The sequence below is a fragment of the Stutzerimonas sp. KH-1 genome, assembly GCF_054483855.1.
Map to the genome: position 1 here is coordinate 113,125 of NZ_CM137011.1, position 219,476 is coordinate 332,600.

Here is a 219,476-nt window from a genome sequence, read left to right on the forward strand (position 1 = left end):
ATTGGAATCGGTGTGCGTCTGATCGACCTGCGTGGAGGCTTCGAGCAGCTCAGTCTGTTCTAGCTGCCCCCGCCTGAGGCACCTGGCTCCATAAGCTGACTCCGCGGCGGCTGCCGTTCGTCTGAATCTTCTCCTGCAAAGTCACCGTCTACAGTCCGTCCATAGAGAGCGCCTTTCGCCTGTTGACGGGCTCGCCCGCATAATGACGCGGGTGAAATGACGCATCTTTGGCGAATGCTTGATTCACGACAATATTTGGACCTGTGCGCCGGATATTGTTAGAGTCCGGGTAGATGGCAATATGCTATCTATTGACGTCATCCGTATCGATCATCTGTTTTCTGGCGGTTGAAGCCTGACGTCCTGGCAGGGGAGCCATTGGTGGGTCTGTTTTCTTCTTCATCCAGAAAGTCCAAGCCGGCCGGCACGCTGGGCATCGAGCCGGGACCGCAAGGTATCGCGCTGGCGCATCTGCTGCGCTCACCAGGGGAGCGGCCCGCGCTGCTGCGCTGTGAATATTTCGAAGGTCCGGTCGATGCCCACGCTGCGCTGCTGGAGCGGGCGGTGAGCGAGCGCACCCTGCAGGGGCTACCGGTCAATCTCCTGCTACATCCATCCGAGTACCAGCTGTTCCTGCTCGAGGCCGCAGACGTCCCGCCGCAGGAGCTTCGTGACGCCATGCGTTGGCGAATCAAGGACATGATCAGCCAGTCGCTGGACGACGTCGTGATCGACTGTTTCGCCCTTCCGGAGGATGCCTATCGCGGGCGTACGCGCATGGTCTATTGCGCGGTGCTGGACAAAGGCCGCATGCAGCAGTGCGTCGAGCTGGTGCAACAGGCGGGGCTGCGGTTGGCCAGTATCGATATCACCGAAATGGCGTTTCGTAACCTGGGGATGCTCGCCGGCGCCGAGGGCGTCAACATCGCCTTGCTGCGTCTGCGTACCAGCGAAGGTCTGATCTGTATCCAGAACGGTGCGGATCTCTACATGGCACGGCGCATCGAGCAGGGGCTGGCTCGTGCCGCCCAGGAGCTGGGCAGCATGACGCTGGAGATCCAGCGCTCGCTCGACTATTTCGAGAGTCAGCTCGGCAAGGGCTACATCAACCGGCTGATGCTTCTCCCCATGAAGCAGGACGGCGAGCGGACCTACCAGGGGCTTGCCGGCGGATTGGCAGTAAACCTTCAGCGCCTCGATCTGCGCGATCTGTTCCCGGGCCAGCCGGCCGCGGATCTGAGTGAAGCGCAGCAGGCCTTCTGTCTCGGCGCCGTTGGCGCCGCGCTGCGGCAGGACGCCCCCTGATGCAGAACGTCAACCTCTATCAGCGTGAGCGCCGCGCACAGGGTGGGCCGCGCCCGCGGATGATTCTGCTCGGTGCATGCGCGCTGCTCGTGGTGCTGCTGGCGCATGCGGCCTGGCAGGGCTGGATGCTGAAGCAGAGTGCGCTTGCGCGCCAGGCGGCCGAGGCGCAGGCGCTGGCTGCCGAATCCGAGCTGACGGCCTTCAGGGCCGGTTATCGCGAGCCGACGCTGGACAACCGGCTGCCGGAACAGCTGGCGGAACGCGAGGCGCGAAACCGCCAACTGCAAGCGCTGGCGACGCACCTGCAAACGCTCGACAGCCAGCTGCGTGATGGTTTCGCACCGCTGCTCGCGGCGCTCTCCGAGCGCCATCCACCCAGCGGGCTCTGGCTGACGCGCATCCGCCTGCAGGCCGGAGGCAGCGACATGCTGCTGAGAGGGCTGAGCCAGGATCAGGAGCTGCTGCCGCTCTACCTGGAAAGCCTGGGACGCAGCGACGCCCTGCGCGGACGCGAGTTCGGCAGCTTCGACCTGCAGCGCGAAGACGATGGCCTGCTGCTGTTCCACCTGTCGTCCCGTGCCATCAAGGAGAGCGAGAATGAATGATCGCGTGGATAGCTTGCGGCAACGCTGGCAGGCGCTGGCTCCGCGTGAGCAATGGTTGTGCTTGCTGGTAGGCCTGGCCTTGCTGTCGCTGCTTTATGTGCTTCTGGTTGCCGATCCGCTGACCCGGCGCATCGCTGAAGAGGACAGCCAGCGTCGCCTCGCGGAGGCCCGTCGGCTGGAGGCGACCAATACACGCCTGGAGCTACAGGCGAGACTGGCTGCCGATCCAAATCTGCCTTACCAGCGCGCGATCGAGGCGGCTGATGCCAGCCGCGAACAGATCCTGCGACGTATCGACGAGCAGACCAGCTCGCTGGTGTCACCGTCCCGCATGAAGGTCCTGCTGCAGGACCTGTTGCGTCGCCAGCCGCGGCTGCAGATGGTTGGGCTGCAGAGCTTCAGCACGCCGCTGGAGCTGCCGGGCGCCGCCTCGGTGGACGCCGACGCGACTTCAGCCGCGCCAGGCTTTTATCGTCACGGTCTGCGCCTGACGCTGCAGGGTGGTTATTTCGACCTGCTCAGCTATCTGCAGGCGGTGCAGGACAGCGGCTGGCGCCTGCATTGGGACAGCCTCGACTACCTGATCGAGGACGCCGGCCCGGACGCGGCGCGCATTACCTTGGAACTGCATACCCTCAGTCGCCATGCGGGGTGGGTCGGTGTCTAGAGTTCTGCCCCTCGTTTGTCTGATGTGCCTGCTGCCGGCTTCGTCATTCGCCCTTGATCCGACGCGACCGCCGGCGGCGCTTGTCTCCGCGATGCCTGCACAACAGCCATCTGCCGCGTTGCAATTGCAGGCGATCTTCCGTGGCGCGCAAGGCGCGCGAGCCGTTCTCAATGGCCGCTCGCTGCGAGTCGGCGACAGCCTGGCCGAGGCCCGGCTGCTGGCCATCAATACCAACTCCGTTCTGATCGAGCGCGACGGCCAGCGGCAACTGCTGCGTCTGGTTGCGCCTATCGTCACCCCGAGCCAAACCCGACCATGATGCCGACCTTTCTGCCGCGCCTCGGCTTGCTGAGCCTGTTCTGTCTTCTGGCCGCCTGTCAGACCTTCGAGGATGGCGATCAGCGTCTTTACGAGCAGAGCAATCGGCTGTTCGAGCAGAGCCTGGAACAGAGCCAGGCCAAGGCAGTGCCCCCACCTTCGGTACAGGCGGCGCTGATCCCGCCGCTGGACATTGCGGGCGATGCACTCGCCAGCGGTCCGCGCTTCGACGTGGTGGCCAACGACATGCCGGCCCGCGAGTTCTTTCTCAGTCTCATGGACAACGCCGGGCAGAACCTGTTGGTGCATCCGGCCGTGACCGGCAACATCACCTTCAGCCTGCGCAACGTGACGCTGGAAGAGGTGCTGGCAGCGGTGCGTGACAGCTACGGTTATGACTACCGCCGCACCAGCTACGGCTATCAGATCCAGGCCAATACCGCGGTGACGCGGACCTACGATCTCAACTATCTGAACCTGCAGCGCCAGGGCATGAGCGATACGCGGGTCAGCTCCGGCCAGGTCACGACCAGCGACAACACCGGCACGGGTGCAGGCGGCACCACGACCAGCACCACTTCGAGCACCGTCAATGCCAGCCAGCTGCTGACCAGCAGCAATGTCGACTTCTGGAGCGAAGTACGCGAGGTGGTGGCGATGATGATCGGCGGCGAGGCTGGCAACAGTGTGGTGGTCAATCCGCAGGCCGGCCTGCTGGTGGTGCGCGCATCGAGCAGCGACCAGCAAAGCGTCGAGCGCTTCCTGCAGCAGGCCCAGCGCAATCTGCAGCGCCAGGTGATTCTGGAGACCAAGATTCTCGAGGTGAATCTCTCCGACGGATTCCAGTCCGGCATCAACTGGGCGCAGCTGGGATCGATGGGCAACGCCGAGTTTGCCCTGGGCGTGCAGGGCGACGCGCTGAGTGGCGTGAACAACGTCGGCGGCGTGTTCAGCGCAGCAGTCAGCGTCGGCGATTTCAGCGGTGTGCTGCAGCTGCTCGAGACCCAGGGTGACGTGCGGGTACTGTCCAGCCCGCGCATTTCCACGTTGAACAACCAGAAGGCAGTGATCAAGGTGGGCACCGACGAGTTCTTCGTCACCGACGTCTCGACCACCACCACGTCGCTCGCCGGCGGTACCACCGCGCCCGATCTGGACATCACCCTGACGCCCTTCTTCTCCGGTATTTCGCTGGACGTAACCCCCCAGATCGACGAGCACGAGCAGGTCACGCTGCATGTGCGGCCGACAGTCAGCCGCGTGCAGGACCAGAACAAGAGCATCCAGCTGGGCAGCTCCGACAATGTCTTCAACCTGCCCCTGGCGCTGTCTACTACGCGCCAGTCGGATTCCATCGTGCGCGCTCGTAGCGGTCAGGTGGTGGTGATCGGCGGTCTGCTGGAGAACCGCAATACCAACAACGATGCCAACATTCCCTGGGCGTCCAAGCTGCCCATCGTCGGCGGCCTGTTCCAGCAGCAACGCAAGGCGTTCCAGCAGACCGAGCTGGTGATCCTGATGCGCCCGCAGGTGATCGATGATCAGGTCTGGCTCGACGAGCTGCGGCGCAGCGCCGAATCGTTCCGCCAGGTCAGGTAGGGCGCATGTACGAGGCATTCTTCGGGCTGCGCGAAAAGCCGTTCGCACTGACGCCCAACACCGGCTTCATGGTGCGCCTGCCGCCGTATCAGGCCTGCCTGAACCTGCTGCGCGTGGCGCTGGCCGAAGGCGAGGGCTTCATCAAGGTGACCGGGGAGGTCGGAACCGGCAAGACGCTGCTCTGCCGCGAGCTGCTCAAGCGGCTGGACGCCGACTGCTATCAGGTCGCCTGGTTGCCAAATCCGGCGCTCGGCCCGCTGGCGTTGCGTCAGGCACTGGCGCATGAGCTGCATGTCGCCCATGTCGAGCATCTGGACGATCACGGTCTGCTGACCGCGTTGCATCGCCGGCTGATCGAGCTGGCGGCCGCCGGACGCAGCACCGTGCTGTTGATCGATGAGGCTCAGGCGTTGCCCGCGGAAACGCTGGAGGCCCTGCGCTTGCTAACCAACCTGGAGACGGAGCAGCGCAAGCTGTTGCAGGTGGTGTTGTTCGGTCAGCCAGAACTGGACGAGACGCTGAGCCATGTGAGCTTTCGCCAGCTGCGCCAGCGCATCACCTTTTCCTACCGGTTGCGGCCGCTCGATGCCAGCGATGTCGGTCGCTATCTGCATGAGCGCCTGGCGGTGGCCGGCTACCAGGGCAGCCCGCTGTTCGGGCCTGCCGCGGTGCGATTGCTGGCCAGGGGCAGCGGCGGCATTCCGCGCCTGCTCAACATTCTCGCCAACAAATGCCTGATGGTCGCCTTCGGTGAGGGGAGACCACGGATCACGCGGCGTCACGTGCAAAGGGCACTGGCGGATACCGAAGGGGCGCGCCCGTTCCTGCAGAGCGCGTCGCCACTGCGCTGGGCGATGGCTGCCGGCGTCGCCACCCTGAGCCTGTTGCTGGGTGTTTGGCCTTGGCTCTCGCGCCTGATCGAGGTGCAGCCATGAGTCTGGTCAACGACATGCTGCGCGATCTGGAAGCCCGCGGGGCCGCATCCGGCGGGCAAGGGCCGCTGATCGGCATGCAAGCGGTGGATGAAGCTGCGGCGCTACGCCGGCGGCGGTCGGCGCGTGCCAGGCGCTGGTCGGTGTTGGCGGCGGTGGTCGTCGTTCTGGCAGCCGGCGCCGGGCTTGCCGTGAAACGCTGGGCGGCGGTGCCCGAACGCGCCGAGGCGCCTGCAGCCGTGCCCGCTTCGGCGTCGGTCGACGTGGTACGCCTGCTTGATGTGCTGCCGCATCAGGAGCCAGGCCGTTTCGTGCTGCAGCTGCTGCTGAATCGCCCGGTCAGTTACCAGCGTACCGATGAGGGTGGCGCGGTCAGTCTGCGATTGTCTGGTGCCGCGCTTGCCGGCGAGGCGCGTAGCGGACGTTTCGAACAGGATGGGCTGAGCCTGTCCTGGCGTGTCGAGGCTCGCGGCGACGAGGTGCGAGTGTTGCTGTTCGGCTTGACCGAGCGTCTCGACATCCGTGATCGCCTGGAGCCGGCCGGTGGCCATGCTCAGCTCTGGCTGGAGGTGAAGCGGCAGGCGAACGAGCCGGCGGTTACGAGCGAGGCCCTTGAATTGCCGGTGGCCGAAGCCGCCGATGTGCAAGCAGACCTGCCCGACTGGGTGACCCGCACCGTGCCGGAAGCCGTGACCGCCGAGGTTGTGCCACCTGCGCGGCAGCCCACCGAAACGACCGTCGAGCCCGTGCCCGCGCCGGAAATTGCCGCGCAGGCATCGCTGCGTATCGGCAGCCACCGGCCGGACCCGTTGCTCGAGGCGCAGCAGGCCTTGCAGCAGCAGAACTACCCACGTGCCGTCGAGCTGCTGCAATCGCTGCACGAGGCACAACCGGACAACCCGGAGGCAACGCGCTGGTTGGCCCGGGCCTACCTGGCTGGCGACCAGCTCGAAGCGCTCCTGGCCTGGCTGCCTGGGCAGCTGCGGGCCCGGCCTGAGGATGCCGAACTGCGCATGCTGCTGGGCCGGGCACAGCTGCTCGGCGGCGACAAGACCGCGGCGCTCGCCACCCTCGAACAGAATTCGCCAGCTCTTGCGGCCAACCCGGGCTATCACGCGCTGCTGGCTGCATTGCGGCAGCAGGTCGGAGATTGGTCAGGCAGCGCTGCGCTCTATCAGCAGCTGGTCGCGCTACAGCCGCAGCAGGCCGCCTGGCAGCTGGGTCTGGCCATCGCGCTGGAGCAGCTCGACCAGCCGACCCAGGCCGCCGAACGCTATCGGCTGGCCGTACGTGGCCAGGGGCTGGACGGCAATGCACGGCGTTTCGCCGCCGAACGGGCTGCCGCCCTGGGAGATGGTCGATGACCCAGCAAGACATGCGTCAACGCAAGATCCGCCTGGGCGACCTGCTGGTCCAGGCCGGGCTGATCAGCGAGGCTCAGCTGCAACTGGCCCTGCAGGATCAGAAACGAACCGGCTCCAAGCTCGGCCGCACCGTGCTCGACCTCGGTTTCATCGATGAAGGCCGTCTGCTGCGCGCCCTGTCCGAGCAGCTGCAGATTCCCTTCGTCGAACTCAAGCACTACAAGTTCGACAATGGGCTGACCCAGAGCCTGCCCGAGGCGGTCGCCCGGCGTTTCCGCGTCATCGTGCTGTCGCGACAGGGCGACGGCTTGCTGGTGGGTATGACCGATCCGCTGGACATCTTCGCCCAGGACGAGATCGAGCGCCTGCTGGGCAAGCGCGTCCACCCGGCGGTGGTGCGTGAGAGCGAGTTGCTCGGCGCCCTGGACCAGCTCTACCGCCGCACCAGCGAAATCGCCTCGCTGGCCGGCGAGTTGGAAGGCGAGCTGCAGGAAAGCGACTTCGACCTCTCGCGCCTCGGTGAAAGCAACAGCGACGCGCCGGTGGTGCGCCTGCTGCAGACGCTGTTCGAAGACGCGGTACAGATGAAGGCCTCCGACATCCACATCGAGCCGGACGAAGGCGTGGTGCGCATCCGCCAGCGTATCGATGGCGTGCTCAACGAGCAGGTGATGAAGGAGCACCGCGTCGCCTCGGCGCTGGTCATGCGTCTGAAGATCATGTCCGGCCTGGATATCTCGGAAAAGCGCCTGCCGCAGGACGGGCGCTTCAATATCCGGGTGAAAAACCGCAACCTCGATGTGCGGGTCTCGACCATGCCGGTGCAGTTCGGCGAGTCGGTGGTCATGCGCCTGCTCGACCAGAGCGGGGCGATGTTCCAGCTCGACGGAACCGGCATGCCGCCGGCGATGCTCGAGCGCTTCCGCCGCCTGCTGCAGCGTCCGCACGGCATGGTACTGGTCACCGGCCCGACCGGCTCGGGCAAGACCACCACGCTCTATGCCGGGCTTTCCGAGCTGAACAGCCCGGAAAAGAAGATCATCACCGTCGAGGACCCGGTCGAATACCGGCTGCCGCGAGTCAACCAGGTGCAGGTCAACGCCAAGATCGACCTGACCTTCGCCCGCGTGCTGCGCGCCGCGCTGCGCCAGGACCCGGACATCGTGCTGGTCGGTGAGATCCGCGACCAGGAAACCGCCGAGATCGGCCTGCGCGCCGCGCTGACCGGCCACCTCGTGCTCTCGACGCTGCACACCAACGACGCCCTGACCTCGGCCATGCGCCTGATCGACATGGGCGTCGAGCCGTTCCTCGTCGCCACCGCGCTCAACGCCGTACTGGCCCAGCGTCTGGTGCGCCGGGTGTGCGAGAACTGCATGGAGGACGACACGCCCGATCCGCGCCAGCTGGCCTGGCTGCAGAGCCTGCACGACGCGCCGCTCAGCGACTACCGCTTCAAGCGTGGCAGCGGTTGCCACCATTGCCACAACTCCGGTTATGCCGGCCGCGTTGGCGTCTACGAACTGCTCGAGCTGGACGAACCGATGATCGCCGCGCTTCGTCGGGGCGATCCGCAAGGCTTCGCCGAGGCCGCGCGCCAGCAGGCGCACTATCGACCCTTGGCGGCCTGCGCGCTGGATTACGCTATCGCCGGGGTCACCAGCCTCGAGGAAGTGCTGAAAGTCTGCGCGACGCTCGCCGATGATGAGGTGGCGGCATGATGCTGCGGCGCATGACGCGTTCGACCGGCCCGGCTCGCCAACGGGGGACTGCCGGCGATGCCTAGCTTTCGCTACACCGGCCGCGATCTGCGTGGCGCGCGGGTAAGCGGCGCGCTGGAAGGTGCCAGTGCCGACGCCGTGGCCAGCGAGCTGATCTCACGGCAGATCACCCCGCTGACCATCGATGCGGAGCGTGCCCAGGCCGATAGCGTCGACGTGTTTGCCGTGCTGCGCGAGAAGCTGCGGCGCAAACGTGTCGATCTGGACGAACTGATCATCTTCAGCCGCCAGATGTACAGCCTGAACAAGGCCGGCGTGCCGATCATTCGCGCCATCGGGGGCCTCGCCGAATCCAATCGCAACCTGTATTTCCGCGGCATCCTGCAGGACGTGCGTGCCAGCCTCGAAAGCGGCCAGTCCATGGCCGTGGCGCTGAACGCCCATCCCAAGGTGTTCAACAATCTGTTCGTCAGCATGGTCAGCGTTGGCGAGAACACCGGCCAGCTCGATCAGGCGTTCAAGCAGCTGTCTGCCTATCTCGAACTGGAACGCGAGACCCGCAAGCGCATCAAGCAGGCCACGCGTTATCCGATCTTCGTGCTGGTGGCCATGGGGGTGGCGCTCGGCGTCATCAACCTCCTGGTGATCCCGGCGTTCGCCAAGGTCTTCGCCCAGTTCCACGCGCAACTGCCGTGGGCCACGCGCGTGCTGATCGGCACCTCCAACTTCATGCGCGACTATTGGTGGCTGTTGCTGCTGGGCATCGTTGGCGGGCTTTACGCCTTCTTCAAATGGATCGAAACCGACGCCGGGCGCTTGCGCTGGGACCGCATCAAGCTGCGCCTGCCCATCGTTGGCGGCATCTTCGAACGCATCGCCCTGGCACGCTTCACCCGCACCTTCGCGATGATGTACCGCGCCGGCGTGCCGCTGCTGCAGACCCTCTCGATCAACAGCGCCAGCGTTGGCAATCAGCATATCGGCCAGGCGATTCTCGGCATCCGCGAAAGCGTCGAACGCGGCGAAGCGCTGACCCGCTCGGCGCACAACTCCGGCCTGTTCACCCCATTGGTACTGCAGATGATGGCCGTCGGCGAAGAAACCGGCGCGCTGGATGACCTGTTCATCGAAGTCGCCGACTTCTACGAGCAGGAGGTGGACTACGACCTCAAGCAGCTGGCCGATGCCATCGAGCCGATTCTTATCGTCGCCATGGGCGTGATGGTGCTGGTTCTCGCGCTGGGCGTGTTTCTGCCGATGTGGGAGCTGGGCAGCGCGGCACAGGGGAGGGGTTGATGGGCATACGAATCGCGACATTCCACAGGAGCCACGGAGGCACGATGCAACGACACAAGGGTTTCACCATGATCGAACTGGTCGTGGTCATCGCCATCCTCGGCATCCTGGCCGCGGTGGCCTTGCCGCACTTCATCGACTCGGCCAAAGACGCCCACCGCGCCAGCGTACGCAGCGCTGGTGGTGCGCTCACATCCGCCGTCTCGCTGGTGCGCGGCCAGTACGAGCTGAATCGCGGCGGCGGCAGCAATGCCTGCCTGGCCGGCAACTGCCAGATCAACGTTCAGGGCTACGGCAACGGTGCGATGGACGTGAATGCCGCTGGCTGGCCCATCGGCACCGAACGCAGCGGCACTCCGCTCGCCAGCACCAGCATGTCCGCCGATGAATGCCGCAACCTCTGGAGCAACCTGCTGCAGGCGTCCTCGCAGAGCCTGACCGGCACCAATCCGGCATTCACCGCCACGGCCAACGGCACGCGCTGCCTGTTCACCTACAACCTCGATGGCGGCGACGACGTCATCGAATACAACGCCAATACCGGCGAAGTCTTCGTCAACTTTCAATGATTCATAAACAAGGAGCGACAACTATGAAGAAGCAGCAGAGCGGTTTCACCATGATCGAGTTGATTATGGTGATTGTTATTTTGGGGATTTTGGCGGCGTTTGCTCTGCCGAGATTTGCGGATTTTAGTGGAGATGCTCGTGCGTCAACGGTGCAGGGGATTGCAGGAAGTCTGCGGTCCGCATCCTCTATCGCGCATGCTGCTCAGCTTGCCGCAGGTGATAGTGGTGCTGATCCCGTCACTTTGGAAGGGGTCGAGATCACGATGGTCGGCGGGTATCCGACGGCAAACGATGAGGGCATCGTCGCAGCTGCTCAGGTTGATGGCGTGGATGTGTCTGCCGGCGCTGCTACGGCAGGGGCGAGCATTACATTTACGCCTAGTGGCGGTGGCACGACTTGCCAAGTGACATACACCGCAGCAAATCCTTCGGCCACTACTGAGGCCGAGCGGGTAGCGCGAGTTACTGTGCCTGACCCGTTGGCATGCGACTAACTAGCGTTTTTAGAGCCCTTGAGGCGCTGCCTGGTAGAACCTTATTTCAACAGGTCATCCTTTTGGCTTGTTCGATGACGGTATGGCCAAAGCACAAGAGCTAAATATATGCGTGCCCCTCAACTTGGTTTCACGGTTGTCGAGTTAATCATGGTCATCATGATCATCGGCATCCTCGCCGCCGTGGTGGGGCCGCGTTTCTTCGATCGAAAGGTGTTCGATGAACGTCTGTTCTTCGAAGAATCGGTCTCGGCCGTGCGCTACGCACAGAAGCTGGCCGTCGCCAGCGGCTGCCTGACCCAGGTCAGCCTGGGGACTGGTGGCTACTATCTGCGCCGCGCCGCAAACTGCACCTCTGGCGCGTTCAGCGCCGAGGTGCAGGGGCCGGACGGCCAGACGCCCTTCGCCAATACCGAGGTGCCCACGGGCGTGTCGGTGTCGGCGACTAATTTTCCCGTGGTGTTCGATTCGCTGGGGCGACCCTCCAGCGCGGCGAGCGCCACCATCGGTGCGTTCACCCTCAGCGTGACCGCCGAAACCGGACTGGTGCAATGACGCGCCAGCGCGGCATGACCCTGGTTGAACTGGTGATCACCATCGTGATCATCGGTATCGCCGCTGCCGCGCTTTTTTCCGCGATGGCGTCCATCACCGCGCGTTCGTCCGATCCATTGTTGCGCCAGCAAAGCCTGAGTCTGGCCGAGGCCTACCTCGAGGAGGTCTTGCTGCAGGCGTTTCTCGATCCGGCTACCGGTACGGCTTGCCCTTCGCCGCCTGCGCAGCGAGGCGACTACGACAACGTCTGCGACTATGCCGGCCTCACCGATGCGGGGGCACGCAACGCCCGCGGTGAAGCCATCGCCGGGCTGGGAGCCTACACCGTTGCGGTGAGCGTAGTGCCACAAGCCTGGGGCGGGTTACCCGCAAGTGACGTGTTCTATATCGAAGTCGCCGTGACCGATCCGGCCAGCCAGACGCTGGTACTCGGTGGCTATCGGACGAGGTACTGAGGGTGGGTACGCGGACTTGCAGCGGTGGCGCGAAACGGCCTTACGTCCTGTGGCTTCGATCTTCCAGGTCCTTGGGCTTCACCCTGGTCGAGCTGGTCATGGTGATCGCGCTGGCCGGCTTGGTGGCGGCGATGATCGGTGTCGTCCTTGCGCGTCCGATGCAAGGGTTCGTCGACCAGAGCCGGCGAGCGGAGCTGGTCGATCTGGCCGCAACGGCGCTAAACCGCATGGCCAGGGACGTACGATTGGCCGTGCCCAACTCCGTGCGGGTATCGGCCGACGGCAATGCCGTGGAGATGTTGCTGATCCAGACCAGCGCGGCCCACCCGGATTTTTCCGGCGCGGCGCGCTATCGGCCAAACCGTGAGAGCAGCGAGGCGCTGCGATTCGCCGAAAGTGCGCCCGGCAGCTGTGCCAGCACGGTTGCCGGCGGTGCCTGTAATGTCGTCGAGCTGCTCGCATCCGGTTTCGATCCCGCGGGTGCGCAATGGATGGTGGTCTACAACATCGGCAGTCAGAGCGGTCCGCACCCGATGGCAGGAGCCAACGTTTGGGCGCCAGCCAACCCCGGCGTGATCACACCGACTGGCACCACATTTAGCGCTACAAGCGGCGCCGGCGGCGTTACCCGGGTCGCGCTCGATCTACCGGGTGCCGCCGCTGAGTTCGCCTTTGCCTTCGAGTCGCCGCAGCGGCGCGTCTATTTCGCCGAGTCGGTGGTCGGCTATCGCTGCGATGGCGATCGGCTGGTGCGTTACAGCCACAGCGAACTGCTCGCCGAGGTGCCCTCGAGCCCGCCGGCTGGATCCAATCCGCGCCTGCTGGCCGACAGCGTTAGCGATTGCACGTTTCTCTATCAGCCAGGGACCACGCGGCGGGCGGGTTTGCTCAGCATGACTCTGGAACTTGGCCAGGATGGGGAAAACCTTCGTCTTCTGCAGCAGGTACATGTCGACAATGCGCCCTGAGCAGACCTTCACGGCCATCAATGCCCGCCGTTACGCGGTAGCAGAAAGGTGCCCGCCGCGGTGCTGCGTCAGTGCCCTGCAGCCCGTCCGATCCGGGCGCAGGCAGGCAGGATTCGGCCTGGTGGCCGCGCTGTTTCTGATCGTGATCGTCGTGCTGGTGGTCATGGCCATGGCCCGGATGTCGCTCGTTCAACACGGCACCAACAGCTTGGCGATCCAGCAGGCCCGCGCCTACCAGGCGGCGCGTGCGGGAATCGAGTGGAGCATAAGCCGTGCCGTGAATACGGACGCCTGCGACTCCGGTTCTCTTGCGTTTACCGGGAGCAACCTGGCCGAGTTCAGCGTCGAGGTGAGCTGCACTCCGAGTGGCTTTACCGACGCCGATGGTCAGCCAGTGACGCTCTACCGGTTCGAATCCGTTGCAGAGAATGGAGTGGCCGGTACGCGGCCCGATTATGCCTACCGCAGGTTGTCTGCGGTTGTGGAGCGCTGAAATGGAAAGGTGGCTTAGCAGTGTCGGCATCTTGTTGGCAGCGTTGTTCGCGATGCCGAGCTACGCTGCGGTCGGCAGTTGTCCGGCGAACTTCGCAGATGGCATACAGAGTCCCTATTCCGGAAATGCCAACAGCAAGGGTGTGATCTCGTTCGGCTATAACGCCCAGTTGTTGGGCAGCCCGGATAATGTGCTACAGGCCAGCAGGATCGAGCGGAACGGCGGATCTTATCTTGGTACGTGCGGATGGCTGTGGTGGGACAACTGTGTGGCCGACCCATCGAGCGCCGCGCCTTCGCAAGATGCCGGACCCTTTCCGGATACGTCGGCCCATACCCGCGACTACAGCGTTGGTTGGAACACCAGCGCCACATTGGTTGGCGATGGCAGCAATCGCTACCGCAACGTTTTGGTAAGTGACTCGGCCACCCTGAACATCCAGAACGGCGGCGCGCCGTTTTACATCGACCGTCTCACGCTCAGTTCCAGCAGCCGGCTGGTGCTTGCACCTGGCGACTATTGGATCGGATCGCTGACCACGAACCATGCCGCGCGGCTGGAAGTCAGTGGTGCCGGGCAGGTACGCCTGTTCGTACGTGACGCCTTATCCCTCGCCTCGCGTTTTCTGATGAATTCGCCGGGCGTGGAGCAGGGCGGTGATCCGCAGCGGTTATTCGTCTACGCCTACGGAGCGGTGTACTTCAACAACGAAGCCACGATGAGTGGCTACCTGTATAGCGCTGCCACACAGGGCGCGAACGCCGGGGTCAATCTGGGTAGTGCCAGCTATCTGTGGGGAGCGGTCACGGCAGAGAACGTCGAGCTGGGCACCTATTCGAAGGTGCGATACGTCGCCCCTACCGGCCGTTGCCCAATTGAACCCGCCGCTGAGCTGGTGCTTGGCTGGTCGCTGGATGAGCGCAGCTGGGCCGGCATGGCCAGCGAGGTGCGTGACGGTAGCGGAAACGGCTTGCATGGTCAGGCCATGAACGGGGCGCTGACCAACGGAACCTCGCCTGCCTTGCCAGAAGTGTCGGGCGAAGGAACCTGTCGCTATGGGCAGTTCGACCGGACGGCCAATCAGTATGTACAGACGCCGCATGATGATCTGCTGACCCAGCAAAACAGCTTCAGCATCGGCTTGTGGGTCAAGCCGCGGAGCTATCCATCCAGCGGATTGATGTCGATTCTGTCAAAGGACGAGAACTACGAGTTCCATCTGAAGCCCGACGGCACCATCAACTGGTGGTGGCAGACCACTTCCGACGCTACACACCAGTTCGACAGCACCAGAAGCGTCTCGCTGGGGCAGTGGAGTCACGTGCTCATTCGCTACACCGCTGCGGAACAGCAGATTTACATCAACGGCAACCTCGCTGGAACGGCAAGCCTGCCCGGTACACCGAGGGCCAACGCCGATCCACTACAGCTGGGCTGGGACCAGATCGCCGGCCGCCATTTCGACGGCGACCTGGACGAGCTCCGAATCTACAAGGGCGCGCTTAGCCAGGAGCAGATCACGGCGCTGGTGAATGAACGCCACCCCTGCGAAACCGAACTGCAGTGCTATAGCAATTTCCTGGAACCCAGTACTTTCGCCTCGAACTGGGCGGTGTCCAGCAGAGGGTTGAACCACTTCGTACCGCAGCTTGTGGACGGTCGCCTGCGTTTGACCAGCAATGCAGGCAATGTGGCGACTGCCGCAGCCCTGCAACGTCTCTTTCCTGCCGAAGGACAATTCATTCAGGTTTCATTCCGCCACAACGCTTACGACGGTAATGGCGCCGACGGCATTGCGCTGATCCTCTCGGATGCGTCGGTCACGCCACAGCCTGGCGGTTATGGTGGCTCGCTCGGTTACGCGCAGCTCAACGGCCAGAGCGGGTTCGCGGGTGGCTGGCTCGGGATCGCCCTCGACGAGTACGGCAACTTTTCCAACCCCACCGAAGGCCGTATTGGCGGGCCGGGCCTACGGCGGGACACGGTATCGGTACGGGGTTCGGGCAGCGGCACCAGTGGCTATCGCTACATTGCCGGAACCGAGACAGCGCTTGAGCCAGGAGTAGACAGCCCCAGTAGTACGCGCCCGGCGCCCGGCCATATCTATCGCATCACCATAGATGGGCGTACGGCCGGCCAGGCGCGTGTCACGGTTGAGCGCGACACCGGCTCGGGTTTTCAGGTGCTGCGAAACCTCGACGGAATCGACGTGCTCAACGCGAACGGCCAAGCGGCATTGCCGGACAACCTCTACCTGTCTTTTACCGGGTCCACAGGTGGACAGAACAACATTCACGAGATCGAGGAACTGGAGGTGTGTGCGGCCGACATCCGTCCGTTGTCCGCTCGCATCCATCACTTCGAGCTCAGCTACGCGCCCGCTGCGTTGACCTGTAGCCCGCATGCCGTGACGATTCGCGCTTGCATGGACGAGACCTGCTCGGCGACCTATCAGGAGCCGGTGAGCGCAACGCTGTTACCTCCAGGCGGCTGGACAGCAGGCAATCCAGTGAGCTTCTCGGGTGGTAGCGCCATCGTCCATCTCCGCTCGAATCGTGCGGGCACCGTACAGCTCGGCGTGTCGGATTCGACACCACAAACGCAGTCGTTCAGCCAGACGCTCTGTTCGACCGCCAATTGCGAGGTGGTCTTCGCTGATAGCGGATTCGTTTTCGATGTGCCCAACCTGATCGCGGCGCGCCCAGAGACTGGAATCGCATTGCAGGCGGTCAAGACCGACGACCGCACGAAGGCCTGCGTTCCGGGCTTCGACGGCGGTACGCGTACGCTGCAGTTCAGCTCCTCATACGTTAACCCTGTTACCGGCACGCGGAGTGTGCTGGTCAACGGCACGCCGGTCGGAGCCAGCCCTACCGATATCGAGCTGACCTTCGACAGCGAGGCGCGTGCGTCACTGGAGGTCAGCTACGCCGACGCCGGACTGATCGACCTGTTCGCCCGCTATGCGCCTGCCGCCGGCGAGGAGAAGGGGCTTGTGATGACCGGTTCCGACCAGTTTTCCAGCCGACCATACGGCCTGTGCCTGCTAACCGAAGCCGATCAGGCGGATGGCGGCGCTGCGTGCGAATCGGACGATCTCGATTGCCCGGTGTACCAGGCTGGTGGCGTGCCGATCCGGGCGGGTGATCCATTCCGTCTGCTGGTACGTCCGGTCGGCTGGGAAGCTCCCGGCGAGCCGCTTACCGCCGAGCAGCTGTGCGCCGGGAACATCGACACGCCGAATTTTGAGATGGGCAATATCGCCCTGACCCATGAGCTTAGTGCACCGGACAAGAACAAGGGAGCTGGCGGCGAGCTTGCGGTGAACCGTTTCGATCACCCACTCGGCGGCCAGGCGGCCGTGCAAGGGCAGGCCTATACCGAGGTGGGCATCATTAAAATTACGGCTACGCCGCAAGGCAGCTACTTCGGCGAAACGGTCGCTGGGGGACAGAGCAACCGCATCGGTCGTTTCACGCCTGCGTATCTGGGCGCGTCGGGTTCGGCCAGCCTGCGGCCTTCCTGCGGCACGTTCAGCTATCAGGGACAGCCGATGGACTTCGCCACGGCTGGCGAGCCGACCCTGGCCGTGACCGGTTACAACCGCGCCGGAGGGGTCACTCGCAACTACGATCTCGGACCGTTCTGGCGTCTGCCGGAGCCGTCCGCTCCCGATTACCTGTCACAGACGGGGCGGGTAGGCATCGACGCGCGCCTGGAGGTGGACGGCACGGCAAGTTCGGCGGTCTCGGGTGATGACGATGGTGACGGCGTGCGGGTTTACCACTGGAGCGGTCAGCAGCTTCGCTACACGCCAGCGGTGACTGCCACGGAGGAAGATCTGCCGTTCCCGGCTGAAGTCGAGATGAATTTCAACGCACTCAGCCTCACCGACCAAGACGGTGTCTGCATCGCCGGCCCGGCAGGCTGCCAAGGCTATAGCAAGCGATTCGACCAGGCGCCGGGCAGCGAGGTACGTTTGGGCCGGCTGCGCATCGAGAACGCACATGGTTCGGAGCTGCAATCGCTCCCGCTTCCTTTGCTGGTCGAGACCTGGCGTGATCTGGCCGGGGCCCGCTTCGCTCCGGAGACCGAGGACAGCTGCACCACACCGGTCGAGCTTGGCGCTGCGAACTTCGTCAGCTACAGCGGCGCGCTCGACGCTGGTGAAACCACAGCAACCCTGGACTCCTTCAGTTCCGGCAGCGGCCAACTGACCTTGAGCGCACCGGGCGCGGGCAATCATGGGACGGCACAGCTGGACTTCCCTGCGCTGGCTGACTGGCTGAAGTACGGCTGGGACGGGGCCGTTCGCCGCTCGGCGGCAGGCGTGGCGACATTCGGTATCTACAGCGGCACACCACCGCTGATTTTCCGCCGCGAAGTTTATCGCTAGAAGCAAGAAGGCCGCTCCCGGGAGCGGCCTTCTTGCTTGGGCATAAAAGAGGGGATTCCCGGCCTGCCTGTACCGAGGTCCCCGAAACTGGTCGCTAGAGTCTATGCACTGCGTGTGCCAGTTTCGTTTCAGTCTCGGTGGCCGGCCAAGGGCGCGATCTGCCTGGCGGCGGTCGCGCTGTTGCGATTGGTCGGCGGGTCGAGGTAACGGTCTGCGTTCGGATTCGGTGCAGCGCTGGCTGCTGTGCCCGATTGTGGCGCGTCAGTTCTGGTCGGGCCAGAAGCGGATCGGCGCGCCCTCTGCTGGCCACAGGCGCAACTGGTCGATGTTCGATACGTCCCAGCGCTCGACTCGGCTGAGCAGATCGAGGAAGCGTTGCTCCTGCTCCATGAGCTCTGGCATGCACATCTTGCGCGTGCTGCCGATGTTCTCGAAGCGCAGGGTTTGACCTTCCAGGTGATAGCTGGCGAACCAGTGGTTGCAGCCGGCATTGCCGTAGGCGCGCTCGGCCGAGAGGGTCAGCGAAACCGGCGTGCGGCCGACCACCGCATCATCACCGATCCACTCGGCGACATAGGTGACATCGTTCTGCAGTGTCAGCGGTTCCACGGCGCAGCCAGAGGCGGCCAGCGTGATGGCGAGCAACGGGAGGGTGTAGCGGTGCATCATCGAGCTCCCTTGCAAGTGGGGCAGAAATGCTGACCGTCCCGGCTGGCCCAGCCAAGTTCGGCGATCCGGGCTTCGGCTGCCGGGGCCTGTGCGGTTGCACCGAGTGCCGCGTCGACGGCGAACTCGAAGTCCAGCTGTTTGCCGCAGCCATTGCAGTCGACCTGCCAGTTATGGATTGCCAGCTCGCGAAATACCGGCCCGCTGGCCACGGCCATCCATTGCCCGGGCGGGTTGATCAGGTGACGGACCTTTTCAACGGTCAGCCGCTGGGAAAGGTCGCGGCTGCCTTTGAGTGTTACCAGCAGGGTGTCGCCGCTGCGAATCGAACCGCCATTACCGGTGACCTGATAGCGGCCCGGCGCCAGTGCGCGGCATTCGGTGAGCGTGTGGGCGGGGTTGAGCAGGGTGTAGCGGAAGTCGTGTTCGGCCATGACTCGTGTTCGACGCTGAGTTGTGCGTGCAATGCTAGCACGAGCCCCGGCGGCAGGCGCGCCGCCGGGACGAATCGAGCGTGAGGGATCGAAGGTCACTGTGCCGGAGCGGGGTTGGACTTGCCGAAGGTGTCCTCGAAGAAGCGCTGCATGTCGCGCCAGGAGCGTTCGTCCGCGGCTTTCTGATAGGCCACGTCGAGGCCGTTCTTCTGATGGGCATCGGCACCGGGGTTGGTGAAACCGTGCTTGGCCCCCGGCAGGCTGACGAACTGGTAGTCGGCGCCAGCCTTGACCATCTCGACGTTCAGCGCGGCGATGTCATCGCTGCTGATCATGCTGTCTTCGGCACCATGCTCAACCAGCACGCGCGCCTTGACGCTGCCCGGCGCGGCGCGGGTTTCGGTGGCTAGCGCGCCATGGAAGCTGACCACGCCGTCCAGCGGCACGCCCTGGCGCGCCATGTCCAGCACCACCTTGCCGCCGAAGCAGTAGCCCACCGCGCCGAGCTTTTCGGCGTCCGTCTGGGCCTGCTCCTTGAGCAGGTCCAGCCCGGCATTGAAGCGGCCCTTGGCCGCATCGGCGTCCTTCAGTGCGGCCTGCATGAAGCTCATGGCGTCCTTGGGGTGCTCGGTGTTCTTGCCTTCACCGTACATGTCGATGGCCAGAGCGCTGTAGCCGAGTTCGGCGAGGTCGCGGGCGCGTTGTTTGGCGTAGTCGTTCAGGCCCCACCATTCGTGCACCACGACGATGCCGGGGCGCTTGCCTTCGATGGCGTCGTCGTAGGCGTAATAGCCGATCATCTTGGTGCCGTCGGCAGCGGTATAGGGGAGTTCCTGGGTTTGTACCGCGGCGTTGGCGGTAGCGCTGGCAGCCATGAGCAGGCCGAGTAGGCAGTGGCGCATCATGAGGTCTCCTTGACGGGCATGAGGTGAAAGAGGCGGTTCGACGAAGAATAGCGGGTGTTCGACTGCGCGCGCAGCGCCCGGGTTCGTCTGGCGACGCGATGGGGATGGCTGAAAACGAAAAAGCCCCGCCGGCTGGCAGGGCTTCGTTCGTCGAGCATGGTTGCGGTGTCAGCCGCCCAGGTAGGCGTCGCGCACCTTCGGATCGGTCAGCAGATCCTCGCCGCTACCCTGCATGACGATGTGGCCGTTCTCCAGCACATAGCCCCGATCAGCCAGCTTGAGCGCTTGGTTGGCGTTCTGCTCGACCAGGAATACCGTCACGCCATCCTCGCGCAGCTGTTCGATGATCTCGAAGATCTGCTGGATGATGATCGGCGCCAGTCCCAGCGACGGCTCGTCGAGCAGCAGCAGCTTGGGCTTGCTCATCAGCGCGCGGGCGATGGCGAGCATCTGCTGTTCACCACCGGACATGGTGCCGCCGCGCTGCTGATAGCGTTCCTTGAGCCGCGGAAACAGGCCGAGCACCTTGTCCAGCTGCTCCTGGAAATCGGCCTTGCCGGTGAAGAAACCGCCCATGGACAGGTTCTCTTCAACGGTCAGACGAGCAAAGATCCGCCGCCCCTCGGGCACCACGGCGATGGCCTTGCGCATGATGTCGCAGGTCTGCTGGCCGACCAGCTCTTCCCCCTGGAAACGGATGCTTCCGCTGGCCGCCTGTGGCGAGCCGCAGAGGGTCATCAGCAGGGTCGACTTGCCGGCACCGTTGGCGCCGATCAGGGTGACGATTTCGCCCTGTTCGACCTGCACGTTGATGTCGTGCAGGGCCTGGATCTTGCCGTAGAAGGTCGAGACGTTTTCGAAAGTCAGCATGCTTACGCCTCTCCCAGATAGGCTTTGATCACGTCCGGGTTGTTGCGGACCTGCTCGGGCGTACCGTTGGCCAGCGGGGTGCCCTGGTTGATCACGTAGATGTGGTCGGAAATGCTCATGACCAGCTTCATGTCGTGCTCGATCAGCAGCACGGTGACGCCGTGCTCGTCGCGCAGCATGGCGATCAGCGCCTTGAGGTCCTCGGTCTCCTTCGGGTTCAGGCCGGCGGCCGGCTCGTCGAGCATGAGGATGCGCGGGCGCGTCATCATGCAGCGGGCGATCTCCAGGCGGCGCTGCTGGCCGTAAGCGAGGGTGCCCGCCGGGCGGTTGGCGATGTCGGTGAGGTTCACCTGTTCCAGCCAGTGTGCAGCGAACTCCATGGCCTCGCGTTCGCTCTGGCGGAACGCCGGCGTCTTCAGCAGACCGGCGAGGAAGTTGGTGTTCAGGTGGCGGTGTTGCGCCACCAGCAGGTTTTCCACCGCCGTCATGTCCTTGAACAGGCGGACGTTCTGGAAGGTGCGCACTACGCCCTGGCGGGCGATCTTGTGGCCGGGCAGGCCGTGGATCGGCGTGCCGTCGAGGAGAATTTCCCCTGCGGTCGGCTGATAGAAGCCGGTCAGGCAGTTGAACACCGTGGTCTTGCCGGCACCGTTGGGGCCGATCATCGATACCACTTGCTTGTCATGTACCTTCAGCCCCACCTCGTTGACAGCCAGCAGGCCGCCAAAACGCATCATCAGGCCGCGTACTTCTAGAATCGGGCGGCTCATTGCTTCAGCTCCAGGTGTGGGCGTTGCATCGGCAGCAGGCCTTGCGGACGCCAGATCATCATCAGCACCATCAGGGCGCCGAACATCAACATGCGGTATTCGCTGAATTCGCGCATCAGCTCAGGCAGCAGGATCATCACGATGGCGGCGAGGATCACCCCGAGCTGCGAGCCCATGCCGCCCAGCACGACGATGGCGAGAATGATCGCCGACTCGATGAAGGTGAACGACTCCGGCGAGACCAGTCCCTGGCGTGCAGCGAAGAAGCTGCCGGCGAAGCCGGCGAAGGTCGCACCGAGGGTGAAGGCCGAGAGCTTGATCACGGTGGGGTTCATGCCCAGGGCGCGGCAGGCGATCTCGTCTTCGCGCAGGGCTTCCCAGGCGCGGCCGATCGGCATGCGCAGCAGACGGTTGATCACGAACAGGGTCAGCAGTACCAGCAGCAGGGCGATCAGGTAGAGAAAGATCACCTTGTTCACCGAGTTGTAGGCCATGCCGAAATATTCGTGGAACGTCTGCATGCCCTCGGCGGCGCGACGGTCGAAGGACAGGCCGAACAGCGTCGGTTTTTCGATGCCGCTGATGCCGTTCGGGCCGCCGGTGAGATCGGTCATGTTGCGCAGCAGGATGCGGATGATCTCGCCGAAGCCGAGGGTCACGATAGCCAGGTAGTCACCGCGCAGGCGCAGGACCGGGAAGCCGAGCAGGAAGCCGAACAGTGCGGCCATCGCCCCGGCGATCGGCAGCGCGGTCCAGAAACCGACCCCGTAGTAATGCGAGAGCAGCGCATAGGTATAGGCGCCGACGGCGTAGAAACCGACATAACCCAGGTCGAGCAGACCGGCCAATCCCACGACGATGTTCAGGCCGAGGCCGAGCATCACGTAGATCAGGATCAGGGTGGCGATATCCACCGCGCCGCGCGAACCATAGAACGGCCACGCCAGCGCGAGCACGATCAGGCCCAGAATGATCCAGCGCTGGGTCGACGGCAGGGTAAGGAAGCTACCGGCACCGGCTGGCACGCTCGGCAGGCTCGGGCTGGCCGCCCAGCCGGCGGCCAGATGGGTGCGGAACAGTTGCCAGACGAACATGGCCACCGCACAGGCGGCGATGATCCAGAAGGTGCTCGCCTCGGCGCCATGCACTTCGACGCGGATGCCGACGGTGGTGAGCTTCAGGCCGAACACCGGCACCGCCACGGCGATGACCAGCAGGGCGCTGAAGAAGGCTGTACGAAGATTGCCGGTCATACCTTTTCGACCTCCGGGCGGCCGAGGATGCCGGTGGGGCGGAACAGCAACACGAGCACGAGCAGGCTGAAGGCCACCACATCCTTGTACTGATCACCGAAGATGTCGGCACCGAAGGCTTCGGCCACGCCGAGCACAAGACCACCGAGCATGGCCCCGGGGATGCTGCCGATGCCGCCGAGAACCGCGGCGGTGAATGCCTTGATGCCGGCCAGGAAGCCGATGTGCGGGTTGATCACGCCATACTGCATGCTGATCAGCACCGCCGCGACGGCAGCCAGAGCTGCGCCGATGACGAAAGTCAGGGCGATGATGCCGTTGGTGTTGATGCCCAGCAGGTTGGCCATCTTCAGATCCTCGGCGCAGGCGCGGCAGGCACGGCCCAGGCGCGAGCGGGAGATGAACAGCGTGAGGCCGTACATGGCGACGAAGGTGACCACGAAGATTAGGATCTGCATGTAGGAGATCACCACGCCATTCATGGTGCTTTCGCCGAAGACCAGATTGCCCGGCATCAGGTTGGGGATGGCCTTGTCCTTGGAGTCCTGGGCCAGCAGCACGACGTTCTGCAGGAAGATCGACATGCCGATCGCCGAGATCAGCGGGATCAGCCGATTACTGCCGCGCAGCGGGCGATAGGCGACCCGTTCGATGCTGTAGCCGTAGGCGCTGGTGACGATCATGGCCGCGACGAAGGCGCCGATCATCAGGATGGGCAGGGCGTCCAGGCCCATCATCGACAGGCCGACAATGGCGATGAACGTGACATACGAGCCGATCATGTACACCTCGCCGTGGGCGAAGTTGATCATGCCGATGATGCCGTACACCATCGTGTAGCCGATGGCGATCAGCGCGTAGGTGCTGCCAACGGTCAGCCCGTTGATCAGCTGTTGTAGGTAGTGGTAAAGCTCAGGCATCACTGCTCTCCGAAGTCCCTGCAATTCCATCCGGTCTGGCTGCGCTGCCCACGTCGAACACACCGCCCACCCTGGCGCGGCGCCACTGCGGTACGGCCCCCTGCGGATCACGCACGGCGCCGGTTCGAGGCGGGCCTGCTGTTCAGGCCGCTCGCTGGATTACAGGTATGGCAAGACGGCCCGGTGCTTGTGGCAGGGCCGCCCGCTAAAACAAAGCCCACAAGCGAGTGTGGGCTTTGCGAGGCTGATGGAAATTACTTGGCTTCGGTCTTGGTGCCGTCCTGGTGCCATTCATAGACGACGAAGTTGAAGTTCTTCAGGTCGCCTTTCTCGTCGAACTCCAGAACGCCGGTCGGGGTATCGAAGCTGTTGCTGCGCAGCGCTTCGGCGACCTTGTCGGTGTCGGTGCTGCCCGCTTTCTCGATGCCTTCGGCGATGACCTGAACCGCGGCATAGGCCGGGAACACGAACGGGCCGCTCGGATCCTGCTTCTTGGCCTTGAAGGCCTCGACCAGTTCCTTGTTGCGCGGATCCTGGTCGAAGGATTTCGGCAGCGTCACGTACATGCCTTCGGAGGCCGGGCCGGCGATGGCGGAGATTTCCGAGTTGCCTACGCCTTCCGGACCCATGAAGCGTACATTCAGGCCCTTTTCCTTGGATTGGCGCAGCAGCAGACCCAGTTCCGGGTGGTAGCCGCCGTAATAGACGAAGTCCACGCCTTCGCGCTTGAGCTTGGCGATCAGCGAGGAGAAATCCTTGTCGCCGGCATTGATGCCTTCGAACAGGCCGACCTTGACGTTCTTGCTTTCCAGGGTCTGCTTGACGGCAGTGGCGATGCCTTCGCCGTACTGCTGCTTGTCGTGGATGACCGCGACGTTCTTCGGTTTGACGTGGTCGGCGATGAAGTTGCCGGCGGTCGGACCCTGCAGGCTGTCCAGGCCGATGGTGCGGAAGATCAGCTCGTAACCGCGGGAGGTGATGTCCGGGCTGGTGGACGCCGCGGTGATCATCAGGATGCCTTCATCCTCATAGATGTCGGATGCCGGCTGAGTGGAGCTGGAGCAGAGGTGGCCGACGACGAACTGCACTTCGTCGTTGACGATCTTGTTGGCTACCGCCACGGCCTGCTTCGGATCGCAGGCGTCGTCGTAGCGCACGCCCTCGAGTTGCTGACCGTTCACCCCGCCGGCCTTGTTGATCTGCTCGATGGCCATTTCGGCCCCGATGAACTGCATGTCCCCGTACTGCGCCACCGGCCCGGTTACCGGCCCTGCCAATCCGATGCGGATGGTATCGGCGGCCAGGCTGTAGCTGGCTGCGCCGGTCAGTGCCATTGCCAGGAAAATTTTCGAAAGACGCTGCTTGGTCTTCATAAGTGCTCCACTTGCATCGTTATTGTTTGAATCCTGCGGGCCGGAGAGCCGTTAAGAGGCGAACATCCCGAAACGCTCCGGCAACTGTACCGGCACAGTGTAGAAGTGTCTCCTCCGTTTGCACAGCCGGCAGATTCAACCGTTTGATGGGAATTGGGGCGCGGGTATCATGGCGCCCTTTTCGTTACGGACGAGTCCCATGGCCGACGACGCAAGCACTCTTTATGCCAAGCTGCTGGGCGAAACCGCAGCGATCACCTGGCAGGAACTGCAACCCTTCTTTGCCCGCGGCGCGTTGCTGCAGGTGGCCGGCGAGGCCGATCTGGTCGAGGTGGCGGTGGCAGTAGCCGAAGACGATCAGACCAAGGTGGCCGCCTGGCTGACCAGTGGGCAGTTGACGAAGATGCCTGCTGAGCAGGCGCAAGACTGGCTGGAGCGCGATCCTGACCTCTGGGCCGTGGTCGTCGCACCCTGGGTGCTGGTGCAGGAGCGCGTAGCCAAGCCGGCGCTGCACTGAAACGGGGCGGGCGTGACGCTGACGCCGCCCTCAGCCTCTCACCCAGCGCTGCCGCGCCCAGGCGCTCAGGCTGTCCACCGCCAGCACCATCGCCAGCATGGCGAGGATCACCGTCGAGGCCTGGGCTTCCTGGAACAGGCTGAGACTCATGTAGAGCATCTGGCCGAGGCCACCGGCGCCGACGAAGCCGAGCACACTGGCCATGCGGATATTGTTTTCCCAGCGATATAGCGTGTAGGCAACCAGCTGCGGCCATAGTGTCGGCAGGGTGCCGTAGCAGAACGCGGTGATCCGGCCGCTACCGGCCAGGCGCAGGGCGTCGGCGGGGGGCGGCGGGGTGTTCTCCAGCGCCTCGGCGAACAGCCGCCCCAACACTCCGGCCGTGTGCAGCGCCAGCGCCAGGGTGCCGGCGTTAGGTCCTAGGCCAGCGGCGAGCACCATCAGCGCCGCCCACACCAGTTCCGGAATCGCCCGCAGCGCATTGAGCAACAGCCGCGATGCAGCTTGCGCAACCAAGCCGAAGCGCCCCGCGGCCGGTAGCGCCAGCAACAGGCCAAGAATTGCCGCGAGCAGGGTGCCGATGGCCGACATGGCCAGGGTTTCCAGCGTGCCGTGAGCGATCGCCCGCAGATGACTGGCCGATAGATCCGGGGTCATGAAGCCTGACGCGTAGGCAGCCATCTGGGTCAGGCCGTCGCGGCTGAGCAGCGCGGCGCTGTCCAGTTGCAGGAAGGCGAATGCTGCCACCACGGCACCGAGCAGACCCAGCGGGATGAGCAGGCGCGACAGCACCCTCATGCGAACCTCCAGCGCAGCAGCCGGCTGAGCAGGTCCGCCAGCAGCACCAGGGCGAGGAAGGTCAACAGCATGCTGGCCACCTCGCCGCCAGCGAACATGCGCATCGACAGATCCATCTGCTGACCCAGGCCGCCGGCGCCGACGAAGCCCATCACCACCGATGCACGAATCGCGCATTCCCAGCGGTAGACGCTGTAGGACAGCATCTCTCCGGTGGCCTGCGGCAGCACGCCGTAGAAAAACGCCTGCAGCCGCGATGCGCCGCCGCCGAGCAGCGCGCGGGCCGGTAGCGGGTCGACCGATTCGAAGATCTCCGCGTAGACCTTGCCGAGCATGCCAGCGTAGGTGATGGCGATGGCCAGCACGCCGGCCGTTGGGCCGAGGCCGACGGCGCGGACGAACAGCAGCGCCCAGACGATTTCCGGGATGCTGCGCAGCACGATCAGCAATCCGCGCACCGGCCAGCGCAGGGCGTGCGTCCACCAGGCCGGACGGCCGCCTCGGCTGAGTGCCGAGAGCGACAGCGCGCGAGTCGCGAGAAGGGCGCAGGGAATGGCGATGGCCAGCGCGAGGGTCATGCCGGCGGTGGCAATGGCCAGGGTTTCCAGCGTCGCCTGCCAGAGCAGGGCAAGGAAGTCTCCGCCATGTTCCGGCGGCCAGAAGGCCGAAACGAAGCTGCCCATGGTGTCGGCGTTGCTGCCGTCGAACAGCACGCCAATGTCCAGCTCGCTCAACCGCAGGCCCGGCCAGAGCAGCGCCACGGCCAGCAGCGTCAGCAGCAGGCGGGAGGTGGCGGCAGGGTCATGGCGAACGAGCGCGGGGTTCAGCATCGTGGAATCTTCAGCTGCACGCGCGGCGCTGGTGCCGATGCCGGCGTGTGTTCGAGCTGCTCGTTGGCGTACAGCGCAGCCAGTTCGCCCGGGCCGATTTCGGTGGCCGGTTTGTCGAACAGGATGCGTCCGTCCCGCACACCGATGATGCGCGGGAAGTGCTCCAGCGCCAGCTCCACCGCGTGCAGGCTGGCCAGCAGGGTGGCGTTGCGCCGCTGTGCCTCTCGGTTGAGCAGGCCCAGCGTGTGGCTGGCCAGCACCGGGTCCATTGCCGAAACGGGTTCGTCGGCGAGGATCAGATCCGCGCCCTGGTAGAGCATACGGGCGATACCGACGCGCTGCAGCTGACCGCCGGAGAGTTGATCGCAGCGCATGTACAGCTTGTCCGCCAGGTCCAGGCGACCGAGTGCGTCTGCAGCGCCCTGGCGATCCAGTGGGTAGATCAGGCTGAGCAGGCTTTTCGCCAGCGACCACTGGCCGAGACGACCGGCCAGCACCGCGGTGATGACGCGTTGCCGAGGTGGCAGCGGCGGCGCCTGGTGGATCAGGCCGATGCGCGTGCGCAGGCGCTGGCGAGCCCCGGCGGAGAGCGACCAGGGACGCTGCCCGAGCAGCTCGACTTCGCCGCTGTCGGGCGTGAGCGCCGTGGCCAGCAGACGCAGCAGGGTGGTCTTGCCGGCGCCAGACGGGCCGATGATGGCGACGCGCTCGCCGGGTGCGACCGCCAGGTCGATGCCCCGCAGCGCCAGCTGGCCACCAGCATGCGTGTGATCGACACCGGCAAGCCTCAGCGCCGGGCCGTGCGCTGCGGCATGGTCCGGCGTCTGGGTGGTTTGCAAGTTGTTCATGAGCGACGCGAACGTGGCGTCACTTCAGCAGGCCGGCCGCGCGCGCAGCCTCCTCGATGCCTTTGTAGTTTTCCGGCTTGGTCTCGATGAAGCGCGAGGCGGCCTGCAGGTCGAGGATCGCCTTGTGCTCCGGGTTGGCCGGGTCGAGGGCGAGGAAGGCTGCCTTGATCTTTTCGACCAGCGCCGGATCGAGGTTTCCGCGTACCGTCCAGTTGTAGTCGTAGTAGGGCGGGGTGGTGGAGATCACCCGGACCTTATCGGTATCGACCTTGCCGGCCGCAACGAGCTTGTCCCAGACCGAGGCGTTGAGCACGCCGGCGTCGGCCTTGCCAGCTTCGACCCAGGCGGCGGTGGCGTCATGGGCACCGGAGTAGGCGATGCGCTTGAAGTGCTTCTCCGGCTCGATGCCATCCTTGAGCATGAAGTAGCGCGGCATCAGGCTGCCGGAGGTGGAGGACACCGAGCCGAACGCGAAGGTCTTGCCCTTCAGGTCGGCCAGCGATTTGACCTCTGGGTCGGCGGTGATGAACTTGCTGGTGAACTGCTCGTCCTGCTCGCGCTGCACCAGCGGGATCGCATCGCCGGTCTTCAGGCGGGTCTGGACGAAGGTGAAACCGCCGAGCCAGGCGAGGTCGAGGCGATCGGAGGCCAGGGATTCGACGACGGCGGCGTAATCCGACACCGGGGTGAATTTCACCGGCATGCCCAGTTGCTGTTCCAGATACTCGCCCAGCGGCTTGAACTTGCGGATCAGCTCGGTCGGTGCTTCGTCGGGGATGGCGGAAACCCGAAGGGTTTCAGCGGCATGGGTGGTCGTAATAGACAGGGACAGGGCAAGGCCGGCAACGGCTGCCAGGGAGCGCTTCAGCATTGAGGGTTCTCCGGTTCAATAGCGGAAAAAGCGCGCGGATTATAGAGCCTCTGCGGCACATCGCAGCAAGGGAAAGCGCCATCCGTGCCTTGGCGCGGCGCCAGGCAAGGAAATCGGCTCGCTCGGCGAACTTTTTTCAGCGGCCATACCTAAGGAATCTGTAGTGGCCGAATATCAGCAAAGTGCCACCCGCGCAGGGCAAGGGATACGAATGTGAAAGGCGGTAAGCGGCGGAAAACGACGATGGTCTGGGCGGATGGTCATTCCTTCAGGGAGGTTGCACGGATAGAGGCTAGCTCGCCAGACACCGTGCCCCCGCGCAATGCACCGCTTGGCGAGAAGATGCTGGTCGAGGCGCGTCTGGCCGTGGTTCTGCTCGGGCCACTGCTTATCGACCTGCCCCAGACCTGAGGCCGAACCTCGACCTCCCTGCCGCGGATCACTGCGGCAGGGCATTCGCGGCGGGCTGCTCAGACAGCGCTGAACAGCAACAGCAGCACGACACCAAGTATCAGTCGGTAGATCACGAATGGCAGCATGCCGACACGCTCCAGCAGCTTGAGGAAGAGGTGGATGCACAGATAGGCGCTCACCGCCGACAGCACCACGCCCAGCCCCATCGCCGGCCAATCCACGGGCGCGCCGCCTTCGACCAGATCCAGTGTGCTCAGCGCACTGGCGAGCACGATCACCGGAATCGACAGCAGAAAAGAGAAGCGCGCCGCGCCCGAGCGCGACAAGCCGAGCAGCAGGCCGGCGGTCATGGTCACACCCGAGCGCGAGGTACCGGGAATCAGCGCCAGTGCCTGGGCACAGCCGATCAGCAGAATGTCCTTCCAGGAGAGGCTGTGCTCGTCGCGCGGTTGCGCGGTGCGCCGGCTGACCACATCCGCCCACCACAGCAATATGCCAAAGCCGATGGTGGCCCAGGCGATCACCAGCGGTGAGCGCATGTGCACTTCGATGAAGCCCTTGAACAGCAGACCGGCGATGCCCACCGGAATCGTGCCGAGAATCACCGCCCAGGCGAGCCGACTGTCGCCGACGCGCTCGCGGCGTCCGAGCGAGGTAAACCAGTCGCGGGTCATGCCGAACACCTCCTGGCGGAAATACCAGACCACGGCGGCGAGCGTGCCGAGGTGCACCGCCACGTCGAATGCCAGTCCCTGGTCGTCCCAGCCCACGAGGTGTGGGAAGAGGATCAGATGAGCCGAGCTCGAAACCGGCAAGAACTCGGTAAGCCCCTGCACGATGGCCAGGACGATGATCTGAACTAATTCCATTGCGTACTTCCTGCGATCTGTTCGAATGCGCGCCGCAGCAGGGCGCGTGGTTGAGTGGCGTGATGAGGCCGGGCCTCGGAGCTTCCTTCAGAGGCGCACGAGGGCGGATCGTTCCGGTTGGCTTGGCGATTTGCTCGTCGGTCGTCTCGATGTACGGCTCGTCGGCGTGAAGCGAAGGCGGATCACATGGCCGTTCGCGATGGTGCGGCGCTAGAATCAGGGCCTTGTTTGCCAAGGAGACGTCCATGTCCGATCTGCCAACTCTCGCCTTCGCCGGTATCGGTCTGATGGGCCTGCCGATGTGTCGCCGCCTGCTCGCCGCAGGTTATCAGCTGGTCGTCTGGAACCGCTCGCCCGACAAGTGCCAGCCGCTGATCGAACTTGGCGCCAGGGCCGTCGCGACCCCCGCCGAGCTCTGTGCCGAGGCCGACATCGTGCTGCTGTGCCTGGCCGATACCGCCGCCGTGCGCGAGGTGCTGTTCGGCAAGGGGGGCATCGCCGAGGGCGGCAAGGCCGGCAAGCTGCTGGTCGACCATTCCAGCCTGGAGCCCACTGCGACCCGTGATATGGCCGCCGAGCTGGAATTCCGCAGTGGCATGCGCTGGGTCGATGCGCCGGTCTCCGGTGGCACCGCCGGCGCGGAAACCGGCACGCTGGCGATCATGGCCGGCGGGCGCGCCGAGGACGTCGAACGGGTACGGCCGATCCTTATGAACCTGGGCCAGCGTCTGACCCATATGGGTGAGGTGGGTGCCGGGCAGGTGACCAAGGTCTGCAACCAGATGATCGTCGCCTGTAACGCCCTGGTGATCGCCGAGGTGGTGGCACTGGCCGAGCGCGCCGGGGTCGATGCCAGCCTGCTGGCGCCGGCACTGGCGGGCGGTTTCGCTGACTCCAGACCGTTGCAGATTCTTGCCCCGCAGATGGCTGCGAGTGAGTTCGAGCCGGTGAAATGGCACGTGCGCACCTTGCTCAAGGATCTCGACACCGCAGTGAAACTGTCCCGTGAGCAGGGTTCGGCGACCCCCTTGAGCGGTTTGGCCGCGCAACTGATGCGTCTGCACGGCAGCCAGGGCAACCTGGAGCGTGATCCGGCAACGCTGGTCGAGATGTACCGGGGGGGCGATCAGTGAAGATCGCCGCCAACCTCTCGCTGCTGTTCACCGAGCTGCCCCTGGCCGAGCGCATCCTCGCCGCCCGTGTCGCCGGCTTCGATGGCGTGGAAATCCAGTTTCCCTATGAAGTGCCGGCCATCCAGTTGCGCGAGCAGCTCGAGCGCGCCGGCCTGCCACTGGTGCTGATCAACCTGCCGGCCGGCGATCTGATGCAGGGCGGTCCCGGGTTGGCGGCCGTGCCGGAGCGGCAGGAAGCCTTCGACAATGCCTTGCAGGAGGCGCTGACCTACGCACTGATGGTGCGCCCGGCGTGTGTCAACGTGCTGCCGGGCCGACTGGCGGAGGGCGTTGAGCGCGAACTGGCGCTGGAGACGTTGGAGCACAACCTGTGGAAGACCGCCGATGCCTTCGACATGCTCGGCATCCGCGTGCTCTGCGAGGCGATCAACCCGCTCGACATGCCGGGCTTTCTGGTCAACAGCGCGGCGGATCTGGCGACGTTGCTGGAGCGGGTTGACCACCCCAACTGCATGGCGCAGCTGGACTTCTACCACATGGCCCGCCAGGGACTGGACCTGCCGGGGTGCATCACCCAGCTGGCCGGGCGTATCGGTCACGTACAGTTCGCCGATAGCCCCGGGCGCGGCGCCCCGGGCAGCGGCGAAGTGGACTTTGCGGGTGCGCTGCAGGCATTGCAGACCAGCGGCTACCAGGGCTGGCTGGGCGCGGAATACAAGCCGGGCGAGCAGGGCAGCGAGGCCAGTCTGGGATGGCTGGCCGATTGGCGTGCCCGCTGAACATCGCGCGGCATAAGCGAGGCTGATGTTCGGAGACAGGATCAGGTACAGACTCTAGAGTCATCGTCGAGTCCCGGCTGGTCTGCGGCCGGAATATAAGAACAATCGAGACCGACGTCATGCAGCCTTCCACCCAAGCTTCCAACGCCTGGCGCGTGCTGTTTCTGCTGTTTCTGGCGAATCTGTTCAATTTCTTCGATCGCACCATCCCGGCGATCATCGCCGAGCCGATCCGGCTGGAATGGAGCCTCAACGACTTCCAGCTCGGACTGATCGGCACCGCCTTCACCATCGTCTATGCCATTGCCGGGCTGCCGCTCGGGCGCATGGCCGACCTCGGTTCGCGGCGCAAGATCATGGGCTGGGGGCTCACCGCCTGGAGCGGCCTGACGGCGATCAACGGGCTGGCCTGGAATTTCTGGAGCTTCCTGCTGGTGCGTATGGGCATCGGCATTGGCGAGGCCAGCTACGCGCCGGCCGCCAACTCGCTGATCGGCGATCTATTCCCGGCACACAAGCGGGCACGGGCCATGGGCATCTTCATGCTGGGGCTGCCGCTGGGACTGCTGTTGGCATTCTTCACCATCGGCTCCATGGTCGAGTTCTTCGGCAGTTGGCGTGCGCCCTTCTTCATCGCCGCGGTGCCGGGGCTGGTGCTGGCGCTCTTCATCTTCCTGATCCACGAGCCTAAGCGCGGTGCGGCGGAGACCGTCAAGGTCCCGCAGGAGCCGGTGCAGCAGCCGGTGCGCAAAGTCCTGGCCATTCGTACCTTCTGGTGGCTGGTGCTGGCCGGGTTGGCGTTCAACTTCGCCACCTACGCTTGCAACGCCTTCATGGTGCCGCTGCTGATGCGTTACCACGGGGTCTCTTTGGTCAACGCCTCGGTCGCCACCGGCTTGATCGTCGGCCTGACCGGTTTGATCGGGCTGACCCTGGGCGGCTGGGTCGCTGACCGCATCCATCAACGCTTTGCCCGTGGCCGGCTGGTGTTCGCCGCGGTGAGCATGCTGATCGCCACGCTCGCGACCGGCTACGCGTTGCTCGCCGGGCGGATCGACGTGGGCGTGTTCGTTGCGGTGTTCAGCATCGGCTGGCTGTTCTCCTACAACTTCTATACCTGCGTCTACACCGCGATCCAGGACGTCGTCGAACCGCGCCTGCGGGCCACGGCCATGGCGCTGTTCTTCGCCGGTCTGTACCTGCTCGGTGGCGGCATGGGTACGGTGGTGGTGGGGCTGCTTTCGGACCACTTCGCCGAGGCGGCAATGCTTGCGGCAGGCGCCAGCGAGATGGCCGAGGCCTTCCGTGCCGAAGGGCTGCACGGGGCGATGTACCTGATTCCTGCGTCGCTGCTGCTGACCATGGTATTCCTGTTCCAGGCCTCGCGGACCTTCTGTGCCGATGCCAAACGCATGACGGCGGGGATGACCGCCGCAGCGCCCGGCGCGGAGGCGGTACCTGCCTGATACACGTTGCGTCATGGGGTTTGTGCCCGGACCAGCAATGGCCGGGCATTTTTTTCATCTGGACAAAGCCGGCGAGGGGTTGACCGACGATAGGCCTGCAACGGCGGACCACCTCCTTTACACTGCGCGGCCGTTTTTTCTGTACCCGCGGACCACGCCATGCTCAATGCTTCACCCGCCCGCGCCTGCGGCATCGATTTCGGCACCTCCAACTCCACGGTCGGCTGGTGGCGGCCGGATGCTGATCCGCTGATCGCCCTCGAGGGTGATCAGCCGACGCTGCCCTCGGTGGTGTTCTTCAACCTCGAAGAGCGCCGCCCGGTCTACGGTCGCCAGGCGCTGGACGAATACCTCGAAGGCTACGAAGGCCGGCTGATGCGCTCGCTCAAGAGCCTGCTCGGCTCCAAGCTGCTGAAGAGCGAAACCACCGTGCTCGGTAGCGCCATGCCGTTCAAGGAGATCCTTGGCCTGTTCCTCGGCACCCTCAAGCAGCGGGCCGAGACGGCCGCCGGCCGGCCATTCGAGGAAGTCGTGCTGGGGCGGCCGGTGTTCTTTGTCGACGACGACCCGCAGGCGGACCGCGAGGCATCGGAGACTCTCGCCGCTGCCGCCCGCAAGATCGGCTTCAAGGAGGTGTCGTTCCAGTACGAGCCGATCGCCGCGGCGTTCGACTACGAGTCGCGCATCGAACGCGAGGAGCGTGTGCTGATCGTGGATATCGGCGGCGGTACCTCCGACTTCTCGCTGGTGCGTCTGGCGCCCGAGCGCCGCGCGGTGGACGACCGGCAGGCGGATATCCTCGCGACAGGTGGCGTGCATATCGGCGGCACCGACTTCGACAAGCAGCTCAGCCTGCACGGGGTGATGCCGCTGTTCGGCTATGGCAGCCGGATGAAGAGCGATGCGCCGATGCCCACCAGCACCCACCTCAACCTCGCCACCTGGCACACCATCAATGCGGTCTACGCGCCAGCGTCGCAGCGCGCGCTGCAGAGCATGCGCTACGACATCGTCGATCCCACCGGTATCGACCGCTTGTTCCGCCTGATCGAACAGCGCGCCGGGCACTGGCTGGCGATGCAGGTGGAGCAGGGCAAGATCGAGCTCACCGAGCAGCAGCGCTTCGCCATCGATTTTCAGCGCATCGAGCCGGATCTGCGGGTCGAGCTGAGCCGGCAGGGCTTCGAGAGCGCCATCGCCGCGCTGCTCGAACGCATCGGTGCCAGCATCAAGCAGCTGCTGGCCGATGCCGGGGTGCGTGCCGAGGAGGTCGACACGGTGTTCTTCACCGGCGGTTCCAGCGCCATTCCCGCGTTGCGCGACAGCGTCGCCGGGTTGCTGCCGCGGGCGCGCCATGTCGAGGGCAACCGCTTCGGCAGCATCGGCAGCGGGTTGGCCATCGAGGCGCGCAAGCGCTACGGTTGAGCCGGGCCGCAACGTCATTCGCTGACACAAAACTTCACACTGACGGGTCAACGTCGGGTGCAGGCTGCGGGTCCCATTAACGGTGCTCAAGCGGAGCGTCTTCACGGAGAGCAATTCGATGGCCTATCGCATCCGACCTACTCGCAACGCCGCCAAGGAAGTGCGCAAGGCCGCCCTGCAGCGCATCGACAAGGCGATCCAGGCGCTTACGGTCGAGGCGGATGAGCGCGCGGAAGGGGTGCATCAGGCGCGCAAGCGCTTCAAGGAACTGCGAGCCCTGTTGCGGCTGGTACGCGAGCCGCTCGGTGCACGTTTCAAGCTCGACAACCGGCGGCTGCGCGACGTGGGGCGGCGCCTGGCCGAGTCCCGCGATGCCGCGGCGATGCTGGAAAGCTGGGACGCCCTGGCACGGGCCAACCAGCCACTGTTCGTCAGCGACGCGTTCCGCCAGATTCGCCTGCAACTGCAGCAGCGCGCCGCGCCGGATGGCGAGGTGCATGCGGATTTCGACGCGGAGCTGGCCGAAGTGCTGGGTGAGCTGCGTGCGCTGACCCAGGAAATGCAGCACTGGAAGCTGTCGGGCAAGGGCTTCGGGCTGCTCGCCAACGGGTTGCGCCGCACCTACAGCGACGGCGTGCGGGATCTGGCGCGGGCGGAACGGGATGCTTCGGACGAGCTGCTGCACGAGTGGCGCAAGCGGGTGAAGGATCATTGGTATCACTGCCAGCTGCTTTCGCCGTGCTGGCCGGACGCGCTGGAAAGCCGCGCCGATCAGCTCAAGCAGGTCGCCGATGCCCTGGGCGATGACCATGACCTGGCGATGATGGCGCAGCTGATGGAGCGCGAGCCCGATCTGTTCGGCGCGCTGGAGACTCGAGAGCAGTTGCAGCGTTGTATCCAGCAGCGCCGCGAGCAGCTGCAGCAACGAGCGCTGCGCCTTGGCCGGCGGCTCTACGCCGAGGGGCCGAAGGCGCTGGTCACCCGAATGGCTGCCTACTGGTGCATCGCCCGGGCGGAGCGCGGTTAGCTTCGCACGTGGCCCTGGGGGCGGGCCTCAGCCCGCCGGTCAGGGCCGGAACGCGCCAGCTTATCCGGCAACCAGTACGCGTATCGCTTCCAGGCGCAGGGCGGCCTTTTCCAGTGCCGCCAGACCGTCCTCGCGTTGCTGGCGCAGCGCTTCGATTTCGCTGTCACGCACGCTCGGGTTGACGGCCTGCAGGGCCACCAGTCGGGCAAGCTCTTCGTCCAGCCCGGCCTTGAGCTTGCGCTGGGCTTCGGCGACGCGTTCGACATGGCGCGGCTTGATCTTGGCCTCGGCGGCGGCGATCTGCGTGGCCAGCACGTCGCGCTGGGCCTGGACGAACTTGTTGGCGCTGGCGCGTGGCACGCTTTCCAGCTGATCGTTGAGCGTGTCGAAGGCCACCTTGGCCGCCAGGTCGTTGCCGTTGCCGTCGAGCAGGCAGCGCAGCGCCAGCGGCGGCAGGAAGCGGCTCAGCTGCAGGGCGCGCGGCGCCACCACCTCGCTGGCGAACAACAGTTCGAGCAGCACGGTACCCGGCTTGAGCGCCTTGTTCTTGATCAGCGCCACCGCGGTGTTGCCCATGGAACCGGACAGCACCAGGTCCATGCCGCCCTGCACCATGGGATGTTCCCAGGTGAGGAATTGCATGTCCTCGCGGGCCAGCGCCTGCTCGCGGTCGTAGGTGATGGTCACGGCCTCGTCGTCGCCCAGCGGGAAGCTGGCGTCCAGCATCTTTTCGCTGGGGCGCAGCACCAGGGCATTTTCCGAGTGGTCTTCACTGTCGATGCCGAACGCATCGAACAGCTGCTCCATATAGATTGGCAGGGCGAACTGGTCGTCCTGCTCCTCGATGGCTTCGACCAGCGCCTTGCCTTGTTCGCCGCCGCCGGAATTGAGCTCCAGCAGGCGGTCACGGCCGGCATGCAGCTCGGCTTCCAGGCGTTCGCGCTCGGCGCGGGCTTCGTCGATCAGCAGTTGATAAGCGTCGTCGTCACCTTCTTCCAGCTGCGCCAGCAGCCGCTGACCAAAGCGGTGCTGCAGTGCGTTGCCGGTCGGGCAGGTGTTGAGGAAGGCATTCAGGGCCTGGTGATACCACTGGAACAGGCGCTCCTGCGGGCTGGTCTCCAGGTACGGCACGTGCAGCTGGATGGTGTGCTGCTGGCCGATACGGTCGAGGCGGCCGATGCGCTGCTCGAGCAGGTCCGGATGCGCAGGTAGATCGAACAGCACCAAATGGTGGCTGAACTGGAAGTTGCGGCCTTCGCTGCCGATTTCCGAGCAAATCAGCACCTGCGCGCCGAACTCCTCGTCGGCGAAGTAGGCCGCGGCGCGGTCGCGTTCGAGGATGCTCATGCCTTCGTGGAATACCGTGGCCGGGATGCCGGAGCGCACGCGCAGCGCGTCCTCCAGATCCAGCGCGGTCTCGGCGTGGGCGCAGATGACCAGCACCTTGTACTTCTTCAGCATTTTCAGGGTGTCGATCAGCCATTCCACGCGCGGGTCGAACTGCCACCAGCGGTTCTGCTCGTCGGCTGGTTCCTGCTGGCTCTGGAAGGCGACTTCCGGATACAGCTCGGCGTGCTCGCCCAGCGGCAGTTCCATGTATTCGGCCGGGCAGGGCAGCGGATAGGGGTGCAGCTGGCGCTCGGGAAAGCCCTGTACCGCGGCGCGGGTGTTGCGGAACAACAGGCGGCCGGTGCCGTGACGGTCGAGCAACTCGCGGATCAGCCGGCTGCTGGCCTCGATATCGCCATCGGTGGCGGCGGCGAGCAGGGCTTCGCCTTCGGCACCAAGAAACGCATGAATGGTCTGGTGTGCCTGCTGCGAGAGACGACCCTCGTCGAGCAGTTCCTGCACGGCTTCGGCCACTGGCTGATAGCTGGAGCTCTCGGCGCGGAAGGCATCGAGGTCATGGAAACGATTCGGATCGAGCAGGCGCAGACGTGCGAAGTGGCTGTCCAGGCCGAGCTGTTCCGGGGTCGCGGTGAGCAGCAGCACGCCGGGAATCACCTCGGCCAGCTGTTCTACCAGCCTGTATTCGGCGCTGGCGCCTTCCGGATGCCAGACCAGATGGTGCGCCTCGTCCACCACCAGCAGGTCCCAGCCGGCGGCGAAGGCGGCGTCCTGGGCGCGCTCGTCTTCCTTCAGCCACTCCAGCGAGACCAGCGCCAGTTGGGTGTCTTCGAAGGGGTTGCTGGCATCGCTCTCGATGAAGCGCTCGGCATCGAACAGCGCGACTTCCAGGTTGAAGCGGCGGCGCATCTCCACCAGCCACTGATGCTGCAGGTTCTCCGGTACCAGGATCAGCACCCGGCTGGCGCGGCCGGAGAGCAGCTGGCGATGGATGATCAGGCCGGCCTCGATGGTCTTGCCCAGACCCACTTCGTCGGCCAGCAGCACGCGCGGGGCGATGCGGTCGGCGACTTCCTTGGCGATGTGCAGCTGGTGCGCGATGGGTTGCGCCCGCACGCCACCGAGGCCCCACAGCGAGGACTGCAACTGGGCGCTCTGATGCTGCAGGGTGTGGTAGCGCAGGCTGAACCAGGCCAGTGGGTCGATCTGTCCGGCGAACAGGCGGTCGCTGGCCAGGCGGAACTGAATGAAGTTCGACAGCTGGGTTTCCGGCAGGGTACGGGCTTCGTTCTGCGCGGTCAGGCCGTGGTAGACCAGCAGGCCGTCGACATCGTCGACCTCGCGCACGGTCATCTTCCAGCCTTCGAAGTGGGTGATCTCGTCACCCGGGACGAAGCGTACGCGGGTCAGTGGCGCGCTGCGCGTCGCATACTGGCGGGTTTCGCCGGTGGCCGGGTAGAGCACGGTGAGCATCCGCCCATCCTGGGTGAGGATGGTTCCGAGGCCGAGTTCCGCCTCGCTGTCGCTGATCCAGCGTTGCCCCGGTAGATACTGCTGCGCCATGCTGCCTCCCGCTGTGAAAAAGCCGGCTATGGTAACGGAACGTCGCCACGAGAGCGACGGCCGATGGCGACTGCTCGACGCATCAAGTGTAGCGGTCCTGCTAAAGTTGGCCGGTGTTGCGCCGACTCATCGGCAAAGAGGGCTCAAACATGCTGCCACCCATTCCAAGCGGCGTATTCCCGGTCAGTGCCCAGCAGGACGCGGTCAAACCGCGCCCCGAGGTGGCGCCGGTGACGCCGGTGCAGCCAAGCTCCGGCGAAAGCGCCGTCACCCTCGATCGTCGGCATCCGCAGGAGAGCGCGGAAATGCTGCGCGACGAGCAAAGGCGCCGGCAACGCCGCGGTTACACCCCGGAAGAGCTGGCGAAGGGCGAGACCGACGAGCAGGATCAGGCCGGTTTGGAAGAGCTTCCACGGCAGGGCCTCTGGGTCGACGTCGAGGTCTGAGGTGTTGACGACCGACCCAAGCGTTGTTTCATCGATCGAGCTGCCTGACGCCGTGTTGGATTACCGGGCGGGCTGGGTAGACGGCGATACTGCCGACGCCTGGCAGCAGGAGCTGCTCCGCGCCACGCCCTGGACGCAACCGGAGATACGCATCTACGGCCGCCGAGTTGCCGTGCCGCGGCTGGTCGCCTGGTATGGCGATGCCGAGGCCGGATACCGCTATTCCGGCTTGCGGCATGAACCGCTGGCCTGGACACCGCTGTTGCAAGACATCCGTCAGCGTCTGCAGAGCGAGACTGGCCATCGCTTCAATGGCGTATTGCTCAACCTGTATCGCGACGGAGGCGATGCCATGGGCTGGCATAGCGACGACGAAGCCGAGCTGGGTCGCGATCCGGTCGTGGCGTCGCTGAGCCTGGGAGCCGAACGACGCTTCGACCTGCGGCGCAAGGGCAGCGGGCGTATTCAGCACTCGCTGCTGCTTGGGCATGGCTCGTTGCTGGTCATGAGCGGCGCGACGCAGCATCATTGGCAGCACCAGATCGCGCGGACCAGCAAGGTATCGCAGCCGCGCCTCAACCTGACCTTTCGCCTTATCCGGCCGGGAACGAACGCATGAGCAGTGACGAGAACCTGATCGATTTCAGCGCCGAGCGTGCACGCCGCATTCATGACCTGAACGACAAGCGACTCGAGGAGATGCGCAAGACCTTCGAGCAGGTCCTGCCGCTTGGCAAATCGAAGAAGAAGGGCAAGAAGCCGACAAAGAAACGTTGATCGGCATGCCAGCTCGCGCGCCACACCGGCAATTCATACCGATTCGCTATTAGCGATCGCCTCCGCTATTTGCGGCCTGCCCATTTCAGGGCGAATTCGGCCGAACCCTTCCTCCAATACCCCCATTTTCTTGACCTGGATCAGTCGTTGCGCGCGCCTGGGATCGGCATTTTGCGGCCATTGACCCGGGTCAATTTTTTCCCGATCACCCGGGTTTACCTTGCACCCATCGAACAGCGAATCAGGTTTCGGAGGTAGGTCTCATGTTTGTCGATAATGTGGTGCTCGCAGGGGTGGTCACGGTCGGCCTGATGGTCGCCTTCTTCGCAGGTTTCGGATATTTCGTTTGGCGGGATGCCCACAAGAAAAAGGGCTGATTCCGTCGAACACAAGGGCACGCAAGGCATTTAGGCGACCTCTGGTCGCCTTTTTTTTTGCCCGCGATTTACCGACGTGTCTGCGCTTGGACGAACACGGTCGTGGTGAAGGCCGGCACCTCGAATTCCCCCTTGCTCACGATAGCCTGGCGAGCGATCGGGTCGACCGAGCCTTCGAGCAACGGATGCAACCGATAGCCATCCGCCCCTGACAGACGAACCCGCTTGTCCGACGCATTGATCACCACCATCAGCGAGCTGTAGCGGGGGTCCAGATCACGGCCGACGCGCGGTCCATCGGCCAGGCTGTAGGCGATCACCCCGGGCTGCTGCTCGGGCCCGGTGTTGTGGAACTGCAAGCGCCGCTGCACCTCGCGGGCGTTGTCGAGCTGGAATAGCGCGCTGTCGCTGCGAATTTTCAGCAGCTCCAGAAAGCGCCGCTTTGCGGTGACGATGTCGGCAGCGCCCGGTTCGGCCTGTGGGTCGATGATAATCCTGCGAATCAGCGGCCAGTTGTCGCCGTCCTTGTCCGCGCGTGGCAAGCCCTTGTTCCAGTTATTGTCCTGGTAGCCGAAATCCACCGCGTTGAACCAATCCCCCGAGTCGTAGCTGTCGCGCTGCATGGACTTTGAACGCAGGATGTCCGAGCCGAGATGGATGAACGGCACGCCTTGGCTGAACAGCGGCACCGACAGCGCCACCAGGTGCAGGCGGACCCGGTCGGCAACCGACAGGCTGCTGGCGAACTTGTACTGGTTGTTGTCCCACAGCGTCTGGTTATCGTGCTTGGAGACGTAATTGATCGTTTCCTGCGGGTCCAGCGTATAGCCGGCGGGCTGGCCGTTGTAGTCGATCTCGCTGCCCTTGCGTGTGCTGCCGTCGGCGGTGACGAACTGGAAATCACGCAGCCCGCCGGCAATGCCGACGCGGATCAGATCGGCTGCGTGCAGCAGCTGCGCTTTTTCCTGAACCCCGGCACCGCTCAGCTCGTTGGGCCGCAGGTAGAGGCCGTTGGCGAAGCCCTGGTTGCGACGGATGCTGTCGCCACCATCGAAGGGGCTGCCGCCACGTACCGCATCCCGCTGCCGATCGTTGAAGGTGCCGACACCGGTACCGGCCATGTTCAGCTGGTTGGCATTGATGCCGCGGGCGTTGCCGGCGACCTCGCCGAATTCCCAGCCTTCGCCGTAGAAATAGGTCTCGCGATCGATGCGGCGGACCGCGCGATAGGCATCGACGATCTGCTCGCGCATGTGATGACCCATCAGATCGAAGCGAAAGCCGGCGATCTTGTAGTCGCGGGCCCAGACCTTCAGCGAGTCGATCATCAGCTTGGCCATCATGCGGTGCTCGCTGGCGGTGTTCTCGCAGCAGGTCGAGGTTTCGACCGCGCCGGTGGTGGGGTTGCGGCGGTGGTAGTAACCGGGCACGACCTTGTCCAGAACCGATTTGTCAGCCAGGCCGGAGGCGTTGGTGTGGTTGTAGACCACGTCCATCACCGTAGCCAGGCCGTTGCCGGCCAAGGCCTGCACCATCTGGCGGAACTCGATGATGCGCTGCACGCCTTCGGCATCGCTGGCGTAGCTGCCCTCGGGCGCGGTGAAGTGGAAGGGGTCGTAGCCCCAGTTGAAGTCATCCAGCCCGCGCAGGTCGTTGTATAGCGATTGCGCCTGGCCGCTGGCTGGGTCGAAGCCCTCCAGCACCTGACGGATGCTCGCCGCGCTGCAGTATTGCGCCCAACGCTGACGGGCCTGGTCCGAGAGATCGCAGAGCTTGGCGAAGGGATCGTCGAGGTTGATCCGCCGGGCGGGGTCCTCGTCGATGGTGGCGATGTCGAACACCGGCAGCAGCTGAACGTGGGTGAGCCCGGCCTTCTGCAGGTCACGCAGGTGCCGCATGCCGTTGCTGTGCTGTTGGGTAAAGGCGGCGTAGGTACCGCGCAGCGCAATGGGCAGGCTGGTGTCGCTGGCGCTGAAGTCGCGCAGATGGGTTTCGTAGATCACGCTCGCTTCGGGACGCTCCGGGCGTGGCGGACGCACCGCATCCCAGCCGGCGGGCTTGAGGTCATCGGCATTCAGGTCGACCACCTGGGCGTACTGGCTGTTGCGTGACAGGCTCAGGGCGTAGGGGTCGCTGACCAGCGTCGTCTCGACGCTGCCGGTGCTGGGTCGGTAGGCGGTAACTTCATACTGGTAATACTGCCGATCCAGCGAGCGCGGGCCTTCCAGGCTCCAGACGCCGAGCCGCTCTCGCATAGGCTTGGGATAGCCGGGTAGCAGCCGTTTGGCGGCATCGAAGACATGCAGGCGAACCCGCTGCGCGGTCGGTGCCCAGAGCTTGAAGGACACACCTCTGGCATCGAGCGTCGCGCCCAGCTTGCCGTTGTAGGCGAACAGCATGTCGAGGATGCCGGCGGTCTGCACTTCGGTGGCATCGATGACCCGGTCATCCGCGCCATAGGCAATTACCACCAGCTGGCTCATCACGGCGCGGCGAATGTCTTTCACACCTGCCGTGAGTTGGTAAGCGGGGGCGTCGGCCAGGTGCGGGTGCTGCCGCTTGAGGCCGTTGCGCAGGCTGGACGGCTGCATCGCCAGGACCTGCCCGCCGCTGACGGTGCGCGCCTCGCCGTCGATGCGGATGCTGGCATCGTGGGCATAGCGCAACTCGACGCGGCTGGCGCCCGGTGCGCCGCCCACCAGCGCTAGCGTAAACGGATCGAGCCAGTGCGCACGGACGCCCTTGATCGCCACGGCGCTGCCGCTTAGTGGCGTGCTGGACAGTTTCGGGTTGCCGCTGACCGTGAAGACGCGACGGCCGAGCTCGTCGAAGCGCCAGACCAGGTCGGTACCGCCCAGATCCTTCTCGTCGCCCTTGTGCATGATCAGGTTCAGGCAGCTGGCGTCGGCGCTCAGCGGGATGCGATAGAGCGCGCCGTATTCGGGGTCGGTTTCCGCCGCCGCGAGCGGTTGCGCCCAGCTGGTTTCGGTCGCACTGCCGTTGCAGTCGGCGGTGTTCCACAGATGTGGACCCCAGCCGTTGTAGTTGCCATCGGCGCGCTGGTAGTAGAGCAGGGCCTCGTCGGGGCCGGGGTCGAGTGGGGCTGCCGAAGTGGGTTGCACGGCCAGCGACAAGCCGCCGAGGACGAGCGCCGCCAGGCGCCGATAAGCGATCGAGCGAGTGAGCATGGGTGAGGGTCCCGTTGTTGTTCTTGTACTGCTCGCTGGATGGTCGGCGCGGGGTATTCGATGCACATCCTTCCGCTGGGGATCCGCTTTAGGCGTAGGCCAGGGCCGTAATAGCGTTCTGCTTGCCCCCCCTTGCCGCGCAAAGGTATGGCTGGAAATGCTGAGGGCGCCCATCAGGCGCCCTCAGATTGCCTCGTCGCGCGACGGGGCCGTGACCGCAGGAGTGCTCAGCCGATGGTGATCGGCGGCAGTTCCTTCAGTTCGACGGTTTCCTGCTTGCGCGGCGCAAGCACTTCGGCTTCGCCGTCGACCACCAATTCGTCGTTCTGATTGAACACGCGGGTGGCGATGCGCACGCGGTTCTTCGGCAGCTTCTCGAGAATTTCCAGGCGCACGCTCAGCGTGTCACCGATTTTCACCGGACGGGTGAACTTCATGGTCTGGCCGAGATAGATGGTGCCCGGGCCCGGCATGGTGCAAGCCACGGCGGCGCTGATCAGTGCGCCACTGAACATGCCATGGGCGATGCGTTCCTTGAACAGGGTGCCGGCAGCGAACTCGGCGTCCAGGTGCACCGGGTTGCGATCGCCGGACATCGCGGCGAACAGCTGGATATCCTTTTCCTCGACGTGTTTTTCGTAGCTCGCCTGCTGGCCGACCTCCAGGTCGGAGTAAGGCGTGTTGCTGATGGTGCTCATGGAATGTCCTCAGGCTGGTCGGCGCACCGGGTGCTGCGGCCGATGGATCGAAGCGAGTCGCGCGATCCCAGATGACCGGTGTCGGCGCGCTGGGGCTGCATTCTAGAGGCACGGGCTGCACTTGTCCCGGCGCCGGGCCGCGCGATGCCGTGACGAAAGATTCACAGCAGTGATTAATGCGGCTTGGGCTGTTGCGTCGCGATGCCGACCTGATAAGTTCGCCAGAGCCCGCTGCGCGCGGGCCAGACACTCTCAGGTAACGAGGCCAATAACAATGCAGCCTGAATTCTGGAATGACAAACGCCCTGCCGGCGTGCCCAACGAGATCGATCTAGGTGCTTACCGCTCGGTCGTCGAAGTGTTCGAGCGTGCCTGCAAGACTCACGCGGACCGCCCTGCATTCAGCAACATGGGTGTCACCCTCAGTTACTCCGATCTGGAGCGCCACTCCGCCGCTTTTGCCGCCTGGCTGCAGCACCACACCGATCTGCAGCCCGGCGACCGCATTGCCATTCAGATGCCCAACCTGCTGCAGTACCCCATCGCCGTGTTCGGCGCGCTGCGTGCAGGACTCATCGTGGTCAATACCAACCCGCTGTACACCGCGCGGGAGATGCGGCACCAGTTCCAGGATTCCGGCGCGCGGGCGCTGGTGTACCTCAATACCTTCGGCCACCACGTGCAGGAGGTGCTGCCCGACACCGCCATCGAGCACCTGATCGAAGTGCGCATCGGCGACATGTTGCCAGCCCTGAAAGGTGCGCTGGTCAACGCGGCGGTCAAGCACCTGAAGAAGATGGTGCCGGATTACAGCCTGCCGCAAGCCGCTTCCTTCAAGAACGTGCTGGGTGACGGCGCCCGCCACAACCACAAGCCGGCAGCCCTGGAGCCCGATCACGTCGCCGTGCTGCAGTACACCGGTGGTACCACCGGTGTGGCCAAGGGCGCGATGCTCACTCATGGCAATCTCGTGGCGAACATGCAGCAGGTTCGGGCAAACATGCAGCAGCTCGATGAGCATGGCCATCCGGTGATCCGTGAGGGTCAGGAAGTGATGATCGCGCCGCTGCCGCTCTACCATATCTATGCCTTCACGGCGAATTGCATGTGCATGGTGGTGACCGGCAACCACAACGTGCTGATCACCAATCCCCGGGATATCAACGGTTTCGTCAAGGAGCTGCAGCGCTGGCAGTTCTCCGGCTTTCTCGGGCTCAACACCTTGTTCGTCGCGCTGATGGCCCACCCGCAGTTCAACAAGATCGACTTCTCCCGTCTCAAAGGCACCAACTCCGGCGGCACCGCGCTGGTTTCGGCGGTCGCCGAGCGCTGGAAGAGCATGACCGGCTGCACCGTCGTCGAAGGCTATGGCCTGACCGAAACCTCGCCGGTTGTTTGCGCGAATCCGTACGGTGAGCACTCCCGTCTTGGTACCGTCGGGCTGCCGGTCCCCGGGACCACGGTGAAGGTCATTGATGACGAGGGCAACGCCTTGCCGCTCGGCGAGCGTGGCGAGCTGTGCGTAAAGGGCCCGCAAGTGATGAAGGGCTATTGGCAGCGTCCCGAAGCGACTGCCGAGGTGCTGGACGAGGAGGGCTGGCTGAAGACCGGCGACATCGCGGTGATCGACCAGGACGGTTTCGTCAGCATCGTCGACCGCAAGAAGGACCTGATCATCGTCTCGGGCTTCAACGTCTACCCCAACGAGATCGAGGACGTGGTGATGGCTCACCCGAAGGTCGCGGCTTGCGCCGCCATCGGTGTGGCGGACGAAAAATCCGGCGAGGCGGTCAAGCTGTTCGTCGTGCCCAGCGATCCGACGCTCACCCAAGAAGAATTACAGGCTTACTGCCGTGAGAATTTCACCGGCTACAAGATGCCACGGCATTACGTGTTCCGGGATGCATTGCCGATGACCCCGGTCGGCAAGATCCTGCGTCGGGAGCTGCGCGAAAGCGCCTGACGACGCGAGATGCACTGTCGTTGCAGGAGATAAATGAGGTGACCGGGATATATTTTTCGGTCACTTTATGTCGAATAAACGGTTTCCGGACTCTGTTCGCTCCTCGGCAAAGCTGCTAACCTCGGGCACGCTTTTAGCCCGATCAGCGGTACAAAAGTTAACAAATCACAACAAAACAGCTGCCATCGCGCAGTAATAAAGCTGTTGCTTAGGAGTGGGGTTCATGACCGATAACTTCTGGAAGGATAAGTATCCCGTTGGTGTTGCCAGTGAGATCAATCCCAACGAGTACCAGAACATTCAGGCTGTGCTCAAGCAGTCCTGCGAGCGTTTCGCGGACAAGCCGGCCTTCAGTAGCCTCGGCAAGACCCTGACCTACGGTGAGCTGTACAAGCTGTCCGGCGAATTCGCAGCCTACCTGCAGCAGAACACCGATCTCCAGCCGGGCGACCGCATCGCCGTACAGCTGCCCAACCTGATCCAGTATCCCATCGTGGTGTTCGGTGCCATGCGCGCCGGGCTCATCGTGGTCAACACCAACCCGCTGTATACCGCGCGGGAGATGGAACACCAGTTCAACGACGCCGGCGCCAAGGCGCTGGTCTGCCTGGCCAACATGGCCCACCTGGCCGAGGAAGTGCTGCCCAAGACCGGCATCAAACACGTGGTCATCACCGAAGTCGCCGACATGCTGCCGCCGCTCAAGCGCATGCTGATCAACGCGGTGGTCAAGCACGTGAAGAAGATGGTGCCGGCCTACAGCCTGCCGAAAGCGGTCAAGCTCAACGACGCGCTGGCACTCGGCCGCGGCAAGGCGGTGAGCGAGGCTTCGCCGAAGAGCGACGAGGTGGCCGTGCTGCAGTACACCGGCGGCACCACCGGCGTGGCCAAGGGCGCCATGCTCACGCACCGCAACCTCGTCGCCAACATGTTGCAGTGCAAGGCGCTGATGGGTTCGAACCTCAATGACGGCAGCGAAGTGCTGATCGCGCCGTTGCCGCTCTACCACATCTACGCCTTCACCTTTCACTGCATGGCGATGATGCTCAGCGGCAACCACAACATCCTGATCTCCAACCCGCGCGACCTGCCAGCGATGATCAAGGATCTGTCCAAGTACCGCTTCAGCGGCTTCGTCGGGCTCAACACCCTGTTCGTCGCGCTGTGCAACAGCGAAGACTTCCGCAAGCTCGATTTCTCGGCGCTGAAGATCACCCTTTCCGGTGGCATGGCGCTGCAGCTGGCCACGGCCGAGCGCTGGAAGCAGGTCACCGGATGCTCGATCTGCGAAGGCTACGGCCTGACCGAGACCAGCCCGGTGGCCTCGGTCAACCCGATCGAGCACATCCAGCTCGGCTCCATCGGCATTCCGGTGCCCTCGACGCAGTTCAAGGTCATCAATGACGACGGTCAGGACCTTCCGCAGGGCGAGATCGGCGAGTTGTGCATCAAGGGCCCGCAGGTGATGAAGGGCTACTGGCAGCGCCCCGAGGCCACCGCTGAGGTGATCGACGCGGATGGTTGGTTTAAGACCGGCGACATCGGCGTGATTCAGGAAGACGGCTACATCCGCATCGTCGACCGCAAGAAGGACATGATCCTGGTGTCCGGCTTCAACGTGTATCCCAACGAGCTGGAAGACGTGCTCGCCAGCCTGCCGGGCGTGCTGCAGTGCGCGGCCATCGGCGTCCCGGACGAGAAATCCGGTGAGGCGATCAAGCTGTTCGTGGTGGTCAAACCCGGCGAGAGCCTGACCAAGGAGCAGGTCATGCAGCACATGCACGACAACCTGACCGGCTACAAGCGACCGAAATTCGTGGAGTTCCGCGACAGCCTGCCGACCACAAACGTCGGCAAGATCCTGCGCCGCGAGTTGCGTGACGAGGAGCTGCGCAAGCTCGGCCACAAGCAGTAAACGCAGCTGTTGTGAAAAGAACCCGCTTCGGCGGGTTTTTTTCGTTTTTGTGAACGGCGTTTCATCGGCAGCGCTCTCGAGAGCTTTAGTTAGCGCTTGGTAGCGTTCTTCTCATCCTGTAGTGGGTGGCACAATAGCCCTACTTAACCATTTAGTTTGTAGGGGAATATCGGATGCTGTCGTCACTACGTCTGCGAGTGAAGCTGCTGCTGCTTGCCCTTGGTCCGATCCTGCTCCTCGCGATCCTGCTCAGCGGCGTCGCCGTGGTCGAGCTGCAGGACTTGGCCGATCAGCAGGAAGCACAGACCCGTGCCAGCCTCATTCGTGATCGCCGGGCCGAGCTCGAGCATTACGTGCAACTGGCACGCAATGCGATTGCGCCGATTTACGAGCGCTCGGCCGAGGGCGATCTGCAGGCGCGGGCTGAGGCCGTGGGGCTGCTCGAGCGGCTGGCCTACGGCCGCGAGGGTTATTTCTGGGGCTACGATGGCCAGTTCTTGCGCGTGTTCCAGGGTGACAGCCACGAGCGCATCGGCGAGAGCTTTGCCGATTTTCAGGACCCGAATGGCGTGTATGCCATCCGTGAACTGGTCAAGGCCGGTCAGAATGGCAGCCATTTCGTCGACTACAGCTTCGCGGTGCCGGGCAGCGATGCGCTGGTGCCCAAGGTCGGTTACGCCGAATACCTGCCGAAGTGGAACCTGGCGTTCGGCACCTCGCTGAACCTCGACGACGTCGAGCGCGATGTGGTCGAGGCCCGCGCGGTTTTCCAGGCGCGTATCGACAGCCTGACGATGATCATGCTCGGCGCCGCGTTGCTGCTGCTGGTGCTGATGGCCGGGCTCGCGGTACTGATGAGCAATGCCATCCTGCGTCCACTGCTGCAGATTAAGCAGAACCTCGACGATATGGCGCAGGGTGACGGTGACCTGACGCACCGCCTGCCGATCACCAGCCAGGACGAGCTGGGTGAGCTGGCCACCTCGTTCAATCGCTTCGTCGAGAAGATCCATTCGCTGGTACAGCAGGTGGCCGGCACCACCACCCAGCTGACCGGTCTGGTCGCGGCCGTGGCCAGCCAGGCGCAGCGTTCGGAGCAGGCCATGGCCGACCAGCGCAGCGAGACCGATCAGGTCGCCACGGCGATCAACGAGATGTCCGCTGCGGCCAATGAAGTGGCGATGAGCGCCCAGCGCGCGGCCGAAGCGGCACGCGAGACCGATCAGCAAGGCGTTGCGGCCAAGCAGGTGGTGGACCAGAGCATTCGCCAGATTCATGAGCTGGTGGGCGAGCTGCGCGACAGTGGCGAGTCGCTGGAAGGTCTGCAGCAGGACGTCAAGGGCATCGTCGGCGTGCTCGACGTGATCCGCGCCATTGCCGAGCAGACCAACCTGCTGGCGCTCAACGCCGCCATCGAGGCAGCCCGTGCCGGCGAGGCCGGACGCGGTTTCGCCGTGGTCGCCGATGAAGTCCGGGCGCTGGCCAGTCGCACCCAGCAGAGTACCGGCGAGATCCAGAACATGATCGATCGCCTGCAGGGCGCAACGTCGCACACGGTCAGCACCATGCTGCGCGCTGGCGAGACGGGCGAGAGCACCCGCGATCATGCCAACCAGGCCGGCGAGTCGCTGGATGCGATTTCCGCCCTGATCGGCACCATCAACTCGATGAACGCGCAGATCGCCGCCGCCGCCGAGGAGCAGACTGCCGTCGCCGAGGAGATCAACCGTAGCGTGCACCATATCGCCGATGCGGTGGACGGTGTGGCCAGCGATGCGGCGCAGGGTGCGCAGACGGCGCGCGAGCTGAACGGATTGGCCGAGCAGCTGCAGCGATTGGTCGGGCAGTTCCGGGTCTGACTGAAGCAGCCGCTCTGGAATGGGCCCTCACGAAACCCTGCCTGACAGGGTTTCGTTGTTTTTCAGGTAAAGAAACGTCCCCGTAGGTCGACAACCGAAAAGTACTGCGTGAATTGGCGGCTTAATTGGCGCCTGATTTTTGTCGCATATCTTGTTGCTCAACCCACCTACGGGAATTAACAGAATGCTTTCCAACCTTCGTTTGCGAATGAAGTTGCTGCTGCTCGCGCTGGGCCCGATTCTGCTGCTCGCCATCCTGCTCAGCGGCATTGCCGTGTACGAGCTGCAGAGCCTCGCCGAACAGCAGGAAGAACACACCCGCAACAGCCTCATCCAGGACCGTCGCGCGGAGCTCAAGCACTACGTCGAGCTAGCCCGTAACGCCATTGGGCCGATCTACGAGCGTTCTGCCGAGGGCGACATGCAGGCGCGCGACCAGGCCGTGGCCATCCTCGAGAAGTTGGCCTATGGCAAGGACGGCTATTTCTGGGGCTACGACAGCCAGGCCGTGCGCATCCTGCAAGGCAACACCAAGGACAAGATCGGCCAGAGCTTCTACAACTACCGCGACCCCAATGGCGTCTATGCCATTCGCGAGCTGGTTCGTGCCGGCCAGGACGGCAGCCATTACGTCGACTACAGCTTCGTGCTCGGCGACAGCAGTGTGCTGGTGCCCAAGGTCGGTTACGCCGAGTCCCTGCCGAAGTGGAAGATGGTCTTCGGTACCTCGCTCAACCTCGATGGTGTCGAGCGCGACGTCCAGGCCGCCCGCGCCGAATTCCAGCAGCGCATCGACGGTCTGGTGGCCATCATGCTGGTCTCCGCATTGATCCTGCTGGGCCTGATCGCCCTGGTCGCCGTGTTCATGAGCAACGCCCTGCTCAGGCCGCTGCTGCTGATCAAGCGCAACCTGGACGACATGGCTCAGGGTGACGGCGACCTGACCCAGCGCCTGCCGATCACCAGCCAGGACGAGCTGGGTGAGCTGGCCACCTCGTTCAATCGCTTCGTCGAGAAGATCCATTCGCTGGTGCAGCAGGTGGCCGGCACCACCACCCAGCTGACCGGTCTGGTCGGTGCGGTGGCCAGCCAGGCGCAGCGCTCGGAGCAGGCCATGGCCGATCAGCGCAGCGAGACCGATCAGGTCGCCACGGCGATCAACGAGATGTCCGCCGCCGCCCACGAAGTGGCGATGAGCGCCCAGCGTGCGGCCGAGGCGGCGCGCGAGACCGATCAGCAGGGGGTTGCCGCCAAGCAGGTGGTGGACCAGAGCATTCGCCAGATCCACGAGCTGGTGGGCGAGCTGCGCGGCAGCGGCGAGTCGCTGGAAGGTCTGCAGCAGGACGTGAAAGGCATCGTCGGCGTGCTCGACGTGATCCGCGCCATTGCCGAGCAGACCAACCTGCTGGCGCTCAACGCGGCCATCGAGGCCGCCCGTGCGGGTGAGGCCGGGCGCGGCTTCGCCGTGGTCGCCGACGAAGTTCGCGCGCTGGCCAGCCGCACGCAGCAGAGCACCGGCGAGATCCAGGGCATGATCGACCGCCTGCAGAGCGCCACCTCCAACACCGTCGCCACCATGCTGCGGGCGGGCGAGAAGGGCGAGAGCACCCGTGATCAGGCCAACCAGGCCGGCGCGTCGCTGGATGCGATCTCCGCGCTGATCGGCACCATCAATTCGATGAACGCGCAGATCGCCGCTGCCGCCGAGGAGCAGACCGCGGTGGCCGAGGAGATCAACCGCAGCGTGCACCATATTGCCGATGCGGTGGATGGCGTCGCCAGTGACGCCGCCCAGGGCGCGCAGACCTCCCGCGAGCTCAACGGCCTGGCTGAGCGCCTGCAAAAGCTGGTGGGTCAGTTCCGCATCTGACCCAGCCAGGCGGCAGGCGCAATGCCTGTCGCCAAGGCGCGGCATTCGTTGCCGAACGCCTTTGATCTTCAGCGAAGTTCCCTCATCCCGATCAACGGTAATACCGGCGGGCGGTTGTGCCAGAACGAGACGGTGGCCGTTCGGTCTAGCTCCCTATGGCCGCGTCCGCTGATTGCCGTAGGGGACGATGGCGCAAGCCAGGCGGCCTGCCCATCAATCTCGTTGCAAGGATGAGTTACCCATGCACAAGAAAAACAATGTTGTTCGGGTAGTTGCTTCTCTCGCATTGATCGCCAGCAGCGCGGCACTTGCCGCGCCAAAGGCCGATACCGCCCAATTCAACGACTTCTGGACGCCGGCCAAGCCGAATGCGGCGCTGTGCCGATCGCCCTTGCTGGTTGGCACGCCGATCGGCCTGCCGCGCTGCATGCAGGCGAGCAACGTCATGAAGCACCTGGAAGCGCTGCAGGACATCGCCGCGCTCAACGGGGGCAATCGTGCCTCCGGCCAGCCGGGCTACCAGGCCTCCCTCGACTATGTGCGCAGCCGGCTGCAGCGCGCCGGCTATCGCGTCGAGGTGCAAACCTTCCCCTTCCTCGCGTTCTATCCGGCCAATCCCGGCACGCTGAGCGCCGTGGCGCCACAGACGGTGCAGTACGTCTGGGAGGAAGATTTCACCTATGCCGACCAGACCGATCCGGGCAACGTCACCGCACCGGTGGTGCCGGTGGATCTGGCGCTCGGTGCCGGCAACACCTCTACCAGCGGCTGTGAGCCGGAAGACTTCGCCGGCTTCCCGGCCGGCGCCATCGCGCTGATGCAGCGTGGCAGCTGTGCGTTCGGGCAGAAGGCGACGAATGCCGCGGCTGCCGGTGCGGCCGGGGCCATCATCTTCAACCAGGGTGATACCGAGGACCGCAAGGGCCTGCTGGTCGCCACCCTGGGCGAGGACTATGCGGGCGGCATCCCGGTGATGTTCTCGACCTACGACAACGGCGTGGCCTGGTCGCAGACCGCGGGTCTGCAGCTGAGCATGAACGTCGACGTGGTGCGCGAGCAGACCGAGACCTACAACCTGCTGGCCGAAACGCGGCGGGGTGATCCGAGCAATGTGGTGATGGTCGGTGCGCACCTGGACTCGGTGTTCGAAGGCGCCGGCATCAACGACAACGGCTCGGGCAGTGCCGCGCTGCTGGAAATGGCGCTGCTGATGGGCAAGGCACGGCCGGAGAACAAGGTTCGCTTCGCCTGGTGGGGCGCGGAGGAGTCGGGGCTGGTGGGCTCGACCTATTACGTCAACCAGCTGCCGGACGAGCAGAAGCAGCGCATCAAGGCCTACCTGAACGTCGACATGATCGGCTCGCCGAACTACGCCAACTTCATCTATGACGGCGACGGCTCCGACTTCGGCCTGCAGGGTCCGCCCGGCTCGGCCGCCATCGAACGCCTGCTGCGCACCTACTTCCAGCTGCGCAACGCGCCGTCGGAAGGCACCGAGATCGACTTCCGCTCCGACTACGCACAGTTCTTCGAGGACGGCATTGCCTTCGGCGGTCTGTTCACCGGCGCCGAGGACATCAAGACCGAGGAGCAGGCGCAGCGTTACGGCGGCGCAGCCGGCCAGTCGTTCGATCCGTGCTATCACAACGAATGCGACGACCTCGGCAACATCTCCATTGAGGCGCTGGAGTTGCACGGCGATGCGCTGGCCTTCGCCACCAGCTGGCTGTCGCTGTCGACCAAGATGATCGATGACGAGATCGCCGCAGCGGCCGAGCAGAGCATCGGCAGCATGCGCATCCAGCAGGTGCAGGAGAAGTCGCGCTGGGGGCACTGGATCCGTTGATCGGCTGAACACCGCGCCGGCATGCCGGCGCGGTCCCTGCACAACCCTTTCCCTTCGGCCGGCCGGGCAAATCTGCGACAATCGCCAAGGGTGCGCTGGAGGGCCCATGGTTGCTGGCTTTCGGTGTGCCGTCAAGGTCGCTTATCACCCGCTTGTGACCGAGTTGTGACCTAAATAACCACTCCGTTACCGGGCCGGTTGCTTCAAAGATATCCAAGGGCGAGGGTGGCACGGGGGGAATGAGCGCTGGGTTTCTTATTGATATGGGCACTCAGATTTTTCTGCCGGATTCTCACGGCCATCCCACCGGCTAAGGAGATGGCGCAAGGCAGGATCATCAGCAGCCAGTAAGCAGCCTGTAGCTTGCCCACAGGTATCTCCTACTGTCATTGTCGGGTATTTCGAAAAAAAAGCCCCAAGACCCTTTACGGTCGCGGAGCTTCTGGAGTTTTATCGGTGAAGAGTGGGGTCGGTTTGATGAGATATCCGGCACTAAGGTCCTTGGCTCACCCCTGACTGACGCAATGGACCACCTGACAGTCCCTTTGATGGCCGTGAAAATCTGAGGACTGGAAGCCTTTAGACGATCAGGATTATGGTCTGACAAGACCTGCCCGAACTCCTAAGAGAACCAAAGGTCTCAGAGAAATCATTAAGTTAAAGATTATTGAAAGAGAATAAAAAGATGATCTCTCAGTAATCTTTAAGTAACAGCCACCCGTGTCTACAAGCATCACCTGGGGCCACCACCTCCCAGGGACGACCGGGACACACCCGGCTTACTTGTAGCTCACCCCGGCTCGACTACCGGGCCTGAGGTCATCCGCAGTAAACAGCTTAAGCGCTGCTACGGTCGGACCATCAGGTATGAAGGGTCACCCAAGTCAGCTTACAGGCTGCCCTTGGGAAGTCGAAGGTTGCCACGTATGGCTCTCCTATTAGTGAGGACTTTTGTGCCTGACAGCTACGCGCTCAATCGTGACGGGCAAACTCACCGTGTAGCTCATCCCGGACCTTTCGGGCGTATGAGTGCACGGCTGTGAGATTCGCCAGCTCAGCAACGTGAACCTCCCCACGCACCATGATCGAAAATACATAAGCGTCACCCTTGCGTTTCACCCCTTTCGGGAGGCCGACTGACACCCCAGGGTCTCGCCGCCCTGGCGACCGCTTGTTCTGAAGGTTCTCGGCTTCAGTACAGGCCCTAAGGTTGTCCGGGTGGTTGTTTAAGGGGTCGCCGTCTCGGTGGTCGACTACCAGCTCAAGTGGGTCACGGTCGTGCGTAAGCGCCCAGATTATCCGATGGATGCGATAGCTTGAGCCCTTAAAGGTGACCCGCCAGTAACCGTCCGAACCAATGCCCCCAGTCGGGCCGAGTTTGCCGACTCGTGCCCGCCCGCCCGGTACGGGGCTTGGTGCGCCGATTCGCTCTAAGCCCGATGGGCATTCCGGGTTCACTTTAAAGCAACGCTGAAGCTCAACGAGAGCCGGAAGCGGTTTGATTGTTTTCATGTGGTCCTCCAAAGGTGAGGACACAACACGTCCTCCTTTTAGTGAGGACTTTTGCTTAGCGCGCCTATCAACCTTAAAGGCGGCGCTTGATTCCACCATGAGCGTGCCTAACGGTGTATCGCTAAACGTTGACGGAATCTGTGTTTATATACAGCATGGCACATTGATCTGAAGAGGGCTGGCCATGAATCCACAGATTCAGTTGATCGACACCTATGAAGACCTTCTTGCAAGGCCCAACTTTCGCGCGTCGCTTCCCTTCCACCCGAAGGTCGAGCGGCGTTTCGGAGCAGTAGTCGCGCCTTATCGGTTCATGGAAAAGATTCCGTGTGGAATAGAGGCTTGCCACACGCCGCACTTTTCAGGCTACCTAATCACGACCGACGATGGCTTAGAGACTGCCATCGGGAGCCATTGTGGTCGCAATCATTTTGGCATGTCTTTTACGAGAGAAAGGCAACGGGTTGAGCAAGCTGTCGCTCACTATCGCCGCGTCAAGTCTGTACAAGCGATGCTTGATGATATGGCTAAGCATCTCTTAGTTATTGAAAGGCTTGAGAAGGATTACAAAGACCTTCAAGACAAAAAGATGCGCCTTATTGGCGCTATCGGGTCCAGCGTGTTCACGGTACTCAAGGCGCGCGCTGACAGGGGCCAGCCTCAAATCACAAAAGAGGTCCCGATGACGCATGAAGAGGCCGACGCTTTCTTTGCAACCTCAAACCGCAAGGCTGGTGACGGTAAAGGATGGCCGACGAAGTCTGTCCCTCTTGCAACTCTTGAAGGACTTGATTTCATCAAGGCGCGCTTCAAGGACATGCTGGTGGTAACGCTAATTACTCCTATGCGTGAGCTGAGCAAGCAGAGTCCAGCAGACATAGAGCAAATGAAGCCGCGCCACTTAACGGCTACTGCCAAATGGGCGGGCGAGGTGCCGCGAAGCATCGAGCAGGCGGAAGCGATCATCACAGCCGGATACAGGTTTTTTCGAGCCGACAATATTGAGCGCTTGGTCCATCTTGGTGCGTCGGCAAGTGATTTGTCCGCCATGATCAAAGACCTTAAAGCCGAAGACCAGACGAACAAGTAATCGCGTCGCGTTAGATATAGGGGCTAAAGGGCATTTCCTGTAAAGCGTCAGGAATTCACCCGATGCCCTATATGACTCCTCAGCGCGTCCGGTCGACCCCGTGAGTCTCAGCAAGACGAAGCATCAGGTTTTGACTTACTGGATCATTCGGAACGAAGTGACGCAAGGCGTTCCAAAGGGCAGTGCGGTAACCCTGCGCATTGCTGCCTCGGTTGTCGGCAATCAGTCCAAGTGCTGAATTGACCCCTTGGAGCCCATTCGCAACCACTTGAGCCGCTGGGACCTGCTCAGCCAAACGGGACCCGAAGTCCTGAATATCTCTTGACCTCAAAGCAACCCTGCCGGTCTTGCGGATGGTCGGTAGGACCACCTCGGTGACCCACTTGCGGAAGGGCTCGGAGGCCGGTGCGTGGCCGCGAAGGAGCATCTGATAGGTGGCCGACTCAGTGGAGAGCCAGATGTCCTTCCAGCGGTTAGTCCCGACACATGGGTTCAAAGTAGAGAAATCTTCGACTTTGGATTCCAGTGCCTTGATCTGTAGGTAGCCCGCCTGCTTGGCGGACTTCATCGCGGACCGACTGCTGTTCTTTGGGTCCTTCAGGCCAGCCGCTCGTGCCACCTGGGTAGCGATGAACAGGAGGTCATGCTCGGGGTGACCCACGAGGATGTATATGGGTCTCCCTCGAATCCTTAGCGCCGCGTAGTGTCTTGCAGGCAGACCTCCTCGGTTAGTAGTTCTTGCAGCTTGTACGAATCGGTCTGTGGGTCGTAATAACGAGTTGGCCACATAAAAAGCTTATCTGCCGGAATAATTTCCCGGCATGCCTCGTACTCATACATCTGCTTAATTCGCGCTTTTCGCTCGAACCGAGCCTCTGAGACTTTGGATTTTCCCCAAAAGAAAAGGCAAATGATTAGGACCTCTCGCCAGTACCTAACGATAACCTCGCCCGCGTCAATAATTGGCTCCATGCCGTGCTCCTTGCTGATGTAATGATTTCGCTGGTGCTAACGAATCGGCAGTTTATCTTGGAGTATCACCGCCAGCTTCTCCACGGGGACCCCTGAGCCATACGTTTCATAAGCAAGAGTCCCTGAGGACTGCCCAAGGATCGCTTGGGTGAACGCCACCGGGACGCCCTCAGCTTGCAACAGAGAGGCCAGGGAGTGCCTCAGTGAGTGCAGGGTCAGGTCGGAATCATCCCCGCTCACAAGGTCCCTCAGCACCAAGTTAAGCTCCCGGCCAGCGAGACGGTAGCTCACACCGAGCACCGTGTTTCCTTTGGCGTTCTCTACGAAGCCCAGGAATGCCTCAAGGTCGAAACCATATGCGCCATCGGTCAACGGGACGAGCCGCTGCGATTGTGCCGTCTTGAGTTCCTTTCCGTTGTTGTCGTTAATGTCGATTACCCAGACGCCACCCTCTTTGCGTACATCTTCCTTGGTCAACTGGACGTATTCGTTAAGCCGCGCCCCAGTGATGACACCCAGGGTCAGCGCCCAGCGCTTCCAAGAGTCAGCCGGGAGGCCATTGGCGTAGACCATGAGCGTCTTTATCTGGTCCTGCGTGAAAGCCTTACGGGTGCTCTCTGCGCCCTTTTTGAACTTGAGGTTCTGGGTGTACGCCTTGGGTATCAAATCATTATTCACAGCCCAGCTGAGGACCGTAGCGAGCTTGGTTAGCAGGTTGTTAACGCTAAGAGGCTTTCGGGTCTCCGAGAGAGTGTCCCGTAGGGCGATCAGGTCTGCCCGTGTGTGGGTCCTCATGTCCAGATCGCCCAAGGCGTCCGAAAGGGTTCCGTGGCAATAGCCGATTTCCTTCATGCTGCTGGGCTTTACGTTCGGCCCGTGTTCCTTGAGGTAAGACTCAGCGAGGGACTCGAAGGTAACTGGCGGGAGGGCCTGAGGTGCACTTACAGATACAGACGAAGAAGCATGGCTTGAGCTATCAGTGGGCTCACTTTTATTGATCTCATCTATCACATCTACAAGAGCCTGAGGACGACCATGTAGGCGCTCTTGTGCTGCCCCAAGAATACGACCACCAAGAATCGCCGCTTTGGCCTGGGGGACGGTCAAGGAGCCCGTGCGGGTGATGGCATGGAGGTCCGCCTGCCAGTCCGCATAGAGGAGGGCCTGATCTTCCAATCTTTCCCATTCAGTGGGAGTCGCCAGGATGTCCTCAGCGATAGCCCTCAGGTGCTCTCTCAGTTCCTCCCAGGTGGCGTCTGGGTTGTCGAGGTGGAACGCACGGAGAGTGGATTGGAGGAGCTTGCTGGTCTTCATCGCGGTCGGCCTGTCAGTGGTCCGCAAGGATACCGTACAGGAAGCGTGGGAGCCTCTCGGGCGCACTCGGAGCTGGTAGACGCCTTGCTTCCTAAAGTGCCAAGGAGAGGCCAGAGGGATGCTCAGTTGTGACTGACTTATGACTCGGTTGTGACCTGGGGTGTTCTCTGGGATGCCCATGAATGCTGGTGTCCGCGTGGTTACTGGGACCCAGCACACCCACGGCAAATCTGCGACAATCGCGCCCTTCTCGAATTGCCCCACGGCTGTCCATGACCGACGCAACGCCCGCTATCGATACCCTGCTGAAGAATCTCGACCAGGCCCTGTTCGCTGATCGCCACCGCCTGCGCCGGCAGCTGCACGAGCTGAGAAAGAAGCCGGACGAAGGCAAGCTGGCCCAATGGCTGGAACGTTTTCAGGCCTCCGCCGCCAAGGTCGAGGCTCGCCGCCAGAGTGTGCCGAGCATTCGCTACGACGACAGCCTGCCAATCGCGGCCAAGCGCGACGAGATCAAGGCCGCACTGGAAAAGCATCAGGTGCTGGTGATCGCCGGTGAGACCGGCTCGGGCAAGACCACCCAGCTGCCGAAGATCTGTCTGGAGATCGGCCGGGGCGTACATGGGCTGATCGGCCATACCCAGCCGCGGCGCCTGGCCGCGCGCAGCGTCGCCACCCGCGTCGCCGAGGAGCTCGGCGCGCCGCTGGGCGAGCTGGTGGGCTATCAGGTGCGCTTCGAGGACCAGAGCACCGAGCGCACGCTGATCAAGCTGATGACCGACGGCATCCTGCTGGCCGAGACGCAGCACGATCGCTTCCTGGAAAAGTACGACACGATCATCGTCGACGAGGCCCACGAGCGTTCGCTGAACATCGACTTCCTGCTGGGCTTCCTCAAGACGCTGCTGCCACGCCGGCCGGATCTGAAGGTGATCATCACCTCAGCGACCATCGACTTGGAGCGCTTTTCCGAGCACTTCGACGGTGCACCCATCGTCGAGGTGTCCGGGCGTACCTACCCGGTGGAAACCTGGTATCGCCCGCTGGCTGCCGAGATCGACGAGGACGGCAACCGCGTCGAGGACGACCTCACCGTCGACCAGGGCATCCTCGCTGCACTGGACGAGATTGCCGCCCACGAGCGCAGCGTTGGCCAGCGCCCCGGCGACGTGCTGGTGTTCCTGCCCGGCGAACGCGAGATTCGCGACGCCGCCGAGGTGTTGCGCAAGGCCAATCTGAAATTCACCGAGGTGCTGCCGCTGTATGCGCGCCTGACGCCGGCCGAGCAGCAGAAAATCTTCCAGCCGCGCCCGGGGCGCAAGATCGTGCTGGCCACCAACGTCGCCGAGACTTCGCTGACCGTACCGGGCATCCGCTACGTGATCGATTCCGGCACCGCCCGCATCAGCCGCTACAGTTACCGCGCCAAGGTTCAGCGCCTGCCGATCGAGGCGGTGTCACAGGCCAGCGCCAACCAGCGCAAGGGGCGCTGCGGACGGGTCGAGCCGGGTATCTGCATTCGGCTTTACAGCGAGGAAGACTTCCTCGGCCGGCCGGAATTCACCGATCCGGAGATCCTGCGCACCAACCTCGCCGCGGTGATCCTGCAGATGCTGCATCTGCGCCTGGGCGACATCCAGGATTTCCCCTTTATCGAGCCGCCGGATGGCAAGGCCATCAGCGACGGCTTCAACCTGTTGCAGGAACTCTCGGCGGTCAATCGCGAAAACCAGCTGACCCCAATGGGTCGCCAGCTGGCGCGCCTGCCGATTGACCCGCGGCTTGGTCGCATGCTCCTCGAAGCTGCACAGCAGGGCAGCCTCGCCGAAGTCCTGATCGTGGCCAGCGCACTCTCGGTGCAGGACGTGCGCGAGCGTCCGGCCGACCGTCAGCAGGCAGCCGACCAGGCTCATGCGCAGTGGAAGGACCCGGATTCGGACTTCGCCGCGCTGATCAATCTCTGGCGCGGTTTCGAGGAGAAGCGCCAGGAGCTGGGCTCCAACCCATTGCGCAGCTGGTGCCGGAAGAACTTCCTCAACTATCTGCGTCTTCGCGAGTGGCGCGATGCCCATCGGCAGCTGACGCTGATCGCCCGCGAACTCAAGCTCGGTGCCCCGGCGGACAGTCGCGACCAAGGTCGTCCCCAGAAGGGCGAAGCCCGTGGCAGCGGTCTCGACCGCGGAAAGAGCGCAGCAGCGCCATCGGCCGAGGCCCCTGCACCGACCAAGGACAACAAGGTCAACGCCATCGTCCGCCAGCAGGTCGAAGCCAGCGAGGCCGCGCAGAAGGCCAAGAGCTATGCCGCGGTGCACAAGGCCATCCTCGCCGGCCTGCTCAGCCAGATCGGCAACAAGACCGAGGAGGGTGACTTCCTCGGCGCGCGCCAGCGGCGCTTCTGGGTGCATCCCGGAAGCAGCATCGGACGCAAGAAGCCCAACTGGCTGATGGCAGCGGAGCTCGTGGAAACCACCAAGCTGTTCGCGCGCATGGTCGCCAAGATCGAACCGGACTGGATCGAGCCGCTGGCGGGCCACCTGGTCAAGAAGAACCACTTCGAGCCGCACTGGGAGAAGAAGCGCGGCCAGGTGGTGGCCTACGAACAGGTGACGCTCTACGGGCTGATCGTGGTCGGCCGCCGCCCGCTGCACTACGGGCCCATCGACCCGCCGGCGGCGCGCGAGCTGTTCATCCGCGAAGGCCTGGTGCGTGGCGAGATCAACAGCCGTGCCCGCGCGTTGACAGCCAACCGCGAGCTGCTCGAGCGCATGGACGAGCTGGAGGCCAAGGCGCGGCGTCGCGACATCCTCGCCGACGAGGAAACCCTGTTCGGTTACTACGATGCGCGCCTGCCAGCGGACATCTACCAGACCGCCAGCTTCGAGAACTGGTACAAGCGCGAGAGCCAGAAGAACCCACAGCTCCTGATCATGCGCGAGGAGGACGTGCTCGCCCGGGAGGCCAGCGAGGTCACCGCCGCGCAGTATCCGGACCACCTGCGCATCGGCGAGCTGCAGTTGCCGCTGGAATACCACTTCGAACCCAACCACCCGCGCGACGGCGTAACCCTGCGCGTGCCGGCGCCGCTGTTGCCGCAATTGCGGCGCGAACGGCTCGACTGGCTGGTGCCGGGGCTGATCGAGGCCAAGGCGGTCGCGCTGGTGCGCGGCCTGCCCAAGGCGATCCGCAAGAACTTCGTGCCGGTGCCGGACTTCGTCGGCGCGGCGCTGGCCAAGATCAGCTTTGGCGAAGGCGCCTTGCCCGAGGCGCTGGGCCGCGAGCTCACCCGCATGACCGGCGCCCGCGTGCCGGACGAGGCCTGGGCCGAGGCCGCTGCCGGGCTGGAAAACCACCTGAAGATGAACATCGAGGTGGTCGATGCGCGCGGCAAGTTCCTCGGCGAAGGCCGCGACCTGGCCGAGCTGACCGCGCGCTTCGCCGAGGCCAGCCAGGCCGCGCTGGCGCCGCCGCAGCAGAAGGCCGAGCAGAAGCCGGTCGAGGCCAAGGGTTTTGCCCAGGTCGCGGAAAAGGCGCAGGCGAAGATGGCCGGCCTGTCGATGACGGTCTACCCGGCGCTGGTCGAGGAGGGCGGGGTGGTCAAGGAGGCGCGCTTCCCGACCCAGGCCGAGGCCGACTGGCAGCACCGCCGCGCCCTGCAGCGCCTGTTGCTGCAGCAGCTGGCCGAGCCGGCGAAATACCTGCGCAACAAGCTGCCGGGGCTCACCGAACTGGGCCTGCTCTACCGTGACATGGGCAAGGTCGATGCGCTGGTCGAGGACATCCTGCTGGCCAGCCTGGACAGTTGCATCCTTGACGGCGAGGCCCAGCTGCCGCGTGACGGTGCGGCACTGGCGTCCCTGGCCGAGCGCAAGCGCGGCGACTGGACCGCCCACGCCGAACGGCTGGCGCGGCTGACGCTGGAAATACTCAAGCACTGGCACGGCCTGCAGAAGCGCTTCAAGGGCAAGATCGATCTGGCCCAGGCGGTGGCGCTCAACGACATCAAGGCGCAGCTGGGCAACCTGGTCTATCCGGGCTTTGTTCGCGAAACACCGGCCGAATGGCTGAAGGAATATCCGCGCTATCTCAAGGCCATCGAGCAACGCTTCGAGAAGATCGGCGCGCAGTTGCAGCGCGATCGCGTCTGGTCCGGCGAGCTGGGCGGCTACTGGGAGCAGTACCAGGCGCGGCTGCACAAGCACCAGCAGGAGGGCAAGCGCGATCCTGAACTGGCGCTCTATCGCTGGATGCTCGAGGAATATCGCGTCTCGCTCTGGGCACAGCAGCTGGGTACGAAAATGCCGGTATCCGACAAGCGCCTGAACAAGCAGTGGAGCCAGGTCGAGCCCTGAGTTCAGGGCCGACCTCTCATCTGAAACGAGCCATGCACAGCCACAACAGCCTGCCGGGCGTGGCCAGTTCGCTCGGCGCCTCGGCGCTGTTCGCCACGCTGTACTACTACACCACGCTACTCGAGCCGCTGGACGGCCAGCAGGTCTACGGCTGGCGCATCCTGCTGACCGCCCCCTGCCTGGCACTGCTGCTGCTCGCCATCGGCCGCTGGGGCGAGGTACGGCAGATTGTTGCGCGCTTGCCCGCCGAGCCGCGGCTGTGGCTGTGGCTGGCGCTGCCATTGTCCTCGGCGCTGGTCGGGCTGCAGCTGTGGCTGTTCATGTGGGCGCCGATCAACGGCCACGGCCTGGATGTCTCGCTGGGCTACTTCCTGCTACCGCTGACCCTGGTGCTCACCGGGCGGCTGCTGTTCGGCGAGGCCATCAGCCGGCTGCAGCGCCTGGCCTGCCTGCTCGCCGCGATCGGCGTCGGCAACGAACTGCTCGGCGCCGCGTCGCTGTCCTGGCCGGTGCTGGCGGTCGCCCTCGGCTATCCGTGCTACTTCGCCCTGCGCCGCAGGATGGGCACCGCCAATCTAGGCGGCCTCTGGCTGGACCTGGTGATCAGCCTGCCGGTCGCCGCATCGTTCGCCGTCGCCGACCGCGACACCTTGCAGCTGCTGACCGCCAGCCCGCGGCTGCTGGTGCTGATCGCCGGTCTCGGTGCGCTCAGTGCGCTGGCCCTGGCGCTGATGATCGTCGCCAGCAAACAGCTGAACCTGGCCCTGTTCGGCCTGCTCAGCTACGTCGAACCGGTGTTGCTGGTGGTGGTGGCGCTGCTGCTCGGCGAGACCATCACGGCAGGCCAGTGGCTGACCTATGGGGCAATCTGGGCGGCAATCGGCGTTCTGGTCGTCGAGGGCGTGGCTGCTTTGCGTCGCAGCCGTGGGGCCAGCGCAGGGCCTGGCTGAAACCGGCACCGCCAGCTGTCCGGGTGGGTTGCTTGCGCGGAGCGCGCCGGGTGAACTTGTGGAGCGTTGCGCTTTTCCTAATCGGTGAACCCTGATCAAGGAGCAAGGCTTCAAGCTCATGGCGCTATTCACCCTCGGTATCCTGCTGTTTCTGCTCATTGCCGCCGACATCATCAAGACCACGCTTTCGACACGCGGCGGCGGAATGCTCACCAACGCCGTCACTCGGTCGGTATGGGCGCTTTTCTTCAGGGCGGCGGGGCGCCAGGGGCGATCCGAAGTGCTGCAGTATGCCGGGCAATTCGTTGTGCTTTCGGTGCTGCTGAGCTGGATCCTGGGCCTCTGGGCGAGCCTGTTCCTGCTTTTTGCCTCACACCCCGGCTCGATTGTCGACGACGCGACCAAGCTGCCTGCGGATTTGTGGGAAACCTTCTACTACGCCGGTTTCACCCTTTCAACGCTGGGCGTCGGCGACTACGCCGCAGCCGCGGACGGCTGGCGTGTGCTGACCAGCGCGGCCGCGTTCTGCGGCCTGACGTTCATCACTGCGGCGATCACCTATATCGTTCCGGTGCTGTCGGCGGTCAGTCTGCAGAACCAGCTCAGCCTACTGGTCAGCAGCATGGGCCGGACGCCGCAGGAAATCCTGGTCAACAGCTGGAATGGTGCGGATTTCTCCAGTTTCTACGACAACGTCCCGGAGCTGCGGCAGATGCTGGTCCAGCACACCCTCAACCATCATGCGTACCCGGTGATCCAGTGCTTTCACAATTGCGATGCCGGCAAGAACGCGGTGCCGGCGGTGGTTACGCTCAATGAGGTGTTGAGGCTGCTGCAAGGCGTCAGTGCCGAGATCCCTCCAGGATCGGCTCAAACGGCAGATGCTGGGTTCGGCGGTGACTCGGCACCTGGAGCTGCAACGTGCCAGCTACCTTGGCCGAGCCCGCCCAAGCGTGGGCGAGGGAGATGTCGATCTGACGCCGTTGGCGGCCGCAGCCATACCGCTGGACGAAGACCGCGTCGTCATCGCGGCGCCCGACGAGCGCCGCAGGCTGCTGAGTGCCTTGCTTGAATCGGATGGCTGGAGCTGGCGCGACGTTTATGGCGACTCGGCCGGAAACTGACGAACTTGCCGAGGGCTGTGGTCGAACGCTGACGATTACAACATCCTTTGCGCCAGGAGGGCTGCGACGAGCGCTGCTGCCAGCACCCCGAGCAGCAGGCCGATGCGCCAGCCCGACCTGCGCGAAGGATCGCCAGCGGGTATCACGGCTGCAGCTGTGGTGGCGGCATGCAACGGGTTCGGTGTAGCCGGGCGCGGACGTGCGGGTTTGGGCGGAGGCGTGGGCAGATCGGCGGCGCGAACGAACACCGTGGCGTCCTCGTCGACGACTTCCGGCGCGCTGACTTTTGGCCCGATCACCAACAGCGTGGTGTTGCCCAGCTGAATCTGATCGCCTGGCTGCAGCACCGCGGTGCTGACCTTCTGCCGGTTCACCAGCACACCGTTGGCCGAGGCCAGGTCCTTCACTTCCAGCACGTCGCCCTTGAGAAAGAACTCGGCATGGCGGCGCGACAGCTCGGCATCGCTGAAGCAGAGCTCGCACTTTACCGAGCGGCCGAAGGTCATCGAGCCGGTGATGTGGTACTTGTGGCCCTGGTTCTCGCCCTTCACGACCTGCAGCAACCAGCGGGGCGCGGACGCCACCTTGGCGCCGGCCTTGGCCGGATCGACGATCTGCAGTTCGAGCGTGCCCAGCCGCAGGCGATCACCGGAGCGAATCTGGTAGCGCTCGCCGACCTTCTCGTCGTTGACGTAGGTGCCGCCCACCGTGCCGAGGTCGGTGAGGTAGTAGAAGCGGTGTTCCAGCAGCAGTTCGGCGTGGAACGGCTCTATCCCGGCATCGTTCGCGACCAGCTTGTTGCTGCGGTCCGAGCCGAGGGTGAAACGTTCATCGGCCAGCCAGATGGGGCTCTGCCGGTTGTCGACGAAATGAATCCTGAGCATCTCTGAATCACCCTGAGCAGAGAGGCGATCGGGCGCGAGCCGAGCGATCGCCCGTGATTACTGGTTGAAGATCCGGTTCCACAGGCGTTTGACCGGGTTGGCCGGCGCCTGGGAGCTTTGCGTGGTTGTTGGCGCCGTGCGCGAGGTGCTGGCGGCGGTACGCGGCTTGGGCCGTGGTGCACGCGCTTTGGCAACGCGCTGAGCGTGAGCGTCGTGCAGTGCGAGCAGCGGCGCGTATTGCGGCGCAGCCTCCAGGCCCTGCTGGATGTATTCCAACGCCAGGGCGAACTCGCGTTGTGCATAGGCCGATTCGGCAAGTTGGACATAGCGTTCGCTGACCCGTGTCAGACCTTCGCGTGCGGCCTGATGCTCCGGCAGCCAGCCGAGCACCTGCTGGTAATAGTACACGGCGCTGTCTTCGGCCGGCTCCAGCAGCTGGTCGCTGGCCAGCCGCTGCGCCGCCAGCTCCAGGGCTTCGGCGATGCGCGCATCGAGCACGCGGCGCAGGCCGTCGAGCGCTTCGGGGTTATCGGCATCCAGGCGCAGGGCCTGGCGGAAGTAGTAGTCGGCATTGTCGAACGCGGGCGTGGTCAGCTGCCCGACGGCCAGGCGTGACTCGGCACGGCCGAGGAAGTCGCTGATGCGGCTGTACTGCCACCACTGGTAACCACCGAAGCCGAGCACGGCCACCGTGGCCACCACGGCTGCGCTGATCGCCGCCCAGCGGCCGAGGCCACGCCCACTCCGCCGGCGACGGCGACTGGGCTTGGCTTCGATGATGACGGCCGGCGCGATGCGCGTCTGGTCCATGTCCGGTTCGGTGAGGGTGTCGATGGCGGCCAGCAGTTCGCGACAGCTGGCGAAGCGCTCGTCCGGTAGCTTGGCCAGCATGCGATCGAGCAGCGGCTGGTAGCCCGCCAGGGCCGGCGGCAACTGCGGCAGCGGCATCTGCACGTGGTTGAGCACGGTTTGCGGATAGCTGCTGGCGCGGAACGGGTTGGTCCCGGTGAGCATCTCGGCGAGGATCACGCCGAGGCTGTAGATGTCGCTGCGGGCATCCAGCGGCTGGCACTGGGCCTGCTCCGGGCTGCTGTAGGCCGGACTGCCGACGGCGATACCGAAATGCGTGAGTTCGTTGTCCAGTTCCACCGCCTTGGCCACGCCGAAGTCGGTGAGCACCACGCTGCCATCGTCGCGAAAGAGAATGTTGGCCGGCTTCACGTCGCGGTGGACCAGGCCGCCGTCATGCACCACCGCGAGGCCGCCGGCCAGCTGGCGAATGATGTCCAGAGCCCGGGCCGGTGAAAAGACGATGCCGCGATGCTGCGCCAGATCGCCGCCGCCGAGGTATTCCATGGCCAGATAGTGGCGGCCATCGGCGATCTGGCCGATGTCGTGGATGGTGATGATGGCCGGATGGCGCAGCGAGGCGACGATATGGCCTTCCTGGATGAAGCGTTCGGTAAAGGCGGCATCCTCGGTGCGCAGCAGCACCTTGACGGCTACCTCGCGATCCAGGGACAGCTGGGTGGCGAGGTAGACCTCGGCCATGCCGCCCTTGCCGAGTCGTTTGTGCAGGCGATAGCCGGGAATTTCTAGCATCCGATGCGTCATGGAAAAGCTCGTGCCTGGTTACGACTTGAGGGGTTTCAACAGCATGTTGATGAAGCGGCGCCCGCGCGACTCGGCCGCCGGCGGTGTTGCGGTACGGCCGATCACGATGCAGGAAATATTGTCCCGCCCGCCATGTTCGTTGGCCTGGGCGATCAGCTGTTCCACCAGATTCTCGAGCGTGTCGGCGAAGGTGCAGCTGGCCTGGATCTGCGCATCGGTCAGTTCGTTGGTCAGGCCGTCGCTGCACAGCAACAGCAGCTCGTCGGGCTTCAGCGTGCCACAGGTGACGCCGATCTCCAGCGGCTCCTCGCGACCCAGGCAGTGCAGGATGATGTTGCGCCAGGCGTGGCCCTCGGCCTCGGCAGGCTTCAGCTCGCCGGCGTCGATCATCATCTGTACCCAGCTGTGATCGCGGGTGAGCTGCTCGATGCCGGTGGCGCTGACCAGATAGGCCCGGCTGTCACCGACCCAGGCCAGCTCGAAATCGACGCCATGGAACTGAGCTGCCACCAGTGTGGTGCCCATGCCGTCGTCGCCGGCGGCGTTCAGTACGGCCTGATTGGCCAGGTGGACCGCCGGCTCCAGCGGCTCGCCGGCTTCAATGGCCCGCTGCAGTGCCTCCAGCGCCACGCTGCTGGCGACCTCGCCGCACTGGTGCCCGCCCATGCCGTCGGCGATCGCCCAGAGGCCCAGCGCCGGCGCGCAAAGCAGGGCATCTTCATTGTGGCTGCGCCTGCGCCCGGGCGAGCTGATTCCGGCGTGGTCCAGCAAGGAGTCGGTGAGGGTAGGTTGCATGCGTTGACCCGCTGCGGCATGACATCGAGCGAGCATGATGCGTTGGGCCTCGGGTACTGTCATCGGCTGGTACCGAGGCAAGCGCAACACTGTTAACTCGCGCACAGGGGCGAAGCAATCGAACGCGCCCGGACCGGCAGCAGGCCGCTTTGATGCGCTTGGCCTGCGCTCGCGTGCATGCACTAGCTGACCGGCCGCAGAAACTGTGCGATGCGTGCCAGCACCTGCTCCGGTTGTTCGCGGTGCGGCACATGACCGACGCCCGCCAGCAGCACCTGTTCCACTGGCCCGCCGGCGTGGCGGGCGACCAGCTGTGGATGTCTCGCCGAGCCGAACTCGTCGCCTTCGCCATGGATGGCCAGCGTCGGGCATCGCACGGCCGGCAGTGCCGCTTCCAGTGACCAGTTGCTGAAGTTCGGGGCGAGCCAGGTGTCGATCCAGGCGCTCAGCACCCAGTCGCTGCGCTCGCCGTGATAGCGGCGCAGACGCTCGCGTTGGGTAGGGTCGGCGAACCAGTTCCTGGCCTGACGGATGCCGTCCAGCGTCTGCGGCTCGACGAAGGTCACCGCGGACAGGGTGATCAGTGCCTGGCAGGCCTCGGCGAATCGCGCGGCACAATGCACTGCCATGCTGCCCCCAACGCTGTGGCCGACCACCACGAAGTGCTCGATACCCAGGTGCTCGCGTACTGCGGCGAAGCCGGTGCTGGCCTCGTCCTCTACGAAGCTCGCTACAGGCGGCGCAGTCAGGCGATCGGAGCGACCATAACCGAGGCGATCATAGGCCACCACCGTTCGTCCAGTGGCCTGACTGAGGGCGGCCGGGAAGTCCCGCCACTGCTCGATGCAGCCGAGCGATTCGTGCAGCAGCAGGATCGGGGCGCGGTTCGGGCGCAACGCATCGGCATCGGGAAACCAGCTGCGAATGAACAGCCGTCCCCCGGAGCCCTCCAGCCATAGATCGGTCGGGCTGTTGCCGAGCTTGGTGCTGAGGGTCATCGGGCGCTCCTAGCGTAGGCGGAGCGCATAGCAGTACTGCTCTTTTACGTAAACGTCAACATGCGCCTGCGAATGTATCGGCGGTTCGGTGGCGGCTGGCTTCCCTCTGCCGCATCAGGCGCCGCTCTCGCTGCCGCGACGTGGCGGGCGCGAGCTGTCGGGTGGTTCGACGCGGGTCAGGTTGCCGTCTTTGCCCAGATGCAGGCGCATGTAGTCCTCGGCGAGCAGCAGCTGGCCGGCGTACAGTGCAGCGGCTTCGGCCCGCAGATGCTCGATCGAATGGCCGCGACCGGCGCTCTTCTGGTAGCGCGCGCTGAAATGGGTGAGCACCAGGTTCGGCAACCCGACCGCCTGTGCAAAGCGCGCCACCGCTGCCGCGGTGCTGTGGCCGAAGTCATTGCGCGCGTCGTTGGCCACGGCCTCGGTATAGGTCGCCTCGTGTACCAGCAGCTGCGCGTCACGACAGGCTTCGGCGAACAGCTCGGGTCGGTCGTTATCGCCACCGACAACGATGCGTCGCGGTGTGCGGCTGAAGCTCAGGTAATCGTCGCTGCGCAGCACTCGGCCTTCATGCTCGATGTCGAAGCCGCGCGCCAGCTGGCCCCAGAGTGGGCCGCGCGGCACGCCGTCACGTTCCAGGCGTTCGATGTCCAGGCGCGGGTCCGGGCGCGCCTCGCTGAAGCTGTAGCCGTAGCAGGGCACGCGATGGGACAGCTCGGTCGCCTCGATGCGCATGTTCGGGCTGCGCCACTCGCTCAGCGTCTCGACCGCATGAAAGTCCAGCTCGTAGCTCAGCCAGCTCTGGCTCATGCTCAGGGTCGCCCGCACCCAGGTCTCGATGCCCTGCGGGGCGATGATCGTCAGCGGTGCCTTGCGCCCCATCATGCCGGCACTGGCCAGCAGGCCGGGCAGGCCATAGCAGTGATCGCCATGCACGTGGGTGATGCAGATGGCGCGCAGGTCGTGCAGCGACAGCGGCGTGCGCAGCAGACGATGCTGGGTGCCTTCGCCGCAATCGATCAGGTACCAGGCCTTGCCGGTGTCCTCCAGCAGCGCCAGCGCGCTGACGTTGCGCGCGCGGGTGGGTGTGCCGGATGAGGTGCCGAGAAATAGCAGGTCCACGAGGCATGTTCTCCAGAAGGGGTCTGATCAGTATGCCTGTACGACTGGTGCGCCAGCTGTCGGTTGCGTAACTGTTCCTCGACGTGTGCCGCCGACGCTGAGTATTGCGGTGACGAGGCCAGGGCGAGCGTCGATGCGCCAGCGCACGCGCCCCTTCGCTATCAGGCGCTTTGTGCGAGTTGCGCGTCGCTGCCGCGCTGATCGCTGTCGTCCTGGTCGAGCAGGGTCGCCAGCAGACTGGTCGCGCGGTCGAGCTCTCCGCGGTCGAGGCAGCCGAGGGCTTCGCTGAGGCCCGCGCGCCAAACGGCATCCCTGTTTCCGGTGGATGCGCTAGCGATCAGCTCGTCCAGTTCGCTTGGCTGACGCAGGCCAACGAGGCCCGGCGCGGTTGGCTGCAGCAGCGCTGCGACGGGGGCCGGCCGTTCGGTTGGGTGATGGCCGAGATATTCGTCCACGGTCATCTCGGTGACCATTGGCACCTGGCGCTGGAAGGGGTTGATGTCCGGGAAGGATGCTTCCGCCCGCTTGGCGCCAACGGGACGGGGTTCGACCATCAGCGCTGCCGCTGCGGCCGCCCGGGAGCGTCGGCGCAGCAGCAGGCCCGCGAGAAGAAGAAGCAACGCAGGCACAACCAGTAACGGGCTGCTGAGCGAACTATCCGGCTGCTCCGCCAGTGCGGGCGCAGCCAACGCCGAGGCGAACGGCGCGGCGGATGGCTGATGCGCCACGGCGCCCAGGTCGGACGGCGCTACCTGGGCGATGGAAGGTTCGGTGACGGCCGGGCTTGCCTCGCGCTGCGCCAGGCTTTGCTGCGCTTCGGCGAGCAGGCGGTTCTGCGCCTCCATCTGCGCCTGCAGGCTCACCACCTGGGCTTCGAGCTGGCCGAGCACCTGTTCCAGGCTGCGATCGGGCGTCGCTGAAGGCTCGACGGCGACGTGCTCGATCACCTGTACCGCTGCGACAGATACGGGGTCGCTCGCGGTCGTTGGTGCGGTTGGTCGGGGTGCGGAAGCCTCGACGTGGTCTGGCAGCAGCATCACGGCACCGACCCGCAGGCGGTTGCGGTCACCGCCGATGAAGGCATCCGGGTTCAGCGCATAGAGGTCCGTCATCAGCGCTTCGCGTGAGCCGGCCTTGCCACCTTGCAGTCGCGCGGTGATGGCCCAGAGGCTGTCGCCGGGCTGGATCCGATACCGCTTGCCCTGTTCGGCCATCGGCAACGTGCGTGCTGGTTCCGGTTCAGCTGGCGGCATGCCGACCACGGCCGGCGTCGGCCGGGCAAGCGGCAGCGTCGGCAGATCCGGTTGGTACAGCGGCGGATCGAGCAGCAGGGTGTACTCGCGCAGTAGCTGGCCGCCCGGTAGGGTCAGCTCGACGATGAAGTTCAGATAGGGCTCGTTCACCGGTGTGGTGGAGCTCACGCGGATACGCTGGCTGCCTGCGTCGAGCGCCGGCACGAAGCTCAGCTTGGCGAGAATGTCTGGCCGCTCGACGCCGGCGCGGGCGAACACATGGTTCGGCGCCAGGCGCACTTTAATGTCATCGGCGCCCAGTCCGCGTGCGTCGATCAGCTCGATGTCCGCCTCGAGCGGCTCGGCCAGCGCCGAATGCAGGCGGATCTCGCCCAGCCCCAGGGCACTGGCCAGGGGTGTGTAGCAGGCGGCAAGCAGGATGAAAGGCCAAACGGCAAGACGAAACGACGACATAAACATTCCGGGTGCCAGCAGGGCTTTGGTCGAGGTTCCGCGCAAGGAAACCCGGCCGCGGGCGGCCTGTGGCAGTCAGCCGGCCCGTAGCGAACGCTCGTGCTGGCTATGATGTCCGGAGTGATGGCAATTTGCTAGATAGTTCACATTTTTCGGATCGGTGGCATGGGCGACGCGCGCTGTCTCGCCTACAGGTACTTGAGCCAGGTGATATCCCGCCGCCGGGCCTTCAGCATTGCAAACCAGCGCACCGCCGGATACAGCGCCACCGCCAGCACGACGGTCCACAACCACAGCGGCCAGACCGCCTCGAAGCCGAAGTGGCTGCCACGGTTCAGGCCCCAGATCGCCACCGCGGCGAGGTAGAGCAGCTTCAGCACGTAAAGGTGCAGCAGGTAGAAGAACATCGGCGCTGCGCCGAACACCGTCAGCGGGCGCAGCCAGGCGCGATCCTGGCGGCGCTCGAAGTGGCGCAGCAGAAGCAGGCCGGTGCCCAGGGTCAGGCAGAGGAACAGCAGCGACGGCGGATATTTGGTGATGTTCAGCAGGCTCATCAGTGTCCGCAGTCCATCCTCGCCAACCACCCAGGGCTGCTCGCCGTAGCCGTTGATCAGGCGTAGCAGAACGAACAGCAGCAGCGCAGCCCTGCCCCAGTTGGCGAGGTTGTGCTGACGGCGTTCGGCATCGGCGTTGCGTCCGAACCAGGGGCCGGCGGCGTAGCCCAGGGCGATCACGCCGATCCAGGGCAACAGCGGGTAGGAGGTGCGCAGGCGCAGGCTGTCCGAAACCTCGAGCCAGCCGCGATCATGCAGGATGGCCCACGGCAGGTGCATGGGTGATCCGACGGGGAAGTGCAGCGGATCGAGCAGGTTGTGCCCGCCGATGATCAGCAGTCCGAGCAGCACCAGCCACGGGCGCGGCAGCCAGAGCAGCGCCGAGAGGGCGAGCATGCTCAGGCCGATGGCCCAGATCACCTGGAGGTAGATGACCTGCGGCGGGAACTGGAAGGTCCAGGCGAAGTTGACCAGGGTGAACTCGAGCGCCACCAGAAACAGCCCGCGCTTGAGCAGAAAGCTCGACACCGCGTGGCGGCCCTGATGCTTTTCGCCATAGAGGAACGCTGATAACCCGGTCAGGAAGATGAATACCGGTGCGCACAGGTGCGCCAGGGTGCGGCTGAAGAACAGTGCCGGCTCGGTGACCGCCACGTCCATCGGATCCGGCACCTGCATGTGCAGCAGAAAGGTTTCGCGGACATGATCCAGCAGCATGAACAGAATCACCAGGCCGCGCAGCGCGTCGATGGATTGAAGGCGCGCCGCAACGGGCGAGGTCAGGTCGGGGGCGGGCATGCACGGCTCATGGCAGAAGTTCGCGGACAACGGGCGCGGAGGCCATGAGGACGTGATGCCTCACGGCCAGACTACGGCGGCGCCCGACAAGGTGCGATACGTTATAACAAAAGTGCTGTGCATCCAAACGCCTGTCCGTCCCACGCGCCGCTGTGCTGCTTCGGGGGCGACAGCGGCGCGGGGGCGAGGCGGGCGTCACTCGCAGTTGACCATCCAGGACAGACCGAAGCGGTCGGTCAGCATGCCGAAACGCTCGGCCCAGAAGGTCTTCTCCAGCGGCATGATCACCGTACCGCCTTCGCCCAGGGCAGCGAACAGCTGCTCGGCCTCGGCCACGCGGGTCGGGTGCAGGGAAATCGAGCAGCCCTTGATGCCTTCGTACGGTCCTCCGCCACAGGTGTCTCCGGGCAGCGTGTCGGAGGCCATCAGCGTGCTGTCGCCGAGGTTGAGGCAGGCATGCATGATCCGCTCGCGGTACTCGGCGGGGAACTGCTCGGCATCCGGCGCCTGGGCGAAGGTCATCAGCTCCAGGGTGCCGCCCAGTACCTGCTGGTAGAAGGTGAAGGCCTCGCGGGCATTGCCGTCATAGGTGAGGTAGGTGGAAAGCTTCATCTTCGTGCTCCTTGCTGTCAGTGGTTGAGTTGCGCACGCAGGCGTTCTTCCTGCTCGCGCAGTTCGGGGGTGAACTCGGCGCCGAAGTCCTCCGCTTCGAAGACCTGGCGGATCTCGATCTCCGCCTCGCCGATGGCGGACGGCGGGCAGCGCCTGACCCAATCGATCGCCTCCTGCAGCGAAGCGGTCTGGAACAGCCAGAAGCCGGCGATCAGCTCGCGGGTCTCGGCGAACGGGCCGTCGATGACGCTGCAGCGCTCGCCCTCGAAGCGCACCCGCGCGCCCTTGCTGCTGGGCTGCAGGCCCTCGCCGCCGAGCAGCACGCCAGCGTTGGCCAGTTCTTCGTTGTAGCGACCCATGGCCGCAAGCACGTCCTCGCCGGGCATCTGGCCGGCTTCGGTTTGCGGCGTGGCCTTGATCATCACCATGAAACGCATCGGTCGACTCCTTCGTTGGATGGAAAGGAGCCTAGACGGGGATGTCGGGATTTCCGCTGGCTCCGATCATTGGTCGAACGGGCGCGGGACAAATCGACAGGGCGGTGGAAACTTTCCGAATCAGCGCAGCGGATAGCTCAGCAGGAGCAGATGCAGGCAGTTGAGGAGGCCATGCAGTGACACCGCCACCCATAGCCGGTCGCCGGCACAGTGGAACGCCAGGCCGTAGCCCAAACCGGCCAGGCCGGCGAGCAGGGCGAAGCCGGTCCCGAAGGGCAGATGAGCCGCGCCGAACAGGATCGCTGCGAGGCCGATGCCACTGGCCGCGCCGAAGCGACGGACCAGTTCACGCTGCAGCAGAGCGCGAAAGATCAGCTCCTCGGCGAGACAGGTGACGGCCAGATTGACGGCCAGCCAGGCGAGGAACTGCGCCGGCCACTTCGGCTGCCAGGCGAGGACGCCGCCGGCCACCGCCAGCAGCGGCACGGATGCCAGGCACGCGCCCGAGACCAGCCATGTGCATCGCTTCGAGCGCCAGGCTGCGCGCGGCTGGCCCAGCCACCAGGCGAGCAGCAGCGCGGCGACCATGGCCTTGTCCGGGCTGAGCCGCAGTTGCCAGGGCGCCGCACCGCCCAGGTCCTGCGGCGGCCCCAGCGGCAAGGGGTTGAAGCCGGGCAGCAGATGCGCGGCCAGCACAATGGCGCCGATCAAGGTGGCTGCCAGCCACGGTAGCCGTGGCAGGTACGGCTCGGCCAGTAGCCAGCCGGCGAACGCCAGCACGAGCAGCGCCCCGATCGGCTCGATCAGGCCGAGTGCCAGGCCGCTCAGCAGTGTGGCGAGAGGGAGGCCCAAGGGCAGCGCGGCGCGCACGTCACTGCAGCCGGTAGCGCGCCAGTTCACGGGGCGTCAGCAGGCGCATGCGCCAGGGATCGATCTGCTGCATGTCATCGGCCAGTCGCGGGTTCACGCCCATGTCGCGCAGGTAGGCCTGCGGCGTGCGTCGCGGCCGCCGGCCGATGGACAGCGCCGACTCGCCGTTGGCGAGATAGGGCCGATGCAGGCCGACATAGCCACGTATCGTGCGTTGTCGGCCGGCCGCCAGCAGGTAGATGCAGCTGCCCTGGCAGACCGCACTTGCCGGCACCAACGCATCGAAGCCGGTTTCGCGCAGCAGGTAGCCCATGCGCATGGCCTCCGCGGCGCTGCCGCCTATGTTGTCGAGGATCAGCAGCTTGCGCGCATATTTGCCGGGATGGGCCATGATGCCCTTGAGCAATGCCTCGTAGTCTCCCGGCGCGATCTGCTCGGTAACCCGAGCCACCAGTACCAGCCCCTGGTCCTCGTGCTCCAGCGGCAGTACCTCGACCTTGGCGTGGGCGGTGCAGGCGAACAGCGCCAGGGCGCAGAGGGTGGCGAGGCGGAGCATCGAGCAGGCGGTCCTGTTGTGAGAGGTGGCGAAGATACCTGCCGCGCCGGCTTTCGCCTACTGCCTTTGCACGTTGCTCAGCCGGCCGGCTGCTCGACGTTCGCCAGGCCGTCGAGGCGCTTGCTCCAGTCTTCCACCGCGTTGTTCTGCAGCCTGCGTTCGACGAGCGTGCGCCAGTTCGGCACCAGCGGCAGTTCGGCCAGTTCGAGCAGGTCGGCGCGCTCCAGCGGTCGGCGGTAGAGCACGTCCATCACCCGCGTCAGAGGCCAGCGCGGGTACGCGCGCTGCTCCAGCAGCAGTGCCTGGCCGACCTGCAGCTCGCCGGGCTCGAGCACCTGGTAATACCAACCGCACAGGCCGCTTCGCTGGACGCGCAGCGACATGTCCTTCACGCCGAAGCGGTCGTTGAGCTTCCAGCAGGGCTGGCGGGTCTGCGCCACCTGCAGCAGCACGTCGCCACAGCGCAGCACGTCGCCCAGGCAGAGGTCGGCCTCGCCGAGGCCGGTGGTGCTGATGTTCTCGCCGAAGGCTCCGGGCCGCTCGAGCAGCGGTGAATGGCCGAGCTGAGCACGCCAGTGGTGATAGTGCTCGAACGGGTAGTGATGCAGCGCCTTGTAGACGCCGCCATGCACACGGCGATCGCCCTGTTCGTCGCCGGCGAGCCCTTCGCTGCCGACCGCCACCGGCCCGGCAGTGGGCTGCTTGGCGATGGCGCTGTGGCTGCCGGGGCGGGTGAAGGGCACGGCTGTGCCGACGAGCAGCTGTTCGATCCTGGCCAGTTGCATGCGGGGCTCCTTGCAGATGGCGGCTGGCGAAGCGCCGATTGTGCCGCAGCGCGTGGCCGTCTGGCTCGTGTTCAGCGCCGCGGTGCTGCTGGCCACGCACAACTCGCCGATGCCGTTCGGGCTGCACCGTCGCGCGCTGCTGCGTGACGGCAGGCCCTTGCTCGCTTCGCCGGCGCCTGGAGAATGCTAAGGTCAGCCTTTTCCATTCGCCGGAGAACACCAGGTGTCCCTGACCACGACCTACGATCCGCAGAACATCTTCGCCCAGATCATTCGCGGCGATGCTCCCTGCTACAAGCTCTACGAGGACGACGACGTGCTCGCCTTCCTCGATCTGTTCCCGCAGTCCTTCGGCCACACGCTGGTCATCCCCAAGCGCTCGGCGGCCTGCAACATCCTCGACGTGGACAGCGAGGCGCTGGCCAAGGTGATCAAGGTGGTGCAGAAGCTGACCCGGGCCATCGTCGCCGAGCTCGAGCCCGACGGCGTGCAGGTCGCCCAGTTCAATGGCGCGCCGGCCGGGCAGACGGTGTTCCATATCCACATGCACATCGTGCCGCGTTACGCCGGTGAAGGGCTGGGCATCCACGCGGCGGGCAAGGCCGATCCGGCGGAGCTGGAGAAGCTGCAGGCGCGCCTGCTGCAACGCATCGCCACCCAGGCCTGATCGCGGCGCCGGCCATGTCGGCGGCCGGCGCGTTTCGCGACCATCGCAGCAGCAAACAGGCACCAAAGTACAATTCGTGCCCGCCGGGGGGCTTCGTACCCTGCGGGCATGATGCCTTTTACGCTTGTCCTTATTCGCCGTTTTCAGCATGCCTTCAGCGCCTGCGCCGTGTGGCTGCGGTTCGGCGTGCTGCTGATCCTCGCCGTGCTGCCCTGGTGCACCCGCGCCGAGGCGCTGCCGGTGCTCACCCTGAGCGTGCTGCAGTTCGGCACGCCGCACTGGGAGCTGGAGCACCTCAAGCGACGCCAGCTGGACCGCGCCAACGGTTTTGAACTGAAGGTGCGCCTGGCGGCCGACGTGCCGGCGTCGCGCCTGGCATTGTCCAGCGGCAGTGTCGATGGCGCGGTAAGCGACCTGCCCTGGGCACAGGCGCGGCATGAGGCGGGCAGCAGCTATCGCTACCTGCCGTTTTCCTCGCAGCTCGGTGAAGTTCTGGTGCCAGCCGGCAGCGGAGTCCGCACCCTGGCCGATCTGCGCGGCAAGCGTATCGGCGTCGCCGGCGGGCCGGACGGCCTCGGCTGGCGGCTGCTGCAACGTGCCGCGGCGGAGCAGGGCATCGATCTCGCCAGGGAAGCCCGCGTGCAATACGCCGCGCCGCCGCTGCTGGGTCAGGCGCTGCGCCGCGGCCAGCTGGATGCGCTGCTGACCTTCTGGCACTTCTCCGCGCGCATGCGCGGCGAGGGCGGGGTGCAGACTGCCTTCGGCCTGGACGACCTGCTGGGCGATCTGCAACTCGATGCGCAGTTGCCGGTACTCGGCTATCTGTTTCCCGAACCCTGGGCGCAGGCCAACGAGGTGCTGCTGCAGCGCTTCGCCAGCGCGCTGCGCCAGAGCAAGCACGAGCTCGCCACCGAGCCGGCGTACTGGCAAGCAATCCGTCCGCTCATGCGCGCCGACGATGAGGCAGTGTTCGCCGCGCTGCGCGACAGCTTCGTCGCGGGCATTCCGCAGCCGCTGGACGCGGCACGTATCGCCGACCTGCAGCGGCTACTGGTGCTGACCGGCAGCGATTCGGTCAAGTTGATGCCGGCCGCGCTGTTCCAGAGCGCACCATGAACGGCTCGCGCTGGGCCTGCTGGGTCGCGTTGCCGTTGGCGCTGCTGCTCTGGGCCGGCATCGCACTGGTGGTGCAGACGCCCTTGCTGCCCACGCCCGCCGCCGTGCTCGAGACCTTCTGGCAAGCGCTGCAGAGCGGCGAGTTGCCCGAGCATCTGTTGGTGACCCTGCGCCGGGTGCTGATCGCTTTCGCCCTGGCCATGGCGCTGGGCACGCTGCTCGGTGTGTGGATGGGCCGTTCGCGGCTGGCCAACGCGCTGCTCGATCCGCTGCTGGTGCTGTTCCTCAACCTGCCTGCGCTGGTCACCATCATCCTGCTCTACGTCTGGTTCGGCCTGGTGGAAGCGGCGGCGGTGCTCGCGGTGGTGGTCAACAAGGTGCCCAACGTGGCGGTGACGGTGCGCGAAGGCGCACGCAGTATCGATCCCAAGCTGGAACAGATGGCTATGGTCTACCGTTTCACGCGCTGGCAGCGGATCAGGCATGTCTGGCTGCCGCAGCTGTTTCCCTACCTGATGGCGGCGACCCGCGGCGGGTTGGCGCTGATCTGGAAGATCGTGCTGGTGGTCGAGCTGCTCGGGCGTTCGGATGGCATCGGCTTCCAGCTGCACATGGCCTTCCAGATATTCGACGTGGCCAGCATCCTCGCCTACAGCCTGGCGTTCATCGCCGTGGTGCAGCTGATCGAACTGGCGCTGTTGCAGCCGTTGGAGCGTCGCGCATCGTCCTGGCGCGAAGCGGGTGTGCGCCATGCTTGAGCTGCGCCTGGATGGCCATCACCCCGTGCTGGGCGTGATCGATGCGCAGGTGCGCGAAGGCGATCGTATCTGTTTGCTCGGGCCGTCCGGTGTCGGCAAGACGACGCTGCTCAACGGCATCGCCGGGCTCGATCCGCAGCTGCGGCCGATGATCGAGCAGCGCGCCGGCTTGCGCGTCGGCTATCTGTTCCAGGAACACCGCCTGCTGCCCTGGCGTACGGTGCGGCAGAACCTGGCGCTGGTCGGCGCCAGCCCGGCCGACATCGAGCGGCTACTGGCCGAGGTGGGGCTGGCCGGCGCCGGCGACTGCCTGCCGGACCAGCTGTCGCTGGGCATGGCCCGTCGCGCGGCGTTGGCCCGCTGCCTGGCGATCGAGCCGGAGCTGTTGCTGCTCGATGAACCCTTCGCTTCGCTGGATGCCGAACGCGCCGCCGAGCTGCGCGTCCTGATCGCGCAGCTGCTCGATCGGCACCCCGGGATGGCCATGATCTGCGTGACCCATGACCCGCGCGATGCTGAGGAACTGGCCAACCGCCGGTGGTGGCTCTCCGGCCGCCCGGCGACGCTGCGCTGCGATGAGCCGCTGGCGGTTGGCAGCCGGATCGGCGCGCCGCTGCGTAGCGCCTGAGCCCTTCAGCCGGCCACCAGCTGCGTCAGCGCATGCAGTAGCAGCCCGACCAGGCCACCGACCAACGTGCCGTTGATGCGGATGTACTGCAGGTCCTTGCCAACGCTCTGTTCCAGCTGCTCGACCAGCTCGCGGCTCTCCCAGTTCTCCACGCGCTGAGCGATATAGGCGCCGATCTGCCCGCGGTAGCGTTCCAGCAGGCCGGGGGTGGCCGCCAGCAGTTGTTCGTTGATCCAGTTGCGCATGGACTCGTCCGCGGCCAGGCCGTCGCCGAGGCCGCGGCAGAGCGAGACGATGCGTCGGCCGATGCGCGAATCGTCGCTGGCCAGGTCGCTTTCCAGCCAGGCCGTCAGTTCCTGCCAGAGATTGCCGAAATAGGCGCTGGTGGCTGGATGCTCCAAGAGCTGCGCGAGGATGCGCTCGACCTCCAGGGCGTAGTGCGGGTCCTGTTCCAGGCGCTCGATGTATTCGCCGACATGCTCGTCGAAACGCTGGCGGATCAGGTGCTCGGGGTCGGCGGCGATCTCGGCGATCAGCGCGGACAGGCCGTCGACGAACTTGTTCGCCGACCAGCCGCTCACCGGCCGGCTCAGGCCGAGATAGCGCAGGGTACGGATTTCCCGGCTGATGGCGTCGGCGACCAGCGCGCGGGTTTCCTCATCCTGCATGATCGAGTCGAGGCGGATCAGCAGTTCATCGAGCATCGCCTGATGCCGGCCCTGGCTGGTCAGCACGCGCAGTGCCTGGGCCAGCGGCGGTGCGAGGTCGAACTTGCGCAGGCGGCCGATCACCTTGGCTTCGACAAAGGCGCGCACGCGTTCGTCATGCAGCGCGGCGATGCCGAAATGCGCGACCCCGGTGAGCCGGCGGCCGACCGCTTCGGCATTGCGCGGATGGCGCAGCCAGCCGGCCAGGCGCGAGGCGAGGTCCAGCTCCTGCAGCTTGGCCAGTACCAGCGGCGTGGCGAGGAAGTGGGTGGTGATGAAGCTCGACAGGTTGCGGCCGATGCGCGCCTTGCTGCGCGGGATGATCGCCGTATGGGGAATCGGCAGGCCGAGCGGGTGGCGGAACAGGGCGGTGACGGCGAACCAGTCGGCGATCGCGCCGACCATGGCAGCCTCGGCGAAGGAGGCGACATAGCCCCAGGCCGGGTGAACGGTCTCGAAACGGGTCGCGACGATGTACAGCAGGGCGGCCAACAGCAACAGAAGGCCGGCGACCAGCTTCATTCGCGAAACCGGTGACTGCCAGGCGCTGATCAGCGAACGCATGCGGTTCCTCGTGTCGATGGTGGGCTAGTGTGCAGTAGACAGCGAAGCAGGGGTGCGAGGTCGGTCGACGCAGGGCGGACCGCTCCTTTTCGCGGGCCAGCTGTAGGGTGGGGCTTCAGCCCACCGCTGAATCTGCGGTAATTCTGGTGGGCTGAAGCCCACCCTACGGGTCTCATGAAGCCGTGAGGTGGGCGTTGCCTTGTGAATCAGACCTCGTCTTCTTCCTCGCGGATCAGCACGTACTGGCCTTCGGCGTCGTTCAGGCAGTCCCAGACATAGAACATCGAGATCTTGCCCGGGCGTTCGGTGACCGCGGCATAGTCGCCGGGCACGGCGGTGAAATAGACCCCGGAATCGGGTGCCGCCTGGCAGGCGATGCGGGCGACGACGAAGGCTTCCGGCGCGGTGCCGTCGAAGTAGTCGTCCCGGTCCTTGGCATCCCATTCGGCCGGCGCCTGGAAGGGGCCGTTGATGACGATGCGTGCGTCTCCGAGATCCTGTTCTTCCGCTTCCTCGTCATATTCGTCGGGGCGGTAGAGGGTGCATTCCAGAGCGTCCGGGTTTTCGAGAATGGCCGCGCGGGATTGTGGGGTGAGTGTCTGCATGGAATCTCCGACTGCGGTTGGGTGTGAGTGGCCAGTGTGGTGTAGCCGCACAGGCAGCGCAATCGGTTGCATGGTCGCGCCTGCCGAGGGAGTCGGGCGTGGCGATGCTGTCCACCGTTCGGACGGCCGGTGCCTGTCGTGCCGAACGCGGTGATGTTTGCCGCCTCCAATCGAATGACAGCCACCACCGCAAGCCGAGGCGATCATGAACGCTAACGACCCGCAGACCGGCGATGAGCCTGACGTCACCATGACCGACGGCGGCGAGAAGAACGCCGGCGAAGATCCTGATTACGACGAACAACCGTCGCGCCTGGACAATCCGGACGAGCCTGAAGTGCTTCCGGACGATCCGGATATCCTCGGCCAGGACGGTTCCGACGAGCCGAGCTAATGGTCATTTTGTGCCCGCCGGCCGGCGGCTAGTTCGCGCCAGGAGGCGTCATCATGGATATCTATCAGGTCAGGCCTACCGCGATCGGCTGGGAGCTTGAAGACCAGCAGACGCAGAAGACGGTATTGCGCACCCTCACGAAGGACGAGATGTACAGCGCGCTGGATGCGTTCATGGAGGGGCGCACGGCTTCGGTGGAAGTCATCGGGCGTGACGGAGAGCTGGAGGAAGAGCGGCCCTATCCGGGTAGTCACCACCTCTGAGGCGGTAGGGCAATTTCCTTCAATAAGACGAGTTGCCGACGCCGGTAGCCTGCAGCCATCTTCGGACTGGCGAGCAGAGTACTAATGGACCCTTATCTTTCAATGGCCGCGTTTGCCCTGGCCTCTTCGATCACGCCGGGGCCGGTCAATCTGGTGGCGCTGAGCTGCGGCGCGCGTTTCGGTTTTCGCGCCAGCGCGCGTCACGTCGCCGGTGCCACCATCGGCTTCACACTGCTGTTGCTGTTGATCGGCCTCGGTCTGTACGAGCTGCTGGAACGCGCCCCGATACTGCTGCGCGGGATCCAGTGGGGCGGGGTGGCGTTTCTGTTCTACATGGCATGGCGCCTGGCGGCCGATGACGGGCGGCTGCAGCCTGAAGGCGCCACGAGCGGGCCTTCGCTGTTAGCCGGCGCGCTGATGCAGTGGCTCAACCCCAAGGCCTGGCTGGCGTCGGTTGCCGGCATGGGGCTGTTCGCCGCGAGCGGTGACGTACTGCGGGTCTGGCTGTTCGCCGGGCTGTACTTCGTGATCTGTTACGCCTCGATCGCCTGCTGGGCCGGCGCCGGTGCCTTTCTCGCGCGCTACCTGCAGAAGCCGCAGCGAGTGCGCTGGCTGAACCGGTCAATGGCCGTGCTGCTGGTCGGCAGCGCGCTGTATCTCATGGTCGGCTAGCGGCGCGCCGATGACGCCGGGCGGTCGCGGTATTGGCCGGGGGTTGCCGCGAGCTGGCGCTTGAAGGTGCGCTGGAAATGCGCCTGATCGGCGAAACCGGCGGCCAGCGCCACTTCGGCCAGGTCACGGCCCTGGCGTAGCCAGTGCTGGCTGCGCTGGATTCGACGGTTGAGCAGGTAGGCATGCGGTGTCATGCCGTAGTGCTGGCGGAAGGTACGAATCAGGTAGGAAGGCGACAGCCCGGCGGCCTGGCAGATGTCTTCCAGCCGCAACGCGCGGGTGCAGTGCTCGGCGATGTAGTCGGCCGCCCGTTGCAGCTGCTCGATCGGCTCTATGCCGCGCCCGGCGACAGACGGAGCCAGGGTCTGCTGCAGCAGGGTGAAGTATTCGACCGCTGCACTTTGCTTGTGCAATGTGTCGGCGCGCGGATCGAGCAAGGTGGCGTGAAGTTGCCTCAGCGCGCTGAAAAGCAGTGGGTCGGTGCTCTGGATGGGGCCGTACGGCACGAACGTCCCGTCGGGGCTCGCCCCCAGCTCCTGTTGCAGCGCGCCCAGCCAGCGGCTGTCGACGTAGAACATCAGGTACGACCAGGGCTGGCCGTCGATGGGGTTGCAGGCATGTACGGTCTGCGGGTTGATCAAGACAAGGGTGCCGTGGGCGACCCGTTCACGGGCGTCGCCGTTGAAGTAGGTGCTGGCACCGGCGGTGATCGCGCCGATGGAGAACGTCTCGTGACAGTGCGGCGCATAGCAGACCTTGCGCCCGTCGGCGACGGCACGCGCTTCGAGGAACGGCAGGGCCGGGTCGCGCCAGAAGCGGGGTTGGTCGTCGTCCGGGTTATTCACGTTGCGCCTGCCGTCATCGATACGAAACTGGGGTCTGACTCTAGCAATCATCCGCCGCTCTGGCATGCTCGATCGTCCGGCTCGCCGCTTCGTCTTCCGAACAAGGAGTTCACATGCGCCCGTTGCTTGTCTTCATCGCACTGCTTTCGCTGGCCGGCTGCTCGTCCTGGCAGCCCGACGCCGAGGATATCGAGCCGGTGCCGGCCGAGCGGGTGCTGGCCTACCAGCAGCCGCTGGACAACGCCGGCGAGGTGGTGGTGACGCGGGACTTCGGCCTGCGTGGTGGCGGTTGCTACATCGCCGTGCTGATCGATCGCCAGCTGGCGGCGCGCATTCATGTCGGTGAGGTGGTGCGCTTCCAGGTGCCGGCCGGTGCGCGGATCGTCAGCATCGGCACCGATCCGCTGGATGACACCCTGTGCGGCAAGCTCAGCCTGCGCCGCGAGAAGCTGGCGCAGGTGCAGGCGGGGCAGGTGCTGGAGTACCGCGTCATCAGCGACAACCGCATCGGCTTCGATATCGTGCCGGTCGAGCGCTGATCGGGCGGCGGGACGAGCTCGGTTACTTGATCACCGTCCGCGCGGTCTTCAGGTAGTCGGCGCCGTAGCTCTTCAGGTCGTCGGCATTCTCGGCTTCCGAGGCGATGTGGATCTCTTCCAGCGTGTCGTTCAGGCCATCCATTTCCTCGACGATCTTTTCCAGGGCCGCTTTCAACGTGTAGGTCAGCTCGTGGATGTGCGCCATGTTTTCCGGCGTCTGGCCCTGCGCCAGAGCCTGTTCGAGGCGCGAGTTGTAGTCGGAGAAATTCTTCACCGCTTCGGCCAGGTTGCGCGACGGCTGTGCGTCGGCCAGCACATGGCCGGTGGCGAGAGTGGTCAGCGCCAGGGCGGCGGTCCGGATGAGCGTTTTCACGAAAGATCCCTTGCTGGAAAAATGTCGGGCGCGAAGGTATCACCTGCTCATCCGGACGATGTGTGGCAGCGCACAGTCTGCGCTGCGCCATTAGTCGCATGCGCCTGCTGATTGGCTGGCGGTGCGGTCGCGCGGACTTCTGTCCTGCTGATGCCACGGCGATTTGGGAAAAGACTGAGGCGGCCGACCACGGGCGCGAAAGTTCCGCTTGTCGTGACACGCCGGCCGCTCTGGCATGCCTATTGCGACGATCTTTTCGCTAAAGCCGGGAAGTCCTCGGCCGATAGCAGTTCGCTTGCTGGCATATGGCCTTGATGGCCGCCGGCACCTGCGGGGGCTCAACAACAATTCGCCACGCATCTGCTCCGTCTCTTGGATACGCGTCCTGCAACAGGACCATGCGGCACGGCCTGTCGTCTGGCCTGCCGATTCGAACCTCATGCCTTTGCCAATTGCCGATCCATCGGACGGCACGCCATATGGAAAAGAACGAATGATGCAGCAACTGACAATCCGAGCCCGCCTGCTGATTCTGGTCGGGGCCATGCTTGCGGCCTGCCTGGTGATCGGCCTGACCGGCCTCAATGCCCAGCAGCGCAGCGTCGCCGGCCTCAACACCGTGTACCTGGACCGCGTCGTGCCGCTGCGTGACCTCAAGCTGATCGCCGACCTGTACGCGGTGAAGATCGTCGATACCACGCACAAGACTCGCAGCGGCATGCTCAGCTATGGCCAGGCGCGCGACGAGGTGCGCAACGCCCGCGCCGAGATCAACCGTCTCTGGAGCGCGTACCTGAACACGCGTTTGATCGATGCCGAGCGCCAGCTGGCATCGCGTATCGAGACCCTGATGAAAGCCGCCGACGAACCGTTCGACGCCCTCGAGCGCACGCTGGATCGGCACAGCGAGAAGCGTCTGGCGGCGTTCGTCATCAACGATCTGTATCCGCTGGTCGATCCCATATCCGAAGGCTTCACCCAGCTGATCGAGCTGCAGCTGGGCGAGGCCAAGGTCGAGTACGAACAGGCGCAGGCGCTCTATCAGCGCAACCGCCTGTTGAACATTGGCCTATTGCTGGCGCTGCTGGTGGGCGGCGGCCTGTTCGCCACCGTCATGCTGCGCAGCATCAGCCGGCCGCTGGATGAGCTGAAGCAGGCGGCGGCCTCGGTGGCCGCGGGCGATCTGAGCCGCGCCATCGAGTGCCGCGGGCGTGACGAAATCACCGAGGTGCAGCGGTCGATCCGCCAGATGCAGCAGACCCTGCGCGATACGCTGCAGGACATCCAGGGCTCGGCGACCCAACTGGCATCAGCCGCCGAGGAGCTGCACGCGGTCACCCAGCACACCGCTCAGGGCATCCATCAGCAGAACGAGGAAGTGCAGATGGCTGCCACCGCGGTCACCGAGATGTCCGCGGCGGTCGACGAAGTGGCCGGCAACGCCAACCGCACCTCCGATGCCTCGCGCGATGCCGAGTCAGTCGCCGACGACGGACGCCGGCAGGTCACCGCCACGCGCCAGACCATCGACCAGTTGAGCGACAAGCTGCAGCAGACCGCAGCGACCGTGACCCATCTGGCCGAAGAGGCGGCGAGCATCGGGCAGGTGGTGGATGTGATTCGTGCGATCGCCGACCAGACCAACCTGCTCGCGCTCAACGCTGCCATCGAAGCGGCGCGGGCCGGCGAGGCCGGGCGTGGTTTCGCGGTGGTCGCCGACGAGGTTCGAAATCTGGCGCAGCGCACGCAGAGCTCGACCCAGGAGATCGAACGCATGATCGGCGCCATTCAGGGTGCCACTGAGGAGTCGGTGCGCGACATGCAGCAGAGCAGCGAGTTTGCCGCGCGCAGCCAGCGTATGGCGGGTGAGGCCGACCACGCGCTGGGGCTGATCGCCGAGCGGGTCGGGCAGATCAACGAGATGAACCTGGTGATCGCCAGTGCCGCCGAGGAACAGGCGCAGGTCGCGCGCGAGGTGGACCGCAACCTGGTGGCCATCCGTGACATCTCTGAACAGAGCGCCACCGGCGCGCAGCAGACCTCGGTGGCCAGCGACGAGCTGGCGCGCCTGGCCACCCAGCTCAACCAGCTGGTCGGGCGCTTCCGTCTCTGAAGCGGCTCGTCGGACGCGGTCGGGACATGTGTTGTCGCACTCCGGCCGCGAACCCGGCAGCACGAATGCATTCCTATGTACGGAGCTTTGTCCCGATCCGTACCAAACGAGGAGTCGCACGTGAGAACTGCCGTGTCCGCCCTGGCGCTTGCCGCCGGTCTTACCCTGAGCTTGCCGCTGCTGGCTGAAGACCGGCCGGTCTATGGCCCGCAGCTGGAAGGCTTCAGCTATCCGCACCCGCTTGAGCACTACCGCTTCGAGTCCCAGGGCAAGCCGCTGGAGATGGCCTACATGGACGTCGCGCCGACCGGCCGGGCCAATGGCCGCACGGCGCTGCTGCTGCATGGCAAGAACTTCTGTGGGGCGACCTGGGAACGCACCATCGAGGTGCTCAGCAAGGCCGGTTACCGGGTCATCGCACCCGATCAGGTCGGTTTCTGCAGCTCGAGCAAGCCCGAGGGTTACCAGTTCAGCTTCGCCCAGCTGGCGCACAACACCCAGGCGCTGCTGGAGCAGGAGAATATCGAACAGGTCACCGTGATCGGCCATTCCATGGGCGGCATGCTGGCGGCGCGACTGGCGCTGAACTACCCGCAGCGAGTCGAGCGGCTGGTGTTGGTCAACCCAATCGGCCTGGAAGACTGGCAGGCCGAGGGCGTGCCCTACGCCTCCATCGATCAGCTCTACCAGTCGGAGCTCAAGACCGATTTCGACAGCATCAAGGCCTACCAGCAGAAGTTCTACTACAACGGCGACTGGAAGCCGGAGTACGACCGCTGGGTGAAAATGCTTGCCGGGATGTACGCCGGCGAAGGCAAGGAGCAGGTCGCCTGGAACCAGGCCCAGACCTCGGAGATGGTCTTCACCCAGCCGGTGATCCATGAGTTCTCGCGGCTCGAGATGCCGACCCTGCTGCTGATCGGCGGGCTGGACCGCACCGCGCCTGGCGCCAACCGTGCACCGGCGGATGTCGCCAAGCGCCTGGGCAACTACCCCGAGCTGGGCCGGCAGGCGGCCGCGATGATTCCAGATGCCAAGCTGGTGGCCTTCCCCGATCTGGGGCACTCACCCCAGGTCGAGGCGCCGGAAGCGTTTCACCGTGCCTTGCTCGAAGGGCTGGAGGCCAAGCGCTAAGACCGGTCAGCCGCGCTCCGCAGCTTTTGCCTGCGGCTGCGCGGCCCCCAGGCGCTGCTCGCCGGACTCCAGCAGCGCCTGCAAGGCACGGCCATAGGCGCCGAGCGCTACGCGCAGGCTGTTGTTGTGGGTCGCGCCCTCGACCAGCAGCAACTGCTTGGGCTGGCGCGCGGCCTCATACAGCTGCTCGCTGAAGCGCGGCGGTACATAGCGGTCATCGCTGCCGTGCACCACCAGCAGCGGCATGCCGATCTGGTCGATCTTCTCCAGCGAATCGAATTTCTGCGACAGCAGCCAGCGCACCGGCAGCGTGGTGTCGGACACGGCTGTCGCCACGTCGGCCAGCGAGGTGAAGGTCGACTCGATGATCAGCGCGCGCGCCTCGGCCGGTACGCTGTCGCGCTCGGCCTGCTGCCCGAGTTCGGCGGCCAGGTCGACAGCCACCGCGCCGCCGAGGGAATGTCCGTAGATGAAGCGCTTGCCGGCGTCCGGCTGCAGCGTCTTCAGGCGCTCCCAGCCGATGCGCGCGTCGGCATAGACGCTGCGTTCCGACGGCAGATCGCCAAGGCTCTGGCCGAAGCCGCGGTAGTCGATGGCCAGCACCGAGAAGCCCAGCGCGCGCAGCTGTTCCAGACGAAAAAGGTGGCCGGTGAGGTTCCAGCGCACGCCGTGCAGGTAGAGCAGGGCGGGTGCATCGGCGTTGGCGGCCGGCCACCACCAGGCATGAATGTTCTGCTCGTCACCGAACGCGGAATCGGTCAGCTGCAGCTCCTCGACGCCAGGCGGCAGGCCGCTGAACCAGGACGCGGTGCCTGGTTCGATACGGAACACCAGCTCACGCTCTTTCTGTTCGAGCACCGAGCAGCCGACCGGCAGGCCAACGGCGAACAGGGTAATCAGCAGCAGGCCGAAGCGCCGGGCTCTGCTGCGGAACAGGAAGAAATGCTGCAAGGTCAGGGTCTCGAAATCAGGAATCGTAGATAGGACCCGCTTGCCGAATGATCTGCAAGGCGGGCCATCGCTTCACTGATTACTGCATGTTGCGCGCTATTGTCGCCACCGGCGGACGGCCGGCTACGGCCTCAGGAGCAGCAGGTCGCCGGCCTGGCGTCCGGCGTCCTGTACCGCGCGCTCGATCTTCCAGGCCCAGGCGAACACCAGCAGGCCGCCAACGGCGGTGGCGGCGCCGATATAGCCGGTGGAGGTCCAGCCGAAACCGGCGGTGATCGCCAGTCCGCCCAACCACGGGCCAAGGGCGTTGGCGATGTTGAAGGCGGCGTGGTTGGAGGCGGCTGCAAGGGTCTGGGCATCCGCTGCGACGTCCATCAGATGTGTCTGCAGCGCCGGCGACAGCGAGACCATGGTGCCTACCGCGAATACCGCCGGAAAGATCGTCCACACCGAGTGCGCGGCCAGCGGGAACATCAGCAGCACCAGTGCGCTCCACAGCAGCAGCCAGGCGACGGCCTTGAAACGCAGCTTGTCGAACAGCCAGCCGCCGACCAGATTGCCGACGATGCCGCCCAGACCGAAGGCGGCGAGGGCGAAGGGAATCCAGCCGGCGCTGACACCAGTGACTTCGAGCAGCGTTGGCGCCATGTAGCTGAAGACGCAGAACATGCCGGCGAAGCCGATCGAGCTGATCGCCAGGGCCAGCCAGACCTGCGGCCGGTTGAACGCACGGATCTCATGCAGCGGGCTGTTTCGCGGCTCGTCGCGGTTGAGCGGCAGGAACAGCGCCACCAGAAGTACCGTCAGCAGGGCGATGGCGCCGACCAGGGCGAAGGCGTAGCGCCAGCTCAGCCATTGGCCGAGCCAGGTGGCCAGTGGGTTGCCGATCAGGATCGCCACGGTCAGGCCCATCAGCACCCGCGCCACGGCCTGGGCGCGCTTGTCCGGCGGCACCATGGAGGCTGCCACCAGCATTGCCACGCCGAAATAGGCCCCGTGAGGCAGGCCGGTGACGAAGCGGGCGATCATCAGCGTCGCGTAGTCCGGTGCCAGGGCGCTGGCGAAGTTGCCCAGGGCGAAGAAGCCCATCAGCAACAGCAGCAGGTGTAGGCGGTACAGCCGCGAGCCGAGGATCGCCAGCAGCGGCGCACCCACCACCACGCCCAGCGCATAAGTGCTGATCACGTTACCCACCTGGGGTTCGCTGATGCCCAGCCCCGCTGCGACGTTGGGCATCAGGCCCATGATGGCGAACTCGCCGGTGCCGATGGCGAAGCCGCCCATGGCCAGCGCCAGTTCGATCAGCAGTACGGCACGGGCGGACAGGGGCGGAGTCGCTGCGGTGGCTGGCGCCGTCATGGTTACCTCGTTGCGTCGAAAAGGGGCGGCATTATTCACGCCTGCGGGCGCAGGTAAAGCTCTACCGCCGAAGAAGGAGATGCCCAGGGTGGTGGGATTGCATCCGCGCGCCGGAGTTCGCCAAGGGCACGGTGCGCCAGTCGGAGAATCGACGCGTAACTCCGGACGTTCTGCTGGCGCCTTGAATCTGACGATGATCTTGATTCTGGTCAGGGTGACCGCCAGGTCGGCTCAGTATTTTGCGAACCAGCTCCAGAAAATCATGTGGCCGGCAGAGGCTCCAGCACCTGGAGCGACACGACGTCGAACGGCTTCGTGCAGTGCCTCGTACCGCCCAGGAACCTCCCCATGAAACTCCTCTTCTCGCCTGCCGAGCTGCTGATGAATCGGCTCAGTTATCCAGTCAAGTTCGGTGTGATCGGCCTGCTTGTGTTTCTTGCCTTCGCCAGTCTGATGCTGACCATTGCCGGTCAGCTGAATCGCACCATCGAGCGTGCGGAAAGCGAGCTGGTGGCGTCCTCGCTGGCACGACCATTGTCCCGCCTGATCGAGCTGACCCAGCAGCACCGCGGCGTCTCGTCGATGCTGCTGGGCGGCAACGCCACCGTGGCTGGGCGTCGCGATGCGCTGCAGACCAGCGTCGCGACTGCCTTGGCGGAAATGGAGCGGGCGCTCGCCGAAGACAAGCGCACGCTGCGCGAGTGGCAAGACATCGGCCGCCGCTGGGATGAGATCAAGCGCGCCGGCCTGAACTGGACCCAGGTCGAGAATTTTCAGGCGCATACCGCGCTGATCGGCGAGCTGCTGACATTCCAGACGCTACTTTCGGATGCCTACGGCCTGACCTTCGATCCGGAGCCGCAGACCTACTACCTGATGACCACGTCAGTGAACCGCATGCCGTTTCTGGTCGAGTATCTGGGCCGTTTGCGCGGCAGTGCCTCGGCGGTGCTGGCCAAGGGTGAGATGAGCGATCAGCAACGTACCGCATTGATCGTCCTGACCGAGGAGATCAGGTCGGCGACTGCGGACATGGAACGCAGCATCGCCAAGGTCATCGCCCAGCGGCCTGAACTCCAGGGGCAACTGAGCCGTGCAGTCGCCACCATGCACGAGCGCGGTGAAGCGATCGATGCGGTGGTGCAGGCCATGGTCATGCGTGGAGATTTCACCAGCACCTCATCGGCGCAGTTCTTCGACATGGCGACCGACGCGATCAACATCGGCTACGCACAGATGCGCGACGTCCTGCTGCCCAGCCTGGACAGCCTGCTGCAGCAGCGTATCGACGATGCCCGGCTGATGCTTCATGGCAATCTGGCCGTCCTGCTGGTGGTACTGGCGGTGATCGGCTATCTCTCGATCGGTGCCTACCTGTCGGTGATGACCAGCATCCGCAGTTTGCGCGAAGGCAGTGAACGACTCGCCGCAGGGGATCTCACGGCACACATCGACCTGGCTGCACGCGATGAATTGCGCTACGTGGCCGGCAGCTTCAACGACATGGCCGAGGCCATGCGCCGGCTGATCGGCAGCATCAAGGACAACTCCGATCACGTCGCCGACTCGGCGCGCAGCCTGGTCACTGCCTCGGGGCAGATTCATGTGGCCTCGCAGTGCCAGAGCGATGCGGCCTCGAGCATGGCGGCAGCAGTAGAGCAGATGACCGTGGGCATCGAGAGCATCGCGCGCAACGCCGGTGAAGCCGATGCTCTGGCCCATCGCTCCGGCGAACTGTCGCGCCAGGGTGGCGAGATCGTGGCCGCGGTGGTCGAGGAGATCAGCCAGATCGCCGTCTCGGTGAGCGATTCGGCGCGCACCGTGGCCGAACTGGGCGAGCGCTCCGGGCAGATATCCGCGATCGTCGGGGTGATCGGCGACATCGCCGCGCAGACCAACCTGCTGGCGCTCAATGCGGCGATTGAAGCCGCCCGTGCCGGCGACCAGGGCCGCGGCTTCGCCGTGGTGGCCGACGAGGTGCGCAAGCTGGCCGAACGCACTGCCAACTCCACCAAGGAAATCGCGCAGATGGTGGCGGCCATCCAGCAGGGCACCGAGGGCGCGGTGCAGGGCATGGAGCAGGGTGTGGCCAAGGTCAACGAGGGCGTCGCCCGGGCCCAGCGCGCCGGCGACGCCATGGGCGGCATTCGCGAAGCGGCCAACCAGGTGCTGTCCACCGTCGCGGAGATTTCCAATGCGTTGCGCGAGCAGAGCGCGGCATCGGCCGAGATCGCCCAGCAAGTCACCACCATCGCCCGCATGGCCGAGGAAAACGGTGAAGCGGTGGGCAGCAATCACCACACCGCCAGCCGCCTGAGTGACCTGGCCGGTACCCTGCTGGACAATGTCAGCCGCTTCAAGGCGAGCTGAGCGGCGACACGCGACGGCGCCGCAAGGGGCCGTCGTGGTGCATCAGAGCGGCCAGACCCAGAGGATCGTCGGCACCGCGCAGAGCACCACCAGGATCGACAGCGGCAACCCCAGCCGCCAGTAATCACCGAAGCGGTAACCGCCCGGGGCCATCACCAGGGTGTTGGACTGATGCCCGATGGGCGTCAGGAAGGCGCAGGAGGCACCGATCGCCACCGCCATCAGGAAGGGGTCGACCGAGGCGTCCATGCCGCGCGCCAGGCTGATCGCCACTGGCGCGGCGAGCACCGCGGCGGCGGCATTGTTGACCACGTTGGAGATCAGCATCACCGCCACCATCAGCAGCGCCAGCGTCGCTGCTGCTGGCAGTGACTGGCCGACCGAGAGCAGGGCGTCGGCGATCAGTTGCGAGCCGCCACTGGTCTCCAGCGCCTGGCCTACCGGCAGCATCGCGGCCACCAGCACGATCACCGGCATGTCGATGCTCTCGTAGATGCGTCCGACGGGAATCAACCCGACCAGGATCATCACCAGCGCGCCGGTGACCAGCGCGGTGGCAGCCGGCAGCAGGCCGAAGGCGATGGTTGCGAGGGTGATGGCGAAGACCGCGCTGGCCAGCAGTACATTGCGCGGGGTGGTGATACTCAGGCCGCGCGATGCCAGTGGCAGGCAACCCAGGTTGTTGAGAGTCGACTGCAGAGCATCCTCGCGGGTCTGCAGCAGGAGAATGTCGCCCGTGGCGAAGCGGATCTTGCCGAGCCGCTGGCGCAGCCGCTGCCCTTGGCGAGCGACGGCTAGCACGTTGACGCCGTGGCGCTCGCGCAGATCGAGGCCGCTGGCGGTCGTGCCCACCAGTATCGAGCCGGGGGAGATGATGGCTTCGGCCAGCGTCAGCTCGCCGTGCCGGCTCTTGTGGCTCTTGCGTGCTTTCTCTTGCTCGACGACTTGCTCGGTGGCGTCCCGCTCTTCGCGGGCCTCATCGTCATGCTCGTCGACATTGGCCGCCAGTTCGACGCCGGTTACGTCGAGCAGCGCCTTGAGGCTGTCCGAATCCGCTTCCACCAGCAGGATGTCGCCCTCGCGCAGCACCTCGTAGGTTGATGGCATGCGCTGGCGCTCGTCGCCGCGCACCAGGGCGATTACCTGCACATCGGCTTCGTCCTTCACCGCATTGATCAGCGCGTGTAGGGTGCGCCCGGCGTACTTGCAGCCTTCCGGCACCCGCACTTCGGTGAGGTAGGCGCTGATCTCGAAGAGGTCGCCATTGCCCTCCTGCTCCTGGCGCCGCGGCACCAGCCGCCAGCCGAGCAGGGCGATGAACAGTACGCCGGCGACCGTCACCGCGGCGCCCACCGGGAGAAAGGCGAACATGCCGAACGGTGCCTCGCCAGCCTCGGCGCGATAGCCGGCGATGATCAGGTTCGGCGGCGTGCCGATCAGCGTCAGGGTGCCGCCGAGCAGCGAGCCGAACGCCAGCGGCATTAGCAGGTAGGACGGTGAACGCCCGCTCTGGCGCGACATCCAGATCGCCACCGGCATGAACAGCGCCAGCGCGCCGACGTTGTTCATGAAGCCCGAGCTGAGCGCGACGATCCCGGTCAGCGCGGCGACCTGTGCCCATGGCCGATCGCCGACCTGCATCAGCCGCCGCGCCACGCTGTCCACCACGCCGGCATTGAGCAGGCCGCGGCTGAGCACCAATACCGCGGCCACCGAAATCACCGCTGGATGGCCGATACCGGCGAACACCTCGTCCGCCGGCACCACGCCGGTCAGGGCGCAGGCGAGCAGCGCGCCGAGGGCAACCAGGTCGTAGCGCCAGCGATTCCAGACGAACAGCACCAGCGTTGCCGCCAGCACGCCAAAGACGATCAGCTGTTCGCCGGTCATGTACTTTTCTCCGAGCCGCCAGGAACCCGCAGCGCGTCGGCGCTGTAGTTCGGGGCGGTAATGCCAGTGGAAACCACGATGAGGTGTTGCGCTGCAGGCCACCTGCCTGCAGGGGTAATGCGGCTGTCATAAACAGACTGCAGCTGCTGCGCAAAGGTGCCAGCAGGTTATGGCAAAAATGTGCGCTGCGGGGCAAGGTGGCGGCACAACAATTCGAAAGGTCCTTGCCATGCCCGAGTCCGTTGCCCTGTGTTGCCGCGATGGTTATGCGCTGTCTGCGCAGCTGTGGAACCCGCAAGGTCCGGCGCGCGGCGCGGTGATCATCAGCTGCGCCACCGGCGTGCTGTCGCGCTATTACGCGCGCTATGCGAGATTTCTCAACGAGCACGGGTTCACTGCACTGACCTACGACTTTCGCGGCATCGGCGGCTCGCGACCGCAGCGCCTGCGCGACATGCGGATGCGCTGGCGCGACTGGGGCGAGTACGACTTCGACGCCGCGGTGCGCTATATGCGTGAGCGTGATCCGCACGGGCTGCTGGTGGCGGTGGGGCACAGCGCCGGTGGCTTCATGCCGGGCTTTGCCGAGGCCGCCAGCGGGGTGGACCGCTACCTCAACGTGGCCGGGCAGTATGCCTACTGGCGCGACTACGCCGCCGAGCAGCGCCTGCGCATGTACGCCAAGTGGCACCTGTTCATGCCCGCGGTGACCCGCCTGGCTGGCTATTTTCCGGGGCGCCGCCTTGGCTGGCTGGAAGATCTGCCAGCGGGCGTCGCGCTGGAGTGGTCCCGGCGCGGGGCACGGCTGGAAGACAGCTATCCGCCTGATGAGCACGAACTGCTGTTCAGCCGCTTTGCCGCCGTCCGTGCGCCGATCCTCGCGGTCAGTACCAGCGACGACGAGTTCGCCACGCCGGCTGCGATGCGTCGGGGCCTAGGCTACTTTCGCAACAGCCCGCGCCAGCTGGTGCAGCTCAATCCCCGCGCGATGGGCTTCGAGCACATCGGCCATTTCGGCCTGTTCCATGACCGGCACCGCAACGGCTTCTGGCGCGAGTCGCTGGAATGGATCGCCGAGGGCCGCAATCCCTGGCTGGCCGACGAGGTGATCGAACCCGGCGCGGCACCGGCGGTTGACGCCGCCATTCCCTTCGGCGCGCCGTCGGGCTATAAGCCTGGCCCATGAACAAGAGCGCCCTTCAGCAGCAGATCATCGCCATCCTCGAAGCCGACCGCGAGGTCGCCAAGGCCGTGCTGGCCGCGACCCACGAGGCCGCCACCCATGCCGAGAGCAAGGCCGAGAACAAGTACGACACCCGCGGGCTGGAGGCGGCCTATCTTGCCGACGGCCAGCGCCGCCGCCTGCACGAGATCGAGACGGCGCTGGCCGCCTATCGCAACCTGCAGCCCGGTTCGAGCGTCGATGGCCGGGCGCGGGTCGGTGCGCTGCTCTGTCTGGATCACGACGGCGCCGAGCGCTGGTTCTTTCTCGGTCCGGATGCGGCGGGGTTGAAGCTGCAGCATGACGGGCGGGAGATCCTGGTCATCACGGCGCGTTCGCCATTGGGGCAGGGGCTGCTCGGCCGCGAGGTGGGGGATGAGGTGGAGTTGAAGGTGAACGGGCAGGTGCAGCGATACGAGGTGCTGCAGATCGCCTAGCGCCGGTTATGTGGCGTGGGCTTCAGCCAGCCGAGGGCATTGGTGTGGCGGGTGGTGGGCTAAAGCCCACCCTACGGGTCCGTTGGGCGACGGCTAGGACGTTGCGGATCGCATAGGGCGGCTATGTAGGGTGGGCTTCAGCCCACCGAAAGCATTGGTGTGGCGGGCGGCGGGCTAAAGCCCACCCCAGGGGGCGAGTAGGTTTCAACGCGTCTGTGGGGCACGGTGCAAAGGCCCGCTCAATCGGCCGCGCGCGGTTTTCTCGTCCGAGCGCCGCTCCCTCTGCGTGGCGAGGCGCTGCGTTTCTTCTTCCACGGTTTGCCGTTGCGGCCGGCGGCCACCGGCGGGCCGCTGATGGTCATGCGCAGCCCGGCGCAGCGTTCCATCAGCTTGCTCATCCACGCCGACTGTTTGGCGACGAATTCCTCCAACGGCATTTCGCCGCTCTGCACCATGTCCAGCGCCTGCTCCCAGATCGCCGTGGTGCCTGGGTCGGCGATCGGCCGCGGCACGGCGTCGATCAGGCTGAACGCCGCCGGCGTCGCCGCCAGCGCCTTGCCCTGGCGAACCAGATAGCCGCGGTCGAGCAGGCCCTGGATGATCCCGGCGCGAGTGGCCTCGGTGCCAATGCCGGTGGTGTCCTTGAGTTTCTGCTTCAGCCGCGGATCGTCCACCAGCTTGGCGACGTTCTTCATTGCCTTGATCAGGTCGCCTTCGGTGAAGGGCTTCGGCGGCTGGGTCTGCTGATCCTTGAGCGTGATCTCGCCCACCGCGTAGTCCTGGCCCTGTTGCAGTGCTGGCAGGCTCTGCGGCGCGGCTGCTTCACGATTGCCCCGTGCCGGCGCCAGTGCTTCGGGCATGGCGCGTTTCCAGCCCGGTTCGACGACGCGCTTGCCCACCGCGCGCAGCGCCTGGCCAGCGCAGTCGAAGTCGGCCTGGGTGCGGTCGTACTCGTGGTTGGGCAGGAACTGCGCCAGGTAGCGCGCACGGATCAGCTCATACACCGCACGCGGGCGCCCGGCCAGGCGTTCCAGACCACGCGCGGCGGCGGTTGGGATGATGCCGTGGTGGGCGCCGACCTTGGCGTCGTTCCAGGCCCGCGAGCGACGCGACAGGTCCAGATGCGGCTGCAGCGCCGCGAGCGCCGGGTCGGCCTGCATCAGCGCCGCGACGATGGCCCGCGCTTCGCCGTGCTGGCTCAGCGGCAGGTAGCCGCAGTCGCTGCGCGGGTAGGTGATCAGCTTGTGGGTTTCGTACAGCGCCTGGGCGATGTCGAGGGTTTCCTGGGCGCCGAGGCCGAGCTTCTTCGAGCAGACTTCCTGCAGCGTGCCGAGATCGAACGGCAAGGGTGCCGCTTCGCGCTGCCGCTCGGTCTTGAGCTTCAGCAGGCGAGCACTGGCGGCGTTGCGCATGGCATCCGCCGCCTGCTGCGCACGAGCCTGATCGAGGCAGCGGCCCTGGTCGTCGCAAAGCTCGTCCGGCCCCTGCCACTGCGCGGTGAACGCGGCGCCATTGGCGAGCAGCTGCACATCGATGGCCCAGAACGGCACCGGGATGAAGTCGGCGATGCTGCGGTCGCGGTCCACCACCAGACGCAGCGTCGGCGTCTGCACGCGGCCCACCGGCAGCACGCCCTGATAGCCGGACTGGCGGCCGAGCAGGGTGAACAGCCGGCTCATGTTCATGCCGATCAGCCAGTCGGCGCGCGAGCGGCCGAGGGCGGCATGGTAGAGGTTGTACGTCTCGGCGCCGGGCTTGAGCGCGGCAAGCGCCTTGCGGATCGAGGCATCGTCCAGCGCCGATAGCCACAGCCGGCGTATCGGCCCGCGGTAGCGGCAGTGCTCGACCAGCTCGCGGGCGATCATCTCGCCTTCGCGGTCGGCGTCGGTGGCGATCACCAGCTCGCTGCATTCACCGAGCAGACGCTTGACCGCCTTGAACTGGCTGGCGGTCTTCGGCTTGACCAGCATCTTCCAGCGCTCCGGCACGATCGGCAGGTCGGCCAGCACCCAGCGCTTGTAGCGCGGGTCGTAGGCGTCCGGCGGGGCGGTCTCCAGCAAGTGGCCGATGCACCAGGTCACCGTCACCCCGGCACCCTGCAGGCAGCCGTCGCCGCGCCGGTTGGCGCCGAGGACCTTGGCGATGTCGCGGGCCTGGGAGGGTTTTTCGCAGAGGAAGAGCTGCATGCGCGGCGATGACGACGGTGGGCGATGGCGCGAAGCATGTGCACAAATGGCGCGTCAGGCAATCATTATCTGTATGTGCATACAGTTATTTTGCGCGGATGCCTTGCGTTCTTGAGCGTGATCAAGTCTGGAGACGGCACGCAGGCTTAGCCTGTACAGCCTGCAACAACGCCACGAAGGCATGTACGATGGCCAAGAAATTCCCGCTCAACCCACCGCATCCGGAGCGCATCTGCTGGGGCTGCGACCGCTATTGCCCAGCCACCTCGCTGGCCTGCGGCAATGGCGCCGACCGCACCATGCATCCGTCTGAAATCCTCGGCGAGGATTGGCACACCGTCGGCGGCTGGGGCAACGAGGCGGAGATCATCGTCAGCACCCGGAACGAGCCCTCCTGAGCCGGGCTATTCGCGATCGGCGAAACGCTGCACCACCACGCTGCCGATGATGTCGCCCTCGACGTTGACCGCCGTGCGCACGGTATCCAGCAAGCGGTCGATCGGCAGCAGGATCGCCACCGCCTCGGCCGGTAGGCCGACCGCCTGCAACACCATCACCATGGTCACCATGCCGGCGCTGGGAATGCCCGGTGCGCCGGTGGACGCGATCATCGCGGTGAAGAACACCACCGCCTGTTGCGCCAGGCTCAGCTCGATACCCATCAGATTGGCGACGAACAGCGCTGCTGCCGCTTCGTAGAGTGCGGTGCCGTCCATGTTCATCGTCGCGCCCAGCGGCAGCACGAAGCCGGCGATGCCCGGGCGCACCTTGAGGTTGTCCTCCGCGCAGCGCAGAGAGATCGGCAACGTCGCCGCGCTGGAGCTGGTGGCAAACGCCGTGATCAGCGCCTCGCGGGTGCCACGGAAGAACCACAGCGGCGACTTGCCGGTTGTGAGAAAGAGAATGCCCGGCAGCACCACGATGCCGTGGAACAGCGTGGTGGCGAACACCAGCACGATAAAGCCGCCCACCGCACTGAGCAGCGCCACATCCTGCTCGGCCACGAGCTTGATCAGCAGCGCGAGGATGCCCAGCGGGGCCAGGCGCATGATCCAGCTGATGATGCGCATCATCAGTTCGAGAAATTCCTGCAGCACCACGAGGATATTGCGATAGCGGTCGCCACCGGCCACCAGAGCGATGCCGATGAACATGGCGAACACCACGACGGCCAGGATGCTGCCGTTGGCCAGCGCGGCGAAGGGGTTCTGGAACAGGTTGGCGAAGAAGTGCAGGAAGAACTCGGGTAGCGTCAGCTGACGCGCCTCGAAGTCGTTCATCGCCTCGGCGAACAGGTCCAGCGACAGCCCCGCGCCCGGCTTGAAGATGTTTGCCGCGACCAGCGCAACCAGCATCGCCGCGCTGGTGGTGAGGGTGAAGTAGACCAGCGCGCCGCCCCACACCCGGTGCACCTGGTGGTGTGCCTGCAGGTTGGCCACGCCGACCACGATGGAGGTGAAGATCAGCGGGATCAGCACCATCTTCAGCAGGCCGATAAAGATGCTCCCGGCCAGGGTGCTGGCGTAGAGCACGCCCTCGCGTACGGGCGCGTCGGTCGGCAGTGTGCCGGTCAGCCAGCCGATGGCCACACCCAGGCAGGCCGCGACAAGAATCTGCAGGTTGAGACTGGGCAAAGGGGTGGCTCCTCGAATCGGTAGCGGTGTCGCTAAGCAAAAGAATGAACGCTGCGGCAAAAAGTTCGCATCGCGCGGAGCGCAATCATACAGACGCAACTCAACCGACATGCCAATGACCTGGCGTCGGCCGGCCGCTGACAAAGCCACGCAGCTGGGTTTTCATGATCGGGCAGGTTAGAAGAGGGCGCGAGTCATGAGCGATCAGGACATCGAACAACGCATCGCCCGCGACATCGCCAGATGGCAGCGCGGCGTGCAGGAAAAAGGCGAACCGCTGGTGGTGGACGAAGGCTGGCTGCAGACGCCGCCGGGCCTGCGCTTGCCGTTCTCGGTGCTGAAAAGCGCGGGGGTGCCGCCTCGGGAAGTGGAGTTGCTGGCGCAGCGCGCCGCGTTGCGCAAACGGCTGGATGCCTGCAGCGATGCGCAGCAGCGCGCGCGACTGGAGCGCGAGCTGAGCGAGCTGGAGCAGCACATCGCCTTCCGGCTGGAGGCATTGCAGCGCCTGGCTCGCGGTTGAGCGCTGGCAACTGGCGTTCGCCCGGCGCAGGAGTAGCATGCGTATTCGGTCAATTGCTAAGGGGAGAAGCACGTGGCTACAGCACGAATCGGATTTCTGCCGGCGGCGTTGATCGCCGCGGCGGTGGCCTTTGCCGGCTGGTCGGTGGGGCAGGGCGTGGAGCGTTTTCGCATGGCCGACCGCACGGTAACGGTCAAGGGACTGGCGGAGATGGACGTGAAGAGCGACTTCGCGGTGTGGACGCTGGGCTTTCGCCGTGGTGGCGATCAGTTCGCCGAGGTGCAGAAGGGGCTCAGCGAAGATCGCCAGCGGGTGCTGGATTTCCTCCGCGAGCAGGGCTTCAGCGACGCGGAGCTCGAGGTACGGCCGTTGCAGGTCCAGGATCTGCTGGCCCGCGAATGGGCTTCGCGTGATGTGGCGCTGCGCTTCAACGGCCAGGGGCAGGTGCTGGTCAAGTCCGAGCGCGTCGATGCCGTGGGCAAGGCGGCCAATGCAGTCGATCCGCTGATTCAGGCCGGTGTGCAGCTGGACACCGAGGTCAACGGCTTCGCCGGGCCGCGCTATCAGTTGCGTGGTTTCAACGAGCTGAAGCCGCAGCTACTGGAAGCGGCGACCAGCAATGCCCGTGAGCAGGCGACGCGCTTCGCCGAGGATGCTGGTGCCACGCTGGGGCGCTTGAAGAATGCCAACCAGGGGGTGATTCGCGTGATCGATGACGATGGCAGCGATATGGACAGTGGGCGGACCATCGGGAAGCGGTTGCGGGTGGTGAGTACCTTTGAGTACACCCTGGATTGATATGGGCTGAGTCTCTGAATGAAGCGTCAACCGCCTGCCAAGGTGGATCAACCGCACTGCCCAGGCGCTTTCAAGCCCGGTGGCCAAGACCGTGAGCCGAATAGGCGACATTATCGGCTCACTACATGAGCCGAATAAGCTCGCTAATCGGCTCACAGACGAGCGGCCCTCATGAGTGACCCGCTCTAGATCTGGCAGCAGCCAATCAGAAGTGCGCAATGCCGGCTGGTAGAAATCGGGTCGAGGCCTGCATCGCTGCGGCTGCTCTTGAACCAGGCAAGGAACTCGTCCAGTCGTTCTTCCTACCAGGCTGTGCCAAAGTCTCGAAAGCCACCGCCACGTGCCATCCGAGCGACCTTGTCGAGAAGGGCTGCCTTGCCCGACTAGCCGCTGGCGGGCGCAGCACGCGCTACCAGATATAGCAGCCGGCACACGCTCAAGGCTGACCCCGCAGAGACAAAGCAGCGTACGGAGGTGCGCGACACTATCGTGCCATTACGCAAAGTTTCGCTACTATCCGGTTAACTCAGGATCACCAGGGATAGGAAATGGACTTCACCCCCATCATCGCGCAGGCCTGGGGCATGTTGGCTTGGTTCATCCCGGCCGCCCTTCTGATCGGCCTGCTCAAGTCGCCTTGGGCCAAGGGCCATATTGGTGAACTGCTGGTGCGGCTGTTTGCCCATTGGCAGTTGGACAAGCAGACCTACCGCCGCCTGCACAATGTCACCTTGAACACGCCAGACGGCACCACGCAGATCGACCACGTTTTTCTTTCGCCGTACGGCATTTTCGTACTGGAAACGAAGAACATGAGTGGCTGGATCTTCGGTAGCGAAAAGCAGGCGCAGTGGACGCAGAAGCTCTACAAACGCACGTTCAAGTTCCAGAACCCGCTACGCCAGAACTACAAGCACCTCAAGGCCCTGGAAGTCACCCTTGGCGTTAGCCCCGAGCACCTGCACTCGGTCATCACCTTTGTCGGCGGCAGCACCTTCAAAACCGAAGTGCCGGCCAACGTGACCCAGGGGATCGGCTTTATCCGCTATATCAGGTCATTCCAGCAGCCGGTATTCAGCGCGGCTGAGGTCGACGCCATGCTGCATGCCCTGCAAACCGGCCGCCGAGCGCCAACTCTCGCCACCCACCGTGAGCATGTGCGAAACCTCAGGCGCCGTAGCGATCCAACCGCAGAACGACAATGCCCGAAATGCGGCAGTGCGCTGCTGATACGCACCGTGAAATCCGGGGCAAAAGCAGGGCAGCAATTTTGGGGATGCTCAGCGTTTCCCAAGTGCCGGACGATGCAGAGTCTTTGAAATGCAGAAAGGCTTGAAGCGTAGTCTGTGCCCAGCTACTCGTTTTTTGAGATGCCCAGCTGTCGCTGACAGTCTCGGCATCAGAGCCAGGTCTTGCTGGTTGTTTTGGTTTGTTTTTGCACGAACCAACAGGCAATACCGAACGCCCCTTTTAGGAGGGTGAGTGGAATCGTTGCGTAAGGGGGTGAGCCGCATGGATGCGGCGAAAGGCTTAAAGGGCCATGGATGGCCCTTGTAAGCCGACCCCTGAAGCGGCGATGGAACGAACGAACCCCGGCGCAGCCGGGGCCGGATGGAGGGGCAAGCGTTTTTGGTTACTTTTTCGGCGTCTGGAAAAAGTGACTCGCCCAGCAGGGCGAAACCAAGCTCTCAAGCAACTCGCCAACTGGCCTGGTTCCGCGTAGCCAATCGGCCCGAAAAATCAATGCCCCGGCTGCCAGGGCTGCCCCAGCGACACCGGCGCGTACAACCGCGTACGGATCGCATCCCGCGACAGCAGCACCAGCACCAGAATGGTCGCCACATACGGCAGCATCGCCAGCAGGTTGCCGGGGATCGCCAGGCCGAGACCCTGGGCCACCAGGTGGAGGATGCTGGCCAGACCGAACAGGTAGGCGCCGAGCAGGACGCGGCTCACCCGCCAGCTGGCGAACACCACCAGGGCCAGGGCGATCCAGCCGCGTCCGGCGGTCATGTTTTCCGCCCACATCGGCGTGTACGCCAGCGACATGTAGCCGCCGGCAAGCCCGGCCATGGCGCCGCCGAACATCACCGCCAGGGTGCGCACGCGCAGCACCGGCAGGCCCATGGCGCTGGCGGCGTTGGGGTTTTCGCCGACCGCCTGGATGATCAGGCCGATGCGGCTTTTCAGCAGCACCCAGGCCACCAGGGCGAACAGTGCGAAGGACAGGTACACCAGCAGGTCCTGGGCGAACAGCATGCGGCCGATCACGGGGATTTCGCTGAGCAGCGGAATGGCGATTGGCTCGAAGCCGGCCAGCGGCTTGCCGACCCAGCTGGCACCGACGAAGGACGACAGGCCGACGCCGAAGATGGTCAGCGCCAGGCCCGTGGCGACCTGATTGGCGTTGAAGCCCAGCGCCACCATGGCGAACAGCAGCGAGAGCAGCACGCCGGCCAGGCAGGCGAACAGCACGCCGAGCCAGAGGTTGCCGCTGGCGAAGGCGACGATGAAGCCGATCACCGCGCCGAACAGCATCATGCCTTCCTGGCCGAGGTTGAGTACGCCGGTTTTCTCGCACACCAGCTCGCCGAGGGCGACCAGCAGCAGCGGCGTACCGGTGCGGATCATGGCGTAGAAGATATTGGTCAGCAGATCCATGTCCATCGGTCAGGCCTCGAACTTCAAGCGGCAGGCAGCGGGTGAAAAGGGAAGTAGCGCAGCGCGGGCGATCATGTGGACGGCTCCTCTTTGGTGCTGACGAGCGCCGGTTTGCGTGCCCACAGCTTCAGGCGCGGGCGGTAGAGGATCAGCACGTCGCAGGCGAGCAGGAAGAACAGCACCATGCCCTGGAACAGCTGGGTGATGGACTGCGGCAGGTTGGCCGCCATCTGTGCGTTCTCGCCGCCGAGGTAAAGCAGCGCCATCAGCAGGCTGGCGAAGACGATGCCGATGGGGTTGAGGCGGCCGAGGAAGGCCACGGTGATCGCCGCGTAGCCATAGCCCGGTGAAACCTGCGGCACCAGCTGGCCGATCGGCCCGGTGACTTCGGCGACACCGGCCAGCCCGGCCAGACCGCCGCTGATCAGCAGGGCGATCCACACCAGTTTCTTGTCGCGGAAACCGACAAAGCCAGCGGCGCGCTTGTCCAGGCCCAGCACCTTGATCTGGAAGCCGAGAAAGCTCTTCTGCAGCAGCACCCAGACCACCACCAGCGCCAGCAGGGCGAAGTAGAAACCGGCATGCACCCGCAGACCTTCGATCAGCTCGGGCAGCCGCGTGGCGTCGCCGAACATCGCCGACTCCGGGAAGTTGAAGCCTTCCGGGTCCTTCAGCGGGCCGTGCACGGCGAACAGCAGCAGGTTCAACGCGATGTAGTTGAGCATGATGCTGGTGAGGATTTCGTTGGCGTTGAACGCCGTCTTCAGCCAGGCGCAGAGCCCGGCCCAGGCGGCGCCGCCCAGCGTGCCGAGCAGCAGCGTCAGCACCAGTGCCCAGCGCGAGTCCCAGTCGATGATGTTGACCGCCAGCGCGCTGCCGGCCAGGGCACCGATGAGCAGCTGGCCTTCGGCGCCGATGTTCCAGATGCGTGCGTTGTAGACCACCGCCAGACCCAGCGCGCAGAGCAGGATCGGCAGCGCCTTGACCAATAGTTCGGAGACGCCGTAGAGATCGCCGAGCGGGTCGACCAGCAGCACCTTGAGGGTTTCCAGTGGTGGATGGCCGAGCAGGGCGAACAGCAGCGCGCCGCTCAGCAGCGTCAGCAGCGCGGCCAGCAATGGCGAGAACCAGAGCATGGCCCGTGAGGCCTCGCCGCGGGGTTGCAGGGATAACAGCATGATGGATTCTCGTCAGGCGGCAGAGGTGGAAACAGGGGTGTCGCTGGTATCGAACTGGCCGGCCATCCAGCGGCCGACTTCGACCGGGCAGGTGCTGGCGGTGGCGCGCTGTGGCGACAGCCGGCCGTCGCTCAGGGCAGCGATGCGGTCGCTGATCTGGAACAGCTCCTCGAGGTCTTCGGAGATCACCAGAATCGCCGCGCCGGCATCGCGCAGTTCGATCAGCGCGCGGTGGATCGCTGCTGCCGCGCCGACGTCCACGCCCCAGGTCGGGTGCGCGGCGATCAGCAACTTCGGCTGCTGCAGGATTTCGCGCCCGAGGATGAATTTCTGCAGGTTGCCGCCGGACAGACTTGCCGCCGGGGCCTGTGCATCGGGCGTCTTCACGGCGAAACGCTGGATGACCTGTTCGGCGAAGGCGCGCACCTTGCCGCGTCGGATCATGCCCTGCTCGACCATGCCGGTCTGCTGATAGGCGGTGAGCAGGCCGTTGTCGGCCAGGCTCATGCTTGGCACCGCGCCGTGACCGAGGCGTTCGGCCGGCACGAAGGCCATACCGTGGCGACGGCGGGCGTCAGGGCGCAGGTGGGCGACGTCGTCACCGAGAAAGCGGATATGCCTCGCCTGTGCGGCCGGCAGACGCTGTTCGCCACTGAGCAGGGCGAGCAGTTCGTCCTGGCCGTTGCCGGCGACTCCCGCGATACCGACGATTTCGCCGGCGCGCACTTCCAGGTCCACCTCTTCGAGGGACACGCCGAACGGATCGGCGTTGTGCCAGGACAGCCGCTCCACCCGCAGGAACGGCGCGCGGCCCTCGCTCTTCGGGTATTCGGCTTCCAGCCCCTCGGCATCTCCGACCATCAGCCGCGCCAGTTCCAGGTCCGAGCATTCGGCCGGCACGCACTCGCCGGACACGCGGCCGCCGCGCAGCACCGTGGCGCTCTGGCACAGCGCGCGTACTTCATTGAGCTTGTGGCTGATGAACAGGATGCTGCAGCCCTCGGCGGCCAGCCGGCGCAGGGTGACGAAGAGCTCGTCGGCCTCCTGCGGGGTGAGCACCGAGGTCGGTTCGTCGAGGATCAGCAGGCGGATGTCCTGCATCAGGCAGCGGATGATCTCGACCCGCTGACGCTCGCCAATGGACAGGCTGTGCACCAGCCGTTGCGGCTCCAGCGGCATGCCGTAGCGCTGCGAGACCTCGCGGATCTTCGGCTCCAGCTGCTTCGGCGTACCGGCCTTGGCGCCCAGCGCCAGGGCGATGTTCTCCGCCACCGAGAGCGTCTCGAACAGCGAGAAGTGCTGGAACACCATACCGATGCCGCGTTCACGGGCCTGGGCCGGGTCGCGCATGGTCACCCGTTCGCCCTGCCAGTGGATTTCGCCAGCGTCGGGCTGGGTCACGCCGTAGATGATCTTCATCAGGGTGCTCTTGCCGGCGCCGTTCTCACCGAGAAGGGCGTGGATCTCGCCCGGCTGGATCGACAGGTCGATACGGTCGTTGGCCAGGCAGCCTGGGTACTGTTTGGTGATGCCGCAGAGCTTGAGGCGTGCGGTCTGGGATTCGGGCATGGAGGCGTCCGCTGGGTTTTTCATGACCAGGGTGTAGCAAAAAGCTGGCCAGGCAGTCAGGAATTGAGATGCGACGCGGCCACGGCAGCTGCGCCACCGGTTGGCCATGCGACGATGTTAGCCGGTGCATCGCTTTGGTGCTTCACTCGGTAACACTGTCGTGCCGATGCACCGCCATGGGGCGGGACGACCGCGGGCCGGATGGGCTGCTAAGCTAACCGTCCTTTCCGCTCCCACCGGTTTGCCTGCAATGAACCAGATGGACCTTCATTCCGCCGAGGAAACGATTGCCCAGCGTGCCGCCCTGGCGCGGCTGATCGATGGCCTCGTGCGCGACGACGGCATGCATCCCACCGCCATCGACGATCTCTTCCTGATCCGCTGCAGCGCACCGAGCGAACTGGTACACGGGCTGCACAAGCCGGCGCTGTGCATCATCGTGCAGGGCAGCAAGGAGGTGCGCCTGGGCGATGAGCTCTACACCTACGATGCGCTGCATTACCTGGTGGTCTCGGTCACCGTGCCGGTGGCCGGTCGCGTGCTGGAGGCCTCCTCCGGCGAGCCGTACCTCTGTATCCGCCTGGATATCGACCCGGCGATGGTCGCCACCCTGGTGGCTGAAAGCGCGCCGTTGAGCCAGCCCGTGGAAGGGGCTGCGCGCGGGGTCTATCTGGACCGCATCGATGCGCCGTTGCTAGACGCCACGCTGCGCCTGGTGCGGCTCTTGGCCAGCCCGCAGGACATCCCGGTGCTGGCACCGCTGGCCATGCGCGAGATCTTCTACCGCCTGCTCTGCGGTCGCCAGGGGCGGCACCTGCACGAGATCGCGGTGCGCGACAGCCAGGGCCATCGCGTCACCCGCGCGATCGAATGGCTGAACCGCAATTACGTCGAGCCGCTGCGCATCGAGGAACTGGCGCAGCGGGTCAACCTCAGCAGCTCGACGCTGCATCACCGTTTCAAGGCGCTCACCTCGATGAGCCCGCTGCAGTACCAGAAGCAGCTGCGCCTGCAGGAGGCGCGGCGGCTGCTGATCGCCGAGGGGCTCGATGTGTCCAGCGCCGGCTACCGGGTCGGCTACGAAAGCCCCTCGCAGTTCAGCCGTGAGTACAGCCGGCTGTTCGGCGCCTCGCCGGTGAAGGATCTGGCCCGGCTGCGCAGCACCGCTTAATTCAGCGCGACGCCGGGTCCGGCACCTCGCGCAATGCCTGGGCGGCATCGATGGCGCGGGGAAAGCCGGCCGTCACGGTGGTCAGGTAGACCACCTCCTTCAGCTCCTCACGGCTCACGCCCAGGCGCAGCGCGTAGCCGGCGTGGATCTTCATGTAGGGCAGATTGCCCTGGGCGGCGAAGGCGGCGACCGCGGCCAGCTGGCGGGTCCGGTCATCCAGTTCGCTGCGTCCCCAGACATCGCCCAGCGCATAGCCGGTGATGCCCTCGGCGAGAAACGGATAGTCCTCGCGCAGCGCCTCGAGCACCGGTTGCCCGGCCCCGCCGGACAGGTGCTCGATGACCGCCATGCCACGCTCGTGGCGCTCGTTGCCGGCGGCGTCCAGCGAGGCGAGGGTAAGCGAGCCGAACACGGCCAGGTATGCCGCGGCCAGGGTGTTGCTGGTATGAAGGCTCATGGCGGCGTCCTCAGTAGGGGCTGGCGGTGGGACGCACCACCAGCTCGCTGACGTCGACATCGGCCGGCTGGTCGATGGCATAGGCGATGGCGCGGGCGATGGCGTCGGCCGGAATGGCGATGCGGCGGAAGTCGTCCATGGCCGAGCGGGCGGTGTCATCGGAAATGCTCTCGGCCAGTTCCGATTCGGTGACGCCGGGCGAAACCAGGGTCACGCGAATATCGCCGCCGACCTCCTGACGCAGGCCTTCGGAGATGGCGCGCACCGCGTACTTGGTGGCGCAGTACACCGCCGCGGTCGGGCTCACCGCGTAGGCGCCGATGGAGGCGATGTTGACGAACTGGCCGGCGCGCTGGCGCTGCATCAGCGGCAGGCCGGCGGCGATGCCGTGCAGCACGCCACGGATGTTCACGTCGATCATGCGGTTCCACTCGTCGACCTTCAGCGCATCCAGCGGCGAAAGCGGCATCACCCCGGCGTTGTTGATGATCACGTCGACGCGGCCGAAGCGCTGTTCGGCGAAGTCGACGAAGGCCTGGGTGTCCTCGCGGCTGGTTACGTCCAGCGCGCGGCAGGCGGCAACGCCACCGCGTTCGCCGATCTCGGCGACCAGCTTTTCCAGCCGTTCGAGACGCCGCGCGCCCAGCACGACGGTTGCGCCCTGGGCCGCCAGCAGGCGGGCCGTGGCTTCACCGATGCCGCTGCTGGCGCCGGTGATGAGTACGATTTTGCCGGTGATGTTCGACATGGGGTTGTCCTCCGCAGGTGGATTCGGGCGACGTCGGTGACGCCGTGGTTCGAATACTGCGATGGAGGACGGTGCCGGCGTTATGGCGATCCTGCCGGGCGCTTGCCTGATTCTGGCGCTGCCTACCAGATGCCTTCGTGCAGGGCGGCCGCCTCGTCCTCCAGCAGCGGGCCGAGCACCTCGACCTTGCGCTGGCCGGCGTCGAAGACGATGCGGCACGGCAAATCCAGCGTCGGGTTTTCCGGATGGTTGCCGGTGAGGTCCTTCAGGCTGCGCTCGGAAAGGCCGTAGACCACGCGCCCAAGACCGACCCAATAGGCGGCACCCGCGCACATGGCGCAGGGTTCGGCGGACGTGTACATGGTGCAGCGCGAGAGGAATTCCGGCGTATAGCGGGTCGAGGCTCGGGTCATCAGCACCCGCTCGGCATGGCCGGTCATGTCGTGGTCGGGCATGTAGGCGTTGCCCTGTTCCAGCAGCACCTCACCGTCCGGCCCGACCAGGATGGCGCCGAACGGATGGGTGCCGTTTTCCAGCGCGCGGCGGGCGACATCGAAGCTTTTGCGCAGCAGGGCGAGATCGTCGAGAGGCATGGCGTTATCCAGACTGAGATGAAGGGGTGGTGGGCTTCAGTGCCCCGCCTTGGGCAGGCTCCAGGGAAAGCAGATCTTCTGCAGCAGCCCGATCAGGTGGAACAGCAGCAGGCTGATCACCACCAACATCATCAACGCGGCGAAGGCTTGCGGCACCTGGAACATCGAGGTGGAGAAGTTGATGAAGTAGCCCAGGCCTTTTTCCGCCGCGACGAACTCGGCGACCACCGCGCCGATCACCGCCAGGGTGATGGAGATGCGCAGCGCCGAGAACAGGTGTGGAATCGCATAGGGCAGGCGGATGTTGCGGTACTCGCGGGCCTTCGACGCGCCCAGCGAGCGCGACAGTTCCACCAGCTCCTCCGGCGTCGCCAGGAGGCCGGTGACGCAGGACACCACGATGGGGAAGAAGGCGATCAGGAAGGTGATGAACACCCGCGGCAGGTCGCCGGCGCCCATCACCACCACGATGATCGGCGCTACCGCGACGATGGGTGTGGACTGCACGATGACCAACAGGGGATAGAGCGTGCGCGACATCAGTCGCGAGGACGCCAGGGCGATGGCCAGCGGGATGCCGATCAGGATCGACAGGCCGTAGCCCATCAGCGTCACCCGCAGGGTGGCGAAGATGTGCTCGGCCCAGGCACCGAGGCCGACCTTCTGCGTCGCCGCGAGAATGGCGCTGGGCGAGGGCAGCACGAAGCTCGGCAGCTTGAGCAGGCGGCAGGCCGCCTCCCAGACCAGCAGCAGGACGACGAAGGCGGGCCAGGGCGCGAGGCGATCGGCCTGCGTCTTCAGGCGATGTGTCCTGGGCTTAATGGTCGGCATGGCGCGAGAAGACCTTGCGGCGGATATGGTTGGCGAGCTCATTGAAACGGGGCTCCGTGAGGGTCTGCATGGACCGCGGACGCGGCAGGTCGACATCGATGATTTCCTGAACGCGGCCGGGGCGTGCCGACATCACCAGGATGCGGTCGGCCAGCAGCAGCGCTTCGGGAATCGAGTGGGTGATGAACAGCACCGTCTTCGGACGCTGGGTCCAGATATTCAGCAGCTCCAGGCTCAACTCGTCGCGGGTCAGGGCGTCGAGTGCCGAGAACGGCTCGTCCATCAGCAGGATTTCCGGGTCGTGCAGCAATGCCCGGGCAATCGCCGCGCGCTGCTGCATGCCGCCGGAGAGTTCGTCTGGGCGCTTGTTGCCGAATTCCTTGAGCCCCACCAGTTCCAGCAGCTCCTCGCCGCGGGTGATCTCCTGGGCGGTGACACGGCCGTACTTGTGGCGCATGGGAAAGGTCAGGTTGTCGCGGATGTTCAGCCACGGCAGCAGCGTCGGCTTCTGGAAGACGATGCCGATCTCGTCGCGCGGGCCGTCCACCGGGCTGCCGTAGATGCTGACCTGGCCGTGGGTCGGTCGGACCAGCCCGGCGAGGATGCGCAGCAGCGTGGACTTGCCGCAGCCCGAGGGGCCGAGCACGGCGATGAACTCGTGGCGGCCGATGTCGAAACTGGCGTTGTCCAGCGCCACCACCTCGCTGCCATCGGAGGAGGTGAAGACCTGGCTGACCCGATCGAAGCTGATGTTGGGGCGCGGTGTGGCGGGCAGGACGGCAGCGTTCATGGCTTCACTCGCTCAGGCTGGTGTCGATGGCGCTGGCCGGGTCGAGGGCATCAATCTGCATGCCCTGCGCCTTGGCCACCCATTCCCAGGTGGTGGCCAGCCGCTTGGCGTCGAAGCCCGGGCCCTCGGCATCGCTGATCTCGTTCTGCATCAGCGGCACCGAGGCGACGAATTGCTCTTCGGCCTGCTGCTGGTCGACTTCGGCAACCTTCTTTTTCAGCGCCGCCGCCGCTGCAGCCGGGTCGGCGATGGCGTTCTTCTGTGCCTGCCGGTAGGCCTTGACGAACTTCTTGGCGACCTCGGGATGGCTCTGCACGAAGCGCTGCGACGCCACCAGCGACAGGCCGTAGCCTTCGAAGCCGTATTCCGACCAGGGAATGGTCTTCAGCGTCTTGTCCGCCTCGCCGAGGGCACGGACGAAGCCGGGCGCGACGGTCAGCCAGTTGATGGTGGCGTCCACCTTGCCAGTGGCGAGCATCGGTGCCAGCGCGCCGGGGTCGAGCTTGAGCAGCTTGACGCTGGCCGGGTCGATGCCGTTGCGCTCCAGCAGCAGCGGCCAGACCACGTTGGAGGCGGAGAAGGTCGGGGTGGCGACCGTCTTGCCGACGATGTCCTTGAAGCTCTCGATGCCCGAACCTTCGGTGGTGAAGAAGGCGTCCGGCTGCTTGTTGTAGATCGGCGCCACCGCCACCACTGGCACCTCGCCCTGGGCCTTGGCCTGCAGCAGCGAGGCCAGGCCGGCCAAGCCGAAGTCGGCGCTGTTGGTGGCCAGCTTGGTCACCACGTCGCTGCCACCGCGGGCACTGGCGATCTCCACTTCGATGCCTTCGGCGGCGAACAGGCCCTGTTCGACACCGAGGTAGATCGCCGCCTTGTCGCCGGCCGGCAGCCAGTCGTTGAGCCAGCGCACCTTGTCGGCGGCCAGGGCGGATTGGCTGAACAGCGCGAGCAGGGCGCTGGCGAGCAGGGTTCTGTTGAACATGGTGAAGCTCCTTGAAGGTTCGGCGTGTTTAGCGCGATGCAATAAACGGGTCAGCGCACGGGATGTGGTTGGCGCGCGAAGAAATCCAGCAGGGCGGCGAGCAGCGCGTCGGGCATGGCCAGTTGCGGCGCATGGCCACAATCGAGGCGCACGCGCTCGGCACCCGGCACCAGTTGCTGCATGCGCTGCTGCACCCGTGGCAGCACGGAGCGGTCCTTCGTGGCTTCGATATACAGCCGCGGCAGACGACCGAAACGCGCGGCCGTCCACTGTGCGGCGATATCGCGGCCGCCGTCGGGCTGCACCGTCAGGCTGCGCGCGGCAGTGATCGCGGCCTGTGCCGGTGCATCGTGAAAGAACAGGGCGCAGGCGGCATCGCCCGGTACGCGGCTGCCGCCGGGCGCGGCTTCGAGATAGGGGCCGATGCCGCTGACCTCGGGAAAGTCGCGGGCGAGCTCGGCACAGAGTTCGCCGAAGCCCATGCCGCTGGGCAGCATCATGCCGGCGACATAGGTGACCCCGGCGATGCGCTCGGCATAACGTTCGGCCACGGCAGTGGCGGTGATGCCGCCGCCGGAATGCGCGACCAGATGGATCGGGCCGGGCAGCGTCTCGATCAGCGCGCCGACGTGTTCGACGTAGCGCTGCAGCGAGACCTCGGCGAGCGGCGTGGCGTCGCTGCCGTTGCCCGGCAGATCGACCGCATGCGGTCTGTGGCCGGCATCGCGCAGGCCATCCTGCAGCGAATCCCAGACCCAGCTACCGGCCCAGGCCCCGTGGATGAGGACGACGTCAGCCATAGGTCCTCCGGTACATCTCGCGGTGGTGCTCTTCCACCGTCACCGCGGGGTAGCGCGGCGCCTCGCCGGGCGCGAGGCAGGTCGGCAGGCACTCGACCACATGGTCCGGGTTGCCGCTGAAGAAGAACGGCACGCTGTAGCGCTCGCGTCCGGACATGTTGACCACCCGGTGCAGCGTCGAACGGTAGTGGTCGTTGGTCCAGCGGGCGATCATGTCGCCCAGATTGACCACATAGGTGCCGGGCACAGGGGCCGCGTGAATCCAGCTCTTGCTGTGACGATCCCAGACCTGCAGGCCGGGGTTCTCGTCCTGCAGAAGCAGCGTCAGCCCGCCGAAATCGGTATGCGCGCCGCAGCCCTTCTCGCCGGGCGCGGCATTGGCCGGCTGCGGCGGATAATGCAGCAGGCGCAGGGTGCTCATGGACTCGCGGCAGAAGCCGGCGAAATGTTCCTCCGGCAGTTGCAGCGACAGCGCGATGGCCGCCATCAGCCGATTCGCCAGCGCATTCATCGCGTCGCGATAGCGCTCCATGGTCGGGCGAAACTCCGCGAGCTCGCTCGGCCACTGGTTGGCACCGTGGTTGAAACGCCCGGCCAGTACCCGCGGGTCGTCCTCGGCCAGCTCCTCGCCGATGTAGAAACCCTCCTTGAGATCGGCCGGCGCACCGGCTTCCAGCACCTGCCCGCGCAACGGCTCATAGCCGCGATTGGCCTTCGAGAACAGCTTGTCCAGTGCGCGCTTGCCGGGTTCCGGCAGGGCGAAGAAGGCCCGCGCCTGCTCGAACACCGCCTGCTGCAGCGCCGCGTCGACGCCGTGGTTGGCGATACAGAAGAAACCGACCTCGCGACAGGCCGCACCGATGCGTTTGGCCACGGCGGCGCGCTCGTCGATGTCGGGAGAAAACAGCCCGGCGATATCGATCAGCGGCAGCGCGGCGGCTTCGAGATGGCGGGCGCAAAGGGATTGGTTCATGGCTCGATCCTGCTCTGCCGACCGCGGAATGGCGGCCGGCGAGCGCAGTATCTGACCGTGGCTGCTGTGCGCAGAAGCAGAGAATATCGAGCATGCCGATGCTGTTTCGGCAGCAGTGATGGATGCCTTTCGATGGTGCGCGGGATGGTCCGTGGCGGTGCGCACTCAGGCCAGGAATGACGCACGGATAGCCGCTCGGCAGCGCGTCGTCGCGTCAGGGCTGCCCACAAACGGGGCGTGCACGGGGTTCGCAGCGAGCCGAAAAAAAATGTATCGGCGGCTGCGCAGAGCGCTCTCGCGGGTTGCGCTCGGTCCGCCCGCGGGCGCTATTGCAGGCTGACCAGATACTCGACCAGTGTTTCGGCGCAGGCCTGCATCGCGTCCTGCATGATCACCTCATAGCCGTGCGTGTTCTCCGTGGGGATCGCCAGGCAACCGGCCTGCGGAGCGGAACCCGAGCCAAGCACTGCGCTCGCGTCCGAGGCAAAGCCGGGCATCAACGCCGGTTGCGGGCAGTAACCGCAGCGTGATGCGGCCCTGAGCAAGCCGTCGGAAACGCGCTTGGTGTAGTAGCCCTTCTCATCGCCGGTAAGCACGATGGGGTCGAGCGCCAGGCGCGTGTCGTACTCGGCTGCGATCGGCCCCACTTCCAGGGCGATGCACAACGCCCCCGGCAGTGTGCGCGCCGCGTACTGTGCCCCGGAATTGGTTTCCTCTTCGTTGGTCGTCAGCACGATGAGCACGTCGCCGTGCAGTTCCTCCCTGCGCGCCGCCAGGCGCCTGGCGGCCACGAGGGCGGCAACCACTGGGGCCCGATCGTCGAGGAAGTGCGCGGCAATGCAGTCGCGTATCTGGAACGGCTTGCGCCAATGCCGACTCAGCACCACCCGTGTGCCCGCGCGCACGCCCCGCTCGCCGAGTTCCGCCTTGCTGTATCGAGTGATGACGTGCACATCATTCCACTGCACATCGCCCTGAAGCACATGCATCGACTGGCTCGATTCGCTCGTCCCGTGCATCGTGCCGAAAGACAGCGCACCGGCGACCGTGCCGGTGTCGCCCATCACGTCCACGGGGCACATGCCGAAGTTGACCGGAAACGCACCGCCCAGCGCCGCGACTCGTAGGCGCCCATCCGGGTCTATGCGTTTGACCACCATGGCGATCTCATCCTGATGGGCCATGATTCGGGTCGTCCGGCGTTCCGCCTCGTCGGGGGCGACCCCGACCGCTTTGATTCGCCCGATGAGATTGTCAGCGGCGTCTTGCCAGACGGCGTCGCAGCATCGCTCCAGCTCTCGCCTGCACACCTGGCGGACTTCTTCTTCCTGGCCTGCCGGCCCTCGTGCAAGCAGAAGTTCTTCCAGTAGCGCCAGTTGTTCCTGGTTTTCCATGCATCCTCCGCGATCGGTCTTGCCAATCGTTTAGGACCAACGTCGCAGCTGACCGTGCGGGGATTGCGCTGCGCCATCAATCGCTTCGCGCAGGGCGGTGGCGAGGTCCTCGAGCCGATAGGGCTTGGCCAGCACGTGCACGCCTTCGGCGGCCGCCGATTGCTGTGCGGCCTCGGCGTAGCCACTGGTGAGCAGTACAGGGACGCCGAGGGCGCGGGTACGGATTTCCCGAGCCAATTCCACTCCGTTCATGCCGCCCGGCATCATCACGTCGGAGAAAACGATATCCACCTGACAGCCGGCCTGAAGTGCGCTCAGCGCATCTGCGGCACTGGCGGCATGGGTCACGAGATAACCAAGGTGTTCGAGCATCTCGCCGACCAGCGCCGCGACCTCCTCGTCGTCGTCGACGAGCAGCACGCTGCCGATGCAGGGATCGCTGGGAGCGTCGGCGTCTCGTTCGTCCGCCACGGGCTGCTCGGGCATTCGATCTGAGCGTGGCAACAGCATGATCACGCTGGTACCGCGGCCGCACTCGCTGTCTATCCACACGGTACCGCCGGACTGTCGGGCGAAGCCGTAGACCTGCGCCAACCCCAGACCCGAACCCTTGCCGATCTCCTTGGTTGTGAAGAACGGATCGAAGACCCGCGCGCGAGCTTCCTCCGGAATGCCGGTACCCGAGTCGGTCACGGTCAGCCGGACGAAGTCGCTGCGTAAGCCCATGACGTCTTCGTCTGGTGCGTTGCAGGCTTCGATGAGGATAGATCCGCCGTTTGGCATGGCGTCGCGGGCGTTCACGGCCAGGTTGAGGATCACCAGTTCCAGCTCGCCAGGGTCCACTTCGACCGGCCAGAGATCCGGCTCGAATTGCACTTCCACGTGTACGTCGCCACTCAGGCTGCGGTCTAGCAGCTCGCGCATGCGGCCGATGCGCAGCACCAGGTCGACCGACTCGGGTTCCAGTGACTGCCGCCGGGAGAAGGCGAGCAGTTGCCGGGTGAGCGCGGTACCGCGTTGGGCGGCCTGGCGCATGCCGTCCATCAACCGCTCGCGGCGTGCAGGATCGGCGCGGCGGTCGAGCATGTCGAGGCCACCGGAGATCACCATTAGCAGATTGTTGAAATCATGGGCGATACCGCCGGTGAGCTGGCCGATGGCTTCGATCTTCTGCGCCTGGCGCAGGGCTTCTTCGATCTGCGCGCGCTCGGCCATCTGCGTGCGCAGTTCCTGGTTCGCCTTTTCCAGTTCACTGGTGCGCTCGACGACCAGCGCTTCGAGCTGATTCGACGCACGCTCACGGGCTTCCAGCAACGCCCGGACTTCGTACTGGCGATGCCGTCCGCGCAGGGCGGCCTTCACCGCGCTGGTCAGGGTGATGCTCTGTACCGGGCGTTCCAGCAGTGAAACGTTGCGCAGCGCCGCTACCATGCGCTGGCGCCACGCGGCGACTGCCGGTTGTTGATGCTTGCTGGTGAGGACCACGAAGGGAAAGTCTGACCAGGCCGGTTGTTGATCGACCCAGGTGGCGAGCGCTTGAAGATCCTGGCCGAAGAGACCTTCTTCGGCGATGAAAACAGCGTCGGCATCGGTTTCGGCGCGACCTAGCACTTCATCGACACTGTGGCAGACAACGGCGTCCATGCCGCTGCGGCTGAGAAGTTCGGCCGAGGCGGGACCGTCCCGGCCGATGGGGGCATAGACGACTACGATGGGGCATTCTCGTTTAGTGGGCGTCGTCATGCTCGTCTGTCAGTAGCTGAGTCGCATCACCGGTGTATTCCGGTGTGCCCGATAGGATGCCGCTGAAGTGACTGAGCGGCGGTCCGACCTCGAGGCCGGCGCTACTGAGGCGATATTCACGGACGGTGTTTTCATGCCGTCCGCTACGCTTTTTCACTACCGACAATGCCCGGCGAACGACGCCGGCATGCTCGAAGTAGCGCTGCATGATAACCGCATCGCTGAGATAGCTGATATCCACAGGCGTATCCATTGGGCCGACCAGGCCATGCTGGGCCAGCACCATGATGCTGATCACGCCTTTCTGGCCCAGATAACTCAACAGCTCGTGCATTTGCAGAATCAGGAATCGGCCATCCGGCATCGCGTGCAGATAGCCGTTGAGGCTATCCAGAATCACCAGGCCGGCACCCCGCACCTCTACGCACTCGCGTACTGCGGCGGTGAACTCGCCGGGCGACAGCTCGGCGGGGTCGACCTGTTGCAGATGCAGCAGCCCCTGCTCGATCCACGGCTCCATGGGCAGCCCCAGCGCCCGTCCGCGCGCCAGCAGCGTGGCGATGTTTTCGTCAAAGACGAAGAACGCGACCTTTTCGCCGCGTTTGCACGCCGCGACCGCATAGCTCAACGCCAGCGAAGATTTGCCCACGCCGGCCGCGCCGACCAGCAGCGCGTTGGTGCCGCGCTCCAGCCCGCCACCCAGCATCTTGTCGAGTGCCGGATTGCCGGACGAAGCCAGCTGGCCGGAGAAGGGCGAGTGGTGCTCGGCGGCGATGAGTCGGGGATAGATCTGCAGCCCGCCCTTGCGAATGGCGAAGTCGTGGTAGCCGCCGCGGAACTGGATGCCGCGCATCTTGATCACGCGCAGACGCCTGCGTTCCGCCCCGTAGTCGATCGCCAGCTGCTCCAGCATGACCACTCCATGGGAGATGGAATGCAGTTGCAGGTCGCCCATTTCCGAAGTCTGGTCGTCGAGCAGGATCACCGTGCAGTTGCGGGTGGTGAAGAAGTGCTTGAGCGCGAGCACCTGACGGCGGTAGCGCAGCGGGCTCTGCGCCAGCAGGCGCATTTCCGAGAGGCTGTCGAAGATCACCCGCGTCGGATTGGTTTCGCTGACGCGATCGAATACCTGCTGGGTGGTTTCGCTCAGCTCCATTTCCGCTGGATGCAGCACGGTCAACTCCAGCTCGGGATCGAGACTGGTTTCCGGAGAGATCAGTTCGAATACATCGATGCCTTCGAGCGTCCAGCCGTGTCGCTTGGCGACCAGCTCCAGTTCGGCTTTGGTTTCCGAGAGGGTCACGTACAGTACGCGCTCACCGTGGCGTACACCTTCGAGCAGGAACTGCAGTGCAATGGTGGTCTTGCCCGAGCCCGGGCTGCCTTCATAGAGATACATGCGGTTGGGGTCGAGGCCGCCGCCGAGAATGTTATCCAGCCCCTCGCTGCCGGTGGAAATGCGAGGCGGTTCATCGTCTGGTTGGAAGGAAAGATCAGTGGAATCGGTCATTCCGTTCTCCTTAACGCAGGCGCCGCTGCGTGCTTTGCTCCCGCACCTGTGTGTCCTGGTCGAATGGAACCGGTGGGGAACACGCCCGTTCTTCGCATGGTAGGCGAGCCGGGCTGAAAGCCGCTCGAAACGTCGCTTTATGCATCGCGCTCGCGCTGGAAGTTGCGCGTTCGACGGACGACGTTCGAGGGGCGCAGTCATCTAATCCGACTCGCCAGCTGCCTGCCCGTTCCGCATGAGCGCGCTCGGCACCTCCGCCGCAGTGCCCTCTCCAGGGGGCGCGGCCGCCTGCGGCCCGGTCTCGCCGGCTGCTTCGCTCGTTGCGCCAGAGTTGCTTTGAACGCCGCCGCCACGCAACAGACTGCAACCATTGCGTCTTGGAACACCCGCCGGGCTGGCCCATGATCAGCCTTTGCCTTCGCGGGTCGCTTGCATGCCTCGATTCTCTCGCCCCTCGGCTTCGGCGCTGGGCCGTTTTCTGCAACTGGGCGGCACCGGTGCACGGATCGCCGGCAACCTGCTGGTGCAACGCGTCACGCCAGGCAAGGCACGTATCGACTGGGTACCGGTGGGCGATCTGCTCGGCGATGCGCTTGGGCAAATGAAGGGCCCGGTGCTGAAGCTCGGTCAGCAGGCTTCGCAATGGCAGGACCTGTTGCCCGATCCGATCAGCGCTGCCCTGGCCCGTTTGCAGAATCAGGTGCCGTCGCTGCCGTTCGCGGAGCTGGAAGCCAACCTGCAGCGGCTGTACGACGGCCAGCTCTACGAGCTGTTCGAAACCATCGAACCTGCGCCCGCCGCGGCCGCCTCGCTGGGCCAGGTCCATCGTGCCCGGGATCGTCAGGGCAGGGCGCTGATCATGAAGATCCAGTACCCCGGCATCCACGCGATCTGCGAAGCGGACCTGCGCCAGCTGCGTCGGCTGATGCCGCTCGGGCGGTTGTTCGGCACGCCAGCGGCGCGGCTGGAGGCGGTCTACACCGAGCTGCAGCGGGCAATCGATGAAGAGCTGGACTACGCCGCCGAACGCGACCACCTCGAAGCCTTCCGCGCGCACTTCGGCGACTGGCCCGGCCTCGGCATTCCCTTTGCCGCCAGCGAGCTCTGCCGCCCCGGCGTGCTGGTGTTGGAAGATCGTCCGGCCCGTTCCATGGCCGAGGTCGAGCTGGCACCGGTCGAGATCCGCCAGCGCCTGGCCGAAAACCTTTGCCAGTGGCTCGCCGAGCAGGCGTTCGGCTTGCAGCGGCTGCACACCGATCCGCATCCGGGCAATCTGGCCTGGACCGAGCAGGGCGAACTGGTGGTCTACGATTTCGGCAGCGTGCTGCGTCTGGAGCCGCGCCTGCTGGCCGGTTACGTGCAGATCTTCGAGGCGCTGCGCGGCACTTCCAGCGAGGCGCTGGAGGCCGGCTTCCAGATGCTCGGCGGGCGCCAGCCTGGCAGCATGCCGCCGCATGGGCTGTACCGGCGTATCCACCTGATGCTGCATCCACTGTTGCAGCCTGGCGCGCAGTGGGACTTCCGCGGAGCGGCGCTGCACCAGCAGCTGTCCGAACTCTTCCCCTTGCTGATGTCGGCACTGGGCAGTCTGCAACCGGCTTCCGGTACCTTGCTGATCAACCGCACCTTGGAAGGCCACTACTGGAACCTCTACCGGCTTGGTGCCTGCCTGCCCATCGCCGACCTGCTCGCCGAGCATGTCGAGCGCTGGCGCGGCGGTGTCGTTACCGCTCGCCGCTGAACTACTGGAGAACGTCATGCCACTGCAGTCATTTCCCGAAGGGTTCCGTGCGCTGGTGATCGGCGCTTCCGGAGGCATCGGCGCCGCGCTGATCGAGGCGTTGCGTGCCGAACCGCGCTGCGCGTCGGTGATCGCACTCGGCCGCGCCACCGAGCCGGCGCTTGATCTTGCCGATCCAGCCAGCATCGAACGCGCCGCGAACGCGTTGGCGGGGCAGGGGCCGTTTCACCTGATCATCAACGCCGCCGGCGTGCTGCACGGTGCCGACTTCATGCCGGAGAAGCGCCTGGCTGATCTCAACCAGGCGCAGCTGCTCGCCACCTTCCAGATCAACACCTTTGGCCCGGCGCTGCTGCTGCGCCACTTCAGCGGGCTGCTCGACCGCCAGCGCGGCGTGCTCGCCATGCTCTCGGCCAAGGTCGGCAGCATCGGCGACAATCGGCTCGGCGGCTGGTACAGCTACCGCGCCTCCAAGGCCGCGCTGAACATGCTGATCAAGACAGCTTCCATCGAAGTGCGCCGCAACCAGCCGAATGCCGTGCTTCTGGCGCTGCACCCGGGCACGGTGAACTCACGTCTGTCGCAACCTTTTCGCGGCGCCGAGATCGGCCGACCGGCGGCCGATGCCGCGCAGGATCTGCTGCGGGTCATCGACAGCCTGGGGCCGGAGGCGAGTGGAGGGTTCCATGCCTACAGCGGGGCGGAGTTGCCGTGGTAACGGCCCTCAGTCAACCGGTGCGGCAAGCGCGTCGGTGACGGTTTCGGCCAGCAGTTCGAGGGTGAAGGGTTTGGTCATCAGGCGCATGCCGGGAGCCAGGCAATCGAGGCGGGTCGCGGCCTGTTCGGCATAGCCGGTGATCAGCACTACCGGTAGGCCCGGGCGCCGCTGCTGAAGCATTTCGGCAAGCTGGCGGCCGTTGAGCCCCGGCAGGCCGACATCGGTCAGCAGCAGGTCGAGCGAGTCGAGTTCCGCGGCGAGCTCCAGGGCGCGCTGACTGTCGGCCGCCACATGCACGTGATAGCCGAAGTCCTCGAGTGCGCTCTGCAGCAACGGGCGCACCGCGTTGTCATCCTCGACCAGCAGAACCTTGCGCCCGCCACCTGCGCCGGGCACGCGGATCGGAACCGCAGTCGACTCCTCCTGTGCGTCGGCCGATGCCGCCGGTATGTGCAGCGCGACGCGGGTCCCTTCGCCCTGACAGGTATCGATGGAGATGAAACCGCCGCTCTGGCGGACGAAGCCGTAGACCATCGACAGGCCGAGCCCGGTGCCTTCGCCGAGGGGTTTGGTGGTGAAGAACGGTTCGAACACCTTGTCCACCAGTGCCGCGGGAATGCCGACGCCGCTATCGATCACCCGCACGCAAAGATACTCGCCGGTCGGTACGCCGTGGCGGGTGGCCTGCTCCGCTTGCAACGCCACGCGCTGCGTCTCGATGCGCAAGGTGCCGCCGTCCGGCATCGCATCGCGGGCGTTGAGCGCCAGATTGAGCAGGGCATTTTCCATCTGGCTGGGGTCGACCAGGGCGAGCCCGGCGGCGTCCTCGAGGGCCAGCTCGAAGCGGATGGTCTCGCCCAGGCTGCGCTGCAGCAGCTCGGCCAGCGAGCGGATCAGCGAATTGACTGCGGTCGGCCGGGTCTGCAGTGGCTGGCGGCGGGAAAAGGCCAGCAGGCGCTGGGTCAGCGAGGCGGCGCGCTGCGCCGAGCCATGCGCCGCGTCCAGATAGCGCGGCAGGTCGTTGTAGCGTCCGGAGGCCGCGCGCAGACGGATCATGTCCAGCGCGCCGATGATGCCGGTCAGCATGTTGTTGAAGTCGTGGGCGATACCGCCGGTGAGCTGGCCGACTGCATCCATCTTCTGTGAGTGGCGCAGCTGCTCCTCGGCACGGCTGCGTTCCTGAACCTCGACGGTCAGCTGGTCGAGCGCCCTCTGCAAGGCCTGGGTGCGCAACTCGACCTCGCGCTCCAGCGCATGATTGAACTGGCGCAGCATCACCTCGTTGCGTCGCTCGGCGTCGACGTCGATGATCACCACGGCCGCGCCCATCGGTTGCTCGGCGTGGTCGTAGAGCGGCACGCCGCTCAGGCGCAGCCAGCGTTCGCCACCTTCCTCGGGGTAGTAGCGATAGTCCTGGCCGTCGACCTGCTCGCCGCGCAGGGCGCGGGCACCGACGTATTGGCTCGGCGGTATCACCTGTCCATGGCTGTCCAGGCCGACCCAGCGCCGTGCCCGCTCGGGCGCCGTCGAGGGAATCTTTCGATTGGGCACGTACTCGTCGTACTTGGGGTTGCTGAGCAGCGTATTGCCGTCGGCATCGATGAAGCAGACGCCGATCGGAAGGTTCTCGATCAGTCGCTCGAAGCGGGTTCGCTGGTCGGCTCGCTCGGTGGCTTCGGCGTGGTGCGCGCGCTGATGCTGGCGCAGGCGCATGCACGTGGTCAGGCAACTCAGCAAGGTGGCCGGCCCCACAGGCTCGCCGAGGACCACGAAGTCGTTGATCGTCGACGGCAGGCGGGCTTTCAACGCAGCATGGGGTTCGGCGTCGCGACTCAGCAGAACGAACGGGATGGCGCTGCCGGCTGGCAGTTTCTCGAGCGCGGCGCTGACCTCATCCAATGGCCCCGCTGCCAGCTCGTCGGCGAGTATCACCACCTCTATCGTCGCGTCGATTCGCTGTGCCAGGCCCGCCTGGTCGGTGCGGTGGCCGACGTGGTAGCCCTCGGCGGTCAGCCGCGTGGCGAGCTCGCGTCGTTCCGCACTGTCGCGCATGCCGAGAAGGATGCGTTTTGCTTCCGCGGTTCCGCCTGCCATGTCGTTATTGCGCCTTTCTGATGGGGCAGTCCGACCAGCATCCCTCCTGATCGGCCGAGCGAAGCAACGCGGCTGCCCAAGCGGACAGAGCGCTATCGCGTCTGTCTTTGAGCGGACTGCAAGCAAGCGAGAGCGTTCCCAGGCACGGCGTGATCGCTCGTACCCGCACGGCATGGTATCGGTGATCACCGTCGAGAGATAGCAAGCTGTTCCTAAGGGGCCTTCGACGCCTGGGCGCTGGCGTTGCGAAAGGGCTTCAGCGTTCGAACCGCTGCAGGCTGCGAAAGACCTGCGCAGGGCTGGCGCCGATATAGCGCTTGTAGCAATTGCTGAAATGGCTGGCATCGGCGAACCCCGCATCGACGGCCGCCCGCGTCAGGCAGTCCGTACGCTGCAGGTGCTCGGCGGCGAGCAGCAGGCGCTTCCAGATGCGGAAGCCACGGTAGCTCATGCCGGTTTCGGCACGGAACAGGTGCGCCATGCGCGAGGGAGAGAGATGAACCAGCGAGGCGGCCTGCGCCAGCGCGTGGTTGACGTCGCCCTCCTGGCGCAACAGCTCGAATACAGGCGTCAGGCGGCCCGCGGCGGTTGCATCGTCCACGGCAGGCATCAGCGCCAGCAGGGTCTGTCGCGTCTGCTCCTTGCTCCGTGCTTCTTCGTAGAGTGCGGTCAGCGTATCGATCAGCACGGGATCGTGCAGCGGTAGCGCACACTGCCCGGGGCGCCAGGCAAAGCGTTGCACGAAGCGCCCGTACAGTTCGCTGTCGCGCTCGACGAACAGCTTGGCCAGCACGCCGCCCTGTGCATCCACCGCATGCGCCACGCCGGCGGGTACCACCACGGCCCGGCAGGGCAGGGCGGTGCCCGCCAGTTGCAACACAAGCGGGCGATAGAGGCCGACCATGAGCACCGCGGCGCCGTTGACGCGTCTGTCCAGATGCCGCAGCGGGCCGAAGTACAGCAGCATGTCCGGCCACATCAGCAGGTGCGAAGGCAGCATGCCCGGGGCTCCTCAAGTCAGCTCGTTTTTACAAGCCTCACGCTAGCAGCCGGCCCTAGCATCCGGACATCGTACTTTGGCGCCGAAAGCCCGGCTCAGGCGTCCGCACCCGCACGGAGGAAAAACAATGACAAACACCATCCCGCTCGAGCCCCTCGCCAGTACCGCATCAGTGTCGACGCCGGCGCAGTTCGAGGCCCAGCTCACCGACATCGCGGCGCCGCTGGCGGGCGAGGCGGTGCTCGGGCTGCGCGCGCTGTACCTGTCCTGGCGCGTCGGAGCCTGGCTGGACACCGGCCTGCTGGTGAAGGCCGGCGATCGGCTGACCTTCGTGCTCGAGGGCGGCGTCGAGGTCTCCCGGGCGCTGGGCATCCGTTATTCGGCGGAGCTGGCGACCTGGGCGCGCATCGGCGAGCGGGGGCCGATCTTCCGCGCGCTGCACGACACTCAGAGCTTAACGGCGGAGCAGGACGGTCCCCTGCAGCTCAAGCTCTACCCGCGCGACCGCTGGCTCGATGCCAGTGGCCGCTACCGTGGCGAGCCACCCGCGTTCAACCCCGACGAGGGCGGCGGCGTCAATGTCGGCATCATCCACTGGCGGCCCGGCACCGATGTCGCCGCGGTGCTGGGCCAGGCGGCGGCCGGTCGCGACGCCGCGCACTGGGCCAGCCGCGAGCTGGCGCGCCTGCGTTCACCGCGTGCGCCCTTGCCCGGTGGCTGGCAGGAACTCTGGGAGCTGGGGCCGTCCACGGTGTTCTCCGCTGTCACGCCGGCCCAGGCGGGTCGGGCGCCGACACAGGCCATCCGCCTGCATACCCGTGACGATGTCTCCATCCTGCAGAAAGACGCCGACCTGCCGCTGAGCGCGCACACCACGCTGAGCTGGAAGTGGAAGGTCGACCGGTTGCCCTCGTCGGTCGCCGAAGACCAGATCCACACCCACGACTACCTGAGCATCGCCGTGGAGTTCGACAACGGCCGCGACCTCACCTTCTACTGGAGCCGGGATCTCCCCGAAGGCACGCACTTCCACTGCCCGCTGCCCGGCTGGCATGACCGCGAGACGCATGTCGTGGTGCGTTCGGGCACCGCCGATCTCGGCCAATGGCTGAGCGAGGAGCAGAACATACTGGACCACTACCGCACCGCCATCGGCGGCGAGCCGCCAGCACGCATCCGGCGGGTCTGGCTGATCGGGGTCAGCCTGTTCCAGCATGGCGAAGGGGAGGCTACGTTCGGCGATATCCTGCTCAGGGACGTCGATATCGAAAAGCGCCTCTACTGAGCATTTCACGCCCGGTCACCGGCATCGTGCCGGCGGCCGGTCGCGGCCTATATCGCCTCTCTGCCACGTTCGCGGCACGCCCGGTCAGCGCGGCGGTTCCGTGGCGCGCAACAGCTCGTTGAGTTCCGCACCAGATGGCGTGCCGCCGAAGCCATCGAACCGGCCCTGTTCGATCATCCTCCGCGCCGCGTCGATGAACCCGCCCCAGGCCGCACGCGCCAACGCTCCGCCGACACTGATGCGCCTGACGCCAAGCTCGGCCAGCGCCTCGACGGTCAGTTCACTGTTCCAGCCGATCAGCACATTCACCGGCTTCGGCGCGATTGCCTGGACGACCGTCTGAATTTCCTCCCGCGTCCTGAGACCTGGCGCGTACAGGCAGTCGGCCCCGGCCTGCGAATAGGCGAGCAGGCGCTCGACCGTGTCGTCCAGATCGGGGCGGCCGACGAAGTAATTTTCCGCACGCCCCACCAGCAGGGTGTCGCCGCCGCCGGCATCGATGGCGGCGCGCGCCGCCTGCAGGCGCTCGACGGCCTGCGCCCGGTCGCGCACCGGCTGGGCGGGATCGCCGCTCGAATCCTCGATGGACAGGCCTGCCACGCCGGTCTCCAGCGCCAGGCTGACACTGTCGAAGACCGCCTCGGGCGTGGCCCCGAAGCCGCTCTCGAAATCGGCGTTGATCGGCAGGTCGCTCATCGCCGCCATGTGGCGCATGTGCGCGAGGGTGTCGTCGCGTGACAGTTGCCCGTCCGCCTGGCCCTGAGACCAGGCATAGCCTGCGCTGGTGGTCGCCAGGGCCCGGTAGCCGAGGCGCTCGAGCAGGCGAGCACCGCCGGCGTCCCAGGGGTTGGGCAGCAGGAAGCACCCTGCATGGTGCATCTCGCGGAAGGCCGCGCGTTTATCGCTTACGGTGGGGCGGGTCATGATGTCTCCGGGAGCAGGGGCTTGTCGTCATCCTATAGCCCACCGTGAGCGTGATGTGCCACCGCGACGCCACCCAGGGAGCGCCGACTTGAACTAGATTGGCGATTTGGCCGTTAACACGCTTGCCTGATACAACGCACATCAGGCCGCCGCAAACACCGGCAGGTCCCGTCCTGCCGCCGGCCGTGCAGTGTTCGGCCGACAGGCTACGAACCCAGGAGCACTACCGATGATCGACCTCCCGCTGTTGCTCGCCTTTGCTGCAGCCGCATCGCTGCTGACCGTCACGCCGGGTGTGGATACGGCCATCTTGCTGCGCACCGCCACGCTGGTAGGGCGGCGCCAGGCCGTGCTGGCCGCGACGGGCATCTGCCTGGGCTGCCTGGCCTGGGGTGTGGCGGTGTCGCTCGGGCTGGGTGCGCTGCTGCAGGCCTCGGAACTGGGCTATACAGTGGTCAAGTTCGCTGGCGCCGCCTACCTGATCTGGCTCGGCTCCAGACTGCTGTTCAACCCGCGCGCCTCGTTCGGCTCAGGCCCGGCTGAGACGCCCTCTGCAGCGTACGGGCAGGCCTTCTGGCGCGGCTTGCTGACCAACCTGCTGAACCCGAAAGTGGGCGTGTTCTACGTCACCTTCCTGCCGCAGTTCGTTCCGCTCGGCGCCGATGTGGCCGCCTACTCGTTCTTCCTTGCGTGCCTGCATGTGCTGTTGTCCCTGGCCTGGTTCGCCGTGCTGATCGCCGCGACGATCCCGCTCGGGACGCTGTTGCGCCGGCCTGCACTGACTAGGGCGCTGGACCGATTGACGGGTGGGGTGCTGGTGGCGTTTGGGGTGCGGTTGGCGGCTTCGAGTGGGGAGTGACGACGCTTAGCGATTACATATTCAGTGATCGCCTTACCGACGCTGGGTTGGACGAGTCGAGTGGGCAACCCCTGGCTTGGCGCCAGGGGGGAGGAGATACGACGATCAGAAGCGGTAGTTCACCCCCAGCGTCAGGGTACGGCCCGGTGCTGGCTGGCGTCCCTCGGGACTGGTGTCGATGCCGCGGAAATAGTACTGGCGGTCGAACAGGTTGCTGATGCCGGCCGAGGCGGTCAGCACGCTCTGGTCCTGCAGCTTGAACTCGCGCTCGATGGCGGTGTTCCAGATCCAGTAGGCAGGCAGCTCGCCAACTGAGGCGCTGGCGTTCTCCTCGGCGCTGTTGGCGTCGTCGGTATAGGCGCTGCTGACGTAGAGGCCATCCAGGCTGTAGGCCCAGAACTCGGCGAAGCGGTAACGACCATCGACGGTGAACTGGTGCTTGGAGCTGTACGGCACCTCGTTGCCCTTGAAGTCGCCGGTGCGCAGTTCGGCATCAAGGTAGGCGTAGCCGGCGTGCAGGTCGAGGGTTGGCAGCGCGGTCGGGGTCCAGAACACCTCGGTCTCTATCCCCTGGTGGCGGGTGCTGCCGAGATTCTGGAAGCGGCTGTTGGCGAACACGATCTGGTCGTCGAAGTCGATGCGGTACAGGCCGAAGTCGATGCGCAGGTTGTCTTGTGGAGTAAAGCGCACGCCGGTCTCGTAGTTGCGCGAGATTTCCGCCTGGACCACGCCATCCCTGACGATCTGGAACACCTGAGGCACCCGCAGCGAGCGCTGCGCGTTGGCGTAGACGAACCAGTCGTCGCTGGCCTGGTAGCCGATGCTCAGACCGGGCAGCCACTCTTCGGCCACGGTCTTGCGCTCGACGCCGCTGACGCCGTCGGCGTACTCCATCTTGGCGTGCTCATAACGCATGCCGGGGGTGATAGTCAGGCGGTCATCGAGCAGCTTGATTTCGTTGCTCACATAGGCAGCTTGGCCCTTGGTATCGAATACCCAGTCGCGTACCACGCTGGTGGTACCGGTATTCAGGTTCAGACGGTCGACGTCGAAATCGACGTTTTCCTTGACCAGGCGGGCGCCGAGCAGCCAGGTCTGGCTGACGCCATCACCGTCGATGCCGAGGCTCAGGCGCGGCTCGCTACCCCAGACCCGGAAGTCGCGGGGCGCATCCTGCAGGGTGGCCGGCGTGGCATCCGGCGCGAAGGGCAGACCGACAATAAAGTTGCGATAGCTGTTCTGGGCGAAGTTGGTCCAGCTGAACTCCACGTCGTCGAACGGGCCCATGGCGCCGAGGTATTGGGTATAGGTGCCCCAGACGCGGTCGCTGTCGCCTTCGAAACGATCGAGGTCGCGGGTCGACTGCCGCGGGTCGTCCTTGTAGTCGGCCACGCTGAGGGCGCCGGCCAGGTCCATGTCGGCGATGTAGCGCTGCACGCCGAAACTCAGGCTGCGGCTGTCGTCGATGTCCCACTGGCCGCGCAGGCGGTAGTTCTGCACATCGGTATCGGAGTGCTCGCGGCCGTATTCGCCGCTGATGGTGTTGACGTCCAGCTGCAGGCCGAAGTTGTCGGTCAGGCGCCCACCGGTGCCCAGGTAGCTGTCGTACAGCTGGCGCCCGCCGGGCGCGAAGGTGACACGCTCCTGCAGGGTGGTTTCCCACTTATCCGGAATTGGCCGGCTAATGAAGTTGATCACGCCGCCGACGTTGTTCGGCCCGTACTGCACGGACGCGCCGCCACGCACGATGTCGATGCGATCGACCGTCGCCAGGGTCTGCGGAAACAGCGACAGGCTGGTCTGGCCATAGGGCGCCAGGGCCAGCGGGATGCCATCGGCGAGCGCCTGGACGCGGCCGCTGCGACTTTCCGAAAGCCCGCGCACGGACAGTTGCGGCAGTACCCCGGTACCGGTCTCGTCGAGAATCTTCACCCCCGGGACCCGCGCCAGCGCGTCATCCAGGCCACGCACGCTGGCCTTCTCCAGTTCCTGGGCCTGGACCACGCTGCGGCTGCCCGCATAGGTGCGTACTTCTTCGTTGCTGGCGCTGCCTAGCACATCGCCCTGGATGACGAGCGGGGCAAGGGATACCGGGCCGTCCTGCTTCTGCTGACGGTTGTCCTCGGTCTCGTTGGCCTGCGCGGCCTGGGCAATGGCGATGGCCAGCAGACTGGCAGTGACGCCGATACGGCGGGTCGTCCTGATCATGCGGAGAAAATTTCCTGATTGTTTGGCGTCAGGTGCAACTGCGCAGCAGAGGGGAACGCTGTCTGTCACCTTCGGCCTGTTGTGGGCAGAGTGTTGCGGCTCTTCTGGGAGCTATTTTGATAATGCTAAGCCTTAGCGGCTGAGAATTATTATCGTTGCGTAAGGTGTATGTAAAGCGGAAGGTGGAACGGTATGTTCCCCGGAAAGCGTCGACGCGCTAGATCGGTGTTCTGCAAAAACTCATGACCGAGAGGTAGCGGCGGCGCTTTACCAGCAGTCGTCGCTAGCAAGCGAGAAGCAGCCAAGCTGCAGACTCGACTACCCAAGCAGTTCTTGGATCGGCGCTACCACCCTGGTTCGGTGCGTTGGTGACGGGACGAAACCGCTGCTTCTACGGTTACCAAGTTTCGACTTGCTTCGCACCGTCTACGTGAGCGCCCGTTACTCCTTATCGAGACTCCGGCAAACCCCTTTCCAATCTCGGACAAACCCACTCCACAAACGCCCGCACCCTTGGCGATAGCTGCAAGGCGTGCGGGTAGACCAGCTGGATTGGCAGGTCCTTTGGCTCGTATTCCCTGAGCACTCTTACCAAACGACCATCAGCCAGTTCATCGGCGACCTGGTAGTGCAGCAGGCGGGTGATGCCGAGACCTTGCACGCAGGCGAGGCTGGCGGTGCGGATCTGGTTGCAGGTCAGGCGTGGGGTTATTTCTTCAGCCTGTTCCCTTTCGCCGTGGCGGTAGTACCAGTGGCGGCCCTGGGCAGCGAAGAGAATGCAGGCGTGGTCTTTGAGTGTTGCCGGAGTGTCGAGGGCGGGCGCGCTGCTCAGGTAGTCGGGGCTGGCGCAGGTGACCAGCCGGGTGCTGCCGATCTGCCGGGCGACCATGGCCGAGTCGGGCAGGTGGCCGATGCGCAGGGCGAGGTCGAGGCGTTCGTCCAGCAGCGGGACGATCTGGTCGTTCAGGTTCAGCTCCACCTGTACCTGCGGGTGCTCCTTGAGAAAGACATTCACCAGAGGCGCCAGGTAGCGCTGGCCGAACTCCACCGGGGCGGTGAGGCGCAGCAGGCCGCGGACGTCGCCATCCTGCGCGTCCAGGCGCTGCTCGATGTCGGCGAACTCGGCAAGCATGCGCCGGCTCCAGGCCAGGTACTCGGCACCCTCGTCGGTCAGGGCCATGCGCCGCGTGCTGCGGTTGAGCAGGCGCACACCCAGGTGGCGCTCCAGCGCGGCCAGTGAGCGCACCACCGATGCCACGGACTGGCCGCTGGCGTCGGCCGCCGCGCTCAGGCTGCCGTTGTCGACGATCCTCACGAAATTGGCCATCGCCTTGAGCTTGTCCATTGCCACCTTCGATTTGTGCGATTGCTGCAGGGGTGTTGTCAGGTCCGCGGCATAGCTGGGATGCGCAGGGCGGCGGACACTGTCCCGGACCGACGACTTCCGGAGTTTCGCACATGAACCCACCATCCAGCCCCGCTCGTATCCTCGCCTATGACCACATCGGCATCCGCGTCAGCGACCGCCATCGCGCCATGGCCTTCTACCAGGCGCTGGGCTTCGTCGAGAGCGCCAGCTTCCCGCTGTTCGAGGCCAACGAGATGCTCAGCCCGGATGGCGTGCGCATCAACCTGATCTTCAACGGTGCGCGTGCCGCTGATGCACACAACGTGCTGCTGGATGCGCCGGTCAAGCGCCCGGGCATGACCCATCCGGCGTTCATCGTCGATGACCTCCAGGCGCTGCAGCGCTGGCTGGGCGAAGAGGGCATCGTCATCACCGAGGGGCCGCATCACATCGGCCCGCGGCGGATCGCGCTGTTCATCCGCGACCCGGACGGCAACGTTCTCGAATTCAATCAGCTCGTCAGAGGAGATGCGCAATGAAACTGTACGACCTGCAAGCTTCCGGCAACTGCTACAAGGTGCGCCTGTTCGCGGCGCTGGCCGACATTGAACTGGAACGGGTGCCGGTGGATCTCGCCGGTGGCGCGCACAAGAAGCCGCCACTGTCGGACATGAACCCGCTGCGGCAGGTGCCGGTGCTCGAGGACGACGGCCATGTGGTTCGCGATTCCCAGGCGATCCTGGTCTATCTCGCCGGTACCTACGGCGGCCTGGCCTGGTGGCCGGACCATGCCCGCGGGCAGGCCGAGATCGTGCAGTGGCTGTCCTTCGCCGCCAACGAGATCCAGCACAGCCTGTGCGCCGCGCGGCTGGTGGAAAAGTTCGGCTACCCGCTGGACAAGGCCGCGGCGCTGGCCAAGGCGCCAACGGTGCTAGGGCTACTCGATGCGCATCTGGAAACGAACGATTGGCTGGCGATGGGGCGGCCGACCATCGCCGATTGCGCCGTCTACCCCTACGTGGTGCTGGCGCCGGAGGGCAGCGTCGACCTCGGCCCGTATGGCAACGTGGCGCGCTGGATGGCGCGTATCGAGAGCCTGCCGGGCTACGTGAAGCCCTGAGCGCGCCGCTGCGACACGCAGGCGGCCCGGCAAACCGCCGGGTCGCCTTGTCCGCCGTGGTGTCAGAAGCTGATCACCGTCTTCAGGCCGAACACCACCACGTCTTCCGCTTCGTCGAAACCGCCCGGCCGGTGGAAGTACTGGACGTTTGGCGTCAGCGAAACCGCAGGTGTCAGCGCCACGCGGTAATAGAGCTCGGCGGGGTATTCCACGTCGGGCACCGGCTCACCCTGTTCGCGCAGGCGCTTGCGGGCGTCGTCGTTGATTTCCAGGCGGCCGAGGCCCAGGCCGAGTTCGTCATTTGGGCGCGAGGCGAACGGCGCGGAGAGGCTGCCGCCAACCTGCCAGATGCGCTCGATGTAGGTCACGTCCGGGTCGGACTGGATGAAGTTGGCAAACAGCTTCAACCGTCGCGCCGGCAGCGCCGCGCTCTGCCAGACCTGCTGCTCGGCCATCAGGTAGCCGCCCGTGGCGTGGTCGTGCTCGGCGGCCGCGGCGCCGGATAGCGCCATGGGCCGGCCGGCACCGTCGCGGTAGAGGTCTTCGAAGTCACCGGTGTTGCGCCACAGGCCGAGCCGATAGGCGCCGGGTTGCCCGCGCAGGGTTGGCGTCCAGCCGAGTTCGGCGACCGCGTGGTAGCCGGTGGTGCCCGACGGGCTGCCGAAGTTCAGGCCTTGCTCACGCTCGGTGAAGCGCGGGTTGACCTGGTAAAGCGCAGTCTGCAACGACCATTCTTCGTTCAGCTGGTAGCGCGCGGTAGCGCCCCATTGGCTGATCGGCCAGGTGTACCAGTTGGGCGTGACGTAGCCGGGCACCGTGCCGCAGAAACCGAGGTTCTGGAACGGGCAGGCGAAGGGGTAGATGTCCCCGCTCATGGGCAGCCGGCCGAGCTTGACCAGCAGGCGGTCGTCGAGCAGCGCCTGCTGGTAATAGAACTGCACCAGCCGGGTGGTGCTGCCATAGCCGTAGATTTCCTGCGGCTGCAGCAGCACGCCGAGGTCGGCTTCGGCGTTGAGGTTCTCGCCGTTGCGGTTGACTACCGTGAAATGAAAGCCGGCGCCGGACCAGCCCAGCAGTTTGTCCAGGTCCAGCGCGGCGTCGAACATCAATTGGTCGGCGTAGGTGCCGGTGTGGTCATCGCCGCCCTGCGTGTTCCAGGCCAGCTCGTTGACGTAGGTGATCTGCAGGTCGACGCCCGCCTCATGCAGGCGGGTGCGGCTGCCGTTCCAGTCGCCGAACAGGAACTGATCGGGTGAATACTCGGCCGCTTGGGCAGAAGTGAACAGGCAGGCGGCGAGAAGGCCGCTGCCGAAGCGCAGGCTTATTGTCATTGTTCTGATCCTTTGGGATGTAACGGTGCGCGTGCAGCGAATACCGTTAGCCGCAATGCCTGTGGGCATTCACGGTATTCGCGTGCGTTTCTGCTATTGGTAACGCCTGGCTATTCAGGCGTTACCGGTTCAACTGTTTGCCTGGTGATCGAAAGTTGCCGGCCTAATGTCCGCCACCAGACTTCACACCGTCGTGTGCTTGCCGGCGGACGAAGTGACGGATGCTTTCCAGCTCGGCATCGGTCAGATCCGGGAACTTGGGCATGCCATTGGCAAGTAACGCGCCGCCGCGCACGACACTCTCGAACGCCTTCTCACTGCCTGTGAGCAATATCGGCGACTCCCGTAGATCGGGTGCCTTCATACCGGCAACCGCTCCGGCGCCATGACAGCCGACACAGAGGTTTTCCGCAAAAACGCCCGCGCCTGCCTCCGCTTTCTTGGTGTCGACCTCGAACTTCTCATCGATGATGGGCTTGGCAAGTTGCGGCGCAGGTTGTTTTGGAACGACCGCTTTTCCATCGAGCGAGAACGTCATGATGCGGCGCTCATGCGCACCATATTTCCAGCCATGACTTTCAAAACCGAGTTCACCGGAGCCACCGAAGTTGGAGGCCAGTGCGCCACCCGGGCCCACTAGCAGGGAAACCATCTGTTTGCCATCCAACTTGTAAGTGATCGGTGGTGCGGAGATACCGAGGCCCACGTCATATGACCAAAGTTCGTCGCCGGTGCGGGCATCGTAGGCTTTGAACAGGCCGTCAGGCTGGCCCTGGAAAACCAGGTTGCCGGCCGTGGTCAGGGTTCCGCCACCCCATGGGCTCTTCTGGTTGACTTGCCACACACGCTCGTTCTTGATCGGGTCCCAGGCTTGCAAGGAACCGCGAGTTTCATGCGGGTCTTTGGTCAGCTCCCAACCGGTCAGTCCCAGGTAGAGCTTGTGGCTTGCCATCTTGTGGTCAGACTTCGTGTTCTTGCCGTCATCCTTGAAGGTATTGCCCAGATGGTTGGTTGGGATAAAGGCAAGATTCAATTCGGGGTTATAAGACATCGCGTGCCATGAGTGAGCCCCGAATGCCGAAGGATAGATATTCTTCTCGCCATCGGGATATCTGGCGTCGTCGGCAACGATATGGCGCTGCTCTTTCAGGTCGTACCTGGTTGACCAGTTGGCATCGGTGAATTTCTCGGCGGACAGTACCTTGCCGTTCGAACGGTCGATCGTATAGAAGAAGCCGTTCTTCGGCGCATGCAATACGGCGTCAACGTCCTTGCCATCGATTTTCAGATCGGCCAGCACGATGTCCATGTTCGAGTTGTAGTCCCAGGTGTCGCCGGGTGCAGTCTGGACATGCCACTTGTATTCGCCCGTATCCGCATCTACTGCCACGACCGAACACAGGAACAGGTTGTCGCCACCCTCCGGACTACGCACCTTGATGTTCCACGGTCCGCCGTTGCCTGTACCGAAGATGAGCTGGTTGTACTTGGCGTCGTACGTCCAGCCGTGCCAGGCATTACCGCCGCCGCCGTTTTCCCACCACCGGCCACTCCAGGTCTTGGCCGCCATTGCCTGAGCGGCATCCTCGAATCCATCGGCAGGGTTGCCAGGCACGATATGGAAGCGCCAGATCTGTTTGCCGGTTTCGGCATCGTAAGCAGTTACATAGCCGCGCATCGGGCCAAGTTCCGTTCCGCCGTTGCCGACAAATACCTTGCCGTCGAAGGCCTTGGGATGGCCGGTGATATTCAACGGCTGATCATGATCAAAGGTTCGGGTTTGCCAGACTTCCTTGCCGTCTTTTCTGTTGATCGCTATAAGACGGCCATCCCAGGTGGCGATGAACAACTTGTCACCATAGGTTGAAAGTCCGCGGCTATGTTTCCAGAAGACCTTCTTCATGTTGTTGTCGAGAATTTCTTTGGAAACCTGTGGGTCATATTCCCAGAGCATCTTGCCGGTGCGCGCATCGAACGCACGCGTTCTGTTCATTTCGCCCACGTAATACATGACGCCATCGACGACCAAGGGCGTGCCGACCATATCGGATCGGTCCGGAAGAGGGGCGTACCATTCGGGTTTCAGCCCGCTGACATTTTCTACATTGATATCTTTCAGGGGGCTGAACCGCTGTTCGGAGTGTGTTCGTCCATAGGCCAGCCAGTCAGCAGTGTTTGATTCATCAGACAGTTCTTTGTCGGTAATCATCCTGTCTGATGCATACAATGGCGCAGTTGCAAAAAGCGAAGCCGCCATTAACACAGGTACCCTTAGATTTGGTCGTCTTGATTTCATTTTTATTATTACCTTGTTTAGGGTTGTTCAGCGCTTCCGGCATGCGTCAAGCGAGCATCTGCCGGTAATGTTTTTAAAACGTGTTTACTCCCTAACGTTCGGCGCTTTTCGGCCGAATGGCTGGATACCGCGCTGGTGGCGCAGACGCACTTTGGGCGGGGCGGTGGTGGGGTAGCTCATGGTGTTGCCTCCGATGCATGGCCAGGCCGGATGGCTGACCGTTTTGTTGTTCAAAGCAAGGGGGAGGGCGGACCGGCCACCGCGCTTGCGGCCGGGCACGGCAAAGGGCGGGCGCCGAGCTGCAGACCTTGCCAGGCCAGAACGCGCTGATAACGGTCGGCCAATGACTCGGCCTCGCTCCACGCGGCCGGCAGTCGCTCGCTGAGAGCCAGATGGCTGTCGGCCTGGCAGCGGAGGTCGCTGGCGCAGGCGTGATAGAAGCGGTTGACGACATCGGCCATGGGCTCGCGCCAGTCCTCCATCAGCACAGCCGCATGAGCGAGCACTGCTGGGCGGCCGTCGCAGCTGCGCCGCCAGCGTTGCGCGGTGCCGGCCAGCTTGCGGCCCTCCATCGTCAGGTTGAAGCGGCCGTCGCAAAAGGCGCCTGGAACCGCGCCGACTCCTGCCCGCAGACCATGTTCGGCGAGCCATAGCGCCAGGGGATCGAGCAGGCGCTCGTAGGCGACGACGATGCGCTTGCCGGTCTCCTCGCTGACCGGCATGGTGCAGGCCAGTGCGATGTTGAGCACCGCCGATGATTGCGGCACCGGCTCGCCGCCGGTGTCGCGCAGCAGGATCGGCCAGCCCTGCGCCGCGCAGCGTTGGCTGGCCAAGGCGAAACCGGGGCGGCGCTCGAAGCTGCCGGGCATCACCAGCGCCTGGCCGGTGGGGCGCCAGAGCAGCAGCTGGCAGTCGAACAGTCCGTCACAGACGCGCTGCAGCAAGGCCCGCTCGGCATTCAGGCCGGCGCCCACGCTGAACCGAGCAATGCCGTTCATGCCGCGTACCCCTCGATGCGCCGGCAGAGATCATCGAGAAATTCAGCCGCGGGTGAGCCGTTGACGGCTCGGTGGTCGAAGGTCAGCGACAGGCCCATCCACTCGACTTCCACCAGTTCGCCGCTCGGCCCGAGTTCCAGCCGCCGCTGGATACCACCGACCCCGAGGATGGCCACCTGCGGCGGATTGAGGATCGGCGTGAAGTGGTGCACCCGCGACAGTCCCAAGTTGGAGACGGTAAAGGTGGCGCCGGTCAGCTCCTTGACCGACAGCTTTCCGGTCTGGGCCTTGTCGACCAGCGCCTTGCGCGCCTGGGACAGGCTTTCGCCGTCCAGTTGTTCGGCATTGAACAGCGCCGGGGCGACCAGCAGATCGCCCGGCAGTGGAATGGCGAGGCCCAGATGCACCGCCGCGTGCTGGTGGATCACCTCTTCTTGCAGCGTGGCATTGAGGCCGGGGTGGGCCTGCAGCGTCTCGATCACCTTGAGCAGCAACAGGTCCTGCACGGACACCGCGCTGCCCTCGGCCTTCAGCTCGGCGCGGCGGGTTTTCAGCGCATCCAGCCGGCATTCGCTGTGGTGGGTCAGCTGCGCGGTGGTCTGCAGGCTTTCGTGCATCTTCGCCGCGATCATCTTGCGCATGCCCTTGAGCGGCACCCGTTCGGAAGCGCGCTCGGGCAGGATTTCCAGTCGAGCCATGGCTATTCCACCTGGCCGATGACCGCACCCTTGGCGATCACCGCGTCTTCTTCCTCGATGATCTTCAGCACGCCGGCAGCCGGCGCCTCGATCTCGAACTGGGCCTTTTCCGACATGACCTCGGCGACCAGGTCACCGGCGGCCACTTCGGCGCCGTCGCTGACCAGCCAGGAGGTGATCACCGCTTCGGCGTCGCCTTCCCAGAGGTCGTCTGCAATCACGATGGGGGTACTCATAAACGTCATTCCTTATGCATGGCGTGATAGGCGGCCACGATCTTGTCCGCGTTGGGCAGGGCCCATTGCTCCATGACCGGGGTGAAGGGGATGGGGATGTCGGGGAAGGCCACCCGCTGCGGGCGTGCCTTGAGCATGCCGATGTCGTGCTCGACGACGCTGGCGATGATTTCGCCGCTGACGCCGAAGCTGTGGTAGTCCTCGTCGATCACGATCAGCCGGCCGGTTTTCTTCACCGAAGCGATGACGTGCTCGCGGTCCAGCGGCACCAGGCTGCGCAGGTCGATGACCTCGGCGCTGACGCCGTCCTTCTCAAGCGTCGCGGCGGCGCGCAGGGCGTGGTGCACGCCGGCGCCGAGGCTGACCAGGCTGACGTCGCGGCCCTCGCGCACGGTCTTGGCCTTGCCGATCTCGACGATGTAGGGCTCGTCCGGTACCGGCACGGTGGCGCCTTTCTCCGTGCCCAGCCAGCCCATGCCCTGCAGCGCCTTGTGGAAGAGGTAGACGACCGGGTTGTCGTCGCGAATCGCCGCGGTCATCAGGCCCTTGGCGTCGTAGGCATTGCTCGGCACCACCACCTTCATGCCCGGCAGGTGGGCGAAGGTGCCGTAGAGGCACTGCGAATGCTGGCCGGCGTCGGAGTATCCGGCGCCGGTGGAGGCCATCAGCACCATGGGCACCGGCACCTTGCCGCCGGAGAAGTAGGTGTTCTTCGCCATCAGGTTGTAGATGGCGTCCATGCAGACGCCGAAGAAGTCGACGAACATCAGTTCGACGATCGGCCGCATGCCGTCCGAGGCGGCACCCACGGCGGCGCCGATGAAGGCCGTTTCGGAGATCGGCGTGTCGCGGATGCGCTCCTTGCCGAATTCCTCGTAGAGCCCGCGGGTGTTGCCGAACACACCGCCAAGCTGGCCGATGTCCTCGCCCATCACGAACACTTTCGGGTCCAGGCGCATCTCCTGGGCCACGGCTTCGGCCATGGCGCGGGCGACGGTGAGCTTTCTCTCTTTTACTGCTGTGGTCATGGCGGTCTCCTGCTCAGCCGGCCAGTGCGCTGGGGCTGACGATGATCTTGACGTTGCGGTCCTTGTGATTGGCCAGCTCCTCGAAGCCCTGCTCGAGGATGCTGTCCAGGCCGATGCGGCCGGTGATCAGCGGGGTGACGTCCATCCGGCCGTCGCTGATCAGGGCGATGACATCGGCGAACTCCCCTGCATAGGCGAGCGAGCCGATCACCTGTTTCTCGGTGGCGACGATCTCGAAGAAGTTGAATTCCGAGGGCTCCTCGAAGATGCCCACCATCACGCAGCGACCGGCCTTGCGGATCACGTCGAGGGCGAGCTTGGCGGTGGCCTTGTGGCCGATACACTCGAAGGAGGTGTCGGCGCCATAGCCGCCGGTGAGCGCCTTGATCTCGGCGATGGCGTCGCACTCACTGGGGTCGATGACCCGCGTGGCGCCGACTTCCAGCGCCTTGGCCTTGCGCGCGGCGGACATCTCCAGGGCGATCACCTGGCCGGCGCCGGCGGCCTTGGCGCACATGATGGTGCACAGGCCGATGGTGCCGGCGCCGACCACCACAACCGTCTCGCCGAGGAGGCTGCCGGCCTTCTTCACCGCGTGCATGCCGACCGCCAACGGTTCGATCAGCGCGCCGGCCTCCAGCGGAAAGCCTTCGGGCAGGCGATATAGCAGCTCGGCGGGTACGTTGACGAACTCGGCGAAAGCGCCGTTGTTCATCAGCCCGGTGAAGGCCAGCTTCTCGCAGAGGTTGTACTGGCCGGTCCTGCAGAAGCGGCACTGGCCGCAATGCTGGCAGGCGTCGGCGGCGACCTTGTCGCCCGGCGCATAGCCCTCGACGCCTTCGCCTAGAGCGACGATCTCGCCGCAGAACTCGTGGCCGAGAATGCACTGGCCCTTGATGCCGGTGAGCGGGTGCGGCGCGTCCACCGGGATGAACACAGGCCCGGCGAGGTATTCGTGCAGGTCGGAACCGCAGATGCCGCACCAGTGCACACGGATCTGCACCCAGCCCGGTTGCGGCGCGTCAGGTAGCGGCACCTGCTCCAGGCGGATGTCCTTGCGACCGTGCCAGACGGCGGCGGTCATGGTGGCTTGGCTGTTCATCAGGTGTTCCTCGTGTTGTTCGGATCGGTTCACACGAACACGTGCTCGAGCGCCTCTTCGGGGCGTGGATAGGGGCTTTCGCGGGCGAACTGCACCGCTTCATCGATGCGGCCACGGGCGCGGGCTTCGATGTCGTGGGCCTGTGCCTCGCTCATCACGCCTTCGTCGATCAGGCGCTGGCGGTAGCCGGGAATCGGGTCCTTTTTCATCAGGCCGTCCTTCTCGCCCTCGGGGCGGTAGGTTTCGCCGTCGCCCATGAAGTGGCCGGCCAGGCGGTAGGTCTCGATCTCGATGAGGGTCGGGCCGCCACCGGCACGGGCGCGCTCGATGGCTTCGCCGGCCGCGCGGAACACGCCGTCCGGGTCGTTGTTCTCGACGAACACACCGGGCATTCCGTAGGCCGCGGCGCGCACGTGGTGCTGCTTGATGCAGGTGGCGCTGGCCTTGGCCACCGAGATGCCCCAGGCGTTGTCCTCGATGACGAACACCACCGGCAGCTTCCACAGCGCGGCGAGGTTCAGCGTTTCGTGGAAGGCGCCCTGGTTGGCCGCACCCTCGCCGATGAAGGACACGGCCACGCCGGGCTTGCCCTGCATCTGCCGCGACAATGCGGCGCCGACGGCCGGCCCCATGCCTTCGGCGATGATCCCCGAGCAGGAGAAATTCACCCGGCCATCGAACAGGTGCATATGGCCGCCGCGCCCGCCGGAAAGCCCGGTGGCCTTGCCGAAGATCTCGGCCATCATCTCGTTGAGGTCGACGCCCTTGGCCACGGCGATGTGGTGCGGGCGGTGGGTGGCGGTGACGATGTCGCCGGCCTCGAGGTGCGCACAGACGCCTACCGCGCAGGGCTCCTGACCGTTGGAGAGGTGCATCTCGCCGGGAATCGGCCCCTTGGCCATATTGAACACCGGCGTCTTGCCTTCCATGTAGATGCGCTCGATGGATTCCTCCATGTAGCGGCTGGTCAGCATCTGCTCGTACATCCACAGGCGCTGCGAGGGGGTGGGCTGGGTCATGGGTGGACTCCCTTTTAGTGACGGGTCAGATCGCGCGTTCGTTGAGCAGTCGGCCGATCTGCTCGGCCTGGCGCAGGGCCAGCGCGACGATGGTGAGGGTGGGGTTCTGGCCGCCGCTGGTGGTGAACTGGCTGCCGTCGGAAACGAACAGGTTGGGGATGTCGTGGCTCTGGCCCCACTTGTTCACCACGCCGTCACGGGCCTTGGCGCTCATGCGGTTGGTGCCCATGTTGTGGCTGGCCGGGTAGGGCGGCAGCTCGATGACGTCGGTGGCGCCGGCGGCCTCGTAGCACTTGGCGGTGGCGGCGACGCCGTGCTTGCGCATGGCGGCATCCATGGGGTGATCGCTCTTGGTCACCACCGGAATCGGCAGGCCGTACTGGTCCTTCTCGGTGGCGTGCAGGGTGATGCGGTTGCTTTCCAGCGGCAGGTCTTCGCCGCACAGCCAGACGCCAGACATGTGGTTGTACTTTTCCATCCGCGAGGCGAACTGGCGGCCCCAGCCCTTGGGCGTCGGGTCGAGGAAGGCGGACAGGAACGGCAGGCCGAGGGCGAGGATTTCCAGGCGGTAACCGCCGACGAAACCGCGCGACGGATCGTTGTAAGACTCGTCGGAGATCACCCCGGCGCAGGTGGTGCCGCGGTGCATGTTCACCGGCTTGGGCATCACCGCGAAGATGCCGGCGGTGGTGTGGGTCATGTAGTTGCTGCCGACCTGGCCGGAGGAGTTGGCCAGCCCGTCGGGGAACATCGAGGAAGCGGAGTTGAGCAGCAGGCGCGGCGATTCGATGGAGTTGCCCGCCACGCATACCACCCGGGCCTTCTGCCGCTGGATGGTGCCCTGGGCGTCGGCGTAGACCACGCCGTTCACCTTGCCCTTGGCGTCGTGTTCGATGCGCAGCACCATCGACTGCGGCCGCACCTCGCAGTACCCACTGGCTTCGGCGCGGGGAATGTCGGTGTAGAGCGTCGACCACTTCGCGCCCATCTTGCAGCCCTGCATGCAGAAGCCGATCTGCTGGCAGGCGGCGCGGTCGTCGTAGGGCTCGGTGTTGATCGCCATCGGCCCGGAGAGGATCTCCTTGTAGCCGACCCGCTTGGCGCCGGTGGCCAGCACCTTGAAGGAGTTGTGCCAGGGGTGATAGGCCATGCCGGTGCTGGGGCCGGTCACGCCCATGTGCTTCTCGGCCTTCTCGTACCAGGGCGCCATCTCTTCCAGGGTTACCGGCCAGTCCAGCAGGTTGGCCCCGGCGATGTCGCCGTTGATGCTCCGCATCCTGAATTCGAAATCACGGAAGCGCAGGGCGATGCCGGCCCAGTGCACGGTGCTGCCGCCGACGCCCTTGACGATCCAGGCCGGCAGGTTGGGGTTGTCCTCGGCCAGGTGCCAGTCGCCGGCGGCGATGCGCTTGTCGAGCCAGGAGATCTTCTTGAACATCGCCCACTCGTCGTTCTCGATGTCCTCCAGCGTGTGCCGCTTGCCCGCCTCGAGCACCACGCTACGAATCTTCTGTTTGGCCAGCGCGTTGGCCAGCGTGCCGCCGCCAGCGCCGGAGCCGATGATCACCACGACGCCATCGTCGTCCTGGGCAAAAGTTGCCATGGGGTATCCCTCTCTTGTTCTTGTTGTCGGCGCCGCGAGGCGCCCTGGCTCAGAGCCAGTTGAGATCGTCGAAGCCGCGGTTGACGTAGCCGCCGTATTCCCACGACGAGCCCTCGTAGCCGAACAGCGGGAATAGCGTCTTGTTGTCGTACAGGCCGAACATCAGGCTGCTGCGCACCGCCTTGAAAAACGGGGTGCCCTCGATGTCGCTGAGCAGCGCCACGCGTTCGGCTTCGTCTAGCTGTTCGAAGCGCTTGCCGTGGGCCTTGCGTGCCTGACGCTGCAGCTCGTCGAGCCCGCCGCCGATCAGCGCCGGCTCCTGTTCCGCGAGGTCGAGCAGGGGCCGTACGTAGTGGCGATCGCTGATGAAATCGTGGGGGAAGATGTCGCGACCCATGCGCAGCAGGCCGTCAGGCAGTTCCGCCTGCCGCTCCTCGGCGAGCAGGTTCACCGGGATCAACTGGCTCAGGCTCAACGCCAGCAGCGACTGGCTGGACAGAGAAAGAAAACGTCGACGGTTTAGCGTGCCGTGCGGACGAGCTGAATCGTGCATGACAGTAGCTCCTGATTATTACCAACAGCGCTGAGGGGAGCAGGCGGCTGGCGATCTTGTTATGCGAAGAGTTTGTTCCGCACAGGGTGATCAGCAGGTGTCATGCCAACTTTTATAAATGGGGTTTTATTTAGGTATATATCTGAAATTAAAGGAGTTATCTTGTTTTAGGTGGGGGCTCGTAACACTGTTGTAACGCAAGTTGCGCTTTACACCTGTAAAGCGTTGTAAAGCGCTTTACAACGTGCGGCTAATATTAAATCGCTCAACCAGGCATGCTCCCAAAGTTCAGGCTGGTCCTGGCGGTTCAATGAGTTATCCTTCCTTACACTTCATAACAATAAAGCGTTTCGCTGAGGTGCCCGTTGCCATCCGCTGCGAGCGCTTCGAGGAGGATGCATGAACCTGTTCTCCGGGCCCGTGAGCCATATCGACGCGGTGCTGACCCTGGCTAATGCGCCGCATCTTCCTGGTGACCGCGACCCGATCATCGCCCGCTCCTGGCGCCGCTGCGTGCACGACTACGGTCTGGATCCGACGCGCCCGTCCGAGGCGCGCTTCGTGCCGCGGCAGGTGCTGCGCGAGCACCAGGACCAGGCAGACGAGCTGATCAACGTGGCCCGTGCGGGCGTGGAGCAGCTCTACCGGCAGGTGGCCGAGCTGGGCTACGTGATTCTGCTGACCGACAACCGCGGCATCGCCGTGCAGTTTCTCGGCGATCCGGCGGACGAGAAGGCGCATCGCAAGACCGGCCTGTATCTGGGCTCGGACTGGGGCGAGGACCACGCCGGCACCTGCGCGGTCGGCACCTGCATCAAGGAGCAGCAGGCGCTGACCTGCCACCAGCACGATCACTTCAGCGTCTGGCATACCAACCTCACCTGCACGGCGGTGCCGATGTTCAACCCGCAGGGGCAGCTGCTGGCGGTGCTGGACATCTCGGCGCTGCATTCGCCGCCATCCAAGGATTCGCAGACCTTCGCCCTGCAGCTGGTCAAGCAGTACGCGCGGATGATCGAGGACGCCTACTTCCTGCGCCTGTATCGCGACCGGCCGATCCTCTGTTTCGACGGCTCGCGGGAGTTCGTGCTGATCAACCGTCGCTACCTGCTGGCGCTGGGCGATCAGGGCGAGCTGCTGGCTGGCAACACGGCTGCGCGCGGACTGCTGGCCGAACATGGGCTGGCACTGTCCGGCCCGTTCGGTACCTCGAACCAGGTGCATGTCGATCAGCTGTTCGACTGCGAGCTGGCGGACGTGCTGAGCATTCCCTACGCCAGCCACGATCAGATCCGCGCGTTTCGCACCCATCGCCATCAGCTGTTCTTCGCTGCGCTGATGGAGCCGCGCCGTCGTGTGCCGGTAGCGTCGGAGCGCAGCTCGCCGGCCGGGCATTCGCCACTGGATGCGCTGGCCGACGATGACCCGGCCATGCGCAAGATGCTCGCCCGCGCGCACCGGCTGTGCAGCGAGCCGCTGAACGTCTTGCTCAATGGCGAGACCGGCACCGGCAAGGAACGTCTGGCCAAGGCGCTGCATGAAAGCGGCAGCCGACGCAGCAAGCCGTTCGTGGCGATCAACTGCGGCGCGATGCCCGAATCGCTGATCGAGAGCGAGCTGTTCGGCTACGCCCCGGGTACCTTCACCGGGGCGCGCAGCAAGGGCATGCGCGGCCTGATCCAGCAGGCCGACGGCGGCACCTTGTTCCTCGACGAGATCGGCGACATGCCGCTGCACCTGCAGACCCGCCTGCTGCGCGTGCTGGCCGAACAGGAGGTGACGCCACTGGGCGCCGAGCGGCCGGTGAAGGTGGACATCCGCGTGATCGCGGCCAGCCACCGTGACCTGCGGCAGATGGTGGAGAGCGGGGCGTTTCGCGAGGACCTGTTCTACCGGCTCAATGGCGCGTCGCTGAAGCTGCCGCCGTTACGTGAGCGGGCGGACAAGGCGTTCCTGATCGACCGCGTCTTTGCCGAGTTGGCCGAGGGTCGACCGGGCAACCCGCACCTGCGTGGTGATGCGATCAGCGCGCTGCTGGCCTATCCCTGGCCAGGCAACATTCGCGAGCTGCGTAACGTGCTGCAGTACGCGCTGGCGACCTGCGAGGGGGACGAGATCACCGTGCAGGATCTGCCGGATGAATGCCTGCCGCGCATTCTTGCCCGCGGTCGGCAAGCCGAGGCGGAGCCGGAACCCGAGTCTGCTGCGGCCCTGCGTGAGACGCTGCGTCGCCATCGCTGGAACATCAGTGCCGCGGCGCGCGAACTCGGCGTTTCGCGGCCGACGATGTATCGGCGCATGCGCCTGCTGGGGATAGAGGCGCCGATCTGACGTGCGTCAGCCTTCCTCGCGCTCGGTGCCCGGTTGGCCCGCCACCTCGATATCGAACGCGATGCTCCAGTTGTGCAGCGGGTAGGGCTGGTGCACCAGGGCCTTGATGTTGGCTTCGGCAGGCATGAGGTCGGGCAGGTATTCGTAGGTGGCGTCGGCGCGCATCGGGTCGCTGTCGCGCAGCTGGCCGGCGCCGCCGACCTCATGGCCGGCATAGCTGATGCGTGGCTGACCGCTGAAGTCGCGACCGGCACGCAGGCGCACGACGGTGTCGGCGACGATGTCGACGGCTTCGATGGGCACTTCGCCCCTGTCGTCACGCAGCACGAAACCCTTGTTCTTCACATCGCGGGCCTGATGGCCGAGGTACGGCTGGTCGAACGCCAGCGGCGGGTGCGGCACGTGGTAATCGATCAGCACGTCGCGGCCGTCCAGCGTGGCCTGACGCGGCGCGAGCGGGGTCCAACCCTTACGCTCGATGACAACGCGGTGGTAGACCTTGCCGAGCATCTGGCCGAACCAGCGATAGCCGTTTGCCGAGAGGTGCACGCCCTTGTCGGTGTAGGGGTAGACCGGCCCGACCAGGTACCAGCCGGGCTCTTCCTGAGCCAGTTCCCATTGCGCCATGCCGACCGCGAGCGAACCGTCCTTGACCGAGGATTTGGCGTCGGTCTGGTAGCTGAAGAAGGCTGGCATCTTTTCCTGCCCGGCGATGGCCTTGGCGGTGTCGGCGTAGAGGTCGTCACGCAGCTGGCGCAGCTTGGTCTTGTAGTAGTCCTTGTCGTTCTTGCCGCCGTTGGTGTGGGAATAGTCGTACTCGCCCTGCAGCCAGAAGAACGCGCTGATGCTGTAGCTGGCCTGTTGCGCGTCGGCCAGCGCCTTGGCCTGATCGACGGCCTGGGTCACGCGCAGGTATTCGTTGGTGCCGCCGCTTTTCGAGAGCTGGGCAATGGAGCGACCCGAGGTCGAGGCATTGCTGGCGACGAACAGGTGATCCGGATCGGTGTCGCGGCCGAGGTGATGCAGGTAGAGCCGACGTGCCATGTTCAGCGCGCCGACTTCCACCGATTCGCCTTCTTCCTGCGCCTGCGGCGCGAGCTTGCTGACCTTCTCCGCATCGAGCACCACGGCCGCGTTGCTCTTCTGCTGCACCACGGCGCGCAACGGCGTGAAGGCCGCTTCGCCCACCGGCTTGAACGCCGCGCCGCTGAATGCCGCCGAGCGTGGCGACTGGCCGAGCATGAGGTTGTCGTAGCGCGGTGCCACCGAGAGCGCCGGCCAGCCTTCGGCCGCGGAGGCGAGCGACTGACCGTAGGTGATGATGTGGTTGTACTTGCTCCGCAGCGGCTGGTTCAGCTCGTTGGGCTTGGCCATGAGTTCGGCGGTCAGGCGCTTGTTCTCGGCGTCGCGTGCGGCCAGCTGCGCCTCTGTTTCCGCCGCCAGGCCGGGTGTGGCCAGGGCGAGCAGAAGGGCGGCAGCGGCAGTGGTGTGCAGGGTCGTTGGTCGATGAGGGCGATGGGGCATGAGGGTTGTTCCGGATGCACTGGGCAGTTGCGTGCGGCCGCCGGCAGGCGAGCCGTGGACTATTGGCGAACGCGCTTTCGACGATGTCGATCGAGGTAAGTTCGCGGCCGCCATGTCGATGGCGGATTGGCTATGCTGTCGCGCATTCGAGCGGCGCGCGTGCGGCGACTCAGCAGGCTTCGCGGAGCGAACGGGTGCCGCTGCCGGCCGTTCCCTTCAGGTCATCCCGTTAGCAGAGGAGAATTCCAATGAGCCACAAAGCGATATTCGTGCAGCCCGGGGGCGGCTATGACCGGGTCATCGTCGGCACCGGCGAGGCCGCCCGGCCCGAGGCCGGCGAGATCACCGTGCGCCTGCGCGCCAACTCGCTGAACTACCACGATTTCGCGGTGGTCAGCGGCATGTGGGGCCCCAGTGAGCCGCGCATTCCCATGGCCGATGGCGCCGGTGAAGTGGTGGCGGTGGGTTCCGGCGTGACTGAATTCGCCGTTGGCGACGCGGTGGTCAGCACCTTCTTCCCCGACTGGCTGGCCGGCGAGCCGCTGGTGGAGGGCTTCGCCACGGTACCGGGCGACGGTGTCGATGGCTATGCCCGCGAAATGGTCACCGCCCGCGCCACCTCGTTCACCCATGCGCCCAAGGGCTACAGCCATGCCGAGGCGTCGACCCTGACCACCGCCGGCCTCACTGCCTGGCGTGCGCTGATGGCCGACGGCAAGCTCAAGCCCGGCGACAGCGTGTTGATCCAGGGTACCGGTGGCGTATCGATCTTCGCCCTGCAGTTCGCCAAGATGGCCGGCGCCACGGTCATCGCCACCTCGTCCAGCGACGCCAAGCTGGAGCGCCTGCGGGAGATGGGCGCCGACCATCTGATCAACTACCGAACGATACCCGCCTGGGGCGAGACGGTGCGCGAGCTGACCGATGGCCGCGGCGTGGACCATGTGATCGAGGTCGGCGGGCCGGCGACGCTGGCGCAGTCGATGGTTGCGGCGCGCATCGGCGGGCATATCTCGGTGATCGGCATTCTTACCGGCATCGCCGGCGAGCTGCAGCTGGTGCCGGCACTGGTGCGTCAGTTGCGCTTGCAGGGCGTGCTGGTGGGCAGCCGCGCGCAGCAGCAGGAGATGATCCGTGCCATCGACGCCAACGGCATTCACCCGGTGATCGACAAGCGGTTCGCGCTGGACGAGATCGTCGACGCGTTCCGTTACCAGGAGAGCAACCAGCACTTCGGCAAGATCTGCCTGGAGTTCTGACGCCGCTGCCGTGCGGCGGCAGGAGCCTGCAGGCCGGGGAGAGGCGAGCGGGCGGCATAGGCCTATCGTGGAGTTCGATGCGCCGCAGCGTCAGGCGGCGCATCGACGTTCGGGCTTCTACGCCGCACACCGTTTGTGCGGCGTTATCGCGAGGTCATTGCGCGCGGTAGATGCCGCACAGCTTGTTGCCGTCGGGGTCGCGCACATAGCTCAGGTGCATCGCGCCGAGGCTGGTTTCGCGCAGTCCAGGTGGCTCCTCGCAGCTGGTGCCACCGTGGGCCACCGCGACGTCGTGAAACGCCTTGACCTGCTCCGCCGAGCTGCACTTGAAGCCGATCGTGCCGCCGTTGGCTACAGTCGCTTCTTCGCCATTGATGGGCTCGGTGACACCGAACAGGCTGCCGTCGTGCCGGTAGAACAGGCGGGTGTGCCCGGACGGCGCCGTATTGCGCAGCGGCTCGCCAGCGCCGAGCACGCCGAGCACGGCATCGTAGAAGCGCTTCGACCGTTCAATATCATTCGAACCGACCATTACATGGTTGAGCATGGGCACCTCGCTTTGGTTATGACGTGAAAATGCACTGTAGCACCGGCTCCGAGCGGCCATGCCGCGGTGGCCGGCGGTTATGTCCCGAGATCAGCTGCGAGCATGGCAACCGTGCACGTTATGGGATGACCACCCGGCCTTGCCGGCCGGCCTTCTCGTAGCGCGCGCGGAGCACCTCGGCCAGACGCTGCTTGGCCTGGTCTTCGCCGTGGATCAGGTGAATCTCCTTCGGCCATTCCTGCATGCGCGTGACGAAACCCACCAGGTCCGCCTGGTCGGCGTGGGCGGAATAGCCGCCAACGCTGTCGATGCCGGCGCGGATGTCGACGCGCTCGGCGTCCAGATCGACGAAGCCGCCCTTCGGCCCGTGGGTCTGGATGTCCCGCCCCGGCGTGCCCTTGCCTTGATAGCCGACGAACACCACGTTGTGCCGCGGGTCGCCCAGCATGGCCTTCAGATAATTGACGATGCGCCCGCCTGAACACATGCCGTTGCCGGCGATGACGATGGCCGGGCGTGCGGTCTGTGCGAGGTGTTCGACGATGCGCATGTGTTCATCGTGGCTGTCGACGGTGATGAGCTGCTTGAACGACAGCGGCTTGCGGCCTTCCTCCAGACGATTGCGAGCGTCGTCGTCCCAGTAGCCTTGCAGCTCCTTGTAGGTGGCGGTGAAGCGACTGGCGAGCGGCGAGTCGAGGATGATCGGAAGCTGCGGCCAGTCGATATCGGGGTCGCCATCCCTGGCCCGTTCTGGCGCTTCGACGGGCGTGCCGCTGGCTTCGGCCGCTTCGCGCTTCTCGTGGAGGATTTCCTCCAGCTCGAACAGCAGCTCCTGCGTTCGGCCGATGCTGAATGACGGAATGAGTACCGTGCCCTGGTCACTCAGAGCGCGTTCGATGACGGCTTGTAGGCGCTCGCGGCGGTGCGCACGGTCTTCGTGGCGGCGGTCGCCATAGGTGCTTTCCAGAATCAGCAGGTCGGCGCGCTCGGGCGGTACCAGGTCCGGCAGCAGCGGTGAATGCGGCGCGCCCAGGTCGCCGCTGAACACCACGCGTTCGACGTCGGTGCCCTCGCTCAGCTCCAGCTCGACGTAGGCTGAGCCCAGCACATGCCCGGCCGGCTGCAGGCGCACCTTGCACTCGCTGCCGTCGGTTTCGTTGAGGGTGAACCAGTGGTCGTAGGGCAGGGCGATGATGCGCTGCTCGACGACCTTGAGGTAGCGCTCCAGCTGCTCCTGATCACGGCTGATGGACAGCCGGAAGGCATCCTCCAGCACGATCGGCAGCAGCCGGGCGGACGGTCCGCTGCACAGGATCGGCCCGTCGAAGCCCGCTGCCAGCAGATTCGGGATACGCCCGACATGGTCGATGTGCACGTGGGTCACGATCAGCGCCTTGACGCCCTCGATTGAGAAGTCCAGTGCCAGCTCGTCCTCGTGCCCCGCTTCTTCGTCGCCCTGAAATTGACCGCAGTCGATCAGCACGCTGCTGTTTTCGTCCATCCACAACTGATGGCACGAGCCGGTCACGCCTTCGCGCGCGCCGTGGTGGATGAGTGCTGGATGCTTCATCGGATGTCCTTCACTTGGACCGATAGGGCTCGGCAGAAGAGTGCGATGCCAGCGTTCGCTGGCGCTAGGTTGGGCAGTTGGCTGTCGCGCATAGTTTCCGCCGCCTGACGAGCCGTGCTGCCGGTGACGCGAGCGCCACGGGAACACGCGCCAAAGCGGCAACGCCGTTTAGAATGCGCGGCCCGCTGCCAAGATGATGCCCGCGCCATGACCAACGCTCCCCTCACTGTCCTCGAACGACACCTGCTCGCCGCCCTGGCCGCCGCACCCGATGAGACGCGCCGGCTGTTTCACGGACGCGGCCGCTGCTATCCGGGGCTGGAACAAGTGACCGTCGACTGGTTGCAGGGCGTGCTGCTGGTGGCGCTGTTCCGGGACCCCGGCGCGGCGGAGCTGGAAGCACTGAAGCGGATGCTGCTGGCGCTGGCCGAATCCCCGGTCTGGCGGCAGCGCCAGGTACAGCACCTTCTGCTGCAGCATCGCTATCTGCCGGAGGCGCCGACCGAAGCGTTGCTCGGCGAGCTGCCGGCCGAGTGGACCATCAGCGAGAACGACCTGCGCTACAAGCTAGATCTGGGTCGCAAGCAGAACAACGGCCTGTTCCTCGACATGCGTTATGGCCGCCGCTGGGTGCAAGAGCACGCACGCGGCAAGCGCGTGCTCAACCTGTTCGCTTACACCTGTGGATTCTCGGTCGCGGCGATTGCCGGCGGCGCCGAGCATGTGGTCAACCTGGACATGGCCAGCGCCGCGCTGACCCGCGGGCGCGAGAACCATCGCCTAAACGGCCAGGATCTTGGCCAGGTCAGCTTTCTCGGCCACGAGCTGTTCAAGTCCTGGGGCAAGGTACGCAAGCTCGGGCCCTACGGCCTGATCATCATCGACCCGCCGTCCTTCCAGAAGGGCAGCTTCGCGCTGACCCGCGACTACCAGAAGATCCTGCGTCGCCTTCCGGAGCTACTGAACCCAGGCGGCCAGGTGCTGGCCTGCGTCAACGATCCGGATACCGGCACCGACTTCCTGATCCAGGGCATGGCCGCCGAGGCGCCGCAGCTGCGTTTTTCCGAACGCCTGGAAAACCCGCCGGAGTTTCCGGATATCAGCCCCGAGAGCGGGCTCAAGGCGCTGCTGTTCGTGGCGCAGGGCTAGCGCTCAGGCCCGTTCAGCGCTCGGCGAGTTCGGCGCAGCTGGGCTCGATGGTGAAGGTGCGTGCCGAGTCCACCGGCCCGAGTTTTTCCAAGGTGCGCCGCCCGAGCAGCACCGGATAGTTCATCTCGTCGCGATCTCTCAGGGAGAACTGTTCCTCAAGCAGGCGATCGCCGACGCACACTTTCATCATTACGACAGGCCGATCTTCCTTGCCGCCGGCACCGCGGACCGTCAGTTCGCGATGCAGCTTGCGCTCGATGCGCGACTTGACCAGCTTGTCCCGTTCGATGTCCTCGAGGTCCAGATCGAAACGGACCCATTCTTCACCGTCCCGCTCGAAATACTCGATGTCTTCGGCATGCATCGATGAAGTCAGCGCGCCGGTGTCGAGCTTGAACTTCACCGTGACTTCCTCGGGAAGCACCTTGCCCCGCTCTACCCAGCCGAGCGGGGTGCCGTCGGCGGCAAGACAGGAATAGGACGCAAGCGAGAGAAGCAGGGCAGTCGGTACGGTGAGCAAACGTGATGCCATCAATAACGCTCCTGAGCATTGGGTTCGCTCAATAGAGCGATATCCGCGGCGGAACGTTCAGCGCCGCTGCGGCGTCGTGCTGGACGATGGGCTGTCCTGCCCGGCTTCGCGGATGGCGATTTCCTCGCTCAGGGCGCGGACGAAGGCATCCACCGCGACTGGCAGGTAGCGCGAACTGCGCACGTAGACGCCGAGGTCGCTGAACACCGAGCCGCCGTCGTTCAGCGGAACATGCACCAGCGTGCGGCTGGCCAGTTCGGCTTCGATGCCGATGCGTGTCTGGAAGGCGACCCCGGCGCCGCGCTTGGCCATTTGCAGGGCCAGTTCCACCGAACTGGTTTCCAGCGGCGCCTTGTGCCGCGGGCGGGTGCGCGCCAGCAGCGGTGCCAGCAGGTGATGGATGGAAAGGTCGCTCTTGGCCAGGATCAGCGGAAACTCGGCGCAGGTGGCGAAGCTGACGTCCTGGCGATCGGCCAGTGGATGCCCCGGCGCGACGATGGCGCCCAGGCGGAAATGTCCGACGCCCAGCTGCTGCAGGTCGGCGGTACGCGGCAGGGCGAAGGCCAGGCCGATATCCGCCTGGCCGCTGGTCACCGCTTCGGGAATGGCCTGCGAGCCGAGGCTGGTCACGCCGACTGTGACACGCGGATAGCGCTCACGCAGCTGCTCCAGCACGCCGGGAAGCAGGTCGGTGGTGACGCCGGATACCGTGGCGATTTCCACATGACCGGTGCGCAGACCCTGCAGCGCGTCCAGTTCGGAGCGCACACGTTCGGCGTCCTGCAGCACGACGATGACATGGCGAGCGAAGATCTCGCCGGCGGCGGTCAGCCGAAGCCCGCCCGGCAAGCGTTCGAAAAGGGGCGCGCCGATCTCGTCTTCGAGCTTGAGAATCTGCCGGTTCACGGCCGACGACGCGACGTTGAGCCGGCGCGAGGCCTCGCGGATCGACTGACAGCGCCGCACCATGTCGAAGTAGTGGATGGCCGGCGAGTGGATGCGCAGCTTTCGGGCCAAGCGTTCAGCGCTCCGCTGCCGGTGGCTTGAGCCCGCAGCCCTTGAGGATGATGGCGATCAGGTTGTCGCTGGCGTGGGCGAAGTCCGCGCGGGTCATGCGCTTGCCGTTGATGCGGCGGATCTGGTCGGAGAAGTCGGCGTAGTGCTGGGTGCCGGCCCAGATCAGGAAGATAAGGTGCATGGGGTCGACCGGGTCCATCTTGCCGGCGGCGATCCAGGCATCGAATACGGCAGCGCGGCCCCGGAACCAGTTGCGGTAATCCTGGTTGAAATGTTCGGAAAGGCACTCGCAGCCGCTGATGACTTCCATGGCGAAGATCTTCGAGGCCTCGGGATGGCGCCGCGAGAATTCCATCTTGATGCGGATGTACTCGGCCAGGGCGGTGGCCGGGTCGTCGTCGACGGTGAGGTCGTCGAAGGCCGTATCCCAGAGCTCGAGGATGTGCCGCATGACTTCCACGTACAGCCCCAGCTTGCTGTTGAAATAGTAGTGCACGTTGGCCTTGGGCAGCCCGGCGCGGCTGGCGATGGCGTTCATGCTGGTGCCCTTGAAGCCGTAGCGGGCGAACTCCTCGGCAGCCGCGGCGAGGATGGTTTCCTCGTTCTTCTGGCGAATGCGGCCGGCAGGTTTGCCTTGGGCGTTGTAGAGGGGCTGCGGTGCGTTGTTCTTGTTCATGTTCCCTATCCGTGAGCGCGCGGGGCAGTCGGGCCGGTTTGAGCGTCAGCCCAGCTGGCGGCCGTTACCGGTTTGGTGGGCTGAAGCCCACCCTGCGGTCCAGGCCCACCGGGGTGAGGCCGTGGTGAGCTGACTGGGCTGATTCTGCACGAGTTTCGTTGCGCTATCAGCCGTTGCGCTTGTCTGAATGAACAGCGGACTGAAACGACAAGGCGCCGCCCGGCGTTCGGGCGGCGAGTGCATCAGAAATGCGCTTTGACGATGGCGCTGAAGGTGTTCTGATCGGTCGGGCCCACGAAGTTCTTGCTGACGAAACCGCCGTCTTCGATGCCGTACTTGTTCGACCAGTAGTCGTATTCGATACCGACATAGAGTTTGCCGGGGGTGTAGTCCAGCGCTTTGCCGAGGTCGTACTTGATCTGCGGGTTGAAGTGGAAGTTCTTCTTCAGCTCGGTGTTGCCGTTCTTCTTGTCGTTGACGACCCAGTCGATATAGCCGTCGAAGAGAATGTCCGACTTGCCCACCGGGAAGGTCATGGCCCAGGTCGGCGTGATTTGCCACTGGCCGCTCGGCTTGCCGGTGGTGCCGTCGGGCTTGCGGTAGTAGGTGTTCAGCGCGAAGCGATCGAAGCCGGGGATGGCCAGGTCTACCGCCGGGCCGAGCAGGTAATTCTGGTTGGGCGTGCCGTCGTCCTGGCTTTCACCGCGCTCGTAGGTCGCGGAGATCAGCACATCCTTGACCGGTCCGAAGGACAGGTCGGCGCCGCTGATCTTGCCCAGCGACAGGCGCGGGCTGAACTCACCGTAGTAGGTGTGGCCATCGCTGCCTGAAAGCCCGTTGTACCACTTGTTGTCGACGAACAGGAACATGTCCCCCCAGGTCCAGCCGCTGGCATGTTCGAAGGTGATGGTCTGCTGAATCTCGCCGGCATCTACTTTGAAGTCCTTGCCGTACAGGTAGGTGAGGCTGTTGTTCTGCCAGAGCATGGGGCCCGCCATGGCTTGGCTGCTGAGGATGAACCCGGCCGCGAGGGCTGCGGTAGTCAGGCTGCGCTTCATTGAGTGTGTCTCCGTATTGGCATTTGAGTGAGCTTGTAAGTTGTCCAAGCGGTCAGGCTTTGGTCCTTTAGCAAGCGTCGCGCCAATCCGGAAAGATGCTTGTAGTGTTGGGTTAAGTTGCTGATTTTAAAGTGGTTAATTTAGGGATCAGGTTTTTTTCGAGCCGCCAGAAGCGGGCTGCCGAGCTCAGCATGGGTGATTGTGATCTGACCGATGCGTCAGCTTGCTTCAGTTTGGGGCGAAGTGGCTGGCCGCTGGCCAGCCATGCCACCGAAACGGTGCGCCGAGCGGCGATGTTGCGAGGGAGTAGATGCACGACTGCCGGCACAGGGCCGGCAGTCGTGGAGCGGGGGCGTGCTCAGTGCTGGGTAACAACCGCGGTGTTGTTCCAGCCGTTCTGATTGATGTAGGCGGCGTTGCCGTAGCCGGCCTGGCTGGCGATGGCATCGTTGCCGAAGCCGTGCTGGGTCACCTTGATCAGATGATCGGTGCCGCTCTGGCTCAGCATCACGTCGTTGAACGTGCCTTCCTGGCGTACGGTGGCCAGGTTGTCGCGACCGTTCTGCTCGATATCGGCGCTGTTGCCCCAGCCGTAGCTGACGCCGACGATCTCGTTGTCGCGCCCATTTTGCACGGCGTTGAGCTCATTGCCGGTGCCGTCCTGGTGGAAGTGCAGGTCGTTGCCGCGGCCCTGCTGTTCCACGGAGGCGACGTTGTAGCCACCTTCCTGGATGGTCTTGGCGGTCTGGTTGCGGCCGTCCTGGTAGATGTCGGCCTCGTTGCCGATGCCGCTCTGCTCGGTGGTGGCGGTGTTGTTGCCGCCCAGCCAGCCATTGGTCTGCACGATGCTGGAGTCGTTGCCGACGCCATGCTGCGTGACGAAGGCGTTCTGCGCGTTACCGCTCTGATCCACGTCGACCTTGTTGTAGCTGCCATTGGACATGACATAGGCCTCGTGCTGCAGGCCAGTCTGCGAAACCATCGCGTCGTTGCGCCAGCCGAACTGCTCGACCTCGGCGATGGAGCCGCTGCTGGCGAGCTGAGTGACATGAGCGTCATTATCGACGCCGTTCTGGTCGATGCTCGCGCGGTCGTGGTTACTGAGGAACTGGGTGACGCTGGCGTTGTTCAGGTCGCCGTTCTGGTCCACCACGGCCTGGCTACCAGTGCTGGCGGCCTGGGTGATCAGGGCGTAGTTGTGCTTGCCGTCCTGGTTGGTGGTGGCGTTGACCATGTAGGTGCCGGACTGGAAGGTTTCGGCGGAGTTGCCGATGCCGTTCTGATTCTGCGTGGCGCCAGTCTTGTAGGTGCCGGTCTGCTCGACCAGCGCATCATTGCCCCAGCCGCGCTGATCCTGTGTCGCACCGCTCATCAGCGTGCCGTTCTGCTGCGCTTCGGCGTTGTTGTAGTTGCCAGCCTGGGTCTGCTTGATGGTGCTGTCGTACGCGCTGCTCTGCTCGGCCAGCGCATCGTTGGCAAAGCCGCTCTGGTTCTGCGTGGCCAGATTGCCCGCTCCGCCGCTTTGCAGCACTTCCGCATTGTTGTTGATGCCGAGCTGGTTCTGCTCCGAAGTGTTTTCGGCGGCGAAGGCCTGGGCAGTGGCGACCGTCAGAATGGCTGCAACAAGGGGTTTGAACTTAAACATTTTGTCTCTCCATGGATGTTTTAAGTACAGCGGTATTTCCTTGGGATTAGCGGTACTGGCGAACCACTACCGTCAGATTCCGGCCGCTCTGGCTCACGTTGCTGCTGTGCCCGCTGCCGGTCTGCTCGATGAGGGCGCGATTGCTCGTGCCTTGCTGTGCGATGCTGGCCCGGTTGTCCGAGCCGTACTGGTCGATGCGCGCCTCGTTGCCGAAGCCGTCCTGGCTGATCAGGGCGGCGTTGTCGAGCCCGATCTGCTCGATGCTGGCGCTGTTGGCGTAGCCGCTCTGGATGATGTAGGCCTCCAGTTCGGCGCCCGTTTGCCCGATGTGGCCGGTCATGCCCTGGCCGGTCTGCTGGACGAACGCCAGCGCACCTGATGCGCTGATAGCAGCCGGGCTGGGGCCAAGATCGGTGTTCACGCGATAGAGCTCGCTGGGGGCGAGGTCTACTGGATTAGGGGTGTCGGCTAAGCTGTTTGCGGTCAGCAACAGCAGAAGGGCAGGCAGCAGCAGGTCATGCGCAATCCGTTGCGAGCGTGTCATGGCATCCAATCCTGGTTGGGCTCCGATGGGAAACATATTTGCCCTGAATCGAGGCGTTGCCCATCCATCCAATGATTGAAAATGCAGCGATTCGGTGCATAACGGGTGGCGAACGACGTTCAGTTGCAGGTTGCAGTCTGCCTTGCTCTCAAGCGCGCGAGGACGAGCCTCCCGGACGAACGCCGTGTGGCGTGTCGCGGGGAGGATCGTCCTCGTCTTGATGGTGGATGGAGGTTCCGTTGGCGTTGCGCCGCAGGTCTGCCTCAGTCCAGTTTGCTCAGGTATTTGCTCAGTTCCGGATGCTCGCTGCCGCTGCCTTCGGCGGTCTGCCAGAGGCGTCGATCGACACCCTGGGCGATCAGATGAGCGACAGCCGCCTCGATGGCGGACAGCACGCACAGCTGCGCCGGCTCGTTGGTGGTGTAACCCGCCTCGGCTTCCAGCAGCTCCTTGAACTCGATGAACTTGTAGACGTTGGCGCTGCGACCCACGGAGAAGATCGTCTTGGTGGTCATCACGTTCGACAGCACGCGGCCACTACGCACGTCGATGGCACGCAGGTTCACCGTGACCTGATCGACGCGGTACTCCTGCGACAGGCCGATACCCAGGTAGCGGGCGCCCTGGCCGCCGCTGCGCACGTTGGTTTCATAGGCGACGATCGCGCCCTCCATGATGATGTTGGCGGCCAGCAGCGAGGGCAGTTCGGACTGGATGTTCGGCGCCACGTCCGGCTTGGCCTGGGAGGCCCGGATGATCTTGCGCTCGGTCAGTACGTTCTGCAGGCCCTCGCGTTCGAGCACCACGAACCAGCCGCTGGCCTGCATGGCGTCGACCAGCATGCTGGCGGCACCCTGGGTCACCGCGGTGGAGAACGAGCTGGCCGGCGTTGGCTTGTACTGGCCAGTCTGATCGCGGAAGCCGTACACCGCTGCGACCAGTGGACCTTTCGGTCGCGGTAGCGCCAGCAGATCCTGGTAGGTGGAAGTACGAGGGGTAAGGGTTGGGGGTTGCTGATCGGCAGACATGGGCTCGCGTACGGCGCAACCCTGCAGTACAGCCATCATCCCTATGGCTACGAATAGGCTTCTCATGGCCTTTGTTTCTCCTTGGGGTCAGTTCTGTCCGACGATGATTTCGGACATTTCTCCGGTGAGTCGGTCGGTAATCTCGACGATCAGCATGCCGGCATCACCGTTGTAGACGCGCACGATGAAGTCGTCGGTAGTGACGGTGCCGGTCTTGCCGTCGCTTACGCCACTGAGCAGATCGCCCAACAGGCGCGATTCCAGTTGACTGGTGAAGCGATCCAGGGCGGACTGGTTCTCCAGCAGGGAGGAGCGGTCGAGGGCATCAGGGTCCTTCTTGCTGTTCTGGGCCTGGGCATTGCCGAGCAGCCAGGCGCCATTGAGCGGGCTTCCGCCGAAGGATGGGTTGATCGGTGTGTAAACCAGCTCCGTGGCGTTGGCGGCGGCGCAGAGCAGCAGGCTGCCGAACAGCGTGCCGAGCGATGTGTAGGTGTGCTGTTTCATAACTCGTCCTTGGCCATGTCTATGTTGTCTTCGAACAGCGCTTCGATCTTTCGCCGATTGATCTCCTGCACCACGAAGTCGGCTGCCTCGTAGGCGGTCTCCTTCATGTCGGCGACATTGGGTTGCAGGAACCGGCGATACAGCGTCTGGTTCTCGTGCTCGACCCATACCAGAACCCCCCAGCGTGCCGAGGGGCGCTCCTTCACCGCGAGGTTGAAATCGAGCTGGCTGATGTCGTTCAGCCGCTCGCAGAACCGCACGTAGAACTCGTGACCGGATCGGGAAATCGTGTTGTCGGTGATGAATCCCTGCAGCTCGGCCTCGTCGGCGCGAGCCGCCATCGCCAGCAGCAGAAGGAGCCATGCGCCGGCGCGTTTCACGACGCCGCCTCGCCGACATGTGCCAGTACCAGCGAGGCGCCCTGTGCGCGGTTGCTGGCGCCAAGCTTGCGCAGGGCGTTGTGCACGTGGCTCTTGATGGTGTGGATGCTCAGGTGCAGCCTTTCACCGATCGCGGCGTTGGAAAGTCCCTGGCCGGCCAGCGCGAGAATCTGCTTTTCGCGCAGGGTCAGTTCGTCGATGGCCTGGCTGGTACTGCTGAGCTGCCGGTAGCGATACAGCAGCTTTTCCATTAGCTCTCTGGGCAGCCAGTCACCGCCGGCCAGCATCGTTTCGATGCCACGCACGAAGATGCTCCGTGGCGTCGCCCGATAGAAAACGCCGCGAATCCAGGGGTGGGTTTCGATCAGCTGGCGGGCCTGATCGGGCTGGGCATTGATCAGCGCGACCGGCACGTCGCCGAACTGGCGCAGCAGCCGTAGGCATTCGTCGCGGTTGTAGCTGGTCACATCGAGCAGCATCAGCGAGATATCGGACGAATCGGTCACGGGCGCGCGTACATGACGGAGGGTGCAGCCGGGGAAGTCCTGAAGGTGCTGGCGCAGCGCACCGTCGAGCAGATCGCTGGTGGAAAGAAGCAGTACGCAGGAGCGAGCGGCCTGAATGGCCGGCACGGCATCGTCTTTCATTCGCATGTCCTTTGCTGAATGTTGAAGGAGATCCCTGATAGCGCCTTATTTGTGGCGCGCTTCTCAAAGTAGTTCAGCTTTGCGACAAAAAAAAGTCGGCCGTTAAAAAATGTGTCGGTTTACCGACGAGCTGCATCCTGATCAATGCGCTGGCAGGAATGGCGCACAGCTCTTACAGTCATCCGGTGCGCAGCTCGACATCCCGGCGCACATCGAACGGAGGTTTGCGATGGGTGATCCTGTCTTCTGGCTGGTGTTCTTTTCTGCGGCGCTGGCGTTGAATCTGTCGCCAGGGCCAGACCTGCTCTATGTGCTGTCGCGAACCCTGAGTGGCGGTCGCCGCATCGGCGTCGTGTCGGCGTGCGGCGTGTGCAGCGGGGCGCTGGTGCATGTGGCATTTGCGGCGCTGGGTATCTCGGCGATCCTCGCCACCTCGGCGCTCGCTTTCACCGTCGTGAAGTACGTCGGTGCCGCCTATCTGCTCTATCTCGGTTTTCAGGCGCTGCGTTCGGCGGGCGGCGGAACCGCGCTGGCGTTCAATGGCGCTCCGCGCGCATCTGCCTGGAAGGCGTATCGGCAGGGCGTACTGGTCGATCTGCTGAATCCGAAGGCGGCGATCTTCTTCATGGCGTTCCTGCCACAGTTCGTTCGTCCGGACCACGGTTCCGTGCCGCTGCAGTTGCTCGTGCTCGGCGTGCTGGTGGTCGTGGTGGCGATCATCGTCGAGGTCGCGCTGGTGTTTCTGGCTGCGCGCGCCACAACGGCGCTGCGCAACAACCCAGTCATGAGCCAGTGGATCGACCGCACGCTGGGTTCGATCCTGATTGCCCTGGGCATCCGCCTGGGCCTGGCCGAGCGGCTCTGACGGGAATTGATCGGCTCTGTGTCGCTCTCAACAAGGTGAGGGTTGCCAAACGGCAGCCCATGACGGGAGCTGCTTATGTCACCACAGAGCAAGAACACATCGGCCACCCTGATCCCCTGTCTGCGCTATCGCGACGTGGCCGCCGCCATCGATTGGCTGTGTCGAGCCTTCGGTTTCGAATGCCGACGCCTGTACAAAGACGAGCTGATCGGCATCACCCACGCGCAGCTCGCCTTTGGCAATGGCATGGTGATGGTCGCCCCGGTGGTTGATTCCGAATACGGACGGCAGCTGCGCCAACCCGATGAGATCGGCGGAGCGTCTACCCAGGGCATCTATGTGATCGTCAACAGCGCCGACGCGCTCTATGCGCAGGCCAAGGCTGCCGGGGCGCAGATCGCCATCGAGCTCAAGGATGAGGATTACGGCGGCCGTGGCTTTACCTGCCACGACCCGGAAGGGCATCTGTGGAGCTTCGGCACCTACGATCCCTGGGCGGATGAAGCCGCCGGTACCGTCGCCCAGGCCTGAACAGACTGTACCGACCATTGGCGGGAATGTTCGGCTCGTCGTTGCTGTCAGCTAGGGGACGACAGCAGATTGCGGAGCACGAGCATGACCCACGGAAATCTCGACGGCGCCCTGGTGGTATTGACCGGTGCCTCTAGCGGTATCGGCCGCGCCGCGGCCCAGGCATTCGCCCGCCAGGGCGCTAGGCTGGTGCTCGCCGCACGCGACGAGCAGGCCCTGACGGAAACGGCGGATGAGTGCCGGGCGTTGGGCTCCGACGTGCTGACCGTGCCCACCGACGTGACCCACAGCGACGAGGTCGAGGCGCTGGCGAGCGCCGCCGCAGCATTCGGCCAGGGCCGGATCGACGTCTGGATCAACAATGCCGGCATCGGCGCCGTGGGCGCGTTCGACGAAACGCCGCTGCAGGCCCACGAGCAGGTGGTACAAACCGACCTGCTCGGCTATCTGCGCGGCGCGCATGCGGTGCTGCCGTACTTCAAGCAGCAGCAGCGCGGCGTGTTGATCAATACATTGTCGGTGGGTAGCTGGGTGCCGCAGCCATTCGCGGCTGCTTATTCGGCCAGCAAGTTCGGCTTGCGCGGCCTGTCCCATGCGCTGCGTGGCGAGCTCGCGGCGTGGCCGAACATTCACATCTGCGACGTCTATCCAGGCGTCGTCGATACGCCGGGTTTCCGCGACGGCGGCAACTATGCCGGGCGTTCGCTGCAGCCGCCGCCACCGCTGCTCGATCCGCGCCATGTGGCCAACGCCATGGTCAGCCTGGCGCGGCATCCGCGACATACCACGTCGGTGGGGGCTACCGCGACGCTGTTGCGGTTGGCGCATTTCCTAACGCCGGGTTTCGATCGGATCAACGGGCTGCTGACGGGGTTTGCGCTCGGGCGGGCGAGGCGGGTGCCGACCTCATCGGGCAACCTGTTCCATCCCGCCCTCGGTCAGCGGCGTATCGACGGCGGTTGGCGTTCGGAGGAAGACGGCAAGCGCTGGCTGCTGATCGGAGGCGTCGCCGCCGGCGTCCTCGGGCTCTGCCTGTGCCTTGGGCGGCGACGTTGAGGAGGGCGGTTCAGCGGGTTTTCGGCGCTGCGCTGACACCTTCGAGGGTGGCGAAGGAGGTGTCCTTGGCCGTCAGCAGGAAGTCGCGCATGAATGGCGAATCGAGCATGTCTGCGCGAATGCCGGCGTAAAGCGTGGCGAACAGGCCCTTGTCGCCGAGCCGCTTGGCGGTCACGTAGCCACGCGAGCTGTACTCGTGAAGTGCCCAGTTCGGCAGGCAGCAAACGCCGCGCCCCGATGCGACCAGCTGCATCATCATCACGGTGAGTTCCGAGGTGCGCACCTGCGCGGGTTCGATATCGGCCGGCTCGAGGAAGCGGGTGAAGATGTCCAGGCGATCCCGTTCGACCGGATAGGTGATCAGCGTCTCGCTGGCCAGATCCTCGGGGCGCACGTAGGGTCGCGCGGCCAGCGGGTGCTGGTTGGCCACGGCCAGCAGCGCCTCGTAGGTGAATAGCGGCACATAGGTGATGCCCGGCAGCTCCAGCGGGTCGGAGGTCACCACCAGGTCGAGATCGCCGCGAGCCAGGGCTGGCAGCGGCGCGAAGGAGAATCCGGACGCCAGGTCCAGCTCCACTTCGGGCCAGGCGTCTCGGAACTGGTCGATGGTCGGCATCAGCCACTGGAAGCAGCTGTGACATTCGATGGCCATGTGCAGGCGGCCGGCCGTGCCGCCGGCGAGGCGGGCAAGGTCGCGCTCGGCGCTGCGCAGCTGCGGCAGCATCAGGTCGGCCAGTTGCAGCAGGCGCAGCCCGGCGCTGGTGAAGCGCACCGGGCGGGTCTTGCGCACGAACAGCTGCAGGCCGAGGCGTTCTTCCAGTTCCTTGAACTGGTGGGAGAGCGCCGACTGGGTCAGGTGCAGGCGCTCGGCGGCTTCGACGAGACTGTCGGTTTCCCGCAGTGCATGAAGCGTCTTCAGGTGGCGAATTTCGAGCATGCCGAACTACCTTGCAAAGCGGGATCGGAACCGCGCCGAGCAAAAGGCGGCCGAATCCCGGAAAGAGGGTGAAGATGAGCAAGGCTCATCCTTCGCAAGTGTGTCGCAGCGCCTCCATGCTGTCGAGAGGCCGCTATTGGACGTGACGGCCGGCTTACATCCAGAGCCGGGACACCATGTAGGCCAGGCCGAAGAAGAACAGCAGTGCGGCAATGATCATCGCGCCGTCACGCGCCATCATGCCCAGGCCCAGGACGCTGAGCCCGGCGCCGGCGATGGAGTTGCCGAACGGGATCAGCTCCAAGGGCGGCATGGTGGCGGCAATCGCCAGGCAGAGCACGGCGTTCAGCCGCGTCGCGATACCGTTGGTGAGGAAGGTCAGCCGGCGCCGCAGCAGCCGGTCGATGTATCCCGAGATATGTTGGAGAAAGCCGATGGCCTTGTCGTACTTGCTGCGCGAAGCGCTGCGCTTGAGCAGCCATCTGGGAAGCCAGAAGCGCTCGCGACCGAACAGCAGTTGCACGGCGATCAGCGACACCATCACCGCGAAGACACTGGGCAAGCCCGGAATGCCCGATAGCGGCGACAGCACCAGCAGGCCCGGCACCAGCAACAGCGCACCGAAGCTGCGCTCGTCAGTCGCCTGCAGCATGCTCTCGATGCTTACCGGCTCACCCGGCTCCCCGGCCTGCTCGAGGCGCTCCAGCAAGCGCTCGAGGTTCTGCGGTGGTGTTTCGGAATTCATGAGGGCGCCTTCAGGTTGGGTTCTGATTTAGAGCCCCGGGTGCGCCAAATGCTCCAACATGAATATTTTTTACTTTGAAATGTAATTACGTGAGTTTGTTTCATTGGATTGGCCCGCGGACAATCCTCGCATTCATGCAGAACGACATTTCGGAGTGAGTAATGGCTGTAGCGCATAACCTTGGCTTTCCACGCATCGGTGCGGATCGCGAACTGAAAAAGGCCCTCGAGGCGTACTGGAAAGGCGAGCTGGACGAGCAGGGCCTGCGTCAGGTCGGTCGCCAGCTGCGGGCGCGCCATTGGCAGGCCCAGCTCGACGCCGGCATCGAGTTGCTGCCGGTGGGCGACTTCGCCTGGTACGACCAGGTGCTGAGTCATTCCTTGATGTTCGGTGTCATCCCGCAGCGATTCCGTCCGGCCGAGGGCCAGGCGACGCTGGACACCTTGTTCGCCATGGCGCGCGGCGTGGCCAGGAGTTGCTGCGGTGGTGCCCAGGCTCAGGAAATGACCAAGTGGTTCGATACCAACTACCACTATCTGGTCCCGGAGTTCAGCGTCGACCAGCAGTTCGAGCTGTCCTGGTCGCAGCTCTTCGAAGAGGTCGAAGAGGCCAAGGCGCTGGGGCATGCCATCAAGCCGGTGCTGATCGGCCCGCTGAGCTATCTCTGGCTCGGCAAGCTCAAGGGCGAGGCGGATCAGACCCAGGCCTTCGACAAGCTGGAGTTGCTGGACAGGCTGTTGCCGGTTTACGGCGAGGTGCTGGATCGGCTGGCGGCGCAGGGAGTCGAGTGGGTGCAGATCGACGAGCCGATTCTGGCGCTGGACCTGCCGCAGGACTGGAAGAATGCGTTCGAACGCGCCTACAACCTGTTGCAGCGGGCGCCGCTGAAGAAGCTGGTCGCCACCTACTTCGGCGGTCTGGAAGACAATCTCGGTCTGGCTGCAACCCTGCCGGTGGACGGCCTGCACATCGACCTGGTGCGCGCGCCGGAGCAGTATCCGGTGATTCTCGATCGCCTGCCGGCCTACAAGGTGCTGTCCCTGGGGCTGGTCAACGGGCGCAACGTCTGGCGCTGTGATCTGGACAAGGCGCTGGAAGTGGCACGGCATGCGGCCGAACGCCTGGGCGAGCGCCTGTGGCTGGCGCCGTCCTGTTCGCTGCTGCACAGCCCCGTCGACCTCGAGCGCGAGGACAGGCTGGACGAGGAAGTGAAGAGCTGGCTCGCCTTTGCGGTGCAGAAGTGCTCGGAAGTCGCCACGCTCGCCCGGGCCATCGATGATCCGCAGGACGCCGAGGTGCAGGCTGCGCTCTCCCGCAGCCGCGCAGTCCAGGCGGCCCGCGCGCAGTCGCCGCGCATCCACAAGCCGGCGGTACAGGCACGTCTGGCCGCCATCGAGGCCAAGGACAGTCGGCGCACGTCGGTGTTCGCCACGCGCATCGAGCTGCAGCGCGCGCGGCTGCAGCTGCCGGCATTCCCTACCACGACTATCGGTTCGTTCCCGCAGACGCCGGCGATCCGCCTGGCGCGGCAGGCTTACAAGCAGGGCAGGTTGTCGCTCGGTGACTACACCGAGGCGATGCAGGCCGAAATCCGCCATGCGGTGGCGGTGCAGGAGCAGATCGGCCTGGATGTGCTGGTGCATGGCGAGGCGGAGCGCAACGACATGGTGGAGTACTTCGCCGAACAGCTCGAAGGCTACGTCTTTACCCGATTTGGCTGGGTGCAGAGCTACGGCTCTCGCTGCGTCAAACCGGCGATCATCTATGGCGATCTGAGCCGTCCGCGACCGATGACCGTGGACTGGATCCGGTATGCCCAGCAGCAGACGGACAGGATCATGAAAGGCATGCTCACCGGTCCGGTGACCATGCTGATGTGGTCGTTCGCCCGCGAGGACGTGCCGCGCGAGGTGCAGGCGCGACAGTTGGCGCTGGCCATTCGCGACGAGGTCTGCGACCTGGAGGCTGCTGGCATCCGTATCATCCAGATCGACGAGGCGGCGTTCCGCGAAGGCCTGCCGCTGCGCCGCGAGCAGTGGCGGCACTACCTGGACTGGGCGGTGGAGGCGTTCCGCCTGTGCGCCAGCGGGGTGCGCGACGAGACGCAGATCCACACGCATATGTGCTACAGCGAATTCAACGACGTGATCGAGTCCATCGCGGCGATGGATGCCGACGTCATCACCATCGAGACCTCGCGTTCGCAGATGGAGCTGCTCGAAGCGTTCCGTGCCTTCGACTATCCGAATGACATCGGCCCGGGGGTCTACGACATCCACTCGCCGCGCGTGCCGGATACCGCCGAAATGGTGCAGCTCCTGGAGAAGGCCGCCGAGTGCATTCCGGCCGAACGACTCTGGGTGAACCCGGACTGCGGGCTGAAGACCCGTGGCTGGCCTGAGACCGAGGCGGCGCTGGTCAACATGGTGGCAGCGGCCCGGCAGCTGCGCGCGGCGCGAAGCGCCAAGGTCGCCTGAGCGATGGCGCTGTCCGGGGCTCGTGTCAGCCCTGGGCGGCGTGCTCGAAGGTGGTCAGGCGTTCGGCGGTCCGGCTGTCCATGTACTGCTGCAGACGTGCAGTTTCGGCGGCTTGCAGGAACAGCCCGAGCTTGGTTCGACGCCAGAGAATGTCGTCAACCGTAAGCGCCCATTCCTCGACGATCAGGTAATCCACCTCGCGGGCATACAGCCCGGCGCCGAAGCACTCGCCGAGATCCTGAATGCGCTCGGTGCCCTTGAGCAGCAGCCAGCTGCGCGTGCCGTAAGTGTTCGTCCAGCGGCGGGCGACCGGGCCGGGGAGCCATGGGTAGCTGGCGCAGAGGGCATGGGCCAGGGTGGATGGATCATCGAAATGTTCGCCGCCGGGCAGCGTTGCTCCGCGGGTCCAGGCGCCTTTCATTTCCGGAAACAGTGGTGCCAGCTGGGCCAGGGCTGCTTCGGCGAGCTTGCGGTAGGTGGTGAGCTTGCCGCCGAACACCGAGAGCAGGGGCGCATCGCTGCCGCCGTTGTTCAGTGTCAGGGTGTAGTCGCGCGTGATGGCCGATGGTTGATCTGACTCGTCATCGCACAGCGGGCGGACGCCGGAGTAGCTGTGGCGGATGTCTTCACGGGCCAGCTGGTGCGTGAAGTGCGCATTGACGATGTCCAGCAGGTAATCGATCTCGCTGTCGGCGATCTGCACCCGGGTCGGGTCACCGTGATACTCCTGATCGGTGGTGCCGATCAGGCTGAACTGCCCGAGATAGGGAATGACGAAGACGATGCGTCGATCCTCGTTCTGCAGGATATAGGCATGGTCTCCATCGTAGAGCTTCGGCACCACGATGTGGCTGCCCTGGATCAGACGCATGCCGTGCGGAGAGCGCTGGCGAAGCTGTTCATCGAAGAAGGACGCCACCCAGGGGCCGGTGGCGTTCACCAGGGCGCGTGCCCGGATGGAAAAGCGGCTGCCGTCGTCGCGCTCCAGGTGCAGGTGCCACAGCCCCTTGCTGCTGCGTGCGCTGACGCAGCGGGTGCGGGTGTGGATATGCGCGCCGTGCTCACGGGCGGCCATGGCGTTGAGCACCACCAGGCGGGCATCGTCGACCCAGCAGTCGGCGTATTCGAAGCCGTGGCTGATCTCGTGCTTCAGTGGGCTGTCGGCGCCGAAGCGCACGCTGTGCGAAGCGCCGAGCTTCTCGCGCTTGCCAAGGTGGTCGTAGAGGAACAGGCCGGTGCGGATCATCCAGGACGGGCGCAGGTGTGGTCGGTAGGGCAGCACGAAGCGCAGTGGCCGAATGATGTGTGGCGCCTTGGCCAGCAGTACCTCGCGCTCGGCCAGCGCCTCGCGCACCAGACGCAGTTCGTAATGCTCGAGGTAGCGCAACCCGCCATGTATCAGCTTGCTGCTGGCCGAAGACGTGTGTTCGGCCAGGTCGCCCTGCTCGCAGAGGAAGACCGACAGGCCACGACCGGCGGCGTCCGCGGCAATTCCCGCGCCGTTGATGCCACCGCCTACCACTGCCAGGTCGTAGACTTCCGCGAGCGGTGCAAGAAGAGGATGATTCATGGGCGCTGTGACTACCGACCGTTTGATTCGTTACGTTACCGCCATTCATCAATCATTCGCACTACAAAGCCATGACACCTGCCATCGACCTACTGAAAAAAGCCCGCGCCGAGCATCGTGTGCACAGTTACGAGCACGACCCGAAGTCCGCCTCCTATGGTCTGGAGGCCGCCGAGAAACTGGAGCTCGAGCCCGCGCAGGTGTTCAAGACGCTGCTCGCCTGCACTGAGAAGAACGAGCTGCTGGTGGCCGTGGTGCCGGTGGCCGGCACGCTGGATCTGAAGGCACTGGCCCAGGCTGCCGGGGCGAAGAAGGTGGAAATGGCCGACCCCATGGCCGCGCAGCGGGCGACCGGCTATCTGGTGGGCGGCATCAGCCCGCTGGGGCAGAAGAAGCGCCTGCGCACCTTTATCGACAGCTCCGCACAGGCGCAGGCGAGCATCTATGTCAGCGCCGGCCGTCGCGGGCTGGAAGTGGAGCTTGCGCCGGAGGTCCTGGCCGCGCATACAGGCGGGTTGTTCGCGGCCATCGGACGCAGCTGACTGGCCTGATTCGACCGGCATGCCCTCGAGATGGCGTTACCTGCACTGTTGCGCAGGGGGCTGAACACACACGGTGATGGCACCAGGCTATATTTAACGCCTATCCGGGCCGCCAGTGAGTTCCGTTTTGACTTCTTCAGTGCCGCTACCGAGGGCGGGCGCTTCCTTCGCGCGTAGGGCGTTCTATCCCCGGGCCATTGGCCTGGCCATGGGCTTTCTTTGCGTCGCTGCGGTGCTGCGTGAGGCGCAGACGCCTATTTGGGTCTGGGCATTGCTCTTCGCGTTCTGCTTCGTCTGGCCCATGGCGGCGCTGGGACTGTCCGGGCGCGCCCGCTCGGCGGCGCTCACTGAACGGCGTTTCGTCCTTTTCGACTCATTGATGGGCGGGTTCTGGATCGCCACGATGGCGTTCAACACGCTGCCATCCGCGGTATTGCTGTCGATGCTGGCGATGAACAACATCGCCACCGGCGGCGCCCGGTTCCTCCTGCAGGGCCTGCTGGCGCAGGCCACGGGCGGGGTACTTTCGGTGCTGCTGCTGGGATTCGGCTTCTCGCCGCATACCAGCCAGGTACAGATGTATGCTTGCCTGCCGATGCTGATCCTGCACCCTGCGGTCATCGGCATGGTGCTATACCGCTTGGCCTATCAGTTAGGGGAGAACAAGCGAGCACTGCGCAGCATGAGTCGTACCGACAGCTTGACCGGGCTGTTCAATCGCGGTTACTGGAACGAGCTGCTGCAGTTGGAGTTCTCCCACTGCAAGGCTACCGGTGGCATTGCCAGCCTGGCGTTGATCGACCTGGACCACTTCAAGCAGGTCAACGACCGGCACGGACATGTCATCGGCGATGAGCTGTTGCGTCAGGTCGGCTACCGCATCCGGCGCAGCCTACGTACCCAGGACATGCCCGGTCGCTACGGGGGCGATGAATTCTGCGTCGTCCTGCCTGGTGCTCGGGCGAAGGATGCCTGGGAGGCGCTCGAACGGTTACGCGAGGAGATTGCCGGTCTGGATGTCCCGCTGGCGCCGAAGCTGAGCGCGAGCCTGAGCATCGGCATCGCCGAGGTCGACCCGCGCATGGAGGACGCAGTCGCCTGGCTGCGCGCTGCCGACCAGGCGTTGTATGAAGCCAAACGCCTTGGCCGCAACCGCATCGCACTGGCCAAACCCCTGCGCGCCGAGGACGTCGCTGTGAGCTGATCCGGTCAGACCTGCCGGCTTGTCGCGGATTGGCTGGCGATGTCCTTCAGCGCCGAGCGTTCCTCCTGGATTTCCTCCGCCGTGCGCAGGCCCAGGCGACGGAAGACCGGTAACGGCGGACACCAGCCCTGCAAGGCGTGCTGCAGCAGGAAGCCGCCGACCACCAGTGGAATGCCGAGAAACCGACGACTGAGCGTCAGGCCGAGCACCGAGCCCGTGACGATGAGCGTCGCCGCGTTGGCTTCGAGCGTGCGCTCGATGTCCCATTCGGCATCGAGCTCGCGTAGCCGGCGCTGAATAAGCTGCGGATGCTGCCGGTGATACTCCACCGAGCGCTGGGTGCGCTCCCTGATCTGTTGATTGACGTGCTCGGCGGTATGCTCTGTGACCCGGTTGGCGGTCGAGGGGAGTGCCATGGTTCACCTCCTGTCTGCGGCGTGTTCATGAAGGACTTCTCCGCATTAGGGCGGTGATCAGCGCGCGGCGTTCAATCGGATTGCTCCTCGTCGCAGCGCAGCATCGCCTCGGTATCGACAGCGCCCATCAGGCGTGCCGCTGTCAGCGCTGTCGCGCCACTGGCGTCACGAGCGTGCGGATCGGCGCCCAGGGCGAGCAGGTGCGTGACGATCGCGGTGCGGTTGAACATGGCGGCCATCATCAGCGCGGTCTTGCCGTCTTCGCAGCGGCTTTCGACATCGGCGCCATGTTCGAGCAGCACGCGAGTGGCAGCGAGGTGGCCGTGGTAGCTGGCGAGCATCAGCAGGCTGTCGCCTGCGTGGTTGCGCAGGTTCGGTGGCATACCCTGGCCCAGGAGTTGGTCCAGGCGGGAGCTGTCGCCGTTGCGCGCGCTGTCGAGCACCTGCTCGGCAAAGGCCAGCGTGGCGTCGTCCAGTTCGTTCATCTGTGTCGGTGCTTACATCGCGTTTCTTTCCTCGCCGTGACGGGAGGCGATTGTTGGCTCGCTTGCGAGCGAGAGCCAGGCAAGCCTTTCTATCCCATGGATAGGCACGGGCGATGGCAAGTCGGCATAGCCTTCGTCGGCGCCTGTGGCAGTATGGAGCGCTCCAGCCCGCCGTTGCCGAATGCGATGAAAGCCGAAGACCTTGAACGATTGGTGACCCAGACGATGCCTTACGGCAAATACAAGGGGCGTCTGATTGCCGACCTGCCCGGCCATTACCTCGCCTGGTTCGCCCGCGTCGGCTTTCCGCCCGGCAGTCTCGGCCAGCTGCTGGCGCTGATGCACGAAATCGACCACAACGGCCTTGCCGCGCTGCTTGAGCCTTTGCGCCGCGGCAAGGGGCGGCGCGGTTAGCCACGGCTCAGGGCGAGGTTTGCTGTTCGGCCTCGGCGCGCAGGGCTTCCAGCGCGGGCGCGGCATAGACGCCGACCTCCACCGCCAGTTCCATCAGCCGCGGCACGTCGCAGGTGTACACCAGTACCGCTTGCAGTTCATCGTCCAGCGGCTCGCTGACGTCCACCAGCACATAACCGCCTTTCTCCGGGTAGAGGCTGCTCAGCTGCACCTGGATGCGGTTCAGCGCGGTCAGCGGTTCGGTCTTGGCGAGCTGCTTGGGCTTGAGCACGAAACTGACGCTCTCGCCGAAGGACGCGACGATCCGGCCGAACAGTTCCTGATAGTCGTCCGCCTGGAACAGCACTGTATCCGGCAGGCTGCCCACTACCACCCATTCGCCCAGTGGAATCGGGAAGCTGTCGTCATAGTTGATGTCCGGATTGGCCTGCAGGAATGCCTGTGGGTCGGCATAGGCCTGGGCAGCTTCGTCAGCGATCCGGGCAATTTCTTCATCGGTCATGCAACCGGAGCTGATGAGTGTGATCAGCTCGGCGAGTTGGTCTTTCATGGGCGGTCCTGAGAGAAGGGTGACAAAGGATAGCCAACCTTGTCCGCTTGTGCGCGCTGGTTGAGGTTCGGCCCTGCCGGTCGGGATCGGCATATGCAAAGCAGTTCTAAGCTTATTCTGTTTCTGGAGAGCGGCTGCCGCGGTGTGATAGCGTTCGCTCTGCGACAAGCTGCCGCAGACCGACCATAGAAACAGAGCATCGATCCGAACGACGCCAGGTCGCGACAGCATAACTACAACAGCTGATGAGGCCCTTACATGAAATCCATTCACTGGCCCCTGGCCGGTGTGGCTGCATTGTTGCTTTCAATGCAGGCACAGGCTGCCGATGGGCAAAAGATTTATACACAAGGGGGTGCCAACCCTGCAGCCATGGCGTGTGCGACCTGCCATGGCGCCGATGCGATGGGGATGGCGGCCGCAGGCTTTCCGCGCCTGGCAGGGATCGATGCGGGATACAGCCGCAAGCAACTCGACGATTTCCGCTCCGGTGCGCGCAGCAATCCGATCATGCAGCCGATCGCCGCTGCGCTGAGCGATGAGGAAATGGATGCCGTCGCGGCAACTCTGGAGGCCATGCCGGCGCCTGCTTTCGCTGCCATCGGACGTGCAGAGGCCGCCGAAGGCGTCGGTGCGCGCCTCGCTCTGCGCGGCGCCTGGGAGCGCAACATTCCCGAATGCGTGGCCTGCCATGGCCCCGGTGGCATGGGTGTCGGTGCGAGCTTCCCGCCGCTGGCCGGGCAGTCGGCCCAGTATCTCGGCGCGCAGCTCAACGCCTGGCGTCAGGGCACTCGCAAGAACGATCCGAATGATCTGATGGGGCATATCGCGCGGGCGATGAGCGACGACGAGGTCCAGGTCGTTGCCGAATATTTCGCCAACGTCGGGCAGAAGGAGACCGGTCAATGAACACGCAGCTGCTTTTTACCCTGCTGGCGATGTCCATCGGCGGCGTCGCACTGGCCGCCGAGATCAAGATGGATGATCAATCCCAGCTGACGCAGAAAGCCGAAAAGGGCGCCGGTGAGCGCTACTTCCAGCTACCCCAGGAGAAGGATCTGCCCGCCAACGCCTATGGCGAATTGGTGCAGCAGGGGCGAGCCATCTTCGTCGATACGCAGAAGTACGCGGCCGAGTACGTCGGCAACGGCATGAACTGCACCAACTGCCATCTCGATCAGGGGCGCAAGGCCAACTCCGCGCCGCTGTGGGGCGCCTACCCGATGTACCCGGCCTATCGGAAGAAGAACGACAAGGTCAACAGCTATGCCGAGCGGGTGCAGGGCTGCTTCCAGTTCAGCATGAACGGCACGCCGCCGGCCGCGGACAGCCATGTCATCAATGCGCTGACGGCGTACTCCTATTGGCTGTCCACCGGCGCGCCGACCGGCCAGGAGCTGCCGGGTCGGGCCTATCCGGAAGTCCCGCAGCCCCAGGGAGGTTTCGATATCGCCAAGGGCAAGCAAATCTATGCCGAGCAGTGCGCGGTCTGTCACGGCGACGATGGTCAGGGGCAGAAGGCCGGTGGCGGGTACGTGTTCCCGCCGCTGTGGGGCAAGGACTCGTTCAACTGGGGCGCCGGCATGCACCGGATCAACACCGCAGCGGCGTTCATCAAGGAGAGCATGCCGCTCGGCAAGGGTGGCTCGCTCAGTGATGCGGATGCCTGGCATGTCGCAGCCTACATGAACAGCCACGAGCGTCCGCAGGACCCACGCCTGATCGAGGGCTCAGTGGAGAAGACGCGCCTGAAGTATCACGCCAACGATGGCGTCAACCTCTATGGCCAGCAGGTCGATGGAGTGCTGCTCGGGCAGGGCGTCAAATAGCGTTGCAGGCTACGCTGTGAACAGAAGAGGGCGCCAGATGGCGCCCTCTTCATATTCAGACCGAACGGTCACGGGATTATGCGCCGAATGGCTTAATTACAGGCTTCGTAATCTGCGCAATGTTACGGATTCTTTCAGCTTTTCATGCACAATAGCCGCCATTAAAGAGGCGCTGGAATGATCGTGGTTGGCCAAGGCTAGCCGCCGTACCGTCCCACCGTCAGTACGATCAAGCCCTATTCGAGAGGAACGACTGTGTACAACGTCGTCATCAGCGGTACCGGCCTTTATACCCCTGCCAGCAGTATCTCCAACGACGAACTGGTGGAGTCCTTCAACACCTACGTGCACCGCTTCAACAGCGAGAATGCCGCGGCCATCGAGGCCGGTGAGGTCCAGCCGCTGGCCGAGTCCAGTTCCGCCTTCATCGAAAAGGCCTCCGGCATCAAAAGCCGCTACGTCACCGACAAGGCCGGCATCCTCGACCCCGAGCGCATGGTTCCGCGCATCCCGGAGCGCAGCAATGACGAGTGGTCGATTCTCTGCGAGATGTCGGTCAAGGCAGCGGAAGAAGCGCTGGCCCGCGCCGGCAAGACGGCGGCCGATATCGATGGCGTGATCGTCGCCTGTTCCAACCTGCAGCGCGCCTATCCGGCCATCGCCATCGAGGTGCAGGCCGCACTCGGCATCAAGGGTTTCGGCTTCGACATGAACGTTGCCTGCTCGTCTGCGACCTTCGGTATCCAGAACGCGGTCAACAGCATCAAGCTCGGCCAGGCCCGCGCCATCCTCATGGTCAACCCGGAAATCTGCACCGGGCACATGAACTTCCGCGACCGCGACAGCCACTTCATCTTCGGCGATGCCTGCACCGCGGTCGTCATCGAGCGTGAAGATCTGGCCACCTCCGCACATCAGTGGGAGGTACTCAGCACCAAGCTGGTGACCGAATTCTCCAACAACATCCGCAACAACTTCGGCTTCCTCAACCGCACTGCCGAAGAGTACATGAGCAACCCGGACAAGCTGTTCATCCAGGAAGGCCGCAAGGTATTCAAAGAAGTCTGTCCGATGGTGGCGGAGCTGATCGGCGAGCACCTGAGCGAAAACGGCATCGCGGTGGAATCGGTCAAGCGCTTCTGGCTGCACCAGGCCAACCTGAACATGAATCACCTGATCGTGCGCAAGCTGCTCGGTCGCGATGCCACCGAGGACGAGGCGCCGGTGATTCTCGACACCTACGCCAACACCAGTTCGGCCGGCTCGGTGATCGCCTTCCACAAGCATCAGGACGACCTGCCCAGCGGCAGCCTGGGCGTGCTCAGCTCGTTCGGCGCCGGTTATTCGATCGGCAGCGTGATCCTGCGCAAGCGCTGATCGCGGGAGACGACCGTTCGTAGGCTGGGCTGCAGCCCAGCTATGGCGATCAGCCGGTCAGCTCACGCATTCGTTGCAGCACGGCGTTCATGCCGTTGCTGCGCGAAGGCGACAGCTGCCGTGACAGGCCGAGGCTCGCGAACCAGTCGACCATGTCCACCTGGGCCAGTTCATTCGCATCCAGCCCATTGACCCGCGCCAGCAGTACCGCCAGCAGGCCGCGAATGAGCCGGGCGTCGCTGGCGGCGCGGAAATGCCAGCGGCCATCCTGGCATTGGCCTATCAGCCAGACGTGACTCTCGCAGCCGGCGACGCGGTTGGTCTCGCTGCGTTCGCCATCGTTCACCGGCTCCAGCCGTTCTCCCCACTGCATCAGCAGGCGTGCGCGCTGCTCCCAGCCAGGCGCCTCGGCGAAGGTCGCCAAGGCCTCGCGGGCGGCGTCGGGCAGTTCACTCATCGCAGCAGCTCCAGGGCCTGGTCCAGCGCATCGAAGAAGCGCTGCAGATCGTTGTGGTCGTTGTACAGGCCGAGCGAGACGCGCGTGGCGCCATCCAGGCCGAGATGCTTCATGAGCGGCATGGCGCAGTGGTTGCCGCTGCGCACGGCGATGCCCTGTTCGGTGAGCAGGTGGCCGAGATCGGAATGGTGCACGCCCTCGACAACGAAGCTGGCCAGCGCGACCTGCGGCGCGCCGAGCAGACGAATGCCGCTGCGCTCGGCGAGGCCGGCGAGCAACAGATCGTGCAACGCCTGTTCATGGCGGCCGACCGCGGTGGCGTCGAGGGCGGCGAGATAGTCCAGCGCGGCGCCCAACCCGATCACGCCGGAAATCGGCGGTGTGCCGGCCTCGAAACCCAGTGGCGCGGCGTGAAACTCGGCACTCTGGTAGTCGGCGATCCGCACCATTTCGCCGCCGAACTGCCAGTGACGCAGCTGCAGCAGGGATTCGCCGCGGCCATAGAGCGCGCCAACGCCATCCGGGCCATAGAGCTTGTGGCTGGACAGCACATAGAAGTCGCAGCCCAGCGTGGTCATGTCATGGCGCCCGTGGACCACACCTTGCGCACCATCGACGACAGTCAGCGCGCCCTGTGCCTTGGCCAGGCGCAGCAACGGTTCGAGCGGCTGCCAGCAGCCGAGCACGTTGGACAACTGACTCACCGCCAGCAGCCGCGTGCGCGGCCCGATGAGGCCGGTGGCCGCGGCGAGGTCGATACGCCCGGAGGCATCGATGGGCAGTACCTGCAGCTTGGCCGCTCGACGTTTGGCTAGCTGCTGCCAGGGCAGCAGGTTGGCGTGATGCTCGAGGGCGCTGATGACGATCTCGTCGCCGGCTTCGATCAGGTGTTCCAGACCGTAGGCAAGCAGGTTCAGCGCTTCGGTCGCGCCACGGGTGAACACGATTTCGGTCGGGCAGGCGGCATTCAGCCACTTGGCGACTTTGATACGGGCGTCTTCGTAGGCGCGGGTGGCGCGTTCGGCGGGCTGGTGCTGGGCACGGTGCACGTTTGCCGCACCGCAGGTGTAGTAGCCGCTGAGGGCGTCGATCAGCGCCTGCGGCTTCTGGGCCGTGGCGGCGCTGTCGAGGTAGGTCTGGCCTTGCGCTTCGAGTACCGCCAGAGCGGGGAAGTCGGCGCGCCAGGGGGAGAACAGGGCCATAAGCGGCAAGCCTCGTGCAGCAGGGGATGCGGCAAGGCAGGCGCTCATGGCTCGCAGCTTGCCGCTGCTCCTGCGTCAGTTATGCGCGTGCAGCGCCTCGTTCAGCTCGATGGCCGACTTGTGGGTCTTGCATTCCACGGTGCCGGTCTGCGAGTTGCGGCGGAACAACAGGTCGCTCTGCCCGGCCAGATCGCGAGCCTTGACCACTTTCACCAGCTGATCGTTCTCGTCGAGCAGGCTGACCTTGGTGCCTGCGGTGATGTACAGACCGGATTCCACGGTGTTGCGATCGCCCAGCGGAATGCCGATGCCGGCGTTGGCACCGATCAGGCAGCCTTCGCCAACCGAGATGACGATGTTGCCGCCGCCGGAGAGGGTGCCCATGGTCGAGCAGCCACCGCCCAGGTCCGACCCCTTGCCGACGAACACGCCGGCCGAGACGCGGCCTTCGATCATGCCCGGGCCTTGGGTACCGGCATTGAAGTTGATGAAGCCTTCGTGCATCACCGTGGTGCCTTCACCCACATAGGCGCCGAGGCGCACGCGCGCGGTATCGGCGATGCGCACGCCGGCCGGCACCACGTAGTCGGTCATCTTCGGGAACTTGTCCACCGAGAAGACTTCCAGCAGCTCGCCCTTCAACCGCGCTTCCAGTTGGCGCTCGGCCAGTTCGGCGAGATCCACGGCGCCCTGGTTGGTCCAGGCGACGTTGGGTAGCAGCGGGAAGATGCCGGTCAGGTTCAGGCCGTGCGGCTTGACCAGACGATGGGAGATCAGGTGCAGCTTGAGGTAGGCCTCGGGCGTCGAGGTCAGGGCTGCGTCTTCGGCCAGCAGGGTAACCACCAGCGGGCGCTGGCTTTCTGCCAGACGGGTCAGCAGGGCATGCTGGGCGGAGTCCAGCGGCTTCAGCGCGTCGGCCAGCTGCGCCGCCTGGGTGGTGGTGATGGCGATCGCCTGATTGCCACCGGCGTAGCCGAGCAGCGGGGCGATGGCAGCGACCAGTTCGCCGGCCGGCTGCAGCAGGGGCTGGGCGTAGAAGACTTCCAGCCAGTCACCCTGGCGGTTCTGGGTGCCGACGCCAAAGGCGAGGCTGAAGAGCGTTGCAGACATGGGATTATCCTTTTTCGATGGCCGCGCCTTGAGGCGGGGCTGCTGTCAGTTCGGCGCTGCCAGTGCGGCAGCGTAAAGATCGGGCTTGAAGCCGATCAGGGTTCTATCGCCCAGGTCGAGTACCGGGCGCTTGATCATCGACGGTTGGGCCAACATCAGCTCGATGGCCCGGGCCTGGTCAAGATCGGCCTTGGCAGCGTCGTCCAGCTTGCGGAAGGTGGTGCCGGCACGGTTGAGAACGGTCTGCCAGCCGTGTTCGTTGCACCAGGCTTCCAGATGGGCGCGGTCGATGCCGGCGCTCTTGTAGTCGTGGAAGTCGTAGTCCTGCCCATGTTCGTCGAGCCAGGTACGGGCCTTTTTCATGGTGTCACAGGCTTTGATACCATAGAGGCGTAAGTGCCTGATTTTAAAGGGCGCTTTCATTCCCTACAAATCCTCTCCAAAACCTCGCCAAAACTCAGTCGCGGATTATGCCACGTCGATCCACTCGGCGCCCCGGCTGTCACGGTAGAGCGCTGTCATCGCTGCCGACTTGTGGCCGAGCAGCAATTGCGGATCTCGGCCTTCCGCGGCGTGCAATCTGGCAGCCAGTGAGCGCATCTCGTGGAAGGTCGGAGGGCTAGCCCCGAACTCAATGCCGGTGCGGTCCCGTGCGGCTGCAAATGCGCTGGTCAATGTGTCCAGCATGATTGGCATTCCCGGCGTCGCGCGACTCACGGTGCGACTGTGATGCACGAGATGCTTTGACACTACCGCATCCCGGCAGGCTTTAACCACCTCGCCAAGCTCAAGCCCGACCGATTCCAAGCGGAGCTTTGTGCTGATCCGTAGCCGGGCGCCGGTCTTCGCCTGAATGATGTGCAGGTGCTCGTCGTACACGTCCTTGAACAGCATCGCCGCGATATCGTCTCTCCGCTGCCCGGTCAGTACCGCAAGCTCCATTGCGCGCTTGAGCCAGGGCTGCTTGGCCTCGGCGTAGATCGCCTTCCATTGCTCCAGGGTCAGCCGCTCGCGCTTGACCTTCACCTTCGCGGCCCGCGTCACTTCGACCGGGTTGTCCTTCCGCCATCCAGCCGCTATCGCCTCCCGCATCAGGTCGCTCAGCAGTGACCGCATGGCCTTAGCCATCTGCGCCTTGCCTTCATCCGTGAAAGTCTTCAGGTAGGCGGCAATCTCAAACGTCCCGATGCTTTCTGTGTCAAGGTGCCCAAGCGCCTCGCTCAACCGATTGAGCCTCATGCGCACCGTTTCCTTGCTGCGGTCAGATACATCTCGCTCGGCGTAGAGTTTGCGGTACTCGTCGATCCATTCCGAGAACCTGCGGACCGGTGCGGCTGCTATTCGCTCAACCAGTGCCGGCTGCATCTTCGCGCCTGCATGATTGGCGTGCACAGCCTCCCGCACGGCCTGCGCCTTGTCCGAGCCAAGCCCGTACCACTTTCCTGACAGCGGGTCACGATAGCTGTAATAGGTGACGCCGTTCCTGCTATCCGTCTTGCGGTACAGGTTCGGCGGCAGGTCTTTCGAACCGGTCTTACGCGGCCTTGGCGCCATGTCGTTCCCTCGCTATGCGACCGGCCAACCTGCCCGGCTCGATGTACTGTGCGTCTGGCTCAACATAATAGCTGCGCCCGTGCTTCACCGGGGCGGGGAAAATCTTCGCCTCTCGCGCCCACCGCCGCAGCGTGTTGAGCGTCGGCACCGGATCGAAGTTTGCTTCCGCCCATTTCTCAAGGCTTAATTTCATCTCTCACCCCCCCTCACCGTTACGCCGGCTGCTTCGATGGCGTTCTGGCATTGAGCCAGCGCACAGTTGAATGCGTCGGCTTCTGCAACTGCCTGAGCGTCGCCAATGTTTCCGCAATCGCAACGATCGCAGTCGCACGGGCGGGTCGCTGGCTGCGGCAGCTCAATGAATGCCTCCCGCCGCGACGCCAGCCACACATTCCGCATCTGGTCCTTCACGTCCTCGAACTGCTCGCGGTGAGGCTGCCTGTCCCACCACGCCTCGAACTCTGCTATCGCCTTGTCTGTGTGCATGGCTATCTCCTTCTGCGTGTTGGGTTAGGCGGCGCGCTCTGCCTTATCCAGCGCTGCGATTCGCTTGTTGATTCGCTCCAGGCGCTTGGCGATGTCGGCCTGTTGCTCATCGAGCTTCTTGCGGCCTGCTGCAATGGCTGCTGCTTTGGTAGGGTAAAGGTCGCGATCAACGTTGTAGCTCTTTCCGCTCGATGCCTTATCCCATTCCATGTATCTACCCCAGCTTCCGTAACACTCAACAAGTTCGACCTCGACAATCTTGAAGGAAGGCATCAGCACCCATGCTTTGTACGGGTAGGTTCTTTCGGACATGCAGAATCTCCTCCCCGCCGACTCTCGCCGGCAGGCTGTGTGTTTGGGTGGGGTTAGGGGGTTAGGCGCCGGCTCGACGATCAAGCCAGTCGGCAACCTCGATGCAGGCTTTGGCTAGTTCGCGCAGTTCGCCGCTGTCGTAGTAGGTCTTGACGTGATCGCCGCACTCATCGACGGTCGTGCCCTTCATCTCTCTGTTTTCGGCTCGAACTGTAGGGCCGAAGTTGCCGAGAAGCTTCATCCACGCCTTTGCCGACTCGCTGATATCTCTGTCGAATTCGAACGACATATCACGCCTCCTTCGCAGCCATGGCGGCGCGCAGCGAGTTTTCTGCATCACGGCACAGCTTGAGTCTGCGATTGATACCGACCCCGGACCCGTTTTGCTCTGCGTCAAGCCAGGCTATGGCCTTTCCTGCTGCATCCCGCAACCTATCCCGCTCGGCGGTCACGGCTGACAGGTCAGAACGCAGCTGATCGACCAGTCGCTTTGAATGCCGAGCGATCTCGAAGCCCTCAGGGTCTTCTGGCTGGGCGAGGATGGCGCGAAGTTCCTTCCTGGCGGCCTTCATCTTCTCAGGGACCATGCTGCAAACACCTGCCAGCAGCTCCCGATCAACCAATACCTTGCTCATCTCACAATCACCTCCGCGCCGACTGCCTGCAGTAGCGCCACAATGGTCGTCCATCCGGCGTTATGGCCGTGCTCTATGCGGGGCAGGGTTGTTGGATTGACGCCGACCTGCTCAGCCAGCGCGGGCTGGGTAATGCCTAGGGCCTTGCGCCGCTCGCGGATCAAGGGGCCGGGGCGGATATCTGCGCTAGCCATGGCTTGCCTCCTTGTGCCTGTACAGGTCGCCTCTTGTGCGGCCGCGCGGCAGGCTCAGGTCCGGCCGGCGCTGCTGAATGGCCTTGCGTATCTGGTCTGCGTTGAACCCAACGTCCGCGGCTGCGTCCTTGGCGAACACACCGGAATGCCGCATGGCAACGTATCGCTCCATAACGGCATCGGTGATCTTGATCGGCGGGTGGCCACGTCGGCCCCGGTAGGTGTTCTTCGGCCAAGGGCATTCCAAGCCTCTGCGCGCCAGATACTTGCGCAGGTCGCTGGACGTGCAGTAGCCGATCAGCTGTGACGCGCGCTCGATGCTGAATCCCTCGGCGTGCATCCGCTTTACGGCCTGGCCAACCGTTTCGCCGGCGTCGGCGAAGTAGTCTTCGGCGATGGTCATGCGCTCTGCTCCGGCTGCTGCTCGGTCTGCGCGGGGCGGGTGGCAATAGCTGCCTGCCAAATCTCCCATGCGTCCTGTATCGCTACCCACGAATAGCGTTCGGTGAATCCCTCCTCTCGCTCTAGGAACTCTTCGGCTATGCCATCTTTTTTCAAGTGCGCCTCAAACGCCTCCCGCTCATCCTGCGCCGGGGCTTGCTCTACTGCCGCCTGCCCATCCCTGAACCCCTGCGCTGCGGCTGTGGCCATGTCGACGGCGGTGTAGGTGTCGGTGGGCTCGGGCTGCGGGGATAGGGCGGACTCAAACTGGCGTACATAGCTAGTGGCGTGGCTGTTGGTGGACATGGCAAGGCACGGGATAGCCTGGCGCATCAGCGACTTCAGCCGCTCCACCTCCGCCTTTGCAGCCCCCAGCTCAGCGCCCATGGCTGCCAGTTCCTTCAAGTCATGTTTGGTCATACTCGACTCCATAGCTCAGCGTTGTTCAGTTCCGCCTCGGTGGCGAAGATCGGCTTGCGGCTGGCCGAGCACATCAGGAAGGCCGAGCCGTTCGATCCGGCAATGTAGTGGCGGGTGTTGGTCGGCTTGCGCAGCCAGATTTGGGTCTTTGGTCGCATGGGGCCTCCGGTGGGCGGCAGCGGAAGCAGGCGCATTGGCCGATCCGCTTGCCGTCCGTGCGGCAGAAGATGGGTGCGTTCACAGCGGTAGCGACTCCTGCACCGCAAGGCATTCGGCCTCGCCAATTGGCAGCCGGCGCCGCTCAGCCCGAGCGGCTGCTATCTCGTCTGCGTGTCGATCATCGGTGCGCGGAAACTCGACGACGCTGCCGTCAGGTCTGCGGATGATTCGGCTATGGCGCGAGCCTCGTTCAATCGCGTAGCCGAGTGCCGCCCATAGGCCGTTTGGGCTCTCGGGATGGGGAGTCATGCTGCCACCTCGTGCACCTTCCAAGCCCCGCACGCCTCGAAGATCCGCGCGGCCTGCGCCTCGTCCAGCGACGTGCCGCCAGGCATTGCAATCCAGTCGGAGCCGATGATGTGATTCGGGTTGCAGCTTTTCACCAGCGCTCGGTAATGCTCCTCGAGCACGCCGGACAGGCTGTCGGATCGGTAGATACCCTGCGGCGCGATCTCGCTGGCCTTGATGTACTGCTCGCCCTTCTGGTCGACGCAGAAGGCGGCGAGGTAGATGACCCAGCTATGGGCTATGTCGCAGACGGCCTCGGCTATCTGCCGGCTCGGCGCGATGCTGCGGCAGGTCTTCCAGTCGACGAGCCCTTGCCGGCCGCCCGGGTCCATGTTCACCACGGCCACGCGGAACTGGCGGACAATGGCCCGGCTCAGCTTGTTGAGCCTGGCGTGGGGTAGGTTGCGTTTCATGGCTGGCACACCTCCAGCAGGTTGTCCGGACTGAGGCGCCCTAGCGGCGCGGCTATGAACCGGTCCATGGCATACACGCCCCACGGCTTACCGGATGATGCTGCTTGCGCAGCTGCGTGAATGATTGCGTCGAGCGCGTCGCTGAATCTCATGCCATCTGCTCCAGTGCCCGACGGGCGAATGCCGCCAGCTCCCGCTTCGGATCGCGGCGGCGCTTGAGTACGGTCGTCGGGTCGTGCCAGCGCTTGCGCTCAATGGGTTTCACGCCCTGGAAGCCTTCGACCTGCTGGATGGGTACGCCTGATTCGGCGACGAGTCGTGAAAGCCAGGCAGCATCAGCCGCCCGGCCCGCTGGGGTTAGGTTGCAAAATGTCATGGGTGTGTACCGGGGAGGAGGGCGCGCTGGGCGCCCGGGGTGGATCAGGCTGCGATGTTCTGGAAGGTCAGGCGCTGGTGAATCTGGCGAACTCGCTCAACGTCGCCGGCACAGTACCGGGCAACATCGGCGATGCGGCCGGCCTTCACGAAGTCCCAAACCTTGCTGCCATCGATGTCGTCTTCTATCTCGCTGCCCTTGCCTGCGATGCCAAAAGCTCGGCACAGCTTGTCGAGGCTGACGCGGTTGCGGGCGCCAGCCCAGGCGGTCATCGTGTCGAATACCGTCTTATCCCAAGGCTTCGCGTCGAAGGGCAGGCACTGCGGCGGGCGAATTCCCAGCATTACGGATCGCTGGAAGATGAAGCGCAGATCGAAGTCCAGCACGTTATGCCCGATCAGCGTTGGCGTCGAGCCCGTTCGGGTGCCACCAGCAAGCATCCTTCCGCCAGCGTTGTTCACCGCGGCAAAGAACCCTGCAAGCATTTCCCGCTCGGCTTCCGGCGTGCCGTAGGCGTCGTGGTAGAGCGTCACTGGCTCATCGTCGCCGATGGCATAGCCAATCACTGCGATGTGACCAAGCGCGCCGTCGAAGCTGGTCTTGCGCCAGCGCTCTTCGATGCCTTCTTCGATCTCAGCGCGCTTGGCGGCGACATACTCGGCGATCTTCGCTTCGTCCTTGTAGTTGGCCGGGGCGCGCACTGCATCCATGTCGGCCTGCGCGTCCTCGCGAAACAACTCCATCACTGCCGGCGACTGGCCGGGGATGGTCTCAATGTCCAGATAGATGTTCATTTTCAGCCCCAAAGAGAAGGGCGCCGAAGCGCCCTGTAGTTGTCAGATTCCAGCCAAGTACGGCACCGGAAGGAATGGTATGTCGTCGTCGAAGGAGTCCGGCCCCGGCGCACCTTGCTGGCTTTGCGGCTGCTGTGCAGGGCGTTGCGGCTGCGGCTGTCTAGGCGCTTGCTGCTGCCCATCGCCTTTACTGCCAAGCATCTGCATCGTGCCGTCGATGCCCACCAATATCTCCGTGGTGTAGCGCTTCACGCCGTCCTTTTCCCATTCCCGCGTTCTGAGCTTCCCTTCAATGTAGAGCTGCTGCCCTTTGCGGACGTACTCACCGACGATTTCTGCGATCTTTCCGCTGAAGACTACGCGGTGCCACTCGGTGCGCTCCTGCTGCTGGCCGGTCTGTTTGTCCTTCCAGCTTTCCGATGTGGCAATGGTCAGGTTGGCGAAGGCGTTACCGCTCGGCGCGTAACGTACCTCCGGATCGCTACCCGCATTCCCAATGATGATGACCTTGTTTACGCCGCGACTGCTCATGCCGTTTGCTCCATGGGTTGTGTGAGTTCTGCTTTTCGTTGGTCCTTGGCGGCATTGAGCTTCGCCAGCACCTCGGGGTATTCCTGCGCCTGCCGGTAGGCCGCTGCGTAGACGCTTTGCAATTCATGCATCGTCTCAACCAGCGGGATTTTGCTGATCGCTTCCTCGGCGGCGTCCATCGCCTGCTGCTCTTGGCTCCGGCCATCGTTGAGCCAGGCCAGCAGCTTGGCGCCCGTCTCGGGGGTGATGACTTCAGGGTGATGGAAGAGGCGCGTCCGATCCTTGCTGGCAACGGCGTAGTGCCCGTCGTGCGTGACGTCGAGGACGACAGTAAATTCATAGTCCGTACCGTCCCGCTGCTCACTCTTGAGGCCGAGCTTTACGATCTTTTTGCCCTCGCCCTGTACCGTCTCGGTCTTGCTCCGCATGGTGCAGATGATGTGCATCGGGCTGGTCAGGATCTTGTCTGTCAGCTTGCGGTGGCGCGGCGTTGTCTCACTCCAGGCCGACCATGTGTTGCCCTTAAATCTGGCCTTTGCCGTCTCGTCGTTGATCTCCAGGCAGCCGCCCGGCCCGGTCCACTCGTGCGAGTAGCTGTCGATGATCAGCACGTCATAGCCGGCGGCCTCTGCGGCCTGGATGGCTTCAACGTAGCGCTCGGGCGAGTAAGGTGCATGCAGCTCCATCACGTCGAAGTCTGCTGCGTCGGCGTACAGCGATGCGCTGCCGTGCTCGGTGTCGATCACTGCGATTCGACTACCAAGCCCCTTTGCCATCTGGAGCGCTGAGTAGGTCTTGCCGGAGCCGGATGGTCCCGCAAGTGCGAGCCGTAGCCGTGCCTGCTTGCGTTCTGCCTTCTTGAACATGATTGTTACCTCGGTTGGTTATCCCACTGCCGCTCTATGCGTGCGGCCTCGTCTTCGTACTGCTTGCGCTGCTCGCCCTGGAATCGCTCGGGGTCAAACGATCCGAGCGTCATCCAGTCGAGTTGAGCCGCAACAGCAGGCGGAACCTGTGCTGTGGTTGGTTGCATGGTCGGTTACCCGAAGAAGTGAAAGATCGCCGCCTCACCAATGAGGCCGAAAGCGAGCGTTGCGGAAAGGACGCCGAACCCGGTAAGGGTCCACCAAGCAGCTGCAAAGCTGTGGCCTGATGGGGTGTCGTCGTGCGGGCCGGTGTCGTAGGGGAGGGGGAGGGTGCGGTTCATGCCGGCACCTCCTGCGATTTCTGGCGCTCGGGCTGGAAGTCGCCACGGAGGGGCATTAGCCACGAGTGGTGCGCCCATGCGTTGTTATCGATGAAGCGTTCGGAGACTAAACGGCTCCCGCAAACGAGACCTTCCGCAGAAATCCGAACGTCATATAGTTCGTCCGCAGGATCGATCTCTATAACCTCAACGACACGGCCAAGGTTATTAGAGAACTCTGGCCGGCTTACGGAAACTATCAGCGCCAGGTCGCCCGGCTTGAATTCGTGGCTCACGGTGCAATCCTCCCTGCCAGTCCGCTAATCACAGCCAGCAGCGAGAACACTGCCAGGCCGTAGCCGTAGAATTTCCAGAACGCTAGGCGCTTGGCGCGTTGGTATTGGCTAGCCATGGGCCGGCGCCTCCTTCGGAGCTATGTCGCTAGGGTCCATCCACATGCGCTCCGTCTTCCCTCGGCCGTTGCGCTTTTGCCACTCGACATGAACCCGGTTGACCCATCCGCAATAGGCTCTTCTCTCCTCTGGGCTAAGGTCGGCCGGCGCTACGCTGATAACAACGCCTTCGCGGTTCGTAAGGTATTTCGCGACGGATGAGATGAACCTCTCTGGATCGGTGCAGGTGACTACTTGCCCGATTGAAAAGTCGGTTGACTTGGCCATCACACACCCCCTATCAGCGCAACGTAACCAAGCCAGCCGCAGAACGGCGCCACTCCGCAATACAGCAGGAAGGTGCCGGCTATGTTCTTGAGGGTCATGGCTTCACCTGCTGAGGTCCGGGTTTGCCCGATTCGAAAACTGCGCCGTTTGCGCAGGCGGCGCTCATGTAGAAGAGGTCGACCGATAGCTTTTCAAGTCCACCGTTTGCCGCGCAGCTCTCCTGCGCCCACTCGATGTGATTCGGCGCTGCCGTTTGGTCGTTGAATATCCATGTGAGCGACACAAGCAGAAACAGAGCCAGCATCCAAAGCGAAAAGCTTGATTCATCGCTCATGGCTGCTCTCCTTGCAGGGCGGCGTCGATAGCTGTGTCTAGCGCTTCTTCCGCTAGCTCCGTCAGGCCGGACCGCAAAACGCCGGCGCCTATCAGGACTACGTGCATATCGTCCCGCTTGATCTTGTCGCATCCCCAAGCCTCGTTGCGCAGGTAGCGGTACCGCTCGGCATCCTTCTGGAGCGCATCCCGCTCAGCAATCAGCTCGTCGGTGTCTCTTACGAACAGACGCCTGGCTTCAATCAGTTCGCTGCAAAGTTGATCCCGCTCAGCGAGAAGGGCTTCAATGCGCTCCTCCATCTTTGCGATGGTCTGGTACGCGAATGCCAGCTTTCCTGTTGGCTTGCTCATGCCGCCTCCTGCTTGATCTGCTCTGCCTTGCTGCGCAACTGCGCCGCGTGGTGTTCGATGAATGCCGCTTGCTGCTTGTCGATGGCGTAGACGATCTCGTCCAAGGCATCGCCCAGCGCCTCGTCTGTGCGGCTGCGTACTGATTCCCAGCGCCGCTTGTAGTTGAGCAGGGGGATCAAGGCGGCTATCAGCTTCTCCGGCACCTCCATGCGCTCGGCGCAGAACTCGGCGTACGCCTGCATTACGTCGGGGTCTAGGTTGTCTAGCTGGTCGAGGATGGCTTCCTCGAGTGAGGTGCTGTCATCCGGGCACGGCGGTTCGCGGCGCCCTATGGGTCCGTAGTGCTTCATGGTGGATACCTCGGTTGCCCGGATGGGCGGAGTGAAGGAGTGGCGCGGTCTAGCGGTAGTGCGTGAACGCCCAGAGGCGAACCGTGGCGGGGAAGCCGAAATGCTGCGCAATAAGAGTGGCCACTTCGCGCTGTAGCTCAGGCGTCATCGCCAGCGTGCAGTCAAATGGCTTGCTGAACCCGTAGTCGCCGTTCTGGTCGTCGGTCTTCGCCAGCACGCGGCCTATCGCAACGTACCGTCCGCCCATGCCGTCAGCTATCACGCAGAGGCCGTTGTGGTGATGGATGCCTTTGTATGGGCTATCCATGTATGGCTCGAACTGCTCCTCGTGCTGCTCCTCGGTGAAGTCGTCATAAGGCGCCATCGTCCCGACCATGATGTAGGTATTGCTTTGGACAGACATAAGCTCTCCATGCCGCGTCCTGCGCAGCGATCAGTGATGTGTGGGGTTGCCCGGATGGGCGATGGAAGGGTTGATGCGATGCATCGGGGAGCCAGCTGGCTACTGAGGGCGGGGAGTTTGCCGCTCCTTGTTCCGCTTCCGCTTCGCTGGTAGCCGATGGGGGAGCTACCGTTCAGCTAGCTCTCCGATGCAGGCTCGTTACGTGAGCCATTCGGCCGTCTCAACGGGGTGTAGTGGAGTCCCGCCAACGGCTGCCGGGGTTTTTCAGCAATCGAGGCACTGGCCGGCTGATCCTCGTCGCAGGTATCCCGAAGGGCCGCTGCGCTCGGCGGTTTATTTGGTGCGGGCTTCCAGCATTGCGTCGGCTTGCCGATACGCCCATGCAGCAACGTCTTGAATCGACGAATCATTAGGCAGCGGGTTCGCTGTCCACCCCTGCATCGCCTTCGCTGCGAAGTAGTCGCGAAGGGTCATGCCTGTCTCAACCGACTTGGCCGCTCCCCACGGGTCTAGGCCCGCCTTCGGAAACGCCGGGCCGCCTGTCTCTTTTGCTTCCATCATTTCTCTCCTTTCCAATTCCTTCTCCACCAATCCCACATGCACAGCGCTGCGAGGATGGCGCAGAGGATCAGGACTTCGGGGCCGGTTAGCATGGCGTGCCGCGTGCTTTGGCAATGGCCTCGGCAAGCCCGCGCATGTGCGGACAAGTCAGTCCGTCAGCGGCGATTCCGTAGCGCTGCATCACGTCAGCTAGCAGCGCCTCGGCGTGCGTGTAGAGTTCCTTAGCGGCAGCTAGCAGGCGGGCGTCGTTCATGTCGTGCTCGCCTGTAACGCTTCGCTCAATAACGGCTACGCCTGGTTCGATGAAGATGTAGAACTCCGACTTCTGCCCGGTAGCTTCAAGTTCGCTGACGTGCCAGTCGCCTGGCGTAAATCCTTCGCTCATCCCATCCTCCTACTGGCCTTTGGCCTTTGCGATGGCGGCGCGGGCCTTGTCGACGTTCTTCGATCCGCCCTGCTCAAAATCTGCGTAATTTGCAGTCAGAGCCTCAAGCGCCTCCAGCAGATCAGGCGCGGCGGCGATCAGCTGGGCGTTAGCCATGACCTCCGTCACCGGCATGTCTTCATCCTCGCCATCTGCATTCGTGCACGCCCATGGATTGATGCTTGCAATGTTCCATCCGTCAGTCTCATGTGCGCGCGATCCGGCCCGGTTGACCGCGCCCAGCTTCGTGTAGACGTGACCGCCCACAACTTCCCAGGGGCCTGGCGTGTATCCTTCGCTCATCTCATCCTCCTATGTGCTGATGGGTGACAGTGGGGCGGTTATAGCCCTGTCCGCGCGCCGTTCTGAAGCTGCGGGAAGTACTCGAATGCGAAGGCCGACAGCGCCATGTGCATCTCATTAGCCAGTTCGCGGCCTGGCCGCCTCAGCTCGTCCTTCAGGTAGCACCATTGCAGCTCGCCGAGGCTGTACGTCGAAGAGCCAGGCGTAACATCACCACGGATTTGCTTGGCCAGTGCCTCAAAGAAATCTGCCTGCTCGACAGTGCTCTGCTTCCAGAACCACTCGGCCACCATTTCAGGTGTCAGGCTTACTTCCGCTGTTGCTTTCATACTCTCTCTCCATTCTGTTAATCCCCGCTGCAGCCTGTAGCCAAGCTGCGGGGGCTGGGTTAGGCGTACTGCTTGACCATCAGCTCGCGAGCTTGCTGGGCCATCCAGTAGGAGTCGCCGGCCGGCTTTGTGCCGAAAAGTTCATCGTTTGCCATCAGGTAGCGCGCCTGGCTGTGTTCGCGGATCAGCTCGGCAACGCTGGGGATCTTCTGCTTCATGGTGTGGCTCCGTTCGTGTTGTGATTCATCAAGCCGCCAACTGCGCCTCTTCCATCCGCTGCGCTCTCACTATCACCTGAGAGCGTGGAGCGTCTGGACGGCGAATCGGGCGAACCTGCGGGTTGTGCTCGGCGCCTACCAATAACGCCAGCACGAGAGGGGCGATGATTCCCCGGCGCATGGCTTCAAGGCAGAGGCCGCGTGTTGTGCGCTGGTTGCCCAACTTGAAGCGGGCGTCGTCCAGCTGCTGCTTGACGGTGTAGTGGCTGCAGTCCATCAGCCGTGCGATTTCCTTTGCCGTCTTGTCTGTTGCTGCCCAGAGAACGGCCAGCAACTGGCGCGGAGCCAGGCCTTCGCCGAGGCGTCCTTGCCAACCATCAATTTGGATTGTGTCCATGGTGGTTCTCCCTATGTCGGTGTTGCTGCATTGGTAGAGGGCCCGGCCCCGCGGCCAGGGCGGAACACATTCCGCCTTCTCAGTGGGCGCCATGATTTCCGCGCTTTACGCCGGGCCCTCTCCGATGCAGGCCGGGGCTATTACCCCGGCACTGTCGTTTTCTCCGCACTGCCCGTTCGGGTCATTCGCTCGGTTCGGTCAGCACCTCGTCTGTTCCAGCCCCTCAATGGCTTTTCCAGTACGCCGGTCGCCGTCGAGGCAATGCGGTTTGTGTTGCGGCAAATTCTTAAAGAGCGTTTCGGGTCACCCCGAGGCCTCTCGGCCTGTCGTCGCTGTGTTTCGCTTCGATGGGTGAGAATTTAGAGAACTAAACTAAAAGCGTCAACAAGTTTTTAAAGAAAACTTAACTGCGGGCTGAAAAATAAGCCCGCACAAGGGCGGGCTAGGGTGTCAGTGTTCTGATCCGGTCCAGATGACGTGCACGCTTCCGTCTGGTCTTCGTCGCATGGTCACGTTGTCTGCCTGCTCGATCTCTTCAAGAAGGCGCTCCCAGTCATCAGGGCGATCATCCGGCCCCGGCCGGAGATTGGCCTGTCGCTCTCGCTGCGCTGTTGGCGCCGTCAGCGCTAGATTCACCCGGCGCACCAAGCGGCTATAGGTCGATGCCTGGCAGTGGTGGGTGATGGCGTGAGGTTGCATCCGATTCATTGTGGTCCTCCTTACTGCTGGATATCCACACAGTAATTGTGAGGGTTTCACCGGGCAAGAGGAAACATGGTGGCCGGTTGCCACATGTAAAGAAGTGGATCAGACCTAAGTCGGAGAGGGTGGTGCAGATACAAAAAGCCCCGCGTGGTGCGGGGCTTACTTTGGCTCTTACTGCTCCGGAATTCCATCGAACATGAGCATCTGCTCAGGCTGTTTGCCGTAGTAAGCGGCGACCTTGCCCCTTAGCTCCGGCATGGTTTTGCATGTCTTGGCGATACCGATTATCTGGTGGATATGGCTGATCAGAGCTTTGAGGCCGACATCTTGGGTTAGCCACTGATGGTAGTTCTGGCCTTGCCTGGGTGGCGGCATGTTCTTCTTGAGGTGGGCGGCTATGTCAGGATCGAGCGCATCGTAAATCAGCTCAAGCACGAGCTTACCCCACCACTTAGGCCTAAGTTTGAGGCTGCCCTGCCAGTTAGTGAGGCGACCAAACTCTTCCCAGAGCTCATCCGGAAAGGTCTTTTCCCATCCGCGTAGCTCTTCTGCGATAAATGCCCTGAGCTTGACCTGCAGCGCGTCACCCTCGCGCTCGACTTGGTATCCAGTCGCTTCGTCGATAAGCGCAATGAGGCCGACTTTCGCGCAGGAGCTGAGGAGAATACTTGCCTGGATGGCGATTTCTCGCTGTCTTTCGGTGTCGAGCGCATTAGCCTTAAGGGCGTTCACGTATGCGTTACAAATCTCTATGAACGCTTCGGCTTTGATTCCGCGGCCCCGGTATTGAGTGCCGGGCAGGTTAAACTCTACGGTTTCACCCAGGACTAACTCACTGTTTATAAAGGGTTTTAGTGCGTTAACCCCTATGTAGTCACCCAGCTTTCCGCTATCGGTTCCGGCGATTGCCTTAACCACGGTACGAAGGCTGAGGACTCGCTCCTTGGTATCCAAGACGTAGCATTCAACGCCAGTATCCCCGCCGAGGCTAAGCTCGCCTCGATGCTTAGCAAATGGTGAATCTGGCATCTGAAAACTAGCTTCTTCTGTTGGCAGCTCGCTCATTCTACCTTCCTCTGGTTGCTGTTCGCTAAACCCTAACCTTGCTTGGCGCCACGATGTGGCCGACGTAGTGCATCTGCTCGATCTGTTCCATTGGAATCGTGCGCCGGCTGTATGCGGGGTTGAGCGACATCACACTGACCTCCTCGTCGTTCGCGTATAGCAGCTCCTTGAGCATGCATTCGCCGTCGACTAGCCGGATCATTACGTACTCGCCAGGCACAAGCCTTCCGTTTGGTTCACAGACCGCGATCCAGCCCGAACGGATAGCAGGAGCCATCGAATCGCCGCGGAGGCGCAGGGCGTAGGCGCCAGGGTCTTTGGATGGCACGTCAACGACGCCTTCCCCTTCATCCAGGGCATACCAATAGCCCTCAGCGCCCATCTGCGCGGTCCCGACGATAGGGATTGCTCGATACGGGCTGACGATTGGCGGGCCTTGCTCGACGTTGCTGGCGTCGTCCATGTCCAGCCACGGCTTGTCCAAGCTCAGGCTTTCGGGAACGGGGGAGCCCTCGCCTGTGGCGAGCCAGCGAGCAGAGCAGCGGAGCGCCTTAGCGAGAGCCATCAGGTTCTCGCCGCTCAGTTTGTTCACGCCGGTCTTCCAGAAAGTGATCGTCGTTTTCGAGACGTTGATCCGCTTGGCCAGCTCGCTTTGAGTCAAGCCGGTTTCCTTCAGACGCTGGGTCAGTCGGTCTTTGAATTCCATGTTTAGGATTCTAAAGCCTTATTGAGTTTAGATTCCTTGCCTTTGCGTGTTAAGATGCCTAAACTGACCGCACAAATAGCGGAGAGCTGAAATGACATTCGACGAAGCATTGGCGTTCTTTGGCTCGGGTCGAGCCATTGGAGATGCGCTTGGTGTCAGCAGCGGCCGAGTTTCCCAGTGCCGTGCAGCAGGAGGTTTTTCCTACCCGATGCAGTGCGTTCTTGAGAAAGAGTCTCGCCGGAAGTTAATCGCCAAGCGTGAAGACGAGCCGGGTAGTTCTGCGGCAGTTGCATAAGAGACATCCCTGTCAGTGGTTTCCATGGTTGCCATCTTATGGCCAACGGATCGGACAGGTAAGCGAAGCGGGGAGGGTGTTGGTTTATCCAGTACTTGATTCGCAGACAAAAAAAAGCCCGGAGGCAACCGGGCTCTTCAACAACACAACGTGAGACGAGACAGATGATAGACAACGTAGTGCCGCTAGGCAACACCCAACGGGGGTTCACCCGGATGGACAACAGCATCATGGAGGCTCTGGCTGCAGTTGATCTGCCAGCCCGTGAGTTCCGCGTCGTGATGGCTATCGCCCGCCAGACCATCGGCTACAACGTCGAGAGCAAGCGTCTCTCTGCTGACGAGATCGGCAAGCTGACCAACATGCGCCGCGATGTCGTATCGAAGGCGATCAGTCACCTGCTCGAGCGCCGGATCATCTTCCGTGTTGGTGGTAGCCGCGGTGAGCTGGGTGTTTCTCCGGTATCCGAGTGGTCCTTCTACGAAGAGAAGAAAGCCCGTCTCAGTGAGACAAAATCGTCTCACTCAGCCCAAATCGTCTCACTCGTCTCTGATTCGAGTGAGACCAAAACGGCAACTTCCCTTCTTTATACAAAGAAAGAACCCCTAGTAACTGTTCCTTCGGAACAGATTACTGCCCCCCAGGGGGGCGAGCCCGCCCAGGTCGAGAAAGATTCAGGGGTTTCGTTCAACGGCGAGGACTTCCAGGTCAGCTCTGACCTGATCACCAAGTGGGCTGACGCCTACGCACCGATTGACGTCGAGGCAGAGATCAAGCGCGCCGCAGCCTGGGCCAGCGGCAGCAAGCCGAAGAAGGACTGGCGCCGCTTCCTGGTCAACTGGCTTGGCCGTGAGTTCAAGCGCAACCCCAACGGCATCTCCGAGGTTGGTGTTCCGGTAGACCAGATTATCGACCTGTACCACCGCGTTTGCCCGAACCTGCCGGCCGTCACCGTGAAGACGGACAAGGCTCTGCGGAACATGATCGCTGAGCGCTGGAGCGAAGCCGAAGCGCACCGTGACGGGAAAGGTTTCTGGCTCCCGTTCTTCATGAAGGCCAACAACCGTAGCCAGGTTTTCTACCGCGGCCACAACGTTGTTCCTCGCCTGGAGGCTCTGGTAAGCCGCGCCGTCTTCCGTGAAATCTCGGAGGCGCAGCAATGATCGAACTTCACAGCCTCGAAGCCGAGCACGGTGTGATCGGTGCAATGCTCAAGCAGCCGCACCTGATCGACGTCCTGAGTGATGACCTGTCGCCCGAAGCTTTCGCCTACGCCGACAACGCCGACCTGTACCGCCTGATCATGGAGCTGCACAACGACGGCGAGCCGGTAGACGCGATCACTCTTGGCGACCGCATGGCTGAGCTGCCAAGCGGAACTCGGACCACGGCATATGCCGGCGAAATCCAGTTCAACACTCCGTCCGCTGCCAACGCGAAGACCTACGCGAAGATCATCCGCGACCGCGCCGTGGCTCGCCAGATCGTCGCCGCCGCCGAGCGCATCCACGAGATCGCCCATGATCAGGCGACCGTCGAGGACAAGATTGCGCAGGTGCAGTCGACCATTCTGGCTCTCGGCACCGATGGCGGCGACGCTGAGTGCCAGAGCATGGCCGACATGTGGGCCGAGCACATCGAGGTGCTGCAGGTTCGTCTGGATCGTTTCGCCAAGGGCGAGGCAATGGACGGCCTGGGGACTGGCATTCCTGATCTCGACAAGTACACCCAAGGCATGAAGCCTGGCCAGATGATCGTCGTTGCTGGGCGTCCTGCCATGGGCAAAACCACCCTGGCCATGAACATCGCGGCCGACGTTGGCATCAACCAGCGAAAGCCGGTTGCGGTCATCAGCCTGGAGATGAGCAAGACCCAGCTGATGGATCGCCTGCTCGCGGCGGTCGGAGGCATCCCGCTGCCATCCCTGAAGACCGGCGAGTGCAGCAACGACTACAGCACCGAGCTGGCGGCTGCTGGCCTGAAGCTGAGCCGGTCGCCAATCGTCGTATCTGACGTGCCGGTCATGACCATGGCGCGCATCCGGTCCATTGTCCGCCGCCAGAAGCATCGCATGGGCGGCATGGGCCTCGTGGTCATCGACTACTTGGGCCTGGTCGAGGGTGAGGGCGCTGGCCGGACTGAAGACGTAACGGTCATGTCGCGCCAGATCAAGCTGCTGGCCCGCGAGATGGAGTGCCCCGTAATCATCCTGTCCCAGCTGAACCGCGGCTGCGAGTCCCGCCCGGACAAGCGCCCCGTGCTTTCCGACCTGCGCGAATCCGGCGCCATCGAGCAGGACGCCGACATCGTGATGTTCGTGTACCGGGACGAGGTTTATCACCCCAACACCCAGGACAAGGGCATCGGCGAAATCCTGATCCGCAAAAACCGAGACGGCGAAATTGGAACTGTCCCGACCGCCTTCCAGGGCGACAAGTCCCGCTTTGTCCCGCTCGCCGCGCACGCCCGCAGCGGCAATGTCATCGAGGTGAACTTCTGATGAAAAGCCGCCGGACTGTATTCGAGCACAACGGCTACAAGCTGCGCTCCTACACCGAACTGATGTGGGCGCGCCTGATGGACGCCATCGACGTGTTCTACCTCTACGAGCCGGACCTGATCCAGGTCGAGGGCTGCAAATACCTGCCGGACTTCTACTTGCCGGCCGCTGACTTCTATCTGGAAGTGAAGGGCACATACCCGACGCCAGAAGAGTCGGCAAAGGCAGAGCAGGCGCACAAGGCAACAGGTCGCCCTGTCGTTTTTCTGGTTTCTCGGCCGGAGAGTGATGGTCACGGATTCATGAACTGCTGCATCCGGGCGCCAGGGCGCAACGGCTGGATCGACGTATCTCTTCATGATCTTGACCAGATGTACCGGAAAGTCGCGGGCGACATGGCCTGGCATAAGGCGCTGCTTTCCGTCCGCGAGGATGACTTGGATTGGGTGCGCCCGATCGGCGAAATCATGGATGAGGTCATGCACGAGATGTTCGGTCGTGGGCCGATGGAGAGTCATCTGCGCCTGGTCCACAAGCGGGTCAACGAGGCGCGGTCATCGGTTGAGCGCGAGACGTCGATCGCCGAGCAAGGGCTCGCGTGGTGGCGCAACCGGTACTTCCCCAAACCCAATGACCATCGCGTCGTTTGTGCTGACGGAAGCACCCAGCGCGGCGTAGGAGCACGGAAATGAATCAGCACGAACGAGACAGCAAAGAGCTACGCCGGCTGTGCGCAGAGCGTGATCGCCTGAAAGAAGCGCTGAAAGATGCGGACGCCGGGATGATTCATTTCCTTGAGCAGCGCGACCAGATGCGCGAACTACTGATGCGTCTAGTCGACCTGCAAAACAGTGGGCGCGGCCCGATCCGCAGCTATGAGTTGTGGAATGACGTTGTTAACCAAGCCCGTCCGCTGCTCGGCTTGGAGGTGCGCCATGTCTGACTACATGGAAATAACCGAAGCCTTCGAGCAGGCCCGCACAGCTCCCGATGTAACAGATCGCGCTACTGGCCTAGAGGAGGCAGATCGTATAGGTGGCGTGGCGATGGTTCTGGCGAAGATGCAAGGCCCGGGGCAGGACTGGTGCGACGAGTGCGGCGAACAGCTCAGCGAGGGGCGCCGCAAGTCGGCTCCGTGGGCTATCCGCTGCGTGCCGTGCGAAGAGATCCATGCACAGATGGAGGCGCGCCGCCGTGGCTGAGCGTATCGCAATCAACAGCGCCTCGAAGCTATCCGAGGCGATCAACCTCATCACTCGCATGTACCGGGAGAAGAAGTATCTGGTCCTCAGCTTGCGTGAAGGCAAGGACCGGACTGCCATTCAAAACAACCTCTGGTTCGCCCTGTACGAGCGCATCGCACAGATGACCAACATCGGCGACGTAGAGGATGCCCGCAGCTACTGCAAGCTCCACGTCGGCGTTCGCATCCTGCTCCGTGACTGCGCTGACTACCGGGAAACCTGGGATCGCCTTTTCCTGCACTGGAGCTACGAAGACAAGCTGGCCCTGATGGGCGCGCATCCCGTAGCGGGTCCGGAAGGTCTGGCCGTCACTCGACTGTTCAACCGCAAGCAGGGCATCGAGTACACCGACCGCATCGTCAGCGAGTTCACCGGGCGCGGCGTGTTCTTCGGCGACCTGCTCGGGGAGGCCGCAGCATGACTCAGAGTTATCAGCGACTCATCCAGATCGTGGCCAGAGAAGTGTGGACTGCACCAATGAACATTCTGGTTCCAGCGTCTGGCGACCCGTTTCGGGGCGGATGCCGCAGCAAGGGCGAGAAGAAGCGTGCTGCTCGCCAGCGCCGTGTGCGGGGTGGCTACTGATGAAAGGCAAGAACCCAACCAAGGCTCAGAGCGATTACCACGACCTGCTGGCCCAGAACATCGGCTGCATCGCTTGCTTCCGTGACACGGCAGGCCATCAGCGCAACTTCGTAGTGAGCATCCACCATTGCGACGGCCGCACCAAGCCCGACGCGCATTGGCAGGTTCTCCCGCTGTGCGCCGGGCATCACCAAGACGGCTACGGCGCTCCCGGTCTGATCGCTGTTCACCCCTACAAGGCCCGCTTCGAGCTGGCCTATGGGAAGCAGGAAACACTAATCCGCGACTGCGCCCTGCAGTTGCTTGATATGGGCCTGGCAGTTCCTGCGCGGGTCATGGAATTGATCGGACTGGAGCAGGCGGCATGAGCTGGCTAGCAATCGCATCAATGGTTCTTGTCGCAATCCTGGCTCCCCTGGTGGCCGCATGGGCAGACCTGAAAGTCACCGAACTGAAAGAGAAGGAAGCGAGCCAATGACCGACGAAATCAACAGCCCTAGCCATTACATGCTGTTTCCAGACATGGAAGCCATCGACGTAATCAAGGCAGCCCTGACCCCGGAAGAGTTCGCCGGCTACTGCAAGGGCAACGCGCTCAAGTACCGCCTCCGCGCTGGCGAGAAAGGCCCGGTAGAGAAGTGCATCGCCAAGGCCTGCTGGTATCAGAACAAGCTGCGCGAGGTGACCGCTGAGGCATTCGGGCAGATCAACACCATCGACTGCCGCACGGATGCCGAGAAGGCGGAGCTGGCATGAAGATCAGCCGAATCGATGTGATTGGACAGAACGGAAACGATGGAGCGGCGTATGACGGCCTCGGGGCGGAATGGCTCGCACAATCTGGCCTGCTTGACGAGGGCGGAGCGGGATCTGATCGAAGCGGACAAAACGGCCTGCCTGATCAGGTGGAAGGTGCGCGACCTCAAGGGGCCGGAGAGGCAGAGGCAGGGGAACGTACTGCTGGCAGCTGTTCCGGAGAGTGCGCGGCCTGCCGTTGTGCAAGCGCTGAAGGCGAGGGGGAGTAGATGATCATCGGAATCGACCCTGGCTGCAGTGGCGCAGTCGTCCTTATGCACAACGACTACCGCTACGTTGCGCACCTGCTCATGCCTACGGTGAAGGTCGGCACGAAAAGCCGAGTGAACGGCGCCGCAATTGCCGCCTTCCTGCGTGAGCAAAAGTACCGCGAGCCGACCCATGCCTATCTCGAACAAGTAGGCGCCATGCCGGGCCAGGGCGTTTCCTCGATGTTCACCTTTGGCCATGCCGCTGGCGTGGTCGAGGGCATCCTGCAAGGAGCGTGCATCCCGTACACATTGGTCACCCCGCAATCATGGAAGAAAAGAGCGGGCCTCATCGGGGCCGACAAGGATGCCGCACGCTCCCGCGCAATCCAGCTCTACCCGGACCTCCGCATTCTCGACCTGAAAGGGAAGGGCCAAGCGGTGGCCGACGCCATTTTGATCGCCCGGTTTGGGGCTAAAGGGGAGGCAGCCTGATGGCCGCACGCAAGCACGACGACGACACAATCATAGCGGCGCTGACGGGGCGCACCGTTACTGCTGCGGCCGAGATCCTGGGTCTGCATCCTCGACGGGTGGCGGCTCACAAATCGCGGCTGGGGCTGAAAGGGCATCTGCCAGAGATGAGCATCACGACTAGGTTGCCGGAGTTCCTGAAGATCAAGGGCACCTCGCAGCTGATGAAGCGCGGAGAGGAAGAGCCTGTGCTGTCCTGGGTGAAGACGAACACGGACGCTGAGGCGCTGGCTGCCATGTTCGAGCGGTTCGCCCTGGCATATCTGGAAGACGCGCAACCCCTGCCGGAGATCCCGGCGCCATCTACCGAGCTGGATACCGACATCATCCCCTGGTTCAACATTGGCGATGCTCACCTGGGGATGCTGGCTCACTCGCACGAGGTCGGCCATAACTTCGATCTGAAGATCGGGGAGCGTGAGCTGGTCACGGCCATGATGCGCCTCATCGATCGCGCCCCGAGTTGTGAGCGCTGCGTTATCCAAGACCTCGGAGATATGACTCATTATCAGGACTTCACGGCTAAAAGTGAGTCCGGACATGACTTTGACTACGACAGCCGTTACCCGAAGATGATCGACGTTGCCGCCCGGGTGATGCGGACCATCGTTGACAAGGCGCTCTCCAAATTTCAGTTCGTCGACGTCATCGTCAACCAGGGCAACCACTCCCGCTCCAACGATATCTGGATGCGCACGTTCCTGTCCCACGTCTACAGCGAAAACCCCCGCCTGCACGTGCTGGACAACCGAAGCGTGTTCATCCCGTACCGCATGGGCAACACCTTCGTGATGTGCCACCACTCCGACAAGTGCCGGCCGGCGCAGCTCGCGCATGTGATGGCGACAGACTTCGCGAAGGATTGGGGCGAGACGACCTATCGCTACATCGACATTGGCCACATCCACCACCGCATGACCTCGAAGGAGCACCCGGGCGTCACGGTTGAGTCATGGAACCAGCTCGCCCCGGGCGACAAGTACGCCCATGACGGAGGCTGGCGGTCCCGCGCGTGCCTGACCTGCGTACTGCGCTCGAAGACCTACGGCGAGAAGGGTCGTATCACGATCAGCGCCGAAGAAGTGAAAGACATCATCGACAAGGCTGTGCCAGGTGCTGAAGCACTCAAGCGCCGCGCTGTGTATTCGGTCTAAGGGGAGAACGCTATGACTTATCCGTCCGTTGTATCAGCAGTAGTCCGGGCTCTGGCTGCGGAGACGATCAATAGCGCGGGGGGCTGTGATATGGAGCCGCGCGTCCAGGCTGCCAAGGTGCCCGGCACGCTATCCGGAAAGGAAGAGCGGATGCTCGATGACTTCTGGATACATGGCCGGCTGCATAAGGCGCTTCTCCCTCGCCACTGGAATGCACTGGTCGCCAAGTTCAGTACGCACAAGGGTCGGAAGGTAGAAGCCATCGGCGCGCTACGTCCGCTCATTGCGTCGCCAGCCCCGAAGCTGTTCCTGTACAAAGCCGTCACCGCCTGGGCTATCCCGAAGCTGAAGGGTGCTCGCCTCGCGTTGGCCCCTGATATCGCTATAGACGTGCCCGTAGATGCCACACCAGCCAGGCAGGCCGCAATCATTGCCGCCGCTCTCTCTGCTGAGCGAGTGAAGCGCAACCGGGTAACGGCTCGCTCCGCTGACATGATCGTGCTCGCCGATAGCTTCTACGACATGAATACATGGGACATGGACGGCCGCCCGGAATCAACTCGCCGTGAGTGGCGCCGGAAGATCAGCGAAGTGCTGGATGAGATGGTTGCTGAAGCCCTGGTAGAGGCCGGGAAGATACTGCAAGCAGAGGGCCTGATCTTCGAAGATGAGGCGGCGTAAAAAAGACTTGCAATCAATCCATCAATCCATCAGTATTTATTCCATCCTGACGATCTTGCGCGTTAAGGAATGACACTGAACAAATGAAGCCCCGGCACAGAGCAATCTGGTCGGGGCTTCGTCGTTATGCGCGAACGGCTAGACAAGGGCTCGTCCACCCGGCGCACCAATTCGCACCGCATCGCGCACTAATGTGCAAAGCCAAGGCAGCTTAAGCGGCCTAACGTGCAATGCAGTGCAACCCTATTCCGGCCCCATGCCTGCCTCCTTGCTCATAGGCGGATCGCACGCGCATGTGAGGCCGGACCTATTACTGACGAGACTCCACTATGACCACAGAGCAGCAGACTCTCGCGGACATGCCGTTCTGGCTGCTCGTGCTGATTTCAATGGCAGGGCTCTCCGGAGAGATGCTGCGCGCATCCGGCGAAGACCTCACGATGGGCCAGATCACCAAGCGGGTGGCATTGCGATTCGGTGCGTCCGGCTTCCTGGGGATGAGTACGCTGATGCTCGCCTTGGCTGCTGGCTCGAAGATCTACATGGCCGGCGGCCTCGGCATCGTCGTCGCAGTGCTCGGCGCTGATGTGGCTGGTGGGCTCTATACGCAGTGGCTCGCCAAGAAGGCCGGCATTCGCCCGGAGTGACCGCATGAAACGCCCCCTCGCCATCCTGATCATCCTCTACCTCACAGCATGCGTATGCCTGATGGTGGGGATGGAGGCGTGGCGGTATTGGCGAAGACAACTTAGGAGCCCGCATGAGCACATACATCGTTCACGCCATAGGCGTTGAGCACCAGATCACCGCGCACACCTACACGCTCGGGTCTGACGGACTGAAGTTCATCGGTTCCGATGGCGTAACCGTTGCGATCTTCACCTCCTTCGACTGGATGAAGCTGGTTCCGGCTTCCTGATAAAAAATCAAGGGAAATCAAAATGGCAGCAGGCGGAAAGCGTGCAGGCGCTGGCCGACCGGCTGGCAGCCGCAACAAAGTGACGGCCGACATCAAGGAGATTGCTCAGTCCTTCGGTGAAGAGGCCATCAAGTCTCTGGTAGAGATCGTTCGTGACGGCGAGGCGCCCCATGCGGCGCGTGTGTCGGCGGTCAAGGAGTTGCTGGATCGCGGCTATGGCAAGGCCAAGCAGGCGCTCGAGCATTCGGGCGGCATGACATACAACGTAGTGACGGGTGTTCCTCATGGCTCAGACACAGACGATTGATCTGGGCTACCGGCCGAGGCAGTGGCAGAAACAGGTTCACAGCAAGCGCAAGCGGTTCACGGTGTGCGCATTGCATCGCCGGGCGGGCAAGACTGAGCTGGCGGTGATGGAGCTGGTCGACAAGGCCATGCAGTTCCAGCTGGACCTTGGGTTGTTTGCCTACGTGGCGCCATACCTGAAGCAGGCCAAGGCAATCGCCTGGCTGCGACTGAAGCACTACTGCCTGAAGATCCCTGGCGTCGAGGTCAACGAGTCCGAGCTGTGGATCAGGTTTCCACACAACGGCGCGACGATCCGTCTGTTCGGTGGCGACAACGCCGACGCAATGCGCGGTTTGCGCCTCGATGGCTGTGTGATCGATGAGGTTGCGCAGATCAAGCCGGAACTGTGGGAGGAGGTGGTCCAGCCGGCTCTGTCCGACCGCAAGGGCTGGGCGCTGTTCATCGGTACGCCGCACGGTCTCAACCTGTTCTCCAAGCTGTTCTTCGACGGCCAGTCCAAGGCGGATTGGCTGAGCGTCCGCTACACGGTGTACGACACCAGGGCGATTGAAGAGGGAGAGGTCACGCGCCTACGCACTGACATGAGCGAGAACGCATTCGCCCGCGAGTACCTGTGTGACTTCTCGGCGGCCGGTGATGACCAGTTGCTCAGCCTGTCGGAGGTTGAGGACTCAAGTCGCCGCACGCTGCGTGAGGACCAGTACAGCTTCGCCCCTGTAGTCCTGGGCGTTGACGTTGCCCGCTATGGCGATGACTCGTGCGTGATCATGCGGCGCCAGGGGCTCGGCTCGTTCCCGCCGCTGGTGTGGCAGGGCATCGACAACATGACCTTCGCCGGCCATGTGGCGCAGCAGATTACCCAGCACAAGCCTGATGCCGTGTTCATCGACGCAGGGCACGGGCAGGGCGTTATCGATCGCCTCCGGCAGCTTGGCTTCCACGTCATCGAGGTTCATTTCGGCGGCGCTGCTGGGCACCCGCGGTTCAAGAACAAGCGCGCTGAGATGTGGTACTCGATGGCTGACTGGATCAGGCAGGGTGGTGTTATCCCGTCCGACACCAGGCTCAAGCAGGACCTGGCGACTCCGACCTACAGCTATGACAAGGCCGGCAAGATCCAGCTTGAGGCCAAGGACGACATCAAGGCCCGCGGCCTGCCGTCTCCTGACATCGCAGACGCCCTTGCTCTGACCTTCACCTTCCCGGTGCAGAAATCCGACTACACACACGCTCACGGCTCTGCGCTGCTGAGCGACTACGACCCGTTTGCGAGGCAATGACCCATGTGCAGCAGCAAGCTGAAAAAGATCATCAAGAAGGTTGACCCGCTGATGGGCGGTGACGCGATCCTCGACAAGGTTGGTCTGCCGTCCGTGTTCGGTGATGAGAACGGCTTCGTGCAGGAGCCGGTAGAGATCGGCGCCACGCAGGTGGCTTCTGCTCCCGAGGCGCCGACTGAGGTTGATTCGGGCGTGCTGGCCGCTCGTGAATCCGAGCGCCGCCGCCGCGCTGCTGCCGCTGGGCAGAACAGCACCATCCTGACTGGCGGGCTTGGTTCCGCAAACACCGGGCAGAAAACTCTGTTGGGGGCGTAAATGGCTGACTCTCTGCGTCAACGGCTGGATCGCCGGCTCTCTCAGCTCAAGCTGGAGCGCGACCGGGGCTGGTTTCCGCTGTGGCGTGAGATCAGCGACCACATTGCTCCGGACATGGGGCGCTGGAATGCGACCGATGCGAACGAAGGCAAGCGCCGCGATCAGCTGATCATCAACTCGACAGGGCGGTCCTCGCTGAAGATCCTGGCCTCTGGCATGTTCTCGGGCATGACCAGCCCATCGAGGCCGTGGTTCAAGCTGGCAACACCTGATGCGGCGCTGATGGAGTTCGGGCCGGTCAAGTCCTGGCTGCACCAGGCCGAGAAGGTGCTGCAGGACGTGTTCGCACGCTCCAACCTGTACAACGTGTTGCCAACGCTCTACGCAGAGCAGGGCGCATTCGGCACCGGCGCGATCGCCTGCATGCCGGATGACGACGAGTTCGTGCGGTTCTACAACTTCACGGCCGGCAGCTACATGGCCGCCACGAGCGCCAGGCAGCAGGTGGACACGCTCTACCGCGAGTTCCGCATGACGGCGCGGCAGATGGCCCAGCAGTTCGGCAAGGACGCGCTGAGCAGCACTGTTCGCACGATGCTGGACAACAACCCGGACGGCTGGGTCGATGTCTGCCATGCAGTCGAGCCGAACGACGAGCGCGACCCATCGCGGCCAGACAATCGCAACATGCCGATTCGCTCGGTGTACTGGGAGAAGGGCGGCGACGCGGACAAGGTGCTTCGCCAGTCTGGCTTCCAGAACTCGCCGATCATGGTCCCGCGCTGGGATGTGAACGGTGAGAACGTTTATGGCGCCGGTCCTGGCTCAGTCGCGCTGGGTGATACCAAAGCCCTGCAGCTGATGGAGAAGCGCAAGGCGCAGATGCTGGAGAAGCTGGTCAACCCGCCAATGGGTGCGCCGGCCTCGCTGCGTGGTCAGCGTGCGTCGATCCTGCCGGGCGACATCACCTACCTGGACACGACCAACATCGGCCAGCAGTTCGCGCCGCTGCACGAGATCAACCCGTCCGCCTACTCGGCGCTGCGGGCAGAGATCGAGGCGCACGAGCAACGTATCGAGTCCGCGTTCTTCGTCGACCTGTTCCTGATGATCAGTTCGATGGACGACGTGCGCACCGCGACTGAGATCGCTGCGCGCAAGGAAGAGAAGATGCTCATGCTCGGCCCGGTGCTCGAGCGCATGAACGATGAGTTGCTGGATCCGCTGATCGATCGTGTGTTCGGCATGATGCTCGAGCAGTCGGTGCCGCGGTGGACTGGTCTGCTGCCTGGCAATCCGATGCTGCCGCCGCCTCCGCAAGAGCTGGCCGGCATGGACCTCAACGTCGAGTACGTGTCGATCCTGGCTCAGGCGCAGAAAGCCCTTGGCGTTGCAGGCATCGAGCGCGCCGTCAGCTTCGCGGGCAACCTCGCCGGCATCCAGCCTGACATCGTCGACAAGATCGACTTCGACCAGGCCGTCGACGAGTACACCGCCATGCTTGGGGTGCCGCCGACCATGATCCGCTCGGATGAGGACGTTGCAGCGCTACGCCAGCAACGCGCCGAAGCCCAGCAGCAACAGCAGGCGATGGAGCAGATGAGCGCCGGCATTCAAGGCGCCAAGCTCCTGTCCGAGACCAACGTCACCGACCCTAGCGCACTGACAGCACTGGTAGGCCAATGACCAACGCAAGCGATGAACGCGCCCTGAAAGATGCAGCGCGAGAGGAGCGGCTTGCCCGCGAAACAACTGCAGCCGACTTCAAGTGGCTGATGGACGACCCGCGTGGGCGCCGCTTCGTGTGGCGCCTCATGGGCCGCTGCAAGGTGTTCGAGCCCGTCTTCAACACCCATGGCGGCGTGATGAACTTCAACGAAGGCCGGAGAGATACCGGCCTTTTTCTTTTGGGCGAGATCGACCGGCTGTGCCCCGCGCAGTTCGCGGTAATGGCAGCAGAGAACGCCCGCAAACCCGAGGAAACGGAAACCAATGACTGACTCGACTACAGCCAGCGCCCCGGAAACAACCACCAGCGCAGCGACAGACGTTCAGTCCGGAGCCCCAGTCGAAGCCCCTCAGCAAGCACCGGCCACCCCGGAGCCTGCCGCAGAGGCCAAGCCAGGGGACACCGGCCAGCCGCCGCAGCCTGAATACACCGACTTCTCCCTTGCCGATGGCATGGAGCTCGACACCGAAGTGCTCGACAGCTTCAAGGGGATCGCCAAAGAGCTTGGCATCACCCAGGAAGCCGCACAGAAGCTGATCGATCTCCAGGGCCAGCTCGAGGCAAAGCGAGCAGTGGCGCAGCAGCAGCAACTGGCCGAACAGGCGCAGCAATGGGCCGACGCCGTAAAGGCGGACAAGGAGATCGGTGGCGAGAACTACGACAAGAGCGTGGCAACCGCCGTGAAGGCCATCGAGCAATTCGGCAGCCCCGAACTGCGCAACCTGCTGAGCGAGACCGGAATCGGTAACCACCCCGAACTGGTCAAGTTCTGTCATCGCATTGGCAAGGCACTGAGCGAGGACAACCTCGTGATGGGCGGCAATCAGAAGCCATCCGCGCGTACCGCTGACGTGCTGTTTGGCGACATCAAACTGAGTTGAGGACTGACACATGGCAACCCTGAGCACCACTAACCCCACGCTGGCGGATCTCGCCAAGCGCAAGGACCCGGACGGCAAAATCGCCAAGATCATCGAGCTGCTGAACGGCACCAACGAGATTCTGGACGACATGCCCTGGATGGAAGCCAACGACGGCACCGGTCACAAGACCACCATCCGCTCCGGCCTGCCGCAAGGCACCTGGCGCAAGCTGAACTACGGCGTGCAGCCCGAGAAGTCGACCACTGTGCAGGTGCGCGATGGCACCGGCATGCTGGAAAGCTACGCCGAGGTTGACCGCAAGCTGGTCGAGCTGGCCAAGGACAAGTCCGGTTTCATGCTCTCCGAGCACAAGGCCTTCCTCGAAGGCATGAACCAGAACATGGCCACCCAGCTGATCTACGGCGACGCCTCGCTGAACCCGGAGCGCATCACCGGCCTCGCGCCGCGCTTCAACAGCAAGAGCGCCGAGAACGGCCAGAACATCATCGATGCGGGCGGCACTGGCTCCAACAACACCTCGATCTGGCTGTGCTGCTGGGACGAGACCACTATCCACGGCATCTATCCGGAAGGCACCGTTGGCGGGCTGAAGGTTGGCCCGAACAAGGAAGAAACCCTGATCGACGCCGCTGGCGGCCGCTACGAGGGCTTCCGCACTCACTACGAGTGGAACGCCGGCCTCACCCTGCGCGACTGGCGCTACGTGGTGCGCATCGCCAACGTCGATGTCACTGCCCTGACCAAGAACGCATCGGCCGGCGCCGACCTGATCGACCTGATGGTCCAGGCCATCGAACTGCTGCCGAACGCCCGTGTCGGCCGCCCAGTGTTCTACGGCAACCGTACCGTGCGCAGCTTCCTGCGTCGGCAGATCGCCAACAAGTCCAACGTCTGGCTGAACATGGAAGAGGTCGCAGGCCGCAAGGTTATGACCTTCGACGGTGTTCCGTTCAAGCGCGTTGACGCCATCCTCAACACCGAGGCTCGCGTGGTTTAAGCCGCGCAGCCTCTGACATAGGAGAGTTTCACATGGCGATCATCGATCGTTTCCTCCAGGTCTCTGCCGGCCAGGCCGTGACCGATTCCGCTGCGTCCACCGATGTGATTGACGCGGGCGCTACCAAGAACGCCAACATCGGCCGTGACATCGGCGCCGGCACCCCGCTGGTCATGGAGTTCGACGTGCTGACCACGGCCACGGCCGCAGGCGCAGCCACCGTCACCTTCTCGGTGCAGGACTCGGCTGACAACAGCTCCTTCGCTGATGTCGTGGCTACCAAGGCCGTGCCGCTGGCCGAGCTGACCGCTGGCAAGCAGTTCTTCCTGCCGCTGCCTCCGGGCATGCGTCGCTACGTGCGCGCCTACTTCACCGTAGGCACCGGCCCGCTGACCGCTGGTTCGTTCAACGCCCAGATCGTTGACGGTGCCAACTACCAGCGCGCTTACCCGGACCTGCTGTAAGGAGGTAGCCCATGCGCGTTAAAGCCACGGCGCCCGGGTTCTACGGCCGTCTGCGCGATGTCGGCGAGGAGTTCGACATCAGCGGCGAGCAAGACCTGGGCAACTGGATGGCGAAGGTGGGCGACAAGCCAAAGCCAGAAGCCAAGGCAAAGCCCGGCCCCAAGCCGGCCGCCAAGCCTGAAGAAAAGCCGGAAGACAACCTTCCGGACGCGTAACACCAAGGGGCCTTCGGGCCCCTACTCATTTCCGGAGATCGCATGGCCAGTGTCGTCCAAATCTGCAACATGGCGCTCACCCGCATCGGGCAGAACCAGTTCATCGACTCGATCGACGAGCAGAGCAAAGCGGCCGAGCTGTGCGCGCTCCATTACGAGCTGTGCCGGGATGAAGTGCTGCAGGCCTTCCCCTGGCCGTTTGCAGAGGCGCGTGTTGCTCTCGCAGACATCGGCTCGCCTCCGCAGAACTGGACCTATCGGTATCGCTACCCGACCGACTGCCTGCAGATCCGGCGCATCACCGTGCCCGGCATGGTCATGCCGCGGGCAGACGACCGCATTCCGTACCAGGTGATAAACGCCTCTGGCGGTCGCGCCATCGTGACCAATCAGGAGCAGGCGGAAATCGCCTACACCGCGCGAGTCGAGGACACGACCTACTTCTCGCCCATGTTCACCAATGCGCTCGCGTGGCGGCTCGCTGCGGAGCTTGCAATGGGGCTGCAGGCCAAGCCTGAGAACTACCAGGCAGCCATGCAGAACTATCAGATCACCATCAGCCAGGCTCAGGCGCTTGCCTTCGAAGAAGTCGAGGATGGGCCAACCCCTGAATCCGAGTTCATACAGGCGCGCAACTAATGGGCACATCCACCATTCAGCCGTCGTTCGCGGCCGGCGAACTGGCGCCGTCGCTCTATGCGCGCGTCGACCTGGCCCGCTACCAGACCGGTCTGCGCCTGTGCTCGAACTTCTTCGTCATGCCCTATGGCGGCGTTAAGAATCGCCCTGGCACCGTGTTCGTGAACGAGACCAAAGGCAGCGGGGTGGCCCGCCTGATCCCGTTCCAGTTCAACGACGAGCAGACCTACGTCCTCGAGTTCGGCAACCTCTACATGCGCGTCTACAAGGACGGCGGGATCATCGAGTCGAGTCCAGGCGTGCCGTATGAGATCGCGACGCCGTTCACCGCTGCGCAGCTATTTGAGCTGAACTACACGCAGTCGGCGGACATTATGACCATCGTTCACCCAGCGCACGCTCCGCGGCAACTGTCGCGCCTTGGGCATGACAACTGGACGCTGGCCACCATCAGCTTCGTGCCGAGCATTGCCGCGCCGACCGGTCTTTCCGGCTCTGCACGCTCTGGCGGATCTGGAGACACCACGACTTACCGCTACGTTGTCACCGCCGTGGCCGACAGTGAGGTTCCGGAAGAAAGCCTGCCATCTGCATCGGTCACCGTGGATAGCTGGGACAACAAGGCCGGCGCTTCGCTGAGTTGGTCTGCAGTCACTGGTGCCGACTATTACAACGTCTACAAGGATTCGAACAGCTCAGGGATCTACGGCTTCATCGGCAAGGCCGACGGGCTGACCTTCAACGACATCAACATCGCGCCGGTCAAGACCGACACGCCGCCGACGGGAAACAATCCGTTCGTAGGGACCGGGAACTACCCAGGCGCCGTTGGCTACTATCAGCAGCGCCTGTGCTTCGCTGGCAGCGACCTGTCGCCGCAAACCGTGTGGATGAGCAAGACCGGCAACTTCAAGAACTTCGGCTATGCCACGCCGGTGAAGGACGACGATTCGATTACCTTCACTATCGCTTCGCGCCAGGTTCACCGGTTCCGCCACATCCTGCCGTTGCGGCAGCTGCTTGGCCTGACGTCGGGTGGCGAGTGGGTCATTTCTGGCAGCGAGAACGGCATCACGCCGAAGACCGTCAAGGCCGAGATCCAGAGCTACAACGGCGTGTCGAAGATTCCGCCGATCGTCATCAATGACTCGGCCATCTACGTTCAGCAGCGCAACAACGCGGTTTCCTCGCTGGCGTATACCTTCGAGGCTGATGGCTTTGCGGGGGACGACCTGACCAAGTTCTCGCCGCACTTCTTCCGTGGACACGCGCTGACCGACTGGACCTATCAGCAGATCCCGGACCGCCTTGTGTGGGCTGCGCGTGACGATGGAGCCCTGCTGGGCATGACCTTCCTGCCGGAAGAGCAGCTTCTGGCCTGGCATCAGCACCACACGGACGGTTTCGTTGAGTCGGTCTGCAGCATTGCCGAGGGCCAGATGGACGCGCTGTATCTGCTCGTCCGTCGCACCATCAACGGCGTCACGAAGCGCTACGTCGAGCGGATGGCAGCGCGTGACATCGAAGACGCTGAGGATGCGTTTTTTGTGGACTGCGGCCTGACCTATGACGGCCGGAACAAGAACGCAGCGGCAACCTTGGCGCTTAGTGGCGGTACCGACTGGAAGTATCCGCAGACGGTGACTGTCACTGCAGCAGGTCACGCACCGTTCAGCGCTGGCAGCGTGGGGCGCACCTATCGCCTGCGCGCCGGCACAGAGATGGTGCGCGTCGAGGTCACGGCCTACACCTCGTCGACCGTGGTTACCGCCAAGCTGCTTGAGATCTGCCCGGAAAGCCTGCGCGGTGTTGCTGTGAGTGACTGGGCGCTGATGGCTGAGACAATCTCGGGCCTTGACCACCTCGAAGGGAAAACGGTTTCCGTTCTCACTGATGGCGACGTTCATCCGCAGCGCGTCGTATCGAGTGGTTCCATCAACCTGCAGCACGCGTCGGCCGTAGTGCATGCCGGGCTGCCGTATGTGGCTGAGATGGAAACGCTTGAAATCGATTGGGCAGACAAGTCGTCGGCCACTCAGCTCGACAAGCGCAAGGTCATCACGAGCGTGACGGCGTTCCTTGAGGCATCCCGTAACTTTTGGGCTGGGCCGAAGCGCGGCGCAAAGCTCTACGAGACCAAGCCCGAGTACCGGGAAACCTACGACTCGCCGGTTGCGGCAACGACCGGCATCACCGAGCTGAAGATCCAATCGGTGTGGCAGGAGTCTGGCCGCGTGTACATCCAGCAGCCTGACCCGCTTCCGCTCACCATCCTTGCGCTTATCCCGGAGATCACCATCAGTGGCAAAGGCTGAAGTCCTACCGTTAACCGAAGCGGATATCCCGGGCATCTTGCCGATCATCCGCCAGGCTGACCGGGACGAGATCGAGGGTGCGCTGCAGATCGACCTATCCACGGCCATTGCCGATGGCCTGAGCGACTGCTGCAAGGCCTCGAAGATCGTCGTGGACGGCCATGTCGTGGCGATCTTCGGCGATACCGCGCACGACGGGCGGACGGGCATTCCCTGGCTGATCAGCACCGTCCACGTCGAGCGCTACCCGCGGGCCTTCCTGCAGGTGTGCAAGCCGGAAGTCGAGGAGATGCTGACGCGGCACGAGTCGCTGCTGAACTTCGTGGACGTGCGCAACACCGTTGCCATTCGCTGGCTGGAATGGCTCGGCTTCACTTTTGGCGAACCAGTGGGCTACGGCCCGCTGGGGATGCCCTTCAAACCCTTTTGCATGACTCGGAGCGCCTGATATGTGCTGGATGGCAGCTATTCCAATCGCAATGTCGCTCGCCGGCGGCATGATGGGCGCACAGAACGCCAGGCAGCAGGGCGCATTTCAGGAGGCGATGGCCGAGCAGAACGCAGCCTACAAGGAAGCAGCGGCGCGGGATGCCGAGAAGCGTGGCGCGGTCGATGCTGACCGCTACCGGCGCCAGGTCGGGCAGCTGATCGGGTCGCAACGCACGGGCTTTGCCGCGAACGGCATCGACGTGAATAGCGGTACCGCTGCTGAGATTCAGGACGACACGGCCGCCTTCGGCGAGTTCGACGCCCTGACCATCGCCAACAATGCTGCACGCGAGGCGTGGGGCTACCGCGTCGGCGCACAGAACGACCTGATGAATGGGCGCATGGCTCAAAGCAACGCTCGCAGCGCCGCGACGGGCTCAATCCTTGGCGGCGTAGGCAGCGCATTCGGCTCATTTGCCGGGGGTAGGTAATGGCTCGAATCCCAACTCTTGATGGCCCGCAGGTACAGCAGCGCGGCCTCGGTGCGCCAACAGTCGGCGGGCAGGGGCCGGATAACTCCGGGCTGCAGCGCGGGCTGGCTCAGATCGGCCAGGCGGCACAGCAGTTCGCTATGCGCGAGCAGGAGAAGGCCGATACCGCGGCACTGATGGCGGCGGACCAACAGCTCGACCAGTGGCAGCAGCAGACCTTCTTCGATCCGCAGAACGGCGTGTACGCCAAGAAAGGCGCTGCAGCACTCGACATCACAAACCAGACCATCGGCCAGTTCGAGAAGCAGCAGGAGCAGGTCGCCAAGACGCTGAAGAACGAGCGTCAGCGCGCCCGGTACGCCGAGATTGTCATGCGGCGCCGGCAGTCGCTGAACAATGACCTGAACCGCTACGAGTATCGCGAGCGAGAGCAGTACTACGACGACGTTGACCGCGGCCAGATCGAAACGTCCATGCAGGGCGCTGCGCTCAACTACAACGACCCGGAGAAGATCGCCCACTACCAGAACAAGATGGCGGCGGTGTTGAAGGCCCAGGCAGAGCGCAAGGGGCTGCCAGCCGAGATGCAGCAGGCCAATCTGCTCAAGGCCAACAGCGGCATGGCCTCGGCCGTGATCTCGCGCATGGTCAACGATGATCCGTACAAGGCCAAAAGCTACTTCCAGTCCGCCCAGGACCAGATGACCGCCGAGGATCAGGTGCAGATCAGCCGCCTTATCGACCGCGAGATCAAGGCGCGCGAGATCGAAGCCAGACAGATGCAGGCGATCGCCCGGGCTGAACTGTCGAGTCGCGTGTCTGACGCGCAGTCGGCCTATCTGTCGGGGTATGACTTCGACAACCCGCCCACCGCCTCCGATTTCGTGGCCTCCTACGGCGCGAAGGAGGGGGCAGAGCGCTATGCGCAGTTCGTCAAGACGCAGGACATCGGAACGGCTATCCGCCAGGTTGCCATGGCCTCGCCGGACGAGCGCGCCAAACTGATCGACCAATTCATGCCAGCGCGCGATGGCGTGGCAACCGAAGGTTTCGCAGTCGATGCAAAGCTGTTTGGCCAGCTGGTCAACACGGCCTCTCGCCTGGGCGATGAGCTGCAGCGCGACCCGGCGACCTACGTTGCCAGTCGCAGTCCTCTATTGCGCAAAGCGGCAGAGGACGCTGCAAGCGGAGACCCTGCTGCCGTCGAGGCCTATGCCACGGCCATGCTCGCTGAGCAGCAGCGCCTCGGGGCGCCTGAGCCGCGGCTGTTGAGCGAGAAGCAGGCGGCCGGTATCGCGGCAGCGTTCGAGAACACAGCGGACGGCGGCAACAACTCCGCGCAGATCATCGAAGAGCTGCAGCAGCAGTGGGGCAAGCACTGGCCCACTGTCTACAAGCAGCTGCAGGACAAGCTGCCAGGCGCAGCGCTGGTGATCGGCACGGGCGTCGACCCGCAGACATCGGCGATGCTCGCGCGAATCGCTCCGCTGAAAACGTCCGAACTGAAGGCTGGGCTCGACAGTATCGAGGCTAGTGACGCGAAGAAGGTGCTGGCCGAGGAGATGACCGACTTCCGCATGACTTTGGCCGGCCAGGTTGGCGGCGAGCGCACATTCTCGACGCTGTATAGCGAAGCCGAGCGCCTTGCTTATGCCTACATGAGCCAGGGCAAGAGCGCGAAGGACGCGGTCAGCCTGGTGAAGAAATCGCTGATCGATGACAAGTACACCCTGGCCGGTACCTATCGCGTTCCGAAGTCCTTTGATGCCGATATGGTCGAGGCCGGCACCGAGCGCGCCATCGAAAGTCTGGATCCGTCGACGCTTCGATTCGCGGTACCGAAAGGCGTGGATGAGACCTTCGCCCGCGACCGTGTGAAAGCCGCGATCAGCAAAGACGGCTACTGGGTCACCCTGCCGGATGAAAGCGGCCTTGCGCTGTACTACAGCGGCGAGGCGGTGCTGACGAAGGAAGGCGAGCCGGTAACACGCAGTTTCGACGATCTCACGACAGAGGCTGTGGCGCGTCGGGTTGTTCCGGTGAGCGATCCAGTTATGCCTGAAGGCAGGATGCTTGATTACAGCAAAACGAGGTCTGCGCGATGACATTGTTTACCGAAGGCCTGGTTGTTCGGCGCGATCGAAACCTGCTTGATGACGTTGTCACCGGCCAGTTTGATGCGGCCGAGGCGGCCTTCGATCAGGCAATGTTCGAGAACCCCACCAATGCGGCCAGGCGCATCAACGAACTCACGGAGGCCGAGCAGGGCGCCGTGATTCGCCCGGCCATGACCGCGCGGGGGTATACCTCGCCCGCTGTCCGCGCCGAGCCGGAAACCCCGCTGCTGACCGCCGAACAGGCTCGCGCCCGCATCAAGGAAGAAGGCCTCGACCTGACCGTCGATGACGCCGGTATTCGTGCCGGAGCGCTGGACATCCTGATCGAACGCAAGCGGGAGGAGACCAAGCGCAAGTTCATCCTGGACAACGCGCCGGCCTCTACTGTGCCGGTTCAGTTGTTGGCTGGGTTCGCTGCATCTGTACTCGATCCGATCAACGTTGCGTCGGCGTTCGTCCCAATCGTCGGCGAGGCGCGGTATGCGTCGATGCTGGCCCGCGCCGGGCAGTCCGTGGCTGCTCGCGCAGCGGTACGGGCGCAGGTCGGTGCGATTGAGGGTGCGGTCGGTGCCGCGATGGTAGAGCCGCTGATCCTCTACGCGTCGGCTCGCGACCAGGCTGATTACGACCTGACCAATAGCCTGCTCAACGTTGCCTTCGGGTCTGCCCTGGGTGGCGGCCTGCACAGCGCTGGCGGGCTGCTCGGCGACCTTCGTCGCGGCAACCTGTTGGACTCGGTGAAAGTCGAGGCGCCAGAAGTCGCGCCAAGTGTCACGGCTACGCCACGGGCGGCAGCGCAGGAGTTTGCGCTGCGCGTGGACGAGAACCCCATGCTCGCGCTGCGTGATTCGCTCGAGCGTGGCATTGCGGCTGACCGTGTCAGGCTGGCAGAGGATGCAGGCCGGCAAGCGCGTGAGGCGCTGATCCCTGAGATCCGGGCCGAACTGTCGGAGGTTGCTGCCGGCCGTCTGCCAAACGTGCGTGACATTCGGACAGAGCAGGCAGCAGTCCAGCGCACGCTCGACACGCTGGACGACACGTTCAAAGCGCGCGCCAAGGAATTCCAGGGCCAGCGGATGAGTCGCAAGCAGGCCGAGCGCGCTGCGCGCGATGCGATTGCCGAAGAACGTCAGCGACTGAATGAGCGCAAAGCTGAGCTTGAGTCTGCCACTGATGTGAATCGGCAGGCTGAAATTGCCCGCGGAGAGCTAAACGCCCTTCAGCGCGGCGAGATCCCGCAGCGCTACCAAGAGCGAATCGACGCTGAGGCCAATCGCATCGCAAGCGGTTTCGACCTGCGCCAGACGGCCAGATCGAAAGCCGAGGCTGCTCCGTGGCAAGTCCGCGAGACAGCATTGCGCACCGCGGTGGCGCAGTCCGTCACCGGCCGACCCGTCAATGTCGAAGCCATCTTCGACCTGGCCGACCCCGCAAAGCGCGCTGCCGCACTCCAGCGGGTCAAGGAGCCAGTCGAGACTGTTGCCGACCCGGAAGGCGAAATTGCCGGATATGCCGCAGACGAAACTGCCAAAATGCTGGACGGAACCGATCTTCCCGGCGCACAGAAGATGCTGGAAGACGAGCTGGCACTAACCGAAGAGATCGCCGCACAGGCTGGTCTCGACGTCGCCCCTTATCTGCGCGATGCAAATGTGCTGGCCGCAGACGCTGAAACCTACGCCGCCGCCTACCGGGCCGCAGCACTCTGTCAGTTGAGGACGTAATGGCTGCTCAAGACTGCATCGATACCATCCAGGCTGCCGCTAAAGCTGCGGGGCGCGAGCTCGATCTCGAAGAGCTGACAGAGCTCGTTGGCGACCTGCAGGCACGCATCAAGCAGCTGCAGGCGACTGATGGCATGCTGGGGCTTGAGGAGGCGGCCATGCGTGCCGCCGACGAGATGGGGAACCAAGTCAAGCTGGCCGCCGTGATCGAGAAGCGCAATGCCCTGCTCAATGCCCGCCGTCGCGCTGAACTGGTCGGCTACATTCGCAGCACCTGGTCAGATCGGCCGGACCTCGGCCTTGAGTCCTTCCTTGTCGGCACCAACGTTGCCCGGGCTGGCGCGCGCCGGTCGGTCGCGGCCGAGCAAAAACAGCTCAGCCAGGCATATATCGCCGGTTTCCTCAACGACATCGAAAAGGAGGGGCTGCTGCCTTTCCTGACTCGCGGCGACTTGGATCAGGACATAGCCGACTCGCTCTGGCGTATCGGCATGGACAAGCCTCTGGATGGACTGAGCAAAGAGGCGGTCTCAATCGCCAAGATCATGCAGAAGTACCAGGAGGCGGCGCGCATCGACGCCAACCGTGCAGGCGCCTTCATCCGCAAGCTGCCTGGCTACGTGGTGCGCCAGTCGCATGACCCGTACAAGCTGCAGCGTGCCGGCTTCAAGCAGTGGCGCGACGAGATCCTTCCGCTGCTGGACGAGCGAACCTTTGAGGCTGGTTCAGATGTCGACGGCTTCCTGCTGGCCACCTATAACAATCTGGTTTCCGGTGTGCACCTGAAGGTTTCGACGCCGGAGCCGACAGGCTTCAAAGGCCCGCGCAACCTGGCCAAGAAGGTCAGCGCCGAGCGCGTCCTGCACTTCAAGGACGGCGTTGCCTGGGATCAGTACAACAAGGTCTACGGCACGGGCTCGCTGCGCGAGGCATTCCTCGGCGGCCTGGACCGCTCTGGACAAAGCACCGGACTCATGCGCCGGCTTGGCACCAATCCTGAAGGCAACTTCGAGGCTGCGCTTGACGAGCTGCAGCTGGCCTTCAAGGAAGATCCGGAGGCCATGCGGCGCTTCCAGGATGATCGCCGCGGAATGCTCAAGACTCGCTTTGCCGAGATCGATGGCAGCGCTAGCATCGCGGTGAATCACACCGGCGCCCGCGTCGCTGCGAACCTGCGCGCCTGGCAGTCCATGGCCAAGCTGGGCGGTGCGGTGATCTCTGCCGTTACAGACCTTCCGGTGGCTGCCAGTGAAATGCGCTATCAGGGCAAGGGCATGCTGGGCTCGATGGGCACGCTGATCGGCGGCATGTTGTCCGGCAAGAAGCCGGCCGAGCAGCGCGAGATCCTGTCCTCGATGGGCGTGTTCTTCGATAGCGTGCGCGGGGAAGTGGTAAGCAAGTTCAGTGCCGACGATTCGCTTGGCGGCAAGATGAGCCGCGCCCAGCAGCTGTTCTTCAAGCTCAACGGCCTGACCTGGTGGACTGACACCATGCGCAGCACCGCGGCGCTGATGATGAGCCATCACCTGGCCTACAACCGCGCGCTGAACTGGGAGCAGATGAACCCTGACCTGCGGCGCACGCTTGAGCTGTTCGACTTCGATGCCGGCAAGTGGGACCTGGTGCGCAACACTGGCGCCAAGCTGGCCGACGGCCGCGAGTACATGACCACTCAGGGCATCGACGATATCGCGGATGCGGATCTCGCCGGCTACCTCACCAGTAAGGGTCGCACGGCCAATGCTGCTGCCATCGGTGAGCTGCGCGAGGAACTGCGCGGCAGCTTGCGCAGCTACATCACCGATCGGGCCAGCTATGCGGTTATCGAGCCAGATGCGCGCACACGCGCCATGATGCGCCGCGGTACCCAGCCAGGCACTGTGGCCGGCGAGCTGCTGCGGTTCGTGGGTCAGTTCAAGGCCTTTCCGGTGGCCATCCTGCAGAAGTCGTTCGGTCGTGAACTCTACGGCCGCGGCTACCAGCCGGGTGCCTACGGCGCCAACCCTGGCCGCGAGCTGATCCAGGCCATGCGCAGTGGCAACGGCGAAAAGCTCGGTATTGCTCAACTGATGCTGTGGACCACGCTGTTCGGCTATGGCGCCATGGCCACGAAGGATCTGCTGAAAGGGCGCGAGCCACGGCCGGCGGACGACCCGAAGACTTGGGTGGCTGCGATGCTGCAGGGCGGTGCGCTCGGCCTGTATGGCGACTTCCTGTTCGGTGAGGCCAACCGCTTCGGTGGCGGGCTTACGCAGTCGCTGTCTGGCCCAACGCTGGGCCTGATCGACGGCGGGTATGACCTGTTCGCTAGGATGCGTGACGGTGACGATGCGGCGGCTGCCAGCTTCCGCTTCGCCATCCAGAACACGCCCTTCGCGAATTTGTTTTACACTCGCACAGCCATGGACTATCTGTTTCTGCATAGTGTGCAAGAGGCCCTGAATCCGGGGGCTTTGCGCCGCATGGAACGCCGGATAGAAAAGGAAAACGCCCAGCAGTTCCTGCTGAGGCCGTCACAGACCTACCTGGACCCGCTAGGGATTGCGAGGTAATGCATGCTGGTCTCCGGCTCGATAATCTTTTTTGCACCGCTACTGGCTGCCTTAGCTGTCGGCCTCGTATTGCCTGATCAAGTCAGGCTGTACGGTGTCATTGCTGCATACTTGCTCGCATCTGTGGTTGCCGTTTCGGTAGCCGCTGAGCAGTACCACGGTCGCATTCGGTCGGCCGGCGACATGCTTGTCGCTGTGCGCAGCGGCACTCAAGGCGCGCTGTGGATCGGGCTGGCTGTAGGTGGCGTGATCACCTTGGCTTGGCTCGCCGCGCGAATGACGTAGCACCAACGAAACACCAAAGACCCGCTTCGGCGGGTTTTTTATTGCCCAAATTCCAGGCCCCGCCAATGAGCGGGGCTTTTTATTGCCCGCACGAAAGGATCGGCCATGACCGTTCAGACCAACACAAATATCGCCAGCTTCAACGGTAACGGAGTGACGCAGATTTTCCCAATCGCGTTCAAATTCAACAACGATACAGACCTGGTTGTGCTGCTTGTTGATGACGCGACTGGCGCTGTCTCTCAGCTCACGCTGAATTCGGACTACACGGTCAGCGGCGAAGGTGATGAAGAGGGAGGCCTGATCAATGTTGTCGTGGCGCCGGCGTCAGGTCAGCGGCTAAAGGTGACGCGTGTTGTCGACATTCTTCAGCTGACGGACCTTCGCAACCAGGGCAAGTTCTTCGCAGAAGTCCACGAAGACGCCTTCGACCTGCTGACGATGATTGCCCAGCAGCACGAGTCAGGCATCAAGTCGGCCTTGCGTGTGGCAGAGTCAGATCCTGAGCCAGCGCGAATTCCATCCGCTGCTCAGCGCGCCGGAAAAATCCTGTCTTTCGACACTGAGGGCAACCCGCAAGTTGTGGCGCCGGTAACGGATAGCTCGACAGAGCTGCGAATCGAGCTGGCCAACGACACACCTTACCTTGTCGACGGCGAGGTGGTTGGCGGTGTGATTTTGCCAATCAAAAGCATTGCGGCGCTTCGCGCACGAGCGGGCCGGTATGACGGCGACGTTGCTTACCTTCGAGGCCGCACTGAGTCGAGCACGCTTGGCGCGGGTCAATTCAAGTGGGATGCGGCAAGCACTCTTGCCGACGATGACGGTGTCGTAATCGGATCTGCGGCAACCGGTCGCTGGATCCGCATCGGGACAAACTTCGAGTGCCATGGCGAGTGGTTCGGCGTCGGCAACGATGGCGGCGACTACACGGCTGAGTTGCAAAACGCCATCAACTACGCGGCGACAGCAGTCGGTGGCGCTCAAGGTATGCGCGTTCAACTTCTGCGCGGCAAAGTTGGCCTGTCCAACAAAATCACTCTGCCGAATCGCGTCGCGCTGCACGGTGCCAACGGGCGCGGAACAGTAATCGAGGCGCTGGATACGTTTGAGCCGACCGCTACAGAGATGTTCCATGCCCACAATGGCACGTCGAGCATGTTCGGTAGCCGCTTGGTGGACCTGTTCATTGATATGCGTGGCAAGGGTGACGTGAACGGCCGATGCATTTACTCGCAGGCATGGCAGGAAACCTGCGGCATGGAGCGGGTGTGTCTCATCGGGTTTCCGAAGTATGGGCTTGAATACAGCGATGGATACGGCGGCGCGGCATACCTTCCGCTGAAAGACATTGAGATTTTTGGCGGTGCTTCCGGCACAACCCCGACCGCTGGTATCAAGATCAACCAAGTCAGCACGGTTGGCGGTTTTGTGCTTTCTATCGACGGAGCCACAATCACCGGGGCGACATCTGCGCAGTGCCCTGTCGGTATCAGTATGACCAACGATACGCTGGTGGCCCGTGGCCTGCATTTTGAGTATGTGGATAATGGTGTCACCGGCGCAGGCATCGGCGGCATCAGTATCGACACCATTACTGGCAGCTCCAACAACGTGGGTACGTTGGTAACACTTGGTTCAGCGTGGACAGGTCAACTCAACATCCGAGATAGCATTACGAACGGCGCGACCAACCACGTTAAGAACAACGCCAACGGCGCGGTCATCCCCTCTGGTGCCGGCATGCAGCCTGAGATTACATACCCCGACAAAGCACAATCTGCGGCTTTGGGTTATGTGGTCTTCGATGCTAGCGCCACAGCTGTTGATGAGCAGTGTACAATTGTGTCCAAGTCCGCAA

General features: G+C 64.3%; 228 protein-coding genes (2 of these 228 only partly in view). 106 read left to right on the forward strand and 122 right to left on the reverse strand.

Features of this window, described 5'->3' with window-relative positions:
- The 17 genes from dinB to ACX1DW_RS00640 form a co-directional block, all read left to right on the forward strand.
- Positions 1 to 63, forward strand: the end of a protein-coding gene (gene dinB / locus ACX1DW_RS00560; RefSeq protein WP_125868177.1) for a DNA polymerase IV. The gene continues 1,002 nt to the left of window position 1, outside the view; only the last 63 of its 1,065 coding nucleotides appear in the window; its start codon lies off the left edge, out of view; it ends in the stop codon at positions 61 to 63.
- Between the two features lie 318 nt (positions 64 to 381).
- Positions 382 to 1,305 (forward strand): type IV pilus biogenesis protein PilM, encoded by a 924-nt coding sequence (locus tag ACX1DW_RS00565; RefSeq protein WP_208216501.1) that lies wholly within the window; start codon positions 382 to 384, stop codon positions 1,303 to 1,305.
- Positions 1,305 to 1,910 (forward strand): PilN domain-containing protein, encoded by a 606-nt coding sequence (locus ACX1DW_RS00570; protein WP_208216500.1) that lies wholly within the window; start codon positions 1,305 to 1,307, stop codon positions 1,908 to 1,910. The genes ACX1DW_RS00565 and ACX1DW_RS00570 overlap by 1 nt, the downstream gene beginning before the upstream one ends.
- Entirely contained in the window at positions 1,903 to 2,577 is a 675-nt protein-coding gene (gene gspM / locus ACX1DW_RS00575; protein WP_110776218.1) for a type II secretion system protein GspM, read from the forward strand. The genes ACX1DW_RS00570 and gspM overlap by 8 nt, the downstream gene beginning before the upstream one ends.
- Positions 2,578 to 2,599: 22 nt before the next feature.
- Positions 2,600 to 2,896 carry a Type II secretory pathway component gene (locus ACX1DW_RS00580; protein ID WP_208218706.1) on the forward strand — a complete coding sequence of 99 codons (297 nt, stop codon included), beginning with the start codon at positions 2,600 to 2,602 and terminating at the stop codon, positions 2,894 to 2,896.
- The gene (gene mshL / locus ACX1DW_RS00585) at positions 2,893 to 4,494 is read left to right on the forward strand and encodes a pilus (MSHA type) biogenesis protein MshL (protein ID WP_208216499.1); all 1,602 of its coding nucleotides are present in this window, start codon (positions 2,893 to 2,895) and stop codon (positions 4,492 to 4,494) included. Before ACX1DW_RS00580 ends, mshL begins: the two co-directional genes overlap by 4 nt.
- A gap of 5 nt (positions 4,495 to 4,499) precedes the next feature.
- On the forward strand, positions 4,500 to 5,429 hold the full coding sequence (locus ACX1DW_RS00590; protein WP_458992495.1) for an ExeA family protein: 930 nt from the start codon (positions 4,500 to 4,502) through the stop codon (positions 5,427 to 5,429).
- Positions 5,426 to 6,790, forward strand: coding sequence for a tetratricopeptide repeat protein (locus ACX1DW_RS00595; protein WP_458992496.1), 1,365 nt, complete (start codon positions 5,426 to 5,428; stop codon positions 6,788 to 6,790). Before ACX1DW_RS00590 ends, ACX1DW_RS00595 begins: the two co-directional genes overlap by 4 nt.
- Positions 6,787 to 8,511, forward strand: coding sequence for a GspE/PulE family protein (locus tag ACX1DW_RS00600; RefSeq protein WP_458992497.1), 1,725 nt, complete (start codon positions 6,787 to 6,789; stop codon positions 8,509 to 8,511). The genes ACX1DW_RS00595 and ACX1DW_RS00600 overlap by 4 nt, the downstream gene beginning before the upstream one ends.
- 57 nt (positions 8,512 to 8,568) lie before the next feature.
- On the forward strand, positions 8,569 to 9,807 hold the full coding sequence (locus ACX1DW_RS00605) for a type II secretion system F family protein (protein ID WP_110776223.1): 1,239 nt from the start codon (positions 8,569 to 8,571) through the stop codon (positions 9,805 to 9,807).
- Positions 9,808 to 9,851: 44 nt separating this feature from the next.
- On the forward strand, positions 9,852 to 10,376 hold the full coding sequence (locus tag ACX1DW_RS00610; RefSeq protein ID WP_285361188.1) for a prepilin-type N-terminal cleavage/methylation domain-containing protein: 525 nt from the start codon (positions 9,852 to 9,854) through the stop codon (positions 10,374 to 10,376).
- A gap of 23 nt (positions 10,377 to 10,399) precedes the next feature.
- Positions 10,400 to 10,870, forward strand: coding sequence for a pilin (locus ACX1DW_RS00615; protein WP_458992498.1), 471 nt, complete (start codon positions 10,400 to 10,402; stop codon positions 10,868 to 10,870).
- A gap of 150 nt (positions 10,871 to 11,020) precedes the next feature.
- Entirely contained in the window at positions 11,021 to 11,425 is a 405-nt protein-coding gene (locus tag ACX1DW_RS00620; protein WP_458992499.1) for a prepilin-type N-terminal cleavage/methylation domain-containing protein, read from the forward strand.
- Complete coding sequence (locus ACX1DW_RS00625) at positions 11,422 to 11,880, forward strand: prepilin-type N-terminal cleavage/methylation domain-containing protein (protein WP_200593264.1); 459 nt, start codon at positions 11,422 to 11,424, stop codon at positions 11,878 to 11,880. Before ACX1DW_RS00620 ends, ACX1DW_RS00625 begins: the two co-directional genes overlap by 4 nt.
- A gap of 71 nt (positions 11,881 to 11,951) precedes the next feature.
- Entirely contained in the window at positions 11,952 to 12,848 is an 897-nt protein-coding gene (locus ACX1DW_RS00630; RefSeq protein WP_458992500.1) for a PilW family protein, read from the forward strand.
- A gap of 121 nt (positions 12,849 to 12,969) precedes the next feature.
- Complete coding sequence (locus ACX1DW_RS00635) at positions 12,970 to 13,341, forward strand: hypothetical protein (RefSeq protein ID WP_458992501.1); 372 nt, start codon at positions 12,970 to 12,972, stop codon at positions 13,339 to 13,341.
- Between the two features lies 1 nt (position 13,342).
- Positions 13,343 to 17,737, forward strand: a complete 4,395-nt coding sequence (locus ACX1DW_RS00640) for a DUF6701 domain-containing protein (RefSeq protein ID WP_458992502.1) — start codon at positions 13,343 to 13,345, stop codon at positions 17,735 to 17,737.
- Positions 17,738 to 17,998: 261 nt separating this feature from the next.
- Here ACX1DW_RS00640 and ACX1DW_RS00645 read toward each other — a convergent pair whose 3' ends face one another.
- From ACX1DW_RS00645 to ACX1DW_RS00680, 8 genes are all read right to left on the reverse strand, one after another.
- Positions 17,999 to 18,403 carry an META domain-containing protein gene (locus tag ACX1DW_RS00645; protein WP_110778950.1) on the reverse strand — a complete coding sequence of 135 codons (405 nt, stop codon included), beginning with the start codon at positions 18,401 to 18,403 and terminating at the stop codon, positions 17,999 to 18,001.
- Entirely contained in the window at positions 18,403 to 18,837 is a 435-nt protein-coding gene (locus ACX1DW_RS00650) for a hypothetical protein (RefSeq protein WP_152481607.1), read from the reverse strand. Before ACX1DW_RS00650 ends, ACX1DW_RS00645 begins: the two co-directional genes overlap by 1 nt.
- A gap of 95 nt (positions 18,838 to 18,932) precedes the next feature.
- A complete protein-coding gene (locus tag ACX1DW_RS00655) occupies positions 18,933 to 19,739 on the reverse strand; it encodes a dienelactone hydrolase family protein (RefSeq protein ID WP_152482091.1) in 807 nt (268 codons plus the stop codon).
- A 171-nt stretch (positions 19,740 to 19,910) separates the two neighbouring features.
- Positions 19,911 to 20,612, reverse strand: a complete 702-nt coding sequence (locus tag ACX1DW_RS00660; protein ID WP_102839895.1) for an ABC transporter ATP-binding protein — start codon at positions 20,610 to 20,612, stop codon at positions 19,911 to 19,913.
- Between the two features lie 2 nt (positions 20,613 to 20,614).
- On the reverse strand, positions 20,615 to 21,382 hold the full coding sequence (gene livG / locus ACX1DW_RS00665; RefSeq protein ID WP_102839896.1) for a high-affinity branched-chain amino acid ABC transporter ATP-binding protein LivG: 768 nt from the start codon (positions 21,380 to 21,382) through the stop codon (positions 20,615 to 20,617).
- The gene (locus tag ACX1DW_RS00670; RefSeq protein WP_063542554.1) at positions 21,379 to 22,635 is read right to left on the reverse strand and encodes a high-affinity branched-chain amino acid ABC transporter permease LivM; all 1,257 of its coding nucleotides are present in this window, start codon (positions 22,633 to 22,635) and stop codon (positions 21,379 to 21,381) included. Before ACX1DW_RS00670 ends, livG begins: the two co-directional genes overlap by 4 nt.
- Entirely contained in the window at positions 22,632 to 23,555 is a 924-nt protein-coding gene (gene livH, locus ACX1DW_RS00675) for a high-affinity branched-chain amino acid ABC transporter permease LivH (RefSeq protein WP_102839898.1), read from the reverse strand. The genes ACX1DW_RS00670 and livH overlap by 4 nt, the downstream gene beginning before the upstream one ends.
- Positions 23,556 to 23,809: 254 nt before the next feature.
- Complete coding sequence (locus ACX1DW_RS00680) at positions 23,810 to 24,928, reverse strand: branched-chain amino acid ABC transporter substrate-binding protein (protein WP_458992503.1); 1,119 nt, start codon at positions 24,926 to 24,928, stop codon at positions 23,810 to 23,812.
- A gap of 199 nt (positions 24,929 to 25,127) precedes the next feature.
- Here ACX1DW_RS00680 and ACX1DW_RS00685 point away from each other — a divergent pair, with 199 nt between their 5' ends.
- Positions 25,128 to 25,445 carry a DUF2288 domain-containing protein gene (locus tag ACX1DW_RS00685; RefSeq protein WP_125868173.1) on the forward strand — a complete coding sequence of 106 codons (318 nt, stop codon included), beginning with the start codon at positions 25,128 to 25,130 and terminating at the stop codon, positions 25,443 to 25,445.
- Positions 25,446 to 25,475: 30 nt separating this feature from the next.
- Here ACX1DW_RS00685 and phnE read toward each other — a convergent pair whose 3' ends face one another.
- The 5 genes from phnE to ACX1DW_RS00710 all read right to left on the reverse strand — a co-directional run bounded on the left by phnE (position 25,476) and on the right by ACX1DW_RS00710 (position 30,075).
- Positions 25,476 to 26,243: a phosphonate ABC transporter, permease protein PhnE gene (gene phnE, locus ACX1DW_RS00690; protein WP_156244654.1), complete on the reverse strand. Its 768-nt coding sequence runs from the start codon at positions 26,241 to 26,243 to the stop codon at positions 25,476 to 25,478.
- Positions 26,240 to 27,073: a PhnE/PtxC family ABC transporter permease gene (locus ACX1DW_RS00695; RefSeq protein WP_133456447.1), complete on the reverse strand. Its 834-nt coding sequence runs from the start codon at positions 27,071 to 27,073 to the stop codon at positions 26,240 to 26,242. The genes phnE and ACX1DW_RS00695 overlap by 4 nt, the downstream gene beginning before the upstream one ends.
- Positions 27,067 to 27,921: a phosphonate ABC transporter ATP-binding protein gene (locus ACX1DW_RS00700; protein ID WP_458992504.1), complete on the reverse strand. Its 855-nt coding sequence runs from the start codon at positions 27,919 to 27,921 to the stop codon at positions 27,067 to 27,069. The genes ACX1DW_RS00695 and ACX1DW_RS00700 overlap by 7 nt, the downstream gene beginning before the upstream one ends.
- Positions 27,922 to 27,940: 19 nt before the next feature.
- Positions 27,941 to 28,792, reverse strand: a complete 852-nt coding sequence (locus ACX1DW_RS00705) for a putative selenate ABC transporter substrate-binding protein (RefSeq protein ID WP_458992505.1) — start codon at positions 28,790 to 28,792, stop codon at positions 27,941 to 27,943.
- Between the two features lie 470 nt (positions 28,793 to 29,262).
- The gene (locus ACX1DW_RS00710; RefSeq protein ID WP_102839908.1) at positions 29,263 to 30,075 is read right to left on the reverse strand and encodes an undecaprenyl-diphosphate phosphatase; all 813 of its coding nucleotides are present in this window, start codon (positions 30,073 to 30,075) and stop codon (positions 29,263 to 29,265) included.
- A gap of 245 nt (positions 30,076 to 30,320) precedes the next feature.
- Between ACX1DW_RS00710 and ACX1DW_RS00715 the strand changes: the two genes are divergently transcribed.
- The 5 genes from ACX1DW_RS00715 to ACX1DW_RS00735 all read left to right on the forward strand — a co-directional run bounded on the left by ACX1DW_RS00715 (position 30,321) and on the right by ACX1DW_RS00735 (position 35,905).
- The gene (locus ACX1DW_RS00715) at positions 30,321 to 31,208 is read left to right on the forward strand and encodes an NAD(P)-dependent oxidoreductase (RefSeq protein ID WP_458992506.1); all 888 of its coding nucleotides are present in this window, start codon (positions 30,321 to 30,323) and stop codon (positions 31,206 to 31,208) included.
- Positions 31,205 to 31,987, forward strand: a complete 783-nt coding sequence (locus ACX1DW_RS00720) for a hydroxypyruvate isomerase family protein (protein WP_458992507.1) — start codon at positions 31,205 to 31,207, stop codon at positions 31,985 to 31,987. Before ACX1DW_RS00715 ends, ACX1DW_RS00720 begins: the two co-directional genes overlap by 4 nt.
- A gap of 119 nt (positions 31,988 to 32,106) precedes the next feature.
- The gene (locus ACX1DW_RS00725) at positions 32,107 to 33,453 is read left to right on the forward strand and encodes a spinster family MFS transporter (protein WP_458992508.1); all 1,347 of its coding nucleotides are present in this window, start codon (positions 32,107 to 32,109) and stop codon (positions 33,451 to 33,453) included.
- Positions 33,454 to 33,612: 159 nt separating this feature from the next.
- Complete coding sequence (locus tag ACX1DW_RS00730; RefSeq protein ID WP_458992509.1) at positions 33,613 to 34,878, forward strand: Hsp70 family protein; 1,266 nt, start codon at positions 33,613 to 33,615, stop codon at positions 34,876 to 34,878.
- 118 nt (positions 34,879 to 34,996) lie between these two features.
- Positions 34,997 to 35,905: a CHAD domain-containing protein gene (locus tag ACX1DW_RS00735; RefSeq protein WP_049326176.1), complete on the forward strand. Its 909-nt coding sequence runs from the start codon at positions 34,997 to 34,999 to the stop codon at positions 35,903 to 35,905.
- Between the two features lie 60 nt (positions 35,906 to 35,965).
- On the opposite strand, the gene rapA is transcribed toward ACX1DW_RS00735, so the two are convergent.
- Positions 35,966 to 38,815, reverse strand: coding sequence for an RNA polymerase-associated protein RapA (gene rapA / locus ACX1DW_RS00740; RefSeq protein ID WP_458992510.1), 2,850 nt, complete (start codon positions 38,813 to 38,815; stop codon positions 35,966 to 35,968).
- A 149-nt stretch (positions 38,816 to 38,964) separates the two neighbouring features.
- Between rapA and ACX1DW_RS00745 the strand changes: the two genes are divergently transcribed.
- The 4 genes from ACX1DW_RS00745 (at position 38,965) to ccoM (ending at position 40,415) form a co-directional block, all read left to right on the forward strand.
- Positions 38,965 to 39,261 carry an aspartate-semialdehyde dehydrogenase gene (locus tag ACX1DW_RS00745; RefSeq protein WP_110776248.1) on the forward strand — a complete coding sequence of 99 codons (297 nt, stop codon included), beginning with the start codon at positions 38,965 to 38,967 and terminating at the stop codon, positions 39,259 to 39,261.
- Between the two features lies 1 nt (position 39,262).
- Positions 39,263 to 39,880, forward strand: a complete 618-nt coding sequence (locus ACX1DW_RS00750; RefSeq protein WP_133456455.1) for an alpha-ketoglutarate-dependent dioxygenase AlkB family protein — start codon at positions 39,263 to 39,265, stop codon at positions 39,878 to 39,880.
- Positions 39,877 to 40,038: a hypothetical protein gene (locus ACX1DW_RS00755; protein ID WP_166082524.1), complete on the forward strand. Its 162-nt coding sequence runs from the start codon at positions 39,877 to 39,879 to the stop codon at positions 40,036 to 40,038. Before ACX1DW_RS00750 ends, ACX1DW_RS00755 begins: the two co-directional genes overlap by 4 nt.
- A gap of 263 nt (positions 40,039 to 40,301) precedes the next feature.
- Entirely contained in the window at positions 40,302 to 40,415 is a 114-nt protein-coding gene (ccoM, locus tag ACX1DW_RS00760; RefSeq protein ID WP_285361209.1) for a cytochrome c oxidase subunit CcoM, read from the forward strand.
- A gap of 68 nt (positions 40,416 to 40,483) precedes the next feature.
- Here ccoM and pulA read toward each other — a convergent pair whose 3' ends face one another.
- The gene (gene pulA, locus ACX1DW_RS00765) at positions 40,484 to 43,603 is read right to left on the reverse strand and encodes a pullulanase-type alpha-1,6-glucosidase (RefSeq protein WP_458992511.1); all 3,120 of its coding nucleotides are present in this window, start codon (positions 43,601 to 43,603) and stop codon (positions 40,484 to 40,486) included.
- 227 nt (positions 43,604 to 43,830) lie between these two features.
- On the reverse strand, positions 43,831 to 44,301 hold the full coding sequence (locus ACX1DW_RS00770; protein WP_063542590.1) for a MaoC family dehydratase: 471 nt from the start codon (positions 44,299 to 44,301) through the stop codon (positions 43,831 to 43,833).
- A gap of 274 nt (positions 44,302 to 44,575) precedes the next feature.
- On the opposite strand from ACX1DW_RS00770, the gene fadD2 reads away from it, so the two are divergent.
- The 5 genes from fadD2 to ACX1DW_RS00795 all read left to right on the forward strand — a co-directional run bounded on the left by fadD2 (position 44,576) and on the right by ACX1DW_RS00795 (position 53,754).
- Positions 44,576 to 46,264 carry a long-chain-fatty-acid--CoA ligase FadD2 gene (fadD2, locus tag ACX1DW_RS00775; protein WP_458992512.1) on the forward strand — a complete coding sequence of 563 codons (1,689 nt, stop codon included), beginning with the start codon at positions 44,576 to 44,578 and terminating at the stop codon, positions 46,262 to 46,264.
- A gap of 223 nt (positions 46,265 to 46,487) precedes the next feature.
- On the forward strand, positions 46,488 to 48,179 hold the full coding sequence (fadD1, locus tag ACX1DW_RS00780) for a long-chain-fatty-acid--CoA ligase FadD1 (protein ID WP_125868160.1): 1,692 nt from the start codon (positions 46,488 to 46,490) through the stop codon (positions 48,177 to 48,179).
- Positions 48,180 to 48,352: 173 nt separating this feature from the next.
- On the forward strand, positions 48,353 to 50,038 hold the full coding sequence (locus tag ACX1DW_RS00785) for a methyl-accepting chemotaxis protein (protein ID WP_063542600.1): 1,686 nt from the start codon (positions 48,353 to 48,355) through the stop codon (positions 50,036 to 50,038).
- A gap of 184 nt (positions 50,039 to 50,222) precedes the next feature.
- Positions 50,223 to 51,908, forward strand: coding sequence for a methyl-accepting chemotaxis protein (locus ACX1DW_RS00790; RefSeq protein ID WP_458992513.1), 1,686 nt, complete (start codon positions 50,223 to 50,225; stop codon positions 51,906 to 51,908).
- A gap of 241 nt (positions 51,909 to 52,149) precedes the next feature.
- A complete protein-coding gene (locus tag ACX1DW_RS00795; protein WP_458992514.1) occupies positions 52,150 to 53,754 on the forward strand; it encodes a M28 family metallopeptidase in 1,605 nt (534 codons plus the stop codon).
- A 972-nt stretch (positions 53,755 to 54,726) separates the two neighbouring features.
- On the opposite strand, the gene ACX1DW_RS00800 is transcribed toward ACX1DW_RS00795, so the two are convergent.
- A complete protein-coding gene (locus ACX1DW_RS00800; RefSeq protein ID WP_458992515.1) occupies positions 54,727 to 55,365 on the reverse strand; it encodes an HNH endonuclease in 639 nt (212 codons plus the stop codon).
- A gap of 85 nt (positions 55,366 to 55,450) precedes the next feature.
- On the opposite strand from ACX1DW_RS00800, the gene ACX1DW_RS00805 reads away from it, so the two are divergent.
- Positions 55,451 to 56,356, forward strand: a complete 906-nt coding sequence (locus ACX1DW_RS00805) for a hypothetical protein (protein ID WP_181120669.1) — start codon at positions 55,451 to 55,453, stop codon at positions 56,354 to 56,356.
- Positions 56,357 to 56,435: 79 nt separating this feature from the next.
- Here ACX1DW_RS00805 and ACX1DW_RS00810 read toward each other — a convergent pair whose 3' ends face one another.
- Both ACX1DW_RS00810 and ACX1DW_RS00815 read right to left on the reverse strand, forming a co-directional pair.
- Positions 56,436 to 57,143: a BRO-N domain-containing protein gene (locus ACX1DW_RS00810; protein WP_458992516.1), complete on the reverse strand. Its 708-nt coding sequence runs from the start codon at positions 57,141 to 57,143 to the stop codon at positions 56,436 to 56,438.
- Between the two features lie 221 nt (positions 57,144 to 57,364).
- Positions 57,365 to 58,642 carry a tyrosine-type recombinase/integrase gene (locus ACX1DW_RS00815; protein ID WP_458992517.1) on the reverse strand — a complete coding sequence of 426 codons (1,278 nt, stop codon included), beginning with the start codon at positions 58,640 to 58,642 and terminating at the stop codon, positions 57,365 to 57,367.
- 272 nt (positions 58,643 to 58,914) lie between these two features.
- Between ACX1DW_RS00815 and hrpA the strand changes: the two genes are divergently transcribed.
- The 3 genes from hrpA to ACX1DW_RS00830 all read left to right on the forward strand — a co-directional run bounded on the left by hrpA (position 58,915) and on the right by ACX1DW_RS00830 (position 65,013).
- Entirely contained in the window at positions 58,915 to 62,991 is a 4,077-nt protein-coding gene (gene hrpA / locus ACX1DW_RS00820; protein ID WP_458992518.1) for an ATP-dependent RNA helicase HrpA, read from the forward strand.
- A 32-nt stretch (positions 62,992 to 63,023) separates the two neighbouring features.
- Positions 63,024 to 63,941 (forward strand): EamA family transporter RarD, encoded by a 918-nt coding sequence (gene rarD, locus ACX1DW_RS00825; RefSeq protein WP_458992519.1) that lies wholly within the window; start codon positions 63,024 to 63,026, stop codon positions 63,939 to 63,941.
- A gap of 118 nt (positions 63,942 to 64,059) precedes the next feature.
- Positions 64,060 to 65,013 carry an ion channel gene (locus ACX1DW_RS00830; RefSeq protein ID WP_458992520.1) on the forward strand — a complete coding sequence of 318 codons (954 nt, stop codon included), beginning with the start codon at positions 64,060 to 64,062 and terminating at the stop codon, positions 65,011 to 65,013.
- Positions 65,014 to 65,100: 87 nt separating this feature from the next.
- Here the strand turns inward: ACX1DW_RS00830 and ACX1DW_RS00835 are convergent, their stop codons facing one another.
- The 12 genes from ACX1DW_RS00835 to ACX1DW_RS00890 all read right to left on the reverse strand — a co-directional run bounded on the left by ACX1DW_RS00835 (position 65,101) and on the right by ACX1DW_RS00890 (position 76,796).
- Positions 65,101 to 65,949 (reverse strand): FHA domain-containing protein, encoded by an 849-nt coding sequence (locus ACX1DW_RS00835; RefSeq protein ID WP_063542609.1) that lies wholly within the window; start codon positions 65,947 to 65,949, stop codon positions 65,101 to 65,103.
- A 57-nt stretch (positions 65,950 to 66,006) separates the two neighbouring features.
- Positions 66,007 to 67,563 carry a protein kinase domain-containing protein gene (locus ACX1DW_RS00840; protein WP_458992521.1) on the reverse strand — a complete coding sequence of 519 codons (1,557 nt, stop codon included), beginning with the start codon at positions 67,561 to 67,563 and terminating at the stop codon, positions 66,007 to 66,009.
- Between the two features lie 18 nt (positions 67,564 to 67,581).
- A complete protein-coding gene (locus ACX1DW_RS00845; RefSeq protein WP_458992522.1) occupies positions 67,582 to 68,358 on the reverse strand; it encodes a PP2C family protein-serine/threonine phosphatase in 777 nt (258 codons plus the stop codon).
- A gap of 182 nt (positions 68,359 to 68,540) precedes the next feature.
- Positions 68,541 to 69,356, reverse strand: a complete 816-nt coding sequence (locus ACX1DW_RS00850; protein WP_458992523.1) for an alpha/beta fold hydrolase — start codon at positions 69,354 to 69,356, stop codon at positions 68,541 to 68,543.
- Positions 69,357 to 69,470: 114 nt separating this feature from the next.
- Positions 69,471 to 70,478: a ribonuclease Z gene (locus ACX1DW_RS00855; protein ID WP_161612252.1), complete on the reverse strand. Its 1,008-nt coding sequence runs from the start codon at positions 70,476 to 70,478 to the stop codon at positions 69,471 to 69,473.
- Between the two features lie 161 nt (positions 70,479 to 70,639).
- Entirely contained in the window at positions 70,640 to 72,184 is a 1,545-nt protein-coding gene (locus ACX1DW_RS00860) for a type IV pilus assembly protein FimV (RefSeq protein WP_458992524.1), read from the reverse strand.
- Positions 72,185 to 72,372: 188 nt separating this feature from the next.
- Positions 72,373 to 73,536, reverse strand: coding sequence for a DUF1624 domain-containing protein (locus ACX1DW_RS00865; protein WP_458992525.1), 1,164 nt, complete (start codon positions 73,534 to 73,536; stop codon positions 72,373 to 72,375).
- Positions 73,537 to 73,731: 195 nt separating this feature from the next.
- The gene (locus ACX1DW_RS00870) at positions 73,732 to 74,148 is read right to left on the reverse strand and encodes a VOC family protein (RefSeq protein ID WP_011914041.1); all 417 of its coding nucleotides are present in this window, start codon (positions 74,146 to 74,148) and stop codon (positions 73,732 to 73,734) included.
- Between the two features lie 17 nt (positions 74,149 to 74,165).
- Positions 74,166 to 74,585 carry a YciI family protein gene (locus tag ACX1DW_RS00875; RefSeq protein ID WP_011914040.1) on the reverse strand — a complete coding sequence of 140 codons (420 nt, stop codon included), beginning with the start codon at positions 74,583 to 74,585 and terminating at the stop codon, positions 74,166 to 74,168.
- 120 nt (positions 74,586 to 74,705) lie between these two features.
- Positions 74,706 to 75,485 (reverse strand): CPBP family intramembrane glutamic endopeptidase, encoded by a 780-nt coding sequence (locus ACX1DW_RS00880; protein ID WP_458992526.1) that lies wholly within the window; start codon positions 75,483 to 75,485, stop codon positions 74,706 to 74,708.
- Positions 75,457 to 76,011, reverse strand: coding sequence for a COG3904 family protein (locus ACX1DW_RS00885; protein ID WP_458992527.1), 555 nt, complete (start codon positions 76,009 to 76,011; stop codon positions 75,457 to 75,459). The genes ACX1DW_RS00880 and ACX1DW_RS00885 overlap by 29 nt, the downstream gene beginning before the upstream one ends.
- 77 nt (positions 76,012 to 76,088) lie before the next feature.
- Positions 76,089 to 76,796 carry an MOSC domain-containing protein gene (locus tag ACX1DW_RS00890; RefSeq protein ID WP_125850199.1) on the reverse strand — a complete coding sequence of 236 codons (708 nt, stop codon included), beginning with the start codon at positions 76,794 to 76,796 and terminating at the stop codon, positions 76,089 to 76,091.
- Here ACX1DW_RS00890 and ACX1DW_RS00895 point away from each other — a divergent pair.
- The 5 genes from ACX1DW_RS00895 to ACX1DW_RS00915 all read left to right on the forward strand — a co-directional run bounded on the left by ACX1DW_RS00895 (position 76,795) and on the right by ACX1DW_RS00915 (position 79,965).
- Positions 76,795 to 76,986, forward strand: coding sequence for a hypothetical protein (locus ACX1DW_RS00895; RefSeq protein WP_458992528.1), 192 nt, complete (start codon positions 76,795 to 76,797; stop codon positions 76,984 to 76,986). The genes ACX1DW_RS00890 and ACX1DW_RS00895 overlap by 2 nt on opposite strands.
- Before the next feature lie 33 nt (positions 76,987 to 77,019).
- Positions 77,020 to 77,463 (forward strand): HIT family protein, encoded by a 444-nt coding sequence (locus tag ACX1DW_RS00900; protein WP_013983560.1) that lies wholly within the window; start codon positions 77,020 to 77,022, stop codon positions 77,461 to 77,463.
- Positions 77,464 to 77,571: 108 nt separating this feature from the next.
- Positions 77,572 to 78,579, forward strand: a complete 1,008-nt coding sequence (locus ACX1DW_RS00905) for an ABC transporter substrate-binding protein (protein ID WP_458992529.1) — start codon at positions 77,572 to 77,574, stop codon at positions 78,577 to 78,579.
- A complete protein-coding gene (locus ACX1DW_RS00910) occupies positions 78,576 to 79,337 on the forward strand; it encodes an ABC transporter permease (RefSeq protein ID WP_110776271.1) in 762 nt (253 codons plus the stop codon). Before ACX1DW_RS00905 ends, ACX1DW_RS00910 begins: the two co-directional genes overlap by 4 nt.
- Positions 79,330 to 79,965 (forward strand): ABC transporter ATP-binding protein, encoded by a 636-nt coding sequence (locus tag ACX1DW_RS00915; protein WP_458992530.1) that lies wholly within the window; start codon positions 79,330 to 79,332, stop codon positions 79,963 to 79,965. The genes ACX1DW_RS00910 and ACX1DW_RS00915 overlap by 8 nt, the downstream gene beginning before the upstream one ends.
- Positions 79,966 to 79,970: 5 nt before the next feature.
- Here ACX1DW_RS00915 and ACX1DW_RS00920 read toward each other — a convergent pair whose 3' ends face one another.
- Positions 79,971 to 81,236, reverse strand: coding sequence for a DUF445 domain-containing protein (locus tag ACX1DW_RS00920; RefSeq protein WP_458992531.1), 1,266 nt, complete (start codon positions 81,234 to 81,236; stop codon positions 79,971 to 79,973).
- Positions 81,237 to 81,442: 206 nt separating this feature from the next.
- Positions 81,443 to 81,841, reverse strand: coding sequence for a hypothetical protein (locus ACX1DW_RS00925; protein WP_458992532.1), 399 nt, complete (start codon positions 81,839 to 81,841; stop codon positions 81,443 to 81,445).
- A 205-nt stretch (positions 81,842 to 82,046) separates the two neighbouring features.
- Between ACX1DW_RS00925 and ACX1DW_RS00930 the strand changes: the two genes are divergently transcribed.
- The 3 genes from ACX1DW_RS00930 to ACX1DW_RS00940 all read left to right on the forward strand — a co-directional run bounded on the left by ACX1DW_RS00930 (position 82,047) and on the right by ACX1DW_RS00940 (position 83,170).
- Complete coding sequence (locus ACX1DW_RS00930) at positions 82,047 to 82,235, forward strand: hypothetical protein (protein ID WP_102839940.1); 189 nt, start codon at positions 82,047 to 82,049, stop codon at positions 82,233 to 82,235.
- Positions 82,236 to 82,288: 53 nt separating this feature from the next.
- The gene (locus ACX1DW_RS00935; protein ID WP_063542643.1) at positions 82,289 to 82,498 is read left to right on the forward strand and encodes a hypothetical protein; all 210 of its coding nucleotides are present in this window, start codon (positions 82,289 to 82,291) and stop codon (positions 82,496 to 82,498) included.
- An 84-nt stretch (positions 82,499 to 82,582) separates the two neighbouring features.
- Positions 82,583 to 83,170, forward strand: coding sequence for a LysE family translocator (locus tag ACX1DW_RS00940; protein WP_458992533.1), 588 nt, complete (start codon positions 82,583 to 82,585; stop codon positions 83,168 to 83,170).
- On the opposite strand, the gene ACX1DW_RS00945 is transcribed toward ACX1DW_RS00940, so the two are convergent.
- Complete coding sequence (locus ACX1DW_RS00945; RefSeq protein WP_458992534.1) at positions 83,167 to 84,015, reverse strand: AraC family transcriptional regulator; 849 nt, start codon at positions 84,013 to 84,015, stop codon at positions 83,167 to 83,169. The two genes, ACX1DW_RS00940 and ACX1DW_RS00945, sit on opposite strands and share 4 nt — an antisense overlap.
- A gap of 113 nt (positions 84,016 to 84,128) precedes the next feature.
- On the opposite strand from ACX1DW_RS00945, the gene ACX1DW_RS00950 reads away from it, so the two are divergent.
- Positions 84,129 to 84,554: a 3-isopropylmalate dehydratase gene (locus ACX1DW_RS00950; protein WP_161612248.1), complete on the forward strand. Its 426-nt coding sequence runs from the start codon at positions 84,129 to 84,131 to the stop codon at positions 84,552 to 84,554.
- Positions 84,555 to 84,576: 22 nt separating this feature from the next.
- Here the strand turns inward: ACX1DW_RS00950 and ACX1DW_RS00955 are convergent, their stop codons facing one another.
- On the reverse strand, positions 84,577 to 84,927 hold the full coding sequence (locus ACX1DW_RS00955; protein ID WP_102839943.1) for a DUF6746 family protein: 351 nt from the start codon (positions 84,925 to 84,927) through the stop codon (positions 84,577 to 84,579).
- Positions 84,928 to 85,420: 493 nt separating this feature from the next.
- Here ACX1DW_RS00955 and ACX1DW_RS00960 point away from each other — a divergent pair, with 493 nt between their 5' ends.
- Together ACX1DW_RS00960 and ACX1DW_RS00965 are read left to right on the forward strand one after the other, a co-directional pair.
- On the forward strand, positions 85,421 to 87,040 hold the full coding sequence (locus ACX1DW_RS00960; protein WP_458992535.1) for a methyl-accepting chemotaxis protein: 1,620 nt from the start codon (positions 85,421 to 85,423) through the stop codon (positions 87,038 to 87,040).
- Positions 87,041 to 87,160: 120 nt separating this feature from the next.
- Entirely contained in the window at positions 87,161 to 88,174 is a 1,014-nt protein-coding gene (locus ACX1DW_RS00965; RefSeq protein ID WP_458992536.1) for an alpha/beta fold hydrolase, read from the forward strand.
- Positions 88,175 to 88,180: 6 nt separating this feature from the next.
- On the opposite strand, the gene ACX1DW_RS00970 is transcribed toward ACX1DW_RS00965, so the two are convergent.
- Positions 88,181 to 89,125: an alpha/beta hydrolase gene (locus tag ACX1DW_RS00970; RefSeq protein WP_458992537.1), complete on the reverse strand. Its 945-nt coding sequence runs from the start codon at positions 89,123 to 89,125 to the stop codon at positions 88,181 to 88,183.
- Positions 89,126 to 89,248: 123 nt separating this feature from the next.
- Entirely contained in the window at positions 89,249 to 90,484 is a 1,236-nt protein-coding gene (locus tag ACX1DW_RS00975; RefSeq protein ID WP_458992538.1) for an MFS transporter, read from the reverse strand.
- A 348-nt stretch (positions 90,485 to 90,832) separates the two neighbouring features.
- Here ACX1DW_RS00975 and ACX1DW_RS00980 point away from each other — a divergent pair, with 348 nt between their 5' ends.
- Positions 90,833 to 92,854: a methyl-accepting chemotaxis protein gene (locus ACX1DW_RS00980; RefSeq protein ID WP_458992539.1), complete on the forward strand. Its 2,022-nt coding sequence runs from the start codon at positions 90,833 to 90,835 to the stop codon at positions 92,852 to 92,854.
- Positions 92,855 to 92,896: 42 nt separating this feature from the next.
- Here the strand turns inward: ACX1DW_RS00980 and ACX1DW_RS00985 are convergent, their stop codons facing one another.
- Positions 92,897 to 94,744: an SLC13 family permease gene (locus tag ACX1DW_RS00985; protein WP_458992540.1), complete on the reverse strand. Its 1,848-nt coding sequence runs from the start codon at positions 94,742 to 94,744 to the stop codon at positions 92,897 to 92,899.
- Positions 94,745 to 94,973: 229 nt separating this feature from the next.
- Between ACX1DW_RS00985 and ACX1DW_RS00990 the strand changes: the two genes are divergently transcribed.
- A complete protein-coding gene (locus ACX1DW_RS00990) occupies positions 94,974 to 95,930 on the forward strand; it encodes an alpha/beta hydrolase family protein (RefSeq protein ID WP_458992541.1) in 957 nt (318 codons plus the stop codon).
- Entirely contained in the window at positions 95,927 to 96,403 is a 477-nt protein-coding gene (locus ACX1DW_RS00995) for a GreA/GreB family elongation factor (RefSeq protein WP_394374783.1), read from the forward strand. The genes ACX1DW_RS00990 and ACX1DW_RS00995 overlap by 4 nt, the downstream gene beginning before the upstream one ends.
- Before the next feature lie 239 nt (positions 96,404 to 96,642).
- Here ACX1DW_RS00995 and ACX1DW_RS01000 read toward each other — a convergent pair whose 3' ends face one another.
- The gene (locus tag ACX1DW_RS01000; protein ID WP_458992542.1) at positions 96,643 to 98,589 is read right to left on the reverse strand and encodes a DNA topoisomerase III; all 1,947 of its coding nucleotides are present in this window, start codon (positions 98,587 to 98,589) and stop codon (positions 96,643 to 96,645) included.
- A 188-nt stretch (positions 98,590 to 98,777) separates the two neighbouring features.
- On the opposite strand from ACX1DW_RS01000, the gene ACX1DW_RS01005 reads away from it, so the two are divergent.
- Positions 98,778 to 98,987: a DUF3079 domain-containing protein gene (locus ACX1DW_RS01005; RefSeq protein ID WP_063542673.1), complete on the forward strand. Its 210-nt coding sequence runs from the start codon at positions 98,778 to 98,780 to the stop codon at positions 98,985 to 98,987.
- Positions 98,988 to 98,993: 6 nt separating this feature from the next.
- On the opposite strand, the gene ACX1DW_RS01010 is transcribed toward ACX1DW_RS01005, so the two are convergent.
- A complete protein-coding gene (locus tag ACX1DW_RS01010) occupies positions 98,994 to 100,223 on the reverse strand; it encodes a dicarboxylate/amino acid:cation symporter (RefSeq protein ID WP_458992543.1) in 1,230 nt (409 codons plus the stop codon).
- 196 nt (positions 100,224 to 100,419) lie between these two features.
- Here ACX1DW_RS01010 and ACX1DW_RS01015 point away from each other — a divergent pair, with 196 nt between their 5' ends.
- The 3 genes from ACX1DW_RS01015 to ACX1DW_RS01025 all read left to right on the forward strand — a co-directional run bounded on the left by ACX1DW_RS01015 (position 100,420) and on the right by ACX1DW_RS01025 (position 102,860).
- Positions 100,420 to 100,743, forward strand: a complete 324-nt coding sequence (locus ACX1DW_RS01015; RefSeq protein ID WP_063542677.1) for a hypothetical protein — start codon at positions 100,420 to 100,422, stop codon at positions 100,741 to 100,743.
- Positions 100,744 to 100,815: 72 nt separating this feature from the next.
- Positions 100,816 to 101,541, forward strand: a complete 726-nt coding sequence (locus ACX1DW_RS01020) for an SIMPL domain-containing protein (RefSeq protein WP_458992544.1) — start codon at positions 100,816 to 100,818, stop codon at positions 101,539 to 101,541.
- Positions 101,542 to 102,089: 548 nt separating this feature from the next.
- The gene (locus ACX1DW_RS01025; RefSeq protein WP_125872998.1) at positions 102,090 to 102,860 is read left to right on the forward strand and encodes a nuclease-related domain-containing protein; all 771 of its coding nucleotides are present in this window, start codon (positions 102,090 to 102,092) and stop codon (positions 102,858 to 102,860) included.
- Positions 102,861 to 103,281: 421 nt separating this feature from the next.
- On the opposite strand, the gene ACX1DW_RS01030 is transcribed toward ACX1DW_RS01025, so the two are convergent.
- From ACX1DW_RS01030 to ACX1DW_RS01040, 3 genes are all read right to left on the reverse strand, one after another.
- Positions 103,282 to 104,208 carry an ABC transporter permease gene (locus tag ACX1DW_RS01030; RefSeq protein WP_011914010.1) on the reverse strand — a complete coding sequence of 309 codons (927 nt, stop codon included), beginning with the start codon at positions 104,206 to 104,208 and terminating at the stop codon, positions 103,282 to 103,284.
- A gap of 65 nt (positions 104,209 to 104,273) precedes the next feature.
- The gene (locus tag ACX1DW_RS01035) at positions 104,274 to 105,380 is read right to left on the reverse strand and encodes an ABC transporter permease (protein WP_458992545.1); all 1,107 of its coding nucleotides are present in this window, start codon (positions 105,378 to 105,380) and stop codon (positions 104,274 to 104,276) included.
- A 12-nt stretch (positions 105,381 to 105,392) separates the two neighbouring features.
- A complete protein-coding gene (locus tag ACX1DW_RS01040) occupies positions 105,393 to 106,949 on the reverse strand; it encodes an ABC transporter ATP-binding protein (protein ID WP_458992546.1) in 1,557 nt (518 codons plus the stop codon).
- A gap of 250 nt (positions 106,950 to 107,199) precedes the next feature.
- Here ACX1DW_RS01040 and ACX1DW_RS01045 point away from each other — a divergent pair, with 250 nt between their 5' ends.
- Positions 107,200 to 108,120 carry an AraC family transcriptional regulator gene (locus ACX1DW_RS01045; RefSeq protein ID WP_156243507.1) on the forward strand — a complete coding sequence of 307 codons (921 nt, stop codon included), beginning with the start codon at positions 107,200 to 107,202 and terminating at the stop codon, positions 108,118 to 108,120.
- 1 nt (position 108,121) lies between these two features.
- Here ACX1DW_RS01045 and ACX1DW_RS01050 read toward each other — a convergent pair whose 3' ends face one another.
- The 11 genes from ACX1DW_RS01050 to ACX1DW_RS01100 all read right to left on the reverse strand — a co-directional run bounded on the left by ACX1DW_RS01050 (position 108,122) and on the right by ACX1DW_RS01100 (position 118,941).
- The gene (locus tag ACX1DW_RS01050; RefSeq protein ID WP_011914005.1) at positions 108,122 to 108,577 is read right to left on the reverse strand and encodes a carboxymuconolactone decarboxylase family protein; all 456 of its coding nucleotides are present in this window, start codon (positions 108,575 to 108,577) and stop codon (positions 108,122 to 108,124) included.
- 10 nt (positions 108,578 to 108,587) lie between these two features.
- Entirely contained in the window at positions 108,588 to 109,325 is a 738-nt protein-coding gene (locus tag ACX1DW_RS01055) for an SDR family oxidoreductase (protein ID WP_019405899.1), read from the reverse strand.
- Positions 109,326 to 109,447: 122 nt separating this feature from the next.
- A complete protein-coding gene (locus tag ACX1DW_RS01060; protein WP_003280143.1) occupies positions 109,448 to 109,918 on the reverse strand; it encodes a nucleoside deaminase in 471 nt (156 codons plus the stop codon).
- 36 nt (positions 109,919 to 109,954) lie between these two features.
- Positions 109,955 to 110,749 carry an ABC transporter permease gene (locus ACX1DW_RS01065; RefSeq protein WP_458992547.1) on the reverse strand — a complete coding sequence of 265 codons (795 nt, stop codon included), beginning with the start codon at positions 110,747 to 110,749 and terminating at the stop codon, positions 109,955 to 109,957.
- Positions 110,736 to 111,539: an ABC transporter ATP-binding protein gene (locus ACX1DW_RS01070; protein ID WP_013983528.1), complete on the reverse strand. Its 804-nt coding sequence runs from the start codon at positions 111,537 to 111,539 to the stop codon at positions 110,736 to 110,738. The genes ACX1DW_RS01065 and ACX1DW_RS01070 overlap by 14 nt, the downstream gene beginning before the upstream one ends.
- Before the next feature lie 4 nt (positions 111,540 to 111,543).
- Positions 111,544 to 112,521, reverse strand: coding sequence for an ABC transporter substrate-binding protein (locus ACX1DW_RS01075; protein ID WP_458992548.1), 978 nt, complete (start codon positions 112,519 to 112,521; stop codon positions 111,544 to 111,546).
- A 50-nt stretch (positions 112,522 to 112,571) separates the two neighbouring features.
- Positions 112,572 to 113,321 carry an alpha/beta fold hydrolase gene (locus tag ACX1DW_RS01080; RefSeq protein ID WP_458992549.1) on the reverse strand — a complete coding sequence of 250 codons (750 nt, stop codon included), beginning with the start codon at positions 113,319 to 113,321 and terminating at the stop codon, positions 112,572 to 112,574.
- Entirely contained in the window at positions 113,314 to 114,294 is a 981-nt protein-coding gene (locus ACX1DW_RS01085) for an isopenicillin N synthase family dioxygenase (protein WP_458992550.1), read from the reverse strand. The genes ACX1DW_RS01080 and ACX1DW_RS01085 overlap by 8 nt, the downstream gene beginning before the upstream one ends.
- A gap of 326 nt (positions 114,295 to 114,620) precedes the next feature.
- Positions 114,621 to 115,688, reverse strand: coding sequence for a zinc-binding metallopeptidase family protein (locus ACX1DW_RS01090; RefSeq protein ID WP_458992551.1), 1,068 nt, complete (start codon positions 115,686 to 115,688; stop codon positions 114,621 to 114,623).
- A gap of 30 nt (positions 115,689 to 115,718) precedes the next feature.
- The gene (locus ACX1DW_RS01095; protein ID WP_458992552.1) at positions 115,719 to 117,431 is read right to left on the reverse strand and encodes an ATP-binding protein; all 1,713 of its coding nucleotides are present in this window, start codon (positions 117,429 to 117,431) and stop codon (positions 115,719 to 115,721) included.
- Positions 117,415 to 118,941, reverse strand: coding sequence for an ATPase domain-containing protein (locus tag ACX1DW_RS01100; protein ID WP_133456506.1), 1,527 nt, complete (start codon positions 118,939 to 118,941; stop codon positions 117,415 to 117,417). The genes ACX1DW_RS01095 and ACX1DW_RS01100 overlap by 17 nt, the downstream gene beginning before the upstream one ends.
- A 433-nt stretch (positions 118,942 to 119,374) precedes the next feature.
- Between ACX1DW_RS01100 and ACX1DW_RS01105 the strand changes: the two genes are divergently transcribed.
- Positions 119,375 to 120,682, forward strand: a complete 1,308-nt coding sequence (locus tag ACX1DW_RS01105; RefSeq protein ID WP_458992553.1) for an ABC1 kinase family protein — start codon at positions 119,375 to 119,377, stop codon at positions 120,680 to 120,682.
- A 16-nt stretch (positions 120,683 to 120,698) separates the two neighbouring features.
- Positions 120,699 to 121,400, forward strand: a complete 702-nt coding sequence (locus ACX1DW_RS01110) for an SDR family NAD(P)-dependent oxidoreductase (RefSeq protein WP_458992554.1) — start codon at positions 120,699 to 120,701, stop codon at positions 121,398 to 121,400.
- Positions 121,401 to 121,406: 6 nt separating this feature from the next.
- Here ACX1DW_RS01110 and ACX1DW_RS01115 read toward each other — a convergent pair whose 3' ends face one another.
- Positions 121,407 to 123,494 carry a response regulator gene (locus ACX1DW_RS01115; RefSeq protein ID WP_458992555.1) on the reverse strand — a complete coding sequence of 696 codons (2,088 nt, stop codon included), beginning with the start codon at positions 123,492 to 123,494 and terminating at the stop codon, positions 121,407 to 121,409.
- Positions 123,495 to 123,750: 256 nt separating this feature from the next.
- Positions 123,751 to 124,494, reverse strand: coding sequence for a helix-turn-helix domain-containing protein (locus ACX1DW_RS01120; protein ID WP_458992556.1), 744 nt, complete (start codon positions 124,492 to 124,494; stop codon positions 123,751 to 123,753).
- A gap of 127 nt (positions 124,495 to 124,621) precedes the next feature.
- Here ACX1DW_RS01120 and ACX1DW_RS01125 point away from each other — a divergent pair, with 127 nt between their 5' ends.
- Entirely contained in the window at positions 124,622 to 125,779 is a 1,158-nt protein-coding gene (locus ACX1DW_RS01125; RefSeq protein WP_458992557.1) for a DUF3047 domain-containing protein, read from the forward strand.
- Positions 125,780 to 125,863: 84 nt separating this feature from the next.
- Here the strand turns inward: ACX1DW_RS01125 and ACX1DW_RS01130 are convergent, their stop codons facing one another.
- Complete coding sequence (locus ACX1DW_RS01130) at positions 125,864 to 126,703, reverse strand: isocitrate lyase/PEP mutase family protein (protein WP_458992558.1); 840 nt, start codon at positions 126,701 to 126,703, stop codon at positions 125,864 to 125,866.
- A gap of 229 nt (positions 126,704 to 126,932) precedes the next feature.
- Here ACX1DW_RS01130 and ACX1DW_RS01135 point away from each other — a divergent pair, with 229 nt between their 5' ends.
- Entirely contained in the window at positions 126,933 to 127,562 is a 630-nt protein-coding gene (locus tag ACX1DW_RS01135; protein WP_394374763.1) for a LysE family translocator, read from the forward strand.
- 105 nt (positions 127,563 to 127,667) lie between these two features.
- Here the strand turns inward: ACX1DW_RS01135 and ACX1DW_RS01140 are convergent, their stop codons facing one another.
- Both ACX1DW_RS01140 and ACX1DW_RS01145 read right to left on the reverse strand, forming a co-directional pair.
- Positions 127,668 to 129,770, reverse strand: coding sequence for a TonB-dependent receptor family protein (locus ACX1DW_RS01140; protein WP_458992559.1), 2,103 nt, complete (start codon positions 129,768 to 129,770; stop codon positions 127,668 to 127,670).
- A gap of 448 nt (positions 129,771 to 130,218) precedes the next feature.
- Positions 130,219 to 131,115 carry a LysR family transcriptional regulator gene (locus ACX1DW_RS01145; protein WP_458992560.1) on the reverse strand — a complete coding sequence of 299 codons (897 nt, stop codon included), beginning with the start codon at positions 131,113 to 131,115 and terminating at the stop codon, positions 130,219 to 130,221.
- Positions 131,116 to 131,228: 113 nt separating this feature from the next.
- Here ACX1DW_RS01145 and ACX1DW_RS01150 point away from each other — a divergent pair, with 113 nt between their 5' ends.
- Both ACX1DW_RS01150 and ACX1DW_RS01155 read left to right on the forward strand, forming a co-directional pair.
- Positions 131,229 to 131,657, forward strand: a complete 429-nt coding sequence (locus ACX1DW_RS01150) for a VOC family protein (protein WP_458992561.1) — start codon at positions 131,229 to 131,231, stop codon at positions 131,655 to 131,657.
- Positions 131,654 to 132,238 carry a glutathione S-transferase family protein gene (locus tag ACX1DW_RS01155; RefSeq protein ID WP_458992562.1) on the forward strand — a complete coding sequence of 195 codons (585 nt, stop codon included), beginning with the start codon at positions 131,654 to 131,656 and terminating at the stop codon, positions 132,236 to 132,238. Before ACX1DW_RS01150 ends, ACX1DW_RS01155 begins: the two co-directional genes overlap by 4 nt.
- Positions 132,239 to 132,300: 62 nt before the next feature.
- Here ACX1DW_RS01155 and ACX1DW_RS01160 read toward each other — a convergent pair whose 3' ends face one another.
- From ACX1DW_RS01160 to ACX1DW_RS01205, 10 genes are all read right to left on the reverse strand, one after another.
- Positions 132,301 to 133,569 (reverse strand): carbohydrate porin, encoded by a 1,269-nt coding sequence (locus tag ACX1DW_RS01160; protein WP_458992563.1) that lies wholly within the window; start codon positions 133,567 to 133,569, stop codon positions 132,301 to 132,303.
- A 163-nt stretch (positions 133,570 to 133,732) separates the two neighbouring features.
- A complete protein-coding gene (locus ACX1DW_RS01165; protein ID WP_458992564.1) occupies positions 133,733 to 135,778 on the reverse strand; it encodes a PQQ-dependent dehydrogenase, methanol/ethanol family in 2,046 nt (681 codons plus the stop codon).
- A 317-nt stretch (positions 135,779 to 136,095) separates the two neighbouring features.
- A complete protein-coding gene (locus ACX1DW_RS01170) occupies positions 136,096 to 136,863 on the reverse strand; it encodes a lipoate--protein ligase family protein (protein ID WP_267930877.1) in 768 nt (255 codons plus the stop codon).
- Complete coding sequence (locus tag ACX1DW_RS01175; protein WP_458992565.1) at positions 136,860 to 137,561, reverse strand: 2-oxo acid dehydrogenase subunit E2; 702 nt, start codon at positions 137,559 to 137,561, stop codon at positions 136,860 to 136,862. Before ACX1DW_RS01175 ends, ACX1DW_RS01170 begins: the two co-directional genes overlap by 4 nt.
- Before the next feature lie 2 nt (positions 137,562 to 137,563).
- A complete protein-coding gene (locus ACX1DW_RS01180; RefSeq protein WP_023444395.1) occupies positions 137,564 to 137,797 on the reverse strand; it encodes a lipoyl domain-containing protein in 234 nt (77 codons plus the stop codon).
- A gap of 5 nt (positions 137,798 to 137,802) precedes the next feature.
- A complete protein-coding gene (locus tag ACX1DW_RS01185; RefSeq protein ID WP_253748576.1) occupies positions 137,803 to 138,825 on the reverse strand; it encodes an alpha-ketoacid dehydrogenase subunit beta in 1,023 nt (340 codons plus the stop codon).
- 13 nt (positions 138,826 to 138,838) lie between these two features.
- Complete coding sequence (locus ACX1DW_RS01190; RefSeq protein WP_458993431.1) at positions 138,839 to 139,909, reverse strand: 2,3-butanediol dehydrogenase; 1,071 nt, start codon at positions 139,907 to 139,909, stop codon at positions 138,839 to 138,841.
- A gap of 47 nt (positions 139,910 to 139,956) precedes the next feature.
- Positions 139,957 to 140,946 carry a thiamine pyrophosphate-dependent dehydrogenase E1 component subunit alpha gene (locus ACX1DW_RS01195; protein WP_458992566.1) on the reverse strand — a complete coding sequence of 330 codons (990 nt, stop codon included), beginning with the start codon at positions 140,944 to 140,946 and terminating at the stop codon, positions 139,957 to 139,959.
- Positions 140,947 to 140,971: 25 nt separating this feature from the next.
- The gene (locus ACX1DW_RS01200) at positions 140,972 to 142,549 is read right to left on the reverse strand and encodes a GMC family oxidoreductase (protein WP_458992567.1); all 1,578 of its coding nucleotides are present in this window, start codon (positions 142,547 to 142,549) and stop codon (positions 140,972 to 140,974) included.
- A 49-nt stretch (positions 142,550 to 142,598) separates the two neighbouring features.
- Positions 142,599 to 143,102 carry a gluconate 2-dehydrogenase subunit 3 family protein gene (locus tag ACX1DW_RS01205; protein WP_234493209.1) on the reverse strand — a complete coding sequence of 168 codons (504 nt, stop codon included), beginning with the start codon at positions 143,100 to 143,102 and terminating at the stop codon, positions 142,599 to 142,601.
- 399 nt (positions 143,103 to 143,501) lie between these two features.
- Between ACX1DW_RS01205 and ACX1DW_RS01210 the strand changes: the two genes are divergently transcribed.
- Positions 143,502 to 145,433 (forward strand): sigma-54-dependent Fis family transcriptional regulator, encoded by a 1,932-nt coding sequence (locus ACX1DW_RS01210; protein WP_458992568.1) that lies wholly within the window; start codon positions 143,502 to 143,504, stop codon positions 145,431 to 145,433.
- 6 nt (positions 145,434 to 145,439) lie between these two features.
- Here ACX1DW_RS01210 and ACX1DW_RS01215 read toward each other — a convergent pair whose 3' ends face one another.
- Positions 145,440 to 146,957, reverse strand: coding sequence for a phosphate ABC transporter substrate-binding protein (locus ACX1DW_RS01215; protein ID WP_458992569.1), 1,518 nt, complete (start codon positions 146,955 to 146,957; stop codon positions 145,440 to 145,442).
- Positions 146,958 to 147,205: 248 nt separating this feature from the next.
- Here ACX1DW_RS01215 and ACX1DW_RS01220 point away from each other — a divergent pair, with 248 nt between their 5' ends.
- A complete protein-coding gene (locus ACX1DW_RS01220) occupies positions 147,206 to 148,216 on the forward strand; it encodes a zinc-dependent alcohol dehydrogenase family protein (protein ID WP_458992570.1) in 1,011 nt (336 codons plus the stop codon).
- Between the two features lie 154 nt (positions 148,217 to 148,370).
- Here ACX1DW_RS01220 and ACX1DW_RS01225 read toward each other — a convergent pair whose 3' ends face one another.
- Positions 148,371 to 148,763, reverse strand: coding sequence for a VOC family protein (locus tag ACX1DW_RS01225; protein WP_063539710.1), 393 nt, complete (start codon positions 148,761 to 148,763; stop codon positions 148,371 to 148,373).
- A 118-nt stretch (positions 148,764 to 148,881) separates the two neighbouring features.
- On the reverse strand, positions 148,882 to 150,333 hold the full coding sequence (locus tag ACX1DW_RS01230; protein WP_458992571.1) for an MBL fold metallo-hydrolase: 1,452 nt from the start codon (positions 150,331 to 150,333) through the stop codon (positions 148,882 to 148,884).
- 207 nt (positions 150,334 to 150,540) lie between these two features.
- Between ACX1DW_RS01230 and ACX1DW_RS01235 the strand changes: the two genes are divergently transcribed.
- Complete coding sequence (locus tag ACX1DW_RS01235; RefSeq protein WP_458992572.1) at positions 150,541 to 151,482, forward strand: class I SAM-dependent methyltransferase; 942 nt, start codon at positions 150,541 to 150,543, stop codon at positions 151,480 to 151,482.
- 13 nt (positions 151,483 to 151,495) lie between these two features.
- On the opposite strand, the gene rloA3 is transcribed toward ACX1DW_RS01235, so the two are convergent.
- The 10 genes from rloA3 to ACX1DW_RS01285 all read right to left on the reverse strand — a co-directional run bounded on the left by rloA3 (position 151,496) and on the right by ACX1DW_RS01285 (position 159,513).
- On the reverse strand, positions 151,496 to 152,014 hold the full coding sequence (gene rloA3 / locus ACX1DW_RS01240; protein ID WP_063539713.1) for a retropepsin-like aspartic peptidase RloA3: 519 nt from the start codon (positions 152,012 to 152,014) through the stop codon (positions 151,496 to 151,498).
- Between the two features lie 57 nt (positions 152,015 to 152,071).
- Positions 152,072 to 153,031, reverse strand: a complete 960-nt coding sequence (locus ACX1DW_RS01245; RefSeq protein ID WP_125868082.1) for a LysR family transcriptional regulator — start codon at positions 153,029 to 153,031, stop codon at positions 152,072 to 152,074.
- 4 nt (positions 153,032 to 153,035) lie between these two features.
- Entirely contained in the window at positions 153,036 to 153,707 is a 672-nt protein-coding gene (locus ACX1DW_RS01250) for a TetR/AcrR family transcriptional regulator (protein ID WP_125868081.1), read from the reverse strand.
- Between the two features lie 242 nt (positions 153,708 to 153,949).
- The gene (locus ACX1DW_RS01255; protein ID WP_014597264.1) at positions 153,950 to 154,765 is read right to left on the reverse strand and encodes an outer membrane protein OmpK; all 816 of its coding nucleotides are present in this window, start codon (positions 154,763 to 154,765) and stop codon (positions 153,950 to 153,952) included.
- A gap of 358 nt (positions 154,766 to 155,123) precedes the next feature.
- Positions 155,124 to 156,410: a hypothetical protein gene (locus tag ACX1DW_RS01260; RefSeq protein WP_133456537.1), complete on the reverse strand. Its 1,287-nt coding sequence runs from the start codon at positions 156,408 to 156,410 to the stop codon at positions 155,124 to 155,126.
- A 46-nt stretch (positions 156,411 to 156,456) separates the two neighbouring features.
- Positions 156,457 to 156,954: a curli production assembly protein CsgB gene (locus ACX1DW_RS01265; RefSeq protein ID WP_458992573.1), complete on the reverse strand. Its 498-nt coding sequence runs from the start codon at positions 156,952 to 156,954 to the stop codon at positions 156,457 to 156,459.
- 263 nt (positions 156,955 to 157,217) lie between these two features.
- Positions 157,218 to 158,048 carry a CsgG/HfaB family protein gene (locus tag ACX1DW_RS01270; protein WP_102840014.1) on the reverse strand — a complete coding sequence of 277 codons (831 nt, stop codon included), beginning with the start codon at positions 158,046 to 158,048 and terminating at the stop codon, positions 157,218 to 157,220.
- Positions 158,049 to 158,069: 21 nt separating this feature from the next.
- A complete protein-coding gene (locus ACX1DW_RS01275; protein ID WP_102840015.1) occupies positions 158,070 to 158,486 on the reverse strand; it encodes a curli assembly protein CsgF in 417 nt (138 codons plus the stop codon).
- A complete protein-coding gene (gene csgE / locus ACX1DW_RS01280; protein ID WP_110776336.1) occupies positions 158,483 to 158,866 on the reverse strand; it encodes a curli production assembly/transport protein CsgE in 384 nt (127 codons plus the stop codon). The genes ACX1DW_RS01275 and csgE overlap by 4 nt, the downstream gene beginning before the upstream one ends.
- On the reverse strand, positions 158,863 to 159,513 hold the full coding sequence (locus ACX1DW_RS01285) for a helix-turn-helix transcriptional regulator (RefSeq protein ID WP_458992574.1): 651 nt from the start codon (positions 159,511 to 159,513) through the stop codon (positions 158,863 to 158,865). The genes csgE and ACX1DW_RS01285 overlap by 4 nt, the downstream gene beginning before the upstream one ends.
- A 229-nt stretch (positions 159,514 to 159,742) precedes the next feature.
- On the opposite strand from ACX1DW_RS01285, the gene ACX1DW_RS01290 reads away from it, so the two are divergent.
- The 3 genes from ACX1DW_RS01290 (at position 159,743) to ACX1DW_RS01300 (ending at position 161,965) form a co-directional block, all read left to right on the forward strand.
- Entirely contained in the window at positions 159,743 to 160,378 is a 636-nt protein-coding gene (locus ACX1DW_RS01290; RefSeq protein WP_458992575.1) for a LysE family translocator, read from the forward strand.
- A 75-nt stretch (positions 160,379 to 160,453) separates the two neighbouring features.
- Entirely contained in the window at positions 160,454 to 160,909 is a 456-nt protein-coding gene (locus ACX1DW_RS01295) for a VOC family protein (protein ID WP_102840019.1), read from the forward strand.
- An 84-nt stretch (positions 160,910 to 160,993) separates the two neighbouring features.
- Positions 160,994 to 161,965, forward strand: coding sequence for an SDR family oxidoreductase (locus ACX1DW_RS01300; RefSeq protein ID WP_102840020.1), 972 nt, complete (start codon positions 160,994 to 160,996; stop codon positions 161,963 to 161,965).
- Positions 161,966 to 161,975: 10 nt separating this feature from the next.
- Here ACX1DW_RS01300 and metR read toward each other — a convergent pair whose 3' ends face one another.
- Positions 161,976 to 162,902 carry a transcriptional regulator MetR gene (metR, locus tag ACX1DW_RS01305; protein WP_063539724.1) on the reverse strand — a complete coding sequence of 309 codons (927 nt, stop codon included), beginning with the start codon at positions 162,900 to 162,902 and terminating at the stop codon, positions 161,976 to 161,978.
- Between the two features lie 154 nt (positions 162,903 to 163,056).
- Entirely contained in the window at positions 163,057 to 163,647 is a 591-nt protein-coding gene (locus ACX1DW_RS01310; RefSeq protein WP_458992576.1) for an exopolysaccharide biosynthesis protein, read from the reverse strand.
- A gap of 161 nt (positions 163,648 to 163,808) precedes the next feature.
- Here ACX1DW_RS01310 and metE point away from each other — a divergent pair, with 161 nt between their 5' ends.
- Entirely contained in the window at positions 163,809 to 166,124 is a 2,316-nt protein-coding gene (gene metE, locus ACX1DW_RS01315; RefSeq protein WP_458992577.1) for a 5-methyltetrahydropteroyltriglutamate--homocysteine S-methyltransferase, read from the forward strand.
- A 25-nt stretch (positions 166,125 to 166,149) separates the two neighbouring features.
- Here metE and glpD read toward each other — a convergent pair whose 3' ends face one another.
- Complete coding sequence (gene glpD, locus ACX1DW_RS01320; RefSeq protein WP_133456542.1) at positions 166,150 to 167,694, reverse strand: glycerol-3-phosphate dehydrogenase; 1,545 nt, start codon at positions 167,692 to 167,694, stop codon at positions 166,150 to 166,152.
- Positions 167,695 to 167,765: 71 nt separating this feature from the next.
- Here glpD and ybaK point away from each other — a divergent pair, with 71 nt between their 5' ends.
- Together ybaK and ACX1DW_RS01330 are read left to right on the forward strand one after the other, a co-directional pair.
- Positions 167,766 to 168,236, forward strand: a complete 471-nt coding sequence (gene ybaK, locus ACX1DW_RS01325) for a Cys-tRNA(Pro) deacylase (protein ID WP_063539728.1) — start codon at positions 167,766 to 167,768, stop codon at positions 168,234 to 168,236.
- A gap of 127 nt (positions 168,237 to 168,363) precedes the next feature.
- Positions 168,364 to 169,440 carry a diguanylate cyclase gene (locus ACX1DW_RS01330; protein WP_458992578.1) on the forward strand — a complete coding sequence of 359 codons (1,077 nt, stop codon included), beginning with the start codon at positions 168,364 to 168,366 and terminating at the stop codon, positions 169,438 to 169,440.
- Between the two features lie 5 nt (positions 169,441 to 169,445).
- Here ACX1DW_RS01330 and ACX1DW_RS01335 read toward each other — a convergent pair whose 3' ends face one another.
- A complete protein-coding gene (locus tag ACX1DW_RS01335; RefSeq protein ID WP_458992579.1) occupies positions 169,446 to 169,856 on the reverse strand; it encodes a YgaP family membrane protein in 411 nt (136 codons plus the stop codon).
- Between the two features lie 71 nt (positions 169,857 to 169,927).
- Complete coding sequence (locus tag ACX1DW_RS01340; protein ID WP_458992580.1) at positions 169,928 to 170,341, reverse strand: ankyrin repeat domain-containing protein; 414 nt, start codon at positions 170,339 to 170,341, stop codon at positions 169,928 to 169,930.
- Between the two features lie 186 nt (positions 170,342 to 170,527).
- On the opposite strand from ACX1DW_RS01340, the gene ACX1DW_RS01345 reads away from it, so the two are divergent.
- The gene (locus ACX1DW_RS01345) at positions 170,528 to 170,755 is read left to right on the forward strand and encodes a DUF3820 family protein (protein ID WP_102840028.1); all 228 of its coding nucleotides are present in this window, start codon (positions 170,528 to 170,530) and stop codon (positions 170,753 to 170,755) included.
- A 7-nt stretch (positions 170,756 to 170,762) separates the two neighbouring features.
- On the opposite strand, the gene ACX1DW_RS01350 is transcribed toward ACX1DW_RS01345, so the two are convergent.
- Positions 170,763 to 171,305 carry a hypothetical protein gene (locus tag ACX1DW_RS01350; protein WP_458992581.1) on the reverse strand — a complete coding sequence of 181 codons (543 nt, stop codon included), beginning with the start codon at positions 171,303 to 171,305 and terminating at the stop codon, positions 170,763 to 170,765.
- A 258-nt stretch (positions 171,306 to 171,563) separates the two neighbouring features.
- Here ACX1DW_RS01350 and ACX1DW_RS01355 point away from each other — a divergent pair, with 258 nt between their 5' ends.
- The 3 genes from ACX1DW_RS01355 to ACX1DW_RS01365 all read left to right on the forward strand — a co-directional run bounded on the left by ACX1DW_RS01355 (position 171,564) and on the right by ACX1DW_RS01365 (position 174,511).
- Positions 171,564 to 172,214 carry a c-type cytochrome gene (locus ACX1DW_RS01355; RefSeq protein ID WP_458992582.1) on the forward strand — a complete coding sequence of 217 codons (651 nt, stop codon included), beginning with the start codon at positions 171,564 to 171,566 and terminating at the stop codon, positions 172,212 to 172,214.
- Complete coding sequence (locus ACX1DW_RS01360; RefSeq protein ID WP_458992583.1) at positions 172,211 to 173,134, forward strand: c-type cytochrome; 924 nt, start codon at positions 172,211 to 172,213, stop codon at positions 173,132 to 173,134. The genes ACX1DW_RS01355 and ACX1DW_RS01360 overlap by 4 nt, the downstream gene beginning before the upstream one ends.
- A 255-nt stretch (positions 173,135 to 173,389) precedes the next feature.
- Positions 173,390 to 174,511 carry a beta-ketoacyl-ACP synthase III gene (locus tag ACX1DW_RS01365; RefSeq protein WP_152481547.1) on the forward strand — a complete coding sequence of 374 codons (1,122 nt, stop codon included), beginning with the start codon at positions 173,390 to 173,392 and terminating at the stop codon, positions 174,509 to 174,511.
- 49 nt (positions 174,512 to 174,560) lie between these two features.
- Here the strand turns inward: ACX1DW_RS01365 and ACX1DW_RS01370 are convergent, their stop codons facing one another.
- From ACX1DW_RS01370 to ACX1DW_RS01535, 34 genes are all read right to left on the reverse strand, one after another.
- Positions 174,561 to 174,968, reverse strand: coding sequence for a SufE family protein (locus ACX1DW_RS01370; RefSeq protein ID WP_102840033.1), 408 nt, complete (start codon positions 174,966 to 174,968; stop codon positions 174,561 to 174,563).
- Positions 174,965 to 176,170, reverse strand: a complete 1,206-nt coding sequence (locus ACX1DW_RS01375) for an aminotransferase class V-fold PLP-dependent enzyme (RefSeq protein ID WP_458992584.1) — start codon at positions 176,168 to 176,170, stop codon at positions 174,965 to 174,967. The genes ACX1DW_RS01370 and ACX1DW_RS01375 overlap by 4 nt, the downstream gene beginning before the upstream one ends.
- A 75-nt stretch (positions 176,171 to 176,245) precedes the next feature.
- Positions 176,246 to 177,280 (reverse strand): 2,3,4,5-tetrahydropyridine-2,6-dicarboxylate N-succinyltransferase, encoded by a 1,035-nt coding sequence (dapD, locus tag ACX1DW_RS01380; protein ID WP_063539739.1) that lies wholly within the window; start codon positions 177,278 to 177,280, stop codon positions 176,246 to 176,248.
- A gap of 45 nt (positions 177,281 to 177,325) precedes the next feature.
- Complete coding sequence (locus ACX1DW_RS01385; RefSeq protein WP_458992585.1) at positions 177,326 to 177,703, reverse strand: ArsC family reductase; 378 nt, start codon at positions 177,701 to 177,703, stop codon at positions 177,326 to 177,328.
- Positions 177,704 to 177,748: 45 nt separating this feature from the next.
- Positions 177,749 to 178,834 (reverse strand): phage integrase Arm DNA-binding domain-containing protein, encoded by a 1,086-nt coding sequence (locus ACX1DW_RS01390; RefSeq protein WP_458992586.1) that lies wholly within the window; start codon positions 178,832 to 178,834, stop codon positions 177,749 to 177,751.
- Positions 178,815 to 179,027 (reverse strand): excisionase, encoded by a 213-nt coding sequence (locus ACX1DW_RS01395; protein ID WP_458992587.1) that lies wholly within the window; start codon positions 179,025 to 179,027, stop codon positions 178,815 to 178,817. The genes ACX1DW_RS01390 and ACX1DW_RS01395 overlap by 20 nt, the downstream gene beginning before the upstream one ends.
- Positions 179,024 to 179,320 carry a hypothetical protein gene (locus ACX1DW_RS01400; protein WP_458992588.1) on the reverse strand — a complete coding sequence of 99 codons (297 nt, stop codon included), beginning with the start codon at positions 179,318 to 179,320 and terminating at the stop codon, positions 179,024 to 179,026. The genes ACX1DW_RS01395 and ACX1DW_RS01400 overlap by 4 nt, the downstream gene beginning before the upstream one ends.
- 24 nt (positions 179,321 to 179,344) lie before the next feature.
- Positions 179,345 to 179,632, reverse strand: coding sequence for a hypothetical protein (locus ACX1DW_RS01405; protein WP_458992589.1), 288 nt, complete (start codon positions 179,630 to 179,632; stop codon positions 179,345 to 179,347).
- Between the two features lie 61 nt (positions 179,633 to 179,693).
- Complete coding sequence (locus tag ACX1DW_RS01410; protein WP_458992590.1) at positions 179,694 to 179,921, reverse strand: hypothetical protein; 228 nt, start codon at positions 179,919 to 179,921, stop codon at positions 179,694 to 179,696.
- Position 179,922: 1 nt separating this feature from the next.
- Entirely contained in the window at positions 179,923 to 180,267 is a 345-nt protein-coding gene (locus tag ACX1DW_RS01415) for a hypothetical protein (protein ID WP_458992591.1), read from the reverse strand.
- A complete protein-coding gene (locus ACX1DW_RS01420) occupies positions 180,264 to 180,461 on the reverse strand; it encodes a helix-turn-helix domain-containing protein (protein WP_458992592.1) in 198 nt (65 codons plus the stop codon). Before ACX1DW_RS01420 ends, ACX1DW_RS01415 begins: the two co-directional genes overlap by 4 nt.
- On the reverse strand, positions 180,454 to 180,864 hold the full coding sequence (locus tag ACX1DW_RS01425; protein ID WP_458992593.1) for a hypothetical protein: 411 nt from the start codon (positions 180,862 to 180,864) through the stop codon (positions 180,454 to 180,456). Before ACX1DW_RS01425 ends, ACX1DW_RS01420 begins: the two co-directional genes overlap by 8 nt.
- Complete coding sequence (locus ACX1DW_RS01430; RefSeq protein WP_458992594.1) at positions 180,861 to 181,322, reverse strand: hypothetical protein; 462 nt, start codon at positions 181,320 to 181,322, stop codon at positions 180,861 to 180,863. Before ACX1DW_RS01430 ends, ACX1DW_RS01425 begins: the two co-directional genes overlap by 4 nt.
- On the reverse strand, positions 181,319 to 181,480 hold the full coding sequence (locus ACX1DW_RS01435; RefSeq protein ID WP_458992595.1) for a hypothetical protein: 162 nt from the start codon (positions 181,478 to 181,480) through the stop codon (positions 181,319 to 181,321). The genes ACX1DW_RS01430 and ACX1DW_RS01435 overlap by 4 nt, the downstream gene beginning before the upstream one ends.
- A 306-nt stretch (positions 181,481 to 181,786) precedes the next feature.
- A complete protein-coding gene (locus tag ACX1DW_RS01440) occupies positions 181,787 to 182,242 on the reverse strand; it encodes a hypothetical protein (protein WP_458992596.1) in 456 nt (151 codons plus the stop codon).
- 148 nt (positions 182,243 to 182,390) lie between these two features.
- Positions 182,391 to 182,618 carry a hypothetical protein gene (locus ACX1DW_RS01445; RefSeq protein ID WP_042919540.1) on the reverse strand — a complete coding sequence of 76 codons (228 nt, stop codon included), beginning with the start codon at positions 182,616 to 182,618 and terminating at the stop codon, positions 182,391 to 182,393.
- A gap of 44 nt (positions 182,619 to 182,662) precedes the next feature.
- On the reverse strand, positions 182,663 to 183,412 hold the full coding sequence (locus ACX1DW_RS01450; protein ID WP_279642515.1) for a 3'-5' exonuclease family protein: 750 nt from the start codon (positions 183,410 to 183,412) through the stop codon (positions 182,663 to 182,665).
- Between the two features lie 42 nt (positions 183,413 to 183,454).
- Entirely contained in the window at positions 183,455 to 183,943 is a 489-nt protein-coding gene (gene ssb, locus ACX1DW_RS01455; RefSeq protein ID WP_458992597.1) for a single-stranded DNA-binding protein, read from the reverse strand.
- Entirely contained in the window at positions 183,940 to 184,809 is an 870-nt protein-coding gene (locus ACX1DW_RS01460; RefSeq protein ID WP_458992598.1) for an ATP-binding protein, read from the reverse strand. The genes ssb and ACX1DW_RS01460 overlap by 4 nt, the downstream gene beginning before the upstream one ends.
- A 173-nt stretch (positions 184,810 to 184,982) precedes the next feature.
- Positions 184,983 to 185,150: a hypothetical protein gene (locus ACX1DW_RS01465; protein ID WP_458992599.1), complete on the reverse strand. Its 168-nt coding sequence runs from the start codon at positions 185,148 to 185,150 to the stop codon at positions 184,983 to 184,985.
- Positions 185,147 to 185,425: a hypothetical protein gene (locus tag ACX1DW_RS01470; protein ID WP_458992600.1), complete on the reverse strand. Its 279-nt coding sequence runs from the start codon at positions 185,423 to 185,425 to the stop codon at positions 185,147 to 185,149. The genes ACX1DW_RS01465 and ACX1DW_RS01470 overlap by 4 nt, the downstream gene beginning before the upstream one ends.
- Before the next feature lie 478 nt (positions 185,426 to 185,903).
- Complete coding sequence (locus ACX1DW_RS01475) at positions 185,904 to 186,143, reverse strand: hypothetical protein (RefSeq protein WP_458992601.1); 240 nt, start codon at positions 186,141 to 186,143, stop codon at positions 185,904 to 185,906.
- The gene (locus ACX1DW_RS01480) at positions 186,140 to 186,493 is read right to left on the reverse strand and encodes a hypothetical protein (protein WP_458992602.1); all 354 of its coding nucleotides are present in this window, start codon (positions 186,491 to 186,493) and stop codon (positions 186,140 to 186,142) included. Before ACX1DW_RS01480 ends, ACX1DW_RS01475 begins: the two co-directional genes overlap by 4 nt.
- Positions 186,490 to 186,843 (reverse strand): hypothetical protein, encoded by a 354-nt coding sequence (locus ACX1DW_RS01485; protein WP_458992603.1) that lies wholly within the window; start codon positions 186,841 to 186,843, stop codon positions 186,490 to 186,492. Before ACX1DW_RS01485 ends, ACX1DW_RS01480 begins: the two co-directional genes overlap by 4 nt.
- 49 nt (positions 186,844 to 186,892) lie before the next feature.
- Positions 186,893 to 187,246 (reverse strand): hypothetical protein, encoded by a 354-nt coding sequence (locus ACX1DW_RS01490; RefSeq protein WP_458992604.1) that lies wholly within the window; start codon positions 187,244 to 187,246, stop codon positions 186,893 to 186,895.
- Positions 187,247 to 187,579: 333 nt separating this feature from the next.
- A complete protein-coding gene (locus ACX1DW_RS01495; RefSeq protein ID WP_458992605.1) occupies positions 187,580 to 187,804 on the reverse strand; it encodes a hypothetical protein in 225 nt (74 codons plus the stop codon).
- Between the two features lie 88 nt (positions 187,805 to 187,892).
- Positions 187,893 to 188,192 carry a hypothetical protein gene (locus ACX1DW_RS01500; RefSeq protein WP_458992606.1) on the reverse strand — a complete coding sequence of 100 codons (300 nt, stop codon included), beginning with the start codon at positions 188,190 to 188,192 and terminating at the stop codon, positions 187,893 to 187,895.
- 9 nt (positions 188,193 to 188,201) lie between these two features.
- Positions 188,202 to 188,534, reverse strand: a complete 333-nt coding sequence (locus ACX1DW_RS01505) for a hypothetical protein (protein WP_458992607.1) — start codon at positions 188,532 to 188,534, stop codon at positions 188,202 to 188,204.
- Between the two features lie 38 nt (positions 188,535 to 188,572).
- The gene (locus tag ACX1DW_RS01510; protein ID WP_458992608.1) at positions 188,573 to 188,863 is read right to left on the reverse strand and encodes a hypothetical protein; all 291 of its coding nucleotides are present in this window, start codon (positions 188,861 to 188,863) and stop codon (positions 188,573 to 188,575) included.
- 59 nt (positions 188,864 to 188,922) lie between these two features.
- The gene (locus ACX1DW_RS01515) at positions 188,923 to 189,081 is read right to left on the reverse strand and encodes a hypothetical protein (RefSeq protein ID WP_458992609.1); all 159 of its coding nucleotides are present in this window, start codon (positions 189,079 to 189,081) and stop codon (positions 188,923 to 188,925) included.
- Between the two features lie 28 nt (positions 189,082 to 189,109).
- Positions 189,110 to 189,478, reverse strand: a complete 369-nt coding sequence (locus ACX1DW_RS01520; protein WP_458992610.1) for a helix-turn-helix transcriptional regulator — start codon at positions 189,476 to 189,478, stop codon at positions 189,110 to 189,112.
- 450 nt (positions 189,479 to 189,928) lie between these two features.
- A complete protein-coding gene (locus tag ACX1DW_RS01525) occupies positions 189,929 to 190,186 on the reverse strand; it encodes a DUF1654 domain-containing protein (protein ID WP_458992611.1) in 258 nt (85 codons plus the stop codon).
- A gap of 168 nt (positions 190,187 to 190,354) precedes the next feature.
- Positions 190,355 to 191,248 (reverse strand): P63C domain-containing protein, encoded by an 894-nt coding sequence (locus ACX1DW_RS01530; RefSeq protein ID WP_458992612.1) that lies wholly within the window; start codon positions 191,246 to 191,248, stop codon positions 190,355 to 190,357.
- 25 nt (positions 191,249 to 191,273) lie between these two features.
- Complete coding sequence (locus ACX1DW_RS01535) at positions 191,274 to 191,954, reverse strand: S24 family peptidase (RefSeq protein ID WP_458992613.1); 681 nt, start codon at positions 191,952 to 191,954, stop codon at positions 191,274 to 191,276.
- Between the two features lie 91 nt (positions 191,955 to 192,045).
- On the opposite strand from ACX1DW_RS01535, the gene ACX1DW_RS01540 reads away from it, so the two are divergent.
- The 32 genes from ACX1DW_RS01540 to ACX1DW_RS01695 all read left to right on the forward strand — a co-directional run.
- Positions 192,046 to 192,249 (forward strand): hypothetical protein, encoded by a 204-nt coding sequence (locus ACX1DW_RS01540; RefSeq protein ID WP_104097385.1) that lies wholly within the window; start codon positions 192,046 to 192,048, stop codon positions 192,247 to 192,249.
- A 215-nt stretch (positions 192,250 to 192,464) separates the two neighbouring features.
- Positions 192,465 to 193,412 carry a replication protein gene (locus ACX1DW_RS01545; RefSeq protein ID WP_458992614.1) on the forward strand — a complete coding sequence of 316 codons (948 nt, stop codon included), beginning with the start codon at positions 192,465 to 192,467 and terminating at the stop codon, positions 193,410 to 193,412.
- Complete coding sequence (dnaB, locus tag ACX1DW_RS01550) at positions 193,409 to 194,749, forward strand: replicative DNA helicase (protein WP_458992615.1); 1,341 nt, start codon at positions 193,409 to 193,411, stop codon at positions 194,747 to 194,749. Before ACX1DW_RS01545 ends, dnaB begins: the two co-directional genes overlap by 4 nt.
- Positions 194,749 to 195,441, forward strand: coding sequence for a PDDEXK family nuclease (locus tag ACX1DW_RS01555; RefSeq protein WP_458992616.1), 693 nt, complete (start codon positions 194,749 to 194,751; stop codon positions 195,439 to 195,441). The genes dnaB and ACX1DW_RS01555 overlap by 1 nt, the downstream gene beginning before the upstream one ends.
- Positions 195,438 to 195,692, forward strand: coding sequence for a hypothetical protein (locus tag ACX1DW_RS01560; protein ID WP_458992617.1), 255 nt, complete (start codon positions 195,438 to 195,440; stop codon positions 195,690 to 195,692). Before ACX1DW_RS01555 ends, ACX1DW_RS01560 begins: the two co-directional genes overlap by 4 nt.
- Positions 195,685 to 195,951 carry a TraR/DksA C4-type zinc finger protein gene (locus ACX1DW_RS01565; RefSeq protein WP_458992618.1) on the forward strand — a complete coding sequence of 89 codons (267 nt, stop codon included), beginning with the start codon at positions 195,685 to 195,687 and terminating at the stop codon, positions 195,949 to 195,951. Before ACX1DW_RS01560 ends, ACX1DW_RS01565 begins: the two co-directional genes overlap by 8 nt.
- Positions 195,944 to 196,414, forward strand: coding sequence for a hypothetical protein (locus ACX1DW_RS01570; protein WP_458992619.1), 471 nt, complete (start codon positions 195,944 to 195,946; stop codon positions 196,412 to 196,414). The genes ACX1DW_RS01565 and ACX1DW_RS01570 overlap by 8 nt, the downstream gene beginning before the upstream one ends.
- Positions 196,415 to 196,577: 163 nt before the next feature.
- On the forward strand, positions 196,578 to 196,946 hold the full coding sequence (locus tag ACX1DW_RS01575) for a Ref family recombination enhancement nuclease (RefSeq protein WP_458992620.1): 369 nt from the start codon (positions 196,578 to 196,580) through the stop codon (positions 196,944 to 196,946).
- Between the two features lie 106 nt (positions 196,947 to 197,052).
- The gene (locus tag ACX1DW_RS01580) at positions 197,053 to 197,334 is read left to right on the forward strand and encodes a DUF3310 domain-containing protein (RefSeq protein ID WP_458992621.1); all 282 of its coding nucleotides are present in this window, start codon (positions 197,053 to 197,055) and stop codon (positions 197,332 to 197,334) included.
- 269 nt (positions 197,335 to 197,603) lie between these two features.
- Entirely contained in the window at positions 197,604 to 198,077 is a 474-nt protein-coding gene (locus tag ACX1DW_RS01585; RefSeq protein ID WP_458992622.1) for a hypothetical protein, read from the forward strand.
- Complete coding sequence (locus tag ACX1DW_RS01590) at positions 198,077 to 199,270, forward strand: oxidoreductase (protein WP_458992623.1); 1,194 nt, start codon at positions 198,077 to 198,079, stop codon at positions 199,268 to 199,270. The genes ACX1DW_RS01585 and ACX1DW_RS01590 overlap by 1 nt, the downstream gene beginning before the upstream one ends.
- 150 nt (positions 199,271 to 199,420) lie before the next feature.
- The gene (locus ACX1DW_RS01595) at positions 199,421 to 199,951 is read left to right on the forward strand and encodes a hypothetical protein (protein ID WP_458992624.1); all 531 of its coding nucleotides are present in this window, start codon (positions 199,421 to 199,423) and stop codon (positions 199,949 to 199,951) included.
- A 329-nt stretch (positions 199,952 to 200,280) separates the two neighbouring features.
- A complete protein-coding gene (locus ACX1DW_RS01600) occupies positions 200,281 to 200,598 on the forward strand; it encodes a phage holin family protein (protein ID WP_458992625.1) in 318 nt (105 codons plus the stop codon).
- 113 nt (positions 200,599 to 200,711) lie between these two features.
- Positions 200,712 to 200,870, forward strand: coding sequence for a hypothetical protein (locus ACX1DW_RS01605; protein WP_458992626.1), 159 nt, complete (start codon positions 200,712 to 200,714; stop codon positions 200,868 to 200,870).
- 22 nt (positions 200,871 to 200,892) lie between these two features.
- Positions 200,893 to 201,177, forward strand: a complete 285-nt coding sequence (locus ACX1DW_RS01610) for a hypothetical protein (RefSeq protein ID WP_458992627.1) — start codon at positions 200,893 to 200,895, stop codon at positions 201,175 to 201,177.
- Complete coding sequence (locus tag ACX1DW_RS01615) at positions 201,155 to 202,459, forward strand: terminase large subunit domain-containing protein (protein WP_458992628.1); 1,305 nt, start codon at positions 201,155 to 201,157, stop codon at positions 202,457 to 202,459. Before ACX1DW_RS01610 ends, ACX1DW_RS01615 begins: the two co-directional genes overlap by 23 nt.
- Before the next feature lie 3 nt (positions 202,460 to 202,462).
- Positions 202,463 to 202,774 (forward strand): hypothetical protein, encoded by a 312-nt coding sequence (locus tag ACX1DW_RS01620; RefSeq protein WP_458992629.1) that lies wholly within the window; start codon positions 202,463 to 202,465, stop codon positions 202,772 to 202,774.
- Positions 202,775 to 204,460 (forward strand): portal protein, encoded by a 1,686-nt coding sequence (locus ACX1DW_RS01625; protein WP_458992630.1) that lies wholly within the window; start codon positions 202,775 to 202,777, stop codon positions 204,458 to 204,460.
- Positions 204,457 to 204,774, forward strand: coding sequence for a Bbp19 family protein (locus ACX1DW_RS01630; RefSeq protein WP_458992631.1), 318 nt, complete (start codon positions 204,457 to 204,459; stop codon positions 204,772 to 204,774). The genes ACX1DW_RS01625 and ACX1DW_RS01630 overlap by 4 nt, the downstream gene beginning before the upstream one ends.
- Positions 204,767 to 205,384, forward strand: coding sequence for a hypothetical protein (locus ACX1DW_RS01635; RefSeq protein ID WP_458992632.1), 618 nt, complete (start codon positions 204,767 to 204,769; stop codon positions 205,382 to 205,384). The genes ACX1DW_RS01630 and ACX1DW_RS01635 overlap by 8 nt, the downstream gene beginning before the upstream one ends.
- 10 nt (positions 205,385 to 205,394) lie before the next feature.
- Positions 205,395 to 206,384 (forward strand): major capsid protein, encoded by a 990-nt coding sequence (locus ACX1DW_RS01640; RefSeq protein ID WP_458992633.1) that lies wholly within the window; start codon positions 205,395 to 205,397, stop codon positions 206,382 to 206,384.
- A gap of 32 nt (positions 206,385 to 206,416) precedes the next feature.
- Positions 206,417 to 206,848: a Bbp16 family capsid cement protein gene (locus ACX1DW_RS01645; RefSeq protein ID WP_458992634.1), complete on the forward strand. Its 432-nt coding sequence runs from the start codon at positions 206,417 to 206,419 to the stop codon at positions 206,846 to 206,848.
- Between the two features lie 11 nt (positions 206,849 to 206,859).
- Positions 206,860 to 207,063: a hypothetical protein gene (locus tag ACX1DW_RS01650; RefSeq protein ID WP_458992635.1), complete on the forward strand. Its 204-nt coding sequence runs from the start codon at positions 206,860 to 206,862 to the stop codon at positions 207,061 to 207,063.
- 69 nt (positions 207,064 to 207,132) lie between these two features.
- Complete coding sequence (locus ACX1DW_RS01655; protein WP_458992636.1) at positions 207,133 to 207,702, forward strand: hypothetical protein; 570 nt, start codon at positions 207,133 to 207,135, stop codon at positions 207,700 to 207,702.
- Positions 207,702 to 210,017 (forward strand): phage nozzle protein, encoded by a 2,316-nt coding sequence (locus tag ACX1DW_RS01660; protein WP_458992637.1) that lies wholly within the window; start codon positions 207,702 to 207,704, stop codon positions 210,015 to 210,017. Before ACX1DW_RS01655 ends, ACX1DW_RS01660 begins: the two co-directional genes overlap by 1 nt.
- Positions 210,004 to 210,465, forward strand: coding sequence for a hypothetical protein (locus tag ACX1DW_RS01665; protein WP_458992638.1), 462 nt, complete (start codon positions 210,004 to 210,006; stop codon positions 210,463 to 210,465). The genes ACX1DW_RS01660 and ACX1DW_RS01665 overlap by 14 nt, the downstream gene beginning before the upstream one ends.
- Position 210,466: 1 nt before the next feature.
- Positions 210,467 to 210,937, forward strand: a complete 471-nt coding sequence (locus ACX1DW_RS01670) for a virion core protein, T7 gp14 family (protein WP_458992639.1) — start codon at positions 210,467 to 210,469, stop codon at positions 210,935 to 210,937.
- Positions 210,937 to 213,042, forward strand: coding sequence for a hypothetical protein (locus ACX1DW_RS01675; RefSeq protein WP_458992640.1), 2,106 nt, complete (start codon positions 210,937 to 210,939; stop codon positions 213,040 to 213,042). Before ACX1DW_RS01670 ends, ACX1DW_RS01675 begins: the two co-directional genes overlap by 1 nt.
- Positions 213,039 to 214,778 carry a hypothetical protein gene (locus ACX1DW_RS01680; RefSeq protein ID WP_458992641.1) on the forward strand — a complete coding sequence of 580 codons (1,740 nt, stop codon included), beginning with the start codon at positions 213,039 to 213,041 and terminating at the stop codon, positions 214,776 to 214,778. Before ACX1DW_RS01675 ends, ACX1DW_RS01680 begins: the two co-directional genes overlap by 4 nt.
- Positions 214,778 to 217,330 carry a hypothetical protein gene (locus ACX1DW_RS01685; RefSeq protein ID WP_458992642.1) on the forward strand — a complete coding sequence of 851 codons (2,553 nt, stop codon included), beginning with the start codon at positions 214,778 to 214,780 and terminating at the stop codon, positions 217,328 to 217,330. The genes ACX1DW_RS01680 and ACX1DW_RS01685 overlap by 1 nt, the downstream gene beginning before the upstream one ends.
- Positions 217,331 to 217,333: 3 nt before the next feature.
- Positions 217,334 to 217,615 (forward strand): hypothetical protein, encoded by a 282-nt coding sequence (locus tag ACX1DW_RS01690; protein ID WP_458992643.1) that lies wholly within the window; start codon positions 217,334 to 217,336, stop codon positions 217,613 to 217,615.
- A gap of 105 nt (positions 217,616 to 217,720) precedes the next feature.
- Positions 217,721 to 219,476: the 5' portion of a hypothetical protein gene (locus ACX1DW_RS01695; protein ID WP_458992644.1), read on the forward strand. Its footprint extends 251 nt past the window's final position; only the first 1,756 of its 2,007 coding nucleotides appear in the window; its start codon is at positions 217,721 to 217,723; its stop codon lies beyond the right edge, outside the window.

Coding starts and splice junctions, on each gene's coding strand:
- ACX1DW_RS00570 (WP_208216500.1), top strand. CDS start 1,305: ATGCAGAACGTCAACCTCTATCAGCGTGAGCGCCGCGCACAGGGTGGG.
- gspM (WP_110776218.1), top strand. CDS start 1,903: ATGAATGATCGCGTGGATAGCTTGCGGCAACGCTGGCAGGCGCTGGCT.
- ACX1DW_RS00580 (WP_208218706.1), top strand. CDS start 2,600: ATGTGCCTGCTGCCGGCTTCGTCATTCGCCCTTGATCCGACGCGACCG.
- mshL (WP_208216499.1), top strand. CDS start 2,893: ATGATGCCGACCTTTCTGCCGCGCCTCGGCTTGCTGAGCCTGTTCTGT.
- ACX1DW_RS00590 (WP_458992495.1), top strand. CDS start 4,500: ATGTACGAGGCATTCTTCGGGCTGCGCGAAAAGCCGTTCGCACTGACG.
- ACX1DW_RS00595 (WP_458992496.1), top strand. CDS start 5,426: ATGAGTCTGGTCAACGACATGCTGCGCGATCTGGAAGCCCGCGGGGCC.
- ACX1DW_RS00600 (WP_458992497.1), top strand. CDS start 6,787: ATGACCCAGCAAGACATGCGTCAACGCAAGATCCGCCTGGGCGACCTG.
- ACX1DW_RS00605 (WP_110776223.1), top strand. CDS start 8,569: ATGCCTAGCTTTCGCTACACCGGCCGCGATCTGCGTGGCGCGCGGGTA.
- ACX1DW_RS00610 (WP_285361188.1), top strand. CDS start 9,852: ATGCAACGACACAAGGGTTTCACCATGATCGAACTGGTCGTGGTCATC.
- ACX1DW_RS00615 (WP_458992498.1), top strand. CDS start 10,400: ATGAAGAAGCAGCAGAGCGGTTTCACCATGATCGAGTTGATTATGGTG.
- ACX1DW_RS00620 (WP_458992499.1), top strand. CDS start 11,021: ATGGTCATCATGATCATCGGCATCCTCGCCGCCGTGGTGGGGCCGCGT.
- ACX1DW_RS00625 (WP_200593264.1), top strand. CDS start 11,422: ATGACGCGCCAGCGCGGCATGACCCTGGTTGAACTGGTGATCACCATC.
- ACX1DW_RS00640 (WP_458992502.1), top strand. CDS start 13,343: ATGGAAAGGTGGCTTAGCAGTGTCGGCATCTTGTTGGCAGCGTTGTTC.
- ACX1DW_RS00645 (WP_110778950.1), bottom strand. CDS start 18,403: ATGCACCGCTACACCCTCCCGTTGCTCGCCATCACGCTGGCCGCCTCT.
- ACX1DW_RS00650 (WP_152481607.1), bottom strand. CDS start 18,837: ATGGCCGAACACGACTTCCGCTACACCCTGCTCAACCCCGCCCACACG.
- ACX1DW_RS00655 (WP_152482091.1), bottom strand. CDS start 19,739: ATGCGCCACTGCCTACTCGGCCTGCTCATGGCTGCCAGCGCTACCGCC.
- ACX1DW_RS00660 (WP_102839895.1), bottom strand. CDS start 20,612: ATGCTGACTTTCGAAAACGTCTCGACCTTCTACGGCAAGATCCAGGCC.
- livG (WP_102839896.1), bottom strand. CDS start 21,382: ATGAGCCGCCCGATTCTAGAAGTACGCGGCCTGATGATGCGTTTTGGC.
- ACX1DW_RS00670 (WP_063542554.1), bottom strand. CDS start 22,635: ATGACCGGCAATCTTCGTACAGCCTTCTTCAGCGCCCTGCTGGTCATC.
- livH (WP_102839898.1), bottom strand. CDS start 23,555: ATGCCTGAGCTTTACCACTACCTACAACAGCTGATCAACGGGCTGACC.
- ACX1DW_RS00680 (WP_458992503.1), bottom strand. CDS start 24,928: ATGAAGACCAAGCAGCGTCTTTCGAAAATTTTCCTGGCAATGGCACTG.
- ACX1DW_RS00685 (WP_125868173.1), top strand. CDS start 25,128: ATGGCCGACGACGCAAGCACTCTTTATGCCAAGCTGCTGGGCGAAACC.
- phnE (WP_156244654.1), bottom strand. CDS start 26,243: ATGAGGGTGCTGTCGCGCCTGCTCATCCCGCTGGGTCTGCTCGGTGCC.
- ACX1DW_RS00695 (WP_133456447.1), bottom strand. CDS start 27,073: ATGCTGAACCCCGCGCTCGTTCGCCATGACCCTGCCGCCACCTCCCGC.
- ACX1DW_RS00700 (WP_458992504.1), bottom strand. CDS start 27,921: ATGAACAACTTGCAAACCACCCAGACGCCGGACCATGCCGCAGCGCAC.
- ACX1DW_RS00705 (WP_458992505.1), bottom strand. CDS start 28,792: ATGCTGAAGCGCTCCCTGGCAGCCGTTGCCGGCCTTGCCCTGTCCCTG.
- ACX1DW_RS00710 (WP_102839908.1), bottom strand. CDS start 30,075: ATGGAATTAGTTCAGATCATCGTCCTGGCCATCGTGCAGGGGCTTACC.
- ACX1DW_RS00715 (WP_458992506.1), top strand. CDS start 30,321: ATGTCCGATCTGCCAACTCTCGCCTTCGCCGGTATCGGTCTGATGGGC.
- ACX1DW_RS00725 (WP_458992508.1), top strand. CDS start 32,107: ATGCAGCCTTCCACCCAAGCTTCCAACGCCTGGCGCGTGCTGTTTCTG.
- ACX1DW_RS00730 (WP_458992509.1), top strand. CDS start 33,613: ATGCTCAATGCTTCACCCGCCCGCGCCTGCGGCATCGATTTCGGCACC.
- ACX1DW_RS00735 (WP_049326176.1), top strand. CDS start 34,997: ATGGCCTATCGCATCCGACCTACTCGCAACGCCGCCAAGGAAGTGCGC.
- rapA (WP_458992510.1), bottom strand. CDS start 38,815: ATGGCGCAGCAGTATCTACCGGGGCAACGCTGGATCAGCGACAGCGAG.
- ACX1DW_RS00745 (WP_110776248.1), top strand. CDS start 38,965: ATGCTGCCACCCATTCCAAGCGGCGTATTCCCGGTCAGTGCCCAGCAG.
- ACX1DW_RS00755 (WP_166082524.1), top strand. CDS start 39,877: ATGAGCAGTGACGAGAACCTGATCGATTTCAGCGCCGAGCGTGCACGC.
- ccoM (WP_285361209.1), top strand. CDS start 40,302: ATGTTTGTCGATAATGTGGTGCTCGCAGGGGTGGTCACGGTCGGCCTG.
- pulA (WP_458992511.1), bottom strand. CDS start 43,603: ATGCTCACTCGCTCGATCGCTTATCGGCGCCTGGCGGCGCTCGTCCTC.
- ACX1DW_RS00770 (WP_063542590.1), bottom strand. CDS start 44,301: ATGAGCACCATCAGCAACACGCCTTACTCCGACCTGGAGGTCGGCCAG.
- fadD2 (WP_458992512.1), top strand. CDS start 44,576: ATGCAGCCTGAATTCTGGAATGACAAACGCCCTGCCGGCGTGCCCAAC.
- fadD1 (WP_125868160.1), top strand. CDS start 46,488: ATGACCGATAACTTCTGGAAGGATAAGTATCCCGTTGGTGTTGCCAGT.
- ACX1DW_RS00785 (WP_063542600.1), top strand. CDS start 48,353: ATGCTGTCGTCACTACGTCTGCGAGTGAAGCTGCTGCTGCTTGCCCTT.
- ACX1DW_RS00790 (WP_458992513.1), top strand. CDS start 50,223: ATGCTTTCCAACCTTCGTTTGCGAATGAAGTTGCTGCTGCTCGCGCTG.
- ACX1DW_RS00795 (WP_458992514.1), top strand. CDS start 52,150: ATGCACAAGAAAAACAATGTTGTTCGGGTAGTTGCTTCTCTCGCATTG.
- ACX1DW_RS00800 (WP_458992515.1), bottom strand. CDS start 55,365: ATGGTGGAATCAAGCGCCGCCTTTAAGGTTGATAGGCGCGCTAAGCAA.
- ACX1DW_RS00805 (WP_181120669.1), top strand. CDS start 55,451: ATGAATCCACAGATTCAGTTGATCGACACCTATGAAGACCTTCTTGCA.
- ACX1DW_RS00815 (WP_458992517.1), bottom strand. CDS start 58,642: ATGAAGACCAGCAAGCTCCTCCAATCCACTCTCCGTGCGTTCCACCTC.
- hrpA (WP_458992518.1), top strand. CDS start 58,915: ATGACCGACGCAACGCCCGCTATCGATACCCTGCTGAAGAATCTCGAC.
- rarD (WP_458992519.1), top strand. CDS start 63,024: ATGCACAGCCACAACAGCCTGCCGGGCGTGGCCAGTTCGCTCGGCGCC.
- ACX1DW_RS00830 (WP_458992520.1), top strand. CDS start 64,060: ATGGCGCTATTCACCCTCGGTATCCTGCTGTTTCTGCTCATTGCCGCC.
- ACX1DW_RS00835 (WP_063542609.1), bottom strand. CDS start 65,949: ATGCTCAGGATTCATTTCGTCGACAACCGGCAGAGCCCCATCTGGCTG.
- ACX1DW_RS00840 (WP_458992521.1), bottom strand. CDS start 67,563: ATGACGCATCGGATGCTAGAAATTCCCGGCTATCGCCTGCACAAACGA.
- ACX1DW_RS00845 (WP_458992522.1), bottom strand. CDS start 68,358: ATGCAACCTACCCTCACCGACTCCTTGCTGGACCACGCCGGAATCAGC.
- ACX1DW_RS00850 (WP_458992523.1), bottom strand. CDS start 69,356: ATGACCCTCAGCACCAAGCTCGGCAACAGCCCGACCGATCTATGGCTG.
- ACX1DW_RS00860 (WP_458992524.1), bottom strand. CDS start 72,184: ATGTCGTCGTTTCGTCTTGCCGTTTGGCCTTTCATCCTGCTTGCCGCC.
- ACX1DW_RS00865 (WP_458992525.1), bottom strand. CDS start 73,536: ATGCCCGCCCCCGACCTGACCTCGCCCGTTGCGGCGCGCCTTCAATCC.
- ACX1DW_RS00870 (WP_011914041.1), bottom strand. CDS start 74,148: ATGAAGCTTTCCACCTACCTCACCTATGACGGCAATGCCCGCGAGGCC.
- ACX1DW_RS00875 (WP_011914040.1), bottom strand. CDS start 74,585: ATGCGTTTCATGGTGATGATCAAGGCCACGCCGCAAACCGAAGCCGGC.
- ACX1DW_RS00885 (WP_458992527.1), bottom strand. CDS start 76,011: ATGCTCCGCCTCGCCACCCTCTGCGCCCTGGCGCTGTTCGCCTGCACC.
- ACX1DW_RS00895 (WP_458992528.1), top strand. CDS start 76,795: ATGCGGGGCTCCTTGCAGATGGCGGCTGGCGAAGCGCCGATTGTGCCG.
- ACX1DW_RS00890 (WP_125850199.1), bottom strand. CDS start 76,796: ATGCAACTGGCCAGGATCGAACAGCTGCTCGTCGGCACAGCCGTGCCC.
- ACX1DW_RS00905 (WP_458992529.1), top strand. CDS start 77,572: ATGATGCCTTTTACGCTTGTCCTTATTCGCCGTTTTCAGCATGCCTTC.
- ACX1DW_RS00910 (WP_110776271.1), top strand. CDS start 78,576: ATGAACGGCTCGCGCTGGGCCTGCTGGGTCGCGTTGCCGTTGGCGCTG.
- ACX1DW_RS00915 (WP_458992530.1), top strand. CDS start 79,330: ATGCTTGAGCTGCGCCTGGATGGCCATCACCCCGTGCTGGGCGTGATC.
- ACX1DW_RS00920 (WP_458992531.1), bottom strand. CDS start 81,236: ATGCGTTCGCTGATCAGCGCCTGGCAGTCACCGGTTTCGCGAATGAAG.
- ACX1DW_RS00925 (WP_458992532.1), bottom strand. CDS start 81,841: ATGCAGACACTCACCCCACAATCCCGCGCGGCCATTCTCGAAAACCCG.
- ACX1DW_RS00930 (WP_102839940.1), top strand. CDS start 82,047: ATGAACGCTAACGACCCGCAGACCGGCGATGAGCCTGACGTCACCATG.
- ACX1DW_RS00935 (WP_063542643.1), top strand. CDS start 82,289: ATGGATATCTATCAGGTCAGGCCTACCGCGATCGGCTGGGAGCTTGAA.
- ACX1DW_RS00940 (WP_458992533.1), top strand. CDS start 82,583: ATGGACCCTTATCTTTCAATGGCCGCGTTTGCCCTGGCCTCTTCGATC.
- ACX1DW_RS00950 (WP_161612248.1), top strand. CDS start 84,129: ATGCGCCCGTTGCTTGTCTTCATCGCACTGCTTTCGCTGGCCGGCTGC.
- ACX1DW_RS00960 (WP_458992535.1), top strand. CDS start 85,421: ATGATGCAGCAACTGACAATCCGAGCCCGCCTGCTGATTCTGGTCGGG.
- ACX1DW_RS00975 (WP_458992538.1), bottom strand. CDS start 90,484: ATGACGGCGCCAGCCACCGCAGCGACTCCGCCCCTGTCCGCCCGTGCC.
- ACX1DW_RS00980 (WP_458992539.1), top strand. CDS start 90,833: ATGAAACTCCTCTTCTCGCCTGCCGAGCTGCTGATGAATCGGCTCAGT.
- ACX1DW_RS00985 (WP_458992540.1), bottom strand. CDS start 94,744: ATGACCGGCGAACAGCTGATCGTCTTTGGCGTGCTGGCGGCAACGCTG.
- ACX1DW_RS00990 (WP_458992541.1), top strand. CDS start 94,974: ATGCCCGAGTCCGTTGCCCTGTGTTGCCGCGATGGTTATGCGCTGTCT.
- ACX1DW_RS00995 (WP_394374783.1), top strand. CDS start 95,927: ATGAACAAGAGCGCCCTTCAGCAGCAGATCATCGCCATCCTCGAAGCC.
- ACX1DW_RS01000 (WP_458992542.1), bottom strand. CDS start 98,589: ATGCAGCTCTTCCTCTGCGAAAAACCCTCCCAGGCCCGCGACATCGCC.
- ACX1DW_RS01005 (WP_063542673.1), top strand. CDS start 98,778: ATGGCCAAGAAATTCCCGCTCAACCCACCGCATCCGGAGCGCATCTGC.
- ACX1DW_RS01015 (WP_063542677.1), top strand. CDS start 100,420: ATGAGCGATCAGGACATCGAACAACGCATCGCCCGCGACATCGCCAGA.
- ACX1DW_RS01025 (WP_125872998.1), top strand. CDS start 102,090: ATGGACTTCACCCCCATCATCGCGCAGGCCTGGGGCATGTTGGCTTGG.
- ACX1DW_RS01030 (WP_011914010.1), bottom strand. CDS start 104,208: ATGGACATGGATCTGCTGACCAATATCTTCTACGCCATGATCCGCACC.
- ACX1DW_RS01035 (WP_458992545.1), bottom strand. CDS start 105,380: ATGCTGTTATCCCTGCAACCCCGCGGCGAGGCCTCACGGGCCATGCTC.
- ACX1DW_RS01040 (WP_458992546.1), bottom strand. CDS start 106,949: ATGCCCGAATCCCAGACCGCACGCCTCAAGCTCTGCGGCATCACCAAA.
- ACX1DW_RS01045 (WP_156243507.1), top strand. CDS start 107,200: ATGAACCAGATGGACCTTCATTCCGCCGAGGAAACGATTGCCCAGCGT.
- ACX1DW_RS01050 (WP_011914005.1), bottom strand. CDS start 108,577: ATGAGCCTTCATACCAGCAACACCCTGGCCGCGGCATACCTGGCCGTG.
- ACX1DW_RS01055 (WP_019405899.1), bottom strand. CDS start 109,325: ATGTCGAACATCACCGGCAAAATCGTACTCATCACCGGCGCCAGCAGC.
- ACX1DW_RS01060 (WP_003280143.1), bottom strand. CDS start 109,918: ATGCCTCTCGACGATCTCGCCCTGCTGCGCAAAAGCTTCGATGTCGCC.
- ACX1DW_RS01065 (WP_458992547.1), bottom strand. CDS start 110,749: ATGCCGACCATTAAGCCCAGGACACATCGCCTGAAGACGCAGGCCGAT.
- ACX1DW_RS01070 (WP_013983528.1), bottom strand. CDS start 111,539: ATGAACGCTGCCGTCCTGCCCGCCACACCGCGCCCCAACATCAGCTTC.
- ACX1DW_RS01075 (WP_458992548.1), bottom strand. CDS start 112,521: ATGTTCAACAGAACCCTGCTCGCCAGCGCCCTGCTCGCGCTGTTCAGC.
- ACX1DW_RS01080 (WP_458992549.1), bottom strand. CDS start 113,321: ATGGCTGACGTCGTCCTCATCCACGGGGCCTGGGCCGGTAGCTGGGTC.
- ACX1DW_RS01085 (WP_458992550.1), bottom strand. CDS start 114,294: ATGAACCAATCCCTTTGCGCCCGCCATCTCGAAGCCGCCGCGCTGCCG.
- ACX1DW_RS01090 (WP_458992551.1), bottom strand. CDS start 115,688: ATGGAAAACCAGGAACAACTGGCGCTACTGGAAGAACTTCTGCTTGCA.
- ACX1DW_RS01095 (WP_458992552.1), bottom strand. CDS start 117,431: ATGACGACGCCCACTAAACGAGAATGCCCCATCGTAGTCGTCTATGCC.
- ACX1DW_RS01100 (WP_133456506.1), bottom strand. CDS start 118,941: ATGACCGATTCCACTGATCTTTCCTTCCAACCAGACGATGAACCGCCT.
- ACX1DW_RS01105 (WP_458992553.1), top strand. CDS start 119,375: ATGCCTCGATTCTCTCGCCCCTCGGCTTCGGCGCTGGGCCGTTTTCTG.
- ACX1DW_RS01110 (WP_458992554.1), top strand. CDS start 120,699: ATGCCACTGCAGTCATTTCCCGAAGGGTTCCGTGCGCTGGTGATCGGC.
- ACX1DW_RS01115 (WP_458992555.1), bottom strand. CDS start 123,494: ATGGCAGGCGGAACCGCGGAAGCAAAACGCATCCTTCTCGGCATGCGC.
- ACX1DW_RS01120 (WP_458992556.1), bottom strand. CDS start 124,494: ATGCTGCCTTCGCACCTGCTGATGTGGCCGGACATGCTGCTGTACTTC.
- ACX1DW_RS01125 (WP_458992557.1), top strand. CDS start 124,622: ATGACAAACACCATCCCGCTCGAGCCCCTCGCCAGTACCGCATCAGTG.
- ACX1DW_RS01130 (WP_458992558.1), bottom strand. CDS start 126,703: ATGACCCGCCCCACCGTAAGCGATAAACGCGCGGCCTTCCGCGAGATG.
- ACX1DW_RS01135 (WP_394374763.1), top strand. CDS start 126,933: ATGATCGACCTCCCGCTGTTGCTCGCCTTTGCTGCAGCCGCATCGCTG.
- ACX1DW_RS01140 (WP_458992559.1), bottom strand. CDS start 129,770: ATGATCAGGACGACCCGCCGTATCGGCGTCACTGCCAGTCTGCTGGCC.
- ACX1DW_RS01145 (WP_458992560.1), bottom strand. CDS start 131,115: ATGGACAAGCTCAAGGCGATGGCCAATTTCGTGAGGATCGTCGACAAC.
- ACX1DW_RS01150 (WP_458992561.1), top strand. CDS start 131,229: ATGAACCCACCATCCAGCCCCGCTCGTATCCTCGCCTATGACCACATC.
- ACX1DW_RS01155 (WP_458992562.1), top strand. CDS start 131,654: ATGAAACTGTACGACCTGCAAGCTTCCGGCAACTGCTACAAGGTGCGC.
- ACX1DW_RS01160 (WP_458992563.1), bottom strand. CDS start 133,569: ATGACAATAAGCCTGCGCTTCGGCAGCGGCCTTCTCGCCGCCTGCCTG.
- ACX1DW_RS01165 (WP_458992564.1), bottom strand. CDS start 135,778: ATGATTACCGACAAAGAACTGTCTGATGAATCAAACACTGCTGACTGG.
- ACX1DW_RS01170 (WP_267930877.1), bottom strand. CDS start 136,863: ATGAACGGCATTGCTCGGTTCAGCGTGGGCGCCGGCCTGAATGCCGAG.
- ACX1DW_RS01175 (WP_458992565.1), bottom strand. CDS start 137,561: ATGGCTCGACTGGAAATCCTGCCCGAGCGCGCTTCCGAACGGGTGCCG.
- ACX1DW_RS01180 (WP_023444395.1), bottom strand. CDS start 137,797: ATGAGTACCCCCATCGTGATTGCAGACGACCTCTGGGAAGGCGACGCC.
- ACX1DW_RS01185 (WP_253748576.1), bottom strand. CDS start 138,825: ATGACCACAGCAGTAAAAGAGAGAAAGCTCACCGTCGCCCGCGCCATG.
- ACX1DW_RS01190 (WP_458993431.1), bottom strand. CDS start 139,909: ATGACCGCCGCCGTCTGGCACGGTCGCAAGGACATCCGCCTGGAGCAG.
- ACX1DW_RS01195 (WP_458992566.1), bottom strand. CDS start 140,946: ATGACCCAGCCCACCCCCTCGCAGCGCCTGTGGATGTACGAGCAGATG.
- ACX1DW_RS01200 (WP_458992567.1), bottom strand. CDS start 142,549: ATGGCAACTTTTGCCCAGGACGACGATGGCGTCGTGGTGATCATCGGC.
- ACX1DW_RS01205 (WP_234493209.1), bottom strand. CDS start 143,102: ATGCACGATTCAGCTCGTCCGCACGGCACGCTAAACCGTCGACGTTTT.
- ACX1DW_RS01210 (WP_458992568.1), top strand. CDS start 143,502: ATGAACCTGTTCTCCGGGCCCGTGAGCCATATCGACGCGGTGCTGACC.
- ACX1DW_RS01215 (WP_458992569.1), bottom strand. CDS start 146,957: ATGCCCCATCGCCCTCATCGACCAACGACCCTGCACACCACTGCCGCT.
- ACX1DW_RS01220 (WP_458992570.1), top strand. CDS start 147,206: ATGAGCCACAAAGCGATATTCGTGCAGCCCGGGGGCGGCTATGACCGG.
- ACX1DW_RS01225 (WP_063539710.1), bottom strand. CDS start 148,763: ATGCTCAACCATGTAATGGTCGGTTCGAATGATATTGAACGGTCGAAG.
- ACX1DW_RS01230 (WP_458992571.1), bottom strand. CDS start 150,333: ATGAAGCATCCAGCACTCATCCACCACGGCGCGCGCGAAGGCGTGACC.
- ACX1DW_RS01235 (WP_458992572.1), top strand. CDS start 150,541: ATGACCAACGCTCCCCTCACTGTCCTCGAACGACACCTGCTCGCCGCC.
- rloA3 (WP_063539713.1), bottom strand. CDS start 152,014: ATGGCATCACGTTTGCTCACCGTACCGACTGCCCTGCTTCTCTCGCTT.
- ACX1DW_RS01250 (WP_125868081.1), bottom strand. CDS start 153,707: ATGAACAAGAACAACGCACCGCAGCCCCTCTACAACGCCCAAGGCAAA.
- ACX1DW_RS01255 (WP_014597264.1), bottom strand. CDS start 154,765: ATGAAGCGCAGCCTGACTACCGCAGCCCTCGCGGCCGGGTTCATCCTC.
- ACX1DW_RS01260 (WP_133456537.1), bottom strand. CDS start 156,410: ATGTTTAAGTTCAAACCCCTTGTTGCAGCCATTCTGACGGTCGCCACT.
- ACX1DW_RS01265 (WP_458992573.1), bottom strand. CDS start 156,954: ATGACACGCTCGCAACGGATTGCGCATGACCTGCTGCTGCCTGCCCTT.
- ACX1DW_RS01270 (WP_102840014.1), bottom strand. CDS start 158,048: ATGAGAAGCCTATTCGTAGCCATAGGGATGATGGCTGTACTGCAGGGT.
- ACX1DW_RS01275 (WP_102840015.1), bottom strand. CDS start 158,486: ATGAAACAGCACACCTACACATCGCTCGGCACGCTGTTCGGCAGCCTG.
- ACX1DW_RS01285 (WP_458992574.1), bottom strand. CDS start 159,513: ATGAAAGACGATGCCGTGCCGGCCATTCAGGCCGCTCGCTCCTGCGTA.
- ACX1DW_RS01290 (WP_458992575.1), top strand. CDS start 159,743: ATGGGTGATCCTGTCTTCTGGCTGGTGTTCTTTTCTGCGGCGCTGGCG.
- ACX1DW_RS01295 (WP_102840019.1), top strand. CDS start 160,454: ATGTCACCACAGAGCAAGAACACATCGGCCACCCTGATCCCCTGTCTG.
- ACX1DW_RS01300 (WP_102840020.1), top strand. CDS start 160,994: ATGACCCACGGAAATCTCGACGGCGCCCTGGTGGTATTGACCGGTGCC.
- metR (WP_063539724.1), bottom strand. CDS start 162,902: ATGCTCGAAATTCGCCACCTGAAGACGCTTCATGCACTGCGGGAAACC.
- ACX1DW_RS01310 (WP_458992576.1), bottom strand. CDS start 163,647: ATGAATTCCGAAACACCACCGCAGAACCTCGAGCGCTTGCTGGAGCGC.
- metE (WP_458992577.1), top strand. CDS start 163,809: ATGGCTGTAGCGCATAACCTTGGCTTTCCACGCATCGGTGCGGATCGC.
- glpD (WP_133456542.1), bottom strand. CDS start 167,694: ATGAATCATCCTCTTCTTGCACCGCTCGCGGAAGTCTACGACCTGGCA.
- ybaK (WP_063539728.1), top strand. CDS start 167,766: ATGACACCTGCCATCGACCTACTGAAAAAAGCCCGCGCCGAGCATCGT.
- ACX1DW_RS01335 (WP_458992579.1), bottom strand. CDS start 169,856: ATGGCACTCCCCTCGACCGCCAACCGGGTCACAGAGCATACCGCCGAG.
- ACX1DW_RS01340 (WP_458992580.1), bottom strand. CDS start 170,341: ATGAACGAACTGGACGACGCCACGCTGGCCTTTGCCGAGCAGGTGCTC.
- ACX1DW_RS01345 (WP_102840028.1), top strand. CDS start 170,528: ATGAAAGCCGAAGACCTTGAACGATTGGTGACCCAGACGATGCCTTAC.
- ACX1DW_RS01350 (WP_458992581.1), bottom strand. CDS start 171,305: ATGAAAGACCAACTCGCCGAGCTGATCACACTCATCAGCTCCGGTTGC.
- ACX1DW_RS01355 (WP_458992582.1), top strand. CDS start 171,564: ATGAAATCCATTCACTGGCCCCTGGCCGGTGTGGCTGCATTGTTGCTT.
- ACX1DW_RS01360 (WP_458992583.1), top strand. CDS start 172,211: ATGAACACGCAGCTGCTTTTTACCCTGCTGGCGATGTCCATCGGCGGC.
- ACX1DW_RS01370 (WP_102840033.1), bottom strand. CDS start 174,968: ATGAGTGAACTGCCCGACGCCGCCCGCGAGGCCTTGGCGACCTTCGCC.
- ACX1DW_RS01375 (WP_458992584.1), bottom strand. CDS start 176,170: ATGGCCCTGTTCTCCCCCTGGCGCGCCGACTTCCCCGCTCTGGCGGTA.
- dapD (WP_063539739.1), bottom strand. CDS start 177,280: ATGTCTGCAACGCTCTTCAGCCTCGCCTTTGGCGTCGGCACCCAGAAC.
- ACX1DW_RS01385 (WP_458992585.1), bottom strand. CDS start 177,703: ATGAAAGCGCCCTTTAAAATCAGGCACTTACGCCTCTATGGTATCAAA.
- ACX1DW_RS01390 (WP_458992586.1), bottom strand. CDS start 178,834: ATGGCGCCAAGGCCGCGTAAGACCGGTTCGAAAGACCTGCCGCCGAAC.
- ACX1DW_RS01395 (WP_458992587.1), bottom strand. CDS start 179,027: ATGAAATTAAGCCTTGAGAAATGGGCGGAAGCAAACTTCGATCCGGTG.
- ACX1DW_RS01400 (WP_458992588.1), bottom strand. CDS start 179,320: ATGCACACAGACAAGGCGATAGCAGAGTTCGAGGCGTGGTGGGACAGG.
- ACX1DW_RS01405 (WP_458992589.1), bottom strand. CDS start 179,632: ATGTCCGAAAGAACCTACCCGTACAAAGCATGGGTGCTGATGCCTTCC.
- ACX1DW_RS01410 (WP_458992590.1), bottom strand. CDS start 179,921: ATGTCGTTCGAATTCGACAGAGATATCAGCGAGTCGGCAAAGGCGTGG.
- ACX1DW_RS01415 (WP_458992591.1), bottom strand. CDS start 180,267: ATGAGCAAGGTATTGGTTGATCGGGAGCTGCTGGCAGGTGTTTGCAGC.
- ACX1DW_RS01420 (WP_458992592.1), bottom strand. CDS start 180,461: ATGGCTAGCGCAGATATCCGCCCCGGCCCCTTGATCCGCGAGCGGCGC.
- ACX1DW_RS01425 (WP_458992593.1), bottom strand. CDS start 180,864: ATGACCATCGCCGAAGACTACTTCGCCGACGCCGGCGAAACGGTTGGC.
- ACX1DW_RS01430 (WP_458992594.1), bottom strand. CDS start 181,322: ATGACCAAACATGACTTGAAGGAACTGGCAGCCATGGGCGCTGAGCTG.
- ACX1DW_RS01435 (WP_458992595.1), bottom strand. CDS start 181,480: ATGCGACCAAAGACCCAAATCTGGCTGCGCAAGCCGACCAACACCCGC.
- ACX1DW_RS01440 (WP_458992596.1), bottom strand. CDS start 182,242: ATGAAACGCAACCTACCCCACGCCAGGCTCAACAAGCTGAGCCGGGCC.
- ACX1DW_RS01445 (WP_042919540.1), bottom strand. CDS start 182,618: ATGACATTTTGCAACCTAACCCCAGCGGGCCGGGCGGCTGATGCTGCC.
- ACX1DW_RS01450 (WP_279642515.1), bottom strand. CDS start 183,412: ATGAACATCTATCTGGACATTGAGACCATCCCCGGCCAGTCGCCGGCA.
- ssb (WP_458992597.1), bottom strand. CDS start 183,943: ATGAGCAGTCGCGGCGTAAACAAGGTCATCATCATTGGGAATGCGGGT.
- ACX1DW_RS01460 (WP_458992598.1), bottom strand. CDS start 184,809: ATGTTCAAGAAGGCAGAACGCAAGCAGGCACGGCTACGGCTCGCACTT.
- ACX1DW_RS01465 (WP_458992599.1), bottom strand. CDS start 185,150: ATGAACCGCACCCTCCCCCTCCCCTACGACACCGGCCCGCACGACGAC.
- ACX1DW_RS01475 (WP_458992601.1), bottom strand. CDS start 186,143: ATGAGCGATGAATCAAGCTTTTCGCTTTGGATGCTGGCTCTGTTTCTG.
- ACX1DW_RS01480 (WP_458992602.1), bottom strand. CDS start 186,493: ATGAGCAAGCCAACAGGAAAGCTGGCATTCGCGTACCAGACCATCGCA.
- ACX1DW_RS01485 (WP_458992603.1), bottom strand. CDS start 186,843: ATGAAGCACTACGGACCCATAGGGCGCCGCGAACCGCCGTGCCCGGAT.
- ACX1DW_RS01490 (WP_458992604.1), bottom strand. CDS start 187,246: ATGTCTGTCCAAAGCAATACCTACATCATGGTCGGGACGATGGCGCCT.
- ACX1DW_RS01495 (WP_458992605.1), bottom strand. CDS start 187,804: ATGGAAGCAAAAGAGACAGGCGGCCCGGCGTTTCCGAAGGCGGGCCTA.
- ACX1DW_RS01500 (WP_458992606.1), bottom strand. CDS start 188,192: ATGAGCGAAGGATTTACGCCAGGCGACTGGCACGTCAGCGAACTTGAA.
- ACX1DW_RS01505 (WP_458992607.1), bottom strand. CDS start 188,534: ATGAGCGAAGGATACACGCCAGGCCCCTGGGAAGTTGTGGGCGGTCAC.
- ACX1DW_RS01510 (WP_458992608.1), bottom strand. CDS start 188,863: ATGAAAGCAACAGCGGAAGTAAGCCTGACACCTGAAATGGTGGCCGAG.
- ACX1DW_RS01515 (WP_458992609.1), bottom strand. CDS start 189,081: ATGAAGCAGAAGATCCCCAGCGTTGCCGAGCTGATCCGCGAACACAGC.
- ACX1DW_RS01520 (WP_458992610.1), bottom strand. CDS start 189,478: ATGGACACAATCCAAATTGATGGTTGGCAAGGACGCCTCGGCGAAGGC.
- ACX1DW_RS01525 (WP_458992611.1), bottom strand. CDS start 190,186: ATGAATCGGATGCAACCTCACGCCATCACCCACCACTGCCAGGCATCG.
- ACX1DW_RS01530 (WP_458992612.1), bottom strand. CDS start 191,248: ATGAGCGAGCTGCCAACAGAAGAAGCTAGTTTTCAGATGCCAGATTCA.
- ACX1DW_RS01535 (WP_458992613.1), bottom strand. CDS start 191,954: ATGGAATTCAAAGACCGACTGACCCAGCGTCTGAAGGAAACCGGCTTG.
- ACX1DW_RS01540 (WP_104097385.1), top strand. CDS start 192,046: ATGACATTCGACGAAGCATTGGCGTTCTTTGGCTCGGGTCGAGCCATT.
- ACX1DW_RS01545 (WP_458992614.1), top strand. CDS start 192,465: ATGGACAACAGCATCATGGAGGCTCTGGCTGCAGTTGATCTGCCAGCC.
- dnaB (WP_458992615.1), top strand. CDS start 193,409: ATGATCGAACTTCACAGCCTCGAAGCCGAGCACGGTGTGATCGGTGCA.
- ACX1DW_RS01555 (WP_458992616.1), top strand. CDS start 194,749: ATGAAAAGCCGCCGGACTGTATTCGAGCACAACGGCTACAAGCTGCGC.
- ACX1DW_RS01560 (WP_458992617.1), top strand. CDS start 195,438: ATGAATCAGCACGAACGAGACAGCAAAGAGCTACGCCGGCTGTGCGCA.
- ACX1DW_RS01565 (WP_458992618.1), top strand. CDS start 195,685: ATGTCTGACTACATGGAAATAACCGAAGCCTTCGAGCAGGCCCGCACA.
- ACX1DW_RS01575 (WP_458992620.1), top strand. CDS start 196,578: ATGAAAGGCAAGAACCCAACCAAGGCTCAGAGCGATTACCACGACCTG.
- ACX1DW_RS01580 (WP_458992621.1), top strand. CDS start 197,053: ATGACCGACGAAATCAACAGCCCTAGCCATTACATGCTGTTTCCAGAC.
- ACX1DW_RS01585 (WP_458992622.1), top strand. CDS start 197,604: ATGATCATCGGAATCGACCCTGGCTGCAGTGGCGCAGTCGTCCTTATG.
- ACX1DW_RS01590 (WP_458992623.1), top strand. CDS start 198,077: ATGGCCGCACGCAAGCACGACGACGACACAATCATAGCGGCGCTGACG.
- ACX1DW_RS01595 (WP_458992624.1), top strand. CDS start 199,421: ATGCTCGATGACTTCTGGATACATGGCCGGCTGCATAAGGCGCTTCTC.
- ACX1DW_RS01600 (WP_458992625.1), top strand. CDS start 200,281: ATGACCACAGAGCAGCAGACTCTCGCGGACATGCCGTTCTGGCTGCTC.
- ACX1DW_RS01605 (WP_458992626.1), top strand. CDS start 200,712: ATGAGCACATACATCGTTCACGCCATAGGCGTTGAGCACCAGATCACC.
- ACX1DW_RS01610 (WP_458992627.1), top strand. CDS start 200,893: ATGGCAGCAGGCGGAAAGCGTGCAGGCGCTGGCCGACCGGCTGGCAGC.
- ACX1DW_RS01615 (WP_458992628.1), top strand. CDS start 201,155: ATGGCTCAGACACAGACGATTGATCTGGGCTACCGGCCGAGGCAGTGG.
- ACX1DW_RS01620 (WP_458992629.1), top strand. CDS start 202,463: ATGTGCAGCAGCAAGCTGAAAAAGATCATCAAGAAGGTTGACCCGCTG.
- ACX1DW_RS01625 (WP_458992630.1), top strand. CDS start 202,775: ATGGCTGACTCTCTGCGTCAACGGCTGGATCGCCGGCTCTCTCAGCTC.
- ACX1DW_RS01630 (WP_458992631.1), top strand. CDS start 204,457: ATGACCAACGCAAGCGATGAACGCGCCCTGAAAGATGCAGCGCGAGAG.
- ACX1DW_RS01635 (WP_458992632.1), top strand. CDS start 204,767: ATGACTGACTCGACTACAGCCAGCGCCCCGGAAACAACCACCAGCGCA.
- ACX1DW_RS01640 (WP_458992633.1), top strand. CDS start 205,395: ATGGCAACCCTGAGCACCACTAACCCCACGCTGGCGGATCTCGCCAAG.
- ACX1DW_RS01645 (WP_458992634.1), top strand. CDS start 206,417: ATGGCGATCATCGATCGTTTCCTCCAGGTCTCTGCCGGCCAGGCCGTG.
- ACX1DW_RS01650 (WP_458992635.1), top strand. CDS start 206,860: ATGCGCGTTAAAGCCACGGCGCCCGGGTTCTACGGCCGTCTGCGCGAT.
- ACX1DW_RS01655 (WP_458992636.1), top strand. CDS start 207,133: ATGGCGCTCACCCGCATCGGGCAGAACCAGTTCATCGACTCGATCGAC.
- ACX1DW_RS01660 (WP_458992637.1), top strand. CDS start 207,702: ATGGGCACATCCACCATTCAGCCGTCGTTCGCGGCCGGCGAACTGGCG.
- ACX1DW_RS01670 (WP_458992639.1), top strand. CDS start 210,467: ATGTGCTGGATGGCAGCTATTCCAATCGCAATGTCGCTCGCCGGCGGC.
- ACX1DW_RS01675 (WP_458992640.1), top strand. CDS start 210,937: ATGGCTCGAATCCCAACTCTTGATGGCCCGCAGGTACAGCAGCGCGGC.
- ACX1DW_RS01680 (WP_458992641.1), top strand. CDS start 213,039: ATGACATTGTTTACCGAAGGCCTGGTTGTTCGGCGCGATCGAAACCTG.
- ACX1DW_RS01685 (WP_458992642.1), top strand. CDS start 214,778: ATGGCTGCTCAAGACTGCATCGATACCATCCAGGCTGCCGCTAAAGCT.
- ACX1DW_RS01690 (WP_458992643.1), top strand. CDS start 217,334: ATGCTGGTCTCCGGCTCGATAATCTTTTTTGCACCGCTACTGGCTGCC.